The 230686-nt window shown below is 40.5% G+C and carries 197 protein-coding genes, 2 tRNA genes and 2 pseudogenes (2 of these 201 running past the window's edge); 112 read left to right on the top strand and 89 right to left on the bottom strand.

The features are described from left to right. The 5 genes from CAL6303_RS23375 to murI all read left to right on the top strand — a co-directional run. Positions 1–932, top strand: the 3' portion of a protein-coding gene (locus CAL6303_RS23375) for a cation:proton antiporter (RefSeq protein WP_015200303.1). It extends 445 nt beyond the left edge of the window; the window shows 932 of its 1377 coding nt (coding positions 446–1377); the start codon falls outside the window, past its left edge; it ends in the stop codon at positions 930–932. 415 nt (positions 933–1347) lie between these two features. Continuing rightward, positions 1348–1491 (top strand): hypothetical protein, encoded by a 144-nt coding sequence (locus CAL6303_RS30480; RefSeq protein WP_158333176.1) that lies wholly within the window; start codon positions 1348–1350, stop codon positions 1489–1491. Then, entirely contained in the window at positions 1488–3410 is a 1923-nt protein-coding gene (locus tag CAL6303_RS23370) for an N-acetylmuramoyl-L-alanine amidase (protein WP_015200302.1), read from the top strand. The genes CAL6303_RS30480 and CAL6303_RS23370 overlap by 4 nt, the downstream gene beginning before the upstream one ends. 539 nt (positions 3411–3949) lie before the next feature. Further along, positions 3950–5818: an N-acetylmuramoyl-L-alanine amidase gene (locus CAL6303_RS23365; RefSeq protein ID WP_015200301.1), complete on the top strand. Its 1869-nt coding sequence runs from the start codon at positions 3950–3952 to the stop codon at positions 5816–5818. 157 nt (positions 5819–5975) lie between these two features. Continuing rightward, positions 5976–6908, top strand: a complete 933-nt coding sequence (gene murI, locus CAL6303_RS23360) for a glutamate racemase (RefSeq protein ID WP_015200300.1) — start codon at positions 5976–5978, stop codon at positions 6906–6908. Between the two features lie 440 nt (positions 6909–7348). Here murI and CAL6303_RS23355 read toward each other — a convergent pair whose 3' ends face one another. Beyond that, positions 7349–7543 carry a hypothetical protein gene (locus CAL6303_RS23355; RefSeq protein WP_015200299.1) on the bottom strand — a complete coding sequence of 65 codons (195 nt, stop codon included), beginning with the start codon at positions 7541–7543 and terminating at the stop codon, positions 7349–7351. 840 nt (positions 7544–8383) lie between these two features. Between CAL6303_RS23355 and sds the strand changes: the two genes are divergently transcribed. After that, entirely contained in the window at positions 8384–9355 is a 972-nt protein-coding gene (gene sds, locus CAL6303_RS23350; RefSeq protein ID WP_015200298.1) for a solanesyl diphosphate synthase, read from the top strand. Between the two features lie 237 nt (positions 9356–9592). On the opposite strand, the gene CAL6303_RS23345 is transcribed toward sds, so the two are convergent. After that, complete coding sequence (locus tag CAL6303_RS23345; protein WP_015200297.1) at positions 9593–10066, bottom strand: hypothetical protein; 474 nt, start codon at positions 10064–10066, stop codon at positions 9593–9595. 290 nt (positions 10067–10356) lie between these two features. Between CAL6303_RS23345 and hetZ the strand changes: the two genes are divergently transcribed. From hetZ to gmk, 5 genes are all read left to right on the top strand, one after another. After that, positions 10357–11547 (top strand): heterocyst differentiation protein HetZ, encoded by a 1191-nt coding sequence (gene hetZ, locus CAL6303_RS23340; RefSeq protein WP_015200296.1) that lies wholly within the window; start codon positions 10357–10359, stop codon positions 11545–11547. Continuing rightward, positions 11540–12523 carry a hypothetical protein gene (locus tag CAL6303_RS23335; protein WP_015200295.1) on the top strand — a complete coding sequence of 328 codons (984 nt, stop codon included), beginning with the start codon at positions 11540–11542 and terminating at the stop codon, positions 12521–12523. The genes hetZ and CAL6303_RS23335 overlap by 8 nt, the downstream gene beginning before the upstream one ends. A gap of 301 nt (positions 12524–12824) precedes the next feature. Next, a complete protein-coding gene (locus CAL6303_RS23330; RefSeq protein WP_015200294.1) occupies positions 12825–15143 on the top strand; it encodes a DUF3488 and DUF4129 domain-containing transglutaminase family protein in 2319 nt (772 codons plus the stop codon). 548 nt (positions 15144–15691) lie between these two features. After that, positions 15692–15958: an extracellular matrix/biofilm regulator RemA gene (gene remA, locus CAL6303_RS23325; protein ID WP_015200293.1), complete on the top strand. Its 267-nt coding sequence runs from the start codon at positions 15692–15694 to the stop codon at positions 15956–15958. A 168-nt stretch (positions 15959–16126) separates the two neighbouring features. Beyond that, a complete protein-coding gene (gmk, locus tag CAL6303_RS23320) occupies positions 16127–16738 on the top strand; it encodes a guanylate kinase (RefSeq protein WP_041739905.1) in 612 nt (203 codons plus the stop codon). A 364-nt stretch (positions 16739–17102) separates the two neighbouring features. On the opposite strand, the gene CAL6303_RS23315 is transcribed toward gmk, so the two are convergent. From CAL6303_RS23315 to CAL6303_RS23305, 3 genes are all read right to left on the bottom strand, one after another. Continuing rightward, positions 17103–17576, bottom strand: a complete 474-nt coding sequence (locus tag CAL6303_RS23315) for a photosystem I reaction center subunit XI (protein WP_015200291.1) — start codon at positions 17574–17576, stop codon at positions 17103–17105. A gap of 527 nt (positions 17577–18103) precedes the next feature. Beyond that, positions 18104–18235, bottom strand: a complete 132-nt coding sequence (gene psaJ, locus CAL6303_RS23310; RefSeq protein ID WP_041739903.1) for a photosystem I reaction center subunit IX — start codon at positions 18233–18235, stop codon at positions 18104–18106. Positions 18236–18547: 312 nt separating this feature from the next. Beyond that, positions 18548–19042, bottom strand: a complete 495-nt coding sequence (locus CAL6303_RS23305; protein ID WP_015200289.1) for a photosystem I reaction center protein PsaF subunit III — start codon at positions 19040–19042, stop codon at positions 18548–18550. A 529-nt stretch (positions 19043–19571) separates the two neighbouring features. Between CAL6303_RS23305 and tsaD the strand changes: the two genes are divergently transcribed. Next, positions 19572–20615: a tRNA (adenosine(37)-N6)-threonylcarbamoyltransferase complex transferase subunit TsaD gene (gene tsaD / locus CAL6303_RS23300; RefSeq protein ID WP_041740876.1), complete on the top strand. Its 1044-nt coding sequence runs from the start codon at positions 19572–19574 to the stop codon at positions 20613–20615. A gap of 90 nt (positions 20616–20705) precedes the next feature. On the opposite strand, the gene CAL6303_RS23295 is transcribed toward tsaD, so the two are convergent. Continuing rightward, positions 20706–21641, bottom strand: coding sequence for an alpha/beta fold hydrolase (locus CAL6303_RS23295; protein ID WP_015200287.1), 936 nt, complete (start codon positions 21639–21641; stop codon positions 20706–20708). A gap of 63 nt (positions 21642–21704) precedes the next feature. Beyond that, complete coding sequence (locus tag CAL6303_RS23290; RefSeq protein ID WP_041739901.1) at positions 21705–22424, bottom strand: hypothetical protein; 720 nt, start codon at positions 22422–22424, stop codon at positions 21705–21707. 278 nt (positions 22425–22702) lie between these two features. Between CAL6303_RS23290 and CAL6303_RS23285 the strand changes: the two genes are divergently transcribed. The 4 genes from CAL6303_RS23285 (at position 22703) to prmC (ending at position 26488) form a co-directional block, all read left to right on the top strand. Continuing rightward, entirely contained in the window at positions 22703–23248 is a 546-nt protein-coding gene (locus CAL6303_RS23285; protein ID WP_015200285.1) for a GNAT family N-acetyltransferase, read from the top strand. A gap of 537 nt (positions 23249–23785) precedes the next feature. Next, positions 23786–23859 (top strand) — tRNA-Pro (locus tag CAL6303_RS23280). 672 nt (positions 23860–24531) lie between these two features. After that, positions 24532–25329: a Tic22 family protein gene (locus CAL6303_RS23275; protein ID WP_015200284.1), complete on the top strand. Its 798-nt coding sequence runs from the start codon at positions 24532–24534 to the stop codon at positions 25327–25329. 262 nt (positions 25330–25591) lie between these two features. Beyond that, the gene (gene prmC, locus CAL6303_RS23270) at positions 25592–26488 is read left to right on the top strand and encodes a peptide chain release factor N(5)-glutamine methyltransferase (protein ID WP_015200283.1); all 897 of its coding nucleotides are present in this window, start codon (positions 25592–25594) and stop codon (positions 26486–26488) included. A 41-nt stretch (positions 26489–26529) separates the two neighbouring features. Here the strand turns inward: prmC and CAL6303_RS23265 are convergent, their stop codons facing one another. Continuing rightward, a complete protein-coding gene (locus CAL6303_RS23265) occupies positions 26530–27000 on the bottom strand; it encodes a hypothetical protein (RefSeq protein ID WP_015200282.1) in 471 nt (156 codons plus the stop codon). A 591-nt stretch (positions 27001–27591) separates the two neighbouring features. On the opposite strand from CAL6303_RS23265, the gene CAL6303_RS23260 reads away from it, so the two are divergent. Then, on the top strand, positions 27592–28191 hold the full coding sequence (locus CAL6303_RS23260; RefSeq protein WP_015200281.1) for a thioredoxin family protein: 600 nt from the start codon (positions 27592–27594) through the stop codon (positions 28189–28191). A gap of 16 nt (positions 28192–28207) precedes the next feature. Here CAL6303_RS23260 and CAL6303_RS23255 read toward each other — a convergent pair whose 3' ends face one another. Then, positions 28208–29458, bottom strand: coding sequence for a hypothetical protein (locus CAL6303_RS23255; RefSeq protein WP_015200280.1), 1251 nt, complete (start codon positions 29456–29458; stop codon positions 28208–28210). 275 nt (positions 29459–29733) lie between these two features. Here CAL6303_RS23255 and CAL6303_RS23250 point away from each other — a divergent pair, with 275 nt between their 5' ends. Beyond that, positions 29734–30015, top strand: a complete 282-nt coding sequence (locus CAL6303_RS23250) for a hypothetical protein (RefSeq protein WP_015200279.1) — start codon at positions 29734–29736, stop codon at positions 30013–30015. A gap of 458 nt (positions 30016–30473) precedes the next feature. On the opposite strand, the gene CAL6303_RS23245 is transcribed toward CAL6303_RS23250, so the two are convergent. From CAL6303_RS23245 to CAL6303_RS23235, 3 genes are all read right to left on the bottom strand, one after another. Then, a complete protein-coding gene (locus CAL6303_RS23245; RefSeq protein WP_015200278.1) occupies positions 30474–30746 on the bottom strand; it encodes a hypothetical protein in 273 nt (90 codons plus the stop codon). A gap of 484 nt (positions 30747–31230) precedes the next feature. Then, positions 31231–31791: an NUDIX hydrolase gene (locus tag CAL6303_RS23240; RefSeq protein WP_015200277.1), complete on the bottom strand. Its 561-nt coding sequence runs from the start codon at positions 31789–31791 to the stop codon at positions 31231–31233. A gap of 320 nt (positions 31792–32111) precedes the next feature. After that, complete coding sequence (locus CAL6303_RS23235; protein WP_015200276.1) at positions 32112–33692, bottom strand: S8 family serine peptidase; 1581 nt, start codon at positions 33690–33692, stop codon at positions 32112–32114. Between the two features lie 250 nt (positions 33693–33942). On the opposite strand from CAL6303_RS23235, the gene rpe reads away from it, so the two are divergent. After that, on the top strand, positions 33943–34650 hold the full coding sequence (gene rpe, locus CAL6303_RS23230; RefSeq protein WP_015200275.1) for a ribulose-phosphate 3-epimerase: 708 nt from the start codon (positions 33943–33945) through the stop codon (positions 34648–34650). 195 nt (positions 34651–34845) lie between these two features. On the opposite strand, the gene CAL6303_RS23225 is transcribed toward rpe, so the two are convergent. Continuing rightward, the gene (locus CAL6303_RS23225) at positions 34846–35280 is read right to left on the bottom strand and encodes a hypothetical protein (RefSeq protein ID WP_015200274.1); all 435 of its coding nucleotides are present in this window, start codon (positions 35278–35280) and stop codon (positions 34846–34848) included. A gap of 245 nt (positions 35281–35525) precedes the next feature. On the opposite strand from CAL6303_RS23225, the gene CAL6303_RS23220 reads away from it, so the two are divergent. Beyond that, positions 35526–35930, top strand: a complete 405-nt coding sequence (locus CAL6303_RS23220) for an NIL domain-containing protein (RefSeq protein ID WP_015200273.1) — start codon at positions 35526–35528, stop codon at positions 35928–35930. A 139-nt stretch (positions 35931–36069) separates the two neighbouring features. Here CAL6303_RS23220 and CAL6303_RS23215 read toward each other — a convergent pair whose 3' ends face one another. Continuing rightward, complete coding sequence (locus CAL6303_RS23215) at positions 36070–36924, bottom strand: fasciclin domain-containing protein (protein WP_015200272.1); 855 nt, start codon at positions 36922–36924, stop codon at positions 36070–36072. A gap of 467 nt (positions 36925–37391) precedes the next feature. Between CAL6303_RS23215 and CAL6303_RS23210 the strand changes: the two genes are divergently transcribed. Together CAL6303_RS23210 and CAL6303_RS31560 are read left to right on the top strand one after the other, a co-directional pair. After that, on the top strand, positions 37392–38189 hold the full coding sequence (locus tag CAL6303_RS23210) for a glutathione S-transferase family protein (protein ID WP_015200271.1): 798 nt from the start codon (positions 37392–37394) through the stop codon (positions 38187–38189). Positions 38190–38395: 206 nt separating this feature from the next. Next, positions 38396–38530, top strand: coding sequence for a hypothetical protein (locus CAL6303_RS31560; protein WP_255348435.1), 135 nt, complete (start codon positions 38396–38398; stop codon positions 38528–38530). A 40-nt stretch (positions 38531–38570) separates the two neighbouring features. On the opposite strand, the gene hemB is transcribed toward CAL6303_RS31560, so the two are convergent. The 8 genes from hemB to CAL6303_RS23170 form a co-directional block, all read right to left on the bottom strand. Further along, on the bottom strand, positions 38571–39587 hold the full coding sequence (hemB, locus tag CAL6303_RS23205; RefSeq protein WP_015200270.1) for a porphobilinogen synthase: 1017 nt from the start codon (positions 39585–39587) through the stop codon (positions 38571–38573). A gap of 65 nt (positions 39588–39652) precedes the next feature. Then, on the bottom strand, positions 39653–40408 hold the full coding sequence (locus CAL6303_RS23200) for a hypothetical protein (protein WP_015200269.1): 756 nt from the start codon (positions 40406–40408) through the stop codon (positions 39653–39655). A 124-nt stretch (positions 40409–40532) separates the two neighbouring features. Further along, the gene (locus tag CAL6303_RS23195; RefSeq protein WP_015200268.1) at positions 40533–41342 is read right to left on the bottom strand and encodes a metallophosphoesterase family protein; all 810 of its coding nucleotides are present in this window, start codon (positions 41340–41342) and stop codon (positions 40533–40535) included. Continuing rightward, a complete protein-coding gene (locus tag CAL6303_RS23190; protein WP_015200267.1) occupies positions 41339–42130 on the bottom strand; it encodes a GTP-binding protein in 792 nt (263 codons plus the stop codon). The genes CAL6303_RS23195 and CAL6303_RS23190 overlap by 4 nt, the downstream gene beginning before the upstream one ends. Before the next feature lie 256 nt (positions 42131–42386). Then, positions 42387–44741 carry an AAA family ATPase gene (locus CAL6303_RS23185; protein ID WP_015200266.1) on the bottom strand — a complete coding sequence of 785 codons (2355 nt, stop codon included), beginning with the start codon at positions 44739–44741 and terminating at the stop codon, positions 42387–42389. Between the two features lie 31 nt (positions 44742–44772). Continuing rightward, on the bottom strand, positions 44773–45219 hold the full coding sequence (locus CAL6303_RS23180) for an HNH endonuclease (RefSeq protein WP_015200265.1): 447 nt from the start codon (positions 45217–45219) through the stop codon (positions 44773–44775). Between the two features lie 14 nt (positions 45220–45233). Then, positions 45234–45497 (bottom strand): hypothetical protein, encoded by a 264-nt coding sequence (locus CAL6303_RS23175; RefSeq protein WP_015200264.1) that lies wholly within the window; start codon positions 45495–45497, stop codon positions 45234–45236. 43 nt (positions 45498–45540) lie between these two features. Beyond that, on the bottom strand, positions 45541–46620 hold the full coding sequence (locus CAL6303_RS23170; RefSeq protein ID WP_015200263.1) for an AAA family ATPase: 1080 nt from the start codon (positions 46618–46620) through the stop codon (positions 45541–45543). A 368-nt stretch (positions 46621–46988) separates the two neighbouring features. On the opposite strand from CAL6303_RS23170, the gene CAL6303_RS23165 reads away from it, so the two are divergent. Next, a complete protein-coding gene (locus tag CAL6303_RS23165; protein ID WP_015197667.1) occupies positions 46989–48329 on the top strand; it encodes an IS4 family transposase in 1341 nt (446 codons plus the stop codon). Positions 48330–48413: 84 nt separating this feature from the next. Continuing rightward, positions 48414–48575, top strand: coding sequence for a hypothetical protein (locus CAL6303_RS23160; protein WP_238993731.1), 162 nt, complete (start codon positions 48414–48416; stop codon positions 48573–48575). 242 nt (positions 48576–48817) lie between these two features. Here the strand turns inward: CAL6303_RS23160 and murD are convergent, their stop codons facing one another. Next, positions 48818–50248 (bottom strand): UDP-N-acetylmuramoyl-L-alanine--D-glutamate ligase, encoded by a 1431-nt coding sequence (gene murD, locus CAL6303_RS23155; RefSeq protein WP_015200262.1) that lies wholly within the window; start codon positions 50246–50248, stop codon positions 48818–48820. Positions 50249–50328: 80 nt separating this feature from the next. Then, complete coding sequence (gene glyS, locus CAL6303_RS23150) at positions 50329–52479, bottom strand: glycine--tRNA ligase subunit beta (protein WP_015200261.1); 2151 nt, start codon at positions 52477–52479, stop codon at positions 50329–50331. A gap of 394 nt (positions 52480–52873) precedes the next feature. Here glyS and CAL6303_RS23145 point away from each other — a divergent pair, with 394 nt between their 5' ends. The 4 genes from CAL6303_RS23145 to CAL6303_RS28680 all read left to right on the top strand — a co-directional run bounded on the left by CAL6303_RS23145 (position 52874) and on the right by CAL6303_RS28680 (position 56477). Then, positions 52874–53458, top strand: coding sequence for a hypothetical protein (locus tag CAL6303_RS23145; RefSeq protein ID WP_015200259.1), 585 nt, complete (start codon positions 52874–52876; stop codon positions 53456–53458). Positions 53459–53588: 130 nt separating this feature from the next. Next, on the top strand, positions 53589–54020 hold the full coding sequence (locus CAL6303_RS23140; RefSeq protein ID WP_015200258.1) for a hypothetical protein: 432 nt from the start codon (positions 53589–53591) through the stop codon (positions 54018–54020). Between the two features lie 22 nt (positions 54021–54042). Continuing rightward, positions 54043–54822 carry a hypothetical protein gene (locus CAL6303_RS23135; RefSeq protein WP_015200257.1) on the top strand — a complete coding sequence of 260 codons (780 nt, stop codon included), beginning with the start codon at positions 54043–54045 and terminating at the stop codon, positions 54820–54822. Beyond that, complete coding sequence (locus CAL6303_RS28680; protein WP_015200256.1) at positions 54819–56477, top strand: tetratricopeptide repeat protein; 1659 nt, start codon at positions 54819–54821, stop codon at positions 56475–56477. The genes CAL6303_RS23135 and CAL6303_RS28680 overlap by 4 nt, the downstream gene beginning before the upstream one ends. A 96-nt stretch (positions 56478–56573) precedes the next feature. Here CAL6303_RS28680 and CAL6303_RS23125 read toward each other — a convergent pair whose 3' ends face one another. Further along, positions 56574–57101, bottom strand: a complete 528-nt coding sequence (locus CAL6303_RS23125) for a phosphoribosyltransferase (protein ID WP_015200255.1) — start codon at positions 57099–57101, stop codon at positions 56574–56576. Positions 57102–57166: 65 nt separating this feature from the next. Here CAL6303_RS23125 and CAL6303_RS23120 point away from each other — a divergent pair, with 65 nt between their 5' ends. Further along, a complete protein-coding gene (locus CAL6303_RS23120) occupies positions 57167–58600 on the top strand; it encodes an MFS transporter (RefSeq protein WP_015200254.1) in 1434 nt (477 codons plus the stop codon). 10 nt (positions 58601–58610) lie between these two features. On the opposite strand, the gene CAL6303_RS23115 is transcribed toward CAL6303_RS23120, so the two are convergent. The 7 genes from CAL6303_RS23115 to CAL6303_RS23085 all read right to left on the bottom strand — a co-directional run bounded on the left by CAL6303_RS23115 (position 58611) and on the right by CAL6303_RS23085 (position 64997). Next, positions 58611–58994, bottom strand: coding sequence for a type II toxin-antitoxin system VapC family toxin (locus CAL6303_RS23115; RefSeq protein ID WP_015200253.1), 384 nt, complete (start codon positions 58992–58994; stop codon positions 58611–58613). Further along, on the bottom strand, positions 58991–59188 hold the full coding sequence (locus CAL6303_RS23110) for a hypothetical protein (RefSeq protein WP_015200252.1): 198 nt from the start codon (positions 59186–59188) through the stop codon (positions 58991–58993). Before CAL6303_RS23110 ends, CAL6303_RS23115 begins: the two co-directional genes overlap by 4 nt. Positions 59189–59306: 118 nt before the next feature. Then, on the bottom strand, positions 59307–60707 hold the full coding sequence (locus CAL6303_RS23105) for an adenylate/guanylate cyclase domain-containing protein (RefSeq protein WP_015200251.1): 1401 nt from the start codon (positions 60705–60707) through the stop codon (positions 59307–59309). An 80-nt stretch (positions 60708–60787) separates the two neighbouring features. After that, complete coding sequence (locus tag CAL6303_RS23100) at positions 60788–61321, bottom strand: DUF411 domain-containing protein (protein ID WP_015200250.1); 534 nt, start codon at positions 61319–61321, stop codon at positions 60788–60790. A gap of 152 nt (positions 61322–61473) precedes the next feature. Continuing rightward, positions 61474–62769 carry an adenylosuccinate lyase gene (gene purB / locus CAL6303_RS23095; RefSeq protein ID WP_015200249.1) on the bottom strand — a complete coding sequence of 432 codons (1296 nt, stop codon included), beginning with the start codon at positions 62767–62769 and terminating at the stop codon, positions 61474–61476. 156 nt (positions 62770–62925) lie between these two features. After that, the gene (locus CAL6303_RS23090; RefSeq protein ID WP_015200248.1) at positions 62926–64281 is read right to left on the bottom strand and encodes an OB-fold nucleic acid binding domain-containing protein; all 1356 of its coding nucleotides are present in this window, start codon (positions 64279–64281) and stop codon (positions 62926–62928) included. A 95-nt stretch (positions 64282–64376) separates the two neighbouring features. Further along, entirely contained in the window at positions 64377–64997 is a 621-nt protein-coding gene (locus tag CAL6303_RS23085) for a J domain-containing protein (RefSeq protein WP_015200247.1), read from the bottom strand. Positions 64998–65121: 124 nt separating this feature from the next. Between CAL6303_RS23085 and CAL6303_RS29505 the strand changes: the two genes are divergently transcribed. After that, entirely contained in the window at positions 65122–65568 is a 447-nt protein-coding gene (locus tag CAL6303_RS29505; RefSeq protein ID WP_144051077.1) for a hypothetical protein, read from the top strand. 96 nt (positions 65569–65664) lie between these two features. On the opposite strand, the gene CAL6303_RS28675 is transcribed toward CAL6303_RS29505, so the two are convergent. Continuing rightward, entirely contained in the window at positions 65665–68028 is a 2364-nt protein-coding gene (locus tag CAL6303_RS28675) for a WD40 repeat-containing protein (RefSeq protein WP_015200245.1), read from the bottom strand. Between the two features lie 330 nt (positions 68029–68358). Between CAL6303_RS28675 and CAL6303_RS23075 the strand changes: the two genes are divergently transcribed. The 3 genes from CAL6303_RS23075 (at position 68359) to CAL6303_RS23065 (ending at position 70686) form a co-directional block, all read left to right on the top strand. Further along, the gene (locus tag CAL6303_RS23075) at positions 68359–69456 is read left to right on the top strand and encodes a tocopherol cyclase family protein (RefSeq protein WP_015200244.1); all 1098 of its coding nucleotides are present in this window, start codon (positions 68359–68361) and stop codon (positions 69454–69456) included. A 33-nt stretch (positions 69457–69489) separates the two neighbouring features. Then, positions 69490–69563: transfer RNA gene (locus CAL6303_RS23070), tRNA-Arg, on the top strand. Positions 69564–70131: 568 nt separating this feature from the next. Beyond that, the gene (locus tag CAL6303_RS23065; protein WP_015200243.1) at positions 70132–70686 is read left to right on the top strand and encodes a YdcF family protein; all 555 of its coding nucleotides are present in this window, start codon (positions 70132–70134) and stop codon (positions 70684–70686) included. Here CAL6303_RS23065 and CAL6303_RS23060 read toward each other — a convergent pair. Further along, positions 70683–70979 (bottom strand): DUF2288 domain-containing protein, encoded by a 297-nt coding sequence (locus CAL6303_RS23060; protein WP_015200242.1) that lies wholly within the window; start codon positions 70977–70979, stop codon positions 70683–70685. The two genes, CAL6303_RS23065 and CAL6303_RS23060, sit on opposite strands and share 4 nt — an antisense overlap. A 233-nt stretch (positions 70980–71212) precedes the next feature. On the opposite strand from CAL6303_RS23060, the gene gpmI reads away from it, so the two are divergent. The 4 genes from gpmI (at position 71213) to CAL6303_RS23040 (ending at position 75128) form a co-directional block, all read left to right on the top strand. Continuing rightward, positions 71213–72814, top strand: a complete 1602-nt coding sequence (gene gpmI / locus CAL6303_RS23055; protein ID WP_015200241.1) for a 2,3-bisphosphoglycerate-independent phosphoglycerate mutase — start codon at positions 71213–71215, stop codon at positions 72812–72814. 537 nt (positions 72815–73351) lie between these two features. Next, positions 73352–73582 carry a preprotein translocase subunit SecG gene (gene secG, locus CAL6303_RS23050; RefSeq protein ID WP_015200240.1) on the top strand — a complete coding sequence of 77 codons (231 nt, stop codon included), beginning with the start codon at positions 73352–73354 and terminating at the stop codon, positions 73580–73582. 13 nt (positions 73583–73595) lie between these two features. Then, on the top strand, positions 73596–74342 hold the full coding sequence (locus tag CAL6303_RS23045) for a peptidase (RefSeq protein WP_015200239.1): 747 nt from the start codon (positions 73596–73598) through the stop codon (positions 74340–74342). Positions 74343–74399: 57 nt separating this feature from the next. Further along, a complete protein-coding gene (locus CAL6303_RS23040) occupies positions 74400–75128 on the top strand; it encodes a 4'-phosphopantetheinyl transferase family protein (protein ID WP_015200238.1) in 729 nt (242 codons plus the stop codon). Positions 75129–75334: 206 nt separating this feature from the next. On the opposite strand, the gene CAL6303_RS23035 is transcribed toward CAL6303_RS23040, so the two are convergent. Beyond that, positions 75335–76060: a lysophospholipid acyltransferase family protein gene (locus CAL6303_RS23035; RefSeq protein ID WP_041739891.1), complete on the bottom strand. Its 726-nt coding sequence runs from the start codon at positions 76058–76060 to the stop codon at positions 75335–75337. A 381-nt stretch (positions 76061–76441) separates the two neighbouring features. Here CAL6303_RS23035 and metG point away from each other — a divergent pair, with 381 nt between their 5' ends. Further along, positions 76442–78043 carry a methionine--tRNA ligase gene (gene metG / locus CAL6303_RS23030; RefSeq protein ID WP_015200236.1) on the top strand — a complete coding sequence of 534 codons (1602 nt, stop codon included), beginning with the start codon at positions 76442–76444 and terminating at the stop codon, positions 78041–78043. A gap of 160 nt (positions 78044–78203) precedes the next feature. Continuing rightward, a complete protein-coding gene (locus tag CAL6303_RS23025) occupies positions 78204–78833 on the top strand; it encodes an NYN domain-containing protein (protein WP_041739888.1) in 630 nt (209 codons plus the stop codon). Between the two features lie 40 nt (positions 78834–78873). Here the strand turns inward: CAL6303_RS23025 and CAL6303_RS30595 are convergent, their stop codons facing one another. Beyond that, complete coding sequence (locus CAL6303_RS30595; protein ID WP_162471397.1) at positions 78874–79140, bottom strand: hypothetical protein; 267 nt, start codon at positions 79138–79140, stop codon at positions 78874–78876. 1 nt (position 79141) lies between these two features. Here CAL6303_RS30595 and lptC point away from each other — a divergent pair, with 1 nt between their 5' ends. The 4 genes from lptC (at position 79142) to CAL6303_RS23005 (ending at position 87538) form a co-directional block, all read left to right on the top strand. Next, on the top strand, positions 79142–80251 hold the full coding sequence (gene lptC, locus CAL6303_RS23020) for an LPS export ABC transporter periplasmic protein LptC (RefSeq protein WP_415748910.1): 1110 nt from the start codon (positions 79142–79144) through the stop codon (positions 80249–80251). A 345-nt stretch (positions 80252–80596) separates the two neighbouring features. Next, positions 80597–84907, top strand: coding sequence for a PAS domain S-box protein (locus CAL6303_RS28670; RefSeq protein WP_015200233.1), 4311 nt, complete (start codon positions 80597–80599; stop codon positions 84905–84907). A 23-nt stretch (positions 84908–84930) separates the two neighbouring features. Further along, on the top strand, positions 84931–85404 hold the full coding sequence (locus tag CAL6303_RS23010; protein ID WP_203225992.1) for a response regulator: 474 nt from the start codon (positions 84931–84933) through the stop codon (positions 85402–85404). A 25-nt stretch (positions 85405–85429) separates the two neighbouring features. Then, the gene (locus tag CAL6303_RS23005; RefSeq protein WP_015200231.1) at positions 85430–87538 is read left to right on the top strand and encodes a response regulator; all 2109 of its coding nucleotides are present in this window, start codon (positions 85430–85432) and stop codon (positions 87536–87538) included. 48 nt (positions 87539–87586) lie between these two features. Here CAL6303_RS23005 and CAL6303_RS23000 read toward each other — a convergent pair whose 3' ends face one another. Continuing rightward, positions 87587–87868, bottom strand: coding sequence for a lipopolysaccharide assembly protein LapA domain-containing protein (locus CAL6303_RS23000; RefSeq protein WP_015200230.1), 282 nt, complete (start codon positions 87866–87868; stop codon positions 87587–87589). Continuing rightward, positions 87865–88392, bottom strand: a complete 528-nt coding sequence (locus tag CAL6303_RS22995) for a hypothetical protein (protein WP_238993729.1) — start codon at positions 88390–88392, stop codon at positions 87865–87867. Before CAL6303_RS22995 ends, CAL6303_RS23000 begins: the two co-directional genes overlap by 4 nt. Before the next feature lie 835 nt (positions 88393–89227). Here CAL6303_RS22995 and CAL6303_RS22990 point away from each other — a divergent pair. Further along, entirely contained in the window at positions 89228–90037 is an 810-nt protein-coding gene (locus CAL6303_RS22990) for a PD-(D/E)XK nuclease family protein (protein WP_015200228.1), read from the top strand. A gap of 89 nt (positions 90038–90126) precedes the next feature. On the opposite strand, the gene CAL6303_RS22985 is transcribed toward CAL6303_RS22990, so the two are convergent. Continuing rightward, on the bottom strand, positions 90127–91524 hold the full coding sequence (locus tag CAL6303_RS22985) for a phospholipase D-like domain-containing protein (RefSeq protein WP_238993728.1): 1398 nt from the start codon (positions 91522–91524) through the stop codon (positions 90127–90129). Between the two features lie 330 nt (positions 91525–91854). Here CAL6303_RS22985 and CAL6303_RS22980 point away from each other — a divergent pair, with 330 nt between their 5' ends. Together CAL6303_RS22980 and CAL6303_RS22975 are read left to right on the top strand one after the other, a co-directional pair. Further along, on the top strand, positions 91855–93018 hold the full coding sequence (locus tag CAL6303_RS22980) for a cysteine desulfurase family protein (RefSeq protein WP_015200226.1): 1164 nt from the start codon (positions 91855–91857) through the stop codon (positions 93016–93018). 186 nt (positions 93019–93204) lie between these two features. Beyond that, positions 93205–94392 (top strand): nucleotidyltransferase family protein, encoded by a 1188-nt coding sequence (locus tag CAL6303_RS22975; protein WP_158333175.1) that lies wholly within the window; start codon positions 93205–93207, stop codon positions 94390–94392. A 144-nt stretch (positions 94393–94536) separates the two neighbouring features. Here CAL6303_RS22975 and CAL6303_RS22970 read toward each other — a convergent pair whose 3' ends face one another. Next, complete coding sequence (locus CAL6303_RS22970; protein WP_041739883.1) at positions 94537–95481, bottom strand: hypothetical protein; 945 nt, start codon at positions 95479–95481, stop codon at positions 94537–94539. Between the two features lie 429 nt (positions 95482–95910). Next, entirely contained in the window at positions 95911–96465 is a 555-nt protein-coding gene (locus CAL6303_RS22965) for a thioredoxin family protein (protein ID WP_015200223.1), read from the bottom strand. 1018 nt (positions 96466–97483) lie between these two features. On the opposite strand from CAL6303_RS22965, the gene CAL6303_RS22960 reads away from it, so the two are divergent. Continuing rightward, entirely contained in the window at positions 97484–98401 is a 918-nt protein-coding gene (locus tag CAL6303_RS22960) for an alpha/beta fold hydrolase (RefSeq protein WP_015200222.1), read from the top strand. Between the two features lie 160 nt (positions 98402–98561). On the opposite strand, the gene CAL6303_RS22955 is transcribed toward CAL6303_RS22960, so the two are convergent. From CAL6303_RS22955 to CAL6303_RS29500, 3 genes are all read right to left on the bottom strand, one after another. Continuing rightward, entirely contained in the window at positions 98562–99827 is a 1266-nt protein-coding gene (locus CAL6303_RS22955; RefSeq protein ID WP_015200221.1) for a hypothetical protein, read from the bottom strand. A gap of 202 nt (positions 99828–100029) precedes the next feature. Beyond that, entirely contained in the window at positions 100030–100647 is a 618-nt protein-coding gene (dcd, locus tag CAL6303_RS22950) for a dCTP deaminase (RefSeq protein ID WP_041739881.1), read from the bottom strand. 95 nt (positions 100648–100742) lie between these two features. Beyond that, entirely contained in the window at positions 100743–100889 is a 147-nt protein-coding gene (locus tag CAL6303_RS29500; protein ID WP_015196399.1) for a ribbon-helix-helix protein, CopG family, read from the bottom strand. Positions 100890–100927: 38 nt separating this feature from the next. On the opposite strand from CAL6303_RS29500, the gene CAL6303_RS22945 reads away from it, so the two are divergent. Beyond that, entirely contained in the window at positions 100928–102073 is a 1146-nt protein-coding gene (locus CAL6303_RS22945) for an RNA-guided endonuclease InsQ/TnpB family protein (RefSeq protein WP_015200219.1), read from the top strand. 103 nt (positions 102074–102176) lie between these two features. Here the strand turns inward: CAL6303_RS22945 and CAL6303_RS22940 are convergent, their stop codons facing one another. From CAL6303_RS22940 to CAL6303_RS22925, 4 genes are all read right to left on the bottom strand, one after another. Next, positions 102177–102713 carry a P-loop NTPase family protein gene (locus CAL6303_RS22940; protein ID WP_015200218.1) on the bottom strand — a complete coding sequence of 179 codons (537 nt, stop codon included), beginning with the start codon at positions 102711–102713 and terminating at the stop codon, positions 102177–102179. Between the two features lie 179 nt (positions 102714–102892). After that, entirely contained in the window at positions 102893–104572 is a 1680-nt protein-coding gene (locus CAL6303_RS22935; protein WP_015200217.1) for a sodium:solute symporter family protein, read from the bottom strand. Between the two features lie 8 nt (positions 104573–104580). Beyond that, on the bottom strand, positions 104581–104838 hold the full coding sequence (locus tag CAL6303_RS22930) for a DUF4212 domain-containing protein (protein WP_015200216.1): 258 nt from the start codon (positions 104836–104838) through the stop codon (positions 104581–104583). 210 nt (positions 104839–105048) lie between these two features. Beyond that, positions 105049–105399 carry a hypothetical protein gene (locus CAL6303_RS22925; RefSeq protein ID WP_015200215.1) on the bottom strand — a complete coding sequence of 117 codons (351 nt, stop codon included), beginning with the start codon at positions 105397–105399 and terminating at the stop codon, positions 105049–105051. 256 nt (positions 105400–105655) lie between these two features. Between CAL6303_RS22925 and CAL6303_RS22920 the strand changes: the two genes are divergently transcribed. Then, a complete protein-coding gene (locus CAL6303_RS22920) occupies positions 105656–106543 on the top strand; it encodes a cation diffusion facilitator family transporter (RefSeq protein ID WP_015200214.1) in 888 nt (295 codons plus the stop codon). 539 nt (positions 106544–107082) lie between these two features. Here CAL6303_RS22920 and CAL6303_RS22915 read toward each other — a convergent pair. Further along, complete coding sequence (locus CAL6303_RS22915; RefSeq protein ID WP_015195906.1) at positions 107083–108702, bottom strand: IS1182 family transposase; 1620 nt, start codon at positions 108700–108702, stop codon at positions 107083–107085. A 381-nt stretch (positions 108703–109083) separates the two neighbouring features. Next, on the bottom strand, positions 109084–109761 hold the full coding sequence (gene queC, locus CAL6303_RS22910; RefSeq protein ID WP_015200213.1) for a 7-cyano-7-deazaguanine synthase QueC: 678 nt from the start codon (positions 109759–109761) through the stop codon (positions 109084–109086). Positions 109762–110183: 422 nt separating this feature from the next. On the opposite strand from queC, the gene CAL6303_RS22905 reads away from it, so the two are divergent. The 5 genes and pseudogenes from CAL6303_RS22905 to CAL6303_RS31655 all read left to right on the top strand — a co-directional run. Further along, positions 110184–111248, top strand: a complete 1065-nt coding sequence (locus tag CAL6303_RS22905; protein ID WP_415748909.1) for a Gfo/Idh/MocA family oxidoreductase — start codon at positions 110184–110186, stop codon at positions 111246–111248. Positions 111249–111851: 603 nt separating this feature from the next. Then, positions 111852–112472, top strand: coding sequence for a DedA family protein (locus CAL6303_RS22900; protein ID WP_015200211.1), 621 nt, complete (start codon positions 111852–111854; stop codon positions 112470–112472). A 294-nt stretch (positions 112473–112766) separates the two neighbouring features. Next, positions 112767–113933 (top strand): ParM/StbA family protein, encoded by a 1167-nt coding sequence (locus CAL6303_RS22895; RefSeq protein ID WP_015200210.1) that lies wholly within the window; start codon positions 112767–112769, stop codon positions 113931–113933. A 5-nt stretch (positions 113934–113938) separates the two neighbouring features. Further along, positions 113939–114475 (top strand): hypothetical protein, encoded by a 537-nt coding sequence (locus tag CAL6303_RS22890; protein WP_015200209.1) that lies wholly within the window; start codon positions 113939–113941, stop codon positions 114473–114475. Between the two features lie 664 nt (positions 114476–115139). After that, positions 115140–115385, top strand: a pseudogene (locus CAL6303_RS31655) (hypothetical protein); the annotation flags it as partial. Here the strand turns inward: CAL6303_RS31655 and CAL6303_RS22880 are convergent. After that, the gene (locus CAL6303_RS22880) at positions 115382–115918 is read right to left on the bottom strand and encodes an SgcJ/EcaC family oxidoreductase (RefSeq protein WP_015200208.1); all 537 of its coding nucleotides are present in this window, start codon (positions 115916–115918) and stop codon (positions 115382–115384) included. The pseudogene CAL6303_RS31655 and the gene CAL6303_RS22880 overlap by 4 nt on opposite strands. Before the next feature lie 311 nt (positions 115919–116229). On the opposite strand from CAL6303_RS22880, the gene hisD reads away from it, so the two are divergent. Both hisD and CAL6303_RS30885 read left to right on the top strand, forming a co-directional pair. Beyond that, the gene (gene hisD, locus CAL6303_RS22875; protein WP_015200207.1) at positions 116230–117513 is read left to right on the top strand and encodes a histidinol dehydrogenase; all 1284 of its coding nucleotides are present in this window, start codon (positions 116230–116232) and stop codon (positions 117511–117513) included. A gap of 180 nt (positions 117514–117693) precedes the next feature. Further along, positions 117694–117819, top strand: a pseudogene (locus tag CAL6303_RS30885) (LuxR family transcriptional regulator); the annotation flags it as partial. On the opposite strand, the gene cobO reads toward CAL6303_RS30885, so the two are convergent. Beyond that, on the bottom strand, positions 117816–118481 hold the full coding sequence (gene cobO / locus CAL6303_RS22865; RefSeq protein WP_015200205.1) for a cob(I)yrinic acid a,c-diamide adenosyltransferase: 666 nt from the start codon (positions 118479–118481) through the stop codon (positions 117816–117818). The pseudogene CAL6303_RS30885 and the gene cobO overlap by 4 nt on opposite strands. Positions 118482–118681: 200 nt before the next feature. Here cobO and CAL6303_RS28665 point away from each other — a divergent pair, with 200 nt between their 5' ends. Continuing rightward, entirely contained in the window at positions 118682–119368 is a 687-nt protein-coding gene (locus tag CAL6303_RS28665; protein WP_015200204.1) for a methyltransferase, read from the top strand. Positions 119369–119832: 464 nt separating this feature from the next. Further along, positions 119833–122451 carry an ATP-dependent chaperone ClpB gene (gene clpB, locus CAL6303_RS22855; RefSeq protein ID WP_015200203.1) on the top strand — a complete coding sequence of 873 codons (2619 nt, stop codon included), beginning with the start codon at positions 119833–119835 and terminating at the stop codon, positions 122449–122451. 131 nt (positions 122452–122582) lie between these two features. Here clpB and CAL6303_RS22850 read toward each other — a convergent pair whose 3' ends face one another. Together CAL6303_RS22850 and CAL6303_RS22845 are read right to left on the bottom strand one after the other, a co-directional pair. Then, entirely contained in the window at positions 122583–123335 is a 753-nt protein-coding gene (locus tag CAL6303_RS22850) for a M50 family metallopeptidase (RefSeq protein ID WP_015200202.1), read from the bottom strand. Between the two features lie 152 nt (positions 123336–123487). Further along, positions 123488–124198, bottom strand: coding sequence for a 16S rRNA (uracil(1498)-N(3))-methyltransferase (locus CAL6303_RS22845; protein ID WP_015200201.1), 711 nt, complete (start codon positions 124196–124198; stop codon positions 123488–123490). Positions 124199–124380: 182 nt separating this feature from the next. On the opposite strand from CAL6303_RS22845, the gene CAL6303_RS22840 reads away from it, so the two are divergent. Both CAL6303_RS22840 and CAL6303_RS22835 read left to right on the top strand, forming a co-directional pair. Beyond that, a complete protein-coding gene (locus tag CAL6303_RS22840; protein WP_041740866.1) occupies positions 124381–125103 on the top strand; it encodes a pyridoxine 5'-phosphate synthase in 723 nt (240 codons plus the stop codon). Between the two features lie 61 nt (positions 125104–125164). Then, on the top strand, positions 125165–125875 hold the full coding sequence (locus tag CAL6303_RS22835) for a hypothetical protein (protein WP_015200199.1): 711 nt from the start codon (positions 125165–125167) through the stop codon (positions 125873–125875). Positions 125876–126041: 166 nt separating this feature from the next. Here the strand turns inward: CAL6303_RS22835 and CAL6303_RS22830 are convergent, their stop codons facing one another. After that, positions 126042–126230: a hypothetical protein gene (locus CAL6303_RS22830; RefSeq protein ID WP_015200198.1), complete on the bottom strand. Its 189-nt coding sequence runs from the start codon at positions 126228–126230 to the stop codon at positions 126042–126044. 429 nt (positions 126231–126659) lie between these two features. Here CAL6303_RS22830 and CAL6303_RS22820 point away from each other — a divergent pair, with 429 nt between their 5' ends. The 10 genes from CAL6303_RS22820 to CAL6303_RS22775 all read left to right on the top strand — a co-directional run bounded on the left by CAL6303_RS22820 (position 126660) and on the right by CAL6303_RS22775 (position 137795). After that, positions 126660–126986, top strand: coding sequence for an MgPME-cyclase complex family protein (locus tag CAL6303_RS22820; RefSeq protein ID WP_015200197.1), 327 nt, complete (start codon positions 126660–126662; stop codon positions 126984–126986). Between the two features lie 110 nt (positions 126987–127096). Beyond that, positions 127097–127735, top strand: coding sequence for a hypothetical protein (locus tag CAL6303_RS22815; RefSeq protein WP_015200196.1), 639 nt, complete (start codon positions 127097–127099; stop codon positions 127733–127735). A 122-nt stretch (positions 127736–127857) separates the two neighbouring features. After that, positions 127858–128520, top strand: a complete 663-nt coding sequence (locus CAL6303_RS22810) for a TIGR04282 family arsenosugar biosynthesis glycosyltransferase (RefSeq protein WP_015200195.1) — start codon at positions 127858–127860, stop codon at positions 128518–128520. Positions 128521–128772: 252 nt separating this feature from the next. After that, the gene (locus CAL6303_RS22805) at positions 128773–129615 is read left to right on the top strand and encodes an HpsJ family protein (RefSeq protein ID WP_015200194.1); all 843 of its coding nucleotides are present in this window, start codon (positions 128773–128775) and stop codon (positions 129613–129615) included. Positions 129616–129795: 180 nt separating this feature from the next. Continuing rightward, positions 129796–130659, top strand: coding sequence for a glycosyltransferase family 2 protein (locus CAL6303_RS22800; RefSeq protein WP_015200193.1), 864 nt, complete (start codon positions 129796–129798; stop codon positions 130657–130659). A gap of 94 nt (positions 130660–130753) precedes the next feature. After that, a complete protein-coding gene (locus CAL6303_RS22795) occupies positions 130754–131323 on the top strand; it encodes a Uma2 family endonuclease (protein ID WP_015200192.1) in 570 nt (189 codons plus the stop codon). Between the two features lie 588 nt (positions 131324–131911). After that, positions 131912–132703, top strand: coding sequence for a DUF502 domain-containing protein (locus CAL6303_RS22790; protein WP_015200191.1), 792 nt, complete (start codon positions 131912–131914; stop codon positions 132701–132703). A 71-nt stretch (positions 132704–132774) separates the two neighbouring features. Next, positions 132775–133404, top strand: a complete 630-nt coding sequence (gene nusB / locus CAL6303_RS22785) for a transcription antitermination factor NusB (protein ID WP_015200190.1) — start codon at positions 132775–132777, stop codon at positions 133402–133404. A 242-nt stretch (positions 133405–133646) separates the two neighbouring features. Next, positions 133647–135212, top strand: coding sequence for a signal recognition particle-docking protein FtsY (gene ftsY, locus CAL6303_RS22780; protein WP_015200189.1), 1566 nt, complete (start codon positions 133647–133649; stop codon positions 135210–135212). Between the two features lie 1191 nt (positions 135213–136403). Continuing rightward, positions 136404–137795, top strand: a complete 1392-nt coding sequence (locus tag CAL6303_RS22775) for a PP2C family protein-serine/threonine phosphatase (protein WP_015200188.1) — start codon at positions 136404–136406, stop codon at positions 137793–137795. Positions 137796–137865: 70 nt separating this feature from the next. Here CAL6303_RS22775 and CAL6303_RS22770 read toward each other — a convergent pair whose 3' ends face one another. After that, the gene (locus tag CAL6303_RS22770; protein ID WP_015200187.1) at positions 137866–138852 is read right to left on the bottom strand and encodes a DUF2278 family protein; all 987 of its coding nucleotides are present in this window, start codon (positions 138850–138852) and stop codon (positions 137866–137868) included. 412 nt (positions 138853–139264) lie between these two features. On the opposite strand from CAL6303_RS22770, the gene psbP reads away from it, so the two are divergent. Together psbP and CAL6303_RS22760 are read left to right on the top strand one after the other, a co-directional pair. Then, positions 139265–139810 carry a photosystem II reaction center PsbP gene (gene psbP, locus CAL6303_RS22765; protein ID WP_041740865.1) on the top strand — a complete coding sequence of 182 codons (546 nt, stop codon included), beginning with the start codon at positions 139265–139267 and terminating at the stop codon, positions 139808–139810. 343 nt (positions 139811–140153) lie between these two features. Further along, positions 140154–140744: a nucleoside triphosphate pyrophosphatase gene (locus CAL6303_RS22760; RefSeq protein ID WP_015200185.1), complete on the top strand. Its 591-nt coding sequence runs from the start codon at positions 140154–140156 to the stop codon at positions 140742–140744. A 67-nt stretch (positions 140745–140811) separates the two neighbouring features. Here CAL6303_RS22760 and CAL6303_RS22755 read toward each other — a convergent pair whose 3' ends face one another. From CAL6303_RS22755 to CAL6303_RS22745, 3 genes are all read right to left on the bottom strand, one after another. Continuing rightward, positions 140812–141105: a DUF4090 family protein gene (locus tag CAL6303_RS22755; RefSeq protein ID WP_015200184.1), complete on the bottom strand. Its 294-nt coding sequence runs from the start codon at positions 141103–141105 to the stop codon at positions 140812–140814. Between the two features lie 66 nt (positions 141106–141171). Then, complete coding sequence (locus tag CAL6303_RS22750; RefSeq protein WP_015200183.1) at positions 141172–141603, bottom strand: VOC family protein; 432 nt, start codon at positions 141601–141603, stop codon at positions 141172–141174. 14 nt (positions 141604–141617) lie between these two features. Beyond that, entirely contained in the window at positions 141618–142058 is a 441-nt protein-coding gene (locus CAL6303_RS22745; RefSeq protein ID WP_015200182.1) for a hypothetical protein, read from the bottom strand. A 234-nt stretch (positions 142059–142292) separates the two neighbouring features. Here CAL6303_RS22745 and cruF point away from each other — a divergent pair, with 234 nt between their 5' ends. Next, on the top strand, positions 142293–143201 hold the full coding sequence (cruF, locus tag CAL6303_RS22740; protein ID WP_015200181.1) for a gamma-carotene 1'-hydroxylase CruF: 909 nt from the start codon (positions 142293–142295) through the stop codon (positions 143199–143201). 6 nt (positions 143202–143207) lie between these two features. Then, positions 143208–144377 (top strand): 2'-O-glycosyltransferase CruG, encoded by a 1170-nt coding sequence (gene cruG / locus CAL6303_RS22735; protein ID WP_015200180.1) that lies wholly within the window; start codon positions 143208–143210, stop codon positions 144375–144377. Between the two features lie 71 nt (positions 144378–144448). Here the strand turns inward: cruG and rnhA are convergent, their stop codons facing one another. From rnhA to CAL6303_RS22720, 3 genes are all read right to left on the bottom strand, one after another. Beyond that, complete coding sequence (gene rnhA, locus CAL6303_RS22730) at positions 144449–145354, bottom strand: ribonuclease HI (RefSeq protein WP_015200179.1); 906 nt, start codon at positions 145352–145354, stop codon at positions 144449–144451. Between the two features lie 351 nt (positions 145355–145705). Further along, on the bottom strand, positions 145706–146116 hold the full coding sequence (locus tag CAL6303_RS22725; protein WP_015200178.1) for an Hsp20/alpha crystallin family protein: 411 nt from the start codon (positions 146114–146116) through the stop codon (positions 145706–145708). A 337-nt stretch (positions 146117–146453) separates the two neighbouring features. Continuing rightward, positions 146454–147077: a (2Fe-2S) ferredoxin domain-containing protein gene (locus tag CAL6303_RS22720; protein ID WP_015200177.1), complete on the bottom strand. Its 624-nt coding sequence runs from the start codon at positions 147075–147077 to the stop codon at positions 146454–146456. A 471-nt stretch (positions 147078–147548) separates the two neighbouring features. Between CAL6303_RS22720 and carB the strand changes: the two genes are divergently transcribed. Both carB and CAL6303_RS22710 read left to right on the top strand, forming a co-directional pair. After that, positions 147549–150800, top strand: coding sequence for a carbamoyl-phosphate synthase large subunit (gene carB / locus CAL6303_RS22715; RefSeq protein ID WP_015200176.1), 3252 nt, complete (start codon positions 147549–147551; stop codon positions 150798–150800). Between the two features lie 610 nt (positions 150801–151410). Then, positions 151411–152367: an RNA polymerase sigma factor, RpoD/SigA family gene (locus CAL6303_RS22710; RefSeq protein ID WP_015200175.1), complete on the top strand. Its 957-nt coding sequence runs from the start codon at positions 151411–151413 to the stop codon at positions 152365–152367. Between the two features lie 78 nt (positions 152368–152445). Here the strand turns inward: CAL6303_RS22710 and radA are convergent, their stop codons facing one another. Continuing rightward, positions 152446–154026, bottom strand: a complete 1581-nt coding sequence (gene radA, locus CAL6303_RS22705) for a DNA repair protein RadA (RefSeq protein WP_015200174.1) — start codon at positions 154024–154026, stop codon at positions 152446–152448. A gap of 167 nt (positions 154027–154193) precedes the next feature. On the opposite strand from radA, the gene rpaB reads away from it, so the two are divergent. Further along, positions 154194–154922 carry a response regulator transcription factor RpaB gene (gene rpaB / locus CAL6303_RS22700; RefSeq protein ID WP_015200173.1) on the top strand — a complete coding sequence of 243 codons (729 nt, stop codon included), beginning with the start codon at positions 154194–154196 and terminating at the stop codon, positions 154920–154922. A 363-nt stretch (positions 154923–155285) separates the two neighbouring features. Further along, positions 155286–155945: a cofactor assembly of complex C subunit B gene (locus tag CAL6303_RS22695; protein ID WP_015200172.1), complete on the top strand. Its 660-nt coding sequence runs from the start codon at positions 155286–155288 to the stop codon at positions 155943–155945. A gap of 29 nt (positions 155946–155974) precedes the next feature. Here CAL6303_RS22695 and CAL6303_RS22690 read toward each other — a convergent pair whose 3' ends face one another. Continuing rightward, positions 155975–156787, bottom strand: a complete 813-nt coding sequence (locus CAL6303_RS22690; RefSeq protein ID WP_015200171.1) for an undecaprenyl-diphosphate phosphatase — start codon at positions 156785–156787, stop codon at positions 155975–155977. Positions 156788–157393: 606 nt separating this feature from the next. On the opposite strand from CAL6303_RS22690, the gene CAL6303_RS22685 reads away from it, so the two are divergent. From CAL6303_RS22685 to nadB, 3 genes are all read left to right on the top strand, one after another. After that, positions 157394–158047, top strand: a complete 654-nt coding sequence (locus tag CAL6303_RS22685) for a DUF3120 domain-containing protein (protein WP_238993842.1) — start codon at positions 157394–157396, stop codon at positions 158045–158047. Positions 158048–158290: 243 nt separating this feature from the next. Next, the gene (gene psbU, locus CAL6303_RS22680; protein WP_015200169.1) at positions 158291–158731 is read left to right on the top strand and encodes a photosystem II complex extrinsic protein PsbU; all 441 of its coding nucleotides are present in this window, start codon (positions 158291–158293) and stop codon (positions 158729–158731) included. 221 nt (positions 158732–158952) lie between these two features. Continuing rightward, positions 158953–160641: an L-aspartate oxidase gene (gene nadB, locus CAL6303_RS22675; protein WP_015200168.1), complete on the top strand. Its 1689-nt coding sequence runs from the start codon at positions 158953–158955 to the stop codon at positions 160639–160641. Positions 160642–161095: 454 nt separating this feature from the next. Here the strand turns inward: nadB and CAL6303_RS22670 are convergent, their stop codons facing one another. From CAL6303_RS22670 to btpA, 4 genes are all read right to left on the bottom strand, one after another. After that, positions 161096–161308: a hypothetical protein gene (locus tag CAL6303_RS22670; RefSeq protein ID WP_015200167.1), complete on the bottom strand. Its 213-nt coding sequence runs from the start codon at positions 161306–161308 to the stop codon at positions 161096–161098. A gap of 650 nt (positions 161309–161958) precedes the next feature. Continuing rightward, positions 161959–164166 (bottom strand): CHASE2 domain-containing protein, encoded by a 2208-nt coding sequence (locus tag CAL6303_RS22665; protein WP_015200166.1) that lies wholly within the window; start codon positions 164164–164166, stop codon positions 161959–161961. 206 nt (positions 164167–164372) lie between these two features. Then, a complete protein-coding gene (locus CAL6303_RS22660) occupies positions 164373–165410 on the bottom strand; it encodes a vitamin K epoxide reductase family protein (RefSeq protein WP_015200165.1) in 1038 nt (345 codons plus the stop codon). 213 nt (positions 165411–165623) lie between these two features. Beyond that, the gene (gene btpA / locus CAL6303_RS22655) at positions 165624–166475 is read right to left on the bottom strand and encodes a photosystem I biogenesis protein BtpA (protein ID WP_015200164.1); all 852 of its coding nucleotides are present in this window, start codon (positions 166473–166475) and stop codon (positions 165624–165626) included. 1062 nt (positions 166476–167537) lie between these two features. On the opposite strand from btpA, the gene rimO reads away from it, so the two are divergent. Together rimO and CAL6303_RS22645 are read left to right on the top strand one after the other, a co-directional pair. Continuing rightward, positions 167538–168854 (top strand): 30S ribosomal protein S12 methylthiotransferase RimO, encoded by a 1317-nt coding sequence (gene rimO, locus CAL6303_RS22650; RefSeq protein WP_015200163.1) that lies wholly within the window; start codon positions 167538–167540, stop codon positions 168852–168854. Between the two features lie 167 nt (positions 168855–169021). Further along, positions 169022–170614, top strand: a complete 1593-nt coding sequence (locus tag CAL6303_RS22645; protein ID WP_015200162.1) for a DEAD/DEAH box helicase — start codon at positions 169022–169024, stop codon at positions 170612–170614. Between the two features lie 190 nt (positions 170615–170804). Here the strand turns inward: CAL6303_RS22645 and CAL6303_RS22640 are convergent, their stop codons facing one another. Continuing rightward, positions 170805–171746, bottom strand: coding sequence for an aldo/keto reductase (locus tag CAL6303_RS22640; RefSeq protein WP_015200161.1), 942 nt, complete (start codon positions 171744–171746; stop codon positions 170805–170807). A 403-nt stretch (positions 171747–172149) separates the two neighbouring features. Between CAL6303_RS22640 and CAL6303_RS31285 the strand changes: the two genes are divergently transcribed. Then, entirely contained in the window at positions 172150–173697 is a 1548-nt protein-coding gene (locus CAL6303_RS31285) for a CAP domain-containing protein (protein WP_015200160.1), read from the top strand. Between the two features lie 4 nt (positions 173698–173701). Here CAL6303_RS31285 and CAL6303_RS22630 read toward each other — a convergent pair whose 3' ends face one another. From CAL6303_RS22630 to CAL6303_RS22590, 9 genes are all read right to left on the bottom strand, one after another. Next, positions 173702–174631, bottom strand: coding sequence for a glycosyltransferase (locus CAL6303_RS22630; RefSeq protein ID WP_015200159.1), 930 nt, complete (start codon positions 174629–174631; stop codon positions 173702–173704). After that, complete coding sequence (locus CAL6303_RS22625; RefSeq protein ID WP_015200158.1) at positions 174628–175971, bottom strand: glycosyltransferase; 1344 nt, start codon at positions 175969–175971, stop codon at positions 174628–174630. The genes CAL6303_RS22630 and CAL6303_RS22625 overlap by 4 nt, the downstream gene beginning before the upstream one ends. Further along, the gene (locus CAL6303_RS22620; RefSeq protein WP_015200157.1) at positions 175972–176925 is read right to left on the bottom strand and encodes a glycosyltransferase family 2 protein; all 954 of its coding nucleotides are present in this window, start codon (positions 176923–176925) and stop codon (positions 175972–175974) included. It lies immediately after the preceding gene. 57 nt (positions 176926–176982) lie between these two features. Further along, positions 176983–178254: a methyltransferase domain-containing protein gene (locus tag CAL6303_RS22615; protein ID WP_015200156.1), complete on the bottom strand. Its 1272-nt coding sequence runs from the start codon at positions 178252–178254 to the stop codon at positions 176983–176985. After that, positions 178238–180637 (bottom strand): glycosyltransferase family 4 protein, encoded by a 2400-nt coding sequence (locus CAL6303_RS22610; protein WP_015200155.1) that lies wholly within the window; start codon positions 180635–180637, stop codon positions 178238–178240. Before CAL6303_RS22610 ends, CAL6303_RS22615 begins: the two co-directional genes overlap by 17 nt. A gap of 206 nt (positions 180638–180843) precedes the next feature. After that, on the bottom strand, positions 180844–181491 hold the full coding sequence (locus tag CAL6303_RS22605; protein ID WP_015200154.1) for a TylF/MycF/NovP-related O-methyltransferase: 648 nt from the start codon (positions 181489–181491) through the stop codon (positions 180844–180846). A gap of 144 nt (positions 181492–181635) precedes the next feature. Next, the gene (locus CAL6303_RS22600) at positions 181636–182784 is read right to left on the bottom strand and encodes a hypothetical protein (protein ID WP_015200153.1); all 1149 of its coding nucleotides are present in this window, start codon (positions 182782–182784) and stop codon (positions 181636–181638) included. Positions 182785–182875: 91 nt separating this feature from the next. Further along, positions 182876–184222, bottom strand: coding sequence for an ABC transporter ATP-binding protein (locus CAL6303_RS22595; protein ID WP_041739869.1), 1347 nt, complete (start codon positions 184220–184222; stop codon positions 182876–182878). 269 nt (positions 184223–184491) lie between these two features. Next, the gene (locus CAL6303_RS22590) at positions 184492–185277 is read right to left on the bottom strand and encodes an ABC transporter permease (RefSeq protein ID WP_015200151.1); all 786 of its coding nucleotides are present in this window, start codon (positions 185275–185277) and stop codon (positions 184492–184494) included. Between the two features lie 563 nt (positions 185278–185840). Here CAL6303_RS22590 and sixA point away from each other — a divergent pair. From sixA to CAL6303_RS22540, 10 genes are all read left to right on the top strand, one after another. Beyond that, positions 185841–186335 (top strand): phosphohistidine phosphatase SixA, encoded by a 495-nt coding sequence (gene sixA, locus CAL6303_RS22585; RefSeq protein WP_015200150.1) that lies wholly within the window; start codon positions 185841–185843, stop codon positions 186333–186335. Between the two features lie 113 nt (positions 186336–186448). After that, entirely contained in the window at positions 186449–187585 is a 1137-nt protein-coding gene (locus CAL6303_RS22580; protein ID WP_015200149.1) for a citrate synthase, read from the top strand. A gap of 403 nt (positions 187586–187988) precedes the next feature. Further along, positions 187989–189107, top strand: coding sequence for an NADH-quinone oxidoreductase subunit NuoH (gene nuoH / locus CAL6303_RS22575; protein ID WP_015200148.1), 1119 nt, complete (start codon positions 187989–187991; stop codon positions 189105–189107). Positions 189108–189259: 152 nt separating this feature from the next. Next, positions 189260–189844 carry an NAD(P)H-quinone oxidoreductase subunit I gene (gene ndhI, locus CAL6303_RS22570; protein ID WP_015200147.1) on the top strand — a complete coding sequence of 195 codons (585 nt, stop codon included), beginning with the start codon at positions 189260–189262 and terminating at the stop codon, positions 189842–189844. 37 nt (positions 189845–189881) lie between these two features. Beyond that, on the top strand, positions 189882–190487 hold the full coding sequence (locus tag CAL6303_RS22565) for an NADH-quinone oxidoreductase subunit J (protein ID WP_015200146.1): 606 nt from the start codon (positions 189882–189884) through the stop codon (positions 190485–190487). Between the two features lie 264 nt (positions 190488–190751). Beyond that, complete coding sequence (nuoK, locus tag CAL6303_RS22560) at positions 190752–191057, top strand: NADH-quinone oxidoreductase subunit NuoK (RefSeq protein WP_015200145.1); 306 nt, start codon at positions 190752–190754, stop codon at positions 191055–191057. 7 nt (positions 191058–191064) lie between these two features. Next, positions 191065–191988 (top strand): NAD(+) kinase, encoded by a 924-nt coding sequence (locus CAL6303_RS22555; protein ID WP_015200144.1) that lies wholly within the window; start codon positions 191065–191067, stop codon positions 191986–191988. Between the two features lie 111 nt (positions 191989–192099). Further along, entirely contained in the window at positions 192100–192561 is a 462-nt protein-coding gene (locus CAL6303_RS22550) for a DM13 domain-containing protein (RefSeq protein ID WP_041739865.1), read from the top strand. 805 nt (positions 192562–193366) lie between these two features. Beyond that, positions 193367–195343 carry an AMP-dependent synthetase/ligase gene (locus CAL6303_RS22545; protein WP_015200141.1) on the top strand — a complete coding sequence of 659 codons (1977 nt, stop codon included), beginning with the start codon at positions 193367–193369 and terminating at the stop codon, positions 195341–195343. A gap of 41 nt (positions 195344–195384) precedes the next feature. Further along, positions 195385–195831 carry a YlqD family protein gene (locus tag CAL6303_RS22540; protein WP_015200140.1) on the top strand — a complete coding sequence of 149 codons (447 nt, stop codon included), beginning with the start codon at positions 195385–195387 and terminating at the stop codon, positions 195829–195831. Between the two features lie 245 nt (positions 195832–196076). Here CAL6303_RS22540 and CAL6303_RS22535 read toward each other — a convergent pair whose 3' ends face one another. Continuing rightward, positions 196077–196613: a hypothetical protein gene (locus tag CAL6303_RS22535; protein WP_015200139.1), complete on the bottom strand. Its 537-nt coding sequence runs from the start codon at positions 196611–196613 to the stop codon at positions 196077–196079. Positions 196614–196958: 345 nt separating this feature from the next. After that, positions 196959–197189, bottom strand: a complete 231-nt coding sequence (locus CAL6303_RS22530) for a hypothetical protein (protein WP_041739863.1) — start codon at positions 197187–197189, stop codon at positions 196959–196961. Between the two features lie 36 nt (positions 197190–197225). Here CAL6303_RS22530 and CAL6303_RS22525 point away from each other — a divergent pair, with 36 nt between their 5' ends. From CAL6303_RS22525 to CAL6303_RS22510, 4 genes are all read left to right on the top strand, one after another. Further along, positions 197226–198521: a dihydrolipoamide acetyltransferase family protein gene (locus CAL6303_RS22525; RefSeq protein ID WP_015200138.1), complete on the top strand. Its 1296-nt coding sequence runs from the start codon at positions 197226–197228 to the stop codon at positions 198519–198521. 472 nt (positions 198522–198993) lie between these two features. Next, a complete protein-coding gene (locus tag CAL6303_RS22520) occupies positions 198994–199347 on the top strand; it encodes a hypothetical protein (protein ID WP_015200137.1) in 354 nt (117 codons plus the stop codon). Between the two features lie 100 nt (positions 199348–199447). Further along, positions 199448–200962, top strand: a complete 1515-nt coding sequence (locus tag CAL6303_RS22515) for an AAA family ATPase (protein ID WP_015200136.1) — start codon at positions 199448–199450, stop codon at positions 200960–200962. Between the two features lie 151 nt (positions 200963–201113). After that, a complete protein-coding gene (locus tag CAL6303_RS22510; RefSeq protein WP_015200135.1) occupies positions 201114–201464 on the top strand; it encodes a DUF1257 domain-containing protein in 351 nt (116 codons plus the stop codon). A 251-nt stretch (positions 201465–201715) separates the two neighbouring features. On the opposite strand, the gene CAL6303_RS22505 is transcribed toward CAL6303_RS22510, so the two are convergent. After that, positions 201716–203209 (bottom strand): sensor histidine kinase, encoded by a 1494-nt coding sequence (locus CAL6303_RS22505; RefSeq protein WP_015200134.1) that lies wholly within the window; start codon positions 203207–203209, stop codon positions 201716–201718. A 269-nt stretch (positions 203210–203478) separates the two neighbouring features. On the opposite strand from CAL6303_RS22505, the gene CAL6303_RS22500 reads away from it, so the two are divergent. Further along, on the top strand, positions 203479–203937 hold the full coding sequence (locus tag CAL6303_RS22500; RefSeq protein ID WP_015200133.1) for a hypothetical protein: 459 nt from the start codon (positions 203479–203481) through the stop codon (positions 203935–203937). Here the strand turns inward: CAL6303_RS22500 and CAL6303_RS22495 are convergent. Further along, on the bottom strand, positions 203934–205934 hold the full coding sequence (locus CAL6303_RS22495; protein WP_015200132.1) for an amylo-alpha-1,6-glucosidase: 2001 nt from the start codon (positions 205932–205934) through the stop codon (positions 203934–203936). The genes CAL6303_RS22500 and CAL6303_RS22495 overlap by 4 nt on opposite strands. A 136-nt stretch (positions 205935–206070) precedes the next feature. On the opposite strand from CAL6303_RS22495, the gene CAL6303_RS22490 reads away from it, so the two are divergent. The 3 genes from CAL6303_RS22490 to CAL6303_RS22480 all read left to right on the top strand — a co-directional run bounded on the left by CAL6303_RS22490 (position 206071) and on the right by CAL6303_RS22480 (position 208394). Beyond that, positions 206071–206664: a peroxiredoxin gene (locus tag CAL6303_RS22490; RefSeq protein WP_015200131.1), complete on the top strand. Its 594-nt coding sequence runs from the start codon at positions 206071–206073 to the stop codon at positions 206662–206664. Between the two features lie 198 nt (positions 206665–206862). Further along, positions 206863–207408: a peroxiredoxin family protein gene (locus tag CAL6303_RS22485; protein WP_015200130.1), complete on the top strand. Its 546-nt coding sequence runs from the start codon at positions 206863–206865 to the stop codon at positions 207406–207408. A gap of 254 nt (positions 207409–207662) precedes the next feature. Beyond that, positions 207663–208394 (top strand): Uma2 family endonuclease, encoded by a 732-nt coding sequence (locus CAL6303_RS22480; RefSeq protein WP_015200129.1) that lies wholly within the window; start codon positions 207663–207665, stop codon positions 208392–208394. An 86-nt stretch (positions 208395–208480) separates the two neighbouring features. Here the strand turns inward: CAL6303_RS22480 and CAL6303_RS22475 are convergent, their stop codons facing one another. The 5 genes from CAL6303_RS22475 to CAL6303_RS22455 all read right to left on the bottom strand — a co-directional run bounded on the left by CAL6303_RS22475 (position 208481) and on the right by CAL6303_RS22455 (position 213691). Then, positions 208481–209488, bottom strand: coding sequence for a DnaJ C-terminal domain-containing protein (locus CAL6303_RS22475; protein WP_015200128.1), 1008 nt, complete (start codon positions 209486–209488; stop codon positions 208481–208483). A gap of 574 nt (positions 209489–210062) precedes the next feature. After that, positions 210063–211352 (bottom strand): glucose-1-phosphate adenylyltransferase, encoded by a 1290-nt coding sequence (locus tag CAL6303_RS22470; protein WP_015200127.1) that lies wholly within the window; start codon positions 211350–211352, stop codon positions 210063–210065. Positions 211353–211547: 195 nt separating this feature from the next. Next, positions 211548–211823 carry a hypothetical protein gene (locus CAL6303_RS22465; protein WP_015200126.1) on the bottom strand — a complete coding sequence of 92 codons (276 nt, stop codon included), beginning with the start codon at positions 211821–211823 and terminating at the stop codon, positions 211548–211550. A gap of 193 nt (positions 211824–212016) precedes the next feature. Continuing rightward, positions 212017–213297 carry a glutathionylspermidine synthase family protein gene (locus CAL6303_RS22460; RefSeq protein WP_015200125.1) on the bottom strand — a complete coding sequence of 427 codons (1281 nt, stop codon included), beginning with the start codon at positions 213295–213297 and terminating at the stop codon, positions 212017–212019. 58 nt (positions 213298–213355) lie between these two features. Beyond that, a complete protein-coding gene (locus tag CAL6303_RS22455) occupies positions 213356–213691 on the bottom strand; it encodes a hypothetical protein (protein WP_015200124.1) in 336 nt (111 codons plus the stop codon). A 592-nt stretch (positions 213692–214283) separates the two neighbouring features. Here CAL6303_RS22455 and CAL6303_RS22450 point away from each other — a divergent pair. Both CAL6303_RS22450 and CAL6303_RS22440 read left to right on the top strand, forming a co-directional pair. Continuing rightward, a complete protein-coding gene (locus CAL6303_RS22450) occupies positions 214284–217010 on the top strand; it encodes a CHAT domain-containing protein (RefSeq protein ID WP_068972683.1) in 2727 nt (908 codons plus the stop codon). 662 nt (positions 217011–217672) lie between these two features. Further along, positions 217673–218500: a hypothetical protein gene (locus CAL6303_RS22440; RefSeq protein WP_015200122.1), complete on the top strand. Its 828-nt coding sequence runs from the start codon at positions 217673–217675 to the stop codon at positions 218498–218500. 63 nt (positions 218501–218563) lie between these two features. Here CAL6303_RS22440 and CAL6303_RS22435 read toward each other — a convergent pair whose 3' ends face one another. Continuing rightward, positions 218564–219136, bottom strand: a complete 573-nt coding sequence (locus tag CAL6303_RS22435) for a Uma2 family endonuclease (protein ID WP_015200121.1) — start codon at positions 219134–219136, stop codon at positions 218564–218566. A gap of 197 nt (positions 219137–219333) precedes the next feature. On the opposite strand from CAL6303_RS22435, the gene smc reads away from it, so the two are divergent. From smc to CAL6303_RS22400, 7 genes are all read left to right on the top strand, one after another. After that, positions 219334–223014 (top strand): chromosome segregation protein SMC, encoded by a 3681-nt coding sequence (smc, locus tag CAL6303_RS22430; protein WP_015200120.1) that lies wholly within the window; start codon positions 219334–219336, stop codon positions 223012–223014. Positions 223015–223073: 59 nt separating this feature from the next. Continuing rightward, positions 223074–224045: a PRC-barrel domain-containing protein gene (locus CAL6303_RS22425; RefSeq protein ID WP_015200119.1), complete on the top strand. Its 972-nt coding sequence runs from the start codon at positions 223074–223076 to the stop codon at positions 224043–224045. Positions 224046–224419: 374 nt separating this feature from the next. After that, positions 224420–225133 (top strand): peptidylprolyl isomerase, encoded by a 714-nt coding sequence (locus CAL6303_RS22420; protein ID WP_015200118.1) that lies wholly within the window; start codon positions 224420–224422, stop codon positions 225131–225133. A gap of 106 nt (positions 225134–225239) precedes the next feature. After that, on the top strand, positions 225240–226361 hold the full coding sequence (locus tag CAL6303_RS22415; protein WP_015200117.1) for a beta-ketoacyl-ACP synthase: 1122 nt from the start codon (positions 225240–225242) through the stop codon (positions 226359–226361). A gap of 197 nt (positions 226362–226558) precedes the next feature. Continuing rightward, entirely contained in the window at positions 226559–227278 is a 720-nt protein-coding gene (locus CAL6303_RS22410) for a cytochrome b/b6 domain-containing protein (protein WP_015200116.1), read from the top strand. A gap of 254 nt (positions 227279–227532) precedes the next feature. Next, entirely contained in the window at positions 227533–228111 is a 579-nt protein-coding gene (gene coaD / locus CAL6303_RS22405) for a pantetheine-phosphate adenylyltransferase (protein ID WP_015200115.1), read from the top strand. Further along, positions 227994–228677 carry a DivIVA domain-containing protein gene (locus CAL6303_RS22400; protein WP_144051075.1) on the top strand — a complete coding sequence of 228 codons (684 nt, stop codon included), beginning with the start codon at positions 227994–227996 and terminating at the stop codon, positions 228675–228677. The genes coaD and CAL6303_RS22400 overlap by 118 nt, the downstream gene beginning before the upstream one ends. Positions 228678–228727: 50 nt before the next feature. Here the strand turns inward: CAL6303_RS22400 and CAL6303_RS22395 are convergent, their stop codons facing one another. Further along, complete coding sequence (locus CAL6303_RS22395; protein ID WP_015200113.1) at positions 228728–230014, bottom strand: aminotransferase class I/II-fold pyridoxal phosphate-dependent enzyme; 1287 nt, start codon at positions 230012–230014, stop codon at positions 228728–228730. Between the two features lie 512 nt (positions 230015–230526). Between CAL6303_RS22395 and CAL6303_RS22390 the strand changes: the two genes are divergently transcribed. After that, positions 230527–230686 carry the 5' end (the start) of an ATP-binding sensor histidine kinase gene (locus CAL6303_RS22390; protein WP_041740860.1) on the top strand. The gene runs 5303 nt beyond the window's last position, so the window shows 160 of its 5463 coding nt (coding positions 1–160); its start codon is at positions 230527–230529; the stop codon falls past the right edge of the window.

Genomic DNA, 230686 nt, shown 5'->3' with positions numbered 1-230686 from the left:
TTGTTGCCTGTGTTGGGGTTGTGGTACCCTTCGTAGCAGGTACAGCCGGATTAATGATAATTTTTGGTCTTCCTGCCATCCCATCGATTTTCGCAGGGGCAGCATTAACAGCCACCAGTATTGGTATTACTTCCAAAGTTCTCTCAGAAATGGGAAAACTCAACTCCAAAGAAGGGCAAATTATCCTCGGTGCAGCCGTCATCGATGATATTTTGGGGATAATCGTCTTGGCAGTTGTCGCCAGTCTTGCCAAAGATGGGGCTGTGGATGTTGGCAACGTTGTATACTTAATCGTGAGCGCTACGGGTTTCTTGTTAGGCGCGATCGCACTCGGTAATTTATTCAATAAAGCCTTTGTGGGAGTTGTCAATAAACTCAAAACACGCGGCGAACTAATTATACCTGCGTTTATCTTCGCTTTTGCTATGGCATATCTTGCCGATGCGATTCAACTAGAGGCAATTTTAGGTTCCTTTGCAGCTGGCTTAGTTTTGGAAGAAACCGAAAAACGTAAGGAACTCCAAAAGCTAATTCTCCCCATCGCTGACATGTTAGTCCCAGTCTTCTTTGTCGTAGTTGGTTCAAAAACAGATCTCAGCGTCCTCAATCCAGCAGTTCCTAGCAACCGTGAAGGTTTAATTATGGCAACCTTCCTAGTTACTGTTGCCATCATTGGTAAAGTTGTCACAGGTTTAAGTGTATTTGGAATTCCCCAAATTAACCGTTTAGCCATCGGAGTCGGGATGATTCCCCGTGGTGAAGTCGGATTAGTATTTTTGGGCATAGGTTCCAGTATTGGGATTCTTTCCAAACCATTGGAAGCAGCAATTATCGTCATGGTAATTGTTACGACTTTTTTAGCACCTCCACTGCTAAAATTTGTCTTTCCTGAACAAAACACAACCCAGTTGAAATCAGTGGATAGTGAATAGTGAACAGTTATCACAGTTTAAGTCCGGGATTTTTCCTATAACCGTAGAGACGTAGCACTGCTACGTCTCTACAAATATGTACATATTTGTGTTTTCAAATTCCTATTAGCAGCATTTATACTCAGTGCTGCGACTTTTTCGATGGAAACTTCTAGACTTAGGTTTTCGTCCTCAGAAAGTGTAACTCCTGAGAAATAGTATCAATTTTTGAGAATGTAACTTCTATATTCATCTACTCAACAAAGTCAGTAGTTTGTATAATCAAATGCTCTACCAAACCGAATTTTATGTCATCAAAGCATAAAAAATCTCAAGCTCATGGTAGCATGTGACGCTACTGCCTATATTTTGATGCCATATTTTGATGTGAGTAAAACACTAGATATACAGCATTAAATATAGTGGGTAGTGGGATATGAAAACCAAATCAAAACATCTCATTACAAGTCTAAGGAATGCGAAAATCATTAACTTCACTTGGGTGCAAAATGCTGATGTTTTGAGAGTTGGACAAGAAGCCAACAATCTCATAAATGGGAATCAGGAGAATATACCGTGAAACTGCTACTACCTGGCACTTTTTTAACTATTTTGGCACTTTCGTCATCAGTGGATGCGGCAACACTGCAATCTTGGCGGTTTGATCTGAATCAAAACCAATTAGAGTTTACCACCGACGGTGCAGTTCAACCCCAAGCACAACTATTGTTTAATCCCACACGCTTAGTTATTGATTTACCAGGAACCAGGTTTCAACAAAAGCAACTAACAAAACCTGTTGGTGGGGCAATTCGTTCGATTCAAGTCAGACAATCTAACCAGAGTATGACTCGAATCATCATTGAACTTGCCACTGGTTATACTCTTAATCCCAATCAAGTGAAATTTGAGGGACAGTCTGCGAATCGCTGGAGAGTACAGTTGCCCAAAATAGAGGTTGAACAAAATAATACATCCTCAAGCAGAAATATTTACAATGTTGTAACTAACGATTCTAAGCCAAACTCACCACCACCAAGGGTTGCCCAGACGACAACCGGAATTACACAAATCGAAGATTTTAAAGTAACAGGTGACGGTGTATTTATTCGGACTAGTGGTGGAGGTAAGACTCAAATACGTTCTAGCCGTAGTAGCGAACGACTTACGTCGGGCAAGCTTCGCACTCACCAAAATATCGACATTTCTGGTGCATCCCTATCACCAAATTTGACTCAATTAGAAGCAACAATTAACCGTTTTGGTCTGAGTCGGCTAACTTTTTCCCAAAAGCAGGATACAAAACCCACCGTCCGCATCTCCCTTGAGGTAGATTCTGAAGCTGCCGATTGGCGGATAACTCCTGGTGGTACAAATGCTTTAGTGCTGCTACCACAACGTTTACCTGATAAAACTGGCAGTAGTGTTAGTCAAAATCAGGTAAATAACAACTTTCCGGCACCCACCACAAGTCAAACTAGTCCGTTTCCAGGTATACCAAATTCAGCTTCTAGCAGCGATACACTAGCGACTATTCAATCGGTGGATTTAAATGGTGATGGTTCCCAATTGATGATTCGCGGTGATCGACAATTATCTGCCAGTACCAACTGGGATCGAGCATCGGGAATGTTTCAAATCACCGTTAATAATGCCCGATTAGCACCCAGGGTCAATGGTCCACTTATGGACGCTAATAGTCCAATTCTACGGGTACGACTCCAAGAACAACAACAATCGCGGAGCGTGGTGATTTTAGTCCAGCCAGCAGCAGGTGTGCAAATTGGGCAACTCAATCAAATCACAGGACAATTTTTAGCTTTGGAGTTACGGCGTAATCGTACCATCACCGGAGGATTGCCACCTTTACCAAACTCACGACCTTTGCCTGGTAGTTCTGAACCGATTATTAATAACCCTAATCCCAATCCTAATCCGAATTTCCCACCAGTTCCTAACGGTCGCTTAACTGTCATTATCGATCCAGGTCATGGTGGAAAAGACCCAGGCGCTGTGGGAATTGGTGGTAGTAAAGAAAAAGATGTAATTTTGCCCATTGGAATTAGGGTAGCGCAAATTCTCCAGCAAAACGGCATCCAAGCGTTAATGACACGCAATTCTGACTACTTTGTCAGCCTCCAAGGAAGGGTAGACATGGCAAGCCAAGCGAATGCCAATGTATTTGTCAGCATTCATGCTAACTCGGCTGGCTCAAGTCGTCCGGATGTGAACGGATTGGAAACGTATTATTACGACAGTGGACTGGCTTTAGCCCAAACAGTTCATAGTACCATACTTCAGAGTCTCAATGTAAGAGACAGAGGAGTGAGAAAAGCGCGTTTCTTCGTCTTGAGAAAAAGTTCTATGCCTTCCATTTTGGTGGAAGTAGGATACATGACTGGTCAACAGGACATAGCAAAATTGCGAAGTACCGAATATCAGAATCAGATGGCAGATGCGATCGCACGCGGCATTATCCTCTACCTTCGACAAAGATAGATCATTAAATCAGGGAACACTTAGCAGGGAAAAGTGACTCATAACTGTTAAGTCTCAGTAAATAGATGTATCAATAAGTTAGATATTCTTATGTAAAAAATACTGTTTGAGATATTTCTATTGAACTTATTTTCAAAACTTAGTGCAGAAATTTGCCAAAACCAACCTCATCTGCCAAAATTCAACCGGATCAAAGACCTCTTGACTACAATTGACCCAGATTAAAATTTGGACAATTACTTTGTTGGTGTAATCGGATGCAAGTAAATACAGGATAAACTAACATGGTCACGCAATATTCTAGTGCTATTGGTTACTAAAACCCAGTATCTAAATTTAGCAGTTCGTTGGTGCTAATTACGAATATGCCTCCATGTAACTTAATTTGATGTATTGTATGCCAAAAAAATTTGGGCGGTGACGGTGTGAGGATTAACCAACAGATTGAGGAAGTCAGAAGAAGCCTCGTCGTTTCACAGGCAACAGGTCTCTCTGACAAATTTACAGTTACCACAAACAAAAAAATCAGGAGAAATATTGTGAAACTACACTGGTTAATATCCAGCACTTTTTTAGCTACTTTCATGCTATCGTCACCCGCAGATGCTGCAAAGCTAAATTCATGGCGGTATAACACTAACCAAAACCAATTAGAGTTTGATACTGATAGCGCCGTACAACCCCAAGCACAACTCATATATGGTCCCACAAGATTGGTAATTGATTTACCAAATACTCGATTCGACCGTTCACAACTAACCCAACCAGTGGGTGGGGCAATTCGTGCTTTGCGAATCGGGCAGTTTGATCAACAAACTACTCGGATTGTTGTAGAACTAGCCCCTGGTTACACAATAGACCCCCAACAAGTCAAGTTTGTCCCCCTCAGTTCCAACCGTTGGACGGTTAGACTTCCCAAAGCAGAGTTAGATAATGGGGGGACAAATCCAAATAATATTTACAATGTTGTGACTACAGGTTCCACCCCTACAACCCCACGACCAAATACTCCACGACCAAATACTCCACAACCAAGCGTAGTCGCAGCAGAAGCTGGAACCCTAATTGAAAATATTAGATCCACAGGTGACGGTTTTTTTGTCCGTACTAGTGGTAGCGGTAATCCGAATATTACAATTGATCGCAGTAGCGATAAACAAACAATTAGTGTGAATATTTCCGGGGCTGCAATTTCGCCTCGACTCTCTCCCCAAAGCTTACCCCAAAATCAACATGGTGTCAGCCAAATTAATATTTCTCAAACAGAAGGTAAAGTTCGTCTAACTTTACGGGTAGACCGAAATAGCCCCGATTGGCGAGCTTCAAAAAGCAGTATTGGGGGTGTTATTTTACTCCCTAATGCTCCTTTAGTCAGGCTTCCAGGTGGAAATACTCCCTCCAATCCAAATCCCCGTCCAATCCCTCCAGTTGCCCTTTCTCCGGCAACAATTGATGGAATTGAACTCAATCAGACATCCAACCAGTTACTTATCCGTTCCGATCAAAGGTTAACTGGGACTGGTGGTTGGGATCGAAGTTCAGGATTATTCAAAATCACAATTCCCAATGCTAAATTAGCTACTAACGTCCAAGGTCCAAAATTTACCGCTGGTAGCCCGATTTTAAGAGTAAGATTACAACAGCAAGATGGAAATGTTCTGATTTTTGTCCAACCAGCCGCAGGTATCCAAGTTGGACAGCTAAATCAACTGAGTGGACAATTACTATCACTAGATCTACAACGAAATCGCCCCATTACACCACCCGTAAATCCTGCTCCTGGTTTACCACCAATATCACGTACTGATCCACAACCTTTACCAGTACCCGCTCCTAATCCTAACCCTCAGCCCCGACCTCGGCAACCAGTTGGTAAAATTATTGTGATTGTCGATCCGGGACATGGTGGTAAAGATTCTGGCGCACCCGGTCTTGGTGGATTATTAGAGAAAGATGTAGTTTTACCGATTGGAAAACGGGTGGCGGCAATCTTGGAGCAAAATGGCATTAACGCAGTGATAACACGGGATGCTGATTATTTTGTCGATTTGAAGCCTAGGGTTGCTTTAGCTGAACGCGTCAATGCCACATTATTTGTGAGTATTCATGCTAACTCGGTTGATCGCCGTCCTGATGTCAATGGCTTAGAGGTTTATTATTACGATAGCGGTTACAACTTGGCAGAAGCTGTACGCAAATCGATTTTGCAAAGTATTCCCACGATTAAAGATAGAGGCACCCGCAAAGCTAGATTTTACGTCCTGAGAAAAAGCTCGATGCCCTCGATTTTGGTGGAAACTGGTTACATGAGTGGTAGAGAAGATAACCCACGTTTGGGAACCAAAGCATATCAAGATCAAATGGCGGATGCGATCGCGCGTGGTATCCTTCAGTATCTCCGCCGTTAAATTGAGCTTAGAAGTCACGAGTTGGGGAAATTTTCCTTCTCAACTCAACACTTCTGAATTCTCGCTCTTAAATTTTGACCCTAAAATATAAAAATATTTGTTGAATTAACCAAAATCCTGTATCTTTAATTGCAAAACACAATCATAAAATTCGCCTGTGTTTCCATCTTCCCCTTTTGAAGGCAACCTTTTTGCAAACTCCAATTCCGAAGTCCAACGTGCCCCCATTGGCATTTTTGATAGTGGTGTGGGAGGATTGACTGTTCTGCGGGAACTGTATCGCCAACTTCCTAACGAATCAATTATCTATTTTGGAGATACAGCCAGGCTACCATACGGTATCCGTTCCCAAGCTGAAATTATTCAATACGTCCGTGACATCATCACCTGGATGCAGCTTTCCCATGTCAAAATGGTGATCATGGCATGTAATACCAGTTCTGCCCTTGCCCTAGAGGCAGTTCGGGAAGAATTTAATGTGCCAATTTTAGGCATAATTCTTCCTGGTGCCAAAGCAGCAGTGCAACAAGGTAAACGTATTGGTGTTATTGCTACTCCTGCTACCGCTAAAAGTAATGCCTACAAACAGGCAATTCACGAAATCAACTCAGAGGCAGAGGTTTGGCAAGTTGGTTGTCCAGAGTTTGTCCCTTTAATTGAACAAAACCGTATCCACGATCCATATACCATAGAAGTGGCACGTTCCTATCTAGAACCGTTGATTCAGCAGCAAATCGATACTTTGGTCTATGGTTGTACCCATTATCCGCACCTTGCACCAATTATGCGATCGCTTCTTCCTAGCAACGTTAAATTAATCGACCCCGCTGCACACGTTGTCAATGCTTGTACTCAAGAATTAGAACTCCTTGGTATGAGAAATACTTATCCCCCAATGCCAACTCGTTTTGCTGTTAGCGGTTGTCCCCAACAATTTGCCGACTCTTCAGTAAATTGGTTGGGTCATACCCCCACAGTTGAAGCTGTACACTTTACAGATAAGCCTGTTAGCAACAGCACTCAAGACCTCAAAGACACCCCATTGTGCAACGACGAGGCTTCCTCTGACTTCGTGAAAACTTCAAGCTAAACTTAAAGAGGGTTGTCAACGGCGCAATGCGTCCTCTGTGAACTACCCCGCCGTAAGACAGACGGGGCTTCCCAATTCATCGGGAACAGCCTCCAGGACTTCGTAGTTCTATTGGTCTAACATTCCCTCCAAGGGCAGGAGTCCTGGTTCCCAAGACCCAAATCTTTTACCCTGAGCGTAAGTCGAAGGGTTTTCTTGCAACATATACCTCCACCGCTTGGTTTTCGCTTATGGCATTGATGGTCAAGACTTCAATATCCTACCAGAAAATCCTGGGGATTCGTCCCCACCCTATGAATACATTGAGGGCGGGGATGAATAGCGTACCGTTAAATATTCAGTCCGTTTTGGGTCGGGGTCTAAATCCCCGTCGCAAAACGTAATTGCCTAGCTTGCTTCCCGCAATAGCGGGTATTGCGAATTGTTTTAAGCCCGTCGTCTCAACTACTGCCAACTTCCGGCAAGTTTTGTCCCACCTGAACTTCTTGCTGGTTTTTTCCAGCAGCAACAAAATTAACCCCCCCACCAGATTCTTTTTTTCCACTACGTTTAGCTAATGCTAATAGTAGATAAACGGTAAATAAGTACCCAGAAGCGAGAATAAATATCATCATAGGCATTTTTGCATAAACCATCTTTGTGCCCTTTATATAAGTTGAAATAAAAATAATTTGAATCACAAAAATCTAGCCGCCAAAATATACTCGTGGCAACCATACTTTTCATAGAAAAAATCTCACTCGAGCATTAGCGTTAACTTTCAGCTAACGCTAATGTTATGTATAGCTACAGACTTTATACACACCACAACTCAACCGTTTCTGATAAACGATTGAATTACTACTTCAGCAGCCTATTTAAGTCTGCGTTCTCAGTATTTAACCCTTTACAGCCTTAGAACATGCTATATTTCAGCTTGAATCTGAAGGCACAACCAATCCCTCACATATTTAGGTACCTGCTTTCTCAAACAGTGACAAAAAATAAGTAAATAACAGAGCCTACATAAAACTCTCAGCTCCACTTCAACTATTTATTCAAACTCACCACTTAAAAGAAGCAAAAATACTTAAACACAACTTAGCGTTCGGGGTGACAGAGACATCGCCGTACAACGACGAGGCTTATAAGGCAAATTTCTGGAGGAACCAGCTTCCAAAAATATACCGCTCTGACTTCGTGAATATTAAAAATATTATGAGTCCCTTGCTTTTAGCGTAACACAATCTCTTCGCCTTTTCAGCTAAGTTTTTAGCTAAATTCTGAAAAATCGAAAATGATCAATTACTAATGGGGATCACCCATCCATACTACTACATTCACTGCATTGCTCATACCCCAAAAGTGATATTTATTGGGAGTTTCCCATTCCCTGATGCTTAATTTTGATGAAAACTTCCCACTAGCACTGCGTTATCTTAAAATGATTATAGAATATGTAAACTTTCGTAACTTAATCCAGAGTCCGCCTATCCATGACCCCAGCCACCTCCCTTTTTACCCCTGTGGAAGCCGACCTGCGGATATTAGCAGATAACCTGATACAGCTAGTTGGAAATGACCACCCTATCCTCTATGCGGCGGCAAAACATCTGTTTGGAGCTGGGGGAAAGCGTATCAGACCAGCTATAGTTCTGCTGATATCGCGGGCAACCATGTTGCAACAGGATATTACTCCTCGTCACCGCCGCTTGGCAGAAATTACAGAAATGATTCATACCGCTAGTCTCGTTCACGATGATGTAGTAGATGAATCAGAAGTAAGGCGTGGTGTTTCCACAATTCACAGTATGTTTGGTAACAGGATTGCCGTCTTAGCGGGAGACTTTTTCTTTGCTCAATCTTCCTGGCACCTGGCAAACCTAGACAACTTAGAAGTAGTCAAACTGCTATCGCAGGTACTGATGGATTTTGCCGTCGGAGAAATCCAACAGGGATTAAACCGCTTTGATACGAATATATCCTTGGAAACCTATTTGAAGAAGAGCTATTTTAAAACAGCATCCTTGATTGCCAATAGTTCCAAAGCTGCTGGAGTTATTAGTGAAACTTCCCCAGAAATTATCGAGCATCTTTATGAGTACGGTAATCACTTGGGTTTAGCTTTCCAAATCGTGGATGATATTCTTGACTTTACAGGTTCTACAGATACATTAGGAAAACCAGCCGGATCTGACTTACGCAGCGGAAATCTGACTGCACCCGTGCTATTTGCTTTGGAAGAAAAACCATACTTAGAAGCCTTAATTGAGCGAGAGTTTGCTCAAGATGATGATTTAAACCAAGCGTTGACACTAATTCATGATAGTCAAGGAATTCAAAGGGCAAGGGAACTAGCAGCGCACCATGCCAAACTAGCTGTAGATAATCTTGCTGATTTACCACCTTCTGAGTCTCGTCAAGCATTGGTAAGTATGGCTGATTACGTATTAAGTCGGTTGTACTAACAAGGATAGTAAAATATTCTCAAAGAGAAGCAAATCTCCCATTTGATCAGTTTTGTTAGGAAACTTGCAATTTTAGCTCCTTGTGGAAGTAACGCCAAATTTTAGAGGGTTAGCGCTTTACGTTCTTCCCTCTGAGACTCTGTATTTTTGGGCAATTCCCAAATTATTAATCCCCAATTGCCAGTATTTTCCCCAAGGTAGCTTGTGACAGGATAAGCTGGTATCTGTGTTAGTTTGTTAAGCAATATCAGGGGGGATTGGGCTATGGGAGCTATCTTTTTTGATTGCTCTTTGAACTAGAGCTTGTAAATTGGAGCGTTTAACTTCAAAACTATCTGTAGTAGTGCCAGAAGTTTCAAAAAAAACTATACTATCTACTGGTTCTAATGCAATTAATTGGAACAAAATGTGAGTAACAGGTAAGGGTGCAGCGACATTTTGCGAATTGGGTACAGTACTAATATTGGCTGTAGCATCATCGATTGTAGGGAAAGCGTAAACAACATGCTTCTCTAGCCTTGGATTTGCACGGTTGCTTAATGTAGTTAAAATCCAATGCTCCTCTAAGTCTTGGAGGATGTAGTATTGGGAGTGACGTAACGATGAGGCGACGGCAAACAGCACTGGAGTAATTGCTGTGATTATTTTTGGCGTAATGCCATCTTGGGGTGCATCGTGAATCAGCAATTGAATTTGTGCTTCTAAATCCATAAAATTTACCTGCTAATCAAGGGGTGGGTATTTACTCTAACTTGGATAAAATGCAGACAATCAAACAGAAACTGGGAATAATAGGTAAAGCTCGCCACGGGGATACTCCACGGCGGCTGACTTTATGTAAAGTTAGACTTTAAACTCAGGCTTTACCTGGGTTTAGCTTATACCCAAAACTATAAACCCAGTACCCATCCTCCAAGCAGGATGTGAAACTCGATGGGGTAAGCTTCCCCCACCAGACTTCACGTAAATAAGTATGCTAGGGTCTTTCTAAATACGACATTATGAATTTAGCCGCAACCACAACTATTCAGGGAGATAATTCTATCGGCGTGGAGGCGATATTTCAACTCCTGTATCAGGAGCTTAACCAAGCTACTAAAGCCTCAGAGCAGAATTGCCGCGATGTGGCAATGCGAATCACCGCCGAAGTCTACCGCATTTGCAGCGAGAGCAAGCGTATTCAGGCTTCCGGTGCAATTGAAAGCTCGGCGATGGCTTTAGCAAAGCATCGACTGCAACAGTGCTTACGATACTACCAGTTAGGTTCTAGTCGGGGTAGGGTCGAACTTCATAGCACTCTGAGTGCCATCATCTACCGCTATATTAATCCTCCACAAAGGCAATTAAGTTATCAAGGAAGGCTGACAATAATTGAAGATTTTCTTCAAAGTTTTTATTTGGAGGCTTTGAATGCTTTTCGACGTGAAACTCAGTTGGAGAAAACCTATAGCCCAAGGACATTGCTGGAATTGTCTGAGTATATGGCGTTTACTGAGCGTTATGGCAAAAGGCGAATTCCGCTTCCAGGGAGACAGCAACAGCTAATTATTCTCCGAGCGCAGACTTTTTCCCAACAGCAACCTCCGGAAACCTGTGTCGATATTGAACAAGCAGCAGAAGGTAGTTCTAGTGAAGCTGATGGTTCTTGGGAAGATCCGGCTGTGCAGCAGTTACGCAGTGCGATGGCAACCCAACCAGAACCAGAACCTCAAGAGGAAACATTGCGCTCTGTGGTGGTTTCGGAATTGATTAGTTACTTGGAAGAAAGACAGCAAAACGACTGTGCTGATTATTTTGCACTGCGTCTGCAAGATTTATCCGCACAGGAAATTGAGTCAATTTTGGGCTTAACTTCTCGTCAGCGGGATTATTTACAGCAACGCTTTAAATACCACTTGATTCGATTTGCGCTGTTACATCGTTGGGAATTGGTTCACGAATGGCTCGAAGCTGATTTACGGACAAATTTAGGCTTGACCCCACAACAATGGGATACATATGTGGAGCAGCTTGACGAAAAACAGCGATCGCTGATCGAATTAAAACAACAAGGACTCCCAGATGACAAAATTGCCAAAACTTTAGGGTTATCAATGGCACAACTACAAAAACGTTGGTTTAAAATTTTGGAACAAGCCTGGGAAATTCGTAACTCTTTAATGTCCGGATCAGGTGCATCTACTCATGAATAGTGACTCAGAATCCTTACAAAACCAGTTGCTCAAAATGTTACTCGCAGATGATGCTAGTACGGATGAAAATACTTCGGTCGAATGTAAGGAAATTAACGGGGTTGAGAGCCTGACTACTGATGATGCTGACTTAACAAGCAGTAAATCGGGGTTAGATTCGATACCCCAAACCTTTCTATTGGGAGAAATTCCTACTGTGCAAGAGCGTTTTCAAGCCATCCTTAAACGTCGGTTACAAATTCAAATCCAAAACCATCCACCTTTGTTTCCCTGGGAAACACAATTGAAAGATTATCCCGATTATCTTGACAATCGAGCGGCAAACTTGGTTCCCGCTTGGGGGTGGGTGGCGCAACAATCTAAGTTGAATTTGCCAATTAGCTTACCAGATAAAGTTTTCCAGCAATTACTCGAAAGATGTCAAGCTTTGATTGCATCTTCATTACCTCTGGGAGCTAAATTAGTTCAGGCGGTTGAAAGTTTATTTCCTGGAGATCCTCAAGGACTTAATGATTTAGCCGGATTAGTTTTACGAAGCCCATATCGATCTGTGGCTGGATTAGAAGCAATACCAAATTTGGATAGCAGCTATTCAGACTTACAGACTCGTCAACAAATGGCAGTGTCATTACTGGCAGCAAAACAACTGCTTGATAACTTGACATTACCAATTTCTGCTAGCGAACCAGTCATCGAAAGAGAGTGGATCAGTAGTGCTGGTGTTCTCAACTTGAAGGTAGAGTATCAACTATCTCCAGGTGGAGCAGCAAAACTCCTTGTCCAAGGAGACTTACCAGTCCCAGGAATCCTAAAAATTCAGGGGAATAATTCCCAAGCGATTGCACAATCTGCTCTTCCAGGATGTTTGAATGTAGAAATTAACTGCAATCAACCAAACCAAACCTATATTCTCGAAGTTGATTTTGAAGATTTTGAGCAACAACCTCTAAAATTTATGATTACGCCGACAGCGTAGTCTTAGGTAATTTTAATTACCAATGCCAGCCCTGGGGCTGAACATGCGCCAGCGCGAAGCTTGCACGACATAAGTCGTTCAGATGACGATCCTGAGTAAAAAGCTTATGCTTGGTTTAAACAAAGCGGTCATTAGGAAGGCACTTGCAAAAGTCAGTTTTGACTAGGGGGCAGTGCCTTTAGCGTCTACGGGAAGCTGTGAAAAAGGAACTTAGGTAGTTAATTCAACTGATGCTTATAGTATCTTTAACATCCAAGTATCGCTTTGCTTATATATCCACTTCCTGCTTTATCAGTTAATAATGTTTAAATTTTCCAGGATGCGTTGGCGTTTACCAACATGGAGCAACTTGCAGCAACAAATGCTGCCACCATTGATGGAAGTCGAAAATTCGATTCCATTACGGGTACTGGTGCTGGCATTGGTAATTGTAGGTGTTGTAGCGACAGATATTGCTGCTGAAACTAGGTTCAGTTTTTGGGCTGTACCACTAAGTTGTGCGGGTACAACTTGGAGTTATTACCGTCGCCGCAGCCGAAATGTGTCTGTTAAATTTTGTATTGCTATTGGGATGTTGATTGCACTTGGTGCTTTCTTTGGGCGGTTATTTGGCGAACTTAACGACACTCGGTTAGCGTTGGCGGAATTATTGATTCAACTTCAAGTACTCCACGGCTTTGATATACCCCGTCGTAAGGATTTAGGCTATTCCATTGTCATCGGGGTAATTTTACTTGGTGTGGCAGCAACACTAAGTCAAACTTTGGCATTTGCACCAGTATTATTAGTTTTTTTAGCTGTAGCATTACCAACTTTAGTATTTGATTACCGTTCCCGACTCGGCTTAATTGAGATTAACTTAGGCACAGCCAAGCAGAAGGTAAAAAGCCAGAGGTTATCTGGACTTTTACCTTCTTATTTCATGCTGTTTGGTGTAGTTTTAGTCATCGGTTTAGGAATTTTTGCGGTTTTACCCCGATTTCCTGGTTATCAACTACGGATGTTTCCAGTTAGTAGCAACATTCAAGTCCAAGGTAACTTTACTGGCAGGAATGTGATTAATCCCGGCTATGTACGTAAAGGAAATGGCAAGGGTGGGGTAAATCCGGGTAGCGGTGGGAATGGTGGTGAACCAGGAAAAATCGATCCGAGTTTTTATTATGGCTTTAATAGTCGCATCAACCAAAATCTCCGAGGTGAGATGACACCCAAGGTTGTGATGCGAGTGCGATCGCAAGTTGAAGGTTTCTGGCGAGTTTTGGCTTTTGATAAGTATACAGGTAATGGTTGGGAGATTTCCCGCAATGACAAAACCCAAACTTTGCGCCGTTCCCCTTGGTCATATCAAGTTTTTATACCTAGAAATACGATCACAGGCAAAACTCAGGAAGTAGTTCAGACCTATACTGTGACATCTGATTTACCCAACCTCTTACCAGCTATGACCTACCCTAGGGAACTTTACTTCCCAGCGCCACTGGTAGCAGTTGATCCAGAACAGGGATTAAGATCGCCTGTGGAACTGTCGGAAGGTTTTACCTACACAGTTATCTCAGATGTACCCCAACGCGATCGCGCTTTGCTAAATCTGGCGAAAAATAAGTATCCCCCAGAAATTAGTAAGTATTATTTACAAGTTCCCCCAGAAATCCAGGACAAGGTGCGGCAGCGTACAGAGGAAATTTTGGCTGACTATAGTAAAAATAGTGTGGCTAAATCCAGTAAAACTTTAGATTCAACCTACGAAAAAACCCTTTATTTAGCCCAATACGTTAAACAGCACTTCACAACACCCGAAAACCCCAGTGAATTTCCATTTTTAGAGGAAAATGAGGACTTGGTGGAGGCATTCCTTTTTAAACATCAAGGTGGCTATCCTGACCATTTTTCCACCGTCCTCACAATTATGCTGCGTTCTATTGGTATTCCTGCGAGATTAGTTGCAGGTTATGGTGCTGGACAATTTAACCCTTTCACGGGGATGTATATCGTCCGTAATACGGATGCTTATGCCATGACTGAGGTATTTTTCCCGCGTTACGGTTGGTTTGCCTTTGATCCAATTCCTGGACATGATGTCATTCCCCCATCCATTGAAGAAACACAAACCTTTACAGTTCTTCAACAGTTTTGGAAATGGGTAGCAGGATGGTTGCCCTCTCCAGTTACAGGTCTACTCAATGGTGTATTTGGGACAATATTTGGCTTGATTGCCCGGTTCTTTAATTTATTTTCCCAAGGATGGTTGGGAATTCTCCAAGCCTTAGTCAGTTTAACAGGGGTGAGTTTTGGCGGTTGGTTGATTTTACAGCAGTGGAATCGCTGGCGCGATCGCGTAGCCTTAAATAAGCTACCTCCTATGGAAGGTCTATATCAAAATATGTTGCGATGGGTAGCACAAAAAGGACTGGCTAAACATCCTTCCCAAACCCCCCTAGAGTACGTTCAGGTTTCATATCAACAGTATCCTTCCCACATCGCCGAAATTATTGACGAAATTACTCAAGCTTATGTTGGTTGGCGATACGGAGGCTATAAACCTGATTTACAAAGGTTACAACAACGATGGCAACAGTTAAAGGCTGAAAGTAATTTTCGGGTTAATTCTTTGAAAATTTGAATCATTTTAAATCTGGGGGCGATACCCCTCATCTAAAATAACGGCAAAAAATAGGCTCAACATATTTTGATTGAGCCTATTTCTGTTTATTTTGCTGTTACATCTAACTGTCTAAAAGAATTTACTTCATGAATTTTTGATAATTTCCTAAATGTAAAGAATAGGCTTGACAAGAAAATAGACAAATACATTCGTTATTAGTTGTACAAAGTATACATTTTGCACTTTTCAGAGGATATATCCCGAAAAATAAGCAGACACAGGAATTTTAAGTAATTATGAAATTAGCAAAGTATGAAGTAAAATTTCTGGAAAAAGGGTGGCGTTAACTCATTTACTAATAAAAAACAATATCTAAAGGTATAAAACCATGTACGTCTTAAGTCTGATTTTGAAAAGAGATGATTACGAAAATGTAATAAAAGTAATGACAATTAAAAACAAATGCTAAAGCCAGGAAAAAGTGCGTTGTAACTGCATTTTTTGGGGATAACATGGAAAATAGTTCCTTATAAGCTTCTAACAAAGCATTTAGTATCAGTTTTAATATGGAGATTCAGCTCATCAATATCGGGTTTGGTAACATCGTATCTGGCAATCGGGTCGTTGCGATTGTCAGTCCAGAATCAGCTCCCATCAAACGCATCATTACTGATGCACGCGATCGCGGTCAATTAGTAGATGCCACTTATGGTCGCCGTACTAGGGCTGTAATTATTACTGATTCGAGTCATGTAATACTTTCTGCCATCCAACCGGAAACAGTCGCAAACCGTTTTGTGATTTCCCGTGACCATCAGGCTGTAGATAATTAAAGATTTACAGGTGAATGAAAATTCCCACCACTATTTATGCTGTAGCAGCATTACGATATGAATTAGACTAATATATTCTGTAAACCGTGCCATACACCACATCAGTCATCAGCCAACAAGCTTACCCGTGGCTGGTGATGGTGTCTATTAAATTCACAAGTTGAGCGGATGATGCAAGTTCTATCCATCAAGAGTGCCACTACCAAAGAAATTCAATCTCATGGCAAGCTAATCGTGTTAACAGGTCCGAGTGGAGTCGGCAAAGGTACGTTAATGCGATCGCTTCTCACACGTCATCCGGAACTATATTATTCGATTTCCGCGACAACCCGCACACCCCGTTCAGGTGAAATTGATGGCAAACACTACCACTTTATTAACCGCAGCAAGTTTGAAAAGCTGGTTGCTAATGGTGAGTTTTTAGAGTGGGCTGAGTTTGCAGGCAATTACTACGGGACTCCTCGCACAGCCGTGCTTAATCAAATTAACCATGGTAAATCCGTAGTTTTAGAAATTGAACTCGAAGGTGCGAGAAAGGTTCGGGCTTCTTTTCCTAGTGCCAAAAGCATTTTTATTCTTCCACCCTCAATCGAAGAATTGGAGAAGCGCATTCGCGGACGAGGACAAGATCCAGAAGATGCTATTTCTCGCCGTCTAGGACGTGCTCAAGCCGAAATTAGCGCTGCTAATGAATTTGATGTCCAAATTGTCAATGATGATTTGGAAACCGCTCTCCATTCAATTGAAGCGGCTTTACACAACTTCGTGAATTGTGGGTAAAATCGGGATACTTTAACAAAAGTTAATTATTTTTGTTTGGTATGGGTTTGCTCTTATAAAATCCCCATAGATGAAAACCCCACCATCTCAAAAATCGAGAGATGGTGAGGTTTTTTCTATAATCCCTTGCATAATCTAAGAGTATTCCAAGTAAAAAAATTACTCCAATAAATCTGAATGCAACTTTTTTAAATCTCAAAACCTTATTTCCCTGGACTTTCCCCAGATAAAAAATCCCAAAAGGGTTGATGAATAAATATTTTATAGTTATTTAGCAACCCCTACCTAACAAAACTCACTCGTGTTTATCACACGTCTCACAAAAGTGAGACGTGGGAGTTTTGCTGTTTCGGCTAAATTTTATTTACCCTGCTAAACCTTGAAGGATTCCCAAGTTGCCAGCAATAAAGAAAGCAACAGCTGCACCACCAATACCACCGATTAAGAAAGCACTAGCGAAGTTATTCCAACCTTCTTTAGTGTTGAAAGAATCAGGTGGCTTTGGCACTGTCACACTGGCAAGAGGCTTGTCTGGGTTGCTGTTGGCATAGAGTGATAGGCAGATTGTCAAGATTACAACCAATCCAATCGTTGCCAATAAGCCAGCCAAATCGGCATTCGGCTCGTTTCGCAGTGGACCTAACTTAGCAAAAGGTCCAAAGAGTAGATAACCATGTGCCATGCCAACTTCCAAACCACGACGGAAAGGGGTTAAACCTGGGCGGTAAGCAGGTAAGTTGTTGATGAACCACTGAACTGTGGATGAGCTATTAATTGGCGTTTCTAAGTTGCCAATAAATGGATCGCGTCCTGCTGGCTTAATTACTTCCTGGGTCATATTTTACGTTTGCCTCTTAATGGATAGGATTCCGGCAATTTATTTTATCTTAATGATAAATCTAGCTGAGTACACTTTTGGATGAGTTGTTTAGAAAACTTAATTTTGATTATTTTACAGCCTTGATTATGAAAAAAACTCACTATGGTAATTAGATACTAATTAGACAGTAGTGAGTTGATTAAAATTATGTAAATCAATTTTCCAATTTCCAACAAAGATATTACAAAGTTTTAATTTGATATCTCATGTTCAAATTAATTGACTTTGATACTTAGGATTATCTAAGTCGAATTGGGAGCATCCCACTTTTTAAATCAATAGCCTGGAAGGGTATCGCTATAGGGATATAGACACTTACGGCTTCCTGTAGGATAGCCTGTAGCTGAAATAGAAGCCGCTGCCGCGTCTACCGCAGGCTGAAATATTTTTAGCCTAGGCACCCTTTGCTAGTTTAGCCCCAGGCTTATGGTCTGCGGGAAGAGTGAAAAATTCAGATATTCCCGATCGAATCTTTCAGCAAGTTTCTAGGGTAGTGGGTGGAAAAGTAAGTCTGGAAAAAAGCGATTAAACTCGATCAACAAACCAGCGGTAAAACTCAGTAAAGCGAAAATCATCACTGGTGCTGTTGACAGAAACCGGAGGAAATTAGCGTCCATGTTTAAATCTCCCAAGATTATATTCATGTTTGTAATTCAAGACTTCCCAATTTTTAATTACTAAAAATTGGGATATTTGTCGCCATTAGCAGTACGACAAGGAAATCAGAAAAAGTATGGAATAGCCTACTTGAAAATTAGCTTTTCAATTCAGATAATCCCGATAGTTACTTTTGCCACACCTTATTGCTAATGTTGGCTTTGAGGATTTGAGTAGAGGAAATTCCTAAGGCAATAACCAAAGGGCAATTATTTCCAACTTATGGAAAATTTTGCAGTGGAAATCTCTAAATCATTCACCCTATTTATCCACTAGCGTGGCGAAATAGTGATTTCAGTATCCTTTGCGGTTAATTCACCAGTTGTGAATTCTTTAAGTGCCGCAGCAGGCCAAGCAAAGCCAGTGAGCATTGTTTGGAATGCCAAAGGAACGTCGATCACAATTTCCTTCATTTCTGGGGAATCGCCTTTGCGAATAGCGATCAAGTAGGCACGACCTACCCAACCAATCCAGCCTGCGATGTATAGGAATAAAATGCTGGGGATCAAGAAATCTCCAGCATGATCGAGGCTCCCGTCAACAATTAGATGAGGTAGACCCTCAGGACCGCACAAAGCTTGGGAATAGCGCTCAAAACGCTTCTGACCAGATTTGGGGTCATCAGTGGTATTCAGAGCTGTTTTAGCTCTTTGTTGGAAGGCGGGAGAGTCTTTACAAGGTACTAAATCTGCTCCGAGGGCTAAAGTTGACGGAGCAAAGTTGAACCAGAGACTAACCACTAAAATCAGGGCAAACAAGCGTCGCATAGGATTGTTTCCTTTTATTACGAAACAAAATCTTTTGTACAAAACGAAGCGGCTTGTACAATCGTGATTTGATTTGGATAACTAGCATTGGACATTCGCCACGGAGAAACCGGGAGATTCTTGCTATTTGTTTCGCGCAGGCTGCGCTAACACAGGGATTCTGATGAATTTACCCACGCTAGCGCACCGCTTCGCTAACGGCAAGCATCTTGACCGTATGCCCTACGGCTGCAAGTGCGCGCTCTCGCACTACTTAGAATTGCGTCCTAAATACCTAGGTTTAGAAAACTGGGGTTTTGGTCGCGTTTTCGGTAATCATATCCTTTGCTTGCGAACAGAGTAAAGTTGCAGTAAATAAAAGTTAAAGCTTCTTATTCTTGGGCGTTAAAGTTTACTGCTGTAGGGGTGTAGGGAAAAAAAGATCGAAAAGTGCTAGAAACAAGTTAATAATTCTTAATTAAAAATGCTGATTTTTTTCAGCATAAAAACTCATTTTGGAAAATTCAATTTGCGGGATAGAGCAAGAAATATGGTGACTGTATTGGCGATTGAAACTAGTTGCGATGAAACGGCTGTGGCAATTGTAAACAAACGTGAAGTTTATAGTAGTTTTGTGGCTTCCCAAATTGCAGTGCATCAGCAGTATGGGGGGGTTGTACCGGAGGTGGCTTCACGGCAACACCTGGAAGTGATTAATTACGCGATCGCTCAAGCGATGGAACAGGCAAAATTAGGTTGGCAAGATATCGATGGGATTGCGGCAACCTGTTCTCCTGGTTTGGTGGGTGCTTTGTTGGTGGGATTAACTGTGGCAAAAACTTTGGCGATGCTGCACGAAAAACCTTTAATTGGGGTGCATCATCTAGAAGGTCATATTTGTGCCACCTATTTGAGTGAACTAGATTTACAGCCGCCTTTCCTGAGTTTACTGGTTTCTGGTGGGCATACCAGCTTAATTCACGTTCAAGACTATGGGGTATATCAAACCCTGGGAGAAACCCGCGATGATGCTGCCGGAGAAGCTTTTGATAAAGTGGCACGGCTATTAGGCTTGGGATATCCTGGTGGACCAATGATCGACAAAGTAGCTAAACAGGGCAACCCCAACGCTTTTTCTTTACCAGAAGGCAGGGTTTCATTGCCAAATAATGGTGGATTCCATCGCTATGATGCGAGTTTTAGCGGTTTGAAAACAGCAGTATTGCGATTGGTACAGCAATTTCAGCAAAAAGGTGAAGAGGTTCCCGTTGCTGACATTGCCGCTAGCTTCCAGGAAACTGTAGCGCGATCGCTTACCAAGCGAACCATCAACTGCGCCCTAGATTATGGTTTAAATAAGATTGCCATTGGTGGTGGAGTTGCCGCTAATAGCAGTTTGCGATCGCACTTACAAACCGCAGTTAATAAAAATAACCTCCAAGTTTTCTTCCCACCCCTCAAATACTGTACCGATAACGCCGCCATGATTGGCTGCGCTGCCTCTCAACATCTTTTTCTAGGGAATACCTCACCGTTAACATTAGGAGTTAACTCCCGGCTATCCTTGACTAAGGTGATGGAACTTTACCAATAGATCTGGATTAGGAAATAATCTCAAAATTATAGAAACACTTTTCCCTGGCTGTTAGCGGTGGGTGTCTCTTCTGTCCCTGCTCCCCTGTTTCTAGCTTCCCAATAACTTGCGAATTTCACCAGCCACGGCATCAGGTTGTTCCAACATTGCCAAATGACCACATTCGGGAATCTCAATCACGTTATCACCACAATAACTAAATAAAGGGTGAAAGCTAGCTAAATGTCGAACATACTTAGGTTCCATCACTTTGTCTTCAGATCCTGCCACAAAATAAACTGGCTGCTGAAGTTTTGACACCAATTGTGGAAGATGATTGATTTCTTCTTCAGTTGTCGATTCCAATAATGCTCCCAAGGCTGCTTCTGGATCTGCCACCACAAAATCTATAACCCTTTGCCTTGCCCAGCAACGCTCTAAAGGACGGGCAACACTTGTCCTGGTAAACAATAAATCTATTAATGGCACTTGGGAAAGCCACTTGGGACGAACTTGCAAAAATTTCTGCCCTGCTGATCTAAATTGCTCAAAAGCTTCCTTAAGATAAATTCCACCACCTGAATTAATGCAGATGACCCCCTTGATAATTTCTGGCATTTGTTCAGCAGCCCAAAGAGCTATAGTACCTCCCAAGGAATGACCAATTAACCAAGCACTATTAATTTTCAAAGATTGTAGGAGCAGAATTAAATCTTGAGCGTATGCTGCTGGGCTATGAAGTGAATCAAAAGAATTGATCTGACGATCGAGACTTACCTCATACTTGCTGCTGTCATCACGATTCCATAAATTTTCTGGTGGTATCGCCTGCTGGTACAAGGCAGCTGTTTTTTTCGCTTGAGATTCTCCAAAGCCCCTCAAATCATAAGAAAGGCACTGAAAATCTACCGACAGCCGAGAGATTACAGGCTGCCAGTATTCACGACTATTAAGCCAACCATGAATAAATACTAAGGTGTGCGGGTAGGATTTTTGCTCTGTTAGCTGGTAAGCGTGGGGAACGCCCAAAATTTCTGTGATTGCCATATACCTATCGTACCTCTAAGGGCGGGCGCGATTGAATAGCAGTTAAACAGATTCTCAAATAAATTAAATTCCTAGTAATCGCTGTCTCACTCCTTCGGCAATTTTATTGCCTAAGTATTCGGGGATCAGGCTTTCGTTTGGTCCAAGTAGGTAAAGAATCAAACGTGTGCGTCCCCGCCAAACCAATAAGTTAGCATTTACTACCAAAAGATCTTCCTGCCAAATAGCGTACATAACTTTATAAAATAATCCTGGTTGATTATCAGCTTCGATTACAAGGGCAGGGAGATGAAAAACCGGATCTACGTAGAACTCAGTTTGTACTTGTTCTAAGCCAGCATCCAGATTAAACTCAACAGCCAGCATTTCTTCCACCTCAAACCTACCTCCCAGTGCCTCGCGGATAGCACGACAGACATTTTCTGCGGTTTTATCGGTAAGTGCGTTGCTGCCTCGTGACACAAGCAATTTAATAAATACCAGCATTGGCGGCTTGATTTGACCATACAGACTCAAGGAATGAATGGTCAGCCCATAGGCAGCTAATACACCGAAAATGTCACTCAGGAGAAATGATTGATTCCGATAAGCAAAATGCAGGGCGCTTTTGCTCCCTTCCTGTTTCAATTCGATCACGGCGCGTCTGCTTTTATACAAGCGATAAGCCAGACGTAAATTTTGCAGTTGAATTTCACTGCTGACAAATTGCTCATAAAACTGTGGAAACGCCCGGTTGAAGCGTTTTAACAGTTCTAGCGTTGAAGATTTTAGACCAGAAGCCATCATTTGTGATTAGAGTCGCTTGCCTTAGTCAAGACTAAAGCTTTCATAGGTATTTGTGTACAAATTCACTTTTATATTGTGTCCTTGTGCTTATTTTCTCCAACCCTCAACAACAAAGTGCTAAAGTTGAAAGTGATTAGTGTAAAACACGCCTGAATTGGCAAATAAAAATTGAATTTTCGGCAAACCTGGTTTTTCAGAGTTTACGCGAAGCTCAATGTGAATTTACACTATTTCAATCATGATCAACTCATAGTTTACTACCCGAACCACCTGGCATGGGTTTTTGGAAAACCTGGTTTAGCACTTCTGATACCAACGCAGCACCTAAAACAACTCCAAGTGAAGAGTATACGATTGATGCTACTGGTAATTCCAGCAGCAACAGCGAAACTCCTCAAAAAGAAGTTCGCATAGTGTTCAGCACCGAACGCGAAATCGACCTCTACGAACTTGAAGAACTTTGTGATGCTGTCGGCTGGTCGCGCCGTCCTCTGCGAAAAGTAAAGAAAGCCATTGAACATAGTTTTCTGGTTGCCTCAATGTGGCAAGTCAGAGGAAATCAACGGCGGCTTATTGGCTTCGCACGGGCCACTTCTGACCACGCGTTTAACGCAACAATTTGGGATGTAGTAGTTCACCCAGACTTTCAAGGTAAAGGCATGGGCAAAGCTTTGATGAAATATATGCTCAAAAAACTTAGAAGCGAAGAAATCAGCAACGTCACGCTTTTTGCTGACCCCCATGTTGTAGACTTCTATCGTGGTATGGGTTTTATGACAGATCCTGAAGGAATTAAAGGTATGTTCTGGTACCCTCAGTAACTGCTAGCGGAATTATTTGGCAATCAGAACATCAAGTGCTTGAAAATCATTTTTTTGGTACGCAGATGATGCTGGCTGGTAATTGTAAAAGTGTTCCCAATACGGCTCGGTTTAGCAAAAATGGCTATTAGCGGTTAGCTTTTAGCTATTGGCTTTTATAGTCAATAGCATATAAATGATTAAGTGTTATTCTTACCCTTTCCTTCCTAACCGAACCGCATTGGTAATATTTCAATAAATATTTCAATAAATAAATGTTCCAAAATCCGTCATTGCGTAAAGCCCTCCTTGGGAACCTACCCGAATGGCATATAATAAGTGCCTACGATTCCCTTGATGCAGTGACATCTGGGCATTTTTTAGCTGGAGTTCTTTAGCTACGGCAGTTTGGGGGAAATTGGCAAATCCTGATTAATTTTTGAAAGACCTATATTAGATGGCATTTTTCGGATGCATGGGTAGCGAAAGCAAAAATTAGTTGTTCAAACTATTATTTCTAGTGTATGATGACTAATGTAGCGTCAAAACTAGCCATTCCGGGATGTAGCGCAGCTTGGTAGCGCGCCTGCTTTGGGAGCAGGATGCCGCAGGTTCGAATCCTGTCATCCCGATATATTTAATGTTTTTTCAGATTTTTAGAGGATTTTTAGAAAATTTAAAAAGTCTTCTCGGCAGTTAGCAAGGTTCATCAGAATTTCGCTAACTTTTACTGTGAGCATCAGATTACAGCTTTTCCCATTTTCCCAAGATCTCATTCATCAGAAAAAACAGATATTTTGATATAATCTATTAGAAAATTAAAATTTAGGTAAATTTAAGGAAATTAAAGGGAATTTAAGTAAACTTTAACAAATTTTTCAGTGGGATTTAGCTTTCGCTAATTTACATATCTTTGTAGGTAAGTTACAACTAGCAATAAAGTTATTGTTGATAAATTGTCACCTAGGGCATAAATTACTGTGCTTATGGTGAGTAAAAAATGAAAATTTTCTTCTAGTAGGTTTAGACACACTTATAGTTTGAAGCTGAGGAACGATTAATGTTTAAGTTCCGTCGAATATATTGGGAAAGACAATAGAATGGCATTTAACAATTGTCGTAAGTCGAGAAAGCTTCGGCTTATGGCATCGTGGTTCAGCAGTAAGCATCTACAGAAATTCAGCGTCTGTGAGCAAATGTAGTACAAACAATTGGTTGAAGCCAAGACAAGTAACAGTATTTAATTGTTATGTACTCATGAAAAAAGTTTCAACTTAGTTGAAGTATTAAGGTTAGGAGAAGTCATGAAATCATTGGTTCGTTGGGGCACGACAGTTGGTGTGGTAGGAAGTACTCTGGCAGCAACATTATTAAGTGGAGTTGTACCTGTAGTAGCATTGCCCGAACAGCAAATTAAAGCCAAATTAGATGAAATTCCGGTATGGTTGATTACTAATGGTCAAGGTTCACCATTGAGTCGCCAGCTACCTGATAATCAAGGGAAAAAAGGTGGTTCGATGACTCTTGTGTACATGAGTCGTCAAGAAGCACAAAAATCGATTAAAGAGTTGCAAAGTATCAAAGACAAAGATCCTAAAAAGGTGGAAATGTTTAAGAGTTTGCAAGCAACAACTGTATCTTTGGGTACTATTTATCAAAAATTGCAACAAACTAAAAATCAACCCGATAAGTTGTTTTTCTCATTTAAACCTGATGATAATGAGATTAAAGGTGCAACTGAGTTGATGCGTGCAAATGGACAGGATGTGAAACAGTTAAGAAGTATACCCACATTCTTAGTTAGATTTGCTCCTGGTAAGAGTTATGTTCCTATTCAGTTGGGTGATAAAAAAGAGTATATCCCAGTTTTTACCAGCAAAAAAGATGCTGATGCGTTGTTAAATCAAGTTAAGCCTAGTTCTCCCACAGCTAGTATTGAAGTGGTGGATGTAGATAGGATTTTGCAAACTTTGCAGCAGAAAAACGACAAGGGACTTGAACAGATAGTTTTCTTCCCATCTCCAGAAGCGCGGGAATATATTCGTCAAGTTTCTAATAATTCCGCACCAAAAGCACCTACTGCTGCACCACCAAAGAAGTAGGGAGTTAGAAGTTGTAGAATGCAGGAGATGAAGATTGTTTGGTTTCTGTGCATTCTCAGTTTCAAGGTTATGTAGTTGATCAATCTTGATTGCTAACCCCACCGTCTAGATTACATATTGCACTGTCAATGGTAGCTTCGGAGAGTGTAACTTGTGTTAGCAGGCTAAAAAAGCTGAACTTTCGTTTTACTGATAAGATTAGGTGTTTATTGAAAACGAAAAAAACACAGTGTTAGCACTTTGGTGTAATATCTAATTAAAAATGGGAGTAGTATCTGGTTTCAGACTTTGGGAGTGGCGAAATGTGGCGATAGAGAGTGCGATCGCATCTGACATTCCACCCGCAGAAATAGATTGGTTGCTACTGGAGGTGACTGAATTAGATCGTTTAGCTTTGCGGTTGGAATCCTTTAAAAACCAACCTCAAATTGAATTACAGCTACCTTTTGAAGACTTGGAGCTGTTGTGGAAAAAACGATTAACTGAACGTTTACCAGTTCAGTACATAACGGGAATCACACCATGGCGGCAATTTAGGCTCAGAGTTTCCCCTGCGGTGCTGATTCCTCGACCAGAAACAGAATTTTTAATTGATTTAGCTGTAGAGAGGGTAAAGCTTTATCCTGGGTTAAATCAAGGGAATTGGGTTGATTTGGGTACAGGTAGCGGTGCGATCGCATTAGGGTTGGCGGGTGCTTTCCCTGGTGCGATTTTTCATGCTGTAGATGTGAGTTCTGATGCGTTAGCGATCGCACAACAGAATGCGCGAGATCATCAACTGGAACACCGAATTAAATTTTACCAAGGTTCTTGGTGGGAACCCTTAGTTGATCTCAAGGGAAAAATAACCGCTATGGTATCCAATCCCCCATATATCCCTACTGAGACGGTATTAACCTTGCAGCCGGAAGTTGTCAATCATGAACCACATTTAGCACTAGATGGGGGTATTGATGGTTTAGATGATATCCGTCATTTAGTAGAGATGGCACCCACTTACCTAGAAGATGGTGGTTTGTGGATGGTGGAAATGATGCAAGGACAGGCTGAGGCAATTTACCGTTTATTAGAAACTCAAGGTAGTTATGAGAACATCGAAATTCGTCAGGATTTAGCGGGGATTGAGCGTTACGCGATCGCTAACAAGAAGTACAGTTGATTTAACTATAATCGACTGTACATTTTGTATATCTTGATTTTTTAAAAATCTGACCGCTTTCTTTCGCTAGAATCCCATACCTTGCGTCGGGCATTTAATCCATCCAGCCCCTGCTTAATCCAGTTGATACACTGATAGGTAGAGCTAAATACTTTTGGTGCGGCAATATTATTTAAAGATTCTGGTGGATAGTGATCATAATAATATCTGTCGCCCTCTTGTAAAATCAGGATTAAATTATTTCGATAGATGTATCGTGATTGAAAAAAATCTTCCTTGCTAACAAATTCTAAATTACTATCCAAATACTCTTTTGCAATATCAATTATATTTTCGATACTACTGCCGTAGATACCACCAGGGTTTTCCGATTTGTGTAATTGGCTACGGTGTTGAATTTCGGACAATAATTTATAGGAGTAAATATTGTAACCATCAATTTTTTGAAAGATGAAAGGAATGATGAGATACCCTTGATATGAAACCGAGCTTTCATAAAGTAGACGACTCATGTAATTCTCCTTAACTGAATGCTAAAAGCGATAACAAGCTAGCCGAGTCCAAACACTAAATATCACACTTGACAAACAGTATCCAATTAATTGTGTTTGAACTCATACACATCGCTCTCCGAGAAATTCTGGATGAATGATTTGCGACACAAATAGATTTGTTAAAGATACTAATTTTTCAAGGGAGATAATTCTAATATTCCTTATTTCAAACTATCATGCTTTTGGAAGTAATAGCCGAGTGGTTTCCCCCTCCATTTAAGACTTAGTTTTGATTTATTTGCCATGTAAATTATCTATAGGAAGTTGTGGTATGAGAGCTTTTTTCTGGTAAAGAGAATTTGAGCCTGTGTCGGCAGGCTATTCGATGGTAAGCTTCTAATTTTTTAGTATGTGGGACGTTGGAATGCAATTTGCTGTATTTAATATGCGTGTGATTTGCCTAAGATGGGAAAGCCTAGCTGAATAATGGTTGGCAGTAGTTTATATTCCAGATAATTAGTGATTCTGGGCAACTAGCGATCGCATATTGAGTCCAGCAGATGATAATACAAGGGAAGATCATTCCTAATAATTCTCAATAAATCTCTTATGACTGGTGACACACAGATTAATACCCAAACAAATACAGCATCAGGTTCGCGTATCAGAAATTTTTTAATTGCGATGGTTGCAATTGTCCTGAGTGCAGCTTTATTTATCGGTTTACGAACCCAAACCAGTACCACAACTCTAGCTGAACTAGATCGACAATCCACACCATATGATATTGCCCTAACAAACGGGAAACCTTCCCTTGTGGAATTTTATGCCAACTGGTGTACTGTCTGCCAGAAAATGGTACCCGATATTGCCACCTTAGAAAAAGAGTACGGAAACAAAATTAACTTTGTTATGCTCAACGTTGATAACACCAAGTGGTTGCCTGAGATGCTGCGTTATCGTGTGGATGGAATTCCCCACTTTGTTTTTCTAAATCAAAAAGGAGAAGCACTAGCAGAGACAATCGGAGATCAACCCAGAACAATTATGGCAAGTAATCTCCAAGCACTAATATCAGGTTCTTCCCTTCCTTATGCTCAAAATAAAGGTGAAATATCCAAATTTTCGGCACCAGTGACAACACCAAATAACCAAGAAGATCCTCGTAGTCACGGCAACCAAGTTGTAAATTCAGTGACTTCCCAATAAAAACCCATTCCCCTCTTTAACGCATACCAGGATTAGTTACCGGAGGAGGAAGCCAAGGATTACTACCATTAAATCGCACATCTCCATCTAAACGACTGTGAAAAGTAAACAAGACAGATGAAGCACCACCCTGCTGTATTAGTCCCATCACATTAATCCTCCAACCAGGAACAGGGGTTTTTGCACAAGCTGGTTTATTAATGGTTATACCTAAGCAAGTATCATCCCAAGTCACCTGATCAACCCAATGAACATTAAAAGTATTCGGTGATTTGCCAGTTTGTGCAACCGCAGCTTTTATCGCTGCATCAATAAGGGTAGGGGGTATACTTTTGAAAGCATCCAAGTCAAATCCATTACGAGTGACATAGTACACCCACTTTTGCCCTAGGGATGAAACTTGCACTTTCCAACCAAATGCATTAATCATGACAGGAGCTGCTCCCTGTATTGGTTGAGACGGACCATCCCCACCACGATAACTCGACCATTGCAAAGCTTGTATTTGATCAACTTTCCAAGCATTGCGCTGAGTTTGGGAGCGTTTAGCGGCATCTGACAAGATATCTATGGTTGTTTTTTTAGGTAAATTCCCCACACTCGCAACTAAATCTAATTCCAGGATCTTCCCATCTAAATCGCTGCGATATACCCATTGTGAAGGCTCCATAAAACCTGGTTTATCATTCTTCAAGGTAATCAACCATCCCAGAGTTTTTGTGGAATTACAACGCTTACCAGTTGTGGAAAGTTCCAAACAGTTACTTTTCCATACCCTTGGTTCAACAGATGTAACTTTGAACTTTCCTCCTTGCTGTGCGCTTAATGAAGTAGAGTTATTAATTACTTTTTGCTTAATATCTTTAGGCAAGCTTTCTAACCAATTAACACGAAAATTATTGTGTTTAACTTCAGGTACAAAAGCATGATACAACCAACGCTGCTTCCCTCCGACAACAGTTACAACCCAACCCGGTAATCCAACTGCGTTACATCCTTCATTCGGTAATGGCAGGCTCAAACAACTATCAAATGTTCCTTTATCTGTCTTGACAATCCGCACATCTGCAAGTTTCAGATTCAACCGTTTCGCCATATCTTGACGAATATTCACACTGATGCTGTTGGGTATATTGGGGACTGTGCGTGTCCATGAAGATGGCACTTGAGATAATTTGGTTTGAGTAGAAGCTAAAATATTTTGATCAGAATTAATAACTATTGTTAAGCAACCTAGCATTGCCAAAATAGTAGTTTTAGATTTCATAGAAAATATTGATAAGTTATGATGCGGATGACGCACGCTTGATCAACTTGGTTGCAAGTTTCAGGTAAGTTTGTGAAGCTAGACATGTTTTGACTACTACCTCACACAGATTTTCCCGTTGGATACTTATCGAATGCGCTTTCCTTTCTGCTTTAACGGCTAACATGAGGTATTTACGGGGATGCATAAAATCAAAAAGATACCCCTATCAGTAAATAAGCTTTGTTTTCCACCTAGCAACCACAAAAAACTCAACTTAGATAAGAGGCAATAGTATGTTTGATCGTACTCAATCAAATAATCTAGATCCCGAAATAGAACTGTCAGAAGCATCTTTAGATGAATCGATAGTCGAATTATCAGACGACGAACTAGATGAAGTATCTGGTGGGCGATCGCGTATGTTTAATAGAGGAAGAGGATTCAAAAAGTTTTTCTTCCAACAAACAGAAATACGTAGCAGAGGTAGAACAGAAGTTCATGGTGCAAACGGTGCTTCCGCATTGCAAGAAGCTGAGTATTTCCTATCGCAAACTACGATTTCTTTTGAGCGTTAGATGGGTCAATTAGGGTGCAAATATCTGTCATCGGAATATTTTTTTCAATCAAAATAATTGTTTTTTTATTACTTGTTATGCTCAAAATGCTTACTTGGGAATAAATATAGTTTTTAAGCTTGAATTTTTGAACTTTGGGATAAAATCAAGATTAGAACTACCCAAAAGCATTGCGATTAAAAAGAAAAGACAAATCCCGAATTTTTGTGTAAGGTTTAGCATAACACTTACAGAAGAGCAAAACACAGCATTTTACAAGTATATGAGATCTACCTCTCCCCAACTTTCCCCTTAGCCAGGGGAGAGTGCATAATAGCATGGGCGAGGTATTTTTGTAGGTCATAAAGTTAAAGTCTGCTGTAATTCCCTTTCTATTATGAAAGGGATTATTTTTTATGATAAATTCGACTTTTTAGCTTTAGCAAAATCAACAGCATTATTTATTTTTACAGCAAAGATCATTCTTTAACCTTTGCAGCCTCCATTTTCCAAATTTTTTCTAGTAATTCGACGTTAGAAAGTCTTTGAGATTTTGACTTGTATTTTGCAACTTGAAATAATTCACAAATAAGTGCTAACAAAAGTAATAAAACTGATAATCCAATCAAGTAATCAGGTACAGACAGTGAGCGTAAATCTGGAAATGTTGAACTTTGCGTTTGCTCAGTGGTGGTGACATTTTCTGTCTGAGGATGCAGATTTTCAGCAGCGAGGATTTCAATAAGTTCCATGGTCGAAGATTCCTGTGAAAATAAGTAGTAGCTTCATTCGATTTGTATCTTATCTATTCCATAGGGTGTATAACGAAAATTTTATGCATTTTTTCACGCTTATTTACAATTGACAGGTGTGGGGTTAGACCACTCTCAATTAAGAAATGTAAATCAATATTTTAAACCTCGTCTATCTTGAGAACTGTAGTTTTCCATCAAAACTTTGAGTAGGCGTAGCCAGCCCTACGGGCTTATGCTAGTCTTCGACAAGCCGCTTTGCGTCTACCTTACGTCGCAATGACGCATTTGAATAGCTCAAAAAACTCCGGGTTTCATCATGGACGAGGTTTAGTCGATGAGGGCGAACATTTGTTCGCGCTACCGTATGTCGTATTCTTTTTTTCAATTGATATAAAAAGTAAGTTCTACACCCATTCCCAAGCCTGTGGAGGCGGGCTTTGTCCCTATGGAGTACCCTTGTAAGGTATTGTGGTGGTGTTGTCTAAAAACTGCTGTAAATGGCAAAATTTAATGCCATTAATAACGCTGTCACTGTTCCCATGACAGAAATTTCACCTTGATTAATTTTATCTAATACTTGATCAACCGGAATCAAGATAATTTTTATTTCTTCTGTCACATCTAGCTTTCTTGTACCTAGCTGAACTGCATTTTTGGCGAAAAATAGATGGGTTTTATTTGTATCTTTACTTGGTCGGTCGTATAGGGTTGCAATTTTTTGAATGTCTTGGACTATATATCCTGTTTCTTCTTCCAATTCTCGCAAAGCTGCCTCTTCTGAGCTTTCTTGTTCTGGGTTAAAAGTTCCTGCTGGTAGTTCAATAAAAAAATCATCTATTGCATGACGATACTGTTGAACAAAGATGATTTCTTGGTTTTCTGTGATTGCCAAAACTAGAGCAACATCTGGCTTAATATGAACAAAAAAATCATCAATGATTGTACCATTTGGTAGCTGAATTTCATCCTGACGAACTTTACACCAATTATGGTTTAAGACCATCTCTGATTTTAATGTTGTCCATTTTTTAAGTTTATTCATAGATATAAGCTGTTAAGCGCCTAATTTGTATATCTAAAGCGGGCAAGACTTCGCCGTGAGCGCTCAGTCCTGACCTCCGGTACACTTCGTTCCGACAGGCTCAGGAACCATCGAACGCTGCCCGCACCACAAAGGTTATAATTTTTGAATTTATAGGATTTAGCTGCGTAGCAGCTGAGGACTCATGTTTGATTTATGAAACACGCCCTCTTCCAGATTTTTGTGTGTTAGGGCGTTTTGGGAGTCGGATGACCCCAAAAGCTGTCCGTAGGGTATCCCCATCTCAAAACACCCCTACTGCCCACTGCCTACTGCCTTCTTTAACCGCCAACAGTCCACCATGCGATCGCGTATTCTTGTTGAGGCTGATTAAGTTGTTGACGGTATTGAACACGAATTTTATATTTACCTGCTTTAGGGACTGGACAAAAAATATGTTCTGTGCTGTCAACGTCGCTATCAGATGCACAGATGGTAGTTGTACCAGTTTCCGAAACTAAGAATAAGTCGAGATTATTCAGACCGCGATCGCTAAAACTTTCCCCAGAGTCATACTGTTGATTATTGTTTTTATCATTCAGTTCTACAAACCGATCCCAAGCTAGGGTGACGGAAACAAAACTATTAGCCTTTAAAGATTTCGACAGGGAATAATCTACTGTTTTCCCAGCTTCCACTGTCCCATAGTCCCATCCTAAAGTGGGTACAGGTTGATTGGCTTGCCATTGTCCGGCGCTAAATTGTTGATAAGCGCGGGATGCATTTAGGTGTCCTGCCCCCATTTGAGCATGTAAAGGGATTTTTGAACTTTTGTAAGCATCAGAAGTTAACCAATCTTGATTACTTTTATCAATGATTGTCCTTGTCATTCCCAAACGCAAACCATTTCCAGCATCTTGGATTTTGTCGGTGGAATTGAGTAAAACAGCCTTCATAACTTCATGACGACGGGAAGCAGTATTCCAATTTGGTTGTTTTTTGCGTAACATGCGATCGCCAAATTCCTGCAACAGGGCAATGGTACCCACCACATGAGGTGCTGCAAAGCTTGTACCTGTAACTTTGTTTACCTTACCATCGGGATTGAGTAAGCGAATATTGCTACCGGGAGCCAAAACACTAATACCACGTCGGGAACCCAAATTTAATTCTTTCCCAGCTAATCTGGTTGCTGTACCTGGACTAATGGCAGCTAAGTTAGAAACGTCAACTTTATCAAAAATGCCATTACGACGGGAAGAAAAAGCCACATTGATGGCATTATAGTTATCGGTAGGAATGGGGATACCACCCTTTCCTTGGTTTCCTGCGATCGCATACACAACATTATGTACTCGGCTCGACCAATCCACACATAATGTCAACAATGCATTGCCATCCAAAGTCGCATCTGGACGTGGATCTCGATTTAAAGGTTCACCAAAACTAAAATTAATTGCCCGAACATCACCACCATTTTGTAATGCTATGTGCTGTGCCGACAAACATTCTTCTGGTTGTGCCTGAGTTTTGGTAGAACCAACTGCCGAAGAATACAATTTTGCATTGGGGGCAATTCCTGGAAAAGCTTTATCTCTTCCCACCATCACACCTGCAACATTATAAGCATGTGGGTCTACAGCATTATTCGACTTTGCTGGACCATTGCGTAAAAAAACCCCGGCAACTGAGACTGCACGGTTTTTAGACACAGATTTATCAATTCCAAACTTACCTGGACGACCAATTTCCACCTGACCAATGGCAATTTTCTGACCACTCAAATTATAAGGAGCTTTTTGAAATTTCAGGACATCAATACCTTTATTACCCAAAGAACTCTCAAATACCAAAGCTAGTGCTGGGATACTCACCAACGAAGCACTTAATCCCAAAATTATCGAAGTTAGTTTTTTTGCCATTGTTTGAATAATTATTTGGTTTAAAAATAAGAATATGTCGTCACAGGTGGCTTTCGTAGCACCTACATATAACAGCTATTTGTACAAGTGATTATATAACTCCCTATCCTTTCAGGAAATCCATCAAGTATTTTCAATTCCCGATCCCACATTCCCCATGTACGATAAAATTAATTAAGAAGTGTGAGAAATATCTTACATTTTGTTACAATGCATACAGATTTAAGATCCTTTTAGAACATCACTAGCCATGACCCAAACATCTTCCAAGAAGCCCATTGTAATCTCTCCATCAATTTTGTCGGCTGATTTCAGTCGTTTAGGTGAAGAAGTTCGCGCTGTTGATGAAGCAGGAGCAGACTGGATTCACGTTGATGTTATGGATGGTCGCTTTGTACCTAATATAACCATAGGTCCTCTGGTAGTGGAAGCGATTCGCCCAGTAACAAAGAAAATTCTGGATGTCCATTTGATGATTGTGGAACCAGAAAAATATGTTGCTGATTTCGCTAAAGCAGGTGCTGATATCATCTCAGTACATTGTGAGCATAATGCTTCTCCTCATTTACACCGTACTCTTGGTTTAATTAGAGAACTTGGTAAACAAGCCGGTGTTGTTCTTAATCCCGGAACACCTTTAAGTTTGATTGAGAATGTTCTCGATTTATGCGACCTAGTTTTAATTATGAGTGTTAACCCCGGTTTCGGTGGTCAAAGCTTCATCCCCACTGTAGTTCCAAAAATTCGCCAGTTGCGTCAAATGTGTGACGAACGTGGTTTAGATCCCTGGATTGAAGTTGATGGGGGATTGAAAGCTAATAACACTTGGCAAGTTTTGGAAGCTGGTGCTAACGCAATTGTTGCAGGTTCTGCTGTCTACAACACACCTGACTATAAAGAGGCAATCCACGCAATTCGTAACAGCAAGCGTCCTGTACCCGAATTAGCCAAAGTTTAATTAAATTAGACTTAAATTCAAATTCTCCCCACCCCCTCTATAGGGTCTACGGTGTAGACACATCTCTGTACAAAATCAAAATCGTCGTAGATCCCCCTAGCTCTTTCAGAGCGGCTTCGCCAAGAAAAAGGGGGACTTTGAGAGGCGTTCTGCCCACCGTAGCCCTCTCCAGGCTGGGAAGTTTCGTGGGGAAAATTAAAACCTACCGAGGTTAACACGAATACCAGAGTCGAGTTTAGGGACTTCAAAATATTTAATTCGTTCAGTTGCTGGAATTGGTAGTTCGTCTGCTAGTGAGCGGCATTCTCGAAAAAATGAGGCTGGATTTTGCACTAGTTCTAGTGGGTTAATTTTGCCACATTCTTGATCACGGATTAGTGAAATAGGTTCTTGTGTCTGCTGAAAGTTAAATGTGCCGTTGTTTGAATTATCCCATTCACTAGAAATGCTTGCTGGTTCGGTAGATAATATACCAGCTTCTCGACTTTCGATAGTAAGATTATTGGCATTGGGAATATCGACTTCGTTGCCATAAGCTGGAACTATGCATAAAATCGATAAAACTGCATTAGCAGCAATGAGCTTGGAAGTACTCATAACCAACGGTAGAATTCGGGCAAGGTGTTTCATGTTTAAACCTATGATTCTCAGGATGTACTGGGTTAGATGATTCCTAAATTTTCTTCCCTATTTACAGTATTTTGCAGGTACATGAGGTACACCCCTCTCCAACCCTTACCAAGGGAAGGATGCGCGATAGCTTAGGCTGTTTTTGTACCTCACAAATTTCAAATCTGCTGTAATTATTTTGATCTACCGAGTCAGTTAATGGGTATTAAATAAGTTAAAACAGAAAAAAGATTCGGAACGCAACCGTGAAAAAACGAGTAACTCTAACTTTTCCGAAACGTGCTGTGCAAATGCCTGTTACTTACAGATTGGCTAAAGAATTTAATGTGGCAGCAAATATTATTCGTGCCCAAGTTGCCCCAAATCAAATTGGTAAGCTAGTGGTAGAGTTATCAGGAGATATCGACCAATTAGATGCAGCTATTGAGTGGATGCGATCGCAACAGATAAATGTGTCCCTAACAATGGGGGAAATTGTCATTGATGAGGATTTGTGTGTTCATTGTGGTTTATGCACTGGAGTCTGTCCGACTGAAGCTTTAACTCTCAACAGCGAAACCTATAGATTAAACTTTACGCGATCGCGTTGCATTGTCTGTGAGCAATGTATCCCCACATGTCCACTTCAAGCTATTTCCACTAATCTTTAACTGTCTCCAAGCGTAGGGCTAATGGAACTTGTGGGTATCGTGTACAACTTGATACAAAATTTTTATTAAATTCCAAGACGATAGAGACGTAACAATGCTACGTCTCTACGAGGTTCTTAATAAATTAAGGCTTTACAGTTTACAAATCAGGGGGGAGGATCACGTTATCAATTACGTGAATTACACCGTTGCTGGCTTTAACGTCAGCTTGAACCACTTTGGCATCATTTACTGTCACACCAGTGGCAGGATCAACTTTGACATTAATTGCTCCACCTTCGGAGCTTTTAACTTCACCAGATTTCAAATCAGATGAAAGAACCTGACCTCCAACTACGTGGTAGGTAAGGATTTTAACCAAGACTTCTTTGTTTTCTGGTTTAAGCAAGTCTGCAAGCGCATCTTTAGGTAGTTTGGCAAATGCAGCATCAGTAGGTGCGAAGACAGTAAAGGGCCCGTTTCCTTCCAAAGTTTCGGTTAATCCCGCAGCTTTAAGGGCTTTGGTTAAGGTTTTAAAAGAACCATTAGCTTCAGCTGTTGCTACTATGTTCTTCCCTTGAGAGTTGCCTTCAGATGATGGACTTGGTGATTTAGGTGTGGGTGCTGCTTCTGGTGCGGGTGCGGGTATTGCTTCGGGTGCAGGTGTAGGTGTTACTTCTGGTGCAGGTGTTGAACTTCCAGATGTTTCTTTACAAGCACTACGATTGTAGGGACATTCTTGGAGAATTTTGGGGGAATCGTTGAGTGTGCGTTTTTGCGCTATCTGACCCTTCTTTTTGGCTGCTTTTGGGGCTTCTGCTGTTGGTTGAGCAGGTTGATATTGAACATTAATTAGAACTCGCTCAGTCCGGTTGTAAGGGGATTGAGTGAAAATACTTGGACTGGGGTTGAGTTTTTCCTGAGCATGAGTAGGGGAACCACTCAGAAGACCAATACCTGCAACTCCAGCGATAGCAGCTAATTTGGTCAGAAAATTGCTGTTGTTAACTCTCATAATATGGTAATTTGCCTATTTTTTCCACACACTACATAGAAGATTTATAACACTTTTTCGTGCATAAAATCTCACTTGGTAAATATGATTTCTATTCTAAAATTGTGCTGATTAATAATACTGAATTTCTCATCAATCATCTGCACTGAGATTTATATGCTATGTAAACGTATGATTTGAGACTCAAGAATCTGACATTAGGATTTTTGATACGTACTATATCTGAGGTAGTTAATCAATCCTAGATTCAATTATTTTGCTTGGACATGATTATCGATAGTTATTTAGCACCTATTTAACACTTGTAAATCTTAGTCAAATAATATACATTTTGCGATTTATTTAGATTATCAACCCTCCAGAGAGGTATATTTCGAGTAGAGAGCAGGTAAAACTTGTAACTACAAAAATTTAAAACAAGTAAAATCTAGATAAAATTAGAAAGTATACATAAGAGGCAAATCAGAATGTTGGAATTATACCAATTTGAACTTTCACAGTACTCTGAAAAAGTACGTTTAATTCTAGACTACAAGGGTCTTGATTACCGTAAAATTGAAGTCACACCAGGAATTGGTCAAGTTGATTTGTTTCGATTGACAGGACAAAGACAGGTACCTGTTCTGAAAGATGGAAGTAAGTATATTACAGATTCTACGGATATAGCTAAGTACTTAGATACACAATATCCTGAGCGCCCAATATTACCAGTTGATAGTAAGCGTCGGGGTTTAACCTTAATGATGGAAGAATGGGCTGACGAATCCATCGGAGTTAAGGGAAGAAAGGCTTTATTTTCAGCTATTAGTAAAGATCAAAGTTTCCGAAAATCCCTGTTACCCAATACTGCACCGGACATATTTAGAAGCTTGATTGAAGGTGTTCCCAATGATGTGTTTAAGGTTTTGGGTTTTGGAGTCGGTTATAGTCCGGAAGCTGTGAGTAGCGCGATCGCTGATCTCAAACAAGACCTAGAAGCTGTATGCTTGATTCTAGAAAGCAGTCCCTATTTAACTGGTGATGAGATAACTTTAGCCGATTTGAGCCTAGCTAGCTTATCGATATTACTCAAATTCCCTGAAGGTGACTATTTAGACATTCCCTATGCACTCAAAGGTAAAGGTGTCCCTGGATTGGCTGATAATCCCGCTTATGCCCCATTCTTTGCATGGCGCGATCGCATTTACCTACAATACCGCAGAACTTCGTTTGGTAGATCCACATCTAGTACTGTAGATAAACCAACTTCGATCCAAATTGAGTAAGCTACATGATGGATAAGTAGGTGGGTGTTGAAAATTGTCATCATAACAAGGCAGTAGGCAATAGGGATCAGATTTTAATTGCCACAAGCTGAAACCCTTGTTAGGGACTTCCAACAAAATAATTCCCCAATAGATGCATTGCTGGAACAGGCTTCTAGCCTGTTTAATGCAGGCTAGAAGCTCGCACCACATGAGGATTTTTTAAATTGGAAGTCCCTTATTACGTTGCAAAAAACTTCACCTTAACAGGGGTAGTCCAAGCTATACAGGAGTTACGCAATGACTACGAATTTACATCATTGCGACGTAAGGCAGGCGCAATGACGGATTTGAATCGTTAAAAAACTCCAGGTTTCATTATGGACGAAGTTTAAAGGGTTTTTACTTGAGCATTAAGGCGACTTCCTTGGCAAAATAAGTCAAAATCAAATCAGCACCTGCTCGTTTCATACTTGTCAAGGTTTCTAAAACCAGTTTTTTCTCATCAATCCAACCTTGAGCAGCGGCAGCCTTAATCATGGCATATTCTCCACTAACGTTATATGCTGCCACAGGTAAATTAGTATAGTCCTTAACTTGGCGAATAATATCCAGATAAGCTAAGGCTGGTTTCACCATGACAATATCTGCACCTTCAGCAATATCCAAAGCAACTTCCTTAATTGCCTCCCTAGAATTTGCTGCATCCATCTGATAAGTCTTTTTATCTCCAAACTTCGGTGCTGAATCCAAAGCATCCCGAAACGGTCCATAATAGGCAGAGGCGTATTTTGCTGAATATGCTAGAATTCGCACATCTGTGTACCCTTCTGCGTCTAATGCTTGACGGATTGCGCCAATTCTACCGTCCATCATATCCGAAGGTGCCACCATATCAGAGCCAGCAGCAGCTTGAGAAATCGCCATTTTTACCAATATTTCCACAGTTGGATCATTGAGAATCACACCTTGCTCATCAATGATGCCATCATGACCATGAGTAGTAAAAGGGTCAAGGGCAATATCGGTAATTACGAGTATTTCCGGGACATTTTCCTTGATAGCTCTAACTGTACGCTGCACTAATCCATCTGGGTTGTAGCTTTCCGTACCTAAATCATCCTTACGAGATTCTGGGATGACAGGGAATAACGCGATCGCATTAATTCCCAAAGCATATATTTCAGCTATTTCTTTGAGCAACAAATCCAAAGTATACCGAAAACATCCCGGCATAGATAATATTTCTACCTTTTGTGCTTCTCCTTCCATCACAAACATGGGATAAATTAAATCATCCACAGTTAGGTGGTTTTCCCGCACCATCCTCCGGATAGCAGCACTACTCCGCAGACGACGGGGACGCTGAATTGGTGTTGGGGATGAAGTTTCACTTACAGTCAAATTTTCTGATGACATGGGATTTGACAAATTAGATATTAAATAATGATAATCGTTATTAAACACTATTTTTGCCCCACAACCTAAACTTGGGATTTTCCTGGTGAAACCTTCAACTTACTTTGGAACCCCTTGCTACTTCCATAAAGTACAGTCTTGAACTCCACATGATTTACATCAGGATTGTAAAGTACATAACTTGCCTCTCCAGGTATCCTTCCCACACTTCCCACTCCCACAACTTGACGAGGAGAAACACTCACTACCTCCCCAGATAGATTTTCATCAAGAGTCGTCAAACCAGAAGTAATAGAACCACCCTGCAACTCATACAAAAAACTTAAACCAGAACGACCACAAAACAAATTATTTGCCTGCATCCGCATCAACCTATCTAACATCTGAATCGGTGGAGTTTGTGGAGTTAGTTCATCACTTACAGAAACGGTAGAACCATGAATCAACAAACAATCCAACTCAAAAAAGCCAAAATCCATCATACTCAACCAGCGTACCGTCTCACGCGGCACATAATCCCACAATAACTTTACTGTCTCCAACCCATACTTTTCAATCAACTCCGTTGGTTCACCCCCGCCAGTGACACCATGTAAAATTAAACACTGTTCCTCCCACCACCCCTTACAAACTAGAGGTTCCAACTCTCCCCCACGGGGTTTACGCACCCTCTCCACCAACTGCTGACATTCGGGAGTAGCCCCCACCAAATCACCAATAATATAAATAGCCTCAACATCACGATGCCGCTTAACATCAGCAACAACCGACTCATAAGCCGCCAAATTACCCTCAACCCCGCTTAGAATCGCCCACTTCATACTCTAATCTCCTCCCTCTTGACTCTCATAAAATTCTCTCTGCGTTTCTCTGCGATTCCCTACCCTGCGGGAAGCCGCAAAAGCTCCTAATGCGTCCTTTGCGTTAAAATATTCCCCTTCCTGCTTACCTCGTACAAACATGAGTTGGATCATCAGCACGTTCAGCAAACTCCAAACCACGGGCTAAACGCCAAGCAAAAATCTCCGGCAAACCCTTCTCAATGATTGCAGCACAAGTCTTTTGATAGTTATAGGGAACTTCCCGCAAATCTACCACTTGGGTCTCAGTATCATAAATCACATAAGTCGCGTTTGGTCGTCCATGTCTTGGTTCACCCACCGAACCCACATTAATAATCCGCTTCAAAGGTGCATTAAAACTCTGATCGTCGCTTCCCAAAACACCTTTTACCCGCACTTTCAAATTACCATCAGTTAAATTTCGTACATATGGTACGTGAGTATGCCCACAAAAAAGCACATCTGCACCTGTGGAAAGTACCCGCTCCAACGCCACAAAAGCGTCTAATTCTGGTAATAAATATTCGTGATTACTGTGGGGACTACCATGGACAAAAGCTAAATTTCCCTCTTGGAAAATGTCAGGCAACTGGGTTAAAAATTCCCGATTTTCGGGATAAATCTCCTTATCTGTCCATTCGTGGGCGAGTTTTCCTCTTTTTTCTGCCAAAAGAGAAGGAAACCCACATTCACAAGAATTTAAACCTTCAACAATATCCTCATCCCAGCAACCTGCGACGCTGGGAATGTCCAAAGAGCGAATTTGAGCAACTACTGCATTTGGGTAGGGACCATATCCCACCAAATCACCCAAGCAATAGATTTTTTCGGCTTTTTGCTGGTCGATATCTAATAACACTGCGTCCAAAGCTTCATAATTACTATGAATACAAGACATTACAGCTATTTTCATTGTGTCATCCCTTCGGCTAAAATCTGTTTAACTTGTTGTTGATATTGTAAAATCATGGCATCCGGCAAACAGCAATCTGATAAAGTTTGTGCCAAAGCTGCTTGATTCAAAGATGTTCCGACAACTTCTAAACCACTAAACCGTTTTGGTCTTCCTTCTAAATAACGGGGAAAATCTAATTCGAGAAAACTCGCTGATGGGATACCCATAACATAATCAGCATAGATTGAACGACCATCATTGACATCAAAAATTCCTTTGGCACGGATCACTTCTCCATAGGCATGATGAGTAATTTCATACCAAAATTCCTGTAAGCTATCCTCATCAATTACTTGTCCAATGGTTGGCACGCGCCAGATTTGAGCTTGAGTTTGGTAAGTATCAATTTTCATCCCCTTCACGATTTCATCTGCCCAAGAATGCCACTCAGAATCCTGGAGATTGGGGGGTAAAACTGCTACTTTTTGGTGTGGAAAGTTTGCTAGTAATTGGGCTGTAGCGTTTAGTTCTAAGTAAAATCCTAACTCGATATAAACAAAGTCTGCTGATTCTAATTGCTTGACAAAATCACTTTCTTGCCCGTCCTGAAAAACTTTGATTGTAGGAAAGTCCGACTCTAAACGTTTTTGATCGATGGGGACAGTTCCTGTTCCTGGACTAAAATACAGTATCTTCTGATTAGATGAGTTGTATCTATCGTAGTTGGTGGATAATTGCTGATAAATCCAATTAGTTTTACCAGAACCTACTGTTCCTGCAACAACTATAATTTTTGACACACCCATAGAATTTTAATAATTAACAAATAATGATAATCGTTATATAATAGACTATATATTTGGGAGATTACAAATTTTTATTAGTTTTAAACAACTTGCCTTCTATCGTAGTAGTTCCAGGATGATGATTAGGCATTTGCCTTTGGTATGACATTTCCTGAGCTAGTACATGAAGGCAGAAGGAATAAAGCCAATAAAACATGCTTTCCGCTTATTTTAAATGGTTGGTTCATTTATGCCGTGCTGTAAGTAGGCTGTTGACTTATGTTTTTACTCGAAACCAACGCCGAATCAACTCGACTTGGAAACGATAACCTCCGCTAGCTTCCTCAATTAATTCCCGTTGCATAAGTAATCTCACAGTACTTTGCCATACTTGAGGAAAATGTTGTTCTATTGTTTGTTGACTAACGATTGCCCCCTCTCCCTGTGTGGCAATTAACTTTAAAATCTCTCTTTGGATTGTATCTATTTGGTTATTTTGGATATCAGCAAAAAAGAAAGCACCCGTACCCAAGGCTTCGGGAATTGCGGCTTCCACATCTGATAAAGTTGCTAATCTTCTTACAGAGGGGTCTTGTTCGTTTTTATAAGCTACGATTTCGGCACAAATTAGTTGGACTAAGAAGGGGTGACAGCGAGTAATTTGTAATACTCTTTCTACTGCGTTTGGTTCGTAGCGTAGGGTAAAATCTTTAACTGGACGCTCGATTAATTGCCGTGCTTCGTTTTCCTTCAGGTAGGAAATATGAACAACTTGAACGTTAATCAGGTAACTTGCCCAGCGTTGATATTCTTCGATTGTGTGGGAACCTGCCAGCATCAGCTTGAACTTGGGGCGATGTTGAATTAGGTGACGCAGCATTCCCAAAACATCTTGTTCATCGAAGCGTCCTCTGGAAATTGCACTGTCGAGTACCTCGAATTCATCCAGCATTAGCAAAGCGGTATTTTCTGCTAATGCAGTTTCTACCTCATCTAGCCATTCATCAAACTGCGTGAAGGGATCATCTCTGAGGGTTTCGCGGGTGAGAGGTGGTAGATTGACAGCTTTTTTTTTGGCTGAGGTGATCATTCCTCTGGCGAGGTTGTAAAGAAAACCTGTGTAGTCGCTGGCTGATGAGGGTGCGCCTTGTAAGTCAACAAATAGGGGAATAATGGAACTGGGTAAAAGCTTTCCCAGGTTGTTGAGGAGGGAAGTTTTGCCCATACGGCGCTGTCCGTAAAGGAGTAAGGGAGGGCGACGACGATCTAAAATTAATTGTTCGATGCGGGTTCCGATGTCATCGCGTCCGGCGAAAATTTCTTGCTCTTGGGTAAGGGGAACAGCGAGAATGTAGGGTGAGTCGATTTCTTGGCGAAGTTCAGTTTGTTGGGCTAGTTCTGTTATGTATTTACTGATAATTTCCCGCCAACTTTGGGCAATGGGATAAAAACGGGGAGCATATTTATTATCACTGCGAGTCAGTTCGGGAATTTGTGCTTCCAAGCGATCTGTGACAGATTTGAGAACTAGACGCTGGTTGTAATTGCTATTTTGCTTTAATCCGCTTTGGATGTCTTTGCTGATACGTTTGAAAATACGTAAAATACTATTAACTGGGCTTTCTGATGCTTCAATTTCTAATCTTGGCGCAACTTCGGCAATATTATTCACATTTTGACAACCTTCCAACATTTGTGCATCAAGTTCAATTTGCACCGCTTGTACAGCCCAGCGTTGGCGAGTTACCGCCAGATATTTAATTGCGGCTTTTCCTTCCTCTGGATTACGGTTGATAACCAGCAATAAATGCTTATCTAGTTCTGGAAATGGGATATACGACCATTCATCCCAAAATGCTGGATATAAGCTTAGTAAACTGGGTTTTTTGTAAGTAAGTCCTTGCTGGAGGCGGTATAGCCAGAAATTCCAGGTTATTAGCAATGGGTGAAATATAAATGGTCGCCACGAATGAATAGTTAATCCCACGCCGACCGCCATGCCGACCGCCACGCCTTCCGCCATGCCGTAAGCCACGCCAAAAGCCCCGCCTTCCGCCATGCCAAAAGCCACGCCGACCACCACGCCAATCACCACGCCAATCACCACGCCGACCGCCATGCCGTAAGCCACGCCGACCACCACGCCGAAAGCCACGCCTCCCACCACGCCGTAAGCCACGCCGACTGCCACGCCTCCCACCATGCCGTAAGCCACGCCGACCACGCCTTCCGCTACGCCTCCCACCACGCCGACCACCATGCCGTAAGCCACGCCGACCGCTACGCAGACCGTCACAAAATCAATTACTAGCTCTGGCGACATACCAAATGCAATTAGGATAAGAGTAACTGCTAGTCGTGTAACTATTGTCAGCAAAACAGGTAAAAGCACAAAACCTTGGAATAGAAATTTCCAAAGTGCAGCTTTTTTGAGTATGTTGCGATTACTTCGCAGTATTCCAATCAGTGAGGTATTACTGTCAAGAATTGGATCTATGCGCTTGAGGTGATTGCGCCATGCGGTGGGGCGAAAGAACATCCAAAATAGTAATTGCAAACTACCAAGGATGAGATTTGGGTGTTGTTCGGGTGCGTGGGTGTAGATTTTGGTGTAGTCAATGGGCGTGGTCATGCAATTTTAGATTATTAGCGATGCTCGTTTGTTAAACTTGAATTGGGTCATCACTTGGTGGATGTCGTCCAATTTCTTTATCAGCAGCACGAATATTAATGATTCGTTCTCGATTAAATGCTAATGTTGCAACTGTTACTCGTCCAGTTGCTGTTAAAGCAATGATCCTTAATGCATCTGCCGACCAAATAAAGTGTTCTTCCCAGTAATCAATTCGAGGGTTAAATAAAACAACTTCTGCACCTGTTGCCTCTTCAATAACAATGACTTTATCTGATTTTTGACGGTTGCAGTGAAAACAGGCTAAAGCAAAATTTTCAATTGAGTTTACACCTCCTTTATTTAAAGGAATCACATGGTCAACAGTAAAGGGTACGTACTGCCATTTTTCCGATGCATGGCAATATTCACACAGATATTTGGCACGTTGACGAACTTTATTTTGAGTTGCTTCGCTAATATAACGATTAACAGACAAATTCAGAATTCTCCTTATTCCCCAATCGAAGCATTTCTAATCAGCCGATTAACTAAGCTGAGATAATCATCTAATTCTTCATATCGATCAAATTCTTTTTCTTCCTCGTTTGTCAGAGACGTATCTTTTTGTCTATTTAGCAATGTTTCGATTCGTTGTTGCACAAAGCTGGAAGCGCGAAATATTGGTATTCCTTCGACTAACTCAATCCGAATTGCATTATCTAGGGGTAAACTACCGGGTAAATGTTCCAGTTTAATAGGTAAATTTGTAGTCATAGGTTATGTTTCTCCTGCAAAGTGGTTCTAGTTTGATGATGAATCAATCTAACAAATGCATAAATGGTTGTATTTGTTCCATTGCTTCCTCACGCCAATTATTATCATCTCGATCTTCTAGAGTAAATAATTTTTCCCGACAGAGAATTTGTAGTAACAAAGGTATATGTTGACTTTGTTGAATTATCCACTCCACATCATCTTCAGGAAAAGGAATTGGAGAACTAGCAATTAATTCTTGTGCTTCTTGTTCTTTGAAGCTTCCCAAGGTTGCCGTGTAGCCAAAAATATTGAAGAATGGTGAACTATGTCCGTTACTGCGGGCTAAATCAATTGGTGATTCGTGGGTTGCTAAAATAAACGCGAGATTACCATCTGTCTGGTTAGTTGCTAAAGAACGCAAAGTTTCCCAAAATTCATCGTCTAATTGAGGACAACGTTGTAAACCTACGCCGATTTCGTCAAGTAGAATAACTGTGGGGTTTCGCAAATTACCGCTAAGTAAATCCATGAAGTTATCTAAATTACAAGGATTTGGTAGTTGCATTCCTAAAGATTCGAGAATATAACCCAAAAAGTTCTCTCTGCTTGCCATACGCGAGTCTTGAAAGTCTACGAAAATCCACTTATAGATTTCGGGGTTTTGTAGCCAATCAGACTTTTGATTTGGACGTAATTGTTCTATTGGGGCAGTGGTAATACTTTTTAGGTAATGCAGCAGCGAGGTTTTACCAATTCTTCTTTTACCGATAATTGCGGCATTTTGCAGGGGATGACGTTTGAGGAGGTTAAATAACCGTTTTAATTCCTTCTCACGTCCAAAAAATTGGTGAGGTTGAATAATCGGTAAACCTGTAATAAAGGGTGAGGTTTCGTTTTTTGTTGAAGATGTTCCGTTTCCTGGTTGCTTGTCAGCTATTTTTTGCCAATCACAACCCAGTTTTTCGCTGATTTCAATGAAATTAAGATATTCCACAGGTTTCCCGGCAAGGAAGTTTTTGACTGTGGAAAGCGCTAAACCAACACCGCTAGCTAAAGACTGCTGACTAGGGTAGCCATTGGCTTGTAAGGCTGACTTTACTTTTTGTATATACTCAGGGGATACTTTAAGCGATCGCGTCATTCATTTGCATCAGGCAATTAAGGAACATATATGTTTTATATCAGTGAATGGCTGAGTTATGGGCGAGTTCCCCATGATTCTTGTTCAACCAATACTTAACCACATACGCTAGATATTGATTTTCCGTCGATAAAAGTTGAGTTACAGAGAAATTATATCGGCTGTTTCCCCAACCAAGAAGTCAGCTATCTTTCGCTTCTAATTGAGGTTATAGAGTTGATGGCAAAAATAAAATCATGCGTAAACAAAATATTTCTCCTGCTTCAATACCTTCGCCAAAGTAAGAGGATGAAGAGGAAGAGGTAGGGCGTTTCGTAGTAGAGTTATTGTCTCTCACAACGACAACTCAAAAACCACTATGTGCGCCCATGCTTGACATTTTATCATTGTTACAATGCTTCCTGCCGCAGATAAACGCTACAACGATGAAGCAATTGAACCAAATAATCTTGGCAATGTTAGCGATGAGCGGGCGAGTCACTATGTTGGGAATTTCTCGTTGGACAGGTAGTGGTGGTAGTTATCGGACGATGTTGAGATTTTTTCATACGGTAATCCCTTGGGCGACATTGTTTTGGCTATTTTTCCGCAAGCATTTGTTCCGTGCGAATGAGGTGTATTTACTTGCAGGAGATGAAGTTGTAGTAAGTAAATCCGGGAAAAAAACTTATGGGTTGGATAGATTCTTTTCCAGCCTAGTAAGTAAGCCAATATCAGGGTTATCTTTCTTTACATTATCATTAGTAAGTGTTGAACAAAGGCACTCATTTCCAATTCAGATAGAACAGGTAATAAAGAACGATATAGAAAAAAGTAGCGTATCGTTAAGACCAGAAATAAAAGCCAAAGAAAAACGTGGACGTGGACGACCAAAAGGGAGTAAAAATAAAAACAAGACCGAAGTAATTCTTACGTCTGAATTACTCAGAATTAAGAAGATGATTAATGAGCTAGTCAAGCTGGTAGCTAACTTTATCCCACTGACTTACTTAGTCTTAGATGGTCATTTTGGAAACAATAATGCTTTGCAGATGGCTCGACAGGTCAACTTACATATAATTTCCAAGTTACGCCACGATTCAGCATTATACATACCTTACCAAAATCCTGACCCTAATCATCGTTCACGCCGTAAATACGGAGATAAACTAGACTGGCGTAATATTTCTGATGAATATTTGCGTCAAAGTAGTATCGAAGAGGATATCCAAACCGATAGTTACCAAGCTACTTTACTGCACAAAGAATTTGCCCAGTCCCTGAATGTAGTTATTTTGGTGAAAACAAATCTGAAAACTAATGCTCGCAGTCACGTAATTCTGTTTTCTAGTGACCTAAAGTTGTCATCTGAGAAAATAATTGACTACTACAAACTACGCTTTCAGATCGAGTTTAACTTCCGTGATGCCAAGCAATTTTGGGGATTGGAAGACTTTATGAACATCGGTCAAACTGCGGTGACTAATGCTGCTAATCTAGCATTCTTTATGGTTAATTTATCTCATCATCTTCTCGCTGATTTCCGCATCCTGAATCCCGACTCCGGCATTATTGACCTTAAGGCTCATTACCGTGGTTTTCGATATGTTCATGAAATCTTAAAAATGCTTCCAGAAATTCCTGAGCCTATTTTATTAACCCAGATTTTTGCCAAGCTTACTTCTTTAGGGCGTATTCATCACGTTTCTACGGGTGTTGAATCCTCTTAATTTGGCAGAGGTATTGCTGCTTTCCTGTTAGTTTTCTCGACTGTTATATTTCTAACTCTGGGTTCTGGCAGCACATCTTTGTGGTTGTCGTCTCAACCTAAATTATCAGAATATCAGGTGCGATCGCTAGAAAATTTTACTGCAACATGGCAAACAGGAGTCGGGGCTATTTTTGGTTTATTGGGTGGCAAAGCGACAGAATTATTGGATGATGGGGAAGATGAAGAGGATGAGGAATCTGTATAAGGAACTCTGATTCTCTGTTTCCAGGTTCAAATTTAAGGCTTTAGGCTTGATGTAGGGGGTAAGCGATCGCATAATTCCAAAAACCGGGTTTTCTACGCAGACAAATCAACCCGCCGTAACCTTATCCTCTCACAAAATAAATTCGGTTTTTCACGACTTCGCATCTTCGAGTGAAACCCGGTTTTAGTTGTCAAATCAAAAATCATCATGCTGAGTTGTCGAAAAACAAGGTTTCTGGGACATTAATGTAATTCTAAACAGAGTTTCCGAAAGTCATCACCACGGATTTCAAAGTTGGGATATTGGTCAAAACTAGCACAAGCTGGTGATAGTAATACTACTGAAGCTTGTTTTTCTTTTGCTATCTCTGAAGAGCGTTTGACTGCATTCGCCATTGTTTCAACTATCTCATAGCTTGTGTAATTTGACACCTCAAGTCTGTGAGCAAATTGGGATGCAGCATTACCGATGAGCAAAACAGCGATCGCGTTCTCTTTAATCTTAGCAATCCAGGCGGAATCATCGCCTTCTTTTGCCTCACCACCAGCGATGAGAATTGTGGGACTTGTCATGGATCCTAAACCAACTTCTGCTGCTTCGTAGTTGGTTGCTTTGCTATCGTTGATGAAGTCAATTCCTTCCCAAGTGCAGATATGTTCGATGCGGTGGGGAACACCGGGAAACTCCGTGATTGCTTGGGAGATAATTTCGGGTTCAATTCCTGCGAGTCTTGCTGCTGCCACTGACATGAGGAGGTTTTGCAGGTTGTGGGAACCAAGCATTCGCAGTGTAGATGTTTTGATAACTTTTTTGGGTATGGATGTGAGTTTCTCGATAATCCAACCATCTTCAATGTAGAAACCTTTTTCGCCAATTAGGGATTCTTCCCCTTGGATGCTTGTCCAGTAAGCATCTGACCAATCTTTTAAACCGATTTTTTTCAAGTTTACATCATCCCCGTTAATGATTTGGAGTTGGGAATGTTGTAATAGCTTGGCTTTGATATTGTAATAATTCTCTATTGTTTTGTGACGAGCTAAATGATCTGGTGTAAATGTTGTGAAGATGCCGATACGGGGTGCAAGGGTGGAGGAAGATTCAATTTGATAACTGCTAATTTCACCAATTACCCAATCTAAAGACTTTTCATCAGAGGCAGGGGGAACTAACTCCCCTACTTTTTCATTCTCTTGTTCTGACTTTTGCTTATTTCCTGCATATTCCAAAGCCACCTCGCAGGCAGCATAGCCGATGTTACCGCAGGCGGGAGCGTTTAAACCTGCTTTGGCAAAGATAGCAGCAATCAGGGATGTGGTGGTAGTTTTACCATTGGTACCTGTGATTCCTACCCAGGGAACATGGTTTAAGTATTTCCATGCTAATTCCATTTCACCGATGGTTTCGATATTTAATTCTCGCGCTTTCAGTAATGTGGGGATGTCCCAAGGTACACCAGGACTAACTACAATCAACTGGGGTAATTGGGATTCGCCAAAATCTAAGGAATAACCGAGTTTTACGGTAATTCCTTCAGCAGCAAGTTTTTCTTGTTGTGCGGAGAGGACAGGGGAGGTATTAAGATCGCTCAAAGTCACCTCCCAACCTTCCCGCTTCAACAATCTTGCCGCAGCAACACCGGACTTTCCGAATCCAATTACATGAGCTTTGGACATAGACTGTAGCACTAGAACCCTGGTTAAGCCTTCATATATTAGCGTTTATTTGCTACATCCGCACATTTTTTTCATATTTACTACAAATTTTTGACGATACAGCCAAAATCAGCGAGAACACGGGCATGATTTCGCAGTAAACCGAGTAAATTTAGTCTGTTGGCTTTGATGTCAGGATTTGCATCCATTACCAAGACACTATCAGCACCATCAAAAAAGCTACTAACTGTTGGTGCTGCATTTTCCAATGCTGTGACTAGTTGTTGGTAATCACGCGATCGCTTGGCGGCTTCGGTCTGTGGTAATAGGTTAATTAGGGCATCGTAAAATGTTTGTTCGGATGTTTTTTGGAATAGTACAGTTTTCACAACATCGGTTGGTTGTAGTTGTTGGGTGTCTAGGTTGCCTTGGGCTGCTAATCTGGTGGAACGGTTGACGGTTTCGTAGATTTTTTCCAGGGTGCCATCGTTACGGATTTGCTGCAAGTATACTGCACGGTTGCGAACATCTAAGAGATCTTCTAAGGCGCGTTCGGCGTATTCTCGGTCATTTTCGCCTAAAACGGCGTTTACTAGGTCATAATCGATTTTTCTTTCATCTTGGAGTAATGTGCGAACACGTTGAAGAAAGAAGTCTTTGAGATGATTAGTTAAAGTTGCTGCATCTTTACTATATGCTTGGGCAAAGTTTTGAGAAATTTGGGATAATAGCTGAAGTAAGTTAATCGCTAAATTACCTGACCAAGTAATATTAACGATGGCATTGGCAGCACGTCTTAAAGCAAAGGGATCTGAAGAACCTTTAGGAATTAATCCCAAACCAAAAATACTAGTTAAAGTGTCCAGCTTATCAGCTAAAGCGATAATTTGACCCGTTAATGTTGCAGGTAAATCATCATCAGCATTTCTGGGAAGATAATGCTCAAAAATTGCTTTAGCAACTGCTGTATCTTCACCACTTTTGGCTGCATATTTTTCCCCCATTACCCCTTGAAGTTCGGGGAATTCATACACCATCTGACTCACTAAATCAGCTTTGCAAAGTAAAGCTGCACGTAAGCTTTGCTGAGTTTCCACTTCCCCTAAATTCAATTGACTACAAATCAATCCGGCATTTTCCCCAATCCGATCAACTTTGAGTCTGACTGAACCCAAATCTTCTTGGAAAGTCACCTTTTCCAACTTTGATAAAAGACTTTCTAGCGGTTTTTCTAAATCCTTTTGGTAGAAATATTCTCCATCTGCTAATCTTGCTCTGATTACCCTGGCATTTCCATCCGCAATAATGCTTGCTTTCGCAGGATTCCCATTAGAAACAGTAATAAAATTAGGCAGTAATTCCTGAGAATTATCGCCTTTAAATACCGGAAAATAACGCTGATGTGTCACCATCACCGTAGTAATTACTTCCGTGGGCAACTCCAAAAACTTCGGTTCAAACTTTCCAACAACAGCCGAAGGGTATTCCACCAAATGAATCACCTCTGCCAACAAATCAGGATATATTTCCGTAGTTCCCCCCAAACTTTGCACTGCTGCTTGCACCTGTTGGGTGATGGTATCTGTGCGTTCTTCCGCATCCACAACCACATAACCGTCCCTGAGAACATCCACATAACTAGTTGCCGTGGGAATCGTCAAATTTGCTGGATGTAAAACCCGGTGTCCCCGCGATATGCGATCGCTCTTCACCACATCTGCCCCATTTTCCAACACAATCGGTAACACCACATCATCTAACAGTGTCACCAACCAACGTATCGGACGGGAAAACCGCATATCTCCATTACCCCAGCGCATCAACCGCTTTCCTTCCAGGTTAAATATCCACTGGGGAACCAACTCCGTAAATATCTCACTTATTGGACGACCAGAAGTTAACTTTTTAACAAAAATAAAGTCACCTTTTTCAGTAGGCCTCACCTCAAAGCTAGCCACATCAACCCCTTGCTTCTTCGCAAATCCCAAAGCAGCAGGTGTCGGTTGACCATCTTTAAAAGCAGCTTGTGCAGGAGGTCCTTTGATTTCCTCCTCCTTATCTGGTTGTTGCATCGGTAAACCAGTAATCAACACCGCTAATCGTCTTGGAGTTCCATAAACTTGAATAGATGCAGCTTCTAAACTATTTTCTGCCAAACTTGCAGGAATCCGCTCTCTCCACTGAGAAATTGCCCCAGCAACAAAACTTGCAGGTAGTTCTTCTGTACCAACTTCCAATAAAAAATTTGCCATAAGGATTCTATTTACATGCAGTCAATTTCACCAGTTTACCGGATTATTCATGTACTGACTGCGTGCAATAGAATCGCAATTGAATTATTTGAGATTTTACAAGTTGAGTTTCAGAACCCCCACTTTTTGAAATTGCTCGGAATTCAAGAATAATACTTTAAGGTAAATATTTTGACTAAATTAACTATTAACTCGTTAGATCCTCAAGATACGCGATCGCATGTTAACGCGAGCAGGCTATTTATTTAGATATATTGCAATTTTAAAGTTCTAGTTAATTTTACTGAATGATTGATGAATTTTTGGTAAAGATACCCTAAAGCCGATCCGGAGAAATACGAAGTCCGCTAGTAATTATTTATGGGAGAAAAATATTTAAATATTCCCAAAATCAATGAAAAAGCCGAACTTTGTTAAATTTTTAACTGTTATTTTGATGTCAGTTGCTGGTGTTGGTTTAGTCGGAGGTAGCTTTTTTATTAATCGTCATTTCAGTGAAAATAATGAATCCAATTTAATAGTTAAAGATGCTGCTCAATATAAAAAAATACTAAATCAAACTTGGTTAAATAAAACTCAGATTAAACACTTTCCCCAAGAAATCCCTGTAGATGCCACTAATACTCGATTTATTTATTCTCCAGGATACCTAAATGGGGGCAATATCTTACAACTTAGAATCAAACAGCCATTAGCAAAAATCAAAAAATTACAATCTCAATATCAAGCTGCTGCTAAACGTAAATACCGAGGAGGTAGCACAAATGACCATGTAAATTTACCCAATGGTGTGCCAACAACATTTTTTTATACTAGTGGAGAAGATTCAAGCCAGGATTTTCCTAGTACGTCGGAAATATTAGTTTTGGGTGTGGAAGATAGAGGTCGTGAGGGCTTTAAATGGAATCATGGTAGTAGTTATGGTGTGGCAGTAGATGATTCGGTTTCGGAAATTGTCTATTGGGCTGAAAGTTGGTAGATTTTGGAGTTTAGATGGAAGTCAGATTTTAGGGCATTATTTATTGGAAAATTAAAATAGAATACTGCTAGTTTAGAGAAGATACTTAAGTATATCTATATAAATTAGCGAAAATCGCAGGAAACCTATCATGCTCAGTTTGTACATTACACTTGCTATCTGCGGCACGATTTTAACCACTATTTTTATGTTACGCGATCGCCTGAAGGAATTTTTCCTCAGTTTGTCGTCGGAGGGGAAGTTGGAAACCAAAGTTACTGCAAATGATAAACAACTTCCCCAAAAACTAGAGAATCCTTACACTATAGATATTAGCGGCAACAAAACCTTGGGAGAAACTAAGGTGCTTTTGGAGCGTGATAATACTCGTTTAAAAGATAATGACTTCAAAGGTAAAACTGATATTTCTGTGAAGTTCCCCACACAAACCAGCCAAACTCCAGATATTTCCAGTAATATTCCCTCTAACCAAAATATTCCCCAACCTTCATCCCTTCCCGAAGCTATGGGAGAGGTGATGGAAGCGGAGTTAATTCCTGAAACTGAAAAAGAACCAGGATAGTCAGCATAGTTGATATTTAATCATGTCATTCATTAATCAAACAAAGCTGGCAAATCGAACCAATGAGTTACAACACTTTCAGGAAATGCTGAGTGTAGATGCAACTCGGCGAATTTTTTTGCTGAAAGCACCATCTGGTTATGGGAAGACTGATTTATTGCTGAAGTTTTCCGAACATTCTCACCCAGCAGCATATCCAGTTGTTGTGGATATCAAAGCTGCTGGTGCGGGTATTCCCTATGTGTTTTGGCGAATTCGTGATACTTTGGGGGACGATAATTTTCCTGAATTTGACAAAGCTGTCAAAGATTTGACTGCTGCGAATATCAATATCGGAGATAATAAAGTAATTGGGCAAATGGACATCACAATTGCCCTCGAAGTCGATGAACAAACTCAAAAATTCCGGTTGATGCAACTCCAAGAGGCTTTTTTTCGAGACTTACGGGCAATTAAACAAACAATTGTCTTTTTGTTTGATACTTTTAACGATCCTACAACCCAGTTAGCCAGTTGGATTAATGATAATTTTTTGGTGGTGATTCCCAAAAGTCCAAATTTACGGGTGGTGATTGCTGGACAAAGTGCACCAGAAAGGAATGCAGCTTGGGAAAATCATTGTCATCGGTGCGAGTTGGGGGAAATTAAGGAAACTGAAGCTTGGTATAAGTTCACCCAAGAAATCGGTTTAAATTTAGAAGAGAAGATGGTGAAACTTCTTATTGATGCTAATAAGGGGAATCCTAAGAATATTAGTGAATTATTTCAAAATCTCAAATCAATAGAGGGTTATTCAAAATGAGCCAGGATTTACTGGCAAGGCTAACTGAAGCAAAATCTGACTCTGAACGTGCTTGGATTGTCACACAGAGCCTTTTGGATGCATTACCAGCAGAATTATCGCAGATGATTTGGGCGGCTGCCATCCCCCATTGGTTTGATGGGAATATTTTGGCTGCATTACGTCCAGAATTTGCGACACAAGCTGATGAGCTTTATATTAAGATTCAATCTTTATCTTTTGTGGAGGTGTTTGCCGAGCGTGGATATAATATCCATGAGTTGACTCGCAAGTTGATATTAGATCATCTTTGGGAAGAAAATAAAGAAGAGTTTTTGACTCTTTCGTTGCGGTTAAGTGAGTATTTCCAGAATCAAGATACTGCTGAAGCTAAAATTGAATGGCTTTATCATCTAGCTGTGACTGATACTGATGGTGCTGGGAATACTATTGATAACTATTTTATTGATCTAAATAATTCGTTTAGATATGGAGAAATTGAAACCCTAGCGAATGTTTTGTTAGAACAAGTTGCGGCAAATAGGGTTAATTCTACAATCAAAGCTATTGTTTACTATCGCAAGGGTCAAGCTGAGGCTAAAAGTTATCGTTCTCAAGCTGCACTATCTCATTACGAAAGCGCGCTCGTTTTATACCGCGAAGTTGGCTCTCGTTTGGGTGAAGCTAATACTTTGATAGGTATTGGCGATGTTTTTCAGTTTCTCGGTAGACCTAAAGAAGCACTATCTCATTACGAAAGCGCGCTCGTTTTATACCGCGAAGTTGGTTCTCGTTTGGGTGAAGCTAACACTTTAGTCGGTATTGGTGATGTTCTCCAGTTTCTCTATAGACTTGAAGAGGCACTATCTCATTACGAAAGCGCGCTCGTTTTATACCGCGAAGTTGGTTCTCGTTTGGGTGAAGCTACAGCATTAGAAGCTATTAGTTGTGTTCTCCAGCTTCTCGATAGAACTGAAGAAGCACTATCTCAGCGCGAAAATGCGCTCGCTTTATACCGCGAAGTTAGTTCTCGTTTGGGTGAAGCTACAGCATTAGAAGCTATTGGCAATGTTCTCCAGTTTCTCGATAGACCTGAAGAAACACTATCCAACTACGAAAATGCGATCACACTTTACGATGAAATTGATTCCCATTTGAGTCAAGTAGTTTCGCAAACGCTTCAATCTCAATGGCTTTCTGCTTATATCAAACATCGCCTCCTTAGATTAAAACCAAATGTATCAGAGGAAGATGTTCTTCATTACGTCATTGTGTCTCTGATTGAAGCGGTGAAATCAGGAATGGAAGTCAGGCATCCAGTTACATGGGGTAAGTTAGTTGCTGATCGCTATATTAACAAACAATACAAGCTTTCCCGCCAAAGCATCATAGTAAAGCCCAGGATGTTGGAATTTTTCGGGAATGTTCATCGTCAAGAGCTATCATCAGCATTCGATACAGATGATACAGAATATCTTCAGTCACAAATTGCACGGTTGAAAGAGCGCGATCGCCAAATAATTCAATGGCGCTTCTTCGATAATTTATCATGGAGTGAAATTGCTGTTCGCCTTTCTAGTAAAACAAAACCTGTAACCGAACAAGGTGCTCGCCAAAGGGGAAAACGCGCTCTTGACGCATTACGTTCTCTATATACAGAAAATATAGAAAGTTAACGGGGAACCTGGTTTTCATTCATCATCAAATCTTTAATTCTCATGCTGAGTCATGGAAAAAACGGGTTTTGGAAGTCTCCAAAATTTCCTCCAATCTTAAGTTATGTTTGCTGTCGCTATACCCTTTGTCACCAAATCAGCCGGATTTGTAAACTCATAATGCTCAAATGGTTGGTGAATCCAGGGATTATCAGTCAAATAATCAATATAGTAATCAGGTTGAAAGACAGAGCAAGCTTTATACCAAATTACCGCAGTGCGAATATCCTCAATTGGAGACTGACTATATTTCTTTAACCAGGGAATAGTCTCCTGTAATGTCACTCCAGAATCCACCAAGTCATCTACCAAAAGGATGCGGGAACCCAGGTTTTCAGTTGTCATTGTCAGATGCTGTGAGAAGATTAAACTTCCCCTTTCTTGCTTGCCCTTGCCACTGTATGATGATGTTGCTAATATTGCCAGTGGCTTGTGGTAAATACGCGATAAAATATCACCAACTCGCAATCCTCCCCGTGCTAAACAGAGGATTTGATCAAATTCCCAGCCAGATTGATAAATACTAGCAGCGAGTTGCTCAATTTTATGGTGATAATCTGACCAAGAAACGTGAAGGTCTGGCATAACAACCTGGTTGATAATCGATATTAGACAGCAAACTTTTTATTATAGGGTGAAAAAGCAGTGTTATGAGCAATTCTGCATCTGATAAATTAAGCGAACAAAATAAAAAAATAGACTTAAGTACAAAGTTGGCTTTTGGTGCAGGGGATTTGGGGACGGCAATTACAGCGATGATTGGAATATCATTTTTGTCACCCTTTTTGACGGATGTCGCGGGTTTAAGTCCTGGTTTGGCTGGGAGAACACAACTAGTTGGTAAAGTATGGGATGCTGTTAATGATCCTATGGTTGGGGTATTAAGCGATCGCACTTTGTCTAAATGGGGTCGTCGCTATCCTTGGATGATTTGGGGTGCGGTTCCTTTTGGCTTATTTTTCTTCCTCAATTGGATTGTCCCTCACTTCAGTGATAATCCTGAGTTTAACCAAATTGCTTTATTTTGGTATTATACAGCGGCTTCAATTCTTTTCAATGCTTTTTACACTGTCGTCAATTTACCCTATACTGCCCTAACTGCCGAACTAACTAAGGATTATGATGAACGCACCAGTTTAAATAGCTTTAGATTTACCTTTTCTATTGGTGGTAGCATTCTTTCTTTAGTTATCGCCCTAATAATTACCAAGTTTGTCCCTGAAGATAAAGCTTTAAAGTATTTAATTTTGGGGGCTATTTGCGCCATTATCTCAGTTTTACCCATCTATTGGTGTGTTTGGGGAACCAGGAAACGCGCTGAGGCAGTGGGAAATCAAAACCCAGAAATCGAGCAACCTGTATCAATTCCCTATTTACAGCAACTAAAAATAGCCTTTACAAATATCCCTTTCCTATTCGTGATTGGCATTTATTTGTGTTCTTGGTTAGCTGTGCAACTAACGGCAGGGATTATACCATATTTCGTTGTTAATTTGATGAAATTACCAGAAATACATATCACCTTAGTGCCGCTAACAGTGCAAGGAACAGCCATGTCGATGTTATTTGTGTGGAGTAACATCAGTCGTCGTCTGGGAAAAAAAGCAGTTTACTTTATGGGGATGAGTTCTTGGTTAATTGCCCAAATTGGGTTATTCTTTATCCAACCTGGTCAAACTGGGTTTATGTACCTGTTATGTGTTTTGGCTGGTGTTGGTGTTTCCTGTGCTTACCTGGTGCCTTGGTCAATGTTACCAGATATCATCGAGTTGGATGAATTGAGAACTGGACAACGTAGAGAAGGGATTTTTTATAGCTTTGTGGTTTTCATCCAAAAGATTTGCCTGGGTTTAGCTGTTGCTTTGATGCTGGAAAGTTTAGGATGGGCAGGATATCTCAAACCAGTGGGGAATATTGCTCAAATTCAACCTGATGCAGTTCTAAATATCATCCGTTTCTTTATCGCGCCCGTTCCTGCGATCGCGTTATTTCTAGGATTGATATTAACCTATTTCTACCCCATCACCAAGGAAGCACATGCAGAGATTCTTGCGGAGTTGGAAAGACGAAAAAACCGGGTTTAGAGGGATTTTATTAATTCACAAAGGGATTTTGAATTTTTATTCCAGCAATTTCTTGAAAATCACGAACATTTCTTGTAACTAAAAATGCATCTTGATTTAGTGCAGTTGCCGCAATAATTGCATCAGGAAGCTTTATTTTATGTCGTTGCTTTAAGTGAATTGTTTGATCTTCAATCTCTCTCGAAAGTGGAACAGATTTAAACTGTGATAATAAATCTTCGATAGATTGTTTTTCATTTTCTGATAAACCAGAAAAACTCAGTAATTCTATGCGAACAATTGGTGACACCAAAATATCATGTAAATTCAGAAAATTTTCTCCAAATAACGAATCAACTCTTGGCTCATCAGCAAGATAGTAGATAAAAATATTGGTGTCGTAAACATATTTCATTCGTCCCATTCCTGACGAAGATTTTCCAAATGAGTCAGAATTGCTGCTTTCTTATCCTTTAAAATACCTTTGGCTTGAGTAATTTTTTCATAGTCTTTTTTCCCAGGTGACAGCATTGACTCTGGTATATCTATCGTAATTGAATCTTCATCTTGAGACATAACATAATGTCTGGGTATTTTAATTATTGGCATAATTTTTCTCCTAATATTTCCATAATATCTAAAATCAGGGATACAGAATACAACTATTAAGCGATATCTCCGATGGGCTGCGCCAACGCATTCAGAGTAAATCACATATTTAGCAGAATTAAGCCGGGTTGATTTTCCCTTTTAACCAGTAGGTTTCCATTTCCCCTTTACCTTTGACGGAAATCAATCCTCGTTTTTCAAGTATAAATACGTTCTTAAGCAAAATATAGGTATCTTTAGTAACGTGAACTAACCCAGGGGCACCGTGGGATTCCATGCGGCTAGCAATGTTTACAGTATCGCCCCAAAGGTCATAAATAAACTTGCGTAACCCAATGACACCAGCCACTACTGAGCCACTATTAATACCAATCCTAATTTGAAAATTCTCCCCAGTATCCAGATTGAATTGGGCTATTGCATCAATCATTTCTAGTGCCATACTAGCAATAGCGATCGCATGATCAGCGCGAGGGGATGGTAAACCTCCCACAACCATGTATGCATCTCCAATAGTTTTGATTTTTTCCAAATTGTAAGATTCAGCTAGCAAATCAAAGCGGGAAAATATTTGATTGAGTAAATTAACTAATTCTTGCGGGGGAATCCGACTTGATAAATCTGTAAAACCCACAATATCAGCAAACATCACAGTTGTATCATTAAAAGCATCAGCAATCAAAATATCGGCATTTATATTACTTGTAGCTTGGCTTTGTTTCAGGCGTTGGGCTATGGGCTGGGGTAAAATATTTAGTAATAGTTGTTCTGATTGACTTTTTTCAATTGCTAATTTCTGTGATGCAACTTTTGATTCGTGAAGCGCAATCTTTAACTGACTTAATGTATCTTGAATCTTCATTACTGCTGGACGAAAAACTAATATTCCTTCAAGTAACAGCACAAATAACATCAATCCCAGCAAACCATATTCCATTTGCTTGAGTTGAGTGATTCCAGCAATCACCTCTTGGTTATACCATTGGGAAATGTCATCTAAGCCTTTCATTAAAGTTTGTTCTTCCTTTAATAATCTAGCTATGGGTGATTGTTTAATTACATCTATTGGTGGTTCACTAAAACCTAAACGCTTTTCACGGATTCCTTCCTGCATCATTTGACTAGCTGCTTCCCTCATTTCCACTCCCGCAGGTTCAATTGTGGAGATTTTTTGCTGCAAAACTCTTTGCTGTGTTTGGGAAAAATCTTCAACATTTTCAGCTGCCTGATTTAGAGCTTCACCTGAATCTTTCCAAGCCATAATCAATTGCTGAAGTTCTTGACGATTCTCTCGACTAGGTTCTAACTTCATCCGCATTGTATGCTTAATCATCTGTTGGCAAAGCGTTTGTCGCTTTTCAATTAAGCTGACAATTTCTAAGTTTTGTTGCTGCTGTGTCAACATCCGCTGAACTACCAATTGTCCCATAATCGATAAAAAAGCCACTGCACTCAGCGAAGCAGTGTAAAAAATCGTTAAATTACGAATAGGAGATGAATGAGGAAGTTTTTTTGACATGGAAATATCTACTGAGAGATAACTATATTTATATAGTTCCCAGATTGATGCAATCTAGATGTGGTTTAGCTTATCAGCGGTTAGTTTGTCTGTAGGGGATAATCACGAAACACCTCGACTTTATCCTGACTAGAGAAAGAAAGCACTGTGAAAGGATCTTTTTTGCTTCCCATCTCCATCCCCGGAGTACCTACAGGCATTTGCGGCACGGATAAACCGACAATATTTGGTCTTTTTTGCAGTAAACTTTGAATATCGCTTGCCGGAACATGTCCTTCAATCACATATCCATTTACGATTGCGGTGTGGCAAGATGTTAAGTTATCTGGCACTTTGTAGTTTTGTTTTACAGCCTCAATATTATCTGTTGATAAATCTTGGACTTGAAAACCCTCCGTCTTCAAGTGATCTATCCACCCACCACAGCAGCTACATTCAGGAGTATGATAAACAGTGATATTTGTTGCTGCGATGGTATCTGCATAACTCATCCCAGTATTTACTATAAAACTACCCAAGATTGCGATCGCCATCATGACTAAGACCGCAACAAAGCGTGGTAAGTTGGAAAAATATAGCTCCAATTGCCAACAAGGTGATTTTTTCTGTCTCATATAGTCAATGATATTGCCTCCTAGTTAATCGTAAGGGTTTTCCATGTGGATGCGCTCAAAATTGAAGTTAGCGATCGCTTCCTGAATACAATCCTTTGTTTTCATCGGCATTTAGTAGGGATAGTTTCAATAGGCGATCGCTATAAAATTCCCTAAATTCCTAAACGTTGATAAACTGTACCTAAGTGTTGTAGATGGTGTTGCGGATCGAAACAATCTGCCACTTCTGTAGGTGATAATTGTTCTTTCACCCTAACATCATTACTAATTAGTTCTCGGAAATTGCCGTCAGAACGATTCCAAGCGGTATGGGCATTTTCCTGAACAATTTTATATGCATCCTCACGACGCATTCCTTTTTCAACCAATGTCAGCATTACCCGCTGACTGAATACAACCCCACCATAACAGTTCATGTTTCGTTCCATGTTTTCGGGGTATACCAGTAGATTTTTAACTAATTGAGTCATTTCTACCAGCATAAAATGGGTTAAAATACAAGCATCTGGTAACATCACCCGTTCTACTGAACTGTGGGAAATATCACGTTCGTGCCATAGGGCAACGTTTTCCAAAGCTGCCACCGCATAGCTGCGTACCATTCTTGCCATTCCTGTCAAACGCTCAGAACGGATGGGATTACGTTTGTGGGGCATTGCAGAGGAACCTTTTTGTCCCTTAGAAAAATACTCTTCGACTTCCAAGACATCAGTTTTTTGGAGGTTGCGAATTTCCACTGCAAACCTTTCCATGGAAGAAGCTAGCAACGCTAATTGTTGCACGTAATCAGCATGGCGATCGCGTGAAATCACCTGGGTTGATGCTGCGTCAGCTTGGAGTCCCAATTTCTCACAAGCTAAGGCTTCTACACGGGGTTCAATATTGGCGTAGGTTCCTACTGCCCCAGAAATTTTACCAACTGCGATGTCTTTACGGATGATTTCTAAACGTTCCTTACCCCGTAAAGCTTCAGCTAACCAGCCAGCTAACTTAAAACCAAACGTCATTGGTTCAGCGTGAATACCATGCGATCGCCCAATCATCACAGTATCACGATGTTCGTGCGCCCTTTCTCGAATCACCTCAATTAAATCGTTAAGACGCTGCAAAATCAAATCCAAACTTGCAACCATCTGTAGCGCTAAAGCCGTATCCAGAACATCTGAACTTGTCATTCCTAAGTGAATGTAACGCCCAGCATCACCTACATATTCATTGACATTTGTCAAGAAAGCAATTACATCGTGGCGAACTTCTGCCTCAATTTCTAAAATTCGTTGCGGGTCAAAATTTGCTTTTGCTTTAATCTCTGCTACAGCTTCACTGGGAGTGTAGCCTAACTCAGCCTGGGCTTCACAAACAGCGATTTCTACTTGTAGCCAAGTTTTAAACTTGTAGGTATCAGTCCAAAGATTACCCATTTCGGGTAAAGTATAACGCTCAATCACGGTCTAGTATTGGTTACAATTTCGTATTTTACAGTGTGTGGTTACATCGTTTCCAAGAAATTGATAAAAGTTGACCTCTCTCCGGCTTAAAAGTGCGGGGCTTTGGGACTTATTTCTTGTAAAATTACCGTAATTCTCCTCAAAAACCCCAAAAAATTAATTTGTCAAAGGTTGAATCCGAGCAGAAAATTGAGCATTCTGTAAAGCCATCACAGCATTCATCGAATCCTGTACCCAAAATTGTCTGCCAAAGCGCACAAGTTGACGGAAACCACCTGCTTGCACAATGCCAATTACAGGAACTTTGGCTTTATCTTTTTCTCCGACTTGTTCTTTGAGGACATCTCGCAAACGATTTTGTTCTTCAATGGTGCTTGCTTGATAAGGTGTAAGTTCCACCATGATCATTTGTACAGTTTCTACCGCTTCAACATGATCGACGATGATTTGATTTTGATCATCACGACGTTTAATTTTTGCCCAGAGGATTAATCTAGCATCAACTTGGAGGATAGAACTAATACGTTCGTAGGTTTTGGGGAAAACTACTGCTTCCGATTGGGATGTGAGATCCTCTATTTGTAAAATTGCCATCGCATCACCTTTTTGGGTGACTCGTTTGATCACGTTATTGAGCATAATTACAACACATATTGCTGCATCCTCTTTTTGCTCACTAACTTGGGAAAGGTTGATGGGTGCCAGGATTCCCGCAGTTTGACGAATAGATTTGAGGGGGTGATCCGAGACGTAAAAGCCGAGTAATTCTTTTTCTTTGTGAAGTTTTTCTTGGGGAGGTAAATCGGGAACGGGTTTTGCCCTAGGTGCGGATTCAAAAGCGGTATTGGAGTTGGTTTTACTCGAATTGCCAGAAAATCCACTTCCTGAAAGTAGATCAAATAAGTTTCCTTGCCCGGTTGCGCGGTCTTTGGCGCGGGATTGTGCCCAGTCGTAGACGAATTCGAGGTCTTTAATTAATTGATGGCGGTTACTGCTGATTGTGTCGAAGGCTCCGCAGTAGATCAGGGATTCAATGGTTTTGCGGCTAACTGCTCGTAAATCTACGCGATCGCAAAAATCAGCCAGAGCCTGAAATTTGTCACCTGTTTCCCTAGCTTCAATAATAGATGCGATCGCATTTTGTCCCAAACCTTTAATTGCCGAAAACCCAAATAAAATATGCTCGTTTGCTGGGGTAAAATCTAATCCAGAACGGTTAATATCAGGTGGATCAATGGGAATACCCATAGTGATGGAACTGGAGATATATCTCTGTACCTTGTCAGTATCCCCACTATTGGATGTCAGCAAAGCTGCCATGTATTCTAAAGGATAATTTGCCTTTAAATACGCAGTTTGATAGGTCACATAACCATAGGCAGTAGAGTGGGATTTGTTGAAGCAATTGGCAGCCACCAAACCACCACGAATAGTAAAATTATGGTCACGTTCCACCCCAATATCATAGACATTCGCTGTGCCAAGGGATGTTCTCGCAATTATTTTGACCATAACTTTAACCCCAGAAAACCATGAAGACCAGCGATCATATCAATAATTTATCGCAGAACACCAGTTTATACTAACTTGTTGGAAGTCTCTTTGCTTCACCCCAACCTCAACCAGCGCTTTAAAGTCTGACAAAGCTTATGAATTGGAGAACGATTTTTCTTGGATCTCTGATAGGTTGAATAATAGGGTTGTGCAGGTGATTTGCTGTATTTCCCACGATAGCGACGTTCTAACTGTGCAGCTTTGCTTAAGTCAGCGGTGGCGCGATATTCATAACCCAGTTGGGAACAAACCAAACCACGATATTTATACGCTTCGATGTAGTTGGGGTTAATTTTAATAGCTTGAGTAAAATCAGCGATCGCATTTTCATATTTACCCAGTTGTACATTCTCCACCCCACTTTCATAAAACCTTTCTGCGCTTGATGTTTTGGCATAAATTTTGGTTTTATTGGGGGATTTGGGTACTGCTGATTCAACTGCATCTGAAAAATCCGAAGAGACAGATACCTCTGACTTGAGAATTCTGTAAGCAGCATTAATTTTTTTGATAATTTCTTCTGCTTCTTGTTTTTCTGTTAGATCAGTAAAACAGTCAGGATGGCATTTTTTCACCAAACCACGGTAAGCTTTCCTAACCTCATCCAGCGACGCACCTGGTTTTAGCCCCAAAATACCGTAAGCTTGATTAGTATCAATAGGTACATCACTCATAAAAGTATTAATCTTCGTATGATGTACCTATTTTAACTTTTTCGTGACATACTCCCACACTGACGCAAGCGTACAGTGTGGGCTTCTCAGCGACTCCTAATCCGGACATTAACTGAGCTTTGTTTTGAGTCTACGAGAAGCCCCTCCGCAGACTGTAAATTTCTTACCTTGTACCCTACAAATTTTACTGCCCCGGATGAGTGCTGGCTTATTCGCGCTATGGGACAACCCAATGGATATTTGTATTAATCAAGATGTGCCGACCTACTTTCATGCTGTGCAACGGAGTCGCTTACCAATGATCGCATTGCCACTGGACAGAGGCTTATCAGACACCAATGTGGATGAGGTTAACCAACATAATTCTACCAAAAATACGAATAAAAGTAAAATATTCGGCTCGTATTGTTGCTCTGGTCTACTTTGTTTTCGCGTTGCTCAAATACAATTAGATCACGCGGTAATACTCACAAGCCTACGGCACAATTCGTTCCGCATTCATCCCACGCTGCTAAAAGTGAGACGTGGGGCTTCTGCTGTTCCAGCTAAATTTAGCATCTCCCCTCCCTGAAATAACTTTGGGGGTTTGGCACGTTTACTTCCGTCGGATGACCCCGCAAAGATATTTTTTACATCCCGGTTACAAAACATACTCATTACTTATTTTTTAATCGTTAGCACGAATTCGCATCTGATATCCTTGCCGCTTACCTGTACTACTCACATCATTAATTGGAATTAACAAAATATTTTTATCCCCACTACCACTTGCTAAAATTTTCCCATCAGCACTAAAGGCAACAGTATAAACCCAATCTTCATGTCCAGCAAAAGTTTGTAATTCACCACCAGTATCCACAAGCCATAATTTAACTGTTTTATCTCGGCTACCACTAGCGAGAATCTTTCCACTAGGACTAAATGCTACTGCATAAATATAATCAGAATGACCTTCCAAAGAAGTTAATTCTTTGCCAGTTTCAAAGTTCCATAATTTAATTGTTGTATCCCAACTCCCACTAGCAAAAATTTTTCCATTAGGACTGCAAGCAACCGTTGTTACATCATCCATGTGTCGAGTCAAAGTTAAAAACTTATGTTGTTCTAAATGCCAAATTTTGATAGTTTTATCGCTTCTACCAGCCCCACTAGCGATAATTTCTCCATCTCCACTGAAGGTGACACATAAAACTTCATCAGCATGTCCCCGTAAAGTTTCAATTTCCCTACCTGCATCAACAGACCAAAGCTTAACAGTTTTATCTTTACTGCAACTAGCTAAAGTTCTGCCATCTGGGCTAAAGGCAATCCCAAATACTTTATCTTGATGACCGATAAGTGTATTGATTTCTAGACCATTTTCGGCATTCCAAAATTTAATCGTATTATCATCACTACAACTAGCTAAAATTTGACTATCTGGACTAAAAGCCACTGAATTTACAGCTTCATTATGTCCGGTTAAAGTAATATATTCTTGTTTTAATAAATTCCAAATAATAATTGTTTTATCTTGACTTCCGCTAGCGAGTAAAGTCCCTTGGGGGCTAAATGCCACCGACAGAACTAAATCAGTATGCTCTTTGAGAACTTGGATGGAATCAGCTTGAGTATATTGATTAATTTGCTTGGGTGTTGGAGGAATTAAATTAGTTTGATTGGGTGGCTTTTTAACTAGTGGGGGGTTAGTATTTTGCTGTGTGGGCTGTTTTTGATTAGGCTGTAATTGGGTTTTATTTGCTTCTGGCTGAGTAGATTTTTCTGGTGGTGTAGGGATGGAGATAGTTCCTGAAGATTGGGCTTGTTGTGACTGATTTGATGGGGGTAAAGATGGTTTAACTATAATATTTTTATTTTCGGCGATCGCATTTTTGATTTGCGACAATTCACTATTAATAATTTTGCTAATTTCCTGCTGATTTTTACGCAGTTCCTCAATCTGTTGATTAAAGCCATTGCTGAGGGCAGTTACATTTAATTGTTGATTAGTTTGTAACTTTTCAATTTGTTGAGTAATTAAATTAGTTAGATTGTGTGTAGACTCATCTAATCTAATCAACCGCTGATTGATGGCAGCAATATTTTGTTGCTGATTTCGTTCTAATTCGGCAACCTGTTGTTGAGTTCGATTTAATAATTCTGTTAACTGATTCAGAGCATCAATATTAATACTTTGTGAGGGACTGGTGATATTCTGATTTTGATTATTATTTAGCTGTTGCATTGCAGTATCAAGTTGACTAAAACGCTGATTAATTGCAGTAATGCTTTGTCTTTGAGTTTGTTGCAACTGCTCAACTTGTTGTTTTGTTAAATTTACTTGTTGAGCAAAACCCTCAATTTGTGCCCAACGCTGGTTAATAATATTAACACCTTGCTGCTGATTATCTTGGAGTTGTTTAATTTGTTGATTAACAAGATTAAATTGCTCTCTGAAAGCATCGATATTTTTCGAGCCTGCTTGATTTTCAGGAATTTGCTGATTTTGCACAGATTGTCGCTCGATAATATTATTTACTTGTTTTGTCAAAACATCAATTTGTGTAAGGCGTTGATTAATAATATTGAGACTTTGCTGTTGATTTTTAGTGAGTTTTTCTATTTGTAATTGAGCAGTATTTATACCTTGAGTAAAATTATCAAATCTTGCCAAACGCTGATTAAGATCATCTAAATGTTTTTGCTGTGCTTGAAAACTGCTATTAACCTGCTGAGTTGCAGCATCAATTTGAGAAACCCGCTTATTAATCAGATCAATTCTTTGGAGTTGATTTTGCCGTAATTGTTCAATTTGGTCACTATTGCCAGAATTCAGTGGTTGTCTGGATTCCTGTAGTTCCTCCAGCGTATCTTCTTGGTGCTGGATCAATTTACGCGATCGCTGTTGGTTGATAATGATTAAACCAACGGTTAAAGTCAAAGGAATTACCGCATAAGCATAATCTTGACTAATGGATCCAGCAATTGCACCCCATGCAGTCAATCCGAGAGAGATATATTCAATAAATTCGAGAAGTTGGCGTTTTGTCATGAATGTAGTAATTTCCCACAAGGAAAGTTAAATCAGTTATCAGTCATCAGTTACCAGTTGTCAGTTATCACAATTTCAGCCCGGGATTTTAACCCGACTGAAACCTAGCACTTGTCAGAAGTCGGGGGACTTCAACCCAAGGTCAGAGAGACCTCGCCGTCTAACGACGAGGTTTCCTCTGACTTCGTGAATACATCACTGTCCACTGTCCACTGTCAAAGACAACTTCCCACGGTTAGTTTTGCTCGCAGTTAGTTCTCAGGTAAGCTATTACGGACTTACTAACTACTAGTTACGTTCTCTATCGGGAATATTCAGTCAAGTACACCTATGTTATCGATTCTGGCAAATCCGCTTCTGTCTCTCCAAACACCTCACAGTGGTTATCATTGGGATCAAAGTGAGCGTCGCTTCTTTGAAGGTTGGTACTACCGTGTCACGTTACCCCAGCTGCGTCAAACCTTCGCGTTTATGTACTCAATTGAAGATCCCATCGATGGTAAACCCCACAGTGGCGGTGCAGCACAGGTTCTAGGCATTGATGATGAATATATTTGCCGTACCTTCCCTGATGTTAAAAAGTTTTGGGCAAGCCCAGAGGTGCTAGCTTTAGGTCATTGGGGAAAAACTAATTTACAAACTAAAGCCAAATATTTGATTCCTCAAGAATTCACAAGTCACATCCAAGAAGGCTATCAAGCAACTGCCACCCTAAATCAAGGCATAATTACAAATCCCCATAACGGGAATTACTGCCGCTGGGAATATGAAATTAAACCAATTTATGGTTGGGGAAACCCGAACAATTATCAACAATCAACCGCAGGTTGGTTATCTTCGCTACAGATTTTTGAACCCGGATGGCAAATATTAATGGCGCATGGGTTAGCAACTGGATGGATTGACTGGAATGGTAAAATTTACGAATTTACTAATGCTCCCGCCTACGGCGAAAAAAATTGGGGTGGTGCATTCCCTAAAAAGTGGTTTTGGCTCAATTGCAACAGCTTTACAGACAAACCAGATTTAGCCCTAACAGCAGGTGGTGGTCGTCGTGGAGTCCTGTGGTGGATGGAATCGGTGGCAATGGTTGGGATTCACCATCAAGGTAAATTTTACGAGTTTGTTCCTTGGAATTCTCAAGTTAGTTGGAATATTCACCCTTGGGGACGTTGGGAGATAGTAGCTAAAAATTCTAATTATGAAGTGCTATTAACAGGTACAACCAACTTCCAAGGGACTCCACTACGTGCTCCTACGGAAGAGGGTTTGGCTTTTTGTTGCCGTGATACCATGCAAGGACAACTGGATTTAGAATTGAGAGAATTGAGTGGCGGAAAAATAAAAACTATTCTCACAGCCCATAGCGATTTATGTGGATTAGAGGTTGGTGGGGAAAATTGGAATAATTCCTGGCAAGGTGGCTAAAAATATCCTGATTATGATATCCTGTAATTCCTTGGGGCTGTAGCTCAGATGGATAGAGCGAGCGCCTCCTAAGCGCTAGGTCGCCGGTTCGAGCCTGGCCAGTCCCGTTGGAGAAATATATCCGAGAATATCTCCGGAAATCTCCACAAATATATAATTAATTAAGTAGCGGATAGCTCTATTTCGTCCTAACCAGACTAAAAATATTGTGGATTGGGAATGTAGGGTAATTTTGCCTGTTTACATTCTGGAAATCCTTTGCTAAAAAGATAGCGTTTCCAAATTTTGCTCAAACACAGTAGATTTGGCATTGATGCGCTAAAAAGTTAGTCTTCAAAATTCTGCATTTAGCAATATTACTGCCAATTCTAAACCTGTGCCCCATACTGATGGCAAAATGCAGTTATTTATTAAAATTTCCCGTTGGTGATCCCTGACTGACGTAGAATCTTAATGCTAGCTTGTGGAGGTTTGCTTCTGTATGATCTTTAATCTAGACGTTAAACAGTAATTAAAATTAGGGAACAGGGAACAAATTCGATAACTGGTGACTGATTTTCCCTAACTTTGCTAACCTAAAAGCAATTAATCATTTTCAGAGAAAAACCATTGTAAAATTGATCCGGTTGAACCTTGAATAAGCTATTTAGAAAAGCTATTCCCACTCGTTTACTCATGCTGACTCTGCCGCTGATGGCAGTGTGGGCTTATAAAGAAGTCGCAAGTCAATTTAAACATCCGGAAGCGATCTTAGTTTTGGGTGGTTCGACACAGAAATTAGAGCGAGAGCAATTTACCGCTAAATTTGCCCGTAAGCATCAGAATATGCCGATTTGGATTTCTGGTGGTAGTCCTACAGTTCCCACCAAGAAGGTATTTGTCAAACAGGGTGTGGATACAAATCGCTTACATCTTGACTATGATGCAGTGGATACTGTCACCAATTTTACAACGATTGTAGATGAATTGGAAGCCCGTGGGATCAAGAGTGTGTATTTAATCACTTCTGATTATCACATGCGCCGCGCTAGTGTAATTGGTGAAATCGTTTTGGGTAGTCGAGGGATTGATTTTAGACCTGTATCAGTACCTTCGCAGAATTCTCCAGAACCGATTGAAAAGTGTGTCCGTGATGGATTTCGCTCAATAGTTTGGCTGATGACTGGATATACAGGTGCTAAAGCAGAACAGCCAAAATATAAAGCTGCCAAGGGTTTGGGTAAAAACTAAGGGGCTGTTTTTTCTTGGATTAAGACATAAGGTTGAACAATTAGTGTATTTAATCGTTTAGTGCGATCGCTATTCCAATTTCCTAGTTGATCATTCGATGGTTTAGCAATTAATGCTTCATCGATCCAAAACCCAACTTGGGCAGTATTATTGGATGCGATCGCTACTCCCACATCCACTAACTCTAGATGTGACGATACCACGATGATGGCATCCCTCTGGGCGTGAGGAATTAACCAATCCCATTCGGCTTCATCAAGATTTCCAGTTAATTCGCTTTTTAGATCGGACATGGTTTTTGAGAATTATTTAGTAAGATAGTACATAAAAAAGCATTTACGATCTACATCGCTGTTTTGAAAATGACTAAAAAGTAGTGGGATCAAGCAAATATTAATAAAATATTAAGAAAGATATCCAAAATTAGATATTCCCCATCAAAAAAGCTAATGAGCAGAAATTCACTTGCGGCGAGGGGCAGCAATGGTATTATTCGGGTATTACAAAAAGTAAAGGGCATTTTTCTATGACCAAGGCACCTGTTGCTCCTGTGGTGCTTGTCATTTTAGACGGATGGGGCTACTGCGAGGAGACACAAGGAAATGCGATCGCAGCTGCTAAAACTCCGGTGATGAGTAGCTTGTGGGCAGCATATCCGCATACCCTCATTCGTACCTCAGGGAAAGCCGTCGGTTTACCAGAAGGTCAAATGGGCAACTCCGAAGTTGGTCATTTGAACATCGGTGCTGGTAGGGTGGTTCCACAAGAATTAGTACGCATCTCTGATGCAGTTGAAGATGGTTCCATAAACAAAAATCCAGCATTGGTAAAGATATGTCAGGAAATTCTGACAAATAATGGCAAACTGCACCTGATCGGGCTTTGTTCTGAAGGTGGGGTTCATTCCCACGTTAGTCACCTGTTTGGGCTACTTGACTTAGCAAAAGCACAGGGAATTTCCCAAGTTTGTATCCACGCTATTACCGATGGACGCGATACTGCTCCCAATGAAGGAATTAACACAATTGGGTTGATTCAGAATTATTGCGATCGCGTTGGCAATGCACGTATTGCCACCATTAGCGGACGGTACTTTGCCATGGACCGCGATCGCCGCTGGGATCGCGTCCAACTCGCCTATGATGTAATGACCCACGAGGGTAATAATAACGGACGCTCGGCAATCGAAACCATGCAAGCATCCTATGCTGAAGGGATCACTGACGAGTTCGTCAGACCTGTACGAATTGCCCCTGGAAGCATCGAACCTGGTGATGGAGTTATCTACTTTAATTTTCGTCCCGACCGGGCTAGACAGCTAGCACAAGCTTTTATTAGTCCTGATTTCAACGGTTTTGAGCGGAAGTTAATCACACCGATATCTTTTGTCACCTTCACTCAATACGATCCCGAACTACCAATATCAGTAGCATTTGAACCACAAAATCTCAGTAATATCCTAGGTGAAGTCATCTCCCAACATGGCTTAAAACAGTTCCGAACTGCGGAAACTGAAAAGTATGCCCATGTAACCTATTTCTTTAACGGTGGACTAGAAGATCCTTTCCCTGGAGAGGATCGAGAACTCGTCAGCAGTCCCATGGTAGCAACCTACGATCAAGCACCATTGATGTCTGCTGAAGCTGTCACCGATGTTGCCCTTGCTGCCATCCACAAGCGAATTTACTCGTTTGTTGTGATCAACTATGCCAACCCTGATATGGTGGGTCACACTGGTCAAATGGAACCAACTGTGAAAGCGATTATGGCTGTCGATAAATGTCTTGGACGCTTACTAGAAGGCATTAGTAAAGCTGGCGGTACAGCCATCATTACAGCCGACCATGGTAACGCCGAATACATGCTAGATGAGGCAGGAAACCCTTGGACAGCACACACCACAAACCCAGTTCCCCTGATTTTAGTGGAAGGTGAAGGCGCAAAAATCCCCGGACATGGAACAAACGTTACCCTCCGCGATGATGGTAAACTAGCTGACCTAGCCCCAACAATTCTCGACATTCTACAACTACCTAAGCCACCTGAAATGACGGGGAAATCTATCCTGGAAGCTGCTAAATATGACGTAAGTCAAAATAATCGCGCTCCCGCAAAAGTTGGAATGTAGTGAAGTTAAGAATTATAAATCATGAAGAGGGAACGGGGTAATACTTCACTGAGAGTAGGAAGTTGAAAATGAGAATTTTTACCTCAACTAAAAAATCCCATTTGCTTACTTGCCCACTTGTACTAGATACAAGTACAAGGGAGGATATTTTATCCCAGCAAAAGAATAGACTTCTAGAATCAACCTCAAGTGAATAAATAGAAGGGTATTCCCTGTTCCCTATTTCAATGAAATAATAAGTACTGGGTGACTAACTCATAAGCTAAGAGTTATACTTGTATACTCGTAACTTAGGTTTTTGCAAGGGAACAAGCCTTTTCATCTGGATGAAAAAGGGTTAACTCAGAAATTCAATTTTGAAGTTATTGCTTTCCTTTTGGTTGTAGAAATTTCAATTCAGAATTTTTATTTCTACTAACTAATACGTAAGTATCGGTAAGTTGACTGAAAAAATTAATTTTCTCAAATTTTCACCCAGATCTGAATTTTTACCTTGAAAAGTCTCACTTTTCACATCACGCGGAATAAATTTTCATCATGCTAACAAACATTATCCAAGGAATCTGGTCATTTTCCGGTGTTGCCTTAAGTATCCTAGTATTGCTCCATAGCCCCAAAGGTGATGGAATTGGAGCTATTGGTGGACAAGCGCAACTATTTAGCAGCACCAAAAGCGCTGAAGAAACACTAAACCGAGTTACTTGGGCTTTAACAGTCATTTTTCTCAGCTTGACTGTAGTCTTAAGTGCTGGCTGGCTACCAAAATAACATGAGAAGGGAAATGGGCAAAATTACCCCAACCCACAAAACTCATATTTATAAAAAGCCAATCAAAATTACTTTAAATTGGCTGATAGCAGTTCTGATATTAATTTTTAGTACAGGACTGCTGATTATTTTCTCTACCTTAAATTCTTCTACAGCTTTTGCTAATTATTCACCCTCAGCAAAAATCCATCATCTACCATCTAGTTTGCTAAATTGGCAAGATAGTAGTAACAGTGGTGATTACTTTAATCAAATTACACCTGTTAAAGTTGGTTATTTAATTTGGTCTAAATTTCCCATTACTATCGCAGTAGAAGTCCCCAAAATCGATAGTAATCAAGGAAAGATTTGGACTCAAGCTGTTTTAGAAGCTGTTGGAGAATGGAATAATTATCTACCTTTAAAAGTAGTAGAAAGTAAAGAATTAGCAGACATTAGGATCATCCGTAAATCTCCACCATTACAGGGAAATCCACCTCGCGCTCGTTCGGCTCAAACAACATATAATCTATATAATCAAAATCATTATTTATATCATAAATCTACAATTCTAATTAGTCCGAGCCAAACAGGTAAATACCTAATTGCAGCCGCACGTCACGAACTTGGTCATGCCTTAGGGATTTGGGGTCATAGTCCTGTTGAGAGCGATAGTTTATACTTTTCACAAGTTAGTAACCCCCCCTTGATTTCGGTGAGGGATGTAAATACTTTGAAACGGGTATATCAACAACCTACGAAGCTAGGCTATCCATTATGAGGGAGTTAAAAAATAAGTAATAAGCAATAGATAAAATATAGTATTTTGGTAATTTCTATGTGGGATAATGCACCCCATAAATTAAGTTTAACGGCAAAAGATATCCATGTTTGGCGGGCAAATCTCAATTTATCGAATTTAGAACTAGATAAATTAAAAACATCCCTGTCGAATGATGAAATAGTCCGGGCAGAACGATTTTATTTTGAAAAACATCGTCAGAGTTTTATTGCCAGTAGAGGGATTTTACGAAATATTCTTGGTAGATATTTAGAAGTTGAGCCAAATCAGGTGAACTTCGATTATGAACCAAAGGGAAAACCCTTTTTGTTAAAAGAATCTCATGATTGTGAGTTAAATTTTAATGTGTCCCATTCCCAGGATTTGGCACTGTACGCGATCGCATGTGGCAACCAAGTGGGTATAGACTTAGAAATGATTCGTCCCATAGCTGATGTCGAACAACTAGCCCAACGATTTTTTAGTACTCAGGAAACAAATGCGATCGCATCTTTAGTTTCACCCCACCAGGAAGAAATGTTTTTCCGCTACTGGACTTGTAAAGAAGCTTATCTCAAAGCTACTGGAGATGGTCTTTCTAGTTTAGATCAAGCTGAAATCATCCTCAAAACAGGAGAATTGCCTAAATTATCACACACCAGTAGTTGGATTTTACAAGAGTTACTCCCTGGAGAGCATTATATTGGTGCTGTAGCTTTCGCCTCAGGTAAACGGGATTTAAGTTTCTGGGAATGGCATAATATACAGGAGCATCCCACTTTTTAAATTTATAGCCTACGGGAACAGTGAAAAACTGGGATGCTGTGCTAAACACCTACCAATCTTGCTGCACAGGAAAATTGACTTCTAAGTAAGTATTAAGTAGTAAAAAAGACAGTTACATATATGCTGATGAATTTTTTTTCATTGGGGCTGTTTTCTGCTTAAAATTAGCCTTTTTGTACCCATAACAAAGAATTCCCCCAGTTAACTTAATAACATCCTTCTTGTAATAATTCCCTAATTTCCCTATAACAGTAGTTTGTCAATTCCATTACGGTTGCTTTTGCGTGCTTACCCTGGTATTGTTCCCAATGTTGCTGTTTAATCAAATACGGGCGACCTACTAAAACTGCCACACGACGATAGATTACCAGGGGATGCCAACCCATTTGATTAAACAATGGTTCACTTGGATCAAATAGACTCAATATCTTTAAGGGCATAGATGATGTGTTTACTTCCTCTAAAGATGCGATCGCTATTGGTAATACTGCCAGATTTTGGACACGCGATCGCATTGCTAAATGAGCAAACCCCCGCTGAAATTCACCCAACTTACTCGGATCTGTAAATTTTACCATCGGTTCAGGTCCTTCGGGAAACACACCCACCACCTGCCTTGATTGTAAAAAAGCTTGCGACTTTTGAAAAAAACTTGTGTTGCGTTGTCTATTAGCTGCCAGTGGAAAACATCCAAATTGTTCTGTAACTATTTCCCGCATCACTGGCACTTGTCCCATGTAATGATGACAAGCAAATCTAATCGGCTGAGATATTGCTGCCATTAATACTGGTGCATCCATAAAACTACGATGGTTACTAACTACTAAAATACTAGTATCACGGGGAACACGATTCTCGTAATAACTAGATAATTTGGTGGAAAGTCCTGTTAACAAAATTCGAGAAGTTTCTAAAGGGCTATTTTCACTCATCATTTTTACGTATAAGTTTTAAAACTTATTACAAACTTTATTTATTAAATTTTCACATTTCTTCACCGATATTTCGATAGCCATAAGGTAGAAATATACTTCTGTTCATCGCTTAATATCTATTGTTAACTGAGACTTTGTATTAATGGTGACAATAATTATATTTAATATATTCAGTGAAACTAATTAGATGAATATCTTAAGACTTTTAGCTAAAGTCAACCTTCATCACAGTTTGTCGCTAAATATTTTCAGTGACGCGAAATTTGCTAGTATTTAAGAGGTAACTTGAAAATGTATAATAGATATTATACAATTACATGGTTTTAGCCAAAAATCTCACTTAAAAGTTTATTTAAGAAGTAAATTTATTAATTTTGCATGAATCGAGAAAATTTAAAGGAAAAAAAATTCGCACTGACGACACCCTTATACTATGTCAATGATTTACCCCATATTGGCAGTGCTTACACAACAATGGCAGCTGACGTTGTGGCAAGACTCAAAAGGTTGATGGGTTATTCAGTCTTACTAGTGACAGGTACCGATGAACATGGACAAAAAATTGAGCGTAGTGCCGCAATCAAAGGTTTAGAGCCACAGGAATTCTGCGATCAAATCGTCCCAAATTTTATCTCGCTCTGGAAAATATTAAATATTGATTATGATAGTTTTAGTCGCACTAGTGCAGCGCGCCATGAAATAATTGTCAAAGAGTTTTTTCAACGAGTTTGGGAAACAGGTGATATTTACTTAGGACAGCAAAAAGGCTGGTACTGTGTCTCTTGTGAAGAATTCAAAGAGGAACGGGAACTTCTGGAAAACAACCGTTGTCCCATCCATCCCACTAAAGAAGTAGAATGGCGGGATGAAGAAAATTACTTTTTCCGATTGTCCAAATATCAAGAAAAACTATTGGCTTTATACGCTGAAAAACCTGATTTCATTCAGCCAGAAAGCCGACGGAATGAAGTTTTAAACTTTGTTAAGCAAGGATTACAAGATTTCTCGATTTCACGAGTCAACCTAGATTTAGGAATCAGAGTTCCTCAAAATCCTAAGCATACTCTCTATGTTTGGTTTGATGCATTACTAGCATATATTACGGCTCTTTTAGAACCCGATGCTGAACCTACCCTAACTAACGCTTTAAGCAAATGGTATCCCATCAATCTACATTTGATTGGTAAGGATATTTTACGCTTCCATGCTGTCTACTGGCCCGCCATGCTCATGTCAGGAAATTTACCATTACCACATCAGGTATTTGGACATGGTTTTTTGACTAAAGATGGGCAAAAAATGGGCAAATCTAGCGGAAATACCCTAGATCCCGTAGCCTTAGTAGAACGTTATGGTGCAGATGCAGTTCGTTATTACTTCCTTAAGGAAATCGAATTTGGCAAAGATGGCGACTTTAATGAAGTTAGGTTCATCAACGTTTTAAATGCAGATTTAGCAAATGATTTGGGGAATTTGCTCAACCGCACTTTAAATATGGTGAAAAAGTATTGCGACAGTAATATGCCGTCTGTAACTAGTCAAGATATCCCTGATACAAATCCTTTGAAAGCAATTGGTTTGTCACTGGGAGAAAAAGTCCAATATGCCTATGAAACATTAGCTTTTAATCAAGCCTGTGAATCAACCTTAGCTCTAGTTCAAGCTAGTAACAAGTATATTGATGACCAAGCTCCGTGGTCTTTGTATAAACAAGGACAACAGAGGACTGTGGAAGAAGTGCTATATGTGGTTCTAGAATCAGTCAGACTAGCTGCTTATTTACTGTCTCCCATTACACCCGGCATTAGTAGTGAAATTTATTCACAGCTAGGTTTGGCAATTGATTTTAATGATCAAGTAAAAACCGCGATCGCTGCACCCTATGATACCCATGCTCAATGGGGATTGTTAAGCAGTGAACAAAAATTGGGTACTCCCCAACCAGTCTTCAAACGACTCGATCCAATTAAAAACGATTAATTACTTTTAGTGTGATAGTTTTTTACATTGTCTAAATTTACCAGGGCTAGGTCGATTAGTTCTGGAAGATTATCATAAGAGATTCTCAAAAAGTTTGAAAATTCCGTAAATTCTGTAAATCAAAGTATAAAAAAGCCGGAGATATAAGACTATGACATCAATGTTAAATAATTTAGAGAGTGACTCTATTTTTACACCAGAGCAAGTTCTGGAAAATCGGGGACGTGTAGCCATATTTATTGATGGTTCAAATTTATTCTATGCAGCCTTACAATTAGGGATCGAAATTGATTATACAAAATTACTTTGTAGATTAACGGGCGGTTCTAGATTATTACGAGCATTCTTTTACACAGGGGTTGACCGGACAAACGAGAAACAACAGGGCTTTTTGTTGTGGATGCGTCGTAATGGCTACCGGGTGATTGCTAAGGATTTGGTACAATTACCAGATGGTTCCAAAAAAGCGAACCTGGATGTGGAAATTGCTGTAGATATGATGGCTTTAGTTGATTCTTACGATACAGCAGTGTTGGTAAGTGGAGATGGGGACTTAGCTTATGCGGTAAACTCGGTCAGCTATCGGGGTGTTAGGGTTGAAGTTGTCAGCTTGAGATCCATGACCAGTGATAGCTTAATTAATGTAAGCGATCGCTATATTGATTTAGAAGCTGTAAAAGAAGACATTCAGAAAACCCCACGACAAAGCTACCCCTACCGTCCCCTAGCGGGAATTGGTTTCATGGAACAACCTAGTGAAATGGACAGTCACCTAGAAATACCTGAATAGAGCCAAGGGAGCAGGGAGAGGGGGAGCAGGGGAATGTTTCCTATTGCCTCTTTCCCTCCTGCTGTTTCACTTTAACTTTTTGGGGAATAAAAAATGTGAGGTTTCTTTGTTTGAAAGCATCCCAATTTTGCACAAAGATTTTTAGCCAACACCCTAGAAAGGTGGGGTTATACAAACCAAGTCCCCCTGCGCGGACTAGGAATTTACAGCCCACGAAGGTGGGCTTTGCTTTGCTAGCCCCAGGCTTTAAGCCTGCGGGCTTTTCACACATTTGGGGTGCTTCTGTGTGTTTAGCATTGGCTTTCACGTTGACACTCACAGGTTGTAGTGGTAAACCCCAACCCCAAAAATCTCCCCAAGATATTTCTCCTCAAGATAAAGAAAGCCGACTGACGGTATTTGGTGGTAGCTTAGAACAATTTGATGAAGCTGGAAGACCAATTTGGAAAATCAATGCTCAACGAGCTAAATATAATAAAGAACAAAAACTTGGTCAGTTAGAAAATCCTTACGGTGAACTGTATCAAGATGGAAAAGTAGTATATAAAGTTAATGCCGAAATTGCAGATATCGAAGAAGACGGTAAGCAATTACAACTGAAAGGCAAAATAATCGCTACAGATCCCAATAATGGCATAGTTTTGCGGGGAAATGAGCTAGAATGGCGACCCAAAGAAGATTTATTAATTGTGCGAAATCAATTAAATGGGACTCATAAACAACTCCAAGCAGTTGCCAAAGAAGCAAGAGTCAAAACCCGCGAACAAAGGGTGGATTTTTTTGGTGGAGTCGCAGCAAAATCTGCCGAAGAACCAACTGTACAGATGCAGACAGAACATTTAACCTGGCTGCTGAAAGATGAGAAACTGATATGCGATCGCGTAATTCAATTTCAGCGCTATAAAAATAACCAAATTACCGATAGAGGCAAGGGTGACGCTGCTGAGGTATTTTTGAAAACTAAAATCATCAATATCACCAAAAATGCCCAGATTGAGTTAGCAGAACCCCAAGTCCAAATCATTAGCAATCTGATGAGTTGGAACCTAGCAACCGAAAACATCTTGACAAAATCACCAGTTAGGGTTTTTCATCGGACTGAAAACATCTTAGTGACAGGTAATCAAGGGGAATTGCGAATCCCTCAAAAGACGGTTTATTTGACGGGGAATGTCAACGCTATCGGCAAAAACCGTCAGTCTTTGAAATCGAATAAATTAACTTGGTATTTAAACAACCAATTGGTGGAAGCAAACGGCAATGTTACTTACCAGCAACTTAACCCACCCCTGACTTTTACCGGACAAAGTGCCACAGGCAACCTGCAACAGGAAAATTTAGTTGTCAAGGGTGGAAATAATGGTAGTAGTCGAGTTTTGACAGAGATTATTCCCCCAGAAGCAAAAGCACGGGAGTAAGATTATATTTTCGCTGAAACAGGAAGTAGGTTCCTCAGTTTTTCAATAATTTGGGGTGCAAAAATATTTTATCTATCTAAAGGTACATCCCAAAGGGATGACAGAGGTTTTAATGTTAATTTGGAATGTTGTGGGATCAAACAAATTAAACACCGTGAAGCCTAATGACTAGACTCAATTAATAACTAATCAGGTACCCGCTTTGAGACAACCATACTAATCCATTTTGTTTAGTTGAGGTGTGTAGGGCGTGACACGGTATGGATTTACCTAACCATTGCATTCTTTTTTCAAATTGCTACAATTCAAAACTTCTTACCTCGGCAATTCCAGTTCACTGCTATTATGCTTAGTTCCGATGCAGTTCAATCTTTAACCAACGTCAAAAACAATTTTATTATTAAATTTTTAATCATTGTTATTTGTAGTCTTTTTTTGGGATTGGTTTTTGACTTGGCGATTTTCAAAGACTGGATTCCCAGTCTGGCAATGGGTGAAGTTGATATTGCTATATATTTAATTTTGATTGGAATCAGTTTATTTGAATTCAATAAAAATAAAAATAAACCCGTTAGGGTGTGGGAAATTTTAGCGATTGCTAGCTGCATTTTACTTCTAATTGCGGAATGTCAGCACATATTTGTCATATATAAATTTGGAATCGACGAATTATTTTTTTTGGTGATAGTTTGGGTAAGTCTTGAGCAAAAATTGCTGGCGTTTCCAAGAGAGATCAAAGCCGAATTTCAGCAAGATTTGGCAATTCTAAATACGATTAATCAAACTACACCAACTCTAATTTGTGTCAAAAACAAAGAAGGCAAAGTCCTAGTAGCTAATCCATCATTACTTTACTTTTTAGGAAAGTCCGAAGCAGAAATTGTTGGCAAAACAGACTTAGAATTTTTAAGCGATCGCACTCAAGCTTTAACGATTATGGAACATGATCGTCAAGTCATAGAAACTGGCAGGGTACAAGTATTTGAAGAAACATTGAGTATTAATGGTGAAAGTCGGATTTTCCTCTCAACCAAATCACCATACTGCGACAACAACAGCAGTAGTAATATTACAGGGATAGTAAGTATTTCATTTGACATTACATCTCGAAAACAAACTCAAGCAAAACTAGCAGATAGCGAAGCCCTGTACCGAACCCTGGCTGAAGCAATGCCGCAAATGGTTTGGGTATTAGATAATCAAGGGCAGATGGTTTATGCCAATTCCCATTGGCGCGATCGCACTGGCTATAAACCCGAACAAATTAAGTATCAAGACTGGCATCAAGTAATACATCCAGAGGATTTACCCAAAGTAATTCAAGCTTGGGAAGAGACTTTAAAAAACGGTGGTTTAACCCTAGAAGTTGAGTTTCGCTCCCGTAAATATGATGGCACATATCGCTGGTATGTATGGCGTTCTGTGTCAATTAAAGATGAAAACGGGGATGCCGTCAGATTCGTTGGTACAGCTACCGATATCGAGGATCTCAAACAAACACAAATCAAGTTGCTGAATGTGCAAAACCGATTGCAGCATACCCTAGCAGCTACCAATACATTCCTCTGGGAACGCAACCTCAGCAATGATGAAGTCACCTTTTTTAACGCTGCTGTTGATGACAATCATTTTGTAATCAAACCTTTTGCCCAAATAATGGCATTGGTACATCCAGATGACTATGCAGCCGTAATTAATGCCTTCAAGGAAGGAATTTCCACAGGTGTTGTTTTTGAAGTAGAACATCGGACAGAAATAAATATTTTTGCCGATATCCATCAGCAAGAAATATCCCCATGGCGCTGGATGATGGTAAGAGGTCAAGTTATTCAAAATGCTGATGGCAAAGCAAGTCACATTTTAGGTACCAGCATCGATATTCATGAACGCAAGCAAGCCGAAATTGCTAGTCAAGCTGCGGAGAACAGTTTGCGGGAAAGTATGGTGATGCTAAATGCCATCAACGATGCCACAACTAATCTAATTTGTATTAAAGATATTCAAGGGCATTTCCTCAGCGTCAACCCTGCCATTCTCACAGTGTTAGGGAAATCAGAAGAGGAAATAATTGGTCACACTAACTTTGATATTTTAGAAAACTGGGAAGAAGCACAGCAAATCGTCGCACATGATGGTCTGGTGATAGAAACCGGAAAAACACATGTGTTTGAAGAGACAGTAAGCTTAAGTGGTGAAAAACTTACCTATCTTTCCACTAAATCACCTTACCGTGACCATTTAAATAATATTATCGGCATTGTTAGCATATCAATTGATATTAGCGAAACGAAGCGCAACGAAGTTGTTCGTCAACGCATAGAAGCTGCATTAGCAGAAAGTGAATACCGCTATCGTCAACTAGTGGAAAATATGCCGCAACTGGTTTGGCTTTCTGATGGTGACGGGGCAGTAGATTATCTGAATCAGCGCTGGTTAGATTACATAGGGATTCAACCGACATTTACCTGGAATTGGCAAAAAGTCATCCATCCCCAAGACTTCCCAGAATTTGTGCAAAATTGGACAGCAGCCATCAATAGCAAAAAGCCAATGGATGACCTCCAACATCGCCTTAAAAGCCATGATGGAACCTATCGATGGTTTTTGACAAAAGCAGTACCGATGTATGATACCCAAGGAGATATTACTAACTGGCTTGGTACTTGTACTGATATAGATGATCGCATCAAAGCGGAAACAGCAATCCGAGCCAAAGAAATCCAACTGCGGATTTTATCTGAATCTGGCTTAATTGGGATTTTGTTTACTGGTGATAACGGGGAAATTTACGAAGCAAATGACACATTTTTGAAGATAACTGGCTACAGTCTCCAAGAACTAAAAAATGGCGAACTTGATTGGCGTAATTTAACACCTGAAGAATTTTCCTCCTTGGATGAAATCGGCATCACCGAAGCCAAAGAAACAGGAATTTGTACCCCTTACGAAAAAGAATATATTCGTAAAGATGGTTCACGCATACCTATTTTGATAGGTTATACCCTATTTCCTGAACAACAAAATAGTTTTGTCGTCTTCATCCTGGATATTACAGATAAAAAGCGCGCCGAACAAGAACGCGATCGCTTCTTCAATGTATCGATAGATTTGCTGTGCATTGCTGGCACAGATGGTTACTTCAAGCGCATCAACCCGGCTTTTGAAAAATGCCTAGGTTGGACTGAAGAAGAACTACTAAATCAACCCTTCGTATACTTGATTCATCCTGATGATGTGGGTGCAACTGAAAACGCGATCGCTAAATTAAATATGGGGGAAAACGTCCTCCAATTTGAAAATCGCTATCGTTGCCGAGATGGTTCTTACAAATGGTTTATGTGGAATTCTTTTCTCGATACCGATACAACCTTAGTATACGCTGTCGCCCACGACGTTACCGAACCAAAAAAAGCCCAAGAAGCACTACGACAAAGTGAAGCCAGGTTACGGTTTTCCATGGAAGCCGCCCGCATAGGTAACTGGGACTTAGACATCAACACCAAAATTGCCAAACGTTCACTACGTCATGACCAAATATTTGGTTACGATAGCTTATTACCAGAGTGGAATTTTGATAAGTTTTCCCAACATGTTCACCCAGAAGATCGAGAGTTAGTTCAAAATGGCTTTGAAAAAGCCTTGAGTAATTATCAAGACTGGGGTTTTGAGTGTCGAATTCTCAAAGCAGATGGTAGTCTGGCTTGGATTTGGGTCAGAAGTAGTTTCTATTACGATACGAATAACATTCCCACCCATCTATTAGGACTAGTTGTAGACATCACCCAACAAAGACTTGCACTACGTGAACGGGAAGAAGCAGAAGCTAAAATTTATCAATTAAATGCCACTCTAGAAGATCGAGTTAAGCAACGCACCGCCCAGCTAGAAGCTGCAAATAAAGAACTAGAATCATTTTCTTACTCAGTTTCCCATGATCTGCGCGCACCTCTTCGTCACATTGCCGGATTCATGGATATGTTAAAAAAACATCTCATTGAGCAAGGATTAGATGACATCAGCAAACGTTACATTTCCATCATCCTGGAAGCTACCTCCAATGCAGGCACCTTAATCGATGATCTTTTAGCATTTTCCCGCATGGGTCGCACCGAAATGCGCCACATCACCATCGATATGAACCTACTGATTCAAGAACTACAAACAGAATTAGCAGCAGACATTGAAAATCGTCAAGTTAACTGGGAAATCGAACCTCTTCCCCTAGTTCAGGGGGATCCTTCCATGTTACGTCTGGTTTGGCGAAACCTCTTGGGAAATGCCCTCAAATACAGTCAAACTCGCACAGTTACCGAGATTAAAATCGGCATAGTTAAAAATATAGTTAAAAATCTAGATTCTCACTCCTCACCTATTGCATTACAATCTCAAAATATTTCTCACGAAATCATCTTCTACATCAAAGATAATGGAGTTGGTTTTAATATGCGGTATGTAAATAAATTATTTGGCGTGTTCCAACGCCTACACAGCGATTCTCGCTTTGAAGGAACAGGAGTTGGTTTAGCTAATGTTCAACGCATCATCCATCGCCATGGTGGACGCGTTTGGGCAGAGGGCGAACTTGATGTTGGAGCAACATTTTATTTCTCGTTACCCCAAAATCGCCAAAGTCTACCATTTCAAGAAGGAATTTAGGAGTGGAGAACAAAGAAAATTTGATGGAACTCAAACGTATACTCCTAGTAGAGGACAGCATTAATGATGTGGAATTAATCCTGACTTCACTGGCACAAAATCATCTTGGGAATGAGGTGGTAGTTGTTCGAGATGGAGAGGAAGCCTTAGATTACTTATATCGTCGAGGAATGTATCGATTACGGCGTGAAGGTAATCCAGTAGTGGTACTACTGGATCTAAAATTACCGAAAGTAAATGGAATCGAAGTCCTCGCAGAACTGAAAACGCACCCTGTTCTTCGGACTGTGCCAGTAGTAGTTCTAACATCATCACGAGAAGAGCAAGATTTAACAAGTTGCTACGAACTTGGTACTAATGCTTATGTCGTGAAACCTATCGACTTTCACGAATTTATGGATGTAATTCAGGGTTTAGGGTTATTTTGGGCAATCATCAACGAAACACCTCCAGGATCGATGCCTGTACCTATTAACAACGGTCAAGGAATTAAGTGAAATTATAAAACTTAGAAGGTAGTATATGTCACAACTTATGTTTCTCTTGCTGGAAGATAGTTTGTTGGATAGCGAATTGATTCGTGCCACGCTCACCGAGGGAGGCATAACTTGTGAACTCATGCATGTAACCACAGCAGATGAGTTTACAGTGGCACTGAAGCAAAAGAAGTTCGATATGATACTATCCGACTACTCGTTGCCGGGATTTGACGGGATTGCGGCTTTGGAAATAGCGCAGCAATATTCTCCCAATACGCCATTTATTTTCGTCACTGCCACTATGGGAGAAGAAGTTGCTATAGATACCCTCAAACTAGGTGCAACTGACTATGTACTCAAGCAAAGATTAGGCAGAATAGTGCCATCAGTTATGCGAGCTTTGCGGGAAGTAGAGGAACACGATGCCCGTAAGAAAGCTGAAAACGACCTGCACGAGAGAGAACAAGAATTTAAAGCCTTGGTGGAAAACTCCACCGATGTTATCGCCAGAATTGATGGTCAGTTGCGTTATGTATACATTAATCCAGCAATTAAAGGAGCGACAGGGATACCAGTATCTGTACTGACTGGGAAAAATGCGGCTGAATTAGGATTCCCCCGGCAAATATACGCTGAATGGGAAGAAAGATTGCGTCAAGTTTTTGCTAGCGGAATCGGCTGCTTTTTTGAATTTGACTTTATGTCACCCAATGGGATGCGCTATTATCAAGCCAGGGTAGAACCAGAATTTTCGGTTACAGGTGAAGTGCGATCGCTTCTAACAATCGCCCGTGATGTTACCGACTACAAAAATGTGGAACAAGCATTACGCAGAAACGAAACTGAATTAAGGGAGCAAAAAGAAGAACTAGAAAAACTCAACAGCATCAAAGATGAGTTTTTAGCAGTACTTTCACACGAACTGCGATCGCCTCTTAATGCTATCTTGGGTTGGTCAAAAATATTACGCAGCCGCAAGCTAGATAGCGTCACTTTTGAGCGAGCTTTAGAAACCATCGAACGCAACGCCAAACTTCAAACCCAACTCATCGAAGACTTACTGGACGTATCACGGATTATTCGCGGTAAATTAACCCTACATCCCCAACCCACTAATCTAGTGCTAGTTATCGAAGCTGCCATTGACACAATGCGTCTGGCGGCACAAGCTAAATCAATTAGTTTACAGTTTCAGATTTTAGAAGATGAAATATTAAATACATTTAAAGCTAGTAATAATACTAGTTTGAATGGCTATCTCCCAACAAATAACCCCATCCAAGCAAATAATTTTAAATTTAGAGTTTTGGGAGACTCCAGCCGCCTACAACAAATTATCTGGAACTTAGTTTCTAACGCCATCAAGTTTACTCCCACGGGTGGGGAGGTTCAAGTATTATTGCAACTGGCAAAACAGGAAGGAGAATCAAGGCATTTTGCTAAAATTACCGTCAAAGATACGGGAATGGGTATTAAAAGCGATTTTATACCCTACGTATTTGAATCCTTCCGTCAAGCAGATGGCTCCACTACCCGCAGATTTGGAGGTTTAGGGCTAGGTTTGGCAATAGTTCGCCATCTTGCTGAACTCCACGGTGGAAAAATTGATGTCAGTAGTGCTGGTGAAGGAAAAGGTGCAACATTTACCCTACAGATACCTTTAATCCCCAGTCCCGAAACAAAAACTTCCAGCACCTTAGGACAAAATTTAACCTCAATCACCACCACAGAAATTGTCGAACCTAGCAGCCAAGACAAACCTCTGCTTGGTATCAAGATTTTAGTAGTTGATGATGATGACGACTCACGTAACTTTTTAACTTTCGCCCTTACCGATTCAGGTGCTAAAACTAACTCAGTAGAATCAGCCGAATTAGCTATAGATGCCGTCCAAAGATTCCAACCAAATCTAATAGTTAGTGATATTGGAATGCCCCAAGAAGACGGATACAGTTTGATCAAGCGAATTCGTCAACTACCAAAATATCTAGGTGGAAACATTCCCGCGATCGCACTTACCGCTTATGCTGGAGATACCGATCGTCAAAAAGCCATCTCAGCAGGTTTTCAGACTCACCTCGCCAAACCAGTAATGCCCGATGAATTGATTGGTGCAGTAATTGAGTTAGTTGGACAGGGAGTGTGGGAGTGAGCGGTTATTGCCCATTACATCCGGCATAAATCATCAATAGATCTGTCTTTAAAAATCTTCATCGTCAGCGAAAAACTCTGGCTCATCATCCAAAAAAGATTTTCTACTTGTTCTCGCATTGGTAATATTTAGAACTGGGAGAAAAATAGCCGTAATTACGACCCCGAAAGCAACACAAAACGAGACAACCAAACCAAACGGAATTTTAATCGACTCGTAGGAAAGAAATTTCAAAGATATCGGTTCAGCATTTTGAGTACAGATGATAGCAATTGAAACTATCCAAATAGCTATTATTACTGAGGTAATGAGGTTAGCAAGATTTTTCATAAAGACCTCACGGGATGCGGGAAACTCAGTGTCTTTAGATCTGAGAGGGAAGCGAGACGGGTGGTTTTAACCACCGTGGTAATTAACCCGGTTGAACGTTTAATTAGTGATACTTTGTTTTTGCTAAATTGACCTAATCTTTTCCAATCTTGATCAGATACAGATACTTGTTTTTCTGTATCTCCACTAACCCATCCCAAATGGGTTTTATTTCCTTGTGTAGCTTTCACGTAGTCTCCTTTTCTAAATCCGTGTTTTGTAACTGTTCCGCCATATTTACGTCTAATACCTCCCTTGGATGGAACCATTAAATGTAGTTGTCTGCGACTGATTGGTGGACGACGTAAAATCGTAAATTGCGACTCAGTTATATTGACTTTGCCTATCCAACTACCACCATGACTTTTTGTTCCTTCCCATGATTTGTATTCAAGAAACTCGGAACACGCTAAGGTAATTGCATCAACTGCGTGAGTCTCTGGAACTTGCAAAGACTTGTCGGATTTCTTACAAGGGACTTCCAAATAAAAAAATACCCAAATTATTTCTTGTGGGATGGGCTTCCAGCCCGTCCTTATATTGAGCGGGCTAGAAGCCCACTCCACAAAATTGGAGAAATTATTTCTTGGAAGTCCCCAAGCTCAGTGGCTTTAGCCCTGAGTTATTGACCCAAATAAGCATTGGGTAGCCGAAACTAAGTAGGTGGGTGTTAAAAATTGTCGTTATGACAAGGTAATAGGCAGTGGGTAGTTGGGGTAAAACTTTGAAGCTAATTTATATGACGTTATATAGCGGAAACATTTGGGGTGGCTCTGCCTAGGCTGTTGATTTTGTGCTTTTTGAGAGGTTGAATTTTCACTCAACATCTTTGCTCTAACTTTTTCCTTGTCTCCGGCAAGGAATGCATATTTGGAGGCTTCTGCCTCCAGTCTCGATAGGCTAGGGTGTACACACGATTAGCCCCAGACTTTTAGCCTGATGGGCTATTTGTCAAAACTGGATGCTCACATAACTTTTGATTAGTTAGCATTATTTTTTAATATTTGCCACAATAGTATCAGTAATTTTAGGCATAATCACAATCAGGAATATTTTAAGGGACTTACAGCTAAATAATTATCCAATTTTTCATTGTGGAATAGACAGAAGTTGGCGGTGTCGGTTTCCGTCCCACCAAACCCCAGAGCATCCCTGACTGTATTTTCCGGCAATATGCCCAAACCACAGGATATTTTATTTTCTATAAGTCCCTAATCCTTCGAGATCGGTGCATGACATTTTCTTTCAATCAACTATTGTGAAATAGCCGCTTTTAATTGCCAATCAGCAAACTCATTTCTCCTCCATAGTACCCTAACAATGTCAACTCCTGAGCGACCTTTCGCCAGCTACCATCTTTGGTCTTTAATTGCCCCAACCGCAGGACAACAACATTGGCACTGCCAAATGCGAAGAGGGTTTATTAAGGTGCGACAACACGAGCCACGAGTCAAGCTATTATTAGGAAAAGCGACAGCATCGCAGCGGATTGGATTGTTAGCCCAGAAAGGTATATACGAGTTTCATTACAACCAGCAACTTTTGGATCAATCTGATGGTGTAGAAAAAGTTGCACAGCTACTTGATTTGGGCAATACAACAGATGAAGTCCAGCACAGAGTCCTACAAATCCTTCACAAATATCATAGTCAACCTTTACTTCTAGGAAAACGTATCGTTTTGTTAACTCGCGGGGATGAAGGTTTTCCCAAAGCAATTTTGATCGAAAGCAAAAATTACAGCTTTCGTTTATATGCAACCATGGATTGTGTATTTGCAGAATCTGATAACACATTACATATATTAGATTTTAAAACAGGTAAATCACCTTTTGACCGTAGACAAGCATTAGTATATTTATTAGCTGCGAGGTACCTTTATCCTGGATACAGAGTAGTTGCGTCGTTCTACAATTTAGAATTTATCAAGCAATCAGAAATAATTCATATGAGTGAAAGTGAGCTTGATTGCGTGGAATTAGAATTAGCAAATATAGCTCAAAAACATCAAATTGATGTCCATAGTTGCCATACTGAAGAAGATTTTCCGGACATTTTTCCTCCAAATCCAGGTTATCACTGCCGTTTTTGTCCCTTTCACTCAATTTGTGAGTTCTCCCAAACAATTTGATTGTAAAACTGATTTGTTTCCACATCCCCAACTTATTCAAGAAGTTGGGGATACTTTACCTGCTGAGATATTCTCCTAATTTAGATAATTTACTTAGCTAACTTATTTGAGTTTAGTGGTGCATTATATATTTGTGAACATTGCTTTTTATCCACGTCAATTTTAGTCTGAATTTTTTGCGGTAAACCGGGCTGAGAATTTTTAAAAATCCTGTCAAATTCCCGTTGATAATGAGCCGCAATTACTGGATTATCAATTAATAGGAGTGTCTCATCATTCCCATGATTTGCCGCTTCAGACCAATTGTGAGAACCTGTAATCACAATTTTATGATCAACAATAGCAAATTTATGATGCAATAAATCACCTTTTGGCAAAACAGGTACAGCTACCGTACTAATTGGATTTTTCCAGGGTTGGTTATTCGCTTCATATTTACATTTATTACTTAAAACTACACCCATCATATCTAAGGCTTCACTATAGGGGCGATAGGCAAAATTTCGATCAATTATGGCGCGGATATCTACATTTTCTTGATGCCGATTTTCCAAAGTATTAGCAAGTCTTTGTTCAGAGAATACAAATAATGCCATATCTACAGATTCTGTTGCCATTTCTAGGGTTTGATTAATTATCCCGTTACTACTATTAATCCAGGGTTGGGTTGGTGAGATTGGTGAAAAGTTAATTGTAATTTGGCTACTTCCTAATTTGATCTTTTTGACTCCCCGATTCGTTTTTTTTAATCCAAATTTCCTATCTAACTTATTTTCGTCACCCCACATCAAGTTAAATTCTTCTGTAAAGATGGTTGCCAATTCAGGACTATCAATTTTGAGTAAGTTATTGGCATTTCCAGATGTTTCAAGATTTTTAAAATCGCCATGTATGTCAGACATGGTAAAATTAGCTGAGGTTACAACTAAAAAGCGATTATCAACAATTACAAATTTGTGATGCATTAAATCGCTGCCGCGAGTCCCATCTGATGTATCATCGATTTTGGGAATTTTGGCATTGTTTAATAATGCTAAGGCATCCCGTTGATTAATTTCTTCCTCACTCAATTTACCATCTTTATTGATATCAATAAATTGAGCATAATCCTGATATTTTTCTCGTTCTCTTTGTTTAAGTTTACTTACTTCAGATGAAGTTAGGTTACTCCAGGGTTTATTATAGGTATTTTCCAAAATAATCCTAATTTTTACCCCGGATTTATGTTTTTCCACTAGGGCTTGGGCAATTTTAGGTAAACGTAATTCTTGAACTGCAACATCGATTGATGACTTTGCTTGGTAAATAGTATCAATAATTTGTTGTTCTAAGTCATCTCCAGGACGCTTTTGAGAACGATAGGGTTCTTGGTAAGATGATGTTTGGCTGTGATTGAAGTAAACTTGGATCAAAGGATCTTGAGGCAAAGGTTTTAAAGCAATATTTTGGGGTTTTACTTGCTGACAAGCAGTCACAGTTAATGACAAAAAAAATGGCAAAAAAAGATGTCTTTTAGTAGATGTAGCGAACACAGCGGTTGTTGATAATTACTGTCGGTGGACTGTCTTATTTTTCCCAAAATAGCCAAAATAAAATATATAACATCTCAATATAGAGATATAGAAATGCAGTGATATGAGAATATAGTATATAAGAACTAAAGAAACCTTACATTTTCCGTCTTATCTTGTTTACATCTATATTCATTGAAGCCAACGCGGCACGTTACTGGGCAAAAATGCCTCTAGTAAGCTGCCTCGGAAATCTCTGTCACCTAAACATCCAGTTAAATGCCTAGTGTTTTAATTTATTAAGGTATGCAAATCTATCTTGACTATAGTGCTACTACACCTACTCGCCCGGAAGCGATCGCACTCATTCACAACACCTTGCTACACCAATGGGGTAATCCTTCCAGTTTACACGAGTGGGGTGGACGTTCGGCGACAGTTATCGAAACTGCAAGGATACGGGTAGCAAATTTAATTGGTGCTTCTAACCCAGAATCAATTATTTTTACTGCGGGTGGAACGGAAGCTGATAACCTGGCATTAATGGGTGTAGCCCGATTATATTGTCAACCTCAACACATGATTATTTCCAGTGTTGAACATTCTGCAATTTCCGAAACAGCCAGAGTTCTGGAATTATGGGGGTGGCAAATCACCAGGTTGGGTGTAGATAGCAAAGGTAAAGTTAATCCCCAAGACTTAGCAGCGGCAATTCAAGAAAATACGGTGCTAGTGTCAATTATTTTTGCTCAAAGCGAAATTGGTACAGTTCAATCTATAGCCGAATTGGCAAAAATCGCCCGCGAGAAAGGTGTTTTATTCCATACTGATGCTGTGCAAGCGGTAGGGCGTTTGCCAATTGATGTGGAAAAACTATCTGTAGATTTATTGAGCCTTTCTAGCCATAAAATATACGGTGGACAAGGTGCGGGTGCTTTGTACGTCCGTCCAGGTGTGGAATTAATCCCTTTACTTTTGGGCGGTGGGCAAGAAATGCAATTACGTTCTGGTACCCAAGCAGTATCTACAATTGCCGGGTTTGGAATCGCTGCCGAGTTGGCAATGCAGGAGTTGGATACCGAATCATCAAGGTTGATTTTATTACGCGATCGCCTATTCGCTCAATTGGCTGATATTCCTGGTTTGGTAGCTACTGGAGACTTGTCGCAACGTTTACCACACCACGTCAGTGTTTGTATAGAACAGGCAGATGGAGAAATTGTTAACGGCAGAAATTTAGTTAGACAAATGAACCTTGCAGGTATTGGTATTAGTGCAGGTTCAGCTTGTAATAGCGGCAAAATAAACCCCAGTCCCATACTTATAGCTATGGGTTACTCCGAAAAAGCAGCAATGGCAGGTATCAGAATGACTTTAGGACACCATACAACCCTAGAAGATGTGGATTGGACAGCAATGGTTTTGAAGCAAATTTTACAAAGATTAGGGTATATCTCAGATTATAAATAAATACTTTAAATCGCAACTTATAAGTATATTTAACTAAAAACTGCCAAAATGTAATTTCCTATTTTACATTCTCTACGAAAAATTATGTATCTATAAAAACTCGTGTAATTCCTGTTGAGCGGTAAAAGTACGGAACAAGTAATTGAGACAAGTTTCACCATTGACTAGGATTCTATGACAAACTTGATGGAATCGTATACGCAATCAACAGCGATTGAGCCAAATTTGGAGATTGATTTAATTATTTGTTGTGCCAGAACACAGGTGGATCAAACAACAGCAAAACAGATTAATTATTTACTCCAGAAAGATTTAAATTGGGGCTACATACTGGAAAAAGTAAAAAATCACCATCTAGTACCTTTGTTGTACCGTCATTTGAGTCACTACGGGGAAGATAAGGTTCCTCCGCAAATTTTAGGAAGTCTACAAAAAGAAGCTCGTACCAGCTTATTAAACAATATTTCTCTCTCTCAAGAGTTACGAAATATCCTGAATTTATTTCAAGAAAACAGTATTGATGTCATTCCTCTTAAAGGATTAGTTTTAGCTGCTAGCGCTTACCATAATCTAGCACTGAGACAATTTGGTGATTTGGATATTTTTATCCAAACTAAAGATGTCATCAAAGCGTGTGATTTACTAATTGCCCAAGGATATGAAGCACCACTGCAATTTACTCAATTGAGTAAAGAATCTGCTGAAGAATTTGGATCGGGAATATCTCAAGGTTCCTATGATTTTATCCACCAGGAAAAAAACTTAACTGTTGAATTACATTGGTCTTTAGATCGTAAACATTTTGCTTTTCCAGTAGAATTTGAGCATGTTTGGAAACGGGTTGAGGAGGTTTCACTTCAAGGTGATATTATTCCCAATTTATCCCCAGAAGATGCATTATTATTTTTGTGTATGCATGGTTCTAAGCATTGTTGGGAAAAAATGCTGTGGATTTGTGATATTGCTCAACTATTGGAAACTTACGAAAATATTGATTGGGCATATTTAATCCAACAATCTTACGATTTGGGAGTCAGACGAATGTTATTGTTGGGTTTAAATTTGGCTTATCAGTTAATGGGAACTCTACCACCACAAATTATTTGGCAGCAAATCCACGCAGATGAGGTTATAGGTGGATTATCCAGTCAGGTGTGGAATGCGATCGCATATTCTCCCCTGAGTCGTTCTGATGAACATTTGTTTGTAATTAAAGCCAGGGAGCGTTTGATGGATAAGTTACGGTATTTACTGGGTATAGTTATGACCCCCACTACCAAAGATTGGAATTTATCCACAATACCAGAATCGTTATCATTTCTATGGTATTTCATTCTCCCAATTAGACTAATTCAGGAGTTGGGAGATAAATAGCCGTAAGTGTTGGGTAGGGAAACTTACCCTAGATTCTACAAATCGTGTCAGCTGATACGATTTGAAAACTATGTGGATCTTATACTTGACTTTAGGTTCTACCTGGGAATTACTGAGAAGTGGCTGTGCCACTTCTTTTTTTGTTTAGAGATACTTTTCAATCGATAGAGGTTGAAATACCCCTTTTGCCTCTAATTGCTGAATAATTTGCCAAGAGTTAGGATTTCGCATCAGCGATCGCATAAATTTGAGATGAGTACTATTTTGGTTTTCTGTATCCAGTTGCTCAAATATTTCTTTCCTCTGCTGCCGAGATAAACCACCTTTAACCTTTTCAATAGCCTTAACCAGACGTTGCGATCGCAATTGCATAGTCTCTAATAGCCTGGTCAAAATTTCAGTAATTCCTTTTTGGCTAGACGCAGTTAAAGGTAAACGATGAAACAACCTTACACCAACATCATGATGACGACTTTCAGCTTGTAAAAATCCCAGCAGCAAAAAACTTAATTCTGAATTTTGACAATCTCGCGCCAAGCTACGGTAATGTGCTAAACTCCATCCTTTGATAACCACCTGGAACACAAACAATAGCACTTGCTTATTTTCATTTGCCCCAATATCTGTTAATAGCTCTAATAGTTTCTGGTCAGCATACATTGGTGGCAATGCAGGCAAAAAGCGGCTAACCTGTACTAGATGGCTAACTTCATCACTACTGAACAAAGCGTACAACATTTGTTCTTCCGTAGTATCTGCAAGGGACACCATTTTTGACATGTAGCCGACTCCGGCTTTTTTCAGCCAGTAGACTTCCTCCAACAATTCCCAGCTACAAAGCTGAAGAACCTCAGTTTGCTCACAGAGACTCATATTTTGAAATATCCGAACCCGATCTAAAACCAAATAGTTAGCATTCCAGTACACAGTACCAGTTTTGCTTGCACACCCCATCATCCCTTCTGAGAACAATTCCGGGTGTAACTGCTTTAATCGCTCTGTGAGGGCTGAAGATAAGCAGTTGCTAAATTGATTTTTGACTTTAAAGTCAGGTAGATCAAGCCCTGCGATGGCATTATGTTTAGTCATTCTTTCTGCGTGAGGCAAAATAATTTTTCGCCTTGAATATGTCCGAGAATTTACTCAAAACCATATGGAAGAGATAATTTGACCCACACCCTTTTCCCGATAGTTCGCACTAAAGGAATATTTTCCATGGTGGAGATTTCCTCTCCGCCACGAATAGATTAATTGTGAACAAATGGATGATAATTTGAAATTGTCCCATAACTTAAGAGTGTCATAAATAACGGAATGTAGTTATAAAGTCATGTGGCAGTAAATTATCTGTCCTATTTTTTGTCACAATAGAAAAACGGTCTTAAATTCAGGGAACACATTTTAAAGATGTGAGTGCATCTAGTCTAATCAGCATAAAAATTCACTTTCTAAAGCAATTTTGTTAGAAAGTGATCATTTTTACATTCATCATATCTTAAGACGAACACTCAGAATTACTTAATTTCGCCAAATCAAACTAGTACCCACTGGCTTTGTTTCTGGGATGTCGATTTTTCGCTTGTTAAACAAAGAGGCGATCGCATTCCTCAAATAGTGCTGATTTACCGCGCTAACATCATGAGGACTATCATCAATTTGTCCTTTGTAACAAACAATACCATTACTATCCACCAAAAATGCCATCGGCGTGATTTCAGAACCAAAACTACGACTCACATCTTGTGTTGAGTCCCACAAATAAGGAAAATTTAATTCGTGCTTCTGAGCAAAAAGTTTCATATTATTTAAGCACTCAGTAGCATCCTGCTCAACACCACTACTATTAATCCCAATTAAGATTAAACCTTGCTCACTGAATTCTTGTTGAATGGCTTTAAGTCGTTCCAAGTAAGAACTGACATAAGGACAATGATTGCACATGGAAATGACGCTTACTGCACCAAAATCTTGCCGATAACGGCTGAGATGATGCACCTGTCCGTCAATTCCCGGCAGTTCAAAATCTGGTGCATAGCCACCAATTGGAGTATCAATTGTTTCTAGTATTTTCATCTTCCTCTGCTTTGAAGGAACTAAAAACAAAAAAATCTGGTCTGATTCAGCGTCATTTCACTGTATAAAACCACTTTTTCGCCCTTTATTTATCGATCATGTGACTATTTTATTCAGCCAATCTGTAAGCGTAAATTGTAGAACTACGGAAATATCTCCAGTAATTACCCACAGAGTGAAAGTTTTATTCTCTTGTGCCCAACGTGAAAATTTAATATTTACTTTATAAACGGTCTTTTATAGTCTCGGCAAAAATTAATTTATTAGTTATCTAAGACTCACATTTAATTTCTGTTGGCGTAGCCTGCGCTTGCGCTTAAATCTAAATGAGATACAAGCTTGCTCTAAAACAATTAGTTTATCAGTATACTTAGCAACATTAAAGTATGATTAGTATATAGTCCAAAGTATCAGCAAACTCTTAATTAAGTTATGCTTCTTAATAAGCTACGATTATTTCTCAAGCTCAAAGTTATAAAAGAAGACTATTTATCTTTTCAAGGTCTGAACTGATTCATTAAATCTTGACAGTAATTTGTAACTATAGGATTACTATCAATATCTTCGCCAAAATGGAATATCACAAAAACCGTCCAAAATCATCAGATTCCTGAAAAAATAAGCGTTTTATTTTGAGGCGACGGCAAAAGCTAAAAACCCTTATGGGCTAAAGAACATAAATAAAACCCTCTACGGGAAAATCAGCACTACCTTTATATAGCTTTTAATTTCGGCAAACAAACAGAAACCCTTAATTTATCCTAGAAGCTGAAAGCTTTATTTCTCGTAAAATGGCGAAGGTATTGTCATTATGGACAAGCTTTAAGAATCTAACCTAGATTACACATAAGCAGTAGCTTCAGCATGGGCAAACAAAAACAAACTATTTTCAATTATGCTTTAAATAAATCATCTCTATTTTAAAAATCATAGTTCCTATATCTCTTACTATCGTTTCCTGGAACTGTGCTTACTTCTTATCTGGGCAATGTTTATTACTAATTTTTATATATAATTTATGACTACTTCAGTTTCCACCTCAATTCTATCCACATCGCACACCTGGATTTGGCGAGGTTTCCCAATCTCCTACCAAACTGCAGGAACTACAGGCAATGCAGTTGTACTGATTCATGGTTTTGGTGCATCTTGCGGACATTGGCGCAAAAATATACCCGTGTTAGCGGCAAACAGTCGTGTATTTGCCATTGATCTAATTGGTTTTGGAGGTTCAGCCAAACCTCAACCTGGCGTAAAAATCGACTATACATTTGAGACTTGGGGAGAGCAAATTGCTGATTTTTGCCGGGAAGTAATCGGTGAAGCAGCATTTCTGGTGGGAAATTCCATTGGCTGTATTGTTGCTATGCAAGCTGCCGTAGACTTCCCAGATATTGCTTTAGGTGTGGCTTTACTAAATTGTTCGCTGCGCTTACTACACGACCGTAAACGTGTTAGTTTACCTTGGTATCGTCAGGTAGGAACACCCATACTGCAACGGGTGCTATCGTTTCCAGGTGTTGGTAGTTTCTTTTTTAATCAACTAGCAAAGCCAAATACAGTACGTAAAGTTCTCCTACAAGCATATGCAGATGCAGATGCTGTCACCGATGAATTAATTGACATACTGATGAAACCAGCCAGTGATCCCGGTGCTGTAGCTGTGTTTTTGGCATTTACAGCCTATTCTAGTGGTCCTTTACCAGAAGACTTGTTACCAAAGTTACCTTGTCCAGCAATAATTTTGTGGGGAACTGCTGATCCTTGGGAACCCATCGATTTGGGACGGGAATTTGCCAATTATCCCCAGATCTTAAAGTTTATACCTTTAGAAGGGGTGGGTCATTGTCCCCAGGATGAAGCGCCGGAAATCGTTAACCCAATTTTACAGGATTGGCTTTTGGAGCAGGGAGTGAATTTACACTCTCCAGCGTGAACGTACAGGGATTATTTATGGAATGTAAGCGGAGTCAAAAGATATGCATTCCTTGCCGGAGACAAGGAATGAGTTAGAGCAAAGATATTGAGTGAAAATTGAGCCTCTAGAAAAGCACAAAGTCAACAGCCTAGGTTAGGAGTAGCGTATTCTGATAATTCTAATTAAACCAAGCTCCAAATTGGAACAATTGTCCTCGGAAAACCTGTACCAACCGTTGCCAAACAGTAGCATCAGTTTGTCTACCAACTTCTAAATATGGTGCAGCACCTGTTCCCTGAATCCAGAGAACCAAATCAAATTGAGTTGGTTTGGTAAAGACTTTATTTAAGTTAATTCCCCGAAGTTCGCGTTTTCTCCAAAAGGGAATTAGTTTCTTACCTGTAAGTAATGTGTCTGCTTCAGTGAGGAAACTCAACCAACCATCAATCATCGGTTGTGTAACTACTGCACCGGGAATTACACCTTTTTGCTTCGGATTAGGTAGCCATTCTCGATCATTATCTGTTTCTGCTGAGATTAGTTTCCAAGATTCACGACTTAAACTTGTCACTGCTTGCATATGTTGTAATGCAGTTGTCATCCGTTGTGGTTCAACTACAGGAAAATTAATGAGGTGAATGAAGGATATCAAATCAGCTATATCGACATCAGAACCAAAGGTAAAAGGTCCTGTACCATTAACGAGAAACTGATACGGTGTTTTAGGTTGAGTAAAAATCAGATGTCCCACTGATGCAAACAGTTTACTCTCATCATGTGCCAAAACAACTTGGGTAATGGCAGCAAGTAAATTACTATACCCCTTTAACCAAATTACATCTCCAGCGTCGAATGCGATCGCAAAATTCTGTGCGGCTTTTTCTGTCGCTGGGGTTCCCCCACCACCACCTGTTAGTAAATTAAAGGTTTTCCAAAAGGACTCATCTGCCTCTAATTTTCCATTAGCATTGAAATCCATCCGCGTTAATCCCAATCGCAGCGGTACTTTCACTTTACTATCTTTTATGGGTTCGAGGGTATTTCTCACCTTACCCAAATCATCTACTAAATTTTGGAGAATCCCCCGACTTTCTTCGTAGGTAATCGGCTGTGGTTTAGGATTTGCAGGTATTGGTAAACGTAAAATGGGAAAAAATTGGGTGACATAATTTTGCTTCAAACCGTAGCGGTACAAAGATTGCATCAACCTTTCAGTTCCACCCATCAATTGAATTACCCCTAATCCAAAACGGGTATTATCATCATTAGGATTTTTCTGAAGTTTCGCTAAAAGTTCTGTTTCCCCTTGCTTAAATTGACCATTGATTAAATACTTTTCAACCTCTGTATTCGTAGTTGGGGCTGAAGTCGCAGATTGCACTAAAGGTGCTAAGGGAAACAATAAAGTCAAGAGTAATAACAGCGAACATAAAAAAAGGCGCATAGTTTCAATATTTCAAAGACATGGGAAGGTAGATTTCTCTACTAATTTATGTCATTGAATATACCAAACTGTAAAGTGTTCCATAAAATTAACATGTACTAGCTTGGGTGTTTGCGATATGCCGTAGGGGCAAACGGTTGTTTGTCCTATTTGCCCTATTTACCCTAATTTATAATCATTTATGAACTGACACCCAGCGGCACTAAAGTTTTGCTAAGGTGACTGTTTCAGCTTGATCTTGGTATTTACCCTGGCGAGTATCATAACTAACAGCGCAGGGTTCACCTTCGAGGAATAACAGTTGTACTACACCTTCATTGGCGTAAATACGGCAGTCAGCACTGGAAGAATTAGAAAATTCTAGAGTTAAATGACCCCGCCAAGCTGCTTCAGCGGGTGTAAGATTCGCAATAATTCCACATCTTGCATACGTTGATTTACCTATACAAATAACTGTAATATTGGCTGGAACATTGAGTTTTTCTAGGGCAACACCTAAGCCATATGAATGAGCAGGTAGTATAAAATAGCTACCACTTTTATCTGTATGAAGTTGAGTTAATTCCAAATTATGTGGATTGAAATTTTTTGGATCAATTACAGTTCCAGGAATGTGGCGAAAAATGCGGAACTCCTTAGCAGATAAACGAATATCATAACCATAGGAAGATAAACCGTAACTAATAACACGATTTAGTGATTCGCTCTCATTAGCTTGTACTTGCCGAATTAAACTAGGCTCAAACGGTGTTATCATTGCCAGATTCTTACTGTCACCCTGTTGAGCCATTTGTGTAATCCAAATGTCGTTTTTAATCACCTATTTTCTCTCTACTGCTTAACCTTTCTTCATTATTTAAACAGGTTGATGACATCTATATACATATAGTTTTTGAGTTTACCAAAAACCTGGGTCTAAAGCCCCGTGCTTCTAGCACGGCTTTTCTTCAACTTCCGGATCATTTCTCTAAGCACGTCATTTTGAGTGCGATCTGTTTCCTCGCAATATTTCAAAAGTATTTCATACTCTTGATCAGAACACCGAACCGTTAATTTCTTCATGCCGTCATATTGCCGTTAATCTATGGTAGAATACTAGCATGAAAACACTGAAGTTTAAACTCTACGCACACAAACGGAATAGACACCTCAAACGCACAATTAATGCTGCTGGGGTGATTTATAACCATTGCATTGCCCTACATAAGCGGTACTACCGGATGTGGGGCAAGCATTTGAATTGTGCAAAACTTCAGTCTCATATTGCTAAATTAAGAAAGCGCAATCAATTCTGGCAATTAGTAGGCTCTCAGGCAGTACAAGATATTTGTCAACGCATTAAGAAAGCCTACCAGTTGTTTTTTAAACACAACAAGAAAGGAGTTAAACCACCAGGATTTAAAAAGGTCAAGAAATACAAATCATTCACCCTTAAACAAGCAGGTTATAAGTTTTTGGGTGGGAACCGAGTAAAAATTGGTAGTCGAGTTTATCAATTTTGGAAGTCGAGAGAGATTGAAGGAACAGTTAAAACCTTAGCCATCAAGCGCACTCCATTGGGCGAGTTGTTCATGGTTTTGGTTGTTGAGGATGTTAGCCCAGAAGTTGAAGTTAAGACGGGTAGAATCGCTGGCTTTGACTTTGGGTTAAAGACATTCCTCACCTGTTTCTCCTCCGGAGACGCTACGCGGACAGGTGGTACAACAATTGAGTCTCCCCAATTTTTCAAACAATCCCTAAATGCTATTAAAAAAGCAAGTTCGCAGCATTCTAAAAAGCTGAAAGGCTCATCGAATAGAGAACGAGCAAGAAAAAACTTAGTACGCAAATATGAGGATATTTCTCATCGTCGGCGTGATTGGTTTTGGAAGTTAGCTCATGAGTTAACCGATAGGTTTGATATCCTTTGCTTTGAAACCCTAAGCCTCAAGGGAATGCAACGACTTTGGGGCAGGAAGATATCAGACTTAGCTTTCGGCGAGTTTCTAGAAATCTTGGAATGGGTTGCCAAGAACAAGAGTAAACAGATAGTGTTTGTGGATCGGTGGTATCCCAGTAGTAAAACTTGCTCCAGTTGCGGACATATCTTAGAAAATCTGGATTTGTCGGTTAGGGAGTGGCGTTGTCCATCCTGCCAATCGGTGAATGGTAGAGACGAGAACGCCGCACGTAATATTCAAATGGTTGGGACATCAACCATTGGGTTAGGTGATGTAAGTCGGGTTGTGCCTGCAATTGCTGTTTGACCCCAGAATCCCCACGCCTTTAGGCTGGGGAGTATGTCAAATTGATCAAAGTTCATGCATATATTTTGGAGATTGTGATCTTGCTTGATTCCAAGTGTCCATTTCAAGGTGTATGACTGCGACGAATTTCGGTGATTTGGTCAGCCATATCTAAAATAGACTTAGGTGTTTCTGAACCTGTAAATATGACATCAATGTGGGGTGGACGTTTTGCTAGAAATTCCAAAACTTCGATTTCTGGAATTAAACCAAAGTTAATTGCCAAACTCAACTCATCTAAAACCACTAGAGAATATCTATCTTCAGTAACAACCTTTTGTGTATATTCCCATAAATCTCTCAAAGATGCAGTTTCACTATCATCAAGGTGAGGAGTATCGATACATCGAGGCAAATCGCAGCGAATCCAATCTAATTTTTGACTTAATTGAGTTGGATTTTTATACCCTTGGCGAATTCCACCTTTGAGAAATTGTACCACTAATACAGGAGTTCCTTGTCCGGCAATTCTCAGTGCTTGAGCCATAACATCAGTAAAAAAATTACGATGTGCGGTAGTGAAAATATGAATTAAACCTTTAACAGTATGTGATGGCTTAGGTATTAAATTGAGATTGGGATTATCTAACTGAGAAACCATAGGATTATCTTTGATAATTTTGCAGATGCTTAAAGAGATACGATAACAGAGTTTTTTTTACTGATAGTCATTTTGCGAAACTAACTTAAACTCGTCAAGCTTTGTTAGTTATGCTGAGTTTTGCCGGAGGTTCCTAATTATCAAGGGACGAGGAACCTCTTCCGACTTGGTGAATATGTCTAATGTGCTGTTGGAATTGTTGAACCTTCTTCGATATCAGGAGAACGTAAATCTTCCACCAAAGCTTGGATGTGTGCTGGTGGTGGTGCAGTGAATCGGGAAACAACCCAAGTGACAATAAAGTTAATTACCATACCTAGGGTACCAATACCTTCGGGAGAAACCCCAAAGAACCAAGCAGACATTCCTGCAAATTTCACCCCAACTATATAGATCATAGTGAAAATTAGACCCGTTAGCATTCCTGCGATCGCACCTGGGGAATTAGTGCGTTTATCAAAAATACCCAGGACAATTACGGGGAAGAAACTGGATGCAGCTAAACCAAAGGCAAAGGCAACAACTTCACCTACAAATCCCGGTGGATTGACACCAAAGTAACCTGCCATCACCAAGGAAACACCAACTAGCAAACGTCCCACAAATAGCCGTCTCTGTTCTGAGGCATTGGGGTTGATGATCCGGTAATAGACATCATGGGCAATGGAACTGGAAATTACCAATAATAGCCCTGACGCTGTGGATAAAGCCGCAGCTAAACCACCAGCAGCAACCAAAGCAATTACCCAAGGTGCGAGTTTAGCGATTTCTGGAGTCGCCAAAACAATAATATCCCGGTCTATGGTAATTTCATTGGTTTCCTTTTTTGGTGTGAGTTGTAGTTTCCCGTCGCCATTTTTATCTTCAAAGGAGAGGAGTTTGGTATTTTCCCACTTTTTCACCCAATCTAGTTGCTGTACTTGCTCAATAGTTTGATTGTGTAGAGTATTAATTAAGTTGTATCGAGCAAACATTGAGAGGGCTGGGGCTGTCGTGTATAAAATAGCGATAAATAACAATGCCCAGCCTGCTGAGTATCTTGCCGCACGAACATCAGGAACAGTATAGAATCGAACGATTACGTGAGGTAGTCCGGCAGTTCCCACCATCAGAGCAATCGTGATAAACAATACATCTAGCATTGGTTTATTTACGAATGCTTGAGTATATTCCTGAAAACCCAAATCCACCTGAACTTGATTAAGCTTGGTGGCAATATCGCTGAAAGTAAAAGCAAATTGGGGAATAGGATTACCTGTGAGCAGAAATGCGATCGCAATTGCGGGAATTAGGTAAGCAAAAATCAAAATCCCATACTGTGCAACCTGTGTCCAGGTAATCCCTTTCATCCCTCCCAAAACTGAGAAAAAGCCGACAATCACCATCCCGATGACTACACCAGTATTGATATCAACCTGCAAAAAACGGCTGAACACAATTCCCACACCTCGCATTTGTCCGGCAACATAGGTAAGGGAAATGAAAATAGCAGCCACCACCGCCACCAAACGGGCTACATTTGAGTAATAGCGATCGCCTACAAAATCGGGGACTGTATATTTACCAAATTTCCGTAAATATGGTGCAAGTAGCAACGCTAGCAACACATAACCACCAGTCCAACCCATGAGGTAAATCGAACCATCGTACCCCATGAAGGAAATCAAACCAGCCATCGAAATAAACGAAGCCGCAGACATCCAATCGGCGGCAGTTGCAGCACCATTAGCAATGGAAGGAATATCTTGATCTGCAACAAAAAAGCCTTTACTGTCCTTTACCCGCGACTGCCAACCAATATAAAGATATAGTGCGAAGGAAATCCCGACAATAATAATCGTCCAGAGTTCTACAGACATCTAGCTCCTCACTTCCTCTTGATATTATATTTGTGGTCAAGCTTATCCATCTGCACAGCGTAGATAAAAATTAAGGCGACAAATACTAAAATAGAACCTTGTTGAGCCATCCAAAAGCCCAGAGGAACTCCAAAAAAGCGAATAGTATTCAAAGGTTGCACAAGCAAAATACTGAATACTAACGATACTAGTGCCCAAACTATTAATAGATTGCGAATTAAAGCTGTATTGTCACGCCAATATGAACGGTGTTTTTGATTATCCATGATTTACTAAAGGCAAATGCATCAAGATAATATCAGAACGTCACACCGTACTGATATATTGATTTTATAAATGTCGAGTTAAATCAGTGAACAGCGAAGAGTGAACAGTTATCAAGGCGTATGGTGGGGGACTTAAACCCAACGATAAACGCATCACTCTTGACTGATAACTAATAACTGGTTAAATTTTTACTACTAAACTAACCCCAACTAACCAACTTGTTCTAAATATTGACTCACATCTTCAATTACACGAGTTAATTCGGCTTCGGTAGTCAACTTGATACTAGCATCACGTATGGTCAGTAAGACTTTAGCAGCAAAAGGAGTAGCCCAAATATTTGGGTTACAAAAAATTTCTAAAAATACTTCCCCCGTATATCTATATTCAGTTGGACGTTGGGGTGTAGGTTTACCACTATTGCTCTTAGCTACAGAAAGAGTCTTCAGATTTGCCACCAGATGATCTAGTGTTGCTTTGAGTTCACGAGCTGCATCGGCTGAAAAAGCGAATGAAACAGAACCTTCCTGTAAGTTTAGAGTCAAATGAGTTGAAGACATAGATTTTTTATTTATTTTCACTAATCTTAGGAATAATATATTTGCAACTTTAATGCAATCTTTTACCTTTGATTCAATTAAATAAAGCTAAGTACTGTAAAGATTGTGATCTAAATTAACTAGAAAAACTTGCAATAAAAACAACAATATTATCAGATTGTCAGGATATTTAATCCTTAATGCACAAGGGTTGTAGGTATTTTTTACTCCAGAAGTTCTACAGTATAGAGACAGGGCTGGATGTTAAATATACTTTATGATTTACGATCGTCGTGCCACGGTACAAAAGGTTTTAATCGTCACTTTAGGGTTAAATTTGTTTGTGATGGCACTGAAAGCAATAGTGGGAACTACTACAGGTTCACTAAGTTTACAAGCTGATGCTTTGCATAGTGTTACCGACAGTGCAAATAATATTTTGGGGTTGGTTACAACTCGCTTATCATCACCAAAGCCTGATCGAGAACACCCCTACGGACATCAAAAATTTGAAGCAGTGGGAGCTTTAGGAATTGCGGCTTTTTTGGGGATCGCTTGCTTTGAGATTCTTCAAGGGGCAATCGAGCGAATTATGCATGGGGGAAAACCCGTAACAATCACAGTACCAGAATTGTCAATATTATTACTGGTGTTGGGAGTAAATATATTTGTGGCATTTTATGAGCGCAGAGTCGGAAAACGAGTTGCAAGTCCAATTTTAATTGCTGATGCCAACCATACCATGAGCGATATTTGGGTGACAATTTCGGTAATTGGTGGTTTGTTAGGTGTGTGGTTGGGTTATCAGTGGTTGGATGTGGCTTTGGCTTTTCCGGTAGCAGTGTTGGTGTTTATGAGTGGTTGGTCAGTTATCAAAGAGAACTTACCATGGTTAGTGGATGAAATGGCAATTAAGCCAGAAGTCATTCATGCGATCGCGCTTTCAGTCCCAGGTGTGATTAACTGTCATGATATTGCTTCCCGTGGTCTAGTTGGTCGTCAAGCTTTTATTGAGATGCACCTCATTGTTGATGCAAATGATGTGGAAAAAGCTCACCGAATCACAGAAGAGGTAGAAAGCAAGTTAGAACAAAGTTTTCATCCCGTCAGAATCATTATCCATGTTGAACCACCTGCCTATGAGTCAAGTCAAATTAGTTATTAAATAGCTTGTTTGTAAGAGTCAGCAAAAACTAGCAAATATCAAAACAATATTTGAACTGGCATTCAGTAGATTTTCCGAAGTTAAATCCGCAATTTTTCTTTACAATTCAATTAATCTCACGGTTTACACACATCTATTCTTAGTCCAAATACTGGCTAAAAAGTTGATTTTAGACACCATAGTTCTTCATGCATGGTGACTCCTAAAAATCAAAAAGCTCCAGTATTTGGATTTTTGCTGTGTTTCTTGCTATATTTTATTTTTGCATTTTTGGCACTAAGTAAAACGGCGCTAAAAAACAGAAGTATGTAACGGAAAATAAAGTTGTCCAAAAATTTCTTTGCTTCTGCCTTCTAATAACGACAATTTTGAACACCAACCTACTAGTACAAGAAGGCAGAAGTAAGTAGACAAATCGTCGTAGATCCCCCTAAATCCCCCTTAAAAAGGGGGACTTTGAGAGGTATTCTGCCCCCTTTTTCTTGGCGAAGCCGCTCTGAAAGAGCTAGAGCACCAGTCCAGTAGAAGATATTGACAAATCAGGCAGAGTATGAATTATTAAAATTAGAAATTTCTTTATTATTAGTTTCAAACATACGAGCAAGAACGTGGAGATTATGAACAACAGCCATACGTCGAAGGTCAAAAAGGTTTTTGCGTAAGCCAATGTAGCGAGCTTTATCTCCTTGCCACTGACCAATATGAGCTAAACTATGCTCAACACTAACGCGCTCGCGGAGTTTCTCACGTCCACTCTGTGTAGTTTGACGTTCCCGTAGCTCTACAAGTAGAGACTCGTCAGGGTGAATAGAGATACTGCGACCTTGCTTACTCTCTGTACATTGAGAGCGTAAAGGACAGGTTTGACATTCGTGTTTGGGGAAGTGGACAACAGTCCCCTCATTAAAGGGTAAACTAACTCCATTGGGACAGCGAATGAAATGATTTTCCCAATCCAGAACAAAGGCATTTTTATCAAAAAAATTACCGTTGCGGACTTTCCATGCCTTGCAAATAATAGTCATATCAGGTGTGCGTTGTTTAACCCAATGACTAGCTAAATATGCACGGTCAATATGTAGCTCTTTGATGTCAAGAGTTGTTACGTTCTGGGCATTTAAGTCGAACTCAATTGCCATAGTTACAGATGCTTCTGGTTCGTTTGCTCTGGTAACACCAACAGCTCTTACCATTTGCAATTCTAAGTCTTTGAAAATATGACGTTTGTAACCATCAATTTTTTGGCTGCGACTTTTACGACCATGACGCATATCCTCATCCTCAATTGAAATGCGTCTATCTTTAGCAACACCTTTACGGAGCTTTGGGGAGCCATCAGATTTCTCCTCAACATCTTGTGATTCAATTTGCCTCGCATCTTCAATGCTCTTGTTGACTTGAGTGCTTGTTTTTTCATCCAAATCAGTTTTTTGTTTGACCCAAGACTCAACTGAGTCTAATGTTTGCAATATTGTAGATAGTGCAACATTACGAGCTTCCGGGTCATCCCAATCTAAATCTAAGGCAGCTTTCAGGCTCGTTCCCGTGATGATTTCTGCACCGATAGTCGCTGTAACGCCTGTAACACCAGAATCGTCCTGTTCATAATTCTGAGCTATTACGAATAATGCTTTCCTTAGTGCATGACCTAACAAATTATACGTGTCTTCCACACGTGCCGCTCCCCATAACGGGCTTGAATCTAAGGCTACTTTTAACGACTTCGGATTGTAACCTTCATGAAAATGTGCCATTTCAACTGTTTTCGCCACAATCCTCTGGTCAAGAGACTTTGACATCAAAAGCGCACGAAATCTAACTAGTGTCCCTTTGCCAAATGGAGCTTGTTCACAATCGAGACAATCTAAAACTAGCTGCCATCGCCTATCCATTTCAATCGCTTCTATTGCCTCGTCATCTGAAACCCCTGTATATGCTTGTAAAATTACTGCAAGTGCAAGTTGTGCTGGTGGTATTGGAGATAAACCAACACTACTGTCCTTGAATACCCTTGCTAACTCCGTTTGGAAGTCTGGGTCAAATAATTCGTGTCGTATTTGCCGCAAAAATACAAATAACTTTGCTTTGCGTATACGTTTCGCAACTTTTTCTTCTTTGCTTGACAGGGAGATTGGAGGTTCCCATATTAATGGACGCATAGTTTGCACTCCTCATACCTTATTCTCCTTATTCTCCTATAAATTAGCCTCTGCAAAAACTATGTATCTTGTCAACTACTTCTACTGGACTGGTGCTCTAGGGGGTTGGGGGATCGAAAAGCCTGGGAGGCAACTCTAAAAGACTTGTGTGTACATCGTAGCCCCGTTGTAGCGACTGCGGAGAGGCAGAAGGAATAAAGCCGATAAAACAAGTTTTTCGCTTATTCTAAATGGTTGGTTTATTTACGCCGTGCTGTACTAGTCTGTCAAGATAAAAATGAGGATTGTATAGACGTAACAATGCTACGTCTCTACGGAATTGTGGATCTGTACACAAGCGTCAAAATAAAATTGACAAACTACTACTTAATTCCTAATTAATTAATCTTGATACAAAATTGGATCAACCAGTCCCAATTCCTTAAAAGCTGCCAACCTAAGCAAACATGAATCGCAAACACCACAGGCTTTTTCCTCACCAGCATAGCAAGACCAGGTAAGTTCCCAGGGTACTCCTAGTTGATTTCCCAATTGGATAATTTCTGTTTTTTTGAGATTTATGAGTGGGGCAATAATTGATATTGGTTCTCCCTCTCGTCCTTGCTTTGTACCAAGACGGAAAACCTCCTGCATTGCCTGAATAAAATCGGGACGGCAATCAGGGTATCCAGAATAATCCAAAGCATTGACACCAATATAAACCCGCTCTGATGCGATCGCTTCCGCATATGCAAGGGCAAAACTCAAGAAAATTGTATTTCTCGCTGGAACATAGGTAATGGGAATATGATCAGCCATTTCTTCTAAACTGCGAGACTCTGGTAAATCTAACTGATTGTCAGTTAGTGCTGAACCACCCCACTGACGCAAATCAAAGTTAATTATTTGATGTTCTCGCACACCTAGCTTTTTTGCCAGAAAACGGGCTGATTCTAGCTCACGTCGATGTCGCTGCTGATAATCAAAGGAAATCGCATAACACTCGCAGCCATCGGCTTGCGCTTGGTATAAAACGGTGGAAGAATCTAGTCCCCCTGATAACAAAATTACAGCTTTCATGATGTTCTATAGTAGCCTGTCAAGTTGATTTTGACGGATAGTTTCTCAAGGTTAAATATTTCCCTTTCCGCGTCAAGTAAAAATTGACAGACCGGATCCTCTAGCCAAAATCCTTTATCGGTAGACAGGAAGATATTTTTCCAGATTTTTATTTGTCCATGATTTCAACTTTTTTAGTTAATAAAAAGATACATTAAGAGTGGGATCAAGTGCGAAAAAACTTATATTCGGCACTAACTGACCAAAACAAGTCCAGATGGCGGGAACTCACAACAAACTTTGGAATTCTTCATAAATAGAACCTCCATGTTACCATCTGGATGGTTTTAAACATCCCAAAATCAGTGCTTTTATGAGTACTGGTGACTGTAGCATCTCTATATTTGGTGGTTGAGGAGATAATAGTAGTGCAAGATAGCATAATGGCAGAAAATCCCCATACGCAACGTAACCAGCCACGTCCTGTACGTATTGGCATGGTTGGAGTAGGAAGTATGGGACAGCATCACGTCCGCGTCCTCAGTTCGATGAAGGATGTTGAATTAGTTGGAGTTGCAGATATTGATGTCGAACGTGGGCTAGAAACTGCTAGTAGGTACAAAACTCGATTTTTTGAGGATTATTGTGACTTACTACCCTTGGTTGATGCCATTTGTATCGCAGTCCCCACAAGACTGCACTACGCTGTTGGCATGAATTGTTTGTTGGCAGGAATTCACGTTTTGATTGAAAAGCCGATTGCTGCTAGCATTTCGGAAGCAGAATCGCTGGTAAATGCCGCAGCCGAGTCGCAGTGTATTCTCCAGGTTGGTCATATCGAGCGTTTTAACCCAGTTTTTCAGGAACTTAGCAAAGTTATGAAAACTGAAAAAGTTCTGGCATTGGAAGCTCATCGTATGAGTCCTTACTCGAATCGGGCGAACGATGTTTCGGTTGTTTTGGACTTAATGATTCATGATATAGATTTATTAATGGATTTAGCTGGCTCTACAGTGGTCAAATTAACAGCTAATGGAACCCGCAGTTCTGATTCTCCATATTTAGATTATGTGACTGCTACCCTGGGTTTTGCTAACGGTGTTGTCGCCACATTAACCGCTAGTAAGGTAACTCATCGCAAAACCCGGAAAATTGTCGCTCATTGTAAAAATTCCCTTACAGAAGCTGATTTTCTTCAGAGTGAGATTTTGATCCACCGACATACTGCTAATGTTGCGAATGATTTTCGCCAGACCCTTTATCAGCAAGATGGTTTAATTGAAAAAGTTTATACAAGTAATATTGAACCTCTCAGAGCAGAATTAGAGCATTTTGTCAATTGTGTGCGGGGTGGAAATCAGCCTTCGGTAGGTGGAGAGCAGGCTCTTAAAGCTTTGAGATTGGCTAGTTCCATCGAACTGATGGCACTGGAAGAAAGAGTTTGGAATCCATTGGATTTAGAATTACAGTCTGAAACAATTGTTCAGTCGTTAACTTCTCGCCTTTAGATTTCAAAAGATTTCAAAAAAGAGCTTTGACTTTTTGACGGAAATATCCTTTTAGGGTATCGCTACACCAGCAGAGCTAACCTTCATCGGCTAAAAAGATTCTAGCCCAAGGAGGCTGGCTCTGTTTGTTTTTGGTGGCAGTTCAAGCTTCTTCCAAAAACCCGCCTACTGTCCTCATTGACATTGATTAAAAAGCATTACCTGTGTAATATATATCTTGTTTTATACAAGTATTTATGTCTTAATATCAAAGTATTCTGACATTTTTAATGAAATACTAATTATTCAATAATGATTTGATTTTCTGGAAATTCTCGTTAATTAGGATTCTGGCAAGATTTTTGTGTAGTTTCCACTAGTACAGTTCGGCGCAAATAAAGCTACCATTTAAAATGCCTAAAAAGCTGATAGAAAGGTCTTTATTCTTCTGCATTCTGCCTACTTCCTTCTGCCTTCTTGTACTAGTAATTTTGGGCTTTTGACTTGAACCGCGAAGCTTGCACGACGTAAATCGTTCGCATTTAAGGCGACAATCACGGAAATAGGTCAAATAGGTTTAGTAACAGAAATCAGACGATGTACAAGATTTAGAGAATCGACTCAATGGCAGATTTGACTAATTGGATCAAAACAACAATCGAATCCCTCGGTTATTTGGGAATCGCCTTAATGATGTTCTTGGAAAATCTATTTCCTCCAATTCCTTCAGAGCTAATCATGCCTCTAGCTGGTTATACCGCTAGCTTGCAAGATAGTAAGCTGAATATTTTTGGCGTATTTGTAGCGGGTTTAGTCGGTTCAGTCGCTGGTGGATTAGTCTGGTATTATCCTGGCAAACTACTTGGGCAAGATCGTCTGTATGCGATCGCAGATCGATACGGAAAGTGGATTACCGTATCAAGCAAAGATCTAGTTAAAGCCACACGCTGGTTCAACAAACAAGGTAAAACAGCAGTCTTTATCGGTCGTTTAGTACCCGGCGTGAGAACTCTGATTTCTGTACCTGCGGGCTTCAGTAATATGCCCTTACTACCTTTTTTATTTTACACAACCTTGGGTAGCGCTGTGTGGGTAGGTTTGCTAACATACACAGGGTATATATTGGGAAGCCAATATAAACTGGTGGAGGAGTATCTAGCTCCAGTATCAAAGTTCGTCTTGGGCGCTTTGATAGTGGCATTCGTTTATTGGTTTATCAAGCGCAATCGCACAAATCAAAAATGATCGGACTACACCTTCCCGGAAGTCACATCAGACAAAATCCCATTGGAACAACGTTTCCCACTCTGTGAAACACACCAGTTTTATTTGATGAGATGTTTGCCTTTGTTTGGGACAAATTACTGAAGCGCCAGTACAATCAAAACTTGCTGATAGGTAAGACTTTTACCACTTAATTGTGTTTTTAGTTACAATCGGCGCTACAGCAAATTTTTGTTATTCCTATTTGGAGATGCTCGCATTTTTGTAAGATGAGCATGATAGCTTGTTAAAACTAAGTAATTACTAGGAGCTTCTATGACAGATCAACCCTCAGCTGCCACTCCCATGAATGCCGCAGCCATCCCAATGAACCGAGTCACAGCAACGACTCCAATCAATAACCCCATCAATAATAGCGGAGGATCATCTCCCAGACCCAGTAATCCCGGTGGAAAGAGCATCCTGAGCGTAGACTTAGGTCGAACCTCAATGAAAACCAGCGTTAGTCGTGAACCAAACAATGTGGTTTTCGTCCCCGCTAACATCAAAAAAATGACCATGGAACAGGCTCGTGGAGGAGTATTTGAAGCTCGTGCCACCGACCCATTAATGGATTTATGGTTAGAGTACCAAGGTAGCGGTTACGCTGTAGGTCAACTAGCAGCAGACTTTGGAGCCAATTTAGGCGTTGGACAATCTAAGGTAGAAGACGCTTTAGCAAAAGTTTTAGCTGCTGCTGGTTACTTCAAACTTAGAGACGAAATCTCCCTTGTTCTGAGCCTTCCTTATCACTCACAAGAGCAATTTGAACGGGAAAAAGCACAGCTAATTAGCCAAGTTAGCGGTCCTCATGTGATGAATTTCCGTGGCGAAAGTGTGAATTTGGATATCACCAAGGTTTGGGTAATGCCTGAAGGCTATGGCAGCTTACTATGGTGTGAAGCACAACCCAAAAAAGGACCTTCTAGCCCCGACTTTACTAAGGTTTCGGTGGCAATTGTCGATATTGGACACCAAACCATTGACTGTTTAATGGTGGACAATTTCCGCTTCGCTCGTGGTGCTTCCAAGAGTGAAGATTTTGGGATGAGCAAATTTTATGAATTGGTTGCAGCCGAAATCGAAGGTGCTGACTCTCAATCACTTTCCTTGATTACTGCCGTCAACAAACCCAAAGGCGATCGCTTCTACCGTCCTCGCGGTGCTAGCAAACCAACCAATCTTGATGACTTCTTGCCCAACTTGATCGAATTATTCTCACGAGAAATTTGCAATCGCATCCTCACATGGCTTCCCGAACGTGTAACCGATGTTATCCTCACAGGTGGTGGTGGTGAATTTTTCTGGGAAGAGATTCAACGCTTGCTGAAAGAGGCTAAAATAAGTGCTCATTTAGCTGCACCATCCCGCCAAGCAAACGCCTTGGGACAATATATTTATGGAGAAGCGCAGTTATCCGCCAATCGAAACGTTAAGGCTTAAAATTGATGTTCCAATGGTCAAAGAAAGTCGTTAAATCGGTTACGTTCAACCCAGGAGTGGCTGACGAGAGTTTGTTAGCGTTGGTCGAAAGCCAATTGGAAAAAGACCCCGACAAGTCGTTCAGCGACGTTTGCAAGGATGCTCTATGGCAATCTTTGTGCGTACCAGAATCAGTACGACCCGCTGCCACCAAAACCGGAGCAACTCCAATACCAACAACAACAACTCCAGCACCTCTAACGGGTGCAGTTGATCAACAAGTGGCTCAACTGCAACGTCAGATTGCCGATCTTGAGGAACGCTTCTTTGCTAGGGAATCAAATCGGTTGGAGATTATGGAATCCCAGTTGATGCAACTTAGCCAACAGGTCGCTCAGTTGGCTTTGATGGTGACACAGGGAGTAATGGTGCAAGTTGCTCCCATGCATCCAATGTCACCTACGGAAGGTTTTAGCAAAGCTACGCCTGTGGCTGTTAGTGCTATTCCTCAAGAAGTTGATCCAGTCATTAGCCGTCTGAGTCAACTTGTGGATGATTTTTAGCAGGTTAGATCAGGGTGTTAATCTTTTGGGCTATGACAAAAACTCCTTAACGTGTCGCGGAAGTCCCCACCTTCAATGTATTCATAAGGTGGGGATTGTCAGCGGGGGATGAGGATTACATCTGGAATTGATTTTTTACGCAGTAAAAACAAATTCTAGACGTATGAGGAATACCCAAAATTTTCTCCTAAGATATACGCTGTCTTGACTATCAATGCCGCAAGCGAAAACCAAGCGGTGGAGGTATATGTTGCAAGAAAACCCTTCGACTTCGCTCAGGATAAAAGATTTGGGTCTTGGGAACCAGGATTCCTGCCCTTGGAGGGAATGTAAGACCAAAAAACTACGAAGTTTTTGAGGCTATTCCCAATGAATTGGGAAGCTCAGACTTCAGCCGTAGGCAAGTCTGGGTAGTTCACTAGATAATCTATTAAGGAGTTCGATTCTAATTGGGTCTAAAGATCTTCGGAGAATTTACACTTCTCAGTATAAGTGAATGAAAATTTTCCGTTCATGGTGAGCCAGCGCATTGGGCGGGTTTCCCGACTTGAAGCGACTGGCGAACCCGTCAGGGTCAAAAATCATTGCTTGGCTAAGTCGATTAGTGATGCGTCCTGGTCGTTGTTTCGGCAATGGGTTGAGTATTTCGGTCAGGTCTTTAGCTTGGAACGCAGCACGCAACATACTGGAAAAAGCATTAAGGAGGCAACGCGTTGCGGGGGTTCCCCCCGTTGTAGCGACCGCCGTTACGGCGGGTCATGTCGGAACTAACGCCTCTGGAGAGACTGACCTCTGCTTAGGTGGAGAAATCCCTCCAAGTAAGTCAACTCGTAGAAAGAGGAAATCCAAGGAGCGATATTTGGAATCCCCGACCGTTTGCGGCGGGGAGGATGCCAATTCTGTACTCTAATTTCTTTTTTTAGTCTGGCTACCCGATAATTTTTCTGGCATTGCAGAAGAATGGTGTTCGACAATCAACCATTTATTATCACCATCTGCTTTCTGATATACAAACGTGTAGCGGGCTTGAACCTGATTAACCTTGCCGTTTTGAGTCAAGTTAAATGTATAAACACCAGAATTAATTGCTAAATTACAATATATGCGGATATTTTGCTCGTCAATTTTACCAGCAGGCTTTAGTAACAAAAACTTTTGAAAATACTCTTTGATCTCTGCTTTGTTATGTCTGACCTTATTTGATACAGTTGGCAATAAGACACCATTTGCGGCGTAGTTTGCGGTTACTTGTTCAGGATTGCCAGTTTGCAATGAGCTATTCCATTTGTCAAAGAGTGATGCGATTTCAGTAGAATTGGTATTAGCACATTGAGTTTCTTCTGCCTGACTAGGAAGGCTAATTGAAAAAGATGTCAGAGCGGTAATCGTTAGAGAGATCAAAGTTTTATTCAACATATATTCAGTTAATAATCTTAAATTCATAACTTTAAATCTATCATTCTCATTTGGACGATTAGTTTTTCCATCATTGGATTATGTAATCGTAAATATTCACTTTTATCTATATATTTTGATACTTATTACAAAAAATAATATGTTGGATATGCATATGTGATTAATTTTTTTGATTTAACGGGATGAAGCATAAAATTGATGCAATTAATGACAAAGATCATTGTAATAATTGAAGTGATCCATAGATATTTCTAACTAATGATTTTTAAATTTCCGTGACTTGCTTTAAAATAGGTGATATCTATTCCAACTAAATCAACCGATTAGCCTAGAGAGTCATGCAATTACTTAAGACTAACGACGCAAAATTTGCTACTCAATTTCAAATATTAGTGAACGAGCGCCGTGAAGCAACGGTTGATGTGAGTGGAACTGTACGGGATATTATTCATGATGTACGGTTACGCGGGGATAATGCAGTTAAAGATTATACTGGTCGTTTTGATAAATTTAGTCCTGAAACATTGTGTCTTAGCAGTCAATTTATTGCCGAAAAGGCTGCCAAATGCTCGGTAAAAATCAAAGAATCTCTTCAGCTTGCGGCTGACAGAATCGGCACATTTCACCAGAAACAACTGCCACAGAATATCGATTATGGAGATAGTGCAGGTGTGCGCTTGGGTTTGACTTGGAATGCGATCGCACAAGCCGGAATCTATGTACCAGGTGGACGTGCTAGTTATCCCAGTTCGGTATTAATGAACGCAATCCCCGCCAAAATCGCCGGAGTGGAACGCATTGTTATGGTTGTTCCCATGCCGGGTGGAGAAATAAATCCGGCGGTACTAGCAGCTGCCGAAATTGCTGGGGTGACGGAAATCTATAGCATTGGTGGAGCGCAAGCGATCGCTGCATTAGCTTACGGAACCGAAACCATCGCCCCCGTTGATAAAATAGTTGGTCCTGGGAATGCCTATGTTGCCGAAGCCAAACGCCAGGTCTACGGTACTGTAGGTATCGATAGTATCGCCGGACCTTCGGAAATTCTCGTGATTGCCGATGCTAAAAATAACCCCGATTGGATTGCCTGGGATTTACTTTCCCAAGCAGAACATGACCCCAGCGCCCAATCAATCCTAATTACTGATTCTGAAGAATTTGCTCATCAAGTTATTACTGCTATCGAGCAGGTGTTAGCAAAATTACCGACCAAAGAAGTAGCTAGGGCAAGTTGGGAAAAACATGGTGCCGTGATTGTTGTCTCAGACTTGGCTGATAGTATTGCCCTAGTCAACCGACTTGCACCAGAACACTTAGAATTATGCATTGACGAACCCCAAATCATGGCACAGAAAATCACCTGTGCAGGTAGCATGTTCTTGGGACGCTTCACCCCCGAAGCAATCGGGGACTATGTTGGGGGACCAAATCACGTTTTACCCACTGCTCGTTCTGCTCGCTTCGCCTCCGGTTTAAGTGTGTATGATTTCCTCAAACGCACAACCTATTTAGAATGTGATCAGCAAGCATTGGAAAATATTGGTCAGGCTGCCATTACTCTAGCTGAAGCTGAAGGTTTACCAGCCCATGCAGGTAGTGTGGCAGTACGTTTGGGGATATGATATTCAGCTTACTGCTCAATTGATGCACAGCGCCCGGAATATGTCCCCCACGTTCGTTTCCTCGATCGAGTACACTTGCGAGTGATTATGACCAGTTCTTTGCAGCTTTTGTTTGCAGCTATCCAGAAAATGCAGAATGAACAAGACATGCGATCGCATGTTATCCCAAAAGCTGGTGAGTATTTTACCGAAAATTATGTGAAGCAAGCGTTGAAGCGGATGTTTCGTAAGCTTGAAGTTTCATCTCGTGTGGAACTAGTGATGCAGCTTCGGGCATCTCCCGATATAAAATCTGAAAGTTATTAAAACTCGATTCCCGGTTGTGCTTTTACTCCCTGTTCTCTGAATGGATGCTTAACCAAAGTCATCTCTGTGACTAAATCTGCACGATCAATTAATTCTTTTGGCGCACCTCTGCCCGTCAAAATAACATGACTCTGCTGAGGTTTTTGTTCCAACCCAGCTAAAACATCTTCAATATTTAAATAACCTAGTTTGAGGGCAATATTTACTTCATCTAATAACACCATCCGAAACTCAGGATTACAGATATATGTCATCGCTTTGTTCCAAGCAGCAACAGCAGTTTCCGTATCTCGTTCTCTATTTTGCGTATCCCAAGTAAAACCCTCTCCCATGGCATGAAATTCTAGCTGGTTTTGCCAGACACTCAGAACATTTTTTTCTGCTGGTTCCCATGCACCTTTAATAAATTGGATAATTGCCACCTTGTAACCATGTCCCAAGGAACGTAGAACCATCCCTAAAGCTGCTGTGGTTTTACCCTTACCATTGCCTGTATTGACGATAATTAATCCCTTTTCTGGGATAGCTTCAGCAATGCGCTTTTCTTGGACTTCCTTGCGTCGCTGCATTTTTTTTTGATACTGTTCATCATTTAAACCCGCAGCTTCTTTGACTGCCGCATCTGATGTACTTTCCCAAGATTGATTTTGATTGTTATGCATATTTTTTTGCGTATACCAGAAGGGACGAATAATCTAGAACAACTGAATATTCTATTTTTCTATTGATCTGAAGTTGAACATGCCGGATTTCTTGCTAGATACTTGAATACGTAGTTATAGTTAAACATAAGTTATATTTTTTACATAAGATTTACGCTACATACCTCAATTATTAATTTTAAATGTTAATAGGAGTCAAAATGAATAGATCTGAAATCGCTATTATGGCAAGGGAGTATCTTAAGAATAGTCCTCATGGAACGATGAATTTCCATAATGGACAAATAATTGTCTTACCTACCGTTTTACCTCCAGATATCAATACTTCAGAACTTGCTGAGGTATCAGAAGCATTAGTTAGAGATTTTGTTGAACAAAATCAGCAATGTCGTGTATTTGAAATGGGTACAGGTACTGGTGGTCCAATTTTGTCGGTTGCTAAGATACCAGGAGTTACGGCTAGCGCTGCGGATATTGTCCCTATGGCTGTGTTAAATGCACAAGCCAATGCGATTTGGTGGGGAGTCAAATGTGATATTTATCAGAGTGATTTATTTGACAATGTTCCAAACGGGCAATTTAATCTAATTATTTGGAATATACCTTGGTTATCAGAGGATCCTGGTGAAATTGAAGACATTCACTTTAAAGGTGGTTTTGATCCTGGTTATAAATCTTTGTGGAGATTCCTCAATCAATGTAATGATTACCGTTTAGCACCGGGTGGTCAAATATTGCTGGCAGTAGATCGTCTTTTCTGTAATCGAGATGCTGTACATAACTATATTGATAAAGCAGGCTTTAATATGGAAGTTTTCCGAGAAGCTACAAATATGTGGGCAGGTATGGAATTACAGTTAGATTTTTTATTACTGAGCCGCAGGTAAAAAATTAAGGCGTTGCTAAATCATGGGATGATTTTGTCGTATTTTGGAGGATTTATTAATAGTTTCAGCCGTTGATTTATCCCGCATTTATCCAACGCCAAAATTAAGATTGAAAAAAGCACCTCTTTTTTTAGAGGAAAACTTACTACACTCATATCCCCGATATCTTGAAGATGTCGGGGATCTTTTGGTTTACTGTCGGTGTATGGTAAATAAGCTTAGACGCATCTAAATGACATCTTTTGAAGTCTAAAAGGCTTGCTATAAAGCTTTTGCGATTACAAACTAAGTGCGTTTTAGCTTATCTATTTAATTAATTTTTCGCGCAAAATCGGGGTAACACTACTCTACAAAGGCGTGAACACCGATCTAGCAGGTTGCACGGTCATCTTTACAATATGCATATAAGAATAAATTGACTCTGCTTTATTATGTGGGACAGGCAAGATGCCTGATGAGATTTTATGCAACCTACTAATCCTAACCAATTTACCGAAAAAGCCTGGGAAGCGATCGCGCAAACTCCCGAAACCGCTAAACAACATAATCAACAGCAAATTGAAAGTGAACACTTGATGAAGTCTTTGCTGGAACAGGATGGTTTAGCTGGGGCTATTTTTACGAAAGCGGGTGTGAATCTCCAAAAACTCCGCGACAAAACAGATCAATTCATCCAAAGACAACCAAAGGTATCTGGTAGTAGCACCTCTGTTTATTTGGGTCGCAGTTTAGATACACTTTTAGATCGGGCGGATGCTGGACGTAAAGACTTTGGTGATGAGTATATTTCTGTTGAGCATCTATTGCTGGCATACTCAAAAGATGACCGTTTTGGCAAGGGTTTATTTCAAGAATTTGGATTAAACGAAAATAAGCTTAAAGATATTATTAAACAAATTCGGGGGAGTCAAAAAGTGACTGATCAAAGTCCAGAAGGAAAATATGATGCACTGGAAAAATATGGGCGTGATTTAACAGAGGCTGCCCGCAAAGGTAAACTAGATCCAGTAATTGGACGGGATGATGAGATTCGTCGCACTGTGCAGATTCTTTCCCGACGGACTAAGAATAATCCGGTGTTGATTGGAGAACCTGGTGTGGGTAAAACTGCCATTGCTGAAGGTTTAGCACAACGGATTATTGCTGGAGATGTCCCCCAATCCCTCAAGGATCGACAATTAATTAGTTTGGATATGGGTGCTTTGATTGCAGGTGCCAAATTCCGGGGTGAATTTGAAGAACGTTTGAAAGCAGTTCTGAAGGAAGTGACGGACTCCAACGGGAATATAGTTTTATTTATTGATGAGATTCATACCGTTGTGGGTGCGGGTGCTACCCAAGGGGCAATGGATGCCGGGAACTTACTCAAGCCGATGTTAGCGCGGGGTGAGTTGCGCTGTATTGGGGCAACAACTTTGGATGAGTATCGGAAGTATATTGAGAAGGATGCAGCCTTAGAACGGCGTTTTCAACAGGTATATGTAGATCAACCCAGTGTTGAGGACACCATTTCGATTTTACGGGGTTTGAAAGAGCGTTATGAAGTTCACCACGGGGTGAGAATCGCTGATAATTCCTTGGTAGCTGCCGCTACATTATCTAGTAGATATATTTCCGATCGCTTCCTCCCCGATAAAGCGATAGATTTGGTAGATGAAGCGGCTGCGCGGTTGAAAATGGAAATTACCTCCAAACCAGAGGAATTAGACGAAATCGATCGCAAGATTCTGCAACTGGAAATGGAGAAGCTATCATTACAAAAAGAGAGTGATCCAGCATCACGCGATCGCTTGGAAAGATTAGAGAAGGAATTGGCTGATTTAAAAGAAGAACAGCGTACCCTCAGCACCCAATGGCAATCGGAAAAAGGTGTAATTACCAAGATTCAATCGGTTAAAGAAGAAATCGATCGAATGAATATCGAAATTCAACAAGCTGAACGCAATTATGACCTGAATCGGGCGGCTGAGTTGAAATACGGCAAATTAACCGATTTACATCGCAAATTGGAAACAGCCGAAGGTGAACTGGCACAAGCACAGCGCAGTGGTAAATCTTTACTGCGGGAAGAAGTTACCGAAGCTGACATTGCCGAAGTCATTTCCAAGTGGACAGGTATCCCCATCAGCAAGTTGGTGGAATCGGAAAAAGAAAAGCTTCTTCACCTGGAAGATGAACTACATCAACGTGTGATTGGGCAGAATGAAGCAGTCACAGCAGTTGCCGACGCGATTCAACGTTCCCGTGCAGGACTTGCCGATCCTAATCGTCCCATAGCTAGCTTTATTTTCCTTGGTCCCACAGGTGTTGGTAAAACCGAATTAGCTAAGGCTTTAGCAGCCTATCTATTTGATACTGATGAGGCGATGGTACGCATTGATATGTCAGAGTATATGGAGAAACACGCAGTTTCCCGCCTGATTGGTGCGCCTCCTGGGTACGTAGGTTATGACGAGGGTGGGCAACTTACCGAAGCAATTCGCCGCCGTCCCTACACTGTAGTGCTATTCGATGAGATCGAAAAAGCACACCCAGATGTGTTTAATATTTTCCTGCAAATTCTGGATGATGGACGTGTCACCGATGCCCAAGGACGCACAATTGACTTTAAAAATACCATCATCATTATGACTAGTAATATTGGTTCCCAATACATCCTAGATGTAGCTGGGGATGATTCCAATTATGATGATATGCGCTTTAGAGTCACCGAAGCCATGAGAAACGCCTTCCGTCCCGAATTCCTCAACCGGGTAGATGAGCAAATTATCTTCCACACCCTGCAAAAATCAGAACTACGTAATATTGTCCAATTGCAGATAAATCGGTTAAGAAATCGATTAAGCGATCGCAAAATGTCTCTAAAGGTATCTGACACAGCACTTGACTTTTTAGCCGAAGTCGGGTACGACCCCGTATATGGTGCGCGTCCCCTCAAACGTGCTATCCAACGGGAACTAGAAACCCAAATTGCTAAACGCATCCTTCGCGGAGAATTTAGCGATGGTAACACCATCTTTGTGGATGTGGAAAATGAGCGGCTTTCCTTTACTCCGTTACCCGCTCAATTAGTCACAACTTAGAATAATCGCTCAGATATTCAGAAGCGACAGCGCAATCCAATATTACCATTTCATTAATGTTGGGTTGCGATCGCTAATATTTTCCAGGCTTAGTTTCTTTTCTGATGAGGGAGTTGGAAACTACAACTCTTCTAAACTTCTATCCCTTTATCCCGATAAGCAAAACGTAAACTCTGCACCAAAATTACTAGGGAGGCAGCAGCCATTAAACCACCCCAAAACCAGTAGGGTAAAAGCAATTGTTGCTGAATTTGGGCTGTATCAGATAATCCCAAAGAACCAGCATTATAACTAAATAAATAATCTAATTGGTGGTAGGTGCTAATACAAGCTTGAACACCCAGAAATTGAATAATAAAGCCTTGTAACCAGCGGGGAGCCTTAAGACCCATTGCCAGGATAATAATACCGAGAATAGAAATAGCGATAATTCCAAAGAGCGATCGCACCCACACTAGAACGGAAAATAATAGGAATCCACCTAGGATTTTCAGACTTAATGTGGCAGCTTTAAAGCTACGGGAAACCATAATCAAAATAGCCCCGGCAATCGGTGGTCCCATAGGTCCTGCGGCAGCAACCAATGCACGTCGGATGGGATCCCAATTTCCCGGAAAACTATACCTGGCAAACCCAGAACCACTACTAAATATCTGCAATTCCTGAAATCTTCCCCCCAATAGCACAGCCATTAAACCATGTGCCATTTCGTGGAACCAGGTTGCTAGAATCGTGAAGGGATACAAAATATAATCACCACCTGGAATTTGCCACAACACAGCGGTGGCAACCGCAGCACCAACTAACCAAGTTAGTCCCATCCGTTCTACAGTCACTGAAGCTTGTGTTGTTCCAGAGTTAAAGGCTTTTCCAGGTTCACTCATAAAGCATCCAAGAATCAAAGTCATTTTTCAAGTAATACTACAAGTGTAACTAGTGTTTTCCTAGGTGACGTTTTCAGGTTGGGAACTGCCTTAGAAATGAACAGTTATTAGCAAGATTCAAACTCCACTGTACCCTAATAACTGTTCCCTGTTCACCGATTAAGTTGTCCGCTAATCATTGATAATGTCACAATTGGTGCTGTCACAGCCCGAAAAATTTGCTTTCCAATAGAAACAGGTTTAAATCCAGCAGCAACGGCTAATTGTAATTCTGTATCCGTCCATCCGCCTTCTGGTCCAATAGCGATCGCTAAATCATTTCCGCTACTATTTTCCCAGCTATTGAGTAAATGGGGATAGTCGCCGCGCCCTTCACAGATAAATTTATCTTCTGTAGTTAATAATTTCCAACTCTCAGTAAATTTAACAGGTTCACCAATTATCGGGACAATCATCCTTTCTGACTGTTCAGCCGCTTCCTGAGAGATTTTCCGCCAACGTTCTAATTTTTGCATACTGGGTTGAAGCAGAGTGCGATCGCTTAAAACTGGTATGATTTTAGCAACTCCCAATTCCGTACAATAGCGAACCACATCATCAAAATTATTGCCCTTGGGCAAAGCCAAAATCAAAGTCACCGCAATTGGTAACTCTGTATCTCCCTTCACAACTTCTAAAATCTTTCCTTGTTCCCCCACGAGTTTCACCAACCAACACATGCCCTTACCATCCATCGCCAAAAATTTCTCCCCATTCCCCAATCGCAACACCCGCAGTAAGTAATGTTGCTGTTCTGAAGTGAGTAAAATTTGTTCATCCTGGATTTGATTTACAGAAATGGTAATGCGTTGAATTTGAGACATGGAAAAAGTCTAGGGTGTGTTATGACTACACAAGGATTTTAGGGCTTGAATAAATGATAATTTGTCGTAACGCACCACTACCATCTGAAATATGGTGCGTTACGGATTTCATCCTAACGCACCCTACACAGATAATTTTCCGGTAAAATACAAATTCTGTGGGTTTTATTCAGGAGCTACCTTTGCTAACACTAGGCGTAAATATCGACCACATCGCCACTATCCGCCAAGCCAGAAGGACAGTGGAACCAGACCCCGTAGCTGCGGCTGTATTGGCAGAATTAGCAGGTGCAGACGGGATTACAGCCCATTTACGTGAAGATCGACGACACATGCAAGATCGGGATGTGCGGCTACTACGGGAAACAGTCCGCACACACCTCAACCTCGAAATGGCAGCCACCGATGAGATGGTAGCGATCGCATTAGACATCAAACCCGATTATGTCACTCTAGTACCAGAAAAACGTGAAGAAGTCACCACAGAAGGTGGTTTAGATATTACTGGTCAAATTGGTAGAATTGGAGAAGTTGTCAGTAAACTTCAAGATGCTGATATTCCGGTTAGTCTTTTTATTGATGCTGAAAAATCACAAATTGATGCATCTGTCAAGGTAAAAGCAAAATTTATTGAACTCCACACTGGAAGCTACGCTGAAGCTAAAGACGAGGCTAACCGGAAACATCAACTAAATTACCTTGCTCAAGGCTGTGAATACGCAATTCAAGCCGGATTGCGGGTAAATGCTGGACATGGACTGACCTACTGGAACGTCTACCCAGTGGCGATGCTTCCAGGTATGGAAGAATTAAATATAGGACATACCATCATTAGTCGAGCTGCATTAGTGGGCATGGAACGGGCAGTTAGAGAAATGAAACAGGCAATGCGTGGTCTATTGTAAACAGGAAAAAACAGGGAGTCTGCCAAATTACTGTTCTGTCAAACAATTAAGCAAGAGCTTTATGAGCGCACCAGAAATTAACCAGCTTCCGCTTTGGGTACAAGATCGGGATACCGTACTCGATAGTAGTAAATCTGCTGATATTCAGTGGCGTAACGACACAATACCAGATTACACACGCTCTAATCATAACTTAGCTACTGAAAGTGTCTGCAATCACCTCACAGGTTCCCTAGAATCCATCGTTCAAAACCTAGTTAGAACTTTTGAATTAGAAGCATCATGCAAAACCAACCCCCAACAGTGGTTATCAGTAGTTCAAGGCAAGTTTCGCGCTAGTACCAACGGTGGAAAACAACTGACAGCAGAGGAATTAGGCAAACTCGGCACTTACAATGCATTTATGCCCGATTCAGAATTTTACAAATCTTCAGAAGAATCATTTGAATCTTCCCATAAAATCTTTCATAGTTCCTTTCCTAAAGGTTTCCCATGGGAATTATTGGAAGTTTATTCAGGACCTCCAGTTGTCACCTTTAAATGGCGACATTGGGGACACTTTAATGGAGCATATAAAGACTTTGCTCCCACAGGAGAAACAATCGAAATCATAGGGATAAGCGTAGCGAAAGTTACCGATGACCTAAAAATTATTGCTATTGAGCATTATTTCGATAACAGTCAATTTTTACAGAGGTTAACCGCAGGTGGTAAGTTAGATTCATCTCCCGATTCAACTAGTTCTCCAGCTAATGGTTGTCCATTTGGTTAAAAGAGCGTAGTTTAGCGCCGTAGGTATCGCCAACCATATTGGGGTGTAGTTCTCGCTACACCCCAGAGTTATCTGAAGTGATTGTTTGGAATATTTAACCTCTTTCGCGGAATTCCCCATCCCTCTACAGGGTGGGGATGAATAGCGGACAAAAACGAGACCCACCCTAATCAATATCAACCGCAGGTTGTTGAGAGAGGGCTGTAGTCGAGTTTTTGTCAATCTCCAATGTTGGCAGTCGGTCAATATAGTCTTCAATTATTTGAGTCACTGTTTTTTCCTTGATCGCGGCATAGTTTTTTAGTTTATTGAAACGCCTTTCTGATATGCGAATATGTACTTCTTTTGTTTTCATAGGTATGTCCACAACATAGACATACTTATGATACTATATAAATGGTTGTTGACCCACCCACACGGCTCATAACAAACGGTCATAGTAGCGGTAGTACGCGCAACCTCGTCTAAGAGCGTGAGAAAGGGGGAAAGACCTCGATCACTGGTTCGCATCGGTTACGCCCTGCGGTAAAAAAAATAAGCCACACAGAGGTGTACGAAAAAGAAATAAAACTGCCTGCGGGAGGCGGGCGGCTGCGCGGGTTCTCCCTTGAGGAGATAAACGGTGCAAACCGAGAGACGCTGTGTAAGTCCAATCTGTACTTGTACAAGGAGGCTGCGACGAATGAGACGCGAAACAATGATGGTTGCTTTGAGGAAGCTCCGGCTTCAGCGAAGCAAGCCGGAGTACTTCACCAATAAAAATAGCTGAAATTCAACGAAAACGATGAAAACATACTATTATCTTTTAGCAAGCCAACGCTTCTTACTGGAAGAAGAACCCCTAGATGAAGTTCTCAAAGAGCGGATTCGTTATTACCATGAACAAGAAAAAGAAATCGATTTTTGGTTAGTTAAACAGCCAGCATTTCTAGAAGTTCCACAAATGGCAGCAGTCAAAGGAAAATGCCCCCAACCATGTGCGGCAATTGTTTCCACTAACCAACAGTTTATTACCTGGTTAAAACTCCGTTTGGAATATGTACTGGTTGGAGAATTTCAAGCTCCTTCAGCTACAATAGCTGATCCTTTGGCATCTCTAGTACAAGTGTAGGGACAGGAAACTAGGAAACAAAAGGCAACCCATAATGAAGCCCAAAATCCTATTTTCCAATTTTCGGGAACAAAATACTGTGCTTAGAATCTTTTAAGAGAAGCCAATTTATGTATTTAACTGTTGTGCAGAGACTTCAGACTTTACCGAGTGTTTTAGCTCTTGCTTACGCTAGTTTAATGGGAAGCATGAGTTCTGTCGTTGCTCAACAAGCTATCCCCACCTGTAAAGCTCCAAATCCAGGTGAGTATCTATTGTTGGTAAACAGTCCCAGAGCCGAAAATCAAGGGCAATTACGCCGCGTTTTGCCCAGTGAAACTAAAACTACTACCTGTCGGTACCTCAACGATACTGTGACGCGTATTGGCGGTTTTAGCCGCATCGAAGATGCGAACCGTTGGGCAAAATTTATCCGTGAATCTGCGGGTTTATCTGCAACTATTACTACTCGCCCTGCGGAAGCAGTAGCCCAACCAGTTAGTTATAGACCCCAACCTTTAGGTTTTGGTTATGCCATATTGGTTGATTATTTCAACAAAACCGAACTTGCTGCCCAAGTTCAACAGGTTGTCGGAGGTGATGTCGGCTTTGTTTCCTATGGACAAAGACCCTATCTGTTGGCAGTTTACACCACCAACCAAACTGAAGCCTACAGCACTTTGCAAAAACTCAGCGAGCGTGGATTTTTCGCTCAGTTAGTTGATGCTCGTAAGGTGATGTTACTACGTCAGTCTGTGAAGCTACAGTAGATCAAACTCTCCAGAAACTTATTGCTCTAGGGTATTGAGATCCCCGATTTCTTCAAGAAATCGGGGATCTATTATTTATCATCTCTAGTAAAATAAGTGAGATTTTCTGAGAATCAAAGTTAATGCTCAAGCAACCTGAAATACTTCCCCAGCATTTGGTAGTATTTACCCGTTTTCCAGAAGCAGGAATCACAAAAACTCGCCTAATTCCCTCTTTAGGTGCTGAAGGTGCAGCTAATCTTCAGCGTCAAATGACAGAACACACGATGAATCAGGTAAAGCACCTAAAACTATCTACTAATGTTTCGGTAGAAGTTTGTTTTGCTGGCGGTGATGTATCATTGATGCAAAATTGGCTGGGTGATGAATTTATTTACCAGTCGCAAGGAGACGGAGACTTAGGTGAGCGAATGATGCGATCGCTTACTGGCGCTTTTGCTAGTAATGCCGTCAAAGTAGTTATTATTGGTACTGATTGTCCCGATATCGATATCGATATTTTAAATTCAGCATTCACCCATTTAGATACATCAGACTTAGTTCTCGGTCCTGCCGTTGATGGTGGTTATTATCTAATTGGTTTAAAATATCCACACCCAGAATTATTTATCAATGTTAACTGGGGAACCTCTCAAGTATTCCAGCAAACATTCGATATTGCCCGTCAACTAAGCTTATCAATGACTCAGTTAATATACTTAACTGATATAGATCATCCGGAAGACTTGGTAATTTGGGAGAAAAGAAAGTTGGGTAGTGGGGATAGTGAAAGGCTAATAGCCTAAGAATTATTAACTTTTAATTCTTCAGTTTTAGTGAAACCCTAAAATACTGGTATATAGTGGCACTAAGTTTTTCCTGACGACAGCCTAAATGACTGATGCTACCGTGGTGTAGTTTCAGGTGAGGGTGTAAATTTTTATAGTTAGCTATAAATAAGTATCTGAAATCTTAAATAACACCTAAAGTTACGGGAACAATATTCCAGTAACTTGAAATATGACAATCCTTTGTATTAACTGCAAAAAACAAAAGTTATGGTAAATCAATTAAACGGCATTAATACTTCTCGCACTCTAAAAGTGGCAGGGATAATCCTGATGCTATCTTTTATGCTGGATTTTGTAATTCTCCTGTTTCCTTTTCAACCAACAGATAAAGGTTGGCAAATTTCCTTAGCAACCGCCCTTGTCGATCGGGGTATCGTTCCCATGGTTGGTTTGGGACTTTTATTTGCTGGATATTGGGTTGATGCAACAAATGACGGTGGTGTTTCTGGCGGCTTTGACTTACGTCTTCCGTCCTTAATTTTTTCAAGTGTTTTGGGGCTGATATTTTTGCTCATTTTCCCATTGCACTTGAATAATATTCGTCAAGCCAGTAACCAAGCAGTAGCCGAAATAACTCGAAGAGCAGATCAAGATGAAGCCGTGGTGACAGCTAGACTTAACCAAGGACTAGCTGTTTTGGGTACAGAACAGGGAAAAGCTGCATTTGACAAGCAAAAAGCTGAGTTGAAAACTAGAATTACTGAGCTAATCAAAGATGAGCAAAAATATAAATTAGCAATTGAAAGTCCTCAAGTCGATCCATCTGAGAAAGAAATTCTCAAAAAGTTAAAAGCCAATCCTCAAGAAGTAGACAAATTAATCGACCAGCAAGTAGACTTTCAATCCCAAGCAGATGAACAAAAACGTCAGATTCGGGAACGAAAAGAAGCAGGCGAAAAACAAGCGCGGGATGGTGCTTGGAAATCTGGTCTGAGAATCGGTATCAGTAGCTTGTTGCTATCTATTGGTTACGTCATTATCGGCTGGACAGGATTAAGGGGTATGGGTGCAACAAAAGGTGGTAGTGGACGTAAAGTTGCTGCACGTTAGTTCTTTCCATCACAAACAAGTATTGAATCGGGTATAGGGAAGAATCATCTTCAACCTTCACACTCATAACCCTATACCCTCTGGCTTTCAGATTATTTTTGATTACTCAATATTAAATAGTTATTAGGTAATAGTTAATACCACCAACTAAATACAATTTATTTAAAAACTAAATTCAAAATGATTTCGATTTACATATTAACTTATAACGAAGAGCTAGATATCTCTGCCTGCATAGAGTCGGCGATGATTTCCGATGACGTAATTGTGGTGGATTCTTGCAGTAGCGATCGCACTGTGGAAGTAGCCAAGCGTTATCCGGTGCGTGTTGTCGAACATGCCTTTGAAAGTCATGGTTTGCAACGTACTTGGATGCTAGAAAATATTACCCCCAAATACGATTGGGTATATATCCTCGAAGCCGATGAGCGGATGACACCTGAACTATTTGCTGAATGTCTTCAAGCTAAAAAAAATCCTGAATATATCGGTTATTACGTAGCCGAAAGAGTAATGTTTTTGGGTAAATGGATCCGCCATAGCACCCAATATCCTCGTTACCAAATGCGTCTATTTCAACATGGCAAAGTTTGGTTTAGTGACTATGGACACACCGAACGTGAAGAATGTGATGGTGCCACCAGCTTTTTGAAAGAAACATATCCCCACTACACCTGCGGTAAAGGCTTGAGTCGTTGGATTGACAAGCACAATCGTTACTCTAGCGATGAAGCGCAAGAAACCATCAAACAACTCAAAAACGGTAAAGTTGATTGGGTGAATTTATTTTTTGGCAAATCAGAAGTCGAACGTCGTCGCGCTCTCAAAGATTTGTCTTTGCGCTTACCAGGTAGACCTTTTATCCGCTTTATCTACATGTATTTTATCCTGGGTGGGTTTCTCGATGGCGGTTCAGGATTTGCTTGGTGTACCTTACAAGCATTTTATGAATATTTGATTTTATTAAAGGCTTGGGAGATTCGGAATCTACCCGTACCAAATTTAGATGATAAACCTCTGACGGGAGTGAGTCAGAGTAAATAGGACACCATACAGGACAATAATTAACCCAATCGGAAATTGGTATAAACCTTAGAATGAGGATACCAATCTAATTTGTACTGTCTGCGGATGTATTATGGTTCTACAAACCGAAAATCAAATAACTTTGCAGGAGTTCCTCAATCTCCCCCCAGGTGAGGGTGATATCACTTATGAACTCGTGGATGGTCAAATATTTCCGAAAATGTCACCAAAAAAATTTCACTCTCGACTCACCCGTGCCGTACTATGTTTAGTTGAGGAATGGTGCGATGGTAAAGGTGAAGTTTTTATTGAGTTAGCGATTAAACTCACCCGGCAACAACGTGATTGGGTACCCACACCAGATCTTTTATACATTTCTCACGAATGTCTACCAGCCAATTGGGATGAAGACACTGCATGTCCTGTTGCTCCCGATTTAGTTATTGAGATTATCTCACCCGGACAAACTTTTGGACAAATGATCGCCAAAGCCAAAGACTATCTCAATGCTGGAGTATTGAGGGTTTGGGTGGTGGATAGCCAAGCTAGAAGCGTTACAGTATTTTATCCCGATGCAGCCCCACAGACCTATATGGGAGAAGAACTAGTTACAGATTCGCTGTTTCCAGAATTAGAATTTACGGCAGAAACAGTATTTACAATGGCGAAAATACCCAAGTAGTCCTGCAAAATAAATTATCTATTTAGGCAAGGGAACAGGGAACGGGCAACAGCCATTTCACTCGTGTTGAAAAATGTCTAAATTCTAAATTAAATTCTAAATTAAATTCTAAATATTTATGCCTATGTACTTAAGAGTATTTAGACTCATTTGTCAGCGGCAAGAAGTCCTGTTACATAAATTGACAGTTCTGCAAAATTTTTTCTCATAATAGTGCCTATAAAGCTCTAATATTTACTCAATCACTGGCAGTAATTTCTGGTTTTCGTCAGATGTTTTGCCAGTCTTGGGCAGTTTTTGTTGTGGCACGATAGGATTAGTATTATCTTTAAGACTTGCAACAATAATTTACAAGGCTTAAAAATAGTACAAATCTAGATATGACTAGGTTAGCTGGAAGTATTCTGATAGGGTTATTTTGGTATTACTTCTAGTTCCGACTTTGGGCAGGAGTGAGAAGTTATCCCACGTTAGCTACATCAGAAATATCGCCAAGGTGAGAAAGCCTAGTTTTATCCTATGGATTAACTGCTAGTGTTTAGCCGTTAGCTACCAAGAACAAAAGCCATATCGTGGACAACTACTGGTATGAGTATTCAGAAAAGAACTTCCATTAGCATAAAAAAGGAGAATCGGGGCTTGGTCATCGAACGCTTAAAGCAAGACTTAAAAAATGACCTAATCGCTGGTTTGCTGGTAGTGATTCCCTTAGCCACCACGATTTGGTTAACCATTACTATTGCTAACTGGGTAATTGATTTTCTCACCCAAATTCCTAAACAACTCAATCCTTTTGATGGAATGCACCCAATTGTGGTGAATTTGCTAAATCTCTTGGTGGGGTTTGCAGTTCCCCTATTGAGTATTTTAGTAATTGGCTTGATGGCTCGTAACATTGCTGGGCAGTGGTTGCTTGATTTTGGTGAGCGCTTCTTACAGGCAATTCCCTTAGCCGGACAGGTTTACAAAACCCTCAAACAACTTTTAGAGACATTACTAAAAGACACCAATGGCAAGTTTCGTCGAGTAATTCTAGTAGAATATCCTCGTCCAGGGATTTGGGCGATCGCATTCGTCACAGGAGTCATTAGTAGCGATATTCAAGCACAAATGTCCCGTCCAATGTTAAGTGTTTTTATCCCCACTACACCAAACCCTACCACCGGGTGGTATGCAGTAATTCCCGAAGACGAAGCTGTCAATCTCTCGCTTTCTATCGAAGATGCCTTTAAAATTGTTGTTTCTGGCGGTATTGTTGCCCCCACTAATCCATCAAATTTACCATCTCCATTGGTAGTACAAGAACGGCAAAAAGAACACAAGGTAGAAATTCCCGTCCTGGAAACTAAGCGTTCAGCAATAAAGGTTGAAGAAACGTGATAAAAATTCCAGTACAGTTGTAACTACACATAGTCCTCAACCCAGCCCCAATAAAGCCCCAATAAAGTCCTATGCAAGAACGTAAACCTCGCCAAATCGCCCGTGAATTGGCTCTATTATGCCTGAGTCAATTACCAACAAATCCCAAAAAACTCAGCGAAGATCAACTACCAAAACTAGTTTTGGCAGCAGTTCGCACCCTTCGCTCTGAAGTCCAAGATACACTGGACAATGCCGCAGGGGAATTACAACGTAGTAACGATCGGATTTTGACTAGTCAAACCCGTGCTGCGGATTTGGATATTGCTCGAACAATGATGAAAGAAGCTGTAACTTATACCCAAACAGCAATTAATAAATTGGGTGCAGCAGTGGAATTTCCTGAACTAATTCAGCTGGCAAATCAAGATAAAGATGTTGGCAGATACGCTATCAGAATTGTTCAGACAGTCAGCGAAAATCGTGTTGCTGTAGATGCAAAGATATCTGCCGCTTTGGTTGACTGGCAGGTTAATCGTTTGGCTCAAATCGATCGAGATATTTTACGTATTGCTGTCACAGAGATGAGTTTCTTGGGACTTGAACCCAGTATGGCAATTAATGAAGCTGTGGAATTAGCCAAGCGCTATAGCGAAGAAGATGGTTATCGCTTTATTAATGGTGTTTTACGACGAGTCACTGAACAGAAACAAACAGTTTAGAGAATTTATACCAATTGCATCGGGAAGCAATATACGGTTTATTTACTAAAGCAAACCCGGTACCAGCCTCCTCTTTTAAGGGGAAAAGTTTTTGGTGGGAGTTCAAGCTTCTTCCAAAAACCCGCCTACTGCCTACTCCCCTCATTGATCATCCCCTTTTTGGTGACACCCAGCAGTTGGTTGGTAACTGTTAATTGGGATATGTTCAAATAAATGAATAACTACTAATATTTTTATCTACAATGGCTTTTAATTGGTTTCGCCGTCAATCTAATGATTCTTCCCAAACACCTCCATCTTCTGCGGATACTCCTCCTGTAGAAGAGGTAAAAACAGATGCTGATACTACACCAGATACGGGATTGGATTTGCTAGCATTTGCCAAAGCAGCTTACAAGAATATTCAAGACAATATTCAAGAAAATATGCATCCGCAAGCAGATGTGGAAGCTGCTACAGAACCGGCTGTTAGTAATGAGGTGGAAGAAAAAATACCGTCAGACACAAACATTGAGATTGCCCTAAATCTTCAACAGGAAGCAGTTTCAGAGATAGTTGCAGAGGAGATTGCCACCCCACCTGATAATGGTGATTCGATCGCTGATACTGCCACACCAGTTACCGAAGCAATCACAGAATCTTCTAATTCTGAAAATTTGTCATTTATAGAGCGAGCTGCTGCTGAAAAACAAGCAAGGCAAGAACGATTACTTGCTAATGCCATCGAAGTTACAGAACCAACACAGGAAGGTGATGTAATATCTAGCACATCAGAAGTAGGCGAGAAAATTCCTGATGTTGCCTTTGATGATGGCTTTGTGTGGTCAGCGGAGATACTGGCAGCACAAGGACGACGAGCGGAAGATGTCACAATTGAGGAAATTACCTGGTTGAGGAAACTCCGCCAAGGCTTAGATAAAACCCGCCGTAGTATTATTAACCAGCTGAAGGCAATAGTTGGTCAAGGACCCCTCAACCAAGCGGCGGTGGTGGAAATTGAGTCCTTACTACTTCAAGCAGATGTGGGAGTAGAAGCCACAGATTTTGTAATCGAAGCATTACAGAAAAGACTACGAGAAGAAACCCTTCCTCCCGATGTAGCGATCGCATATCTCAAACAAATCCTACGGGATATGCTGGAAGCACCCATCCATAAATCTAGCAAAACCAGTTTCGGACCAGAAAAAGACAGCCTCAATATTTGGTTAATGACTGGGGTTAATGGTGCTGGGAAAACCACAACAGTTGGTAAACTCGCTCACCTATCCCAAAAATCCGGCTATAAAACCCTGATTGGTGCCGCCGACACCTTCCGCGCTGCTGCTGTTGAGCAAGTAAAAGTCTGGGGTAGCCGTAGCGGTGTCGAAGTTATATCTAATCCCGGCAAAAATACTGACCCGGCTGCCGTAGTTTTTGATGCTATAGTAGCCGCAAATGCCCGTAATACTGAACTACTGATCATCGATACTGCCGGACGATTACAAAACAAAAAGAATTTGATGGAGGAACTCAGTAAAGTCCGTCGCATCATCGATAAAAAAGCCCCAAACGCCAAAGTAGAATCACTGTTGGTTTTAGACGCAACCCTAGGTCAAAATGGTTTGCGACAAGCTGAAGTTTTTTCCGAAGCCGCACAACTTAGCGGTGTAGTACTGACAAAGCTTGACGGAACTGCTAAAGGTGGTGTTGCCCTTGCTGTTGTTAAACAACTGGGTTTACCAATTCGCTTTATTGGTGCTGGGGAAGGAATCGAAGATTTACGTCCTTTTTCCAGTTATGAATTTGTCGAAGCCCTACTTAGCGACTAAACACCAGGGTTTGAATGAGTAAAATATACTCATCTGATTCTCTGTTAAAGATAGTTTATAAAGTAAACCCAATATTTGTCGGCAATGTTAAAGCAATGCTTAACATGCCGTAGCTAATATCTACTTTATAAATAGGCTCTTAGGAATGCGGATTAAATCAACAGCATTCCTTAGGGTGTGTAAGCGGAGCGCAATGCACCATTTCATATTCGAGTAAGCTTGAATGTTATCAAATTCCCGTTCCTTAGATGAGGTGTTAATCAACGTATAAGGCAGGAGGCAAGTTTTTGGAAGCAGATTGAGAGCATCTACTTTTGGCAAATAGCCCATCAGGCTAGAAACCTGGGGCTAACAACCTTCGTGGGTTTCGCTCCTATAAGGACACCCTTCTAGGGTATTTCTTCCAAAACGGAATGTTCCCAGAAGCTTTTTCCGTAAAAATAGGAGAATTGTAACAGGTTGGCTTTGGTTAAACTCCCTGAATTAAAGACTTTTGCCACCTGATAAATACTTTTCGCCAGTCATTTAGTTATTTCATCAACTGGTTTATTCTTAAGCTATTGAATTTTATTAAGATAATTTTTACTCATTCGTTCATTTACATGCTAACTTATGCAGTGGGATAGATAAACTTATTTTACGACTAACTAAATCTCGTCCATCATCAAAACTTGAGCTTTGTCATTGCAAAGTCAGCAAGCAATCTCACAATCTTGATTGCAAACTACAATTGTCAAAATAGATAAAGTTTAGGTTAGAAATAACATACGATTTTTACTAAATTATTTCCAGTAAAATTTATTTTTATATCCTCTGACCCCCTATACCTGTTACCCCCTAGGCAATTTGGTTAGACGCTGAGGACTAAATTGATATACACTGAGTGTTTTTTATATCTAAAAATAGATTATTGAATATTATGTTATGAAAGAATGATAAATTTGATGAGCTAAAATTACATCGATCGTCATTTGTAAAGCATATATAGAATAAAATATTTTGGTTTTCTGTTTATAAATTAATAGGAAAATTAGCGCAAAAAATGAAATACTCGTAAAATTTTCATCCTACGTCTTTATACCCTTGCTAAAATAGCGAACCTTGCCACAATATAATGTAGCAATCTCAAAGTAGAATATTTCACAAATCCGTAGAAATCTGCCTATCTTAATATCAAGCGAAATCATACCTGTGACTGTGCCTCAATCACCTTCTCAACCTACAGATAATACTAACGCCGCAACAGATGTCACCCCAGTTGTGGCGTTAAAGGAACTCGTGGCAAGGCTGCATCGAGAACAGAATAAAATTCAAGACTTACTCAGTTCGTTGGGTTTTGCCCTTCGCAGTTTCAATAATCTCAATCAATTCCTGGAATTAATTCCATTAATGGCAGCAAGAGTTACCGATGCCGATGGTAGCGCTTTATTTCTCTACAAGCCAAATGGGCAAGTGCGACTGGAACAACTGCATTGGCAAGATAGTCGTCAACGAAAAAATATCCGTAAAGCTTTAGAAACTGCAACAAGTCAGATTACCTTAGCACCAAATAGTACGCCTGTAGTCAATTCTACTACAAATGTACTAGATGACCACATGCATCGTTTCCTAGGACCAGACATGCAGGTTTTTGGAACTGCAATTCTACTCAAGCATACCGAACGGGGATGGTTATATGTATTGAGTCGTGATCCTGATTATTCTTGGACAGAAACCCGTCAAAAATTAGTCCGCTTAGTGGCAGATCAAACCGCTGTGGCGATTGACAATGACGAGTTGGCTGTAGAGTTAAGGAAAAAAGAGCGTCTAGATCAAGAATTGGAAATTGCCGCAGAAATCCAAAGACGACTATTACCGCGTCAATGTCCCACAATTGCAGGTGTCAATCTTGCTGCACGTTGTAAACCTGCTAATCGGGTTGGTGGTGACTATTATGATTTTATCCATACCAGTCAGAATCAAATTCAGCCTCATCACCAAATAACCGTCGATGACGGACGTTGGGGTTTTGTGATTGGTGATGTGATGGGGAAAGGTGTTCCCGCTGGCTTGATTATGACAATGATGAGGGGGATGCTACGGGGAGAAGTTTTACATGGTCATCCACCAGGGGTCATTTTACAAAATTTGAACCGGGTAATGTATTCGGATTTGGAAAACTCCAATCGGTTTGTTACATTATTCTACTCAGAGTTCGATCCGCGATCGCGTACTCTATCTTATAGCAATGCAGCACACAATCCCCCTTTATGGTGGCACGCAGCAACTAAAACCATTACCCGTTTAGATGCCTATGGGATGTTGATTGGTTTGGATGCTAACAGTCAATATGAAGATGGGCAAGTAGTACTGGAAGCTGGAGATGTAGTCATATATTATACTGATGGCTTGACTGATGCAGCCTCAGCTAGTGGCGATAGATTTGACGAAGAGAACCTGATGTTCTCCCTAACTACAGCTTGTCGCTTGTGTAAAAACCCGCAAGAAATCCTCGATTATATGTTCGATAGAGTTAATGATTTCGTCGGTACTGAAAAGCAAAATGCTGATGATATGACATTGGTGGTTTTAAAAGTCGATTAAATCAGTGAACAGTTATCAGTTAGAGTTGAGTTTCTAATTTAGTCTAATCGCTGTTCACTGTTTACTGATTCTAAAACACGACTGTCCAGCCTTCTCGCGCTGTATCATCCTTGGTGTACGCAACACCATCAATTTTTAATCCTTGGTTATCGAGGAGAGTGATAGTTCCTCCTTCGTTAGCCAAATTTAGATTTTCATCTAAGGTGACTTTGAAAGCATCACCGGGATTAATTGATCCACTAATTGGGAATTTGCGCTTGGTTTGGTTTGTTAATGACCAGCCACTTAAATCTATGATGTCAGCAGATGAATTAATTAAAGTTATTGTTTCCTGTTTATCTTCCCCAACAGGATTAACCATTGCCGCAACAATTCTGACTCCTGCACTAATTGTCGCTATTTCAGTCTGAATGCGATCGCCTGTAGAATCATCGGTATGGAATGCTTGAGATTGGAATGCCAAAAAGATTCCCACCCATTGCTGACGAGATGGATAGTGAATTAGTAACCCTCCATCCTGCCAAGTTCCGTTATCTTTGGCAAACCTGCCAGCATTTCCCTGATTCATATGGATATCATGAATCCCATTACCAGGGACAAACCCAAAATACTTATCTTTGATTTTATCTTCTGGTCCCCATTTTTCCCCAAAAGCATATATCGCCGTATCTTGGCTGGTGAGCGCCCTTTCAATATACAATCCAATCAACTCATTGAGATCATTATCTGGTCCTGGGACATTATGGGGTAGTGGTTTCATCTTCTTAGTATCAAAGAAGTTTCCCCGAATAAAATCTAACGCTAAACCATTAGGTTGACGTTCAATATGGTTAAAACCGTTGTCCAACTCAACCAAACCTTTGATAATTGGGTGATCAAAATTGTCATCGACAAAATATAACAACTCCGAAGGACTTTCTTTGGATTTGACGTTAATGGCAATCCGGTATTGAATTTTTCCATCACTCACAAGTACTTGATAGTGGGGGGTTTGACCCTCACCTAACTTGCGATCTACAACTTTACATTTGAGAACACCGTAATTTTTTAAAGGCATTGATTACTCCTAGACACACAAGTAAAAATAAATACAATTACCCAAGTGATAAACAATCTACTATTCCTAGTAATTACCGCTAGAAAATTTGGCTGTTTATCTGGCTTTTTGGTGACAAAGTAATTAATCTATAGTTAAACTGCTCTTTTGAGAGCTTTTATACTTAGTTAAGCTTGGCTAGCCAAAATGCAACACAGTCGCTTGTTATACTAGCAGACTGTTTCATATTTAACCTTGCTCATCGTAAAATAATTTTCCTAATTTACTCTTTCTGGATCAAAAAACTCAAATTACCCGATACAAGGGAATTATGGCTTTCAGTTTCCGACTGTGCCCCTTGGTGAGAAAATAGAAACGATAAATAAATAATACAAATTGCATGTTGCTCCCAGCCCAAAGGAATCAAAAACAAATGTGGAAAAAAATCGGATTGATTTTGCTGTTAGTTCTGAGTTTTGGCTTGAGTAATATAAATGCTGCAAATGCCGCTGGACTCAATGATTTCGTAGATACTACTGATGGCTATCAGTTCTCATATCCTAACGGCTGGGTACAAGTCAAAGTCAGTAATGGTCCTGATGTTGTGTTTCACGACATTATTGAACCATCGGAAAATATTTCTGTTGTAATTAGTCCGGTTCCAGGTGGTAAAAGCTTGGTAGAACTTGGTACTCCTGGTGAAGTCGGATATAAACTAGGTAAAAATGCTCTGGCACCTGAAGGTTCTGGTCGTCAAGCTGAGTTAGTAAATGCCGGACAAAGAGAGGTTGAAGGGAAGCAATATTACAAATTGGAATACTTGATTACACTTCCTAATCAGCAGAAACGCCATAATTTGGCTATTGTTTCCGTAAGTCGTGGTAAATTATTTACCTTCAATGCTTCAGTTACTGACAAACGCTGGTCAAAGGTCAAGCGTCAGATGGAAAATTCCGTGAATTCGTTCCAAGTTTATTAGATAATTTGGGTTCACCTCGACTTCCCCGCTGCACTAACTAGGTTAATTAACTAAGGATTAGCAATTAAAGAATATACATATCTTGTGGAATGGACAGCGTTCAATGGTTCCTGAGCCTGTCGGAACGAAGTGTACCGGAGGTAAGGACTGAGCGCTCACGCCGAAGTCTTGCCCGTTAATCTAATTTGCACAGCCAGGATACCTGTTCCACAAAATAAAAACTTACATTTTATTTAATACGCATTCCTAAGTGAACTAGTTAGATAGCCAGATGAACCATCTGGGTGAACTCTGTTAACTTTTCCCAACCTCAAGCAGTTGATTTGCATTTGATAAACTAAGTATGGGTATTTCGCAATTTGTCCTTGCATCAGCATCTCCTGCACGGAAGCGTTTATTACAAACGATTGGCATTGATCCAATCGTAGCTCCCAGTGATTTTGATGAATCACTGGTTCAATCCCGTGATCCGGTATTATTGGTACAAGTATTGGCTCAACGTAAAGCTGAAAGAATTACACCAAAATTTGAGTCTGCTTTGGTGATGGGCTGTGATTCAGTTTTAGCTGTGAATGGTCAAATTCATGGTAAACCAGCAAATCACGCGGAAGCGATCGCACGTTGGCAGGAAATGCGTGGTACCGTTGGTGATTTACTCACAGGTCATGTTTTGTTTGACACTGCAAAGAAGCGGATGCTAGTCAAGTGTCAAGTCACAAAAGTTCACTTTGCAAATCCAAGTGATGAAGAAATTAGGAAATATGTAGCAACTGGTGAACCCCTAGGTTGTGCGGGTGCTTTTGCCCTAGAAGGTAAAGGTAGCGTCTTTGTTGAAAAAATAGACGGATGTCACAGTAACGTAATTGGTCTGAGTTTACCTTTGTTACGCCTGATGTTACTGGAATTTGGATATCAGGTAAGTGACTTTTGGTAGGTTTTCACTTCGACTTCGCTCAGTGAACAAGTTTAGCTGACTAAGCGAAGTCGAAGTCAGGATTTAATTACTTCCCACCATAGAAAAAAGCGATTTCCTTCTCTTTGAGGGGTGCAAAATTAGCATCCTCCAGCATTTTGTCGAGTTCAGCTTGGGGAATATGTTTAGCACCGATGCGGACAATACGCGATCGCATAGTATTAGAAACGCCACTGCGTTGACGATCAGCTTCCAATGCCATGACATTACTGTAGAGGTCTAATTTTGCCTGGGGGATTGGTGTCCCATCAAAATCTATGCCAGATGCGATCGCTTGATCAATTGCATCTGCACCCTTGGTTGAATTTACTTGATCTGTCATGACGGTTTAATATATTCGCTTATCAAGTGAATTTTATCACCTTGAACGGGCTAGTTATTCTTGAATTTATTTAGTATCTCCTATACTTTTCAATTCAGAGTCACCGAAAATTGCTGCTTGATGGCGATAATATTTGAATTCCATCAAGTTGTAAAATGGATCTTCTAAAAAAAAGGTACGATGCTCTAACGCACTACCCACAAAGCGATCTTTAACTTCTTCACGAAATAATAGTTCTTGTTTTTGTGCCCGTTGTAATAACTTTAGCCAGTCATCTTCGCTTGTAAAAATTAATCCAAAGTGCCTAGGGTATATACCACGTTGCGGAGTCAAGACTTCTTTGGTGATGTGTGCCACTAATTGATGCCCATAAAGATCCAAAATTAGAGCATGGGGATTTTCACGACCAGGAATACAGCCTAATCCATCAACATAATAAGTTTTAGCATCGTTAATGCTGGTAATGGGAAAAGCAAGATGAAATATAGTTGGGTTCATTTCACAGAATCAAATCAAACAGCAATATAAGTCTGGGATTTGTGGATAAATACACCCAAGGCAAAACCGAGTGCAGCAAGAAACGATACAAGCAAAAATATTTTTCCCTCTCGTAGACCTACTGTTTGCAAGTCAATTCGCATCAAAATAGTTGCGGCAACCACAAGTAGAGTATCCAGGAAAACACGGAACCAAGCAGTCATTAAAAATATGATGAACGCACCTACAACTGCGATCGCAAAGGATCTGGTATTTGATTTAAATATAAATTTAGAGTATCTAGCGATCGCACTCCAAGAATGAGTCAATAAAGCCACTAAAAAGAGGATAGCCGTAGCAATCAGTACCCAAGCGTATGCCGCAAACTGGAATTGGGATACTGTCCAACCTAAGCTACCGTAAGTTAGTACAATTAGTAACAAAGAAAGCCAGGGAAGTCCTTTGGTGGTAGACATTTGGTAATATTTCCCACAAGTGAGGGTTTGGAGGCAATAAAAAAGTTTTGGGTCAATAAAACAACTATAGTCCAAGTGGCGGTAAGCTCAACAACAGCGATCAATTTCTTCTCAAAAGCAATGGACTCACCTCAAAATTAGAAAATTAACCAGTGAAATTGTAAAAAATATTCTTAAACATTTGTAAACTGATAAGCAAGTAGGCAGGATTTATATGTCGGTAAAGGGATTATTATGAGACAACTTGAGATCATTGAGCGCGTATGTCTGACAGGTCATATTTTGGCAAAGGTATTTGGGTTAGTAGGGATTCTACTGGTGATACCCAATGCCAACACAATCATGAATTTTGTAGATATTGGAGAATCAGCCATTCGCATCAGCATGTCTGAAGGTGGCGTTGTTGATATTATTTTAGGGACAATCGCTGTCTCAATATATGCATATAGAATCTTAGGTATCAAAACCTGGCTAGGATTTATGTTACCAGCAGTATTCATCTCAGTAGGAAGTGAATTGTTGGGAACCAGCACGGGTTTTCCTTTTGGCGATTATACTTATCTCAACGGCTTGGGGTATAAAATCGCTGGTTTAGTGCCATTTACGATTCCCTTATCTTGGTTTTACGTCGGATTATCAGCTTACCTAATTGTCCGTGCAGGTATTGGGGTGACATCAAAATCAAGTATATGGCGGCAAGTTAGCGCGATCGCATTAGGCGCAATGCTCTTTACCTGCTGGGATTTTGCCCTAGAACCAGCCATGAGTCAATCCTCACTGCCATTTTGGTATTGGCAAGAACCAGGAGCATTTTTTGGCACACCTTACCGTAATTATCTCGGTTGGTTTGGTACTAGCGGTCTGTTTATGACAATTGCGGCTCTTTTTTGGCGAAATACATCTATTGAAATGAACCGCCAAAAACTCAATCTTCCTATGGCTATATATATAGCTAATTTTGCCTTCGCAGCCGGACTTAGCCTAGGTGAAGGATTTGCCATACCAGTTTTAATCGGTTTTGTTTTCGGAGTCATTCCGGTAACTCTATTGTGGTGGAAGGCAGTAAAAACCAATTCATCCTCAGCAATGATTCAGGAACAGACAGATATGGTAATTACACCTGTGGAAGTTACAGTAAAATAGATGCCAATGATCTTAGAGAGTTTTACAGCGCTGCTACTACTAGCAATCCAACTCCCCGCAGTCGCCATCTTACTCTCACGACTGTTAAAAGGACCCCAACGTCAACCACCCATTCAACCACAAAAACCAACCTTAGACATGTTGGGTAGCGTTAGCGTTGTCGTTCCTACCCTAAATGAAGCCGAACGTATTTCCCCCCTATTACAAGGGTTGAGTCGTCAAAGCTATGAACTCCGGGAAGTGTTGGTGGTAGATAGTAACTCAGTTGATGGTACCGCTGATTTAGTCAAAACTGCGCAAATCCAAGATCCTCGGTTTCGGGTAATGACAGATGATCCTTTACCCACAGGTTGGGTTGGTCGTCCTTGGGCATTACACAATGGTTTTATTCACAGTTGTGAAGGTAGTGAGTGGTTTTTGGGTATGGATGCTGATACTCAACCACATCCGGGTTTAGTTGCTAGTTTGGTTAATATCGCCACAACCCAAGGTTATGATTTAATTTCCCTTTCACCCCAGTTTATTCTTAAATATCCCGGTGAATGTTGGTTGCAGCCAGCATTATTAATGACATTGCTGTATCGCTTTGAACCTGCTGGAATTAATGCAGACCAGCCAGAAAGAGTTATGGCAAACGGGCAGTGCTTTCTTTGTCGTCGTTCTGTCTTAGCTGCTGTCAGTGGATATATGAGTGCTAAGAGTTCTTTTTGTGATGATGTCACATTAGCAAGAAATATTGCCGCAGCTGGATTTAAAGTTGGTTTCTTGGATGGTGCGAAAGTTTTAAAAGTTAGGATGTATGAGGGTGCAGTGGAAACTTGGAATGAGTGGGGACGCAGCTTAGATTTAAAAGACGCTGCACCCGCAACTCAAACTTGGGGAGATATCTGGTTTTTGGTTTCAGTACAAGCTTTACCCTTGGTGGTATTATTTATTTTCCTCCCCTGGTTGCCATCAGTTTCCCTAACAGTATCTCTGCTTTTGGGTTTGAACTCATTTTTGCTGCTAATACGCTTTGGAATGCTATTTGCGATCGCATCCTCCTACGACTTCAGTCAAGCTAAGGGTAGTTGGTTATTTTGGCTTTCACCATTAGCAGATCCCTTAGCAGTTTTCCGCATCCTCCTATCAGCACTCAAAAAACCCAAAAAATGGCGTGGGAGAAAGTATTCTTAAACAGTGAACAGTAAGGTGATCAAATCCTTTCCCACTGCTCCCTGCTCTCTTCCCCCCCGCTCCCCTACTCCTTACTCCTCTTCACTTTCCACCTGATCACCCCGTTCCAGTTCCCAGAGAATTTGGTTTCCTTCTCGGCGCACCCGCGATACAATCCAATTACGCCAACGCCATTGATCACCACGACTAGTAACAGCACTAGCATGAACATCCATTAAATCAGCAAGCTCAGAACTAGTAATTAAAAAACCTTTTTCCGCAACTTCGTCAGCAATGCGAAGGGTTTCAACCAAATTACGGAGTAGCACCACCCGCGTTTCATGGGGTACATTTTCATGTGTATGTGTTGCAGGTGCAAGAGATGGCTCCATCATTGTCATATCATGCTCAACAGTATTCACTGCTGTGGATTTTGGGTTATTTGTTGTCAAGTTTGCTGTAACCTCAGGCTCTTTGGCTACAGTTATTTCACTCATATTGTCTAAGGGGACATGAGTTGGGGGAGATGATTCTTGTTTAAGTTGTGGCTTTTTCCCCGTTGCAAAAGCTCGTGCGATCACATCACACCTTTCGTTGCCAATGTTACCTGCATGACCCCGTACATGTTGCCATTTAACTTTACGATTATTCAGTTCGTCCAGAACTTCCAATAAATCTTGGTTTTGTACAGGTTTACCATCAGCTTTTTTCCAGTCTTTTTTCTTCCAACTTTTCACCCATTTGGTGACACAGTTAATTAGATACTCACTATCTGTGTATAAGGTAATTGGTTCCGATTGTCCAGACTGTTGAAAATACTGCAACGCAGCAATTGCCGCTTGCATTTCCATCCGGTTGTTGGTAGTTTGGCGACAGCCGTCACCTATTTCGTAAACTGAACCGTCATTCAAATAAACGACAACACCCCAACCACCCGGACCCGGATTTCCGGTACATGCCCCATCTGTGTATATACTTTCAATTGTGCGTGCAGACATAGTTGTTAGGTGAGTTGTCTATCATTAGGTGCAAATTACTTTTGGTAATCATGGAAGTAAATCATAAACCATTTAATGTGTATTTTCAGCATTTCATTTACTACTTGACCCGATGAACACCTTGTTTGTCGTTGCAAGCGGAAGGCATTGGGAGGAAGCAATCGCGGAGTTTTTGTGATTATTTCGCTATCGCACCATCTAAAACCACGGTGCAAAGAAATATAGATTACTTAACCACAGCTTAAACTATGCTCGTGGGGGAATATATATGGTCTCGAAAAAAAAGCCTAATTGCTTTCACAACTAGGCTTTCTTTACTCTATGACGTTGCAGATGCAATGACTATATAGTTTAGTTTTGCTCTATATTTACCTTGACTACCTTATTCTTTTCTTCAACAGTCTTAGGCAATGTTAAATTCAAAATACCGTCTTTATATTCAGCCTTGACAGCAGTATTTTGAACCTTTGTTTTGAGAGGAATCACACGCTGGAATTTACCATAATAGAATTCCGAACGGGTATCAGATTTAGCTTCAGATTGGCGTTCTGCAAATACTTTAACTGCATTTTCTGTGACTTCAATATCGATGTCTTTGGCTTCAATACCGGGTAATTCCAGTTTTAGATTAATTGCATCTTCGGTTTCGTGCAGTTCTACTGCTGGGGTTCTAAATACTGGTGTTTGCAAGTCTTCAAACAAAGATTCGAGTTGACGTTGCATTGCAGTCATATCAGCCCAAGGATTATAACGTACCAACATACTCATCTTGCTCCAGTAAAGTATATATTTAGATTAAACGCGGCATTTATTCCTGCCTTAGTTATTATATTAATGACATTTTAAATAATTACAAATACGGTTTTTATCACCTCTATTCTTGATGATAACCGAACCAAAGATAGAGGTAGTAAAAACACGAATATTAGGTACGGTTTTCCAGTTAAGGATAATTGTGGTGAAACCCGACAAACCCCCCAAATGTTGGGTTTCGTTCTTCGACTCAAGCTACGCAGCTTATATCCCTGCCCTAAAGGATCAAGGTTTTACGCTGACTTCCAATAAAATCCACACCTGTGGGCTAATTCACACCCTAATCTTATACTGGAGCAAGAGAACAGGTGGCTGCTGTTATGCTAACTGCAGGTTTGAGAATAACTTTCCCAAAGTGTTTATCCAGTAATGCGTGGACATGTGCTGCTTTTACGCCGCTGTAGCGGGTTTTATTCGGCATGATGATATTTGGCGCACCTTTGCAGTTTTTCATGCATCCCGTGGCTTTAATAGTAACCCTTTCATCAAGAGCGCGATCGCTTAATTGCTGAATTAGGGCTTGACAAAGTTCCCTGCCTCCCCTCTTCATACAATCAGATTTTTGACACATTAAAATAGTAGTTTTTTTAGCCGGTGGAATTATCTCCGGTTCCTGGGGTGTAATATATGCTTCACCGTCTTCCCTTCCTGTCATCACTCGTTCAGCTTTGAGTTGGAATTCACCAGTTTTTGAAGAGTATTTTTTGGTACCAACAATTTCTAACCAAGTTCCCCGCTGTAATTTGCCAACGAAGTTAGAACGTAGGTGCTTGCCAAGTTTCACATAGCATTCACCCTCAGCGGTTCCCAAAACCAAACCTTTGAGTTTATAACCGTCTGCGATCGCGTATTCTAAAAAACGTCCTTCTAAACAAAATTCTGAAGTTTGACTTGTATTTAGTTTACCCATGCTAAATAACTCCTTGTTAGTAAATACTTTTAACTAGTTGATACTAATCGTCTCAAATTGCTGCAATCCCAGAGAAGAACTAGCCGATAGCCCTCAAAGCCGAGCAATTCTTTTTACTCCTAGTAGTCTGTCAAGATAAAAATTATGGTTGTAGAGAAGTACTAGTGCTACGTCTCTACAGCATTCTGGATGTATATAACCGTCAAAATAAGATTGACAGACTACTAGTCTTGGTTGATGAGTCATATAGCCCCCGCTTATTTACCCACCAAATAATAAAAATGAGAGATTAGTATTTTAAACATGATAACTTAAATGCAATTCTTTCTCAGTTATTTCTGAAGAAAAAATAAATATTACTTCCCAATACTGAGAGCAAATAAAGGAAAAGTTATTGCAAATAGCGTGATTGGTGGATAAAGACCATTAAAATAATCAGGATTTGTATTCTCATACCTCAGGGCAAAGACTATGCCACGCCGCGAAGATATTAAAAAGATTTTGTTACTCGGTTCTGGTCCAATTGTAATTGGACAGGCTTGTGAGTTTGACTATTCGGGAACTCAAGCTTGCAAAGCGCTACGGGAAGAAGGCTATGAGGTGGTGTTGGTGAATTCCAACCCGGCAACCATCATGACAGATCCGGAAACTGCCGACAGAACCTATATTGAACCTTTGACACCAGAAATGGTGGAAAAAGTCATTGCCCAAGAACGTCCAGATGTGATGCTGCCAACGATGGGGGGACAAACGGCACTGAATATTGCCGTGGCTCTGGCAAAAAATGGGGTTTTGGAGCGGTACAATGTGGAGCTAATTGGTGCCAAGTTACCAGCAATTGAGAAAGCCGAAGATCGGAAGTTGTTTAACGAAGCGATGGCAAAGATTGGGGTTGATGTTTGCCCCAGTGGTACGGCTTCAACCCTGGATGAGGCAAAAGCGATCGCGCAACGTATCGGCACCTATCCCTTAATCATTCGTCCTGCCTTCACTATGGGGGGAACTGGGGGAGGTATTTCCTACAATGAGGAGGAATTCGCCGAAATGGCTCAGGGAGGTATTGATGCTTCCCCAGTTTCCCAAATCCTCATTGATCAGTCTTTGTTGGGTTGGAAGGAATATGAGTTGGAAGTAATGCGAGACTTAGCAGATAATGTGGTAATTATTTGCTCGATTGAAAATCTCGACCCCATGGGGATTCACACTGGGGATTCCATTACCGTTGCCCCCGCACAAACCCTTACCGATAAAGAATATCAACGGTTGCGGGATATTGCCATCAAAATTATTCGGGAAATTGGTGTAGAAACGGGTGGATCTAATATTCAGTTTGCTGTGAATCCGGTGAATGGGGATGTGGTGGTAATTGAAATGAATCCCCGTGTATCCCGCAGTTCGGCTTTGGCAAGTAAAGCAACAGGTTTCCCCATTGCGAAAATGGCGGCGAAGTTGGCAGTTGGTTATACCCTGGATGAAATTAGAAACGATATCACCAAGCAAACCCCTGCTTCCTTTGAACCCACCATCGATTATGTGGTGACAAAGATTCCTCGATTTGCCTTTGAAAAATTCCCCGGTTCCGAAGCTGTCTTAACTACTCAGATGAAGTCTGTGGGGGAAGCAATGGCAATTGGACGCACCTTTAACGAATCCTTCCAAAAAGCCATCCGTTCCTTGGAAACTGGACGTGCGGGTTGGGGATGTGATCGCACTGAGAAACTACCTAGTGGTGAACAAATTCGCGCTCAACTGCGGACTCCAAACCCAGAGCGGATTTTCTCGGTGCGTCATGCGATGCAATTAGGGATTACTAATCAGGAAATCTTTGAATTAACGGGAATCGACCCCTGGTTTTTGGATAAATTACAGGAAATTATCGATCTTGAAAAGTTTCTCAAACGCACACCCCTCCAACAATTGACAAAAGAGCAAATGTATGAGGTTAAGCGTTTTGGATTTAGCGATCGCCAAATTGCATTTGCTACCAAAACCGATGAAGATCAAGTTCGCAGTTTCCGTAAACAACTAGGTGTCATTCCCGTTTACAAAACTGTAGATACCTGTGCTGCGGAATTTGAAGCTTTCACCCCCTACCACTATTCCACCTACGAAGAAGAAGACGAAATTCTCCCCACCGACAAACCAAAAGTAATGATTTTGGGGGGAGGACCTAACCGCATTGGTCAAGGTATCGAATTTGACTACTGTTGTTGTCATGCAGCATATGCCCTGAAGGATGCAGGCTATGAGACAATTATGGTGAATTCCAACCCTGAGACTGTTTCCACTGATTACGATACCAGCGACAGGTTATACTTTGAACCGTTAACTAAGGAAGATGTCCTCAACATCATTGAGGCAGAAAATCCCGTTGGTGTAATTGTCCAATTTGGCGGACAAACACCCCTCAAACTTTCGATTCCTCTGCAAAATGCCATCAATAACCCAGAATTGGGACTAACTACCAAAATTTGGGGAACCTCTCCCGACTCCATCGATGCAGCGGAAAATCGGGAACGGTTCGAGCAAATTCTCCAAGAGTTAAATATTGCCCAACCCCCTAATGGGATTGCCCGCACCTATGAAGATGCTTTGGTAGTTGCTCGACGTATCGGTTATCCGGTGGTGGTTCGTCCTAGCTATGTTCTCGGTGGACGGGCAATGGAAATAGTCTATTCTGATACCGAACTGGAACGTTACATGACCTTCGCGGTACTTGTAGAGCCAGAACACCCGATTTTAATTGATAAATTCCTGGAAAACGCCATCGAAGTAGACGTGGATGCCATCGCCGATCACACCGGACGGGTAGTAATTGGTGGTATTATGGAACACATCGAACAGGCGGGAATCCATTCTGGTGATTCTGCCTGCGCTTTGCCTTCTATTTCTCTAGCACCTGGTATCCTCCAACAAATTAGAACCTGGACGGCTGAGTTAGCGCGATCGCTTAAAGTCATCGGCTTGATGAATATTCAATTTGCTGTCATTGGTGCCCAAACTCCCCAACCCCAAGTGTATATTTTAGAGGCAAATCCCAGAGCCTCAAGAACTGTCCCTTTTGTGTCGAAAGCTACAGGCATACCCCTGGCAAAACTGGCATCATTAATTATGTCAGGTAAAACTTTAGAGGAACTTAATTTTACTCAAGAGGTCATTCCTCTTCACATCGCCGTGAAGGAAGCTGTACTACCTTTTAACAAGTTTCCTGGTACAGACACTTTGTTGGGACCAGAAATGCGCTCAACTGGCGAAGTTATGGGTATAGATGTGGACTTTGGCAGGGCTTATGCTAAGGCTGAGTTAGGTGCAGGTGAAAAGTTACCCCTCACTGGTACTGTATTTGTGTCGATGAATGATCGTGATAAAGCGGCTGCCGTTAATGTTGTTAAGGAATTTATCGATTTGGGTTTCACTATTATTGCTACTGATGGAACTCGGCGAATTCTCCGAGAAAATAACTTAGATGTGGAGTTAATTCTCAAGCTACACGAAGGTCGTCCCCATGTGCTTGATGCCATCAAAAACCACAAAATCCAAATTATTGTCAACACACCTTCTGGAGAAGAAGCCCACACTGATGCTAGATTAATTCGCCGTACTGCCCTAACTTACAAAATACCTACCATTACCACCATCGCCGCAGCCAAAGCCACTGCCGCTGCTATTCGTTCTTTGCAAAATACTACTTTGGGTGTAAAAGCTCTCCAAGAGTATAACTAACATTGGTAGATAGGGGGAAAGGAGCAGGGAGAAAACGGGGATGGGGAAACCGAGAAATTAGTCAACACTTTGCCCAGCCTCCACGCTGCAAAACCCAGATGAGAAATGCAGCCTGGAAAACCAGTTAGATACACCGAGTCCCCCTCCCCTGCTCCCCTACCTCCCCTGCCTTCTCTAAAGGCTTATAGATACCATTGAGTTTTCTTACAAAAATTAGAAACTTTATCTTATATTTATGGTTTAACAAGAAAAATTATTAGATAATGACACCCTAGGCATCACCAAAGACCTGTGAAAGCCTTGAAAAACTTCAACTTACTCCACTACACAAATAAATTAACAAATGTTACAATTATTAATAATCAAGCATAAGTTAAATATCAGTGAGGCTACTTTGTATCTAACTATAGATACTTGCGAGAAGGGCAAAAAATGCAGTAACTTCTAGCAAATAATAAGAAAATCAATATTTGATTCTAATTATCGTCCTCGTAGTTGGGGCGCTATTTCCACAAAACACAAAGTTCCTATACGACTGGATTAGAGCTTTGAAACGCATCTACCAGCACTCATCTACTATCGTCCAACCAAACTACCATAGCGAAAGTTTATGAAGACCGCTCAGACTGCTACAGACCTCGTGCGGACTTACCTGCGTGAGATTGGTAAGGTACCACTTTTAAGCCACGAGGAAGAGATCAAATTTGGTAAACAAGTACAACGTGCTGTTGTTTTAAATGAAGTCAGGGAATCACTCGCACTAAAATTGGGTCATGAACCAACTTTAGAAGAGTGGGCGATCGCATCCGAGCTAGAACCCCTAGAATTGAATCAAGCGATCGCGGATGCAGATGAAGCTAAACGCAGGATGGTGGAAGCCAATTTGCGCTTGGTTGTATCTGTTGCCAAAAAGTACCTCAAGCGTAACGTTGATCTTCTAGATTTAATTCAAGAAGGTAGTATCGGGATGCAACGGGGTGTAGAAAAGTTTGACCCCACCAAAGGATATAGATTTTCTACATATGCCTACTGGTGGATTCGCCAAGCTATTACTCGTGCTATTGCCGAAAAGGGACGGACTATCCGTTTACCAATTCACATCACCGAGAAACTCAACAAAATTAAAAAAGCACAGCGTCAACTATCACAGAAATTGGGACGCGCACCTTCTGCTGGTGAGTTAGCAAAAGAATTGGACTTGACCCCCGCACAGGTACGGGAATATCTGGAAAAAGCCAGATTGCCCCTTTCCCTAGATTTGCGTTTGGGAGATAATCATGATACAGAATTGGGTGAAATGCTCGAAGATACTGGTGCATCCCCGGAAGAATTTGTCATGCAATCCTCGTTATCAAATGATTTAGAGCGGTTAATGGCAAACCTCACACCCCAACAAAGGGAAGTTATATCCATGCGTTTTGGGTTAAAGGATGGTCAGTCAATGACATTAGCGCGGATTGGAGAAATTCTCAATATTAGTCGTGAACGAGTGCGACAAATTGAACGAGAAGCTTTGACAAAACTCCGTAAATCTAAGGTGGAAATTAACGAATATTTAGCAAGTTAATTCAGAAACCCGATTTACTCCAGGATGCTGATACATACAAACTGATTTGTAGAGACGCGATATATCGTGTCTCTACAACTATTCGTCATCTGGTTCCAAATCGCTATCTTCTAAACTATGTTGGGGGATGGCAGCAATAATGGCATCAATGACTTTGGCAACTGGTAAAATCTCGATACCAATTTCTGGAAAGCTGGTACCCTTGGGAACGATAGCGCGTTTGAAGCCTAATTTGGCAGCTTCTTTAAGTCGCAGTTCCATCTGAGAAACTGAACGTACTTGTCCCCCTAAACCAACTTCTCCAATTAATACAGTACTTGGATCCACAATGCGATCGCGGAAACTGGCAACGATAGCTATAGCAACACCCAAATCCACAGCTGGTTCTTCCACGTTTAATCCACCGACGGAAGCAACATAGGAATCTAGTTTGGACATGGGGATTCCCACCCGCTTTTCTAAAACAGCGAGAATTTGCACCAGACGACTATAATCTACACCTGTACTTGCTCTCCTAGGTGAGGGGTAACTGGTGGGACTAACTAAAGCTTGAAGTTCCACAACTATGGGACGTGTACCTTCACAGGCTACAGTAATTGCACTACCTGGGGATGGATCATCACGGTTGCCTAAAAATAATTCTGAGGGGTTTGGTACTTCCCTTAATCCATGCGAAACCATTTCAAATATACCAATTTCGTGGGTGGCACCGAAACGGTTTTTTACAGTTCGTAACAACCGATGGGATGCAAATCTATCTCCTTCAAAATAAAGTACCGTATCTACCAAATGTTCCAATACTTTGGGACCTGCGATCGCACCTTCTTTGGTTACATGTCCCACAATTAGCATTGTGATATCTTCGTGCTTTGCCACCTTCATCAACGCAGCCGTACATTCCCGCACCTGTCCCACCGAACCAGGGGCAGAAGTTAAACTGGGAAAAAATACAGTTTGAATACTATCAATTACCGTTACATTTGGTCTGAGGGAATCTATTTCTCTCAGTATTTCTTCTAAATCTGTTTCCGGCAAAATATATAAATCAGCCCCAACTCCTTCTAAAACTTCAACTTTAGAAGTATTATTTTTGACATCTTCCTTGACTTCTATTACTTCTACAATTGCGCTTTTGCCATTCCCATTTTGATGGACTTCTTTTTCCTGACCACTGACTTCATTTTGTAACTTAGCCACACCTAAACGTGAAGCCCTTAATTTGACTTGTTGGGCTGATTCTTCTCCCGAAACATACAGCACTCGGTATCTTTGTGATAATTCATTTGATACTTGAAGTAACAAAGTAGATTTACCAATCCCCGGATCACCACCGATGAGTACCATCGAACCGGGAACCACACCTCCACCTAATACCCGATCTAATTCTCCATAACCTGATTCCCAACGTGTTACCTGACGATCAGTAATTTGGTCAAATTTGAGAGAATATCTAGGTTGTGGTGGCTTTTTAGCCGCTTTACCCTGCCCCTGTTGGCTATGCCAAGCACCTACCCCTCGACTTGGTGAATCACCCGACACCTGCATGGTAAGCTCTTCTTCTAGAGAGTTATAGGTTCCACAGCTGGGGCATTTACCGTACCATTGTGGTGACTCGTGTCCACATTGACTGCAAACGTAAATGGTGCGTGACTTTGCCATTTTTATTTGTTAAGTATTCTTAATTGTTTCTTAATTTTTGAATGCTAGGAAAAACCGACAACTGCAATGCCTACACCATTTCACTAATGAATTATATGAATGATATCTTAATAAGATGGTAGTAAAAATTAATCTAGAAAAATTTTAGTGAAGGAGCGTTGAGAAACTTGGAAAACCATAAAGAAAAAATTTTGGTAGTGGATGATGAAGCTAGCATTCGCCGCATCCTAGAAACACGCCTTTCAATGATTGGTTATGATGTCGTCACTGCGGGTGATGGGGAAGAGGCTTTAGAGACTTTTCGCAAAGCTGAACCAGACTTAGTAGTTCTGGATGTGATGATGCCGAAGCTTGATGGCTACGGTGTATGTCAGGAGCTACGCAAGGAATCAGATGTTCCTATTATTATGTTAACAGCTCTAGGTGATGTCGCGGATCGGATCACCGGATTGGAGTTGGGTGCTGATGATTATGTAGTTAAACCGTTCTCTCCCAAAGAACTGGAAGCGAGAATTCGTTCAGTATTGCGTCGTGTTGATAAAACGGGTGCTTCGGGAATTCCTAGTTCTGGTGTGATTTCCGTCAGCACCATCAGAATTGATACCAATAAGCGCCAAGTTTATAAAGGTGATGAACGTATCCGTTTAACTGGAATGGAATTTAGCTTGCTGGAATTGTTGGTAAGTCGTTCGGGTGAAGCTTTTTCCCGTTCAGAAATTCTCCAAGAAGTTTGGGGATATACCCCAGAACGTCATGTTGATACCCGTGTGGTGGATGTGCATATTTCCCGGTTACGGGCAAAACTGGAAGATGATCCCAGCAATCCTGAATTAATCTTGACTGCGCGGGGTACTGGCTACCTTTTTCAACGCATAATTGAGCCAGGGGAGGAGTAAAACAACTTAAAATTCAAGATTAATTACCGAAGTTAGGAGTTAAAAGTGATGGATTAGGTGGGTTAGGGTAATTAAAAGTGTGCAGCAGGTCTAATCAAAAATCAAAATGTTAATAAGATTTAAACCTGCTTGACTTTTGTTGCATAATCTATCCCACTGATACAGCAAATTCCAAAACATCAAATTTTGTCGAGACAAGACATGTGGCTTTTGTCTTAATATCACTTTTGTCACAATCTCTCGTTGGTGCGTGACACTACAAATCCTTAGTTCAATTACATGATTTATCGAAGTGTCACACACCCTACAGGTAGAAAGATGCCAGAATTTATTTTATAAATTATTTTTTAGATTGAAAGCAATATGTCAAAATCTGATCCTAATCGAGTACTGCGAGGCTTACCAATAGTTGTTGGTAGTTTGGGTGCTGTTTTGTTGTTTGTGAATCGGATTTTGACACCCGAACTTACCAATTCTCAATCCCGTGCAGATGCTTTGGGTGTGCTTTTGAGCGCTTTGTTAATTTTGACTGGTTTATTATGGCAGCAGGTACAGGCAAAAATTCCTGATGTGGTGCAATTGATTGGTGAGGAAAAATTTGAACTGGTGCCGGAATTGCCAGATACTGTAAAGACAGAGTTAGCTTGGGCATCACATTTATTATTAACTAATACAGTTACGCGATCGCTTGTTGTGATTTATCAAGGTAAAGTCTTACTCAGACGCGGAATATTACCCCCAAAATCGGAAGTCACACCAGGGGCAATTCTCAAACGTGTATATGAAAAAGTCAAACCAGTTTACTTGGTTGATGTTAAGGCTTATCCCGGTAGAATTGAGTTTGATTACTTGCCAGAAAATACCCAAGGTATTATTTGTCAACCAATTGGCAAGGAAGGGGTAATGATATTAGGTGCAAATGCCCCCCGCAGCTATACTAAGCAGGATGAAACATGGATTTCCGGGATTGCAGATAAGTTGGCTGTAACTTTGGCGGATAATATCAAAATTGTAGAGACGTAGCATTGCTACGTCTCTAGGAAAGTTTCGGGCTATTTTGGAAACACATTTTGACTGATTGCAACTAAAATAGCGATCGCAAATCCAAACCGATACCAGACAAATACCCAATTGTTGTGTTTTTGGAGAAATTTCAACAACCAAGCAATAGATATATAGGAAAAAATAAAAGTTGAAATTATCCCCACCAGTAAAGGTAAAAACATACTGGTTTCGTTGACGACATCCTTAGCTTGCACTAAAGTAGCGATCGCTAATGTGGGCAAACCCAATAAAAACGAAAACCTTGCCGCAGTTTGTCGCTGCAATCCTAAAAATAAAGCAGTTGTTAAAGTTGAACCAGAACGGGAAGCACCTGGTAAAAGGGCAATCATCTGCCCTAAACCAACAATTATCCCATCTTTGATTTCCAAATCTTCAAAACCACGCTTACGGGAACCAGTTTTTTCTGCCAAACCTAATAATGCTGCCATCACCAGGGACATCACAGCAATCATCAACGGACTTTCTAATTTTACCTCTAATATTTTCAGCGCCAAACCCCCAAACAACGCAGGTAAAGCACCAACGGCAATACCCAAGAAGATTTTCCATTCTTCCTGTTGCCAGTTTTTACGTTGGAATGCCTCCCACGCACCGCTAATAATACTCCGAATATCTTTCCAGAAGTAAATCACCACTGCAAACACGCTACCCAATTGAATCGCGTCAATCGCTTCTTTTTTCCAGGTAACATCCCAGCGCAAAACGTCAGTGAAGATAATTAAATGTGCTGTACTGCTGATTGGTAAAAACTCAGTGATACCTTGAACAATACCAAGAATAATAGCTTGAATATATTCCATGTCTATATATCTATAAAGTTAGATGTTGATTTGTGAGGGTAAGATTGTATTGCTGGTATTCAGATTCTCGACTTTCTAAATCAGTCACAGATCAGCTTAAACCTATATAAATGTTACTGTTGGAAGCACAAAAGACTCGCTGTCAGCTTTTAAGTCTGAAAGTTAAGTGTGTATTCGCTCAAAAAGCTACTTAAAACAGAAAATTCACACATCATTTTCTTGTTCCCTATTCCCTATACAGTTTTTTCCATAAATATCAGCGAGAACGCAGATAATATTCCTACACTCGTCTTCCCAAGTCAACTTAATTTCAAAATTTTATGAAAGTTTAATAATTGTTACTTTTAGTTGAGTGTTTACTTCACAGAGGTATTAGTGGAAAAATCCCAAAATAATCACCTCAATAGGGCTTCAATTGCGATGCTCGGTTGTGTAATATAAACTTAAGTAACAAATATTAAAAAAGATTTAGTGAATACAACGTTATCGGCGTATATAAAGTCATCACCTGCAATCAAGCATGGGCAGGAAGGTGGAATCTCCCAAAGCCAGGTTAGCAAAGAAAATTATTTAGTTTCACCGGATGGAGATTCGGCAACTCTGCCTTTGCCAATTTCATTTTCCTTGCCTTTACCCTTCCTCATATTTGGCGCTGCCATATTTCTGGTATCGGTACCTGTGTTCGTGGAAGCACCACTAGTCAGAAATTTACCATGGTTGAGCCTGAGTTTAACAGGATTTTGGCTGTGGTTGAGTTTAAACTTAATGTCCCGCAGTTCGACATATTTATGGGGAGATTTGTTGTTTGGCTTTACCTGGAGTTGGTTTGCGGGTGCAATCTACTGGGGTTGGTTACGTTGGGAACCATTGTGGCATTTACCAGTAGAAGCGATCGCATTACCATTCGCAGTGTGGTGTTTACGTCGCAACTGGGGCAAAGTCGGCAACTGGTTTTATTTAGGTTCCTTATTTGGCACCGTCTTAACAGATATTTACTTTTATTTAGTTAATTTAATACCTTATTGGCGAGAGGTTATGCAGGTGGAACCAGAAGAAGCCTTCCCCATTTTGCAAAACGCCCTAACCCAAGTACACACACCCTGGGGAGGTGCTTGGGCAATAGTTTTAATGGTAGTTTTACTCACCGTTGGTATTGTGCCATTATCCAAAAAACAACCTCATTGGTACGCCTTTAGCGGGGCTGTACTAAGTACGATTTTAGTAGATATGTTGTTTTTAGTGGCAGCAGCGATCGCATAATTAGCTTGGCATAGATTCAGATTGCGATCGCAACAACCCATGATCCTAGTTTTTCCAAACCAGGAGAGTTTATTTAGGTATTGATCCGCTGTATATTAGATTCTGATAACTGCTGTGTGTTTTTCAGGTTTTTTGGCTGAAAGAATTTTGACTTGGTAAAACTACCAAAATCCAAAATTCCCATATCCAAAGGCATATTACGTAAATCTCAAATTTTTGTTTGATGAAAAGAGGTGGAACATCGTGAAACGATTGGCGCGTTTATTATCAGTTTTTAGTTTATTAATCGGATTTTTTGGATGGTTAGGAACAACTCAACCAACCCAGGCTTTGAGTTTAGATCATTTTGCTTTGAATTCAATGCCAGTTTTAGCATCTGGAAAAATCGAAGGCTTACGTAACCGTGCTGACGACAAGTTAGGGGTTGTGTATGGTAAAAAAATCGATTTGAACAATACCAACATTGCGTCATTTCAACGCTTTCCTGGACTTTATCCCACTTTAGCCAGTAAAATTGTCCAAAATGCTCCTTACAAAGATGTCAAGGATATTTTAGACATTAATGGATTAAGCGATCGCCAAAAGGATATTCTCAAATCTAACTTCGATAACTTTACCGTATCAGAAGTTGAGTCTGTATTTACCGAAGGCGACGACCGTTATAACAATGGTATCTATAGATAAGTAGATAATTTTGCTTATCGGGAATCGGGAATCAGCTAGATTAATATAATCTGTCCCTTCCCATTCCCAAACCCTCTCAGTCAACAGCATAGACTTGTGCCAGCAAGCCTCAGAATAATACACAACTTTCAGAAGTTGAAAACTGTAACTCCCAAAAACTTGCAGCTGTCTTTTCTACTGTTAACTGATAACTGTTAACTGATAACTGATTCCTAAAACCTTTGCATCCCCACACCTCTTCACTTCCAGCCTTTGATATTTTAGTAGTTGGCGCTGGTGCTGCTGGACTCTATACAGCCCTTTGTCTACCAAAAAGCCTGCGCGTTGGCTTAATTACCAAAGAAACTATAGCCCTAAGTGCCAGTGATTGGGCGCAAGGAGGTATTGCTGCGGCTATCTCCAAAGAAGATTCTCCCCAATTACACGTTGAAGACACATTACAAGCTGGCGCTGGTTTATGCGATCGCGCAGTGGTAGAATTCCTTGCAGAACATGCCCCCAGTAGTATTGAAGCCCTAGTAAATCTCGGTGTAGCCTTCGATAGAGAAGGTAAAAATCTCGCCCTCACCCTAGAAGCTGCACATTCCCGTCACCGTGTACTTCACGCAGCAGACACCACCGGGAGGGAAGTCACCACCACCCTCACAAATCAAGTTCTCAAACGAGAAAATATCCAAGTTATTCAACAAGCCTTAGCTTTATCCTTGTGGTTAGATCCTGACACCCAATCCCATACCCAACATTGTCGCGGTGTGAGCCTATTCTACCAAGGTCGGATTATTTGGTTGCAAGCAAACGCCGTAGTCTTAGCAACAGGTGGAGGTGGACAAGTTTTTGCCCAAACCACCAACCCCGCAGTCAGCACTGGAGATGGAGTTGCCATGGCTTGGCGGGCTGGGGCAATTTTGCGGGACTTAGAATTTGTCCAATTCCATCCCACAGCCCTCACCAAACCCGGTGCAGATAGATTTTTAATCAGCGAGGCAGTACGGGGTGAAGGTGCCCATCTCGTGGATGATAAAGGGGTTAGATTTGCCTTTGATTACCACCCAGCCGGGGAATTAGCCCCCCGCGATATCGTTAGCCGTGCCATCTACAGCCACCTCCAAAAAAACGCCGCAGATTTAGCTACAGCACATGTCTGGCTAGATATGCGCCCAATTCCCCCAGAAAAGATCCGCCACCGATTTCCCAATATTGTCAAAGTTTGCAAATATTGGGGTGTGGATGTTTTCAACGAACCAATTCCCGTCGCTCCAGCCGCACACTATTGGATGGGTGGTGTAGTTACCGACTTAGAAAACCGCACCAATATTCCCGGCTTATATGCTGTAGGGGAAACCACTAGTACCGGAGTTCACGGTGCAAATCGCCTTGCCAGTAATTCTCTGTTGGAATGTATTGTTTTTGGCGCTCAAATGGGTAAATTTGAGGATAAGCTTGATCTATCAAGGGTGCTAGAACCTCTAAACAACCAAGAATTTCAACCTTTAGAAGCTGATTGGATAGCCCAACAACAATTAATTGATACCATCCGCAAAAATATCCCTCGTCTGGTTTGGGAAAATGCAGGCATCTGTCGGGAACAGGGTTTGTTAGAAAGTGCGATCGCGTTGCTAGAATCTTGGCATCAAGAATTTGTAGCTTTACCCATCAGCAAGTTTATATTCTCACTAGAGCCGACAACAACAGCAGATATTAATATTGGCGACGTTGAAAAACAATTGCGTTTGTGGTCAGAAACCTATAACCTACTAGATGTTGCCCACCTAATTCTCAAAAGTGCAGCTTTTAGAACAGAAAGCCGTGGTGGACACTATCGCCTCGATTACCCCACACAATCTTCTGAGTGGCAAGTTCATACACTTATTCAACAAAATAAGTTTTGGAAATCACAGAATCAATCTTAAATCAGTCAACAGTGTAGATGCATAACTGCTTGTGCCAAGCTAGAGGAAACACACCAGAAAACTTGAATCTAGCTGTTACCTAATAACTTAGAGAACTCCACAAAAAAGATGATCCAATATTGTGGGATAGACATTCGTATATCTTGAGAACTGTAGTTTTCGATAAAAACTTTGAGTAGGCATACCCAGCCCTACAGACTTATACTACTGGTCTGTCCCGTTAATTCTGAAGGATATAGAGATGCAAAATTTTGCCTCTCTACAAGGGTTTTGGCATCCAACTAACCCCCACTACCCTTCGTAGCTTGCTTCTCCGCAGGAGTGAAGCTGCTTCGTGTCTACCTTCCGTCACTGTTTGACGCATTTGAATGGTTAAAAAACTCCAGGTTTCATCATGGATGAGGTTTAACTGACTGATGCCTGATAACTGATAACTGATACCTGGTACCTGGTATTATCTGGTACCACTACCATGCTGACTCTTCGGTTCCCCAAAATATGGTATTTCCAAATCGGTATTCAGACTATCTTCAACTGCTACATCCGAGTTAGACAGTTGAACATTTGAGCCAGTAAACGCCTGCGCGCCATCAGCTAATTTTGGAATTAATAAGTATGCCCCAATAAACAATGCTATGAAACCTGTGATTCTAAAACTAGTAGCCATAGCCGCATGTAAACTCCTATGAATTATGTTCCGAAAGATAAACTAACAAAATTTATTGTTTTTTATTAAAAGTATTCTGGCGCACTTGTAATCACCGAGGTATTCCACTCGAACCTTCAATTTACCAATCATAGATGCACACACGCTTAAGTGGTATCACTAATATGACACCTTTTGAATCTGTCGAAAGACTGAATCTCATGCATAAAAAGTAACATGGCATTATGAGAGATCAGAGTCTTTATTTATATAGTCTTAATATTTGTAAGTATAATCACTATTTTTATTTAATTAAGCTAAATGTTTTTATGGGATTTTTCTGTGCTTTTGAACAATACTAATACCTTTATTTGAGCAAAAAAGCTGATTTTAAGACAAATATCCTTGTTTTTGGGGAATTCGATTTAAAGCGGTTCATATTTATATAGTCGCAAAAAATAAGTATTTTCCCTTATGTATACTTTACGAGAAAATACTTAAACATTTTCACAGTTAAGATATACAAATTCATTTACAAACATTGTTTATCCCCTATGTAGTCGCAAAAATAAGTATTTCCCCTTATGTATACTTTTCAAGAAAATATTCAAACATTTTTGTAATCAAAATATACAAATTAGACAAGAATAAGAATGAGGATAAAATCCAACTTAAGCAAACTCGTATCGACTTTTCCCGAAATGTTTGGCACGGTACATTGCCGCGTCTGCTTGCTTAATCAATATTTCGCTATCTTGACTATTAAAGGGATATATGCTTATACCAATACTTGCAGAAACGGCGGCTTTTTCACCATTCAGAATAATCGGTTCTCCAATGCTGAGAAGAATTTTTTCAGCCACCTTAGCTACAATTTCGACTTTGGGAATAGCTGGTAAGATTACGGTGAATTCATCTCCACCTAGACGCGAAACAGTATCACTACCACGTAGACAATGGCTAAGTCTTTTAGAAATAGTAATTAATAGGCGATCGCCCATTTCATGCCCTAGGGTATCATTCACCTGTTTAAAGCCATCAAGATCAATAAACAGCAATCCCAGTAATAAATTATTTTCCTGTGACCACTTGAGAGACTCCTGTAGTTGTTCCTCAAAAAATTTCCGGTTTGGAAGTGCTGTTAAGGGGTCATGATAAGCTAAATAGCGTAAACGATCTTCCTGCTCTTTTAATTCAGCATTAGAGCGGTGTAACTCTGCTGCCGCTCGTTTAAGTTCTTCTTCCTTCAGCTTATGTTCGGTGATATCACGAATCACACCCACCAGATACAAATTACCAGCAGCATCTTTGTGAAGCGATCGCTTAGTGGAAATCAGGTACATATTACCTTGAGAATTAGTAAATTCCTCTTCATGCTCATAGGATTGCTGAGTTTGAAAAACTAAATCATCTTGTGAGCGGAAGATATCTGCTTGATACTTCGGGAAAAAATCATAATCTGACTTTTCTAACAATTTAGCCTTAGAATGACCAACCAATTGAGAATAAGCATCATTTAAAACAATCCACTGACGCTGCTCATTTTTGACAAAAACTGGGTCAGCAATAGTATTGATTACCTCATGTAAAAATTCCTTCGACCGCTTCGATTCTTCCTGAATATGAGCAACTTGATAAGTAATTGCAATAGCTGAACCAAATAAACTCAATAAAGCAGGAGTGACTGGAATCCACCAACCATCTAAGAAAACCACAAAAGCGCCACCCAAAAGTAAAAAACAAATCAGTGATACTGCCAAAAAACTATAACTAGTCCTTTTGATTCGCCATCGTGTTACTGCACCTAAGTATCCACAAACAACAATCCACAACCACTCTATACCATTAGACCAGACACGTAGCAAAGGTCTACCATCAGCCGCCTGCAATAGTTCACTAATAAAATAAGCTTGTAATTCCACGCCCGTAATTGACTGTGCATTACCCACAATCTGGCTAGAATAAGGAACTAAAATAGAATCAGGAAGGCTTGATGCATCAGAGCCAATTAAAACAATGCGATCGCTAATCCAACTCTCCGGGACTTTATCATTTAAAACATCCCGTAAAGTTACCTTGCGAAAACCCCAAGCATTTTCTTTTTCTTCGCAAGTTTCACACCTGGGTTTAGGAAAATTAGAGATAATTTGATACCCTTCATGATCTGCCCCAATGTAACCCCCATCATAGGGCTGAAAACGATGAAATACCTTTTTTCCTAACTGCAAAAAATTTGATTTTCGGCTTGGATCTTTAACCGGGACACCTTTAGCTTTTAAATATAATTTTGCCAGCTTTAAAGCGAAGCTCTGATAACTTTGCCTTGTTTGAGAATCGGAATAATATAAGAGACTCCGACGAACTTTACCATCAGGATCACTTAATAAATTATTAAATCCCACTTGATTTTTACTCAGATGGGGTGGTGCTTGTACCTGTCTAGCATCATTTGATGAGAGGAACTCAATTCCCACTAAATTGGGTGTAGATTTAAACACATCGATCAGTTCTTCATAACCTGGCTGTGTAATTAAATCTCGATAAATATCTAAGCCAATAGCACTGGGTTGGTATTTCTTTAATTTATTTAACAACTGGGCAAGTTGAGCATCAGAGATTGGCCAAGCGCCAATTTGGCGAATCGAAACCTCATCAATGGCAACAATTGTGATCCTTTCTTCGGGCATTTCCAAAGGACGTAATTGGAAAAATTGATCCAAAACAGCGAATTCTGAGACTTGCAGCAGACCAAGCGATCGCACAACCAAAACAATGCCTGCTACGCTCAAAGCAGTTATCCATTCCCTTTTTCCGCGAATTAACCCCCGTTCCCAAGTTAACAATAATCTCTTTACATACTTACTCTGCTGTTTGCTCATCCCTACTATCCACTGGGGAAAATTTATTAGTTAATTTTGTTAAAATATTTTTCTTAACAATGCTAGCTTTAATATGTGATAATGCATACTTCGGCAAATGGCAACTTTCGTATATAGAAAAAATAAAAAACTTGGTTCCCAAATGAAACCAAGTTTGCTAGATTCATTGCAATTCCCCTACTTTTAGTACAGAGAATCTCATCAAGTTAAGCTTTCGCTTTAAAATATTTGAAGTTACTCGGACCAGTGTACCCAGTAATCTTGGCAAGTTGATCCAAGTTTTGTACACCACTATATTGCTTACCATTAATTACCCACGTAGGAAAACCCTCTATTTTTGCAGCTTTACAATCTTCGGGTTTGCCTTTGGGGCTGTTGGCGGCACATTCTACCTTAATGTCATTCTCAGTTAGAATTTCAGCAGCTTCTTTTCCAAATATTAGTTTTTGCTCATGGCAATGATGGCACCAAAAAGCCGTATACTGTTTTGCCCCAGTCTTAACAATATGATTGGCTAGTGCGATTTCAGCTTCACCCGATGTAGTTGTTACTTCCCAGCCAAATAGGGGGTTTGGTTTCTCAGCCTTAAATTGATCAAAAATGATTTCTCCAGATGGTTTAATTATCAAAGCTGCATCAGCAGCTTTTGAGGAACCGGGATTTGGATTGTTTGCCTCGTTCCCCACACCAGCGTAAACACCTAAAGTTCCAACTAAAGTGACTACACCAACGATAAAGGCAGTAAAAATAATTTGTCCCACATCTTCCCATCTCCTACCAACCAAAGTCAGCACCAGCATACTAAGTGAGAATAAAGCTGAGGCGATACAGTAAGGGCATACTACTTTGAGTTGAGTTGCCAGTACATACATTAAGTAACCGCTAAATACAGTCATGGCGATACTACCAACCAATAGTAGTAGCCAGGTTATATTTTCAAGTTTTTTGCGCTGCTCTTTGTTTTGTTCTGGTTTAATTACTAAAGGAAGCAAGGCAAGTACCAGCATACTAGTGTATGCCAAAAAACCGAACAAAGCCAGGGGTTGACCAAACACTGTTCCCCAAGCACTGGCAAGAACGTCATTACAGCCTGCATTAGTTGCATCAGCGGTACAAGCAGCCTTACCTCCTGTGAGTTTAGTGTAGGTAAGATAACCTGTAGTCAAAGCACCTAAGGCGGCAATCACGGCGATAATTATCCGTGACCAGCGGTAAATCCAAGGGATAGAACGACGACGATTCATAATTAAATCAGATATTAAGGGTATCGGGTATAAGAATATTAGCTAAGTAATTTCGCACAAATTGGGAAAACCTAGTTCAATCAGAGGCAACAGAAGGAATATCTCGTTCCCCTCCACTTCTTTTGCTTTTGTTTAAAGTCCAGCCCAAATAAAAATATCCCATTATTTTTTCGTTAACCCCCACTGTAAACAAAGCTTACAGTGGTGGCTACTTTACGAATGTAGCTTAACTGATGACGGTGATTTTTGTTCATCAGTTTTAAGATTCCAACCTTGGCGCACAGCTTCCATAAATTGGCTGACGCGGTTAGGATCAATTGGTTGCTCAATCCGTCCTTGACGTTTAAGAGAACTGGAAACTATGGCACCATCGGCAGCCTGCATTAGTGTAGCAATATTTTCCCAACTGGCTCCACTACCGATAAATACGGGGGTACCGTTAGCAGCTTGAGTAGCTAGTTCCAAGTCTTCCAGGTTTGGGGGGGTACCTGTTGCCCAACCAGATAAAATTACGGCATCGGCTAGTCCCCTTTCGATAGTGTCTTTAACTGCCACAGTTAAATTTGGTGAACTCAAAGGGCGTGCATGTTTGACAAGAACATCGGCAAAAATTTTGACATCACTACCCAATTCTCGACGATAGCGTAATAATTGATGTGCATCACCTTCAATTAGTCCCTGGTCTGTTGCCATGACTCCGGTGAGGACATTGACACGGATAAACTGGGCTTTGATGCAAGATGCGATCGCTAAACCACTTCTGCCATCATTCCGCAGTACATTCAAACCAATTGGTAAAGAAACCAGATTCTGAATTCTCTGCACCACGACAGTCATAGCACTCACCACAACTGGATCGACTTGACTTTTCGTAAATGGTGCATCAAAAAAATTTTCCACCATCAGACCATCCACGCCACCACTTGCCAGGGCTAAAGCTTCTTGTTCAGCACGGTCAATAACTGCTTTCAAGCTACCTCCCCATCTAGGCGATGTTGGTAATGGTAAAAGATGAACTACACCAATAATTGGAGTTCTGGTTTTAAATAACTGATATAAGTCCACGTTTTTTAACTATAATACGAGCGGTTAAGGATTTAGAGCCATCTGAATTCTTCTTGATCTAGCTCTCACCAAAGGTAAATATATCAACCTTTATCCCAATAAGTAGGTCGGCGTAAATAAACAGAACTATATTTTGTCATTCCGTAGCTTGCGAATCGTAGGCTGGAGGCACGATGTAACACTTGGTGGAGGCAAGACAGCCCTGTGGGTATCCTACGGCGCACCTTCCCCAGGTTAGAATAAGTCCGTAGCGGACACGCTCTGCTTACCTCTACATTTTATTTTTTCTATCTACACCCAAGGAGAAATACCCCTACTCCTTTCCCCCTATCCTCTTTGGTCATCACTTTCGGGGTCATGATATCTCATCCACATTTTAGCGTCCCTCTGGAGGAATAAATTGGCGTTTCACCTTTCATAAGATATGTTAAGATAGAAGTTGGCTATCAGAGGAGTTTGCCACTCACAAGCCGCACGCGACGAATCAGCTTTGCAAAGCCCTTTAACCTGAATTAAGGTTTACCAGTAACTATTTACTAGTAAGAGGGTTAAATCGTGTCTCACGAATCCTAAACACTAAGAAACGCAAGTTTTTTAGTTAGGCAAAGCCGCAGTGAAAGGGTTGCATTACCGCTCGAAAATGCAGTCGTGCGTGCGATTTTACCCCAGGTTGCGACTTCTCAACAAACGCCACGGACAAAAAGTAGTAGGAAATATCCGATCTCATGTCCTCCAAGGGCGGGCTTCCCGACGGGTAGATTCACATCGTAGCGGCTGTGGTAATGTAAAATACCAACAGTTTGGCTTCCTAAATAAAAATCACCAGTGTTTGATTTACCCTAAATTTATTTTAATTTTCCGTTGATTTTCCACCGGAAAGTAGATGATTGAACGTATAATAGCACGCTATTCATTTAAGTTATGGTCTGGATTCCAGTCAGGAATTTACCGACCTCAACCAAATTGTAGTGAAGGAATTTTGATTTCGCGCTAATGTTTGGTCGGGAAGCAAAAGCTTAACCACTTGACAACAGGAAAAAAATAAAAAAATGTTTCCACAATATGGGTGACAAGCCAACAATTGCCATTTCTCACCTGGGCTGCGAGAAAAACCGAATCGACACCGAGCATATGCTAGGGTTACTAGTAGAAGCAGGTTATGGTGTAGATAGCAACGAAGAATTAGCAGATTATGTAATTGTTAATACCTGTAGTTTTATTGAAGCTGCTCGCACTGAATCAGTCCGGACATTGGTAGAACTGGCGGAAGCCAATAAGAAAATCGTGATCACTGGTTGTATGGCGCAACACTTCCAAGAGCAATTATTGGATGAGTTGCCGGAAGCTGTGGCAGTAGTAGGGACAGGAGACTACCACAAAATAGTAGACGTGATTGAGCGTGCAGAATCCGGTGAACGAGTTAAGGAGATTAGCTTCGAGCCGACATATATCGCTGATGAGACAACCCCGCGTTATCGAACAACAACCGAAGGCGTTGCTTACTTACGCGTGGCAGAAGGATGTGATTATCGGTGTGCATTTTGTATAATTCCCCATCTTCGGGGAAATCAGCGATCGCGTACTATTGAATCTATCGTTGCCGAAGCTCAACAGCTAGTCAACCAAGGTGTGCAAGAAATCATCCTGATTTCCCAAATTACCACCAACTACGGTTTAGATATCTACGGCAAACCACAACTTGCCGAATTACTCCGTGCTTTGGGTAAAGTGGATATTCCATGGATTCGGATGCATTATGCATACCCCACAGGACTCACACCTGATGTGATTGCTGCCATCAAAGACACACCTAACGTTCTGCCCTATTTAGACCTGCCCCTACAGCATTCCCACCCCGATGTTCTCCGTGCCATGAACCGCCCTTTCCAAGGACGGGTAAACGATTCAATTATTGAACGTATCAAAGACGCACTACCAAGTGCAGTATTACGAACAACATTAATCGTTGGTTTTCCCGGTGAAACAGAAGAGCATTTTCAACATCTGTTGGAATTTGTTGAGCGACATGAATTTGATCACGTTGGTGTATTTACTTTCTCAGCAGAAGAGGGAACCCCAGCTAAAGATCTACCCAACCAAATCGCTCAAGAAGTCATGGATCGCAGAAGGGATGCAATCATGGCACTACAACAGCCAATTTCGCTGCGAAAAAATCAACAGCAAACTGGTAAAGTAGTCGATGTCTTAATCGAGCAGGAAAATCCCGCAACAGGTGAATTAATTGGTCGTTCCGGCAGATTTTCCCCCGAAGTTGACGGATTAGTCTATGTTCGTGGTGCAGCCAAACTGGGAACCATTGTGCCAGTAATGATTGAAAGTGCTGACACCTATGATCTTTACGGTCATATTCTCAATTAAATCTAGTAAATCCAGCCTAGGAGTTACGAATCGGGAGTTAAGAGTTTTTATATTCAAAATTTTGAGTTAAGTAGTTAACTTCTAACTTCCATATAGACACTATTTATTGCGTCTTTATCAATTCATAACTTCTAAAAAAGTCAAAAACAAACAATTTAGGAGAATTAATGAATCCTTCCTTTCAAGAATTAGGACTATCACCAGAACGCGTTGAACATTTAGAAAAACTTGGTTTTACCGAACCAACCAATATTCAAGCACAAGCAATTCCCCACCTATTGAACGGACGGGACATTGTTGGTCAATCACAAACAGGAACAGGCAAAACCGCAGCCTTCTCATTACCCATCATTGAACAATTAGATGTTTCACAGCGAGTTGTTCAAGCTTTAGTTTTGGCACCCACCCGTGAATTAGCAATGCAAGTTCATGATGCTGTTGCTAACTTCGTTGGTAATTCGGGGTTACGTACCCTCGCAATCTACGGTGGACAATCAATTGACCGCCAAATGATGCAACTCAAGCGTGGTGTTCACATCGTTGTGGGAACACCAGGACGGGTAATTGATTTACTCGAACGGGGTTGTCTCAAACTGGACTCAGTACGCTGGTTTGTTTTAGATGAAGCCGACGAAATGTTGAGCATGGGCTTTATCGATGACGTGGAAAGAATTCTATCCAAGGCACCCGAAGAACGAAACACAGCCTTGTTCTCGGCAACAATGCCTCCATCAATTCGCCAGTTGGTGAATAAATTCCTACGGAATCCGGTAACTGTCACCGTTCAACAACCCAAAGCTGCACCCACCAAAATTAACCAAGTTGCATATGTGGTTCCCCGTCATTGGACAAAAGCAAAGGCGTTGCAACCTATTTTGGAAATGGAAGATCCAGAATCAGCATTGATCTTTGTTCGTACCCGTCGTACCGCTGCCGAACTCACCAACCAGCTGCAATCAGCAGGACATAGTGTTGATGAATACCACGGTGATTTATCACAGCAAGCGAGAGAACGCTTACTAACACGTTTCCGCAACCGCCAAGTTCGCTGGGTGGTAGCAACTGATATCGCGGCACGGGGTTTAGATGTGGATCAACTGTCCTGTGTAATTAACTTTGATTTACCAGATAGCCCCGAAACCTATGTTCACCGAATTGGTAGAACAGGTCGTGCAGGTGCTGAAGGTACCGCAATTTCTTTAGTGCAGCCATTTGAGCGCCGCAAACAGCAAGCATTTGAACGTCACGTTCGTCAAGCTTGGCAAATCCAAACGATTCCCAGCAGAGCGCAAATTGAAGCTCGTCACATTGAGAAGCTACAGGAACAGGTGCGTGAAGCCCTCACTGGTGAGCGTTTAGCGTCATTTTTACCCATTGTCCGCGAGTTAAGTGAGCAATATGACGCGCAAGCGATCGCAGCTGCGGCTCTGCAACTAGCTTACGATCAAACCCGCCCATCTTGGCTGCAAAATGAGCTTGATGTTCCGGAAGAAGATATGTCCGGCAACCCCAAACCCAGACTTCGCGGTGATGGTGGTGGCAGCGATCGCGGTGATCGTGGAGACCGTGGAGACCGTGGTGGTCGCCGTCGGGATCATTCAGGCGATCGCTCTCGCCGCTCTTGGGGTAGTTCTGAGCGCAGTAGCAGCGATGCTGAAAAAGGCTCTGCCAAACCCAAACTTCGCGGTGGTGGCACTTCTAGACGTGAGTCTTCTGCAACCCCAGCCAAGAAATTTGGTTCTGCTAGCACCAAGGAATAAGCTTCCTTTGTAGAACAGAACTCTAACTAACACCACAGTTGTTTAAAAGTCAGATAAAAAGCTCGTCTTTTTATCTGGCTTATAGTTAGCTATGTTTTTTACTTTTTTAGATCGTCTAATGAATTTTGGCAGCTTTGATGCAAAACGTAATCAAGCTATGTTTCCTTGATACGAATGACTCACATCAAAGTCAGTTAATTCTCATACTTCCTAACTCCCTCACTTCATCCTCACTCAATTGCCAGCCCAATGCACCAGCATTTTGTCTAACTTGATCAGCAGTTTTTGCTCCAGCAATGGGAATCACATTTCCTTGAGCAATTAACCAATTGAGAGCAACTTGGGCGGGTGATTTTCCGTACTTATCACCAATTTGTTGCAATAAATTCAGAATTGGTTCAATCTTTCGCAATCCATCGGGCTGAAATTGAGGACTTAACTTTCTCACGCCTGTTGGTTGAACTCCTGCATTTTGTCTATATTTTCCAGTTAATAAACCCTGTGCTAAGGGGCTGTAAGCTAGGATTGTTACACCTAATTCCTTAGCAACATCCATAACACCATTATTTTCTATTTGCCGGGTAAGCAAAGAGTAATTAACCTGATTCACCGCTAAGGTGACTCCCCGTTGAGCTAATATTTGATGTGCTTCACGCATCTGTTCTGCTGAGTAGTTACTAACACCAACAGATGTGATGCGTCCCTGTTCAACTGCGTCTGCTAATGCATTCATGAGTGTATGTTGACTCATGAAAAACGCAAATGACCAATGGACTTGGTATAGTTCTACTTTTTCAACTTGCAACCGCTTGAGACTGGCAGTTAAAGCATCACCAACAGCTTCACCTTTAAATCGCCAGGGTGTTGGTGCATATTTGGTGGCAATTTGTAGTGTTTGGTCGGTTTTTTGAGCAAATTCCCCTAAAATCTTTTCCGACAACCCCATACCGTAAATTTCAGCAGTGTCAAAGAAAGTAATCCCAGCTGCTAAAGCGGTATTGAAAGCATCTTGAAGCTGTTCAATACCGTAATCTTTTCCATAATTCCAAAATAGTTTATCACCCCAAGCCCAAGTGCCAATGCAAAGAGGGGTGACAGCAACACCACTGGTTCCTAAAGTAATGCTTTCCATATTTTGATAACTTTATCTGATTTAGTTACATTTATTTACTTTAGCTTGTTCGGTAGATTTCGGAACGCTGTACAGTTGGGTGAAATTTAATTCTGTCTGAGTACTGAAGTCCGATCTCTACCCTTAGGTAGTGGGTAATGAAGATATTTCAAAACTTTTTTCTAAAAAAATAAAATCTGGAAAACCTTTGTAGTGAAGGTTTTCAGTATCAGTACAGTCATTTAATACATGTAAAAAAAGTTATTTGTATATATTTTGATAAAATGATGTGAATGTGTTCCCGCTTGGCTATTTCTACAAACTCTGTCACAGTAAGCTAAATTTTGCTTTGTTGTGGCTAGATGCTTCATGGCACAAGAAATACCAGGTAAAAAGTAAATCCAGTAAATCTGGAAACATACTTATGCCTTTAAATTTATTTGATGCGAACTTCTACCGCAGTGCTAATTCAGATCTGCGAAACTATAGTGATGTTGATGCACGAAGGCATTTTCAAGATTATGGCTTAGATGAAGGTCGTTCGTTTTCCCCATTTGTGGATTTGGGTTTTTATCGCGCTAGTAATCCTGAATTAGGGTTATCCACTAATCAACAGGCTTTTGAAAATTTATCTAATTACGATATTGCCGAAGGACGCAAATTCTCCCCAATATTTGATTTGAGTTTTTACCGTCAAAATAATACTGACTTAAGTAACTACAGTAACGAACAGTTATTTGAACACTTAAGAAGCAATGGTGTGACTGAAGGTAGAAAGGTTTCTTCAGTTTTTGATGTCAACTACTATCTAGCCGTAAATCCAGATGTTAACCAAGCTGTGAAGGGAGATAAGCTAGCTGGGTTAAATCACTTTATGATTATTGGATTGGATGAAGGACGTAGATTTTCAGTGGCATTTGATGTCAATTATTATCGGAATGCAAGTCCAGATATTGCTTATTACACCAATAAGCAATTGCTGGAACACCTAAGTAATTATGGGTTGGATGAAGGAAGAGTTACAGCAGATGGATTTGATGTTAGATATTACTTGGCAGAGAACTCAGATTTGAGTCAGAAAAACTTTAGCTACAAGCAAGGATATGAAGACTTCGTTTCCTCCGGTTTGGATTTGGGGAGGAATGCTAGTGAGTATATTCAGAGTGACTTTGCTGGCAATAGTTTCGATTCTGCACGACAAATTAGTTTAAATTCTCAGCCTGTGATACTCAGGGATGCAATTGGAGACACTGATACATCTGACATCTATAAATTCGATGTCAGTCCTCAAAATGTCAACTTATCAGTGAAATTGAACGGATTGAGTGCGGATGCACAAATAGACTTGTGGGATATGCAAGGAAATCAACTAGCAAGTTCAATCAATCAAGGTACAAGTATGGAAGCGATTGATTATCAGAACTTGGCAGTGGGTAGTTACTTTGTTCATATCTATCAAGGAAATGTAGGTGCGAATACCAATTACAATTTAACTTTGGCTGTAACATCAACCTCTGATACAGTGCCAAAAACTATATCCCCAATTTCCACCACAAGCGATTTTCAGCCGAAGTTCACTCAAACCGTAGTCGAACTCATCAACTATGAACGTATTCAAGCTGGATTGAAACCGCTGAGTTTGAATGCAAAATTAAACCAATCAGCCTCCACCCATAGCCAGGATATGGCAGAAAAAGATTACTTTAACCATACAGGATCAGATGGTTCTAGAGTAAGCGATCGCATTTACAATGCAGGCTACCATTATTCGTTGGCGAGTGAAAATATCGCTGCTGGGCAATATTCACCCGAAGAGGTAGTTCAAGCTTGGATGGATAGTCCAACACACCGCGCTAACATCATGAGTGCTGATTACCAAGAAATTGGTGTTGGTTACTACTACTTGGAGAACGATACAGGCAATGTCAACTACAATCATTACTGGACAACAGATTTTGGAACAATTTTTTAATTAACTAATTTCTATTGATTGGTAATTCCCAAATTTTACCTAATTTGCCGATAAAACCATGATAGGTTCCAAGAAAACAAGCAAATAACTTACTCCCTTTTTGGTCGGAATCATAGAGAAGAATTTTAATCATGCTAAACAGCATATACTTGAAGCGATATCTAACACAATTTAGCCTATGGGATACTGTTGTATTTCTAGTTTCTATATATGTATGATTGCGACATATATAATAATGACGTAAGCTAGAATACTCTTGAATTATTAATTTTCTGCTCAAAAAATTCACTTTTAAAGGCTGACCAAATTGATGCTGCATAATAGCATCTGTTACAATTAGGTTATGATATCCCTGTTTCCTAAAACGCCATCCATAATCAATATCAATACCATCAATAAAGAAGTCTACACAGGGTAGATCAATAGTTTTTGCAGCCGCTAAATTGATTAAAGAACCTGATGTAATAGGTGCATCACATTCATAATATTTAGCATCTATTTTATGCGGACAAGCTGTAAAATAACTTCCATTAAAATTTGCACCTTGAACAATATTATCAGTTTCTATATCTATCGAAGTTGGAGCAATAATTCCCAGAGAATGCTGGTTTAATGGAAAATCCAAGTATATCTCTAATAGTTTTTGTAAGCAGTTTTCTGCGGGAATACTATCTTGATCAAATACCCATAAAAAATCATAATTTAGCTTAATTGCTTCGCTAATTGCCCAAGATATACCATAACCAATTCCCTGATTTTCTGGGTGATGCTCAATATTAATATCTTGATAGTAATTATCAGTAATTAGCCTAATTGCGGAATTATCTAAAATATAAATTTTTTCAACTGGATGGGATTGGTTGTGAATTGCCTGAAGACATTTTTCCACAGATGCTAAATCGTTATATGCAGTAATATAAGCTGCTATTTTCATAGGTTGGAATCTGAATAGATTTCATCTAATTTTTGATTTATTAGTTGATGAAAAACATTCCCTTGCTCATTCCAATCTGCTAATCTATCAATATATTCAAGTGATTTAGCTTTGAGTGACTGTCGTAATTCTGGATGATTATATAGTTCTAGTAAAGCATCACACATTGATTGTGGATTAGGTTCGACAAGATAACTATTTTCTAAATGTACTAAGTCATAGCTAGTATTTTCAACCTCCAAATCCATTAATATCGAGCCACAAGCCATAACTTCATGGGCAACAAGCGATAAATTTGTAGAGGAAGGAGCAATACAAACATCACAAACAGAATACAATTCTGCTAAAGACTCTACTGATAACATCCCCACGTTATAACATTTAAATGGGACAGTAGGAATATCATTCCAGCCGTAAGATATCAAGGTAATATTTTCGGCTTTTTGAGAAAATAGATGTAGTGCGATGGAAACTAATTCAAAGCAACGTCGAGGAGTAACACTGCGTCCATAAAAGGCAATTTTAAAACTATGATTATTTGTTAACTCCCTAATTGCTTGGTTGTTAATTTGATTTCGCGGATAATAAATGTCTTTTTCAACAACAATATGGTAAAAATCAGCAGCAACCTGGTGCTTTGTTTGTAATAAATTGGTTAACCATTGACCTAATGTAATATGATAATAACCAAAGCTATAGGTATTTTGAGCTAGATAATAATAACTACCTAATGAGTAAAATAAAGGTTCATAATCTTGGACAAAGTACGTTTTTAAATCTGCATCTATAGTTAATGCTGCATAGGCAGTAATCCAAGATGTAGAAACAAGAATGTTTGTTTTTGTTCCGTGAGTCGTCGGATTATAGATTTTTACTTCCGCGTTAATTGGTTCAAAATACTCGCATATTTGCTTTTGTATTTGTTCTGGACTAATTAACCTATCGTAATCTCCAACAATGTAAATAGTACATTTGCAACCGAACAATTCAATGAATTTCACAAACCTAAATAGGTTTTTATGTCCTCCTGAACCTTTGGAAAAATAGGGAATTAGCCAAATAAACTCTAAAGCTGATGGTTTGCAAATATTCTTACTGAAATCAGTGGATTTTTGAATAGTCTTTTGATTATGATACTCTAAACTATTAATAATTATTTGTTCAAATTCAGGGATTTTACCCTGTTTTGTCTGCTTAATTGAAGTCTCGTTCTCTTTATTAGGTGTAGCTAAAAAAAGTGCAATTTTGTAAAAAATACGGGAGATAGTTAAACGTAAACCAATCGTTTGAATTTTGTTAAAAGTCTTGTTAATTAAAGACAATATTCTTTTAATTAGCATCTAATTTTCTTGTTTACGAGATTGTTCCGATAAAATTTTTCGACTAATATAAGAGGGAATATTGTCAGAATATGTTCCATAAAACTGACCAGTTATAATTCCCAAATTATTAAAGAATCTTTGCCAAATCCAATATATTTTTTGTGTAAATGAAAGTTGAGAGGTTTTGACTAATTGCCTAAGATCGCCATAAAAAAGACCGACAAATCTTTTCATATAATTAAAAATAGATGCTTTTTCAACAACCCCAATTTGTTGATATGCTCGATATTCATCGAATTGTCTTTTCATCCATTCTGTCGCACTATATGTATGGGAATGATACACAGTTGCGGTGGGTTCATAACATTTAATATAACCATTTTCAATTATATCTTTAGCCCACCATTGATCCTCAGACATTTCTACACATCGAAAGGGAATTTTTTCCCAAATACTTCTTCTAATACAGGAATTATTGTTAGAAAAAAAGATATATTGACCTTGATTTTCTTCATATTTTTGGTCTTGCTGCCAACATTTGCGTTGAAGTGAAAACCCATCAAAATGTCTATATAAGTTTAAGGCAACAATCGGATCACAGTCTTCTCTCGGTAAATGCTTGCCAAATACTCCAGCTATTTCTGGTTGTTCTCGTAGAGGTAGAACCAAGTTTTGCAACCACTGATCATTTGCTGGGGTAGCATCTTGAGTAATGAAAGCAATAAATTCTCCTTGGGAGTTTTGAACACCAAAATTGCGAGTACCACCATGATTAAACTCAGTGGGATGAATTTGGATAAGTCTTACATTATGCTTTTGAATAATTTCGAGAGAGTTGTCTTTTGAACCAGAGTCGATGACAATTACCTCATAACCAAAATCAGTTTTCTGAGAAAGAACTGCTGTTAGAACTTCATCTAAAAATTCTGCACCATTTTTAGTGGGAATAATGACTGAAACGAAGGTAGACATATATTGAACTGGAATGATATTTTCTTGGTGCTAAATATTATTAAGATTTATTATGAATTACTCTTTGTCTGCACCCGGTAAGTTAAGCGATCGCTTAAACTGAAACCAGGACTTTCTGATTTGCCAAAATTTAGAGGTTTCCATAGCTGTAATTCTTGCTTGTGCTTGGAGAAGTTCTTGCTGCGTCTGCACCATGGGAATCCTAGATGTACTAGCTACATTCTCTAAATAGGTTTTATCTCGCAACAATTGTCCATGCCTTTCTTCCAAAATTTTTACTTTCTCTTCCAAAATATTAATTAAGTTTTGTTTCGATTGAATATCTGCATATGCAGTATCTAGTTGAACTTGAAGCTTCTGTTGATTAATCTCAATTTCTCGCTGATTGATCTCGATTTCACTCTGATATTTTTTCTGATAATATTCCAGATTTCGCTGATATTCTGCTTCGTAATTCAATAAATCTGCTTTAGCTTGATCTTGGAATTCTTGAACCTTTTTCGCACCTTCTAAAGACTTTTGTTGTGATTCAAGTTCTGACTTCATTACGATTTGAAATGCATCTTGAGAAATACTCAAACTGTTCCCAACTAAAGATATGTCAGTTCCCACAACTCCAATATAACCATCAGCATTTTCAATTCCGGAGATATGTTCGACGTAATATTTATCAAACTTTGGAGATAGTGATGAATCCCTGTAAGCTTCAAATTGTGAGAATTTTTCGCTAGTTATAGTTGGTTTAAATAAGCAACTCGCTAGGGTGTGATGTTGTCCTAAAAACACTGTTTCACCAAAAATACTCACCATTAAATCTCTAAATTCGCTGAATCTAAATTTATGCAGGTGAAACTCACTAATCCAGGGTGAAACCCGATAATCATTAGGGCAGGAAATAAAAGCTTGTCCATCAGCTTTTAATAATCGCTTTAATTCAAATAAAAAATCCCTTGGTCTTTCTACATGTTCTACAGTTTCAAAAGAAATTACCACATCGAAACTAGCATCAGCTAATTCTTGGATATGATGAGCATCTGATTGAATATAGGTTATAGCTGGGTGCTGATGAAACTTTTGAGCAAATTCAATAGATTCTTGATCGATGTCAACACCTACTACTTGGGTAGCACCTTGTAGGGCTAAATATTGAGTTCCGTAACCGCTACCACAAGAAACATCCAATACTCGCTTTCCTTGAATAAAAGGTGCGACAAAAGCATAGCGAATCATGTGTTCTAAGTTAGCGAAAGGTAGCATTTCCACACCAACTTGTCCAGCGATATGTCGCTCTCCTGTATATTCAAGATTAACATCAGAATTGGTTGTCATGATTTTGAAGCACCTCATCAAAGAAATTAATATATTTTGACACCATTTGATTGACGGAATAAGTAGGGTAAACTGTTTCCCAAGCATGATAAGACATTTCTTTTAATAATCCTCGATCAAAGCAGAGTTGTCTTAGTGCTTCCACAAATCTCACTCGTTGATTTTGGGGAGTAATAAATCCATTATGATGGTCTTTTATTATCTCATGTATGCCGCTAGGAATATCGTATACTACTGGTACACATCCATGTCCCATTGCTTCCAATAAAGCTAACGGCAAGCCTTCATATTCACTAGTTAAAATGACCACATCATGGTGTTCTAAAAGGTGAGATAATAGTTCTGGCGTGGCTCTGCCAATAAAGTTTATGCAATCATCAACCCGCAGTGAACGAATTCTATGCATTAAGAGTTCAGTGTCATCACCTTCACCAACCAAAGTCCACTCACAGGATAATCCTTTTTGCTTTGCTAGTGCTGCTAGTTGAGGAATTTCAAAGATACACTTTTGGTGTTCAATAATTCGTCCAGAGTAAATTATTTTCAGCGTTTGACTGTTTTTTCTTTCTACCCATTGAGAGTTCATTTTAACTCCGTAGGGTATGCGGGTTAATGGTATGGTTGTAGAATTATCTTTAAGGATTTGATTTGCTTTTTGATAGCAAACTTGGCTGACTGCGATCGCGCTTTGGATCCGACTGAGATTATTCTGGAAAATATCGTAGTAAAATGCCTCGTCAGCATGAAAAATATGGCTAATGGCAAAACGAGAGGGTATTTTATTTGTGCGTTCGTAAACTTGACTGATAAAATTAGGAATGATGATTCCTGCTGTATCTGACAGTAAAGCTGATGTAATTTCTTCGGGTAAATGTCCTTGATTTTCGCTAAAGTTATAGCCAATAATCGATATTCCTTGCTGCTGAAGTTTTCTGACCTCCAAATCATCCAAATTATTGACATAAAGCGCTAACCGTGCATTCCACTGGTGTTTAGGTAAAGCAACTAACATGTGCTTAACAAAAGTTTGCACACCACCAACATGCATCCCATCAAGGAAAAATGTGACGGTGGGATGTTCTTGAATATAGGTAATTTGCTGTATTTTAGCAACAGAAGTTGTTGAAACTTCGGGCAAACATTGGTTATGAGGGGTAATTTTAACTGCTGATTGGGGAGAAATTTCCTCTAATGCAAAGTCCTGATCTACTGTTTGCTGGCGGACGCGATCGCAGTTAAGATCATTCCAAGATAAAACGCGATCAAAAAACTTAGCGTAGCGATAAGCCATTGTTTCAGCGGTACATCCTTTATTCCGGATACTATTCACCGCTGCATTACTAAGGGATTTAAATTTAGAAAATCCTCCTGCTAAGTCCCGCAAAACCGCAGCAAAACCGTGAATGTCTCCCGTTTCCACCAGAAATCCATTTACACCTTCTTGAATTACCTCTTCCACACCACTAGAAATTCTACTCACAACGGGTATGGTACCATGTGCCATTGCTTCTAATAGCGACAAAGATAATCCCTCAAATTCGCTTACCAGTAGAAATACATGATGTAATTTTAATTGTTGACTTACCTCCTCACGACTCAAAGGACCAACAATACTAATACAATCTCCTAAACCTAGATGTTGAATACGCTTATCAAGGGTAATACGGTTAGATTGATCTCCAGCTAATGTGAGATGAAATGGTACTTCCCACTGCTTGAGTAAAAAAGCTATTTCTAAAGTATCGAATATGCGTTTTTGATATTCAACAAATCTACCAGTATAAATAATTTTTAATTTATGGCTATCTTGGATAATAGGAGTTTCAATACCATATGGAATTACTGCTGTTGGTTGAGAAAGCTGATTTAAAGGGACGAATTTTTGAGCGTGAGTATAAATATGTTTACTGACTGTAACTATGCCATCAAAATGTGGATAAAAATGCTCTAAAAGCCGATAATAATATTTTTCATCTGAATGTAGAATAAATGTCCTGGCAATATTATGAGGAATACTATCAAGGATATATAGCATACTCAACATATAGTTGATCACCAATATCCCCGGTTTTACCGGATCAAAAATTCCATTGTGTTCAAGGTACTGTCTAACTTTAGTGGCAATATCAATTTTATCTTGACGATTGTAACTATATAATTTGGCAAAATCCTCACATGTAAAAGTATTAATTTGATGGATTGTAATTGGTAAACTAGAAAAAGCTGGATAGTAATTACCATAGGTAGTGTAACAAATAACATGCACATCCCAGCCTAATGCAGCCATTCCTCGTGCTAGATAATACGCTTGAGTTGTCACCCCACTGACACCAAAACTATCGCTACAAATATATAGTTGAGGTTGATGTCCAATTGGTTTCATGATTTATGTAACATCCCTTTTAAAAAAATTCGCAATACCCGTGATAGCGGGAAGCAAGCTATACAATACTCGCAGAGCAAGAAGCAAGCGTAATGGTATTATATTTTCTAACGGGATTTGAACCCGACACAAAACATATTGCTTGGTAGTTCTAGAGGACTTAAACCCCCAAAGTTCATTAATTACCTAATAATCGCCATTTATGATTATAAATATGATGGAATTTCTCGATTATTATTTCTACCTTTGATCCAGAATGCTTGATCACTTTCCACACGTTCAATTAATGGTTTTTCATGACGTTGATGGCAAAAATCATAAAATGCTTCTCGACATCCCTCCCAAAAACCAAAATCATCTAGGATCACACATCCACCATCAGGAATACGATCGTAAAACGTTTCTAATACCAGTAAAACAGATTTGTACCAATCAGCATCACAGTGCAAAAGCGCAACTGTTTCCGGTAATGGTGAATTAATAAAAGTATCTTCAAACCATCCTTTTCTAATAGTGTAATTTTCCGCTTTTGTTCCAACTAAACCCATCACTGTTTCCACATCTTCAACAGTTGCTAGACAATCACCAACCCATTTTTTGGCATCTTCTCCATCTTCAGGCGATGTTTCTGGTAATCCTGCAAAGCTATCATAAAGCCAAAGATGTCTCCCGGAATTTAAATGTTGAGAAATAACTGCCGCTGAACCACCTTTATATGTCCCGCATTCAACAAAATCACCCGGAACATTATTGTTATTTATATATTCGCAAACTCGACTAATATTTTTCAGTTTGCCAAGACTACAATAGGTATATTCTTGGACTTTCTGTTGAATATGTTCTAATTTATACATAAACTTGATTATCACTCAACATATACAAGATACCGATTACTGGCTTCCAATTATTTTATATAGATTGTTGATCCAAAAACAAAATATTTTCTTTTTAGTTGGTTAAGTAACCAACTAAAAATTATCTACCCTAATTTAAATAAACTACCGTAACCATTCTTCGATTTGAGAATAGTCACTATTTTCCCGATATAGTCCTATGGATTTGGCTTTTTCGAGTTCTTGTCTTGCTCGTGTTAAATCATTTTTTTGAAAATATGTCGTAATTTTAGCTGCTGCAATATTTGGACGCATAAAATCGGGGACAATGCTGAGTGAATAACCAAAAGCTGCTTCAATTTCTTCATTAGAGAAAGAATCAATTGAATAGTTAGCTGCTAGTATTTCTGAAGGAATTTCCTTGATATATTTAAAAATAACTGAGCACTCTGGAACATAATATAGGGGTTGAAAATATTCCCTCAGTCGGTACATTGTCAAATGAATCCATGTTGTCCAAAAGTAGGAAAAATCTTGATGATGTAATAGAGATTTACCAGCAATAAGATATGGGAAAAAGTTTTGAATACAGCTATTTGTCAATTCCCAAGATTTCATCGCATCCACTAGCAGAAACTCTATTTTACCTCCTTCCCAAGTCCTATTTATGAGATCACCTTCATGGATTTGAATATACTGTTTGTAAAGACTAATTCTGTCTATATATTCGCCAATGAAACTGTCTCCAGGTTGATATTTACTTCCTATTTCATGACCTTCAAAAATTTGACCAATATATTCATCCCAAATAAAGATATCATGAGCATGTATACGGTTATCTTTATTTTGTATTTTGGAATTTGCCTCTAGTCCCCTTGCGAGGGAAATGGAAAATGAACCGATAAAACAACCAAGTTCAACGATTTCCCCCTCTCCCGTATAGTTTGATTTTGTGTATTCTTCGGTATAGGCTTGTTCATCAGCTGTTGTCATACCGAGAAAATAATAACCGCTTGGATCTTTAGTATAAACAGGTTTTGTGGTTTGGAGATTTTTGGCGATAGATTTTTGCTCACGAAAGGCATTTGGTTCCTTGTATCCGAAAAGGGCTTTTACCTTAAACCACTGGGTACGCAGTTTCCAAAATTTGCTGCTTTCCATACCTCTAATTAAACCACGGGCTTGGTCTAATTGTAGTTGTAACTGTTTTAGTTCTGCTTGAGTCCGGTGAAGTTGCGATCGCAAATCTCTATCTTCCTCTTTACTCTGCCCCATTTCCATGTTTTCAATATTTGATTGCTTGATAATTGACATAGTTTCTCCTCACCTTAATGTGTGATTTTTACTGATGTAAAACTTTAACAAAATTAAATGCTACTTTAAAGCAGATATAATATTTGGGATTTTAACTAGAACCTAATAACCTAGATAATCTAATTTCTTCCACTTCAATAGGATGATCTATTAATGCATGGACTGTTTTTCCTGTATCTGGTGGTAAAACTTGAAAAACTATTGCATTATCGATCCAGTCTAGAGTTAATACTTGGTAACTTTCGGACACAGCAACAGTTAAACTATAGGAGCCATTTCTTAAAGGAATTTTGAATTTAAATCTAACCTGAATCGTCTCACCAACTTCAACAGCACCAATTTTGAGATTTTCTTCAAATGTATTAGTTCCCAAAATTTCGTTGCCATTTTTATCACATATATAAAACCCGATCAAGCAGCTTTTTAATGCTTCATAAGCTTTGATATTAGCGACTAAAGTAACTTCCTCATTGAAGGAAAAAATTGGACTTTCCCCATCATCTTCACCAAATTGATTTAGAAGTTGAATTTTTTCAATTAAGGCTCTGCTACTGCCACGACGTTTAAATTCTTCTTTCGCGATTAGAGATTTTGATTGACTTAATTGTTCTGAATTATATGGAGAAGATTCCAGATTGTTTTCAATTGACTTCAGATGATTATGAGTAGTTTCATGTTCATGTAATTGACCTATATTCAGTTCTAAATCTGTGAGTAATTTCATATACTCAATAATGACTGCATTTGGCAAACCAGATGTATACATCTTGCCATCATGGATCATCACAGCAGAATTGCATAATGTTTTGATTGCACTAGAATCGTGGGAGACAAATAAAGTTGTTACTCCTGAGTCCATCAAATTTCGCATCCGTCGCATACAACGATGTTGAAACACTACATCTCCAACTGATAGTGCTTCATCAACTATCAAAATTTCCGGATCCACATTTACAGCAACTGCAAACGCTAAACGAACAAACATCCCGCTAGAATAGGTTTTTACAGGTTGATCAATAAAATCACCTATATCAGCAAAACTAGCAATTTCATCAAATTTGTCTTCTATTTCTTTTTGACTTAAGCCTAAAATTCTGCCGTTAAAAAATACGTTTTGCCTTCCAGTAAACTCTGGGTTAAAACCACTGCCTAATTCTAACAAAGCAGAGACCCGACCATTTACTTGTACTTCGCCAGTAGTTTGCGTTAAGGTTCCGGCAATAATTTGTAGTAATGTACTTTTACCTGAACCATTACGTCCAACAATTCCAACTGTCTGCCCTCGCGGAATCTCGATATTGATATCTCGCAGTGCCCAAAATTCTTCACTTCTGCTTTTACCAGGCAGTAATATTTCCTTGAGCCTATCTACAGGACGGTTGTACCGCTTAAAGCACTTAGAAACATTGTTGAGTGAAATAGCAATTCCTTCCCCCATATCTTTAACATCAATCCTCAAGCTCTCACACCACTCTCAAAAATTAGGTTTATAGTTATATCTTCTATGTTTTTGATCAAACTATAATTATTCATTGCTTGTTATTACAACAATCCCTTCGCCGTTCCCGAACAATCCTAAAGTAATTTTATTGCAGTCTGTGTTTGCCACATCAGAATATCTGACAAATACAATATTGATTGTATGCCGATCGCACTATTAAACCAAGATATCTGGATCAATACCTAACTTCCTCAAGTTATAAGTGTTTATAAAACATCCGCAAAAGCTGGACGTAAGCGGCGATAGCACCATAAACCAAGACAGAAAATTGCTAAGGCAATTAAAGAACTTACACCCCACTCACCCCAATGTGTTACTTCTCCGTTGATAATCAAGTCGCGGTAAACTTCAACGATCGCAGTTACCGGATTTAACCAGAATATCCAATTTCGCCACTCTTCAGGAATTGAAGACGCTGGGTAAATAATTGGTGTCATATACATCCAAATGTTTAACAATACGCTAATTGTTTGGGGAATATCCCGTAGAAATACGGTGACACCAGCTGCTAAATAACCTAATCCTGCGGTTAATAATAGTTGTGGTAGCCAAATTAGGGGCAAAAGTAGCAACGTTGGGTGTAAGGTGTGAGAAGTAAAAGCGACAAACACAATTAACAGCATTAACCCAAAAGCGCTTTCAATAAAGGTTGAAAGAATTGGTACAAGTGGTAATAATCCTAGAGGGAAGACGACCTTTTTCACCAAATTTGGCTGTGCCACAATTGAGTTTGCCGATTGGATTAAACCACCACTAAAAGCAATCCAAGGCAGGAGTCCAGCAAATAACCACAAACCGAAGGTAAAGTTATTTTCTGGTAAACCTTTGAGAGTTAGTTTGACTTTGAGGACGAAGGAAAAGACGTAAGTATAGATCAGGAGTTGCGCTAATTGATTAAGTAGGGGCCAAAGATTACCCAAGACAGAACCTTTGTAACGTGCTTCCAAATCTCGTCTTACCATAGTTCTGAGCAAATCAAATTTAGCCCACATTTTGTCGCTAATTGGCAAGAAGCGTTTGAATTTTGCAGCTTTTTTAGCAGTTCCCTTGAATGGGTTTAACAATTTATATTCCTCGCTTGTTACCTACACACCTTATCCTCATGAGCTTAATGAAGTTAGTGACCTCAAAAAGTTTCTTTGCTATTTATTTACAGTTATTCAGTTACACTATCAGGGTTAATACTTTGCGATCGCTAGTTTTTAGCCTGTTTACATTCACTTTTATACTCTTGTGGTGTCCCCACAGAAGTCAAAAACCTTTTCCCATGCGGATGGGAAATAACTAATTCTCCTTGGGTAGTATCAGATTGAACATATTAATGGATGGGAAAGTTGAACAACAGGTGTTTTTCGCCACGAGTTTACCATTACTACTGAAATAAGTTAAGTCTTTATTGATTGAACGCACCGTAATAACCTGAAGTTGACTCTCGGCTAAACCCTACTCATAATCTAGAGTTACAAACTACGGTTCTCAAAATAGGGGAGATTTAGCTTCTGAGTTTTGAGATGATGGATTGGTAAAGTTAGATAAATATCAAAATTTAACCATCGTGGAAATCTATTTATTTCGTCACGGCATCGCCGAAGAAAAGCGGGCAGAACTCCCAGATGAAGATAGAAAACTAACCCAAGAAGGACAACAGAAAACCGAAAAAGTCGCCCAGTATCTCAAAAAACTGGATTTTCGATTTGACTTAATTCTCACTAGTCCCCTAGTCCGGGCAAAACATACAGCAGAAATACTTATGCAAGCTGGACTTAGCCAAAAAGTGGAGGAGTCAGCATATCTTGCCCCTGACGGTGAAATCTCCGAGTGGCTTATTAACTGGTTAGAACCAAAAAAATATTCATCTAAAATTAAGTTAGTACTAGTTGGACATGAGCCAGATTTGGGGCATTGGGCAGAAATTCTGGTTTACGGTGAAGCCAAAGGACGGTTAGTCCTCAAAAAAGCGGGTATGATCGGGATAAAGGCACCAGAAACAGGCTCTCTCCTGGGTCACAGTGATATGTTTTGGTTAACACCACCAAGGTACTTGATTTAACGGGATTTAAATGTTGTAGAAAAAATTTCTGTTAAAACCGATACTGTAATGGCGAACATAATTTCTGGTAATTTAGCCTAAGCAAATACGAGCAAAAAGCAGATGGTGTTGCCATGATGGTGTGCGAATATAAGCCCGGTTTGGAAGGCATTCCTGCCGCCGAATCAAGTGTTAGCTTCGTTGATGGGCAGAAAGGTATACTCGAATACCGTGGTATCCGGATCGAGGAACTGGCAGCAAAAAGTACATTTTTGGAAACTGCATACCTTTTGATCTGGAATGAATTGCCAACAAAAGAGGAATTGGAAAAGTTTGAACATGAGGTTCGCTACCATCGTCGGATTAAATATCGTATCCGCGACATGATGAAATCGTTTCCGGAAAGCGGTCATCCGATGGATGCTTTGCAAGCTTCGGCTGCGGCTTTGGGTCTATTTTATTCTCGACGAGATTTACATAATCCTGTCTATATTCGGGGTGCGGTGGTGCAACTGCTGGCGACTATTCCTACGATGGTGGCTGCATTCCAGTTGATGCGTAAGGGGAATGATCCTGTACGTCCCAATGATGATTTAGATTATTCTGCCAACTTCTTATACATGTTAAATGAGAAGGAACCTGATGAATTGGCAGCGAAAATTTTTGATGTGTGTCTAATTCTTCATGCTGAGCATACGATGAATGCTTCTACATTTAGTGCTAGGGTGACAGCTTCGACTTTAACTGATCCCTATGCGGTGGTGGCAAGTGCGGTGGGAACTTTGGGTGGTCCTTTGCATGGTGGGGCAAATGAAGAAGTAATTGAGATGTTGGAGAAAATTGGAACGGTAAAAAATGTCCGTCCTTACATCGAAGATTGCATTCAGCGTAAGTCGAAAATTATGGGGTTTGGACATCGTGTCTACAAAGTGAAAGACCCTCGCGCTACTATTCTCCAGGATTTAGCCCAACAGTTGTTTGCTAAATTTGGGCATGATAAATACTTTGATATTGCCCAGGAAATGGAGCGAGTTGTTGAGGAAAAACTGGGTCACAAAGGAATTTATCCAAATGTTGACTTTTACTCCGGCTTAGTGTACCGCAAAATGGGAATACCCACAGATCTGTTCACACCGATTTTTGCGATCGCACGGGTAGCCGGATGGCTAGCACACTGGAAAGAACAACTGGAAGAAAACCGGATTTTCCGACCGACCCAAGTCTACAATGGTGTTCATGAAGCGCTCTACACGCCAATTGAGAAAAGATAATCAAAGGATCTGGGGACAATAGAGAATACTCCTGACTCCCTAGACTCAAAACCTAATTTCTAATCAATACCATAAGTAGAAATTCTCACCAGCGGTAATCAGCCAAAAACCAAGCAGCGATATACTAGGCATGGGATTGTCAGCAATCTAAGATTTGCCTGATTATCAGCGACGATACTGCGGATGAATTTACATTTATTCACGAAGTCAGAGTAAGTTCCTCGCCGTGAAGCGGCAGGGTCTCTCTGACAGAAGTTAGTTGTCGGCGACGATGAATCAATGACCACAGCAAAGGTGAAACACTCAGGCGTAAAGTGTAGGATGTGAAAGTTAAAAATCTCTACTTTTGGTCTTAACTCCCACCTGATACTTTCATCTTTCATATGACTTGAAGAGCGCAAACATGAACTCAGGAATTGATCTGCAAGGAACATTTATTGATTCCCTCAAGGAATTGGGCTTGCCAGCGGGAACAGCTAAAGCCCTCTGGATGCCCCTGCCAATGATTTTAATGCTGATTGGTGCCACAGTCGGTGTACTTACCTGCGTTTGGCTAGAACGGAAAATATCGGCAGCAGCACAACAGCGGATTGGTCCTGAATATATTGGTCCATTGGGTTTACTGGCACCTGTAGCCGATGGTCTAAAGCTGGTTTTTAAAGAAGACATTATTCCAGCTAAGTCTGATGCTTTATTGTTTACCCTCGGTCCCATCATCGTTGTATTACCGGTATTTCTGTCTTACTTAATCGTACCCTTCGGACAGAATTTACTAATTACCGATGTCGGTATGGGGGTATTTTTGTGGATTGCCCTGTCTAGCGTTCAGCCAATCGGCTTGTTGATGGCAGGTTATGCTTCCAATAATAAATATGCCCTATTAGGTGGTTTACGAGCTGCGGCACAATCCATTAGCTACGAAATTCCCTTGGCTTTGAGCGTACTAGCGATCGCTATGATGTCCAATAGCCTCAGTACCGTAGATATCGTTAACCAACAATCTGGTTATGGCATCTTAGGTTGGAACATTTGGCGACAACCTGCTGGCTTTATCATATTCTGGATCGCCGCCCTCGCAGAATGCGAACGGATGCCTTTTGACTTACCCGAAGCTGAAGAAGAACTTGTTGCAGGTTATCAAACCGAATACTCCGGGATGAAATTTGCGCTATTCTACCTAAGTTCCTACATTAACCTCGTACTTTCTGCCCTATTAGTCGCAGTTTTGTATCTTGGTGGTTGGGATTTCCCCATCCCCATCAACTTAATTGCTAGCCTAATCGGAGTTAGTGAAACCGAACCATGGTTACAAGTAGTAACTGCGGCTTTGGGTATTACCATGACCCTACTCAAGGCATATTTCCTTGTCTTTATCGCCATCCTTTTGCGCTGGACAGTACCACGGGTTCGTATTGACCAATTACTAGATTTGGGTTGGAAGTTCTTACTACCAGTTGCTTTAGTTAATTTACTACTAACAGCAGCCCTAAAACTAGTTTTTCCTGCGGCCTTCGGTGGATAAAAATAATTAGGAGTTAAGAACGAAGGGTTGATGGAACAAATCAAGCCAGTCAAAAGTTCATAATTTCCAATTTTGAACTTTTGATAAGCAATGTTTAACTCCCAATTCTTAACTCCTAATCCCTAACTGGTAATTATTGAGAGTGGAACACAATGCTGAAATTCCTCAAACAAGTCGGCGATTATGCCAAAGAAGCGGTACAAGCAGGTCGTTATATTGGTCAAGGTTTGGCAGTAACCTTCGATCACATGCAGCGTCGTCCTGTCACCGTTCAATACCCTTACGAAAAACTAATTCCTAGTGAGCGCTTCCGAGGTCGGATTCACTATGAATTTGATAAATGTATTTCTTGCGAAGTTTGTGTGCGAGTTTGTCCCATCAACCTACCTGTAGTTGACTGGGAATTTGACAAAGCTACTAAAAAGAAAAAACTGAAGCACTACAGCATCGACTTCGGTGTTTGTATTTTTTGTGGCAACTGCGTCGAATACTGTCCAACAAACTGTTTGTCAATGACAGAAGAATACGAACTTGCCACCTATGATCGCCATGAATTGAACTACGATAACGTTGCCCTTGGTCGCTTACCTTACAAAGTTACCGATGATCCAATGGTTACACCACTACGAGAATTAGTGTATTTGCCCAGCGGAGTTATGGATCCTCATGATCTACCCGCAGATGCACCCCGCGCAGGTGCTTACCCCCAAGATTTGGTGGAAAAAGCGGAAAAATAAGTATTAACTATTTTGTAAGGTTAACAAGGACAAAAAAGTGAATTTAGCTGAAGGTGTACAGACTGTTACGTTTGCCATATTGGCACTGATGATGCTAGGGGCAGCCTTGGGAGTAGTTCTTTTTGAAAAGATTGTTTATTCTGCCTTTTTATTAGGTGGCGTATTCATTAGTATGGCAGGAATGTATCTACTACTAAATGCTGACTTTGTTGCATCTGCACAATTACTTGTTTATGTTGGGGCGGTTAATGTCTTGATTTTGTTTGCCATCATGTTGGTAAATAAACAGGAAGATTTTGTTTCTCTTCCCAATGCTTGGGTACGAAAAGCACTAACAGCGGTTGTTAGCTTCGGTTTATTTGCCCTTTTAAGCACGATGGTGTTAGCGACTCCTTGGTCACTATCTACTGGAACTCCTGTTGATAATCCAATAGTCGTAATTGGTGAACATTTCTTTAGCGATTATTTATTGCCTTTTGAACTAGCTTCAGTGCTGCTGTTAATGTCAATGGTGGGTGCAATTGTTTTGGCACGCCGCGAGTATTTGCCACAACAAACTGCTGATTCCGCTTTAGCACCAACAGTTTTGACATTACCTGAACGTGCAAAAGAATTGGTGGCAACAGGCAGTGAAAACGAGTAAAAATTGAAATCAGTTAACAGTTATCACAGTTTCAGCCAGACATCCAACCTTACTGAAATCTACTCACTTTATAAAGAGATTGGCAAGAATATTTACACTCACTCTTTTGTGACATTGTGTAATTAACTCTGCCTGATTACTTAGAAGTAGAGATTTAAACCCAAGAATAAACCAGTAAGCGATAACTATTAACATTCACCAAGACATTCAATCATCAAAACTCATCAAAAACAAGTAATTTAGGCAAGAAAAGGTAAAAAAATTATGCAACTCCAATACTTTTTATTGCTAGCAGCAGCACTGTTTTGTATTGGTATCTATGGGGTTATTACCAGCCGAAACGCAGTGCGTGTACTTATGTCAATTGAGTTATTGCTAAATGCCGTGAACTTGAATTTAATGGCATTTTCTAACTACCTTGACTCTACTGCAATTAAAGGTCAAGTATTCACTGTCTTTGTAATTACTGTAGCGGCAGCCGAGGCAGCGGTGGGATTGGCAATTGTTTTGGCAATCTACCGGAACCGAGATACTGTCGATATGGAACAGTTTAACCTCCTGAAATGGTAGTAGTTGTGTGGATTTAAAGCAGGTAATTATTGCTTATAAGGCACGGGATGCTCAAAGCCAACGCTGGGCTGAAACCTGTGCCAAGCAACTCGAAAGCCTCCATTGTCATGTTTTGATGGGACCAAGTGGACCAAAAGATAATCCTTACCCCGTATTTTTGGCTTCCGCTGCCCAATCAATTGACTTAGCTTTAGTGCTGGGAGGCGATGGCACTGTTTTAACTGGTGCCAGACACTTAGCCCCAGTTGGCATTCCCATTTTAGGTATAAATGTGGGAGGTCATCTGGGGTTTTTAACTGAGTCTGTGGAAGAATTTCAAGACACCGAGGCAGTTTGGCAACGTTTGCTGGAAGATCGCTATGCAATTCAGCGACGGATGATGCTACAAGCCGCTGTGTATGAGGGACATGGTTCAAATTTAGAACCTGTTACTGAGCGCTATTTGGCGTTAAATGAAATCTGTATTAAACCCGCTTCAGCTGATCGAATGATTACATCAATTTTGGAAATGGAAATTGATGGAGAAGTCATTGATCAATATGTCGGAGATGGTTTGATTATTTCTACCCCCACTGGTTCTACTGGATATACAGTTTCTGCCAATGGTCCAATTATGCATGATGGGATGGAAGCTCTAACTGTAACTCCCATTTGTCCCATGAGTCTTTCTAGTCGCCCGATTGTTTTACCTCCGGGTTCAGTGGTAAGTGTGTGGCCCCTAGGTGATTATGATTTGAGTACTAAACTTTGGACAGATGGGGTTTTGGGAACTTCGATTTGGCCCGGACATCGTGTTGATATTCGGATGGCAGAATGTCGTGCGAAATTTATTATCTTACGAGAGAATAATTCTTACTATCGAACTTTACGGGAAAAGCTATTGTGGGCTGGAACCAGGGTTAAGTACAGCAGTACACATCATACCAATTGATCTGGAATGGTAGTTTCGACTTCGCTCAGTAGGCTTTGCTAATTGAGCGAAGTCTAGGCAATCTTAATTACTATTTTTGTTATGTTCTTTCAGGAATGTGGTGATTTGAATATGGTGATAAAATCTTCTGTAATCCCTCTATTGGCAATAGTTTTTCTAGTAGGCTGTAGCCCTTCTGACAATTCCACTTCAACTAATTCGGGGCAAGTCAATCCAGATATATCAACCACTAATACGCCAGCATCACAAAATTTAGGACGCTTTCAAGCTGCCCAATATTCAACTCAGGGGAATGTACGTATTGTTCAGGAAGGTGGGGAAAATTACTTGGAATTCGATCAAAGTTTTCGCTCTGATTCTGGTCCTGATTTGTTTGTAATTTTGTACCGAGATTCGACGGTTCCTAAGTCGGGAATTCGAGATAGGGATTATGTAAACCTCGCACCTCTGAAAAGCACTAGTGGCAATCAACGTTATTTAATACCTAAAGATATTCAGGTCGTAAATTATAGATCTGTGGGAATATGGTGCCGCCAATTTAATACAACATTTGGGTTCGCACCTTTGAGCTAAGTCTACTGTTTCGGTTCATATAGTCCCCAGTCCTTAAAACAAGACGGAAGCAAACGTGCCACCCCGACACAAAACTTGCTGCCGTCGTTGATTACTGGGGAATCAAACCCCCAGACTTTGTTGAAAGGCTGGGAAGTGTATCAAGTATCCTTATTATTTAATAGAAACACACTTAATTTAATTTAGGAAAGCATTTTCCACAAAAACCTGGGCTAAACTGGCATGAAGGTGTACCAGTTAAACTTTGTGTCGTGCAGTAGGGAAAACTGGTGCTTTGAAGTTGACTTTGTTGTCGTTTTACGGAAATGATGGCAGAGTTTGTGATTCTATTCTTCAGCAATAACAAAAACGACAGAAGCCTCGGTAGTGCGATGCAGGCTACTGTATTGACGAGTGTCAGGAATATGGCATCCAGAAAACCCATATGCAGTTACCTCTGTAATTTTTTTGCGGGGTTAAAAACTAAAAACGTGAAAATAGGAGAGTTATAAGTCAGAAGTTTCCATAAAGTAAGAGAAAGCTTCGCTGTTTTAGGGCGAGGTATCTCTAACATACTTTAGTTACCATGCAGGTAAAACTGACTTTTGTTTATATATAACCATTTAATGATGTATTTATCATAAGGTTTAGGCTACATAAATCAATATTAGCATAAGTTTTTCTAAATATATGACAGATAATGACAATCGTAATCAGTGAGAAATATATGGGTAGCGATCGCGTGATTGCAGCGTAGCTTAATATATGGGAAAAAAGATTTTGGATTACAACAGATAGATGTATTAATTGAGTTGAGGTGATACTGATGGTGAGAGTTTACGGAGAGGCAGGATTTTTAGCTAACTACTCCCAAGTAGAACGCCAACAGGCGAAGCATTTGGTAGATTACGGAGATATTGAAGTATTACCTTTGATGTGGAGTGCGATCGCGCAACGGTTTGGTGATAGTATCGCCGTATGTGACCCCCACGCAAAACCAGAGGTAGTTTTCACATACAAACAGTTGAATGAGAAGATTTGCGCTTTTGCATCCGGGTTACAGGCATTGGGTATTCAAGCAGGAGAAAGAATATCCCTCATCTCGGATAATTCTCCGGCTTGGTTAGTAGCAGATCAAGGGATTATGATGGCTGGGGCAGTGGATGCAGTCCGGGGTTCCCAAGCTGAACGGGAAGAATTACTATACATTATTGCCAACAGCGGTAGTACTGCTTTGGTTCTAGAAAATTTCAAAACCCTGAAAAAGCTACGTGAAGGTTTAGATGACCTGGGAATCAAATTTGCTATCCTTCTTTCAGAAGAAACACCACCCCCAGAAGAAAGTCTCAAAATTCTTAACTTCGAGCAAATAATTACTCTGGGTGGACAGCATACTTTGATACCCACTCAACTCAAACGTACAGATTTAGCAACATTAATTTATACTTCTGGAACCACAGGCAAACCAAAAGGTGTGATGCTTAACCACGGAAATATTATGCATCAAGTCACCTCTTTAGGTTCGGTGGTACAACCTGAAAAAGGTGATACTGTCCTCAGTATCCTACCAAGTTGGCATAGTTACGAACGTAGCTGTGAATACTTTCTCTTTTCCCAGGGTTGTATGCAGATTTACACCAGTCTGCGTTCAATAAAGAATGACCTGAAGAAATTTAAACCTAATTATATTATTGCAGTCCCTCGGCTATTGGAATCAATCTACGAAGGGGTACAAAAGCAGTTTAGAGAACAACCCCCATCAAAACAAAAATTAGTTAAGAATCTCTTTGCCATTAGCGAGAAATATATCAAAGCTCAACGAATAGTCCAAGGTGTAAGTTTGGATAATTTTCAACCCTCAGTTTTGGACAAAATTACAGCCCAAATTCAAAGTATATTCCTCGCACCATTGCATGCAGTAGGAGAAAAACTAGTTTACGGCAAAGTGCGCGAAGCCACCGGAGGCAAAGTTAAACAAATGGTCAGCGGAGGTGGTGCGCTACCACGCTACGTGGATAACTTTTTTGAAATTGTTGGGGTAGAGATATTTGTCGGATATGGTTTGACAGAAACTTCCCCCGTTACCCATGTACGTCGAAGTTGGCGAAATTTGCGTGGTGCTGCTGGATTAGCAATTCCGGGAACAGAAGTAAAAATTGTGCATCCAGAAACCCGTAAACCCATAGAAAACGGACAACGGGGATTAGTATTATTACGCGGTCCACAAATTATGCAGGGTTACTATCAAAACCCGGAAGCCACAGCCAAAGCAATTGATTCTGAAGGCTGGTTTGACAGCGGCGACTTAGGTTGGGTAAGCGACAAAAATGACCTAATTCTCACCGGACGTGCCAAGGACACGATTGTATTAACCAATGGTGAGAACATCGAACCACAACCCATAGAAGATGCTTGCTTGCGATCGCCCTACATCGACCAGATTATGTTGGTGGGACAAGATCAACGCTCAATTGGGGCATTAATTGTTCCCAATCTCGAAGCTTTGGCAAAATGGGCGCAGGAACACAATTTAGACCTGTGTATACAAGAAGACAATGTTACACTGTCAGGCAGCCAAAAAATCAATCTGGAGAGTAAAATAATCCAGGATTTATTCCGGCAAGAGTTGAATCGGGAAGTGCAAAATCGTCCGGGATATCGACCAGACGATCGCATTAATCCCTTTAGACTCATTTTGGAGCCGTTTTCGATGGAAAACGGCATGATGACTCAAACCTTGAAGATTCGGCGACATGTCGTGGCAGAACATTATCACGATATGATTAACGGCATGTTCGCTTAATCCTCCACAACTGCAAAATCACGAGTGAACGGAAAACATTTATGGATGCCTCGAAACAACTGTTATTAAAGCGCTCTGTTAACGTCAAAGCAATTGTCACCACATTGTGGAAGGAAGAAGTACAACAGCAACTACAAAGTCAAATTAATGAAACAGATAAACAGCTACAGCAATTAGACCTTCAGGGACAAAGAGCGATCGCTGAAATCCAGAAACAGGCTTTACAACCACCTGGACCCCAAAGTATGCAACAAATTGAAAATATCCAAGCTCAGGTAAATCAGAAGAAAAGCGAATTACTGGAGCAAAAAAACCAATTTTTGCAAAATCTCCAACAAGTACAGCTTTTGGAGTTGGATGAAGAAGTCAATCAATTTCAGATGGAAGGCTTTTTCCGGATTGAACCAGGTGACAACTTGATCAGTAAGTTACAAGTAGAAGTGGTTCTACGTGATGGAATCGTCGAAGAAGTTCGCGGTGACATTTAAGTAATTGTGTTTGTAGATCTCCGACTTTTTCAGGAAGTCGGGGATCTAAGTAGGGTCTGCTGTATAGCCCTTTCGGGCATCCAAGAAACGCGTAGCGCAGCGTTAGCTGTAAAAGTCTTCTAATGGGTGTAGGGAGCGGGGAAGAGCCATTTATATTTTCTCTGTTGCCTGTTAAGAGTTCCCTTTTAGACAAATAGTATGTCCTAACCGAGATGTCCACTCCTATACATTCCTAAGTTCAAAAATTATTCCTCAGAACCAGCCCAAACAATCTGCCACATGGGGGGAGAATTTACTAGTACTGTACTACCAATGCTGGTCAATTCAACTTGATATTTTTGATATCTTGTCGATTTGGAAGTACTTCCAGAAACCACTTGCTGAAGATTTCCCCTTTTACTTAAGCCCTTAGAGACAATAGGCTGAGTAATTGTGACTATGATTTGATTCGGATGAGGATAAGTAATTTCAACTTTTTGTTTTCGCAAATCCGTTTCAAATCCTTGAATATCCTCCACCAATTGCATCGCTAGTGCATCCGGCTCAGTTCCTTGTAGTGCCGATTTTAAATTTTCTAAAGGTATTGTTTTATATCCAATTCGCTCCGGCTCTGACACGGTGTTATTCACAGAGACAGAAGAGGATAATACTAAAGGTTCTTGCTGATTTTTACTAACCTCAGATGTCAATTCCGTAGGTTGTTGTCTAATTAATGCCCCAGCAGCGGCTGTGACAAAGAGACTGAGGATTAAAATCAAAAAAAGCTTTAAGTTGACTGACATAATAAAAAGCTCTTTCCATTGTTGTGTGTGAGGTAGTGGGGGAGTGAGGGAGAAAGAAAAACCAAAGGCAATGAAACGTGATTTGGCTAAACTTGTCGGCAATACTTTTTGAGCAGATGAAAGACTTATGAAAATAAGCTTTATGGGACTTGTCTTCTGTCTCCTGTTTTCAGGATTCTAGATTGTGTTTTTTGCCTACTTTTTTCCTGTGCTAGTCCGATTCTGAACCTTTCCCAAATTTATGGGTGGGAATTCGGCGATAAGTAACACAAATTAATAGACTTTTATGTTTTAATATGGTTCCTCGCGCTCGCCATCAAGATACAATTCGATCTGATAGTTTTATTAGAGGCAGTTATTGCTGACGGAAAGGGCAGCTAGAGGTACAAACCCCCGTGAGTGGCTTTTCCCCCTTGCTGCCTGTCTTGAAAAGCTTTGTGTAAACGCAAAGTTGAGCCACTGCGTTGCGGGGGTTTCCCCCGTTGTAGCAGGTGGCGGTGTCGGTTTCCGTCCCGCCAAACTTTGAAAGAAGGAAACCTTCCCCACAAACTTTCTGCTGCCCCCCTGCTTTTTCATTCAAGTTCACATATTATCGATTCCCTAAACCACCATATGAGCATATACGAAGTATTCATGCCTGCACTTAGTTCCACCATGACCGAGGGGAAAATTGTTTCCTGGGTCAAATCGCCAGGTGACAAAGTGGAGAAAGGCGAAACCGTGGTGGTTGTGGAGTCAGATAAGGCAGATATGGATGTGGAATCCTTTTATGAAGGATACCTGGCACATATTATAGTTCCAGCGGGAGAATCTGCTCCAGTGGGAAACGCGATCGCGTATGTCGTGGAAACAGAAGCAGAAATTGCTGGGGCTGTGTCAAAAGCTACCTCTGCTGCTGCTCCTGCAACTCCATCTATAGCTGCCAAAGCTGCCACTAATGGGGCAACCACCACCGCCGCACCAGTTGCCACTACTACAAATGCCTCAAATCACCGCGAAGGGCGTATTGTGGCATCACCACGCGCCAAAAAACTCGCTAAAGAACTCAAAGTAGACCTGAATGCGATCGCATCTGGTAGCGGACCCTTTGGCAGAATCGTTGCTGAGGATATCGAAGCCGCTGCTGGCAGAGTAAGTACACCTCCAACTGTTACTGCTGCACCTGCTCCAGTTGCCGCACCTCCAGCAATACCTAGAACAGCCCCAGCACCTGCTCCTGTAGCTACCGTAGTCCCCGGACAAACAACTCCCTTCAATGCGCTCCAAAACGCCGTTACCCGGAATATGGTGGCGAGTTTGACAGTACCTGTATTCCGTGCTAACTACACTATTACCACTGATGCCTTAGATAGCCTTTACAAGCAGATTAAATCAAAAGGCGTGACTATGACGGCTTTGTTAGCAAAAGCGATCGCGCTAACGCTGAAAAAGCACCCCATCATCAATGCCAGCTATTCGGAGCAAGGTATTGTTTATCACTCAGATATCAATGTTTCTGTAGCTGTAGCGATGGATGATGGTGGTTTAATCACCCCAGTGTTGCGAAACGCGGATGCAATCGACATTTACTCCCTATCTCGCACCTGGAAGTCCCTCGTAGAAAGGGCAAGGGCAAAACAACTCCAACCGGAAGAATACAGCACCGGAACCTTTACTATTTCCAACCTGGGAATGTTCGGTGTTGATACCTTCGATGCAATTTTACCTCCCGGACAAGGTTCGATTTTGGCAGTTGGTGCTTCTCGTCCCCAAGTTGTCGCAACAGGTGATGGGATGTTTGGTGTCAAGCAGCAAATGCAAGTAAATATTACCTGCGATCATCGCATTATCTACGGTGCTGATGGCGCTGCGTTCTTGAGGGATTTAGCAAAATTGATTGAAACCAATGCTCAATCTTTGACTCTTTAACTATGTAATCCTCAAATGTTTAACGCAATTTGGGTATTTAACTCGCCTGTCTAACGATGGCAGACCCTTTTGGATCGGGTCGGCGGCTTTGTGGGGTAAACTTCCCCACAAACGTGCCTTATGGTGTACACACAAGTCTTGAATTCCCTCGATTTTCTACAATCCCACCCTCGCCAACTAAAGTCATCTACAAGATGACTGAATATTTTTGGTTTTTAGTCCATTTCAATGGACTGCTTTATGCGGTTAAATTCATTGCCAAGTATTAGCAATGGATTTAACCATCTCCAAAACCTGAATAATCATCCTCAAAGTAGAGTGATATCAAGACTTAAAGTGATAGTCGCAACAAACAATACTAACGTTTGTAAACTAATGTTACGAAATTGACGCTAAAACGTTTTAACGTCTTGACAAGTCCGAAGGGAACCGATAACTTGATATACATACCCGGGTAAGACAGTTAAGAGTTATGCAAGTCAAGCAGAAGGTTACTTTATATTTATCACCCGAACTGCATAGAAGGTTAAAAGTCCGTTCAGCAGTTGATTCCGAACCGATGTCAGAGCTTGCCGAACGCGCTCTTGTTTTCTACCTAACTAACTCCGAGTTAGTTGAAGAGATCGAAGCTTCATACGGTAGAAATCACCGAGTTTACTCCTGTCCTAGTTGTGATAGTTCCTTAGTTTTAAGAGATGGAGAACTCGCCGCACTAGGAAAACAACCTGGAGTGATTGGTCAAGAACATATACCTATAGAGGTTGAAGTACTTGAGCAAGGTGAGAGCAGCTATCGCAAAGGCGAAGAAGAATTGGTTCCTTGTTAGGTTATGAATTGTTCCCAATTTAATAGCCTCAATACAATAAATAAAACAGATAAAGCGGTGTCTTTAAGGTTCCTATAAGGGTCTCAAGAAGGTCGATGCTATGAAAGAAGAGCTCAATATTCTCATTCAAGCTCAATATCCCCTCATCTATCTTGTGACCTCAGAGGAAGAGCGGGCAGAGCAATCAATTTTTACCATTGCCCAGTCCTCGAAACCTCAGCGGCGGGTATATGTTTGGACAGTTACTCACGGTATTGTTGAGTATGGTCAGCCTCGGAATGTGACGCAACACAATACAGTTTCACCAGAAGCGGCTATTGAGTGGATCATTCGCCAGAAAGAGCCTGGTATATTTATCCTTAAAGATTTACATCCATTTATAGATGCACCTGCGACTACCCGATCGTTGCGAGATGCGATCGCTAGTTTCAAGGGAACGCAGAAAAATATAATTTTAATGTCACCCATGCAGCAGGTGCCAATCGAGTTAGAAAAAGAAGTAGTTGTACTCGATTTCACCTTGCCAGATATGGCAGAATTAAACAAAGTTCTCACATCTCATATAGATAACAACCGAGGGCGGAGATTAACTACGGATGCCCGTGAGAGACTTCTTAGAGCGGCGCTAGGTCTCACCAAAGATGAAGCGGAAAAAGTATACCGCAAAGCTCAGGTGACAACCGGACGCTTAACTGAAGAAGAAGTTGATATAGTTTTATCAGAGAAAAAGCAATTAATCCGCCGCAATGGTATACTAGAATACATAGAAGAAGATGAAACCATTGATGCGGTTGGTGGCTTAGAGGAATTGAAAAGGTGGTTAACTCAGCGCTCTAACGCCTTCACAGAAAGAGCTAGAGAGTATGGTTTGCCTCAGCCTAAAGGTATGCTAATTTTAGGGGTACCTGGATGTGGTAAATCACTAATCGCCAAAACAACATCCCGTCTTTGGGGGTTGCCACTTCTACGCTTAGATATGGGACGAGTTTATGATGGTTCTATGGTGGGTCGCTCAGAAGCAAACCTCCGTAATGCCCTTAAAACTGCCGAATCTATATCCCCAGCAATTTTGTTCATTGATGAACTAGATAAATCATTTGCTGGAAGCGGTGGATCGGGAGATTCCGATGGAGGTACATCCAATCGAATCTTCGGCTCCTTCCTCACCTGGATGCAAGAGAAAAAATCTCCGGTTTTTGTGATGGCAACTGCTAACCGTGTTGAACGGTTGCCAGGGGAGTTCTTGCGGAAAGGGCGCTTCGATGAAATATTCTTTGTGGATTTGCCTACACCCGAAGAACGTCAGCAGATTTTCAACATCCACCTGACCAAACGCCGTAGTGACGACATTGCCCGCTTCGACTTAGCACAACTGTCGAAGATGTCAGACGGCTTTTCGGGGGCAGAAATTGAACAAGCGATCGTGGCTGCGATGTACGAAGCATTCGCCCAAGAGCGCGAGTTTACACAACTAGATATTATAGCTGCAATTAAGGCTACCCTCCCACTGTCTCGAACGATGCAAGAGCAAGTTACAGCCTTGCGAGACTGGGCTAGGCAACGCGCCAGACCCGCAGCAGCTTCAGTCGCTGAATATCAGCGAATGGAGTTCTAAAAGCTTTCCTCTGCTACCACAGGGGGAAAGGCTAGCCGCAAAGCTAGCAATTAAAAAAGCCGCAATCTGCTAAGTGCGGCTCGGATTGAAACGAAACGAACGAAACAAACTGTTGTCCTTTTCTCAATCTTCTCTTTTGGAGGAAACCCAAATGTCTCATTTTAGCACCCTACGCACCAAAATCACCGACGCTGAAATCCTCAAAGCTTCATTGCGCGACCTCGGTATTTCTGTGAAAACCGAAGCAGATGTTCGTGGTTACAACGGTCAACGTGTCCGTTCTGACATCGTTGCAGTTCTCGAAGGCGAATATGACTTAGGTTGGTCACGCAACAGCGATGGTTCTTTTGATTTAATCGCAGACCTTTGGGGTGTTGCTAAAAAACACAACCAAACTGAATTGATCAACTCGATCAATCAAAAGTATGCCGTGAATAAAACCTTAACTGAAGTGAAGCAGCGCGGTTTGCAAAATGCCAATGTTAAATTGGTATTGCAATAGAAGTATTTCTACGCGTTCTCAATGTAATAGGGGTTAACCAAGTAAGCTGTGGTTAGCCCGCTTTTTTCTCAAAACCGGATTGTTTTCGCAGTCCGGTTTATTCGTTTTTTATTGATGAAATAAATTTAGCATTTATTTACATTAACCCGAAGTCTTCAATCATTCACTTAGAAAAACTAAAATTGATAAGCTATATACATAAACTATTTGGCTTTTCCCCTTTTTGGGTAACTAAAATTCCTTGTCAGGAACTACTTCAAGGGAAAGAAAATCGTCATCACATCACCAATATGGGGACGTTGCCGTACAATCAACTTACCACCAATAGCTTGGAATAAATGCTTCGTCGCATTTAAATTTAAACTAATAGTTCCAGTTTCTGGCTGAAACATCAATAGCTGTCCCAAGGCTTGGCGGATTGGAGGTGTGCATGGAGAACTTGCTGTAGTTGCACCATCTTTAGATTCTGCCAAAGGTAAAAACTGTAATTTCAATTGATCACCAGCCGGAATTACCTCAACCTGAATTCGGCTGCCAGCAGGCAAACTACGGGTGAAATTCTCAATTAATCCTGTCAAAGCCCGATCCAGCATACTTGGATTACTTACCACCGTTGGTAAATGCTGTGGTAGAATCACATCCAAAGTCAAATTTCGCCGACTTGCCGACTGTTGCCAACGAGGAATACTTTGCTGGAGAATTTGCTCCAAACACATGGGTGTTAACTGAGTACTTTTGAAGTTTGCTGCACTGGAAGTTTCTAACTCGGCAGCCTTAAACAACAACTCCATCCTGTCTATTTGCTCATTACACTCAGCCTCAATCATCCGCAATCGCTTAATCACATTCGCTGGTAAATCCCGCTGCTTCAGCAGTAACCGAGTAATTGTTAAGATTGTTGCCAAGGGTGTACGTACCTCATGGGCAAAAGCTTGTAGAAGTTCAACATCAGAACGAGATGACATCCCAGCTTCAACTGAGTTATGGGTTGTTCCCTGGCAATTAGCAGTAACAGCTTTCTCTGTATCCACTGACATCACGGTAGAGTTAAATTTGACATTATTTAACTCCGTCTGTTCTTTTTGCCCTCGTACTTCTTTTAACTCTTCAACTTCAGGAAGCTCTGCCAACAACAATTGGCTAAAATACATCAAAATCCGGTAATTTGGCTGAATTTCTGCATAAACGTTGACTTGATCTGCTAATTGGGCAAACCAGTCAGGGTTAACCATCATCACCCTAGCAGCTAGAACTTGCCATGTCTGCTTGACTATCTCAGGCTCAAAAGAAAATGTAAATGTTTTCTCCCCATTGTCATCTTCTGCTAAAACTAGCACTAATTGAAAATGGTGGGTAAATACTAAACAAAATTGCTCTTTTGCTAAGGGATCTGCTACTAATAATGGTAAAACTGGTTCCTGAGGAGTAAATTCATTTGTAGGGATAACCCCACCAGCAACTCCCCAAGGCATCAAAGCCAGAGGATTAAAAGGCATTGCCGTCAAATTTACTATTTCTATATTTGGGGTTAACCTTAGTTGGCTAAATAGTGGTGCTGGTGTAGCTATAACTAATGCGTTAATTGTATCGCTTAAAGCTGTTGTGAGTGTACTTGTGAGCAGTTTTTCCACTGCGGCAAGGCTAACACGCCACTGCTGTTCGGCTTTGGCAGACGAACATTTAGCGGTGCTGATATGGTTATCCGCAATAACTTCACTCAAACTTGGCAAAATCCACTTATACACAACCCTTCACCCCTTAGCTTCAGAGCGAGATGGAACACTTTTACAGATGTTTCACTGCTTAACTACGAGGTTATTAGTTTTTGTCGCAAGCTAAAAGTCGTAGAACCGAACAGTTTTAGGGGCAATTTCCCCAGGGGCTTTTTAATAGTTACGAATATGGGAAAAATTTTTTCCGAATTCTCCTGCATAAACTCAGAAGCACAAACATATGACTGAGTACAAGGGGGTTAACCCCTGAATCACTAAGTCAAAATTGGAGAATTCGGATTATGGCATACTTAACGACAAAAACCTTCAAGTCATTGGTAAGCATTGCTACTTGCAGTTTAGCTTTCACATTGGGTTCTACAGCTTCCACCTTCGCAGCATCACAATCAATCAAAGCCGAAAGTTTAACTAGTGTCCCAGCAAAAGTTGGGAATTCCTCTACTTTAATTGCCCAAGCTACCAACATGACTGGTGCATGGAATTGTAACGATGGTGGAGTTTACTTTATTCGCCAGGTTGGAAACCAAATTTGGTGGTACGGTCAAAGTAGTGATGGTGGACAAACCTGGTCAAATGTCTTCCAAGGAACCATCACAGGCAGTAGAATTGTTGGCAGTTGGGCTGATGTTCCTAAAGGTAGCATTAGAGGGTACGGTGAAATGACGTTGAGAATTTCTGGTGGTCGTATCCAAAAAATTTCTGGTGGACAAAACTTTGGTGGTAGTGTTTGGAGTCGCTAAGATTTGGGGAAATGGCGGAGAACTTCCGCTACAGACCAAGCTTGGGCAATTGCACCCCGTGGAAAATGGGGTTTATCTCCGTCAAAAATTTCGGAGATAGAACCCACACAAGCATTTTCACTCATATGACTAATTAAAGGCTGCCAGTCGAAAGGTAAGGGTTGATCTGGGTAAAACCGTTGCCAGGAGCGAACAAATGCACCAATTAACCAACACCAAACTGTTCCTTGATGATAAGCGCGATCGCGTGTTTCCCCATTCCCTATATATCGACCTTGATATTCAGGATCACTCGGTGATAAACTCCTTAAACCATAGGGCGTGAGTAAGTGCGATCGCGCTACTTCTAAAATTTGTTGTCCCTGTAGTTGAGTAAACCCACAATGTGCCAACGATAAGGCAATCACTGCATTTGGACGAATCTGCGAGTTTCTCCGGTCATCAGGCTCAATGGTGTCATAAAAATAACCTAACTGTGAATTCCAGAATTTTTGTAAAGATACTTTTACATGCTCTGCATGTTGGCTATATCTATTAGCCTGTTTAGTTAATTTACCCTGCTCAGAAACATCTGCTCGCTCGCTCAAAATTTCCGCCCACCGTGAAGCCCAGCACAGTGCTGAATACCACAATGCATTAATCTCAATTGGCTTCCCGCGACGTGGTGTTACAGGTTTTCCATTCACCACCGCATCCATCCAAGTTAACGCCACACCACAATTATCCCAACTGACTAATCCATCAGTAGAATCAACTTGGATGTTGTAGCGAGTACCACCAACAAAGGCTTTATAGATTTGTAGCACCACTGGGTACTGTTCGGCTAAAAAATCCCAGTCACGGGTTGCTTCTAAATATAATCCCAGGGTTTCAATCCACCATAGGGCAGCGTCAATGCTGTTATAAATTGGCTCATTATCTTCATCAGGAAAAGCATTCGGAATCAATCCGTACCGACAATAATGTCCAAAGGTTTTCAATAGTCCCTTTGCTAGATCATAACGTCCAGGGGTCAATGTTAAACCAGGTAAAGCAATTAAAGTATCTCTTCCCCAGTCATTAAACCAATGATACCCAGCAATTACCGTCGGACCACTAATAGAAGCCCGGTAGGCGATAAACTGATCGCTAGCATGTAGAAGTAAAGTATGGGGATCAGAAAAAGATACAGTTTTTTTCCCCTTCAAAAAAACTTGTGTTAGTCGTTTTTGTTCAGCAACTATAGCTTCCGCAAAACTATCTTCAGTTAAAGTCAACTGCTGAGGTTCTGGAAAACCCTCTTTTGCCTCCAATGTCACCTGATCTCCTGGTTGCAAATGAATTGTCAGGTATCCGGGACTATATAAATCTTCACGATCCTTTAACCCCCTCGCAGTCTCTTCTGGTAGGGCATAATTCCAATACCACACCCCGTTTGCTTCATAGTCTCCTTGAGTCCATCGTAAGTGCCAAGGTATACCACATTCACCTGAGTTTTTTCTTTGTAAGCAAACTTGTTTTTCCCCTATCAACTGGGAAAACTGCAATTCTGAAGTTTGCAGCTGCTGATGATGAAAATCACGATCGGCAATTAACAACCGTAATTTCAAGATTGCCGTTTCCACGCCTTCGTAAGTATATTTAACTAGTAAACTGCTAGTGAATTCTTTGCCACTCACTTGACAATGTGGCATGATTAATTCCCTTGTCACTTGCCAGTTATTCTCACCCCAACTCCATTTTGGTACTGGATCAACACCAAAAGAGTTTAGCAATCGATAACCTTGGGGATTTATTTCACCAGTTCCCCAAAAATTACTTCCTAGGGGTATAACTTTTTGGGATAATTCTAGGCTAGCTTCAAGATGCGACAACAATAAATGACGACCAGAAGGTGGATTCATCGCTGCAAATAACCAGCCGTGATAACTACGAGTCCGAATATCGGAGACTGTACCACTGGCAAAACTACCCAACCCATTTGTGAGTAACCATTCTTTTGTGTCTAAATCTGTCATTTGGTACTCAAAATCGTTATGAGTATGATATATTTGTAACAGTTCGTAATAAATTAGTCAAAGCATAGACTACGGTAAGTTTAGTACCTGTAGTCCAGATGCTACTAGAAAAAAATTAACACCAGGAGAAAAGTATATGGAAGGATGTCTTCGAGTAGGTCAACAAGCACCTGACTTTACAGCAACCGCTGTAGTAGATCAAGAATTTAAGACAGTTAAACTGTCCGACTATCGTGGTAGATATGTCGTGCTGTTTTTCTATCCTCTCGACTTTACCTTTGTTTGTCCTACTGAGATTACAGCATTTAGCGATCGCTATGAAGATTTTAAGAAACTTAACACCGAAATCCTGGGTGTTTCTGTAGATAGCGAATTTTCTCACCTTGCTTGGATTCAAACCGAACGTACATCAGGTGGTGTTGGTGATCTTAATTACCCCCTTGTTGCCGACATTAAAAAAGAAGTCAGCGCAGCTTACAACGTGTTAGACCCAGCCGCAGGTATTGCTTTACGGGGATTATTTATCATCGATAAAGATAGCGTTATCCAACATGCGACTATCAACAACCTCGCATTTGGTCGTAGCGTAGATGAAACATTACGCACATTACAAGCGATTCAACACGTACAATCTCACCCAGATGAAGTATGTCCTGCTGGTTGGCAACCTGGTGACAAAACCATGAACCCAGATCCAGTTAAATCTAAAGTTTTCTTCTCTGCTGTTTAAAGGTTGCAGAATTTAGGCAATAATTACTTCCTTACGTTGTAATGACGTGAGGAAGTAATCTCAAAATCTGCTGTTCTTGTTAAAATTGCGTAAGTCCTAAATTAATACTAGCGGTGAAATTTTGCCGCCCCCAGGCACTGCCGTAAAATAAATGTGATTCCATTCAAATTTTTATTTTAATTAACTGAGCTAACTAATATGGCACTTTCCACTAATATTAACGGCTTATTTAACGAACGCTTTTTCCGAAATTTTTTACCGATTCCTGCTACTAATAAGCATCCAATTGGGTTTTTAACATCAGACTTTCAATTACCAGATATTAGAAATAACCAGTCAATTAAATTATCAGAATATCGAGATAAACAGCCAGTTATATTAGCTTTTACACGAATTTTTACAGAACACCAATATTGTCCATTTTGCTATCCCCATATTAAATCACTGAATGAAAACTACGAGAAGTTTATCGAACAGGGAATCGAAGTTTTCATGATTACAAGCACCGATGAACGGCAAAGTAAAATCGTTGTTAGGGACTTAGGATTGAAAATGCCATTGTTGAGCGATCCTAATTGCAATATATTTCGTAAATATCAAACAGGACAAGCATTAGGAGCGCCACTACCTGCACAGTTTTTATTAGCTAAAGACGGGAAATTACTCTATCGACACTTATTTTCATTCTTAGATCATAATGCCAGCGTGGAGAGATTATTAAATCAGTTAACAGTTAACAGTTAATAGTTATCATGGTTTAACTCTTGAGATTTATCTCATGTTGAGAGATAGTGGCTTTTAGGTACATCCACTACACTGACCCTAATCCCAAACACCTTACATGTTAGGTAAGGGGAGTAGAATGAGTGGTTTTCACAAAGATTGAAAACCGCTATATACTAGTTATTTAATAAGCAGTGGATATGAGAAACTAGAAGTTTAATCATTAATTACTTGATCAACTGATAAACTAGCACATAGCAACAGGAGTACAGCAGATGGTTACACAATTGCCTCCTTCCAGCCAAAGCAATATCATCTACCCCGATAGCGACGAACAGCCAATGGCAGATAATACCAAGCAGTTTGAGTTAATTGTGTTAATTAAAAAGAACTTGGATTTACTGTTTGCTGATGATGCAAATGTTTTTGTGGCTGGTGATTTGTTATGGTATCCGGTTGAGGGTAATAATGTTAATCGTCGAGCACCTGATGTGATGGTAGTTTTTGGTAGACCTAAAGGTGATCGGGGTTCTTATCTTCAGTGGCAAGAAGACAATATTCCCCCTCAAGTTGTGTTTGAGATCCTTTCTCCTGGAAATAGGGCTAAGGATATGATTGCTAAATACAAGTTTTACCAGCGTTATGGGGTGGAAGAATATTATTTATATGACCCAGATACTGAAGAATTAACAGGTTGGTTGCGTAGTGAGGATGAGTTGCAAGAAATTGAGCAGATGGTGGGTTGGGTGAGTCCACGTTTGGGGATACGCTTTGAGTTGGTGGATAATAATCTGCAAATATTTCGTCCTGATGGACAGAGGTTTTTGAGTTATTTAGAATTGGATCAACTTAGACAACAGGAATGTCAGCGGGCTGAACAAGAACGTCAGCGGGCTGAAAATGCTGAATCGCGCTTATTAGAGGAACGTCAACGGGCTGAAAATGCGGAAGCTGAGTTAGAAGCATTACGAGCTTTGTTGAAAGCGCGGGGAATTGATCCTGATTAGATATAGGACTTACGCAATTGTAAGGAGAACATTAGACTTTGAGATGCAGACGCAGCACTGCTACGTCTTTACGAGGGTTTTCTTATTTACAACCTGACATTTTCCAAATTACTGCGGGGGTTGTGGGTGCGAATATCACGAAGTTTTTCGTAATATTCCCGTTCTTGTTGAGTGATTTCTTTAGGGGATGCGATCGCTATTTTAATCAAAAGGTCGCCCCGCCCACCTGTACTCAAAACCCAACCTTTTCCACGCAACCTTAGTGATTGCCCAGAACGAATTCCTGGGGGAATATTAACTTTAGCTGTAGTATTATCCGGTGTTGGCACTTCTACCACAGCACCTAATGCTGCCTCATCCAGGGTAATAGGAACCTCGCATGTCAAGTTGTCACCTTCAAGTTGGAAAAATGCGTGTGGTTTCAATTCTATTTTGAGATATAAATCTCCCCGCTGCTGATTCATCGGGTTAATTGGTCCTTTTCCCCGCACTCGCAAGCGACTACCTGTTTTCGCACCTGCGGGAATTCTAACTTTAATGATTTCTCCACCTAAACTGAGTTGTTTTTCAATTCCTGGGAATGCTTCACCAAAAGTAAGCGAAATTAATGCTTCACTATCTTGGGTGGTGCTTCCTCCTGGGTTTTGAAAGCCAAAATCATTAAACCCCCCATAACCAGCTTGCCTAGAAGTTGAAGTTTGGTAGGAATAACTTTGTTGTCCACCACGGGAACCTGGATTACCACCGAAACGACCTAATAATTCACCAATAAAGTCGTCAAAACTGCCATATTGGCTAAAGTCAAAGCCACCCATATCAACACCAGCACCAGTACCAGTATTCGGGAAACCTTGACCAGCTTGTTTCCAATATTGACCAAATTGGTCGTATTTTTGACGTTTTTCAGGGTCTGATAAGACTTCATAAGCCTCATTTACTTCCTTGAATTTCGCCTCAGCTTGCTTATTTCCGGGATTAACATCAGGGTGGTATTTTCGCGCTAGCTTGCGAAATGCTTGTTTAATTTCATCTTGGCTAGCAGTCTTGTTAATTCCCAATGTTGAATAATAATCTTTGTAGTCAGTTGAAGCCATAGATCAGCCTCCTGTAGAAATTACTTTTATATTTTTTTAGACGCAAATGACGCATTTTTGAAATACGTCCAGTTTAGTGCTTCGCTTATGGCTGGCTTCAACAGCGGTATCAACACATAATTAATACTTAAGCACATGCATATAAGTAGTTATTTGTCAAAATAAATTTGTCTGGTTGCTTTTTCCGGATTTGTTGTAGAAAACAACTGTTTTTCAATCCCGATAATTACTTCAACAAATTTAAGCTAACAAACTTAAGCTAACAAACATTAGCTGGAATTCAAGTGTGGTTTTTGCCCATCACAATCTGGGCAATTTCCGAACCACAAATTAAACTATCAAAACCTTCTGTAGTTGATCCTAAAAAAGTATGGATCTGGAGATGCATCTGAAATACTATTTTTTATGATCAGTAGCGTCATTAGTCATTAGGGAAGCACCCCAGTTTCTTAATCAATAGTTGAGAATGTTATCACCAATTGTACGAAGCCTGTAAAACCAGGCTTCGTACAATTGTCCAGGCTTTAACCTGGGGCATTTCAAAAGCTGGGAAACTAAGATTAACAGTTAACTGTTAAATTATTGTTCCATCGGGAATAATGGCGTTTTTGAGAACTACAGTAATCCCGCTACGAATGTAGAATCCTTGGCTTTCACGGTTAGATTCTTGAACATTGTCTTTATTGATGATTTTGACATCATGCCCAATGCGGGCATTTTTATCAACAATGGCGCGACGAATGATGGTATCTGTGCCGATACCAACAGGAATATTATTATGTTCGATGTTACATTGCCGTTCTGCAAATGCTTCATAATAGTCGGCACCCATAATCATGGAATCTTCAATAATACAGCCCGACTCAATACGCGATCGCACTCCCAACACAGAGTGTTCTATGCGGCAATTCTTTAAAATGCATCCTTCACCAATCATGGATTGGGTAACTTGGCAATCTAAAAGTTTTGTTGGTGGTAAATAACGGGGACGTGTATAAATTGGTGATTCTTCGTCGTAAAAACTAAAGGGTGGTAATGGTTGTTGGGTTAATGCTAAGTTGGCATTATAAAAGGCTTCGATGGTTCCAATATCTTCCCAGTAACCATCAAATAAGTACGCTTGAACGTTGTATTCTTTAGAGGCATCAGGAATAATTTCTTTACCAAAGTCAGTCCGTTCTAAGGACTCCTTCAACAACTTGATCAAAACTTCTTTTTTAAATACGTAAATCCCCATCGAAGCGATATAGGGCTGGAGTTCGGCTTGCTCCTTTGTTAATCCCAAAACTGTTGTATCAACTTGCATTTGCTTTAACGCTTCACCTTTGGGTTTTTCGCTAAAGCTGATAATTCTACCAGAATCATCAATTTTCATTAAACCAAAATCCCAAGCTCGACGCTCATCCATCGGAATTACCGATAATGTGATGTCAGCATTGGTTTGGCGGTGACGTTCGACAAATAAACGGTAATCCATGCGATATAAGTGATCACCGGAAAGAATCAGGTATTCATCAACATCCCATTCTTCCAACAACCAGATATATTTACGGACAGCATCCGCTGTACCTTGGAACCAACTGGGGTTTTCGGGTGTTTGTTGTGCTGCCAAAACCTCTACAAAGCCTTCGCTAAAACCAGCAAAGGTGTAGGTACGGGCAATGTGACGGTTGAGCGAGGCTGAATTAAACTGCGTCAGAACATAAATTTTGAATATTTCCGAATTTATACAATTACTGACAGGGATATCGATGAGACGATATTTTCCTGCAACAGGAACCGCAGGCTTTGCACGTAATTTTGTTAAAGGGTAGAGGCGGGTACCTGCACCACCGCCGAGAATAATTGCTAACGTTTTTTTCACTGTTCTTTCTCCCGACTGCCTGTCAACTCCACCTTCAGTTTAGGATGCTCTGGAGCCAGTGATAAGGGGGATCGGGAATTTATCTGATATTTCTCTATGGTGAGTGCTTGTAGTATTTGTGTTATGGAAACTTTGAAAAAATTGCTGATTGTATAATTTATCTTAAGTGTAACCCAGCTTACTCGTTAAAAAAATTTAGATTTTTCTGCTCAAATGTAGCTTTTGTGAGAGCTTGAGGTATTGAATCCAACTTTGCTGTGATAGCTCCGAGATTGTATCTAGAGATACTGTGACTGTAAATACATTTGTGTTTGCCGTAATATTGTTGATTCCTAATTTTTGGAGAAACGCGATCGCATTTTCATCCAAAGGCTGTTGGGTGTGGAGAAATATAACTAAGTTTGCCTCTTGAGGATCTTCAACCTGGTTAACTGCCATTGCCAAAGCCGCATCGAGTTTTTGATAATTCATAGATTTTATACCTTGGATGTAAAAAGACAAGCGATATACTTGTCCTAGTAACAATTTATCAAATTTATCTCCCCGGTCATACTATCTAAGGAAGTAATATCGTAGAGACCAAAATAAACTCTTGAATGCCGTAGGCTTTACGCAAGGTTTAGAACTGCCTCGCTTTTCTCACAATGAATGTAAATATTTCTGCTTACTTATCCAACCCAATTGGACACCAATAAGCTAAATTATCAGTAATTTCGCTATCCGATACTCGCATTCCTACACCACCAGCGATAAATTCATCATTTCCATCGTTATATAACCAAGCACCCCAAACAGTTGTCATCAAATTTTCACCGATTTCATATTTGGGTAGTTCCAATAACTCTTGATAAACCAATTGCTGTTGCCGATACCAATCATCTTTAGTTGGGCTACTAAAAGCAATTTTACCAGCTTTCACCGCGAAACCTCCTTCCCCTTCTCTACCTAATATTGGTTTAGCAAAGTAGGTATCACCAATATTATTAGGATCTAATGAAGTTTTTGGGAAAAATTTGATAATGGTTTCTGCCTCCTCTGCATTAAAAAAATCCAGTCCCAAATCATAAATTAGGGCAAAGACACTTTTAGGTTGCAGGGCAAATGCTGAAGCAAAATTTACTACAACAATTTTCTTTTTCAAAATTAACTCTTCTAAAGCTGTCCACAAACCTTGACCGTTTTCATCAATATCATTAATTACCCATTCTATGGGATACCACATAAATAAGATATCAATAGGTTTTCCAGTACGTTGATCTAAAAGATATTTTCCATCTTGAATTCCGATGAATTCTAGAGGTATAGTTACAGAGTTTTGATAAAAATGCCGACTTAACCATTTCATAGTTCCCAAGTCTTCGGCATTATTCAAAGCTGTAAACACTACATTACAATCAGCCACTGATTTATTAATAATTTTCGCGGCTTTTTGAATATTTTGTTCCAAGCAAAAACTTAAAATTTGCTGGGTGTTCATCACAGGTGCTTGATAGCCAAAATGGTGGGCTACTTTCTCATTTCCTTCGTGACATTCAAACCAAAAGCTAGGTGTTTGGGGATTCGTTTCGATAACTTTTTTGACACCTGTTTCTACATTCCAACACCAGTCTAAACGCATACAAAATGGTGTCAATATGTCATTTTTAATTAATTTAATGCTTTCTTTGGGAAATCCATATTGTTCTAAAGTTTGATCATCTAATGATTTAATGATAGACCAAGTACGTTTTAAAACTTTACCTACAGCCACTGATGCTTGTCGAATGTCATGGATGGTTTGCTGTTGAATTTTTTGGCAGTGATATAATGCGTAGGGAACAGTTTTCTCACTCAAAGGAATTCCGGTTCCTTCTTCAATTGGACAAACATCATACCAGCCCATTTTTAATGATTGAAATAAGCGCTTGCGTTGTTGACTATTAAATATGTTTTTAGAGGAATTCATTTTTTTATTTGATTGATTATTTATATTTTTGATAGTTTTGGCAAATTAGCATACCAGTTTATCCACCTCCAGAACCACCGCGTCCAAAACTCCCAAATCCCCCACGAACCTTACCTGAAGATCTACTAGAATCCCCAGAATCCCCAGAACCAAAAGATGAACTACTGCCGGAACTGCGAAAGCGATTTCCAGTACTGCTGCTACCACTATTAGAATTAGGTGGGCAATCATTGGGTTGTTTATTAGCAACTTTTCCTGCTTGAGAGTTAGTTGCTACTGTTTGTGACTGATTGTTGCAATCTGCTTGATTGTTAGAATTCCCTGTACATGATGTAACTAGGGATAAGATCATAATGATGACAGTTAGTTGAAGTAAGCTAGGCTTGAGTTGCATAGGTTTAATCAGTATTAAATAAGTATAAAATTGTATAAATTTATTTATTTTACCTGAATCCAAATTGGAAAGTAAAATAATACAGCTTGATATGTGGAACTAGAACTAAAATTAGTGATAATAGGATTTCTGCTCTACGGTAATTAATTACGCAATATGTCTTTACTGTCTATTTTATTAATATGTAGGTGATGATCTAGAGAAAATACTGAAGTATTTAATATTTGTGCGTAATCTTTAGTTATATAAATGATGTGATCATCCGACTCTCAAAACGTGCCGTCCCAAATCAAAACTGGCGACGCATAGGCATCGGGGTACCCCCTACTGTTGATAATTATTTAATTGGAAGTCTTTTTATACAGATCAAAATTCTGATGGATGAAAAGGATCTGCCTTCCTCCGTATGTGAGTGCTTGTTGAAAAAAAGCAACAAACTCGTTGCTTTATCCGTAAATGGTGATATGTATACTTAGAGTAGGCAAAATTTACCGAAAATTTGGGTCTGCTAGCTAGAAATAGAAAGTTTAAGGCTAAATTGACCCTATATTCTGATTCAGCCGAAAACTGGACTCCATCAGAAAATATAAATATGAAAAAATTTTCAACTTCACATTTGAGAATATCCTATCGTCGGTTTACTAAGTATGCTCTGCCGATGTTGGTAACTGCTTTGCTGTGTATTACTTCACCGGGATTTGCTAAAATTTCTGATATTCCTCAAACTGCAACCCCGATTGTTGAAAATCAATCTAGTTCATCCCTCGAACAACAAGCGCGATCGCTTTACAACCAGGGACAGTATAATGAGGCAGCTACTCTTTTCCAACAAGCTGCACAACAGTATCAGCAAAAAAAAGACCCTGTTCGTCAGGCTTTAAGTCTAAGCAATTTATCCCTGTGTCAGCAACAGTTAGGAAATTGGAATGATGCTGAAAGTACAATTACTGAGAGTATTAAACTATTAGACACTAATAAAAGTCAAAAACCTGAATATACATCAGCACTAGTACAAACTTTAGACATTCAGGGAAGGTTACAATTATCACGAGGTAAGCCAGAGATTGCCCTAAAAACCTGGGAAAGGGTGACAGCTATTTATACTCAGCAGAAACAACCTCAGTTGGTTTTAACCAGTAAAATTAAGCAGGCACAAGCTTTACAAAGCCTGGGACTTTACCGAAGAGCGGCTGATTTTTTAGCAAAAACCTTCAATCTGCCGTTGGATGTAAATACAGATGTGGTTGCCGAACCTGGAAAACTTAAACTTGCTTTAAGGGTAATTCCAGTATCAGCGGAAAACGCTACAGGGTTATATATCTTGGGAGATTCCCTGCGGGTAATTGGAGAGTTTAAAGCAGCCAAAATCATCTTAGAACATAGTTTAGCGATCGCGCAAAAGCTGGAAATACCAAAAACCATAGCTTTAAATAATCTGAGTTTAGGAAACCTTTCCCGCGCTCAAATTAATTTTGACGAAATTCTAGATGATGGTACTCTTGCCCCCATTAACTTTAAACCAACAGCAACCCTGTATCAAAATTTAGCAGAGTTTCCCACCACACCCGCAAATATTCGGATTCAAGCCCGACTAAACCAACTGGGTTTACTCATAGATAGTAATCAGCTAGAATCAGCCAAAGAGCTACTTCCCCAACTGCAAACAGAAGTGGATGCCTTACCTTCAAGCATTGTTAGCATTGATGCTAGGGTAAATCTGGCACAAAGCACAATGCGGATCTATAGAAAGGATAAAACCCTCACATCATTACCCAATGTTGCTAAAATCTTGGCACTAGGAGCCAAACAGGCAAAAGAATTAGGAAATCCCCGTACAGAGTCCTATGTATTGGGAACTATGGGTAGTATTTATGAAGAAACAGGGCAATGGGCAGAATCAGAAAAGCTCACCCAACAAGCAATGCAACTATCCCAGCAAATTAACGCCGAAGATATCACCTATTTATGGCAATGGCAGTTAGGGAGAGTCACCAAAGAACAGGGAAAAAATGAAAATGCGATCGCAGCATACAGGGAAGCCGTCAATACCATCAAGTCTCTACGCGCAGATTTAGCTACAGCTAGTCCTGATGTTCAGTTCTCTTTCCGCGATGCCGTAGAACCAATTCACCGTCAACTTGTGAGGTTATTGGTAGAATCCAAACAAAAAGACAACTTGAAAACAGCGCGAGACATCATTGAAGGTTTGCAACTAGTTGAACTAGATAACTTTTTCCGTGAAGCTTGCCTAAATGCTGATCCTAAACAAGTTGATCAAGTTGATGAAAAAGCAGGCGTAATTTACCCAATTATTCTAGAGGATCAACTAGCAGTAATCGTCAGTTTACCAAAATTACCCACAAGCAGTAAAAGTGGCGAAAAACGCGAGTTTCGTTATTACAAAACAGACATCAAAGCCGATGCTGTAAATAAACTTGCAGCCGATGTTCGCGGAGGATTAAATCAAGCCAATGCCCTGGATTTAATTCTGCCAGATCTTCAAAAGATGTACGATCTGATTATACGTCCCGCAGCCCCAGAATTAGCAGCCAGCAAAGTTGAAACACTGGTGTTAGTTTTGGATGGTTCCCTCAGAAGTATTCCTATTTCTGCCCTCCATGATGGCGAAAAATACCTGATCGAAAAGTATAGTATCGCCCTCACACCTGGACTACAATTATTAGCACCGCGATCGCCTAAACAAGAAAAACTGGGAGCTTTAGTTGGAGGATTGAGTGCTTCGCGTCTCAACTTCTCATCACTCCCCAGTGTTATCAAGGAAGTTAAGCAAATTGAATCAGAAATTCCTAGCAAAATCCTACTCAACGATAAATTTACCAAAGCCGCGTTCCAAGCTCAAGTGGCATCTGCACCTTTTCCAGTTGTGCATTTAGCTACCCATGCTCAATTTAGTTCCCAGGCAGAGAAGACTTTCATCTTAACTTGGGATGAAAAAATCAACGTCAAGGATCTCAGTAGTGTTCTGCAAACAGTAGAATTATCCCGTAGTAAATCCCTTGAACTCTTGGTTCTAAGCGCCTGTCAAACAGCCTCAGGAGATGCTCGTTCAGCCCTAGGACTGGCAGGCGTGGCGGTTCGTTCGGGTGCTCGTAGTACCATAGCCACCCTCTGGAGAGTCAATGATGAAGCTTCTGCTACCTTAATGAGTAAATTTTATGAGGAACTTAGTGAGTCTCGTAAAAGTAGAGTATCTAAAGCTGAAGCTTTACGTCGTGCCCAACTAAGTGTTCTGAATGATCCCAAGTATAAATCACCCTATTATTGGGGAGCATACGTACTTCTGGGAAATTGGGTTTAAGAATTAAACCCACAAAACCATTTTACCTTATTTCCTAACACCATAGAGACGCGATGTATCGCGTCTCTATTGGTATTTATTAGTATTAGAGTGTAGACATGTATTCACCCTTGGTATTATTTACATATAGCGTTTGCCAATCACATAGAATAGACCCCACCCGCCCGCTAGTGGGGCTACGGTGTAGACACATCTCTGTATAAAATCAAAATCATCGTAGATCCCCCTAAATCCCCTAAAAAAGGGGACTTTGAGAGGTATTCTGCCCCCTTTTTCTTGGCGTTCGCCCTACAGCCCTGCGGGCATCCTACGGCGGGTGTGGCGTATAGCCCTAGCCCTTTCAGGGCGGCTGCGCCTACGGGCATTCCAGAAAGGCGTTCGCCTTTGGCGTGTGCGAAGCACTCAGCCTGCCAACGGCATAGCCTCAGCCGCTCTGTTCACCGTAGGTGTTCCCGCAGGGTAAGAGGTAGGGGGTTGGGGGATCGAAAAGCCTGGGAGGCAACTCCAAAAGACTTGTGTGTACACCGTAGGCTAGCGGGGAGGGTACTCAAAGAGAAGCTGCTACGCGTCTATTGGGAGGGGTGCTTCTGTACTTCATCAGAGTCGAAAAGGCTATAAGTATCATTTCGAGTCCTTCCCACATCGCAATATCTAGGATAATTATGCAACTTCAGTATCTAGATACAGGAAAATTAAAAGTCAAAACAACATCTGCTATATTTTGGGTAACTCTTTTACTAGGTAATAGCATATCAATAATTGCTTTGATATTAACCATAGGAGAAGCGAGAATAAATTGTCAGAGGTTAGAACAAAAACAAGGAAATTGTCAACTTGTGCGTTCATCTTTGATAATTCATGAAAAACAAAACTTTAAATTATCTGATTTAAAAACTGCCGAAGTAATTAGATCGAATCAGCCTGATCAAGAAACAGGAAATTATAATTATGGGGTAGCTTTGCGGTTGTGGAAAACTCAGGATCCTTTGAGCAAATTCAGTTTTGATAATGATATTAAAATCCCTTTTACTCTATTTTTAGTAGGTAGTTTCAGCGCTCAATCTGAGATGGACGAGATCGCTAATCAAATAAATCAATTTATTGCTAACCCTGAAGTAAAAACAATAGATATTCGCAATAGAGTGACAGATAGTGTTTTGCCAGTAATTACTGGATGGTTTATTCTGACTTTAATTTTTGCTACGATCTTTGGAAATGAATGCTATTCCAACTGTGTGTTTGATCGTAATCGTAATTACTTTACACTAACTCGGAAGCGATGGTTACGCATTTACGATGTAGTGGAGCATTCTCTAGATGAAATTATCGCAATTGACATTGAAACAAGTGATAGTGGCATGGGAAATGTACACAGAATCAATATTAAATTGAATTCTGGAGAAAATATTGCCCTAACACAGGGGTGGTATTCTAGCGATTACCATCAAACAGTTGTTTCTATTCAGCAATTTCTCAATTTGAGTCATTAGTATAGATTATAAAGTTTTTATTTTTGCTAAGATTTTCTGGTTAGCAATAATATCGAGTTTGGTTCACAATTTAGGTATCTTTGCCATTTGAAATACTGTTTCTGCGGGAAACTCCAATCCCAGAAATATCGAATCTACAAGTAACTCATCCCCCATATAAGTTTGTGGGGCTGCATCGGGATAAAATACTGTAATGCTTCTAGCTTGACTATCTACCACCCAAACCCTCGATACTCCAGCATTTAAATAGTCTTTGGCTTTGGCAATCATTTGCCCAAAGGTTTGTCCGGGTGAGATAATTTCAATTACTAAGTCGGGAGGAACAGGACATGCGGTGTTTTCATCCCAATTGGCTGGTAAACGCCCGTGGGAAATATATAAAAGATCTGGTGTTGGAACCCAATCTCGTTTTTGGCGGGTTAGTTTAATAGACCATTCTGGACATACTTCCCCCCTTTCTTGGCTCCATTCTTCAATAATCTTAATGAATGTGCGGGTAAGTTTAGAGTGATGAAATTTTGGAGACATCTTTGGAAATATTTTACCATCGACGAGTTCGTAAGTGGTATCTCCTTCACCTGGGGGAAGGTTGAGGAACTCTTCCAAAGTCATTTGATTTTGGGTTTGTAAAATCATGATGCATCAATAGACAGTGTAAATTCGACCGATTGACATCCTTATTCTAAGGTTTCTCCAACTTTATGATGCACCAGGTTGAGCTAGGATAAAGAATATGGGTGAAAATTTTCCGCTTCAGTAAATTATTTACCCATTTATCAACTAAACTAACTTGGTACACTTGTTACTTTCCTCTTCATATAGATACAGCGCCGATGGTTCACATAAAGCGTGTTGAACTGACTAATTTCAAATCCTTCGGTGGTACAACTTCGGTACCTTTACTACCGGGGTTCACTGTTGTGTCTGGTCCCAACGGTTCGGGAAAATCAAATATTCTGGATGCTTTGTTGTTTTGTTTGGGTTTGTCCAATTCTAAGGGGATGCGTGCTGATAGACTCCCGGATTTGGTGAATACTACCCAAATTAGTAAGGGACGGGCAACGGTGGAAGCGAGTGTCACCGTGACGTTTGATTTGTCCGATCATAAACCAGATGAGATATTTGAGGAAGATTTGGTTGTGACGGTGGTGGAAGATGATTTTTTGGCTGATGAGGTGCCAGAAAAGGAAGAAGAAGCGGAACTTAATCCGGATGATTTGACAAGGAAGGAAAAAATTCGCCCCAAACCAGGGGAAGATTGGTGTGTGACGCGACGGTTAAGGGTGACGAAGCAGGGTACCTACACATCAAATTACTATATTAATGGGATTCCTTCCACAGCAACAGAGTTGCATGAGGAGTTGGAAATTCTGCGGGTGCATCCGGATGGATATAATGTGGTTCTCCAAGGGGATGTCACCAGTATTATCTCAATGAAGGGTCAAGAACGTCGAGAAATTATTGATGAATTGGCTGGGGTGGGGGCTTTTGATCGGAAAATTATTCAGGCAAAGGGGACTTTAGAGGAAGTTAAGGAAAAGGAAGACAGTTGTCGGATTATTGAATCGGAGTTGGTGACACAATGCGATCGCTTATCGCAAGATAAGGCTAAGGCTGAGAAGTACCAAAAGCTGCGGGTGGAGTTTTTGGAGAAGCAGAAGTGGGAAGCTGTGTTGTCTTGGCGAACTTTGCAAAGTAATCAGGAAAGGTTACACAATCAGATTCAAGCTGGTGAATTGCAAGGGAAGGATTTGGAAGCACAACTTCTCAGGGTGAATCAGGAGATTACTGAGAAGAATATTGAATTGGAGAAACTCAATGCCCATTTGAAGGCTTTGGGGGATGAGCAGGTTTTAGCAACTCAGTCGCTTTTGGCAAATCAAGAGGCTGAGAAGAAACAATTACAGCGGCAGTTGGGGGAGTTGGAAGCTGCCAAAAGGGAAATTACTCAGAAATTGGAAAATTCCCAAAGGGAGATTCAGCAACAGCAACAGCATCTCCAAGAAATTGGTGGGGCGAAAATAGTTGAAAGTGAGTCAATTACCTATTGTCAGCAACAACGCGATCGCGTGCAACAGGAATTGGAGCTTTCCCGTCAAGCGGCTACGGAAATTGCCACTGCTTCGGAGGCTTGGGTACAGCAACAAACGGCGCTAAATCGGCAAATTGAGGTGGTTTTACAGACTTTGGAACCCCAACGCACTGAACAGGCGCAGCTACAGGAACGCTATAGTCAGTTGCAGGAGCAAATTCACGAACAATCTGAGTTATTACAAAGCTTAGAGCCGGAGTTGGCAGAAAAATCCACAGATCTATCCAGTCTCCAAAGCAATTTTACCACTTCCAGTACTCCAATTCAAGATTTAGCTGAAAATCTCGCCGCCACTGAACAGGAATTACAGCTTCAACAGGAAACCCAAAAAAGGTTAAGCAACGAACAGCGAGAAAAGCAACGCCAACTAGATAAATTGGAGGCGCAAACCCAAGCACAGCAGGAAGCACAGGGAACCCAAGCTAGTAAGGTAATTCTGCAATCGGGACTTCCAGGTGTCTGTGGGTTGGTGGCAGAATTAGGACGGGTAGAACCCCGCTACCAATTAGCTTTGGAAATCTCCGCTGGTGCGCGTTTGGGTCATATTGTGGTGGAAGATGACGGCATTGGGGCAGCGGGAATCGAGTTACTCAAACAAAGACGTGCCGGAAGGGCGACTTTTTTACCTTTGAATAAAATCCAGGGGCAACGATTACCGTCTTTGGGAGATTTGCGAAATGCCAACGGGTTTATTGATTTTGCGGTGAACTTAATTGAAACTGAACCCCGCTATCAAGATGTATTTGCCTATGTTTTTGGAAATACGGTGGTATTTGAGAGTTTGCAGCTAGCCAGAAACCACTTGGGAAGATACAGAATTATTACCCTTGATGGTGAACTTTTGGAAACAAGTGGCGCAATGACAGGTGGTAGTATAGGAGCGCGATCGCAATTACGCTTCGGCAAGCCAGAAACTGGGGAATCTGAGGAAATTAAAGCCATTAAAAACCGCTTGGTGGAGATTGATGCAGTTTTAGGCAGATGTAATCAAGTAATTGCCAATTTAACCGTGAAAGTGAAGGAATATTCACTGCAATTAACTGAAAGTCGTCAAGGAAGAAGGGAATCTCAACTCCGACTAGAACAGTTACAGAAGGATGTCAAAGCCCTAACCCATCAAGTTGAAACCACGAAAAATCAACTTACTCAAAACCAAGAAAAATTTACCACCGCCCAATCTCGCTTGGAAGTGCTTTCAGGGGAATTACCCAGCCAAGAGCAGCAATTATCACAACTTCGTCAAACCCTAGCAGAGTTGGAAGCCTCCCAAACCCCCAGCGAGTGGCAACAAATCCAAGCAACCATCAAAAATAACGAGCAACAATTAAAACAGCGAGAAACGGCACTGCGGGAAGCTGAACAACGCTTAGTCAACTTGGAAACCCAGCAACAACGACTCCAAGAACGTATCCAAGCAGCCGAAACCAGAATTATCGAATATCAACAAAACCAAACCACAACCAGAGAAGGTATATCTAGAGTTTCCGCCGAAATCACCACCTTAACTGCTCAAATTGCCCAAACTCGCGCCGAATTAACCGAGATGGAAGCCAAATTAGGAGCAGAAAAACACCAAAGAGATACCCTTGAAGCCGAAATGCGATCGCATTTACTCAAGCAGCAACAATTAGAGTGGGAAATCCAAAAAATTCAAGAAAGTATCATCACCAAAAGGGAAGAACTCAGCAATATCCAAACCCAATTACGCAGCGTTTCCCAAGAACTTCCCTCACCCTTACCTGAAGTCCCCGACAAAGTAGACTTAGAAGAACTCCAAAAGGAACTCCGTAGCCTCACCAAACGGATGCAAGCTATGGAACCAGTCAACATGCTAGCCTTGGAGCAATATGAACGTACCCAAAACCGTCTCCAAGAACTCACCCAAAAACTAGGAACCCTGGAAGGTGAGCGTACTGAGTTACTATTAAGAATTGAAAACTTTACCACCCTGCGACAACGAGCCTTTAAAGAAGCCTTCGACGCAGTGAACGAAAACTTCCAAAGCATCTTTGCCACCCTTTCCGACGGTGACGGCTACCTCCAACTAGATCACCCTGAAGATCCCTTTATTAGTAGTTTAAATTTGGTGGCACACCCCAAAGGTAAACCAGTTCAAAGACTAGCATCCATGTCAGGGGGAGAAAAATCACTCACAGCACTCAGCTTTATCTTTGCCCTGCAAAAGTTCCGTCCCTCACCCTTCTACGCTTTCGACGAAGTAGATATGTTCCTTGATGGGGCAAACGTCGAAAGATTGTCTAAAATGGTGAAGCAACAAGCACAGCAAGCCCAATTTATAGTTGTGAGTTTGCGCCGCCCAATGATAGAATCAGCCGAACGCACAATCGGTGTTACCCAAGCAAGAGGTGCCTACACCCAAGTTTTGGGAATCAAATTAAAAACCGATACAACGTCGGCTTGAAATTTTGTTAATAATAGTGTATAGATTAACCGGATTCGAGATCGGGACTCGGTATTATAATGACTTCAGAACAAGCAATTAGACGCTCAGATATTTTAAACACTCAAGTTGTCACCAGCGATGCTAGGCGATTAGGAATCGTTAGTCAGGTTTGGGTTGACGTAGATCAACGTGAAGTAGTAGCGCTTGGCTTGCGAGATAGCCTGATCTCCGTTTCTAGTATCCCCCGCTATATGTACCTAAATAGCATCGAAAAAATCGGTGATGTCATCCTCGTGGAAAACGAAGATGTCATCGAAGATATTGAGGTGGATTTACTCAGCAACTTAATTAACTGGGAAGTAATCACCGAAACTGGTGAAGTTTTGGGGAAAGTACGCGGTTTTAAATTCAACGGTGAAAGCGGCAAAATTTACTCCATTGTTATTGCTTCCCTGGGATTACCCCAAATCCCCGAACAGGTATTAAGTACCTACGAACTTTCTATCGATGAAATCGTCAGCACCGGACCAAATCGGTTGATAGTATTTGAAGGTGCCGAAGAGCGAGTTGAACAACTCTCAGTAGGATTACTTGAACGACTTGGTATCGGTAGAGCACCATGGAGCCGGGATGAAGATGGTGATTACTATTCCACCCCCAAAGCCATCTCAGCTAGTAATCAGTTACCTAGTGGTGTTCCCTTAGAAGCACCAAAAGTGAAAATGCCCGCCCGGCAACCTGTAGCAGAACCAGTGTGGGATGAAGATTACTATGAAGATGAAGCCCCCCGCCGTCAGGTGATGGAAGCCCGTCCAGAACAACCAATTCGTTACCAAGATGATGATGACGATGAAGAAGATAACTGGAGCGAAGCCACCGACAAAGATAGGTATAATCAAATACCTCAATATGAAACATCAGTATATGGGAGAGATAACTATTCTCCCACAGATGACTTAGACAAAGATGCTTGGGATGACGATGATGCACCAAAACCCATCAATATTCCCAACAAAGTCAAAGAGAAACAACCAGAATACGAAGAATAAGGATATTACAAATAAGTAATGAGTAATGGGCAATAAGTAATAAGTCTGTTTTGTAACGGGGATTTAACTCCGACAGAAAACACCGCAAAGTTAAGTGGGGGCATAGCCCCCACTTAACTTTGTAAGGATGCTACTTGCTAGTTGCACGGGAATTGGATCCCCAATGTTGTTACCCATATTCCGCACCCTAAAGTGTCATAAATGCGATCGCTATTGAGGACTAACCTTGAATAATGCGTGGTGTTCGCTGCAGGACACTAGATCCGTGAAGTCAGGGATCTAAATTGACCTGTATTGCGTGTAAACCTATTCCTTTAGATAGGGAATTCCGAGAGTTTGTTAATATACTGTGGATTGGATTTGAGAAATTCACAATGCGATTCAAAATTCATCAAACGCTAATTGCGTTTTTATTCATCGGTTCTCTACTATTAAGTGGATGTTCCGCAGTAACTAATGCGAGTGAGAGAGCTTCTGGAATGAACGATTTACCAAAACTTGAAGGCAAAGCTACAGTTGTCATGACTGTAAATGGTTCACCCATCACCATCGAGGTTGATGGAACTAATGCACCAATTTCGGCAGGTAATTTTGTGGATTTGGTGCAAAGGGGTGTATATGATGGGGTGTCTTTCCATCGTGTGATTGGACCCCAAAGTAATCCACCAGAGAATCCCTTTGTTGCTCAAGGTGGAGATCCTCAAAGTAAAGATCCCAAAGTTCCACCCCAAGCGTTGGGTAGTGGAAGTTTTGTGAATCCAAAAACCGGTAAAGCTCGCTATGTTCCTTTGGAGATTAAAGCCAAGGGTGCTAGTGAACCAACTTATAGTAAAACTATCAAAGAAGCTCCAGAATTGCCCCACAAACGCGGTGTAATTGCCATGGCAAGATCCCAAGCACCTGATTCTGCTTCAGCCCAATTTTACTTTGCGTTGGCTGATTTACAGTTCCTTGATGGCAGCTATGCGGTTTTTGGAAAGGTGACTTCGGGAATGGACGAAGTTGTTGACAAAATCAAGCAAGGCGATCGCGTAGAATCAGCAAAGGTGACTGAAGGTGCAGAAAACCTGAAGAATGGCGGAAATTAGATAAAAGGTTAGGAGTTATGAGGGAGGAGTTTTTTTAAGCTGAGGAAGCCGAAGCTGCGACTTGGCTAAGCTTACTCCTAATTCATAACTTTTAACTTTGGTTTGTATGATTCAGGTTGTTGTGACTGGTATTGGTTTTGTTTCCTGCCTCGGTAATAATCTTCAAGATAGTTGGAAACAATTGATTGCAGGGAAGTCTGGAATCAAGTTACATCAGCCTTTCCCCCAATTAGCGCCTCGTCCTTTGGGAATGATTGGATATGAACCAGCAGATGTAAAAAAAATCACTTGGCAGGTTGTCGCATCTGCTCTCCAAGATGCGGGATTAAGTGAACCTCTAGAAGATTGTGGGGTGGTAATTGGTTCTAGTCGAGGTTTCCAAGGTGTTTGGGAACAAATGGCGCAGGGGATTCAAAGTCAGGAAGAATGGATGAATCACCTTCCCCATATGAATGCGATCGCATCTGCGCGACAAATAGGATCAACTGGGATAGTATTGGCTCCAATGGCTGCATGTGCAACGGGAATTTGGTCACTTTTTCAGGCATTTTCCTTAATTAATAGTGGACAATGCGAATATGCGATCGCTGGTGCGGTGGAAGCACCAATTACACCTCTAACTATTACCGGATTTCAACAAATGGGTGCTTTAGCCAAAACGGGTGCATACCCTTTTGATCAACACCGTGAAGGTTTAGTATTGGGTGAGGGTGGAGCAGTATTTGTTCTAGAATCGAAAACAGCAGCAATCCGCAGAGGTGCCAATATTTACGGTGAAATTCTCGGTTTTGGTTTAACTGCGGATGCACATCACCCCAATTCACCGGAACCGAGTGGAAAAAGCGCCGAATCTGCCATTAAGCAATGTTTACAACGCAGTCAAATCAGCTTTTCTGATATTGATGCCATTCATGCCCACGGAACTGGTACTGTGTTAAATGATCAGTTTGAGAGTTTATTAATACAGAAGTTATTTCCTGAATCTGTTCCTATAATCTCAACAAAAGGCGCTACAGGACATACAATTGGAGCATCTGGGGCTTTAAGTGTAGCTTTTTCATTGATGGCATTAAAGCAACAAATATTACCATCTTGTGTAGGCTTGAAGGAGCCAGAATTCAGTTTAAATTTTGTCAGAGAGAATCTTGAAACCAGAATTAATCAAATGATGTGTTTTAGTTTTGGTTTTGGTGGACAAAATGCAGTGGTTACACTGGGAAAAGCCTAAATCGCATCAAAACTTAGATGCACAGTAGCTTCCCATATAGTAGCCTGCGGTAAGTGAAATCTTTATAGGCTGCGGAGGCAGCCTTTGTTTCTATAGCGCACCCTTCCAGGGTGTCGGGAACATAAAAATCACTACAGCCGTAATGTAAGATAGTATTTTTGCAACACTGCTCAAAATAACCACTGAGATAATCCCTCATGCCAAGTTCTGCACCCTATCAACCTTTGTTGTTAAAAATTCTTCATGCTGTTAGCGGAATTTTAGCGATCGCTGCCATGATCACAGGCTTTTTAGTCTACAATACCTTCGATGGTAGATTCGGGAAGCTACCAATCCCTTCGGTTGACTCAATTATCGATGTTCATGGAACATTTGCAGTCTTTTTCTTTGTTATTTTCCCAGTGTTTGCTCTCTATAGCTTTCATGCAGGCAATAAAAGACTGCTACAAAAAGATTCCTTCCAAAAGCTAACTGAGATTAATAAACCAATTTGGTGGGTTAGTTTACAAAGAATTGCGAATACGCTGATGCTAATATCTGGAGCTTTGGCAGTGTTGTCTGGCAGAATGATGAAAGAAGAATGGTTGCCTACAGGACAGTTAAATCACACTTGGTACTACCTGCATCTAACTGCTTGGGTGGTAATAGTTTGCTGTTTGGCAATTCACATTTTAATGTCTAGCAAAGTGGGTGGTTTACAGTTATTAATTTCCATCTTTTCGGGGAAAATACGTCCAGAAGATAGTCCGCAAAAATGGTCTACCCGTTTGCGTAATTGGTTCAGTAATTCATCAGTTAATTTTGCTGGAGGAATCAATCACTCCCTCCACAATAATCTTCCTCTGACGGTTGCTGAGATAATTGTGCTGGTGGGAATTGTTGCCGCACTAATTTTACCGCTAGTGATTTCTAATTAAAACAAGTAATAAGTAACAAGTAATAAGTCCGTTTTGCAGATTCTCAAAGACAGGCAGGATGTCCATCCCACAAAATTAGGTAATTTATTTTTTGGTGATCCCCTAATTAGCGTCAATGAGGGCAGTAGCCTGTTTTTTGGAAGAAACTTGAATACGAAAGCAAAAACTTTTCGCCATAAAAAGCAAGCAGTGTATAAAAATACTATTTATTAGGTATAATTGCACTCACATGACGAGAAAGCACCTCAGCAATTGTGATTGCCATATATCCAGGAAGCTTTGACCCGGTAACGCTAGGACACCTTGACCTAATTCAACGTGGTGCCAAGCTATTTGAAAGGATAATTGTCGCTGTTTTGCGAAATCCTAACAAAACACCTTTGTTTACAGTTGAACAACGACTTGAGCAAATTCGCTACTCAACAAAGCATTTATCTAATGTGGAGGTAGATAGCTTTGATGGACTAACGGTGAATTATGCTCATATCCGCCAAGCACAGGTTCTCTTGCGGGGGTTGCGGGCAATTTCCGACTTTGAAATAGAATTGTCGATGGCACACACCAACAAAACGCTTTCCACTGAAATCGAAACAGTTTTTCTTGCCACGTCTAACGAGTATAGTTTTTTAAGTAGTAGTGTGGTAAAAGAGATTGCAAGATTTGGTGGTGCGATTAATCATCTTGTACCTCCCCACGTTGCCCTAGATATATACCAATGCTACGCACACAATTATCCGATATCGAATCAGAACACAAAGGAAATGGAAACAACTCCCCATCCCCAGGGGACAATGGAGTTTCCAGAACAGATACAACCGGAATTAGAGCCATAGATGTTGAGCAGGAACTAAATCGTCTGGAGGAGATGATACTTTCTAGCTTTCGGATTCCACTAACTGGCAAAACTTTAATTGATGAGGAGAAATTGCTAGAACAACTAGATTTAATCCGTGTATCTTTACCCGATGCGTTTAATCACGCGATCGCTATTATCGAGCAAAAGCAGGAAATCCTTCTCGAAGCTGAAGAATACGGACAGCAAATAGTTGATGCAGCACAGGCTAAACGTGTCCAAATCCTAGATGAAAATGACATTATTCTTCAAGCAGATAAAGAAGCACAACAGATACGTCGCCAAACTCAATTAGAATGTGAAGCGATGATGAAAGAAACTCTCACCGAAATTGATCTCAAACGCCGTCACTGCCAAGAAGAATTAGAAGAAATGCGAAGCCAAGCCATTGCCCAAGCACAGCAAATTGAGCAAGGTGCAGATGAATATGCTGATGGTGTTTTAGACAACATTGAAACAGATTTAAGTCAAATTCTAAACATAATTCGTAATGGTAGGCAACAACTGAACCCTAGTAATTCTCCCCAAGGGAAAAAGCGAAAATAGTATCAGTAAAATCAAGCGGAAAAAGCGGAAAAAATCTCTTATGAATCTTCTCACGCGGTCATAGCATGAGCAATAACTCCATACTTTAAGCCCAACTCATACAATGCATTTACAGTTGTATCGATCTGTTCCTTCGTATGTGCCACACTCAAGATAAATCTAATTCTGCCTTCATGGGGTTTGACACCTGGGTAAACAATTGACACAGAGAAAATACCACGAGCATATAACTCTTTGTTAAATGCCATTAGTTTTTCTACATCTGGTATAAACACAGGAATAATCGGACTTTGGCTTGTACCTAAATCAAACCCCAAAGATGTCAGACAACGGCGCATATACTGATTTTTCTCGTGAAGTAATTCTATTAATTGTGGATTTTGTTCAATTTCCTCCAACGACGCTAAAATTGCTGTGGCATCACCAGGTGTCAAACATGCTTGGAAAGTGTATGTACTAGCGCGCCAATGCAATAAGGGAATATACTTCGATTTCATCGCAACAAATCCCCCGATAGATGAGGTTGCTTTGGATAGAGTTGCAGCAATAAAATCAACGTCATCTACAAGTCCAAGATGTGAGCAATAGCCAGATCCATTTTTACCGTAAATCCCGAAGGTATGCGCCTCATCAACATAAATGAAAAATTTATATTTTTGCTTCAATGCGACTATTTCCCTTAGGGGTGCTAAGTCACCACTCATGGAATAAGCTGATTCTATAACTACAAAAATATTTTCATATTTATCTTGATACTTGTTTAATTTGCTTTCCAAATCTCCAACGTTGTTATGCTTAAATGTCATCCATTTATTACCAGACAACTTAACACCATCAATAATCGATGCGTGACTTTCACGATCAAAAATGATTAAATCATGTTTTCCTGGCAAAGCTGACAAACATCCTAAATTTGTTGTAAAGCCAGTAGGAAAAAGTAAAACACCTTCTTTACCAATCAGATGTTGCAGTTTGTCTTCAACTCGCTTGTGGATAATGGACATTCCTCCAGACATAGCTGATGTTCCGGAACCTGTACCAAACTCCCGTACAGCGAGACATACCTTATCAATTACATTCTGATTTCTATTTAATCCTAGGTAATGATTGATACACCACAAAATACATTCTTCTCCGCTATTAACCAAGGTTGAGGCAACTGTGGCTGTGGAATCACTTCCAGTCAATGTATAGCGCCCGTTGGAATACAAACCCAAGTCTACCTGTCGCAAGTAATGCTCATACAGGTAATCAGATAGTTCCTCTATATTAGTTATTCCTTCGCTTTCCAACTGCTTCATGTAGCTAAGGATAGGTGTCGAAATTTTAGTTTGCATATGGCTTTTATTCCACATATTTATGAACAATGATTTGTATCATAGGAATTGCGAATAAAAATTTGATCATTACATTACCAAACAAATTAATAATGCTGAAAAATAATTTATCTGCACCCTTTCGTTTTATTTACAGTAAATCATCAAAATAATCAAAACGATAAGCCAGAAAATACGTAATTTTCCTTAAAGGAAATTTAAACGCCATCAAGCAAATAAATACCTATTTATAAAGTTAAGAATAAACTCCTAGAAAACATAAGATTATCTGTTGAATATTCATCAGTAATGTAAAAAAATACTCATACTCAGATAAAAATTACAAGGATAACTTAAAGTTATTATGATTAATAGATTGCTTTTAAGTACATAATATGAAGTCTACGTAAGTTCATAATTTGTATTACTTTGTGAATACAAACAAATAATACCCAGGTGTTATAAATTGACTTCAAATGGGAACAATTACTACACAGACTAAATATATTCAGTGGTGTGAGTTAATAATCACTATGAACATTTATCTTCCTGGCTATGAAATTAATGAGCAAATCTATTCAGGGTCAAAAACCCTGGTTTGCCGCGCGATGCGTGAATCAGATGGGAAGTGCGTCATCGTAAAACTGATGCGGAATGAATATCCGAGTTTTAGCGAGCTAGTTCAGTTCCGCA

The sequence above is a fragment of the Calothrix sp. PCC 6303 genome, from assembly GCF_000317435.1.
Lineage (GTDB): Bacteria > Cyanobacteriota > Cyanobacteriia > Cyanobacteriales > Nostocaceae > PCC-6303.
The sequence above is the reverse complement of the archived record's forward strand: the minus strand, read 5'-3'. Positions and strand labels throughout refer to the sequence as shown.

Coding starts and splice junctions, on each gene's coding strand:
- CAL6303_RS30480 (WP_158333176.1), top strand. CDS start 1,348: ATGAAAACCAAATCAAAACATCTCATTACAAGTCTAAGGAATGCGAAA.
- CAL6303_RS23355 (WP_015200299.1), bottom strand. CDS start 7,543: ATGGTTTATGCAAAAATGCCTATGATGATATTTATTCTCGCTTCTGGG.
- sds (WP_015200298.1), top strand. CDS start 8,384: ATGACCCCAGCCACCTCCCTTTTTACCCCTGTGGAAGCCGACCTGCGG.
- CAL6303_RS23345 (WP_015200297.1), bottom strand. CDS start 10,066: ATGGATTTAGAAGCACAAATTCAATTGCTGATTCACGATGCACCCCAA.
- hetZ (WP_015200296.1), top strand. CDS start 10,357: ATGAATTTAGCCGCAACCACAACTATTCAGGGAGATAATTCTATCGGC.
- CAL6303_RS23335 (WP_015200295.1), top strand. CDS start 11,540: ATGAATAGTGACTCAGAATCCTTACAAAACCAGTTGCTCAAAATGTTA.
- CAL6303_RS23330 (WP_015200294.1), top strand. CDS start 12,825: ATGTTTAAATTTTCCAGGATGCGTTGGCGTTTACCAACATGGAGCAAC.
- remA (WP_015200293.1), top strand. CDS start 15,692: ATGGAGATTCAGCTCATCAATATCGGGTTTGGTAACATCGTATCTGGC.
- gmk (WP_041739905.1), top strand. CDS start 16,127: ATGATGCAAGTTCTATCCATCAAGAGTGCCACTACCAAAGAAATTCAA.
- CAL6303_RS23315 (WP_015200291.1), bottom strand. CDS start 17,576: ATGACCCAGGAAGTAATTAAGCCAGCAGGACGCGATCCATTTATTGGC.
- psaJ (WP_041739903.1), bottom strand. CDS start 18,235: ATGGACGCTAATTTCCTCCGGTTTCTGTCAACAGCACCAGTGATGATT.
- CAL6303_RS23305 (WP_015200289.1), bottom strand. CDS start 19,042: ATGCGACGCTTGTTTGCCCTGATTTTAGTGGTTAGTCTCTGGTTCAAC.
- tsaD (WP_041740876.1), top strand. CDS start 19,572: ATGGTGACTGTATTGGCGATTGAAACTAGTTGCGATGAAACGGCTGTG.
- CAL6303_RS23295 (WP_015200287.1), bottom strand. CDS start 21,641: ATGGCAATCACAGAAATTTTGGGCGTTCCCCACGCTTACCAGCTAACA.
- CAL6303_RS23290 (WP_041739901.1), bottom strand. CDS start 22,424: ATGGCTTCTGGTCTAAAATCTTCAACGCTAGAACTGTTAAAACGCTTC.
- CAL6303_RS23285 (WP_015200285.1), top strand. CDS start 22,703: ATGGGTTTTTGGAAAACCTGGTTTAGCACTTCTGATACCAACGCAGCA.
- CAL6303_RS23275 (WP_015200284.1), top strand. CDS start 24,532: ATGAAATCATTGGTTCGTTGGGGCACGACAGTTGGTGTGGTAGGAAGT.
- prmC (WP_015200283.1), top strand. CDS start 25,592: ATGGGAGTAGTATCTGGTTTCAGACTTTGGGAGTGGCGAAATGTGGCG.
- CAL6303_RS23265 (WP_015200282.1), bottom strand. CDS start 27,000: ATGAGTCGTCTACTTTATGAAAGCTCGGTTTCATATCAAGGGTATCTC.
- CAL6303_RS23260 (WP_015200281.1), top strand. CDS start 27,592: ATGACTGGTGACACACAGATTAATACCCAAACAAATACAGCATCAGGT.
- CAL6303_RS23255 (WP_015200280.1), bottom strand. CDS start 29,458: ATGAAATCTAAAACTACTATTTTGGCAATGCTAGGTTGCTTAACAATA.
- CAL6303_RS23250 (WP_015200279.1), top strand. CDS start 29,734: ATGTTTGATCGTACTCAATCAAATAATCTAGATCCCGAAATAGAACTG.
- CAL6303_RS23245 (WP_015200278.1), bottom strand. CDS start 30,746: ATGGAACTTATTGAAATCCTCGCTGCTGAAAATCTGCATCCTCAGACA.
- CAL6303_RS23240 (WP_015200277.1), bottom strand. CDS start 31,791: ATGAATAAACTTAAAAAATGGACAACATTAAAATCAGAGATGGTCTTA.
- CAL6303_RS23235 (WP_015200276.1), bottom strand. CDS start 33,692: ATGGCAAAAAAACTAACTTCGATAATTTTGGGATTAAGTGCTTCGTTG.
- rpe (WP_015200275.1), top strand. CDS start 33,943: ATGACCCAAACATCTTCCAAGAAGCCCATTGTAATCTCTCCATCAATT.
- CAL6303_RS23225 (WP_015200274.1), bottom strand. CDS start 35,280: ATGAAACACCTTGCCCGAATTCTACCGTTGGTTATGAGTACTTCCAAG.
- CAL6303_RS23215 (WP_015200272.1), bottom strand. CDS start 36,924: ATGAGAGTTAACAACAGCAATTTTCTGACCAAATTAGCTGCTATCGCT.
- CAL6303_RS23210 (WP_015200271.1), top strand. CDS start 37,392: ATGTTGGAATTATACCAATTTGAACTTTCACAGTACTCTGAAAAAGTA.
- hemB (WP_015200270.1), bottom strand. CDS start 39,587: ATGTCATCAGAAAATTTGACTGTAAGTGAAACTTCATCCCCAACACCA.
- CAL6303_RS23200 (WP_015200269.1), bottom strand. CDS start 40,408: ATGAAGTGGGCGATTCTAAGCGGGGTTGAGGGTAATTTGGCGGCTTAT.
- CAL6303_RS23195 (WP_015200268.1), bottom strand. CDS start 41,342: ATGAAAATAGCTGTAATGTCTTGTATTCATAGTAATTATGAAGCTTTG.
- CAL6303_RS23190 (WP_015200267.1), bottom strand. CDS start 42,130: ATGGGTGTGTCAAAAATTATAGTTGTTGCAGGAACAGTAGGTTCTGGT.
- CAL6303_RS23185 (WP_015200266.1), bottom strand. CDS start 44,741: ATGACCACGCCCATTGACTACACCAAAATCTACACCCACGCACCCGAA.
- CAL6303_RS23175 (WP_015200264.1), bottom strand. CDS start 45,497: ATGACTACAAATTTACCTATTAAACTGGAACATTTACCCGGTAGTTTA.
- CAL6303_RS23170 (WP_015200263.1), bottom strand. CDS start 46,620: ATGACGCGATCGCTTAAAGTATCCCCTGAGTATATACAAAAAGTAAAG.
- CAL6303_RS23165 (WP_015197667.1), top strand. CDS start 46,989: ATGCTTGACATTTTATCATTGTTACAATGCTTCCTGCCGCAGATAAAC.
- murD (WP_015200262.1), bottom strand. CDS start 50,248: ATGTCCAAAGCTCATGTAATTGGATTCGGAAAGTCCGGTGTTGCTGCG.
- glyS (WP_015200261.1), bottom strand. CDS start 52,479: ATGGCAAATTTTTTATTGGAAGTTGGTACAGAAGAACTACCTGCAAGT.
- CAL6303_RS23145 (WP_015200259.1), top strand. CDS start 52,874: ATGAAAAAGCCGAACTTTGTTAAATTTTTAACTGTTATTTTGATGTCA.
- CAL6303_RS23140 (WP_015200258.1), top strand. CDS start 53,589: ATGCTCAGTTTGTACATTACACTTGCTATCTGCGGCACGATTTTAACC.
- CAL6303_RS23135 (WP_015200257.1), top strand. CDS start 54,043: ATGTCATTCATTAATCAAACAAAGCTGGCAAATCGAACCAATGAGTTA.
- CAL6303_RS28680 (WP_015200256.1), top strand. CDS start 54,819: ATGAGCCAGGATTTACTGGCAAGGCTAACTGAAGCAAAATCTGACTCT.
- CAL6303_RS23125 (WP_015200255.1), bottom strand. CDS start 57,101: ATGCCAGACCTTCACGTTTCTTGGTCAGATTATCACCATAAAATTGAG.
- CAL6303_RS23120 (WP_015200254.1), top strand. CDS start 57,167: ATGAGCAATTCTGCATCTGATAAATTAAGCGAACAAAATAAAAAAATA.
- CAL6303_RS23115 (WP_015200253.1), bottom strand. CDS start 58,994: ATGAAATATGTTTACGACACCAATATTTTTATCTACTATCTTGCTGAT.
- CAL6303_RS23110 (WP_015200252.1), bottom strand. CDS start 59,188: ATGCCAATAATTAAAATACCCAGACATTATGTTATGTCTCAAGATGAA.
- CAL6303_RS23105 (WP_015200251.1), bottom strand. CDS start 60,707: ATGTCAAAAAAACTTCCTCATTCATCTCCTATTCGTAATTTAACGATT.
- CAL6303_RS23100 (WP_015200250.1), bottom strand. CDS start 61,321: ATGAGACAGAAAAAATCACCTTGTTGGCAATTGGAGCTATATTTTTCC.
- CAL6303_RS23090 (WP_015200248.1), bottom strand. CDS start 64,281: ATGGTCAAAATAATTGCGAGAACATCCCTTGGCACAGCGAATGTCTAT.
- CAL6303_RS23085 (WP_015200247.1), bottom strand. CDS start 64,997: ATGAGTGATGTACCTATTGATACTAATCAAGCTTACGGTATTTTGGGG.
- CAL6303_RS28675 (WP_015200245.1), bottom strand. CDS start 68,028: ATGACAAAACGCCAACTTCTCGAATTTATTGAATATATCTCTCTCGGA.
- CAL6303_RS23075 (WP_015200244.1), top strand. CDS start 68,359: ATGTTATCGATTCTGGCAAATCCGCTTCTGTCTCTCCAAACACCTCAC.
- CAL6303_RS23065 (WP_015200243.1), top strand. CDS start 70,132: ATGCTGACTCTGCCGCTGATGGCAGTGTGGGCTTATAAAGAAGTCGCA.
- CAL6303_RS23060 (WP_015200242.1), bottom strand. CDS start 70,979: ATGTCCGATCTAAAAAGCGAATTAACTGGAAATCTTGATGAAGCCGAA.
- gpmI (WP_015200241.1), top strand. CDS start 71,213: ATGACCAAGGCACCTGTTGCTCCTGTGGTGCTTGTCATTTTAGACGGA.
- secG (WP_015200240.1), top strand. CDS start 73,352: ATGCTAACAAACATTATCCAAGGAATCTGGTCATTTTCCGGTGTTGCC.
- CAL6303_RS23045 (WP_015200239.1), top strand. CDS start 73,596: ATGGGCAAAATTACCCCAACCCACAAAACTCATATTTATAAAAAGCCA.
- CAL6303_RS23040 (WP_015200238.1), top strand. CDS start 74,400: ATGTGGGATAATGCACCCCATAAATTAAGTTTAACGGCAAAAGATATC.
- CAL6303_RS23035 (WP_041739891.1), bottom strand. CDS start 76,060: ATGAGTGAAAATAGCCCTTTAGAAACTTCTCGAATTTTGTTAACAGGA.
- metG (WP_015200236.1), top strand. CDS start 76,442: ATGAATCGAGAAAATTTAAAGGAAAAAAAATTCGCACTGACGACACCC.
- CAL6303_RS23025 (WP_041739888.1), top strand. CDS start 78,204: ATGTTAAATAATTTAGAGAGTGACTCTATTTTTACACCAGAGCAAGTT.
- CAL6303_RS28670 (WP_015200233.1), top strand. CDS start 80,597: ATGCTTAGTTCCGATGCAGTTCAATCTTTAACCAACGTCAAAAACAAT.
- CAL6303_RS23010 (WP_203225992.1), top strand. CDS start 84,931: ATGGAACTCAAACGTATACTCCTAGTAGAGGACAGCATTAATGATGTG.
- CAL6303_RS23005 (WP_015200231.1), top strand. CDS start 85,430: ATGTCACAACTTATGTTTCTCTTGCTGGAAGATAGTTTGTTGGATAGC.
- CAL6303_RS23000 (WP_015200230.1), bottom strand. CDS start 87,868: ATGAAAAATCTTGCTAACCTCATTACCTCAGTAATAATAGCTATTTGG.
- CAL6303_RS22990 (WP_015200228.1), top strand. CDS start 89,228: ATGTCAACTCCTGAGCGACCTTTCGCCAGCTACCATCTTTGGTCTTTA.
- CAL6303_RS22980 (WP_015200226.1), top strand. CDS start 91,855: ATGCAAATCTATCTTGACTATAGTGCTACTACACCTACTCGCCCGGAA.
- CAL6303_RS22975 (WP_158333175.1), top strand. CDS start 93,205: ATGGAATCGTATACGCAATCAACAGCGATTGAGCCAAATTTGGAGATT.
- CAL6303_RS22970 (WP_041739883.1), bottom strand. CDS start 95,481: ATGACTAAACATAATGCCATCGCAGGGCTTGATCTACCTGACTTTAAA.
- CAL6303_RS22965 (WP_015200223.1), bottom strand. CDS start 96,465: ATGAAAATACTAGAAACAATTGATACTCCAATTGGTGGCTATGCACCA.
- CAL6303_RS22960 (WP_015200222.1), top strand. CDS start 97,484: ATGACTACTTCAGTTTCCACCTCAATTCTATCCACATCGCACACCTGG.
- CAL6303_RS22955 (WP_015200221.1), bottom strand. CDS start 99,827: ATGCGCCTTTTTTTATGTTCGCTGTTATTACTCTTGACTTTATTGTTT.
- CAL6303_RS29500 (WP_015196399.1), bottom strand. CDS start 100,889: ATGAAGAAATTAACGGTTCGGTGTTCTGATCAAGAGTATGAAATACTT.
- CAL6303_RS22945 (WP_015200219.1), top strand. CDS start 100,928: ATGAAAACACTGAAGTTTAAACTCTACGCACACAAACGGAATAGACAC.
- CAL6303_RS22940 (WP_015200218.1), bottom strand. CDS start 102,713: ATGGTTTCTCAGTTAGATAATCCCAATCTCAATTTAATACCTAAGCCA.
- CAL6303_RS22935 (WP_015200217.1), bottom strand. CDS start 104,572: ATGTCTGTAGAACTCTGGACGATTATTATTGTCGGGATTTCCTTCGCA.
- CAL6303_RS22930 (WP_015200216.1), bottom strand. CDS start 104,838: ATGGATAATCAAAAACACCGTTCATATTGGCGTGACAATACAGCTTTA.
- CAL6303_RS22925 (WP_015200215.1), bottom strand. CDS start 105,399: ATGTCTTCAACTCATTTGACTCTAAACTTACAGGAAGGTTCTGTTTCA.
- CAL6303_RS22920 (WP_015200214.1), top strand. CDS start 105,656: ATGATTTACGATCGTCGTGCCACGGTACAAAAGGTTTTAATCGTCACT.
- CAL6303_RS22915 (WP_015195906.1), bottom strand. CDS start 108,702: ATGCGTCCATTAATATGGGAACCTCCAATCTCCCTGTCAAGCAAAGAA.
- queC (WP_015200213.1), bottom strand. CDS start 109,761: ATGAAAGCTGTAATTTTGTTATCAGGGGGACTAGATTCTTCCACCGTT.
- CAL6303_RS22905 (WP_415748909.1), top strand. CDS start 110,184: ATGGCAGAAAATCCCCATACGCAACGTAACCAGCCACGTCCTGTACGT.
- CAL6303_RS22900 (WP_015200211.1), top strand. CDS start 111,852: ATGGCAGATTTGACTAATTGGATCAAAACAACAATCGAATCCCTCGGT.
- CAL6303_RS22895 (WP_015200210.1), top strand. CDS start 112,767: ATGACAGATCAACCCTCAGCTGCCACTCCCATGAATGCCGCAGCCATC.
- CAL6303_RS22890 (WP_015200209.1), top strand. CDS start 113,939: ATGTTCCAATGGTCAAAGAAAGTCGTTAAATCGGTTACGTTCAACCCA.
- CAL6303_RS22880 (WP_015200208.1), bottom strand. CDS start 115,918: ATGAATTTAAGATTATTAACTGAATATATGTTGAATAAAACTTTGATC.
- hisD (WP_015200207.1), top strand. CDS start 116,230: ATGCAATTACTTAAGACTAACGACGCAAAATTTGCTACTCAATTTCAA.
- cobO (WP_015200205.1), bottom strand. CDS start 118,481: ATGCATAACAATCAAAATCAATCTTGGGAAAGTACATCAGATGCGGCA.
- CAL6303_RS28665 (WP_015200204.1), top strand. CDS start 118,682: ATGAATAGATCTGAAATCGCTATTATGGCAAGGGAGTATCTTAAGAAT.
- clpB (WP_015200203.1), top strand. CDS start 119,833: ATGCAACCTACTAATCCTAACCAATTTACCGAAAAAGCCTGGGAAGCG.
- CAL6303_RS22850 (WP_015200202.1), bottom strand. CDS start 123,335: ATGAGTGAACCTGGAAAAGCCTTTAACTCTGGAACAACACAAGCTTCA.
- CAL6303_RS22845 (WP_015200201.1), bottom strand. CDS start 124,198: ATGTCTCAAATTCAACGCATTACCATTTCTGTAAATCAAATCCAGGAT.
- CAL6303_RS22835 (WP_015200199.1), top strand. CDS start 125,165: ATGAGCGCACCAGAAATTAACCAGCTTCCGCTTTGGGTACAAGATCGG.
- CAL6303_RS22830 (WP_015200198.1), bottom strand. CDS start 126,230: ATGAAAACAAAAGAAGTACATATTCGCATATCAGAAAGGCGTTTCAAT.
- CAL6303_RS22820 (WP_015200197.1), top strand. CDS start 126,660: ATGAAAACATACTATTATCTTTTAGCAAGCCAACGCTTCTTACTGGAA.
- CAL6303_RS22815 (WP_015200196.1), top strand. CDS start 127,097: ATGTATTTAACTGTTGTGCAGAGACTTCAGACTTTACCGAGTGTTTTA.
- CAL6303_RS22810 (WP_015200195.1), top strand. CDS start 127,858: ATGCTCAAGCAACCTGAAATACTTCCCCAGCATTTGGTAGTATTTACC.
- CAL6303_RS22805 (WP_015200194.1), top strand. CDS start 128,773: ATGGTAAATCAATTAAACGGCATTAATACTTCTCGCACTCTAAAAGTG.
- CAL6303_RS22800 (WP_015200193.1), top strand. CDS start 129,796: ATGATTTCGATTTACATATTAACTTATAACGAAGAGCTAGATATCTCT.
- CAL6303_RS22795 (WP_015200192.1), top strand. CDS start 130,754: ATGGTTCTACAAACCGAAAATCAAATAACTTTGCAGGAGTTCCTCAAT.
- CAL6303_RS22790 (WP_015200191.1), top strand. CDS start 131,912: ATGAGTATTCAGAAAAGAACTTCCATTAGCATAAAAAAGGAGAATCGG.
- nusB (WP_015200190.1), top strand. CDS start 132,775: ATGCAAGAACGTAAACCTCGCCAAATCGCCCGTGAATTGGCTCTATTA.
- ftsY (WP_015200189.1), top strand. CDS start 133,647: ATGGCTTTTAATTGGTTTCGCCGTCAATCTAATGATTCTTCCCAAACA.
- CAL6303_RS22770 (WP_015200187.1), bottom strand. CDS start 138,852: ATGCCTTTAAAAAATTACGGTGTTCTCAAATGTAAAGTTGTAGATCGC.
- psbP (WP_041740865.1), top strand. CDS start 139,265: ATGTGGAAAAAAATCGGATTGATTTTGCTGTTAGTTCTGAGTTTTGGC.
- CAL6303_RS22760 (WP_015200185.1), top strand. CDS start 140,154: ATGGGTATTTCGCAATTTGTCCTTGCATCAGCATCTCCTGCACGGAAG.
- CAL6303_RS22755 (WP_015200184.1), bottom strand. CDS start 141,105: ATGACAGATCAAGTAAATTCAACCAAGGGTGCAGATGCAATTGATCAA.
- CAL6303_RS22750 (WP_015200183.1), bottom strand. CDS start 141,603: ATGAACCCAACTATATTTCATCTTGCTTTTCCCATTACCAGCATTAAC.
- CAL6303_RS22745 (WP_015200182.1), bottom strand. CDS start 142,058: ATGTCTACCACCAAAGGACTTCCCTGGCTTTCTTTGTTACTAATTGTA.
- cruF (WP_015200181.1), top strand. CDS start 142,293: ATGAGACAACTTGAGATCATTGAGCGCGTATGTCTGACAGGTCATATT.
- cruG (WP_015200180.1), top strand. CDS start 143,208: ATGATCTTAGAGAGTTTTACAGCGCTGCTACTACTAGCAATCCAACTC.
- rnhA (WP_015200179.1), bottom strand. CDS start 145,354: ATGTCTGCACGCACAATTGAAAGTATATACACAGATGGGGCATGTACC.
- CAL6303_RS22725 (WP_015200178.1), bottom strand. CDS start 146,116: ATGTTGGTACGTTATAATCCTTGGGCTGATATGACTGCAATGCAACGT.
- CAL6303_RS22720 (WP_015200177.1), bottom strand. CDS start 147,077: ATGGGTAAACTAAATACAAGTCAAACTTCAGAATTTTGTTTAGAAGGA.
- carB (WP_015200176.1), top strand. CDS start 147,549: ATGCCACGCCGCGAAGATATTAAAAAGATTTTGTTACTCGGTTCTGGT.
- CAL6303_RS22710 (WP_015200175.1), top strand. CDS start 151,411: ATGAAGACCGCTCAGACTGCTACAGACCTCGTGCGGACTTACCTGCGT.
- radA (WP_015200174.1), bottom strand. CDS start 154,026: ATGGCAAAGTCACGCACCATTTACGTTTGCAGTCAATGTGGACACGAG.
- CAL6303_RS22695 (WP_015200172.1), top strand. CDS start 155,286: ATGTCAAAATCTGATCCTAATCGAGTACTGCGAGGCTTACCAATAGTT.
- CAL6303_RS22690 (WP_015200171.1), bottom strand. CDS start 156,787: ATGGAATATATTCAAGCTATTATTCTTGGTATTGTTCAAGGTATCACT.
- CAL6303_RS22670 (WP_015200167.1), bottom strand. CDS start 161,308: ATGGCTACTAGTTTTAGAATCACAGGTTTCATAGCATTGTTTATTGGG.
- CAL6303_RS22665 (WP_015200166.1), bottom strand. CDS start 164,166: ATGAGCAAACAGCAGAGTAAGTATGTAAAGAGATTATTGTTAACTTGG.
- CAL6303_RS22660 (WP_015200165.1), bottom strand. CDS start 165,410: ATGAATCGTCGTCGTTCTATCCCTTGGATTTACCGCTGGTCACGGATA.
- rimO (WP_015200163.1), top strand. CDS start 167,538: ATGGGTGACAAGCCAACAATTGCCATTTCTCACCTGGGCTGCGAGAAA.
- CAL6303_RS22645 (WP_015200162.1), top strand. CDS start 169,022: ATGAATCCTTCCTTTCAAGAATTAGGACTATCACCAGAACGCGTTGAA.
- CAL6303_RS22640 (WP_015200161.1), bottom strand. CDS start 171,746: ATGGAAAGCATTACTTTAGGAACCAGTGGTGTTGCTGTCACCCCTCTT.
- CAL6303_RS31285 (WP_015200160.1), top strand. CDS start 172,150: ATGCCTTTAAATTTATTTGATGCGAACTTCTACCGCAGTGCTAATTCA.
- CAL6303_RS22630 (WP_015200159.1), bottom strand. CDS start 174,631: ATGAAAATAGCAGCTTATATTACTGCATATAACGATTTAGCATCTGTG.
- CAL6303_RS22625 (WP_015200158.1), bottom strand. CDS start 175,971: ATGCTAATTAAAAGAATATTGTCTTTAATTAACAAGACTTTTAACAAA.
- CAL6303_RS22620 (WP_015200157.1), bottom strand. CDS start 176,925: ATGTCTACCTTCGTTTCAGTCATTATTCCCACTAAAAATGGTGCAGAA.
- CAL6303_RS22615 (WP_015200156.1), bottom strand. CDS start 178,254: ATGACAACCAATTCTGATGTTAATCTTGAATATACAGGAGAGCGACAT.
- CAL6303_RS22610 (WP_015200155.1), bottom strand. CDS start 180,637: ATGAAACCAATTGGACATCAACCTCAACTATATATTTGTAGCGATAGT.
- CAL6303_RS22605 (WP_015200154.1), bottom strand. CDS start 181,491: ATGTATAAATTAGAACATATTCAACAGAAAGTCCAAGAATATACCTAT.
- CAL6303_RS22600 (WP_015200153.1), bottom strand. CDS start 182,784: ATGTCAATTATCAAGCAATCAAATATTGAAAACATGGAAATGGGGCAG.
- CAL6303_RS22595 (WP_041739869.1), bottom strand. CDS start 184,222: ATGGGGGAAGGAATTGCTATTTCACTCAACAATGTTTCTAAGTGCTTT.
- CAL6303_RS22590 (WP_015200151.1), bottom strand. CDS start 185,277: ATGTGGGCTAAATTTGATTTGCTCAGAACTATGGTAAGACGAGATTTG.
- CAL6303_RS22580 (WP_015200149.1), top strand. CDS start 186,449: ATGATGGTGTGCGAATATAAGCCCGGTTTGGAAGGCATTCCTGCCGCC.
- nuoH (WP_015200148.1), top strand. CDS start 187,989: ATGAACTCAGGAATTGATCTGCAAGGAACATTTATTGATTCCCTCAAG.
- ndhI (WP_015200147.1), top strand. CDS start 189,260: ATGCTGAAATTCCTCAAACAAGTCGGCGATTATGCCAAAGAAGCGGTA.
- nuoK (WP_015200145.1), top strand. CDS start 190,752: ATGCAACTCCAATACTTTTTATTGCTAGCAGCAGCACTGTTTTGTATT.
- CAL6303_RS22550 (WP_041739865.1), top strand. CDS start 192,100: ATGGTGATAAAATCTTCTGTAATCCCTCTATTGGCAATAGTTTTTCTA.
- CAL6303_RS22545 (WP_015200141.1), top strand. CDS start 193,367: ATGGTGAGAGTTTACGGAGAGGCAGGATTTTTAGCTAACTACTCCCAA.
- CAL6303_RS22540 (WP_015200140.1), top strand. CDS start 195,385: ATGGATGCCTCGAAACAACTGTTATTAAAGCGCTCTGTTAACGTCAAA.
- CAL6303_RS22535 (WP_015200139.1), bottom strand. CDS start 196,613: ATGTCAGTCAACTTAAAGCTTTTTTTGATTTTAATCCTCAGTCTCTTT.
- CAL6303_RS22530 (WP_041739863.1), bottom strand. CDS start 197,189: ATGAAAAAGCAGGGGGGCAGCAGAAAGTTTGTGGGGAAGGTTTCCTTC.
- CAL6303_RS22525 (WP_015200138.1), top strand. CDS start 197,226: ATGAGCATATACGAAGTATTCATGCCTGCACTTAGTTCCACCATGACC.
- CAL6303_RS22520 (WP_015200137.1), top strand. CDS start 198,994: ATGCAAGTCAAGCAGAAGGTTACTTTATATTTATCACCCGAACTGCAT.
- CAL6303_RS22515 (WP_015200136.1), top strand. CDS start 199,448: ATGAAAGAAGAGCTCAATATTCTCATTCAAGCTCAATATCCCCTCATC.
- CAL6303_RS22510 (WP_015200135.1), top strand. CDS start 201,114: ATGTCTCATTTTAGCACCCTACGCACCAAAATCACCGACGCTGAAATC.
- CAL6303_RS22500 (WP_015200133.1), top strand. CDS start 203,479: ATGGCATACTTAACGACAAAAACCTTCAAGTCATTGGTAAGCATTGCT.
- CAL6303_RS22495 (WP_015200132.1), bottom strand. CDS start 205,934: ATGACAGATTTAGACACAAAAGAATGGTTACTCACAAATGGGTTGGGT.
- CAL6303_RS22490 (WP_015200131.1), top strand. CDS start 206,071: ATGGAAGGATGTCTTCGAGTAGGTCAACAAGCACCTGACTTTACAGCA.
- CAL6303_RS22485 (WP_015200130.1), top strand. CDS start 206,863: ATGGCACTTTCCACTAATATTAACGGCTTATTTAACGAACGCTTTTTC.
- CAL6303_RS22480 (WP_015200129.1), top strand. CDS start 207,663: ATGGTTACACAATTGCCTCCTTCCAGCCAAAGCAATATCATCTACCCC.
- CAL6303_RS22475 (WP_015200128.1), bottom strand. CDS start 209,488: ATGGCTTCAACTGACTACAAAGATTATTATTCAACATTGGGAATTAAC.
- CAL6303_RS22465 (WP_015200126.1), bottom strand. CDS start 211,823: ATGAATTATCAAAAACTCGATGCGGCTTTGGCAATGGCAGTTAACCAG.
- CAL6303_RS22460 (WP_015200125.1), bottom strand. CDS start 213,297: ATGAATTCCTCTAAAAACATATTTAATAGTCAACAACGCAAGCGCTTA.
- CAL6303_RS22455 (WP_015200124.1), bottom strand. CDS start 213,691: ATGCAACTCAAGCCTAGCTTACTTCAACTAACTGTCATCATTATGATC.
- CAL6303_RS22450 (WP_068972683.1), top strand. CDS start 214,284: ATGAAAAAATTTTCAACTTCACATTTGAGAATATCCTATCGTCGGTTT.
- CAL6303_RS22440 (WP_015200122.1), top strand. CDS start 217,673: ATGCAACTTCAGTATCTAGATACAGGAAAATTAAAAGTCAAAACAACA.
- CAL6303_RS22435 (WP_015200121.1), bottom strand. CDS start 219,136: ATGATTTTACAAACCCAAAATCAAATGACTTTGGAAGAGTTCCTCAAC.
- smc (WP_015200120.1), top strand. CDS start 219,334: ATGGTTCACATAAAGCGTGTTGAACTGACTAATTTCAAATCCTTCGGT.
- CAL6303_RS22425 (WP_015200119.1), top strand. CDS start 223,074: ATGACTTCAGAACAAGCAATTAGACGCTCAGATATTTTAAACACTCAA.
- CAL6303_RS22420 (WP_015200118.1), top strand. CDS start 224,420: ATGCGATTCAAAATTCATCAAACGCTAATTGCGTTTTTATTCATCGGT.
- CAL6303_RS22415 (WP_015200117.1), top strand. CDS start 225,240: ATGATTCAGGTTGTTGTGACTGGTATTGGTTTTGTTTCCTGCCTCGGT.
- CAL6303_RS22410 (WP_015200116.1), top strand. CDS start 226,559: ATGCCAAGTTCTGCACCCTATCAACCTTTGTTGTTAAAAATTCTTCAT.
- CAL6303_RS22400 (WP_144051075.1), top strand. CDS start 227,994: ATGCTACGCACACAATTATCCGATATCGAATCAGAACACAAAGGAAAT.
- CAL6303_RS22395 (WP_015200113.1), bottom strand. CDS start 230,014: ATGCAAACTAAAATTTCGACACCTATCCTTAGCTACATGAAGCAGTTG.